This is a genomic window from Paenarthrobacter nitroguajacolicus (assembly GCF_051027655.1).
Taxonomy (GTDB): Bacteria; Actinomycetota; Actinomycetes; order Actinomycetales; family Micrococcaceae; genus Arthrobacter; species Arthrobacter nitroguajacolicus.
This window is the reverse complement of record NZ_CP073234.1, coordinates 3,593,097-3,823,782: the sequence shown is the minus strand read 5'-3', so window position 1 is coordinate 3,823,782 and position 230,686 is coordinate 3,593,097. Positions and strand designations below refer to the sequence as shown.

Annotated in this window: 208 protein-coding genes and 3 pseudogenes (2 of these 211 only partly in view); 129 read left to right on the top strand and 82 right to left on the bottom strand. The window is 61.0% G+C overall.

Annotated elements, in window-relative coordinates:
- On the top strand, positions 1-375 hold the end of the coding sequence (locus KCX59_RS17990; RefSeq protein ID WP_179017050.1) for an aldehyde dehydrogenase (NADP(+)). The gene continues 1,077 nt to the left of window position 1, outside the view; 375 of the gene's 1,452 nt are visible here — the last part of the coding sequence; its start codon lies off the left edge, out of view; the stop codon is at positions 373-375.
- Positions 376-483: 108 nt separating this feature from the next.
- Here the strand turns inward: KCX59_RS17990 and KCX59_RS17985 are convergent, their stop codons facing one another.
- The 3 genes from KCX59_RS17985 to KCX59_RS17975 are packed head-to-tail and all read right to left on the bottom strand — an operon-like array spanning position 484 to position 4,897.
- On the bottom strand, positions 484-1,593 hold the full coding sequence (locus KCX59_RS17985; RefSeq protein WP_179017049.1) for a M24 family metallopeptidase: 1,110 nt from the start codon (positions 1,591-1,593) through the stop codon (positions 484-486).
- Positions 1,590-3,638 carry a DUF6807 family protein gene (locus tag KCX59_RS17980; RefSeq protein ID WP_179017048.1) on the bottom strand — a complete coding sequence of 683 codons (2,049 nt, stop codon included), beginning with the start codon at positions 3,636-3,638 and terminating at the stop codon, positions 1,590-1,592. The genes KCX59_RS17985 and KCX59_RS17980 overlap by 4 nt, the downstream gene beginning before the upstream one ends.
- Positions 3,635-4,897 (bottom strand): dienelactone hydrolase family protein, encoded by a 1,263-nt coding sequence (locus KCX59_RS17975; protein WP_179017047.1) that lies wholly within the window; start codon positions 4,895-4,897, stop codon positions 3,635-3,637. Before KCX59_RS17975 ends, KCX59_RS17980 begins: the two co-directional genes overlap by 4 nt.
- Positions 4,898-5,270: 373 nt before the next feature.
- Between KCX59_RS17975 and KCX59_RS17970 the strand changes: the two genes are divergently transcribed.
- The 3 genes from KCX59_RS17970 (at position 5,271) to KCX59_RS17960 (ending at position 8,624) form a co-directional block, all read left to right on the top strand.
- Complete coding sequence (locus KCX59_RS17970) at positions 5,271-6,215, top strand: carbohydrate ABC transporter permease (RefSeq protein WP_091470463.1); 945 nt, start codon at positions 5,271-5,273, stop codon at positions 6,213-6,215.
- On the top strand, positions 6,208-7,140 hold the full coding sequence (locus tag KCX59_RS17965) for a carbohydrate ABC transporter permease (protein WP_178995173.1): 933 nt from the start codon (positions 6,208-6,210) through the stop codon (positions 7,138-7,140). The genes KCX59_RS17970 and KCX59_RS17965 overlap by 8 nt, the downstream gene beginning before the upstream one ends.
- 113 nt (positions 7,141-7,253) lie before the next feature.
- Complete coding sequence (locus tag KCX59_RS17960; protein ID WP_179017046.1) at positions 7,254-8,624, top strand: ABC transporter substrate-binding protein; 1,371 nt, start codon at positions 7,254-7,256, stop codon at positions 8,622-8,624.
- 156 nt (positions 8,625-8,780) lie between these two features.
- Here the strand turns inward: KCX59_RS17960 and KCX59_RS17955 are convergent, their stop codons facing one another.
- Entirely contained in the window at positions 8,781-10,817 is a 2,037-nt protein-coding gene (locus KCX59_RS17955) for a beta-galactosidase (RefSeq protein ID WP_179017045.1), read from the bottom strand.
- Positions 10,818-11,023: 206 nt separating this feature from the next.
- On the opposite strand from KCX59_RS17955, the gene KCX59_RS17950 reads away from it, so the two are divergent.
- The 5 genes from KCX59_RS17950 to KCX59_RS17930 are packed head-to-tail and all read left to right on the top strand — an operon-like array spanning position 11,024 to position 16,208.
- Positions 11,024-12,310 (top strand): ABC transporter substrate-binding protein, encoded by a 1,287-nt coding sequence (locus KCX59_RS17950; RefSeq protein ID WP_091470467.1) that lies wholly within the window; start codon positions 11,024-11,026, stop codon positions 12,308-12,310.
- A gap of 49 nt (positions 12,311-12,359) precedes the next feature.
- On the top strand, positions 12,360-13,313 hold the full coding sequence (locus tag KCX59_RS17945) for a carbohydrate ABC transporter permease (protein ID WP_091470469.1): 954 nt from the start codon (positions 12,360-12,362) through the stop codon (positions 13,311-13,313).
- Complete coding sequence (locus tag KCX59_RS17940) at positions 13,310-14,233, top strand: carbohydrate ABC transporter permease (RefSeq protein WP_179017044.1); 924 nt, start codon at positions 13,310-13,312, stop codon at positions 14,231-14,233. Before KCX59_RS17945 ends, KCX59_RS17940 begins: the two co-directional genes overlap by 4 nt.
- A 12-nt stretch (positions 14,234-14,245) precedes the next feature.
- Positions 14,246-14,896, top strand: coding sequence for a Poxvirus protein I5 (locus tag KCX59_RS17935; RefSeq protein ID WP_256871359.1), 651 nt, complete (start codon positions 14,246-14,248; stop codon positions 14,894-14,896).
- Positions 14,897-14,933: 37 nt separating this feature from the next.
- On the top strand, positions 14,934-16,208 hold the full coding sequence (locus KCX59_RS17930; protein WP_178995167.1) for an MFS transporter: 1,275 nt from the start codon (positions 14,934-14,936) through the stop codon (positions 16,206-16,208).
- Between the two features lie 111 nt (positions 16,209-16,319).
- Here the strand turns inward: KCX59_RS17930 and KCX59_RS17925 are convergent, their stop codons facing one another.
- A complete protein-coding gene (locus KCX59_RS17925; RefSeq protein ID WP_179017043.1) occupies positions 16,320-18,377 on the bottom strand; it encodes a DUF6807 family protein in 2,058 nt (685 codons plus the stop codon).
- Between the two features lie 267 nt (positions 18,378-18,644).
- Between KCX59_RS17925 and KCX59_RS17920 the strand changes: the two genes are divergently transcribed.
- The 4 genes from KCX59_RS17920 (at position 18,645) to KCX59_RS17905 (ending at position 21,674) form a co-directional block, all read left to right on the top strand.
- Complete coding sequence (locus tag KCX59_RS17920; RefSeq protein ID WP_179017086.1) at positions 18,645-19,664, top strand: acetylxylan esterase; 1,020 nt, start codon at positions 18,645-18,647, stop codon at positions 19,662-19,664.
- A 220-nt stretch (positions 19,665-19,884) separates the two neighbouring features.
- Complete coding sequence (locus KCX59_RS17915; RefSeq protein ID WP_091470478.1) at positions 19,885-21,033, top strand: 3-deoxy-7-phosphoheptulonate synthase; 1,149 nt, start codon at positions 19,885-19,887, stop codon at positions 21,031-21,033.
- Positions 21,034-21,197: 164 nt separating this feature from the next.
- Positions 21,198-21,410 carry a helix-turn-helix domain-containing protein gene (locus KCX59_RS17910; RefSeq protein WP_017199160.1) on the top strand — a complete coding sequence of 71 codons (213 nt, stop codon included), beginning with the start codon at positions 21,198-21,200 and terminating at the stop codon, positions 21,408-21,410.
- Positions 21,411-21,575: 165 nt separating this feature from the next.
- Positions 21,576-21,674, top strand: a complete 99-nt coding sequence (locus tag KCX59_RS17905; RefSeq protein ID WP_003792170.1) for a 30S ribosomal protein bS22 — start codon at positions 21,576-21,578, stop codon at positions 21,672-21,674.
- A 294-nt stretch (positions 21,675-21,968) separates the two neighbouring features.
- Here the strand turns inward: KCX59_RS17905 and KCX59_RS17900 are convergent, their stop codons facing one another.
- Together KCX59_RS17900 and KCX59_RS17895 are read right to left on the bottom strand one after the other, a co-directional pair.
- On the bottom strand, positions 21,969-22,547 hold the full coding sequence (locus KCX59_RS17900; protein WP_306294132.1) for an endonuclease domain-containing protein: 579 nt from the start codon (positions 22,545-22,547) through the stop codon (positions 21,969-21,971).
- A gap of 595 nt (positions 22,548-23,142) precedes the next feature.
- Positions 23,143-24,003 carry an HAD family hydrolase gene (locus KCX59_RS17895; RefSeq protein ID WP_178995158.1) on the bottom strand — a complete coding sequence of 287 codons (861 nt, stop codon included), beginning with the start codon at positions 24,001-24,003 and terminating at the stop codon, positions 23,143-23,145.
- Between the two features lie 231 nt (positions 24,004-24,234).
- Between KCX59_RS17895 and KCX59_RS17890 the strand changes: the two genes are divergently transcribed.
- Together KCX59_RS17890 and KCX59_RS17885 are read left to right on the top strand one after the other, a co-directional pair.
- Positions 24,235-24,489 carry a glutaredoxin family protein gene (locus KCX59_RS17890; RefSeq protein WP_178995157.1) on the top strand — a complete coding sequence of 85 codons (255 nt, stop codon included), beginning with the start codon at positions 24,235-24,237 and terminating at the stop codon, positions 24,487-24,489.
- A gap of 75 nt (positions 24,490-24,564) precedes the next feature.
- Complete coding sequence (locus KCX59_RS17885) at positions 24,565-25,272, top strand: redox-sensing transcriptional repressor Rex (RefSeq protein WP_091470485.1); 708 nt, start codon at positions 24,565-24,567, stop codon at positions 25,270-25,272.
- Positions 25,273-25,319: 47 nt separating this feature from the next.
- Here the strand turns inward: KCX59_RS17885 and KCX59_RS17880 are convergent, their stop codons facing one another.
- Positions 25,320-26,105 carry a hypothetical protein gene (locus tag KCX59_RS17880; RefSeq protein ID WP_178995155.1) on the bottom strand — a complete coding sequence of 262 codons (786 nt, stop codon included), beginning with the start codon at positions 26,103-26,105 and terminating at the stop codon, positions 25,320-25,322.
- Between KCX59_RS17880 and KCX59_RS17875 the strand changes: the two genes are divergently transcribed.
- Positions 26,104-26,307, top strand: coding sequence for a hypothetical protein (locus tag KCX59_RS17875; RefSeq protein WP_179017042.1), 204 nt, complete (start codon positions 26,104-26,106; stop codon positions 26,305-26,307). The two genes, KCX59_RS17880 and KCX59_RS17875, sit on opposite strands and share 2 nt — an antisense overlap.
- 60 nt (positions 26,308-26,367) lie before the next feature.
- On the opposite strand, the gene KCX59_RS17870 is transcribed toward KCX59_RS17875, so the two are convergent.
- Together KCX59_RS17870 and KCX59_RS17865 are read right to left on the bottom strand one after the other, a co-directional pair.
- On the bottom strand, positions 26,368-27,069 hold the full coding sequence (locus KCX59_RS17870; protein WP_179017041.1) for a hypothetical protein: 702 nt from the start codon (positions 27,067-27,069) through the stop codon (positions 26,368-26,370).
- Between the two features lie 166 nt (positions 27,070-27,235).
- Positions 27,236-27,787: a YceI family protein gene (locus KCX59_RS17865; protein ID WP_054809213.1), complete on the bottom strand. Its 552-nt coding sequence runs from the start codon at positions 27,785-27,787 to the stop codon at positions 27,236-27,238.
- A gap of 207 nt (positions 27,788-27,994) precedes the next feature.
- Here KCX59_RS17865 and KCX59_RS17860 point away from each other — a divergent pair, with 207 nt between their 5' ends.
- From KCX59_RS17860 to KCX59_RS17815, 10 genes are all read left to right on the top strand, one after another.
- On the top strand, positions 27,995-28,660 hold the full coding sequence (locus tag KCX59_RS17860; protein WP_178995153.1) for a histidine phosphatase family protein: 666 nt from the start codon (positions 27,995-27,997) through the stop codon (positions 28,658-28,660).
- Between the two features lie 4 nt (positions 28,661-28,664).
- Positions 28,665-29,270, top strand: coding sequence for a TlpA family protein disulfide reductase (locus tag KCX59_RS17855; RefSeq protein WP_091470491.1), 606 nt, complete (start codon positions 28,665-28,667; stop codon positions 29,268-29,270).
- 5 nt (positions 29,271-29,275) lie between these two features.
- Positions 29,276-30,031, top strand: a complete 756-nt coding sequence (locus KCX59_RS17850; protein ID WP_014922639.1) for a cytochrome c biogenesis CcdA family protein — start codon at positions 29,276-29,278, stop codon at positions 30,029-30,031.
- Entirely contained in the window at positions 30,031-31,734 is a 1,704-nt protein-coding gene (gene resB / locus KCX59_RS17845; protein ID WP_178995151.1) for a cytochrome c biogenesis protein ResB, read from the top strand. Before KCX59_RS17850 ends, resB begins: the two co-directional genes overlap by 1 nt.
- Complete coding sequence (gene ccsB / locus KCX59_RS17840; RefSeq protein ID WP_179017040.1) at positions 31,734-32,801, top strand: c-type cytochrome biogenesis protein CcsB; 1,068 nt, start codon at positions 31,734-31,736, stop codon at positions 32,799-32,801. Before resB ends, ccsB begins: the two co-directional genes overlap by 1 nt.
- Before the next feature lie 209 nt (positions 32,802-33,010).
- Positions 33,011-35,095 carry an Hsp70 family protein gene (locus tag KCX59_RS17835; protein WP_179017039.1) on the top strand — a complete coding sequence of 695 codons (2,085 nt, stop codon included), beginning with the start codon at positions 33,011-33,013 and terminating at the stop codon, positions 35,093-35,095.
- A 3-nt stretch (positions 35,096-35,098) separates the two neighbouring features.
- On the top strand, positions 35,099-37,204 hold the full coding sequence (locus tag KCX59_RS17830) for a LuxR C-terminal-related transcriptional regulator (protein ID WP_179017038.1): 2,106 nt from the start codon (positions 35,099-35,101) through the stop codon (positions 37,202-37,204).
- A gap of 175 nt (positions 37,205-37,379) precedes the next feature.
- The gene (locus KCX59_RS17825) at positions 37,380-38,786 is read left to right on the top strand and encodes an IniB N-terminal domain-containing protein (protein WP_179017037.1); all 1,407 of its coding nucleotides are present in this window, start codon (positions 37,380-37,382) and stop codon (positions 38,784-38,786) included.
- A gap of 102 nt (positions 38,787-38,888) precedes the next feature.
- Positions 38,889-40,799: a dynamin family protein gene (locus KCX59_RS17820; RefSeq protein WP_179017036.1), complete on the top strand. Its 1,911-nt coding sequence runs from the start codon at positions 38,889-38,891 to the stop codon at positions 40,797-40,799.
- Positions 40,796-42,271 carry a dynamin family protein gene (locus KCX59_RS17815; protein ID WP_179017035.1) on the top strand — a complete coding sequence of 492 codons (1,476 nt, stop codon included), beginning with the start codon at positions 40,796-40,798 and terminating at the stop codon, positions 42,269-42,271. The genes KCX59_RS17820 and KCX59_RS17815 overlap by 4 nt, the downstream gene beginning before the upstream one ends.
- Here KCX59_RS17815 and KCX59_RS17810 read toward each other — a convergent pair.
- Positions 42,268-42,870, bottom strand: a complete 603-nt coding sequence (locus KCX59_RS17810; RefSeq protein WP_178995138.1) for a hypothetical protein — start codon at positions 42,868-42,870, stop codon at positions 42,268-42,270. The two genes, KCX59_RS17815 and KCX59_RS17810, sit on opposite strands and share 4 nt — an antisense overlap.
- Positions 42,871-42,876: 6 nt before the next feature.
- A complete protein-coding gene (locus tag KCX59_RS17805; protein WP_179017034.1) occupies positions 42,877-43,317 on the bottom strand; it encodes a PLD nuclease N-terminal domain-containing protein in 441 nt (146 codons plus the stop codon).
- Between the two features lie 87 nt (positions 43,318-43,404).
- On the opposite strand from KCX59_RS17805, the gene KCX59_RS17800 reads away from it, so the two are divergent.
- Entirely contained in the window at positions 43,405-43,716 is a 312-nt protein-coding gene (locus KCX59_RS17800) for a DUF4229 domain-containing protein (protein WP_091470505.1), read from the top strand.
- A 63-nt stretch (positions 43,717-43,779) separates the two neighbouring features.
- On the opposite strand, the gene KCX59_RS17795 is transcribed toward KCX59_RS17800, so the two are convergent.
- From KCX59_RS17795 to KCX59_RS17775, 5 genes are all read right to left on the bottom strand, one after another.
- Positions 43,780-44,661, bottom strand: a complete 882-nt coding sequence (locus KCX59_RS17795) for a 1,4-dihydroxy-2-naphthoate polyprenyltransferase (protein ID WP_091470506.1) — start codon at positions 44,659-44,661, stop codon at positions 43,780-43,782.
- A gap of 61 nt (positions 44,662-44,722) precedes the next feature.
- The gene (locus KCX59_RS17790; RefSeq protein ID WP_179017033.1) at positions 44,723-45,862 is read right to left on the bottom strand and encodes an AMP-binding protein; all 1,140 of its coding nucleotides are present in this window, start codon (positions 45,860-45,862) and stop codon (positions 44,723-44,725) included.
- A gap of 7 nt (positions 45,863-45,869) precedes the next feature.
- Entirely contained in the window at positions 45,870-46,832 is a 963-nt protein-coding gene (locus KCX59_RS17785) for a 1,4-dihydroxy-2-naphthoyl-CoA synthase (RefSeq protein WP_178995134.1), read from the bottom strand.
- A gap of 21 nt (positions 46,833-46,853) precedes the next feature.
- A complete protein-coding gene (locus tag KCX59_RS17780) occupies positions 46,854-47,291 on the bottom strand; it encodes a VOC family protein (protein ID WP_179017032.1) in 438 nt (145 codons plus the stop codon).
- Positions 47,292-47,414: 123 nt separating this feature from the next.
- On the bottom strand, positions 47,415-48,143 hold the full coding sequence (locus tag KCX59_RS17775; RefSeq protein ID WP_179017031.1) for a CPBP family intramembrane glutamic endopeptidase: 729 nt from the start codon (positions 48,141-48,143) through the stop codon (positions 47,415-47,417).
- A 51-nt stretch (positions 48,144-48,194) separates the two neighbouring features.
- Between KCX59_RS17775 and KCX59_RS17770 the strand changes: the two genes are divergently transcribed.
- Genes KCX59_RS17770 through KCX59_RS17760 form a run of 3 tightly spaced genes read left to right on the top strand, consistent with a single transcriptional unit; the run spans position 48,195 to position 50,736 of the window.
- A complete protein-coding gene (locus KCX59_RS17770) occupies positions 48,195-49,139 on the top strand; it encodes a metal ABC transporter substrate-binding protein (RefSeq protein ID WP_179017030.1) in 945 nt (314 codons plus the stop codon).
- Positions 49,136-49,870, top strand: coding sequence for a metal ABC transporter ATP-binding protein (locus KCX59_RS17765; protein ID WP_091470515.1), 735 nt, complete (start codon positions 49,136-49,138; stop codon positions 49,868-49,870). The genes KCX59_RS17770 and KCX59_RS17765 overlap by 4 nt, the downstream gene beginning before the upstream one ends.
- A 2-nt stretch (positions 49,871-49,872) precedes the next feature.
- Positions 49,873-50,736, top strand: a complete 864-nt coding sequence (locus tag KCX59_RS17760; protein WP_179017029.1) for a metal ABC transporter permease — start codon at positions 49,873-49,875, stop codon at positions 50,734-50,736.
- Between the two features lie 6 nt (positions 50,737-50,742).
- On the opposite strand, the gene KCX59_RS17755 is transcribed toward KCX59_RS17760, so the two are convergent.
- Both KCX59_RS17755 and KCX59_RS17750 read right to left on the bottom strand, forming a co-directional pair.
- A complete protein-coding gene (locus KCX59_RS17755) occupies positions 50,743-51,606 on the bottom strand; it encodes a DUF4097 family beta strand repeat-containing protein (protein WP_179017028.1) in 864 nt (287 codons plus the stop codon).
- Positions 51,606-52,118 (bottom strand): histidine kinase, encoded by a 513-nt coding sequence (locus KCX59_RS17750; RefSeq protein ID WP_179017027.1) that lies wholly within the window; start codon positions 52,116-52,118, stop codon positions 51,606-51,608. The genes KCX59_RS17755 and KCX59_RS17750 overlap by 1 nt, the downstream gene beginning before the upstream one ends.
- 203 nt (positions 52,119-52,321) lie before the next feature.
- Between KCX59_RS17750 and KCX59_RS17745 the strand changes: the two genes are divergently transcribed.
- From KCX59_RS17745 to KCX59_RS17690, 12 genes are all read left to right on the top strand, one after another.
- The gene (locus tag KCX59_RS17745) at positions 52,322-54,004 is read left to right on the top strand and encodes an ABC-F family ATP-binding cassette domain-containing protein (RefSeq protein WP_179017026.1); all 1,683 of its coding nucleotides are present in this window, start codon (positions 52,322-52,324) and stop codon (positions 54,002-54,004) included.
- Between the two features lie 188 nt (positions 54,005-54,192).
- Positions 54,193-54,540, top strand: coding sequence for a molybdopterin oxidoreductase (locus KCX59_RS17740; RefSeq protein ID WP_179017025.1), 348 nt, complete (start codon positions 54,193-54,195; stop codon positions 54,538-54,540).
- On the top strand, positions 54,540-57,008 hold the full coding sequence (gene nirB, locus KCX59_RS17735) for a nitrite reductase large subunit NirB (protein WP_179017024.1): 2,469 nt from the start codon (positions 54,540-54,542) through the stop codon (positions 57,006-57,008). The genes KCX59_RS17740 and nirB overlap by 1 nt, the downstream gene beginning before the upstream one ends.
- On the top strand, positions 57,005-57,346 hold the full coding sequence (locus KCX59_RS17730) for a Rieske (2Fe-2S) protein (protein ID WP_091470525.1): 342 nt from the start codon (positions 57,005-57,007) through the stop codon (positions 57,344-57,346). Before nirB ends, KCX59_RS17730 begins: the two co-directional genes overlap by 4 nt.
- Positions 57,347-57,561: 215 nt before the next feature.
- On the top strand, positions 57,562-59,025 hold the full coding sequence (locus KCX59_RS17725) for an amino acid permease (RefSeq protein ID WP_178995115.1): 1,464 nt from the start codon (positions 57,562-57,564) through the stop codon (positions 59,023-59,025).
- A 258-nt stretch (positions 59,026-59,283) separates the two neighbouring features.
- On the top strand, positions 59,284-59,742 hold the full coding sequence (locus tag KCX59_RS17720) for an SRPBCC family protein (protein WP_178995114.1): 459 nt from the start codon (positions 59,284-59,286) through the stop codon (positions 59,740-59,742).
- Positions 59,742-60,398: a pentapeptide repeat-containing protein gene (locus tag KCX59_RS17715; protein ID WP_179017023.1), complete on the top strand. Its 657-nt coding sequence runs from the start codon at positions 59,742-59,744 to the stop codon at positions 60,396-60,398. The genes KCX59_RS17720 and KCX59_RS17715 overlap by 1 nt, the downstream gene beginning before the upstream one ends.
- Before the next feature lie 141 nt (positions 60,399-60,539).
- Positions 60,540-61,766 (top strand): thiolase family protein, encoded by a 1,227-nt coding sequence (locus tag KCX59_RS17710; RefSeq protein ID WP_091470530.1) that lies wholly within the window; start codon positions 60,540-60,542, stop codon positions 61,764-61,766.
- On the top strand, positions 61,766-62,614 hold the full coding sequence (locus KCX59_RS17705; protein ID WP_179017022.1) for an enoyl-CoA hydratase/isomerase family protein: 849 nt from the start codon (positions 61,766-61,768) through the stop codon (positions 62,612-62,614). Before KCX59_RS17710 ends, KCX59_RS17705 begins: the two co-directional genes overlap by 1 nt.
- Positions 62,611-63,474 (top strand): 3-hydroxyacyl-CoA dehydrogenase family protein, encoded by an 864-nt coding sequence (locus tag KCX59_RS17700; RefSeq protein WP_179017021.1) that lies wholly within the window; start codon positions 62,611-62,613, stop codon positions 63,472-63,474. The genes KCX59_RS17705 and KCX59_RS17700 overlap by 4 nt, the downstream gene beginning before the upstream one ends.
- A 26-nt stretch (positions 63,475-63,500) precedes the next feature.
- Complete coding sequence (locus KCX59_RS17695) at positions 63,501-64,097, top strand: GNAT family N-acetyltransferase (RefSeq protein WP_179017020.1); 597 nt, start codon at positions 63,501-63,503, stop codon at positions 64,095-64,097.
- A 166-nt stretch (positions 64,098-64,263) separates the two neighbouring features.
- A complete protein-coding gene (locus KCX59_RS17690; protein ID WP_179017019.1) occupies positions 64,264-65,148 on the top strand; it encodes an SGNH/GDSL hydrolase family protein in 885 nt (294 codons plus the stop codon).
- A gap of 89 nt (positions 65,149-65,237) precedes the next feature.
- On the opposite strand, the gene KCX59_RS17685 is transcribed toward KCX59_RS17690, so the two are convergent.
- From KCX59_RS17685 to KCX59_RS17660, 6 genes are all read right to left on the bottom strand, one after another.
- Positions 65,238-66,371 (bottom strand): Gfo/Idh/MocA family protein, encoded by a 1,134-nt coding sequence (locus KCX59_RS17685; RefSeq protein WP_179017018.1) that lies wholly within the window; start codon positions 66,369-66,371, stop codon positions 65,238-65,240.
- Positions 66,368-67,141, bottom strand: coding sequence for a ThuA domain-containing protein (locus KCX59_RS17680; RefSeq protein ID WP_179017017.1), 774 nt, complete (start codon positions 67,139-67,141; stop codon positions 66,368-66,370). The genes KCX59_RS17685 and KCX59_RS17680 overlap by 4 nt, the downstream gene beginning before the upstream one ends.
- 29 nt (positions 67,142-67,170) lie before the next feature.
- The gene (locus tag KCX59_RS17675; RefSeq protein ID WP_178995098.1) at positions 67,171-68,028 is read right to left on the bottom strand and encodes a carbohydrate ABC transporter permease; all 858 of its coding nucleotides are present in this window, start codon (positions 68,026-68,028) and stop codon (positions 67,171-67,173) included.
- A 7-nt stretch (positions 68,029-68,035) separates the two neighbouring features.
- On the bottom strand, positions 68,036-69,025 hold the full coding sequence (locus KCX59_RS17670) for a carbohydrate ABC transporter permease (RefSeq protein WP_179017016.1): 990 nt from the start codon (positions 69,023-69,025) through the stop codon (positions 68,036-68,038).
- A gap of 10 nt (positions 69,026-69,035) precedes the next feature.
- Positions 69,036-70,271, bottom strand: a complete 1,236-nt coding sequence (locus KCX59_RS17665; RefSeq protein ID WP_091470545.1) for a sugar ABC transporter substrate-binding protein — start codon at positions 70,269-70,271, stop codon at positions 69,036-69,038.
- 102 nt (positions 70,272-70,373) lie between these two features.
- Positions 70,374-71,396 (bottom strand): LacI family DNA-binding transcriptional regulator, encoded by a 1,023-nt coding sequence (locus tag KCX59_RS17660; RefSeq protein ID WP_178995092.1) that lies wholly within the window; start codon positions 71,394-71,396, stop codon positions 70,374-70,376.
- A 143-nt stretch (positions 71,397-71,539) separates the two neighbouring features.
- On the opposite strand from KCX59_RS17660, the gene KCX59_RS17655 reads away from it, so the two are divergent.
- The 5 genes from KCX59_RS17655 (at position 71,540) to paaZ (ending at position 80,028) form a co-directional block, all read left to right on the top strand.
- Complete coding sequence (locus tag KCX59_RS17655; RefSeq protein ID WP_178995090.1) at positions 71,540-72,274, top strand: tyrosine-protein phosphatase; 735 nt, start codon at positions 71,540-71,542, stop codon at positions 72,272-72,274.
- A gap of 26 nt (positions 72,275-72,300) precedes the next feature.
- Positions 72,301-73,284, top strand: a complete 984-nt coding sequence (locus KCX59_RS17650) for a glycosyltransferase family 2 protein (RefSeq protein ID WP_178995088.1) — start codon at positions 72,301-72,303, stop codon at positions 73,282-73,284.
- Between the two features lie 145 nt (positions 73,285-73,429).
- The gene (locus tag KCX59_RS17645) at positions 73,430-75,619 is read left to right on the top strand and encodes an S-layer homology domain-containing protein (RefSeq protein ID WP_179017015.1); all 2,190 of its coding nucleotides are present in this window, start codon (positions 73,430-73,432) and stop codon (positions 75,617-75,619) included.
- 177 nt (positions 75,620-75,796) lie between these two features.
- The gene (locus KCX59_RS17640; protein WP_179017014.1) at positions 75,797-77,713 is read left to right on the top strand and encodes an S-layer homology domain-containing protein; all 1,917 of its coding nucleotides are present in this window, start codon (positions 75,797-75,799) and stop codon (positions 77,711-77,713) included.
- 215 nt (positions 77,714-77,928) lie between these two features.
- Positions 77,929-80,028, top strand: coding sequence for a phenylacetic acid degradation bifunctional protein PaaZ (gene paaZ, locus KCX59_RS17635; RefSeq protein WP_179017013.1), 2,100 nt, complete (start codon positions 77,929-77,931; stop codon positions 80,026-80,028).
- A 438-nt stretch (positions 80,029-80,466) separates the two neighbouring features.
- On the opposite strand, the gene KCX59_RS17630 is transcribed toward paaZ, so the two are convergent.
- Genes KCX59_RS17630 through KCX59_RS17620 form a run of 3 tightly spaced genes read right to left on the bottom strand, consistent with a single transcriptional unit; the run spans position 80,467 to position 82,940 of the window.
- Entirely contained in the window at positions 80,467-81,069 is a 603-nt protein-coding gene (locus tag KCX59_RS17630) for a TetR/AcrR family transcriptional regulator (protein ID WP_091470557.1), read from the bottom strand.
- Between the two features lie 37 nt (positions 81,070-81,106).
- Positions 81,107-82,456, bottom strand: a complete 1,350-nt coding sequence (paaK, locus tag KCX59_RS17625; protein ID WP_091470559.1) for a phenylacetate--CoA ligase PaaK — start codon at positions 82,454-82,456, stop codon at positions 81,107-81,109.
- Positions 82,457-82,463: 7 nt separating this feature from the next.
- Entirely contained in the window at positions 82,464-82,940 is a 477-nt protein-coding gene (locus tag KCX59_RS17620; protein ID WP_179017012.1) for a hotdog fold thioesterase, read from the bottom strand.
- A 108-nt stretch (positions 82,941-83,048) separates the two neighbouring features.
- Here KCX59_RS17620 and KCX59_RS17615 point away from each other — a divergent pair, with 108 nt between their 5' ends.
- Complete coding sequence (locus KCX59_RS17615) at positions 83,049-83,627, top strand: GNAT family N-acetyltransferase (protein WP_091470562.1); 579 nt, start codon at positions 83,049-83,051, stop codon at positions 83,625-83,627.
- Here KCX59_RS17615 and KCX59_RS17610 read toward each other — a convergent pair.
- The gene (locus tag KCX59_RS17610; RefSeq protein WP_179017011.1) at positions 83,620-85,173 is read right to left on the bottom strand and encodes a putative bifunctional diguanylate cyclase/phosphodiesterase; all 1,554 of its coding nucleotides are present in this window, start codon (positions 85,171-85,173) and stop codon (positions 83,620-83,622) included. The two genes, KCX59_RS17615 and KCX59_RS17610, sit on opposite strands and share 8 nt — an antisense overlap.
- 2 nt (positions 85,174-85,175) lie before the next feature.
- On the bottom strand, positions 85,176-86,222 hold the full coding sequence (locus KCX59_RS17605) for a hypothetical protein (protein ID WP_178995077.1): 1,047 nt from the start codon (positions 86,220-86,222) through the stop codon (positions 85,176-85,178).
- Between the two features lie 107 nt (positions 86,223-86,329).
- On the opposite strand from KCX59_RS17605, the gene KCX59_RS17600 reads away from it, so the two are divergent.
- Positions 86,330-86,500: a hypothetical protein gene (locus tag KCX59_RS17600; RefSeq protein ID WP_017199100.1), complete on the top strand. Its 171-nt coding sequence runs from the start codon at positions 86,330-86,332 to the stop codon at positions 86,498-86,500.
- A 203-nt stretch (positions 86,501-86,703) separates the two neighbouring features.
- Here the strand turns inward: KCX59_RS17600 and KCX59_RS17595 are convergent, their stop codons facing one another.
- Complete coding sequence (locus KCX59_RS17595; protein WP_179017010.1) at positions 86,704-88,347, bottom strand: ATP-binding protein; 1,644 nt, start codon at positions 88,345-88,347, stop codon at positions 86,704-86,706.
- A 221-nt stretch (positions 88,348-88,568) separates the two neighbouring features.
- On the opposite strand from KCX59_RS17595, the gene KCX59_RS17590 reads away from it, so the two are divergent.
- Positions 88,569-88,952, top strand: a complete 384-nt coding sequence (locus KCX59_RS17590; protein WP_179017009.1) for a DUF7793 family protein — start codon at positions 88,569-88,571, stop codon at positions 88,950-88,952.
- 19 nt (positions 88,953-88,971) lie between these two features.
- The gene (locus KCX59_RS17585) at positions 88,972-89,781 is read left to right on the top strand and encodes a class I SAM-dependent methyltransferase (RefSeq protein WP_179017008.1); all 810 of its coding nucleotides are present in this window, start codon (positions 88,972-88,974) and stop codon (positions 89,779-89,781) included.
- On the opposite strand, the gene KCX59_RS17580 is transcribed toward KCX59_RS17585, so the two are convergent.
- Positions 89,782-92,001, bottom strand: coding sequence for a S9 family peptidase (locus KCX59_RS17580; RefSeq protein WP_179017007.1), 2,220 nt, complete (start codon positions 91,999-92,001; stop codon positions 89,782-89,784). It lies immediately after the preceding gene.
- 193 nt (positions 92,002-92,194) lie between these two features.
- Here KCX59_RS17580 and KCX59_RS17575 point away from each other — a divergent pair, with 193 nt between their 5' ends.
- From KCX59_RS17575 to KCX59_RS17540, 8 genes are all read left to right on the top strand, one after another.
- On the top strand, positions 92,195-92,992 hold the full coding sequence (locus KCX59_RS17575; protein ID WP_218648925.1) for a glycosyltransferase: 798 nt from the start codon (positions 92,195-92,197) through the stop codon (positions 92,990-92,992).
- The gene (locus tag KCX59_RS17570; RefSeq protein WP_179017006.1) at positions 92,989-94,446 is read left to right on the top strand and encodes a glycosyltransferase family 4 protein; all 1,458 of its coding nucleotides are present in this window, start codon (positions 92,989-92,991) and stop codon (positions 94,444-94,446) included. The genes KCX59_RS17575 and KCX59_RS17570 overlap by 4 nt, the downstream gene beginning before the upstream one ends.
- A 130-nt stretch (positions 94,447-94,576) precedes the next feature.
- Positions 94,577-96,016 (top strand): oligosaccharide flippase family protein, encoded by a 1,440-nt coding sequence (locus KCX59_RS17565; RefSeq protein WP_179017005.1) that lies wholly within the window; start codon positions 94,577-94,579, stop codon positions 96,014-96,016.
- 119 nt (positions 96,017-96,135) lie between these two features.
- A complete protein-coding gene (locus KCX59_RS17560; RefSeq protein ID WP_370629169.1) occupies positions 96,136-97,221 on the top strand; it encodes a glycosyltransferase family 4 protein in 1,086 nt (361 codons plus the stop codon).
- Positions 97,222-98,031: a PIG-L deacetylase family protein gene (locus KCX59_RS17555; RefSeq protein ID WP_256870686.1), complete on the top strand. Its 810-nt coding sequence runs from the start codon at positions 97,222-97,224 to the stop codon at positions 98,029-98,031.
- On the top strand, positions 98,031-99,611 hold the full coding sequence (locus KCX59_RS17550; protein WP_256870685.1) for an ArnT family glycosyltransferase: 1,581 nt from the start codon (positions 98,031-98,033) through the stop codon (positions 99,609-99,611). The genes KCX59_RS17555 and KCX59_RS17550 overlap by 1 nt, the downstream gene beginning before the upstream one ends.
- The gene (locus KCX59_RS17545; protein ID WP_179017004.1) at positions 99,608-100,927 is read left to right on the top strand and encodes a hypothetical protein; all 1,320 of its coding nucleotides are present in this window, start codon (positions 99,608-99,610) and stop codon (positions 100,925-100,927) included. The genes KCX59_RS17550 and KCX59_RS17545 overlap by 4 nt, the downstream gene beginning before the upstream one ends.
- Before the next feature lie 141 nt (positions 100,928-101,068).
- The gene (locus KCX59_RS17540; protein ID WP_178995065.1) at positions 101,069-102,316 is read left to right on the top strand and encodes a hypothetical protein; all 1,248 of its coding nucleotides are present in this window, start codon (positions 101,069-101,071) and stop codon (positions 102,314-102,316) included.
- Between the two features lie 92 nt (positions 102,317-102,408).
- Here KCX59_RS17540 and KCX59_RS17535 read toward each other — a convergent pair whose 3' ends face one another.
- The 3 genes from KCX59_RS17535 to KCX59_RS17525 form a co-directional block, all read right to left on the bottom strand.
- Positions 102,409-103,329, bottom strand: coding sequence for a GGDEF domain-containing response regulator (locus KCX59_RS17535; RefSeq protein ID WP_179017003.1), 921 nt, complete (start codon positions 103,327-103,329; stop codon positions 102,409-102,411).
- Positions 103,326-106,763, bottom strand: coding sequence for a response regulator (locus KCX59_RS17530; protein WP_179017002.1), 3,438 nt, complete (start codon positions 106,761-106,763; stop codon positions 103,326-103,328). Before KCX59_RS17530 ends, KCX59_RS17535 begins: the two co-directional genes overlap by 4 nt.
- Before the next feature lie 160 nt (positions 106,764-106,923).
- Positions 106,924-108,591: an alkaline phosphatase D family protein gene (locus tag KCX59_RS17525; protein WP_179017001.1), complete on the bottom strand. Its 1,668-nt coding sequence runs from the start codon at positions 108,589-108,591 to the stop codon at positions 106,924-106,926.
- 409 nt (positions 108,592-109,000) lie between these two features.
- On the opposite strand from KCX59_RS17525, the gene KCX59_RS17520 reads away from it, so the two are divergent.
- On the top strand, positions 109,001-110,020 hold the full coding sequence (locus KCX59_RS17520) for a LysM peptidoglycan-binding domain-containing protein (RefSeq protein WP_179017000.1): 1,020 nt from the start codon (positions 109,001-109,003) through the stop codon (positions 110,018-110,020).
- A gap of 11 nt (positions 110,021-110,031) precedes the next feature.
- Here the strand turns inward: KCX59_RS17520 and KCX59_RS17515 are convergent, their stop codons facing one another.
- The gene (locus KCX59_RS17515; protein ID WP_091470584.1) at positions 110,032-110,628 is read right to left on the bottom strand and encodes a low molecular weight phosphatase family protein; all 597 of its coding nucleotides are present in this window, start codon (positions 110,626-110,628) and stop codon (positions 110,032-110,034) included.
- A gap of 200 nt (positions 110,629-110,828) precedes the next feature.
- On the opposite strand from KCX59_RS17515, the gene paaA reads away from it, so the two are divergent.
- Genes paaA through KCX59_RS17485 form a run of 6 tightly spaced genes read left to right on the top strand, consistent with a single transcriptional unit; the run spans position 110,829 to position 115,750 of the window.
- A complete protein-coding gene (gene paaA, locus KCX59_RS17510; protein WP_024817856.1) occupies positions 110,829-111,824 on the top strand; it encodes a 1,2-phenylacetyl-CoA epoxidase subunit PaaA in 996 nt (331 codons plus the stop codon).
- Positions 111,824-112,252: a 1,2-phenylacetyl-CoA epoxidase subunit PaaB gene (gene paaB / locus KCX59_RS17505; RefSeq protein ID WP_179016999.1), complete on the top strand. Its 429-nt coding sequence runs from the start codon at positions 111,824-111,826 to the stop codon at positions 112,250-112,252. Before paaA ends, paaB begins: the two co-directional genes overlap by 1 nt.
- Positions 112,249-113,178 (top strand): 1,2-phenylacetyl-CoA epoxidase subunit PaaC, encoded by a 930-nt coding sequence (gene paaC / locus KCX59_RS17500; protein ID WP_179016998.1) that lies wholly within the window; start codon positions 112,249-112,251, stop codon positions 113,176-113,178. The genes paaB and paaC overlap by 4 nt, the downstream gene beginning before the upstream one ends.
- A 5-nt stretch (positions 113,179-113,183) precedes the next feature.
- Positions 113,184-113,747: a 1,2-phenylacetyl-CoA epoxidase subunit PaaD gene (gene paaD, locus KCX59_RS17495; RefSeq protein ID WP_179016997.1), complete on the top strand. Its 564-nt coding sequence runs from the start codon at positions 113,184-113,186 to the stop codon at positions 113,745-113,747.
- Between the two features lie 8 nt (positions 113,748-113,755).
- Positions 113,756-114,961, top strand: a complete 1,206-nt coding sequence (paaE, locus tag KCX59_RS17490; RefSeq protein WP_091470592.1) for a 1,2-phenylacetyl-CoA epoxidase subunit PaaE — start codon at positions 113,756-113,758, stop codon at positions 114,959-114,961.
- Between the two features lie 9 nt (positions 114,962-114,970).
- The gene (locus tag KCX59_RS17485) at positions 114,971-115,750 is read left to right on the top strand and encodes an enoyl-CoA hydratase/isomerase family protein (protein WP_179016996.1); all 780 of its coding nucleotides are present in this window, start codon (positions 114,971-114,973) and stop codon (positions 115,748-115,750) included.
- A 92-nt stretch (positions 115,751-115,842) separates the two neighbouring features.
- On the opposite strand, the gene KCX59_RS17480 is transcribed toward KCX59_RS17485, so the two are convergent.
- From KCX59_RS17480 to KCX59_RS17470, 3 genes are all read right to left on the bottom strand, one after another.
- Positions 115,843-117,414 (bottom strand): PQQ-binding-like beta-propeller repeat protein, encoded by a 1,572-nt coding sequence (locus KCX59_RS17480; protein WP_256871357.1) that lies wholly within the window; start codon positions 117,412-117,414, stop codon positions 115,843-115,845.
- 302 nt (positions 117,415-117,716) lie between these two features.
- On the bottom strand, positions 117,717-118,166 hold the full coding sequence (locus KCX59_RS17475; RefSeq protein ID WP_179016995.1) for a hypothetical protein: 450 nt from the start codon (positions 118,164-118,166) through the stop codon (positions 117,717-117,719).
- Positions 118,167-118,178: 12 nt separating this feature from the next.
- Positions 118,179-119,744: a chitinase gene (locus KCX59_RS17470; protein ID WP_179016994.1), complete on the bottom strand. Its 1,566-nt coding sequence runs from the start codon at positions 119,742-119,744 to the stop codon at positions 118,179-118,181.
- A 219-nt stretch (positions 119,745-119,963) separates the two neighbouring features.
- Here KCX59_RS17470 and KCX59_RS17465 point away from each other — a divergent pair, with 219 nt between their 5' ends.
- On the top strand, positions 119,964-122,324 hold the full coding sequence (locus tag KCX59_RS17465; protein ID WP_256871356.1) for a glycosyltransferase family 2 protein: 2,361 nt from the start codon (positions 119,964-119,966) through the stop codon (positions 122,322-122,324).
- Positions 122,325-122,414: 90 nt separating this feature from the next.
- Here the strand turns inward: KCX59_RS17465 and KCX59_RS17460 are convergent, their stop codons facing one another.
- From KCX59_RS17460 to KCX59_RS17425, 8 genes are all read right to left on the bottom strand, one after another.
- On the bottom strand, positions 122,415-124,880 hold the full coding sequence (locus tag KCX59_RS17460) for a choice-of-anchor L domain-containing protein (RefSeq protein ID WP_179016993.1): 2,466 nt from the start codon (positions 124,878-124,880) through the stop codon (positions 122,415-122,417).
- A gap of 435 nt (positions 124,881-125,315) precedes the next feature.
- On the bottom strand, positions 125,316-126,998 hold the full coding sequence (locus KCX59_RS17455; RefSeq protein ID WP_434122510.1) for a sigma-70 family RNA polymerase sigma factor: 1,683 nt from the start codon (positions 126,996-126,998) through the stop codon (positions 125,316-125,318).
- An 83-nt stretch (positions 126,999-127,081) separates the two neighbouring features.
- On the bottom strand, positions 127,082-129,433 hold the full coding sequence (locus KCX59_RS17450; RefSeq protein WP_179016713.1) for a transketolase-like TK C-terminal-containing protein: 2,352 nt from the start codon (positions 129,431-129,433) through the stop codon (positions 127,082-127,084).
- Between the two features lie 46 nt (positions 129,434-129,479).
- Entirely contained in the window at positions 129,480-130,760 is a 1,281-nt protein-coding gene (locus KCX59_RS17445) for an amidohydrolase family protein (RefSeq protein ID WP_179016712.1), read from the bottom strand.
- Between the two features lies 1 nt (position 130,761).
- Positions 130,762-131,856: a threonine aldolase family protein gene (locus KCX59_RS17440; protein WP_179016711.1), complete on the bottom strand. Its 1,095-nt coding sequence runs from the start codon at positions 131,854-131,856 to the stop codon at positions 130,762-130,764.
- Positions 131,853-132,956: an ABC transporter ATP-binding protein gene (locus KCX59_RS17435; protein ID WP_179016710.1), complete on the bottom strand. Its 1,104-nt coding sequence runs from the start codon at positions 132,954-132,956 to the stop codon at positions 131,853-131,855. The genes KCX59_RS17440 and KCX59_RS17435 overlap by 4 nt, the downstream gene beginning before the upstream one ends.
- Complete coding sequence (locus KCX59_RS17430; RefSeq protein WP_179016709.1) at positions 132,949-134,703, bottom strand: ABC transporter permease; 1,755 nt, start codon at positions 134,701-134,703, stop codon at positions 132,949-132,951. The genes KCX59_RS17435 and KCX59_RS17430 overlap by 8 nt, the downstream gene beginning before the upstream one ends.
- Entirely contained in the window at positions 134,700-135,806 is a 1,107-nt protein-coding gene (locus tag KCX59_RS17425) for an ABC transporter substrate-binding protein (protein WP_256871331.1), read from the bottom strand. The genes KCX59_RS17430 and KCX59_RS17425 overlap by 4 nt, the downstream gene beginning before the upstream one ends.
- Positions 135,807-136,182: 376 nt before the next feature.
- Between KCX59_RS17425 and KCX59_RS17420 the strand changes: the two genes are divergently transcribed.
- The 18 genes from KCX59_RS17420 to KCX59_RS17335 all read left to right on the top strand — a co-directional run bounded on the left by KCX59_RS17420 (position 136,183) and on the right by KCX59_RS17335 (position 154,969).
- Positions 136,183-137,358 carry a TetR/AcrR family transcriptional regulator gene (locus tag KCX59_RS17420; protein WP_179016707.1) on the top strand — a complete coding sequence of 392 codons (1,176 nt, stop codon included), beginning with the start codon at positions 136,183-136,185 and terminating at the stop codon, positions 137,356-137,358.
- Positions 137,359-137,580: 222 nt separating this feature from the next.
- Positions 137,581-138,936 carry an MFS transporter gene (locus KCX59_RS17415; RefSeq protein WP_179016706.1) on the top strand — a complete coding sequence of 452 codons (1,356 nt, stop codon included), beginning with the start codon at positions 137,581-137,583 and terminating at the stop codon, positions 138,934-138,936.
- Between the two features lie 47 nt (positions 138,937-138,983).
- Positions 138,984-139,838: a TauD/TfdA dioxygenase family protein gene (locus KCX59_RS17410; protein WP_091470611.1), complete on the top strand. Its 855-nt coding sequence runs from the start codon at positions 138,984-138,986 to the stop codon at positions 139,836-139,838.
- Between the two features lie 181 nt (positions 139,839-140,019).
- Entirely contained in the window at positions 140,020-140,820 is an 801-nt protein-coding gene (locus KCX59_RS17405) for an FAD binding domain-containing protein (RefSeq protein ID WP_434122509.1), read from the top strand.
- Positions 140,817-141,350, top strand: a complete 534-nt coding sequence (locus KCX59_RS17400; RefSeq protein ID WP_179016704.1) for a (2Fe-2S)-binding protein — start codon at positions 140,817-140,819, stop codon at positions 141,348-141,350. Before KCX59_RS17405 ends, KCX59_RS17400 begins: the two co-directional genes overlap by 4 nt.
- Complete coding sequence (locus KCX59_RS17395) at positions 141,347-143,686, top strand: xanthine dehydrogenase family protein molybdopterin-binding subunit (protein WP_179016703.1); 2,340 nt, start codon at positions 141,347-141,349, stop codon at positions 143,684-143,686. Before KCX59_RS17400 ends, KCX59_RS17395 begins: the two co-directional genes overlap by 4 nt.
- On the top strand, positions 143,673-144,812 hold the full coding sequence (locus tag KCX59_RS17390; RefSeq protein WP_179016716.1) for an XdhC/CoxI family protein: 1,140 nt from the start codon (positions 143,673-143,675) through the stop codon (positions 144,810-144,812). The genes KCX59_RS17395 and KCX59_RS17390 overlap by 14 nt, the downstream gene beginning before the upstream one ends.
- Positions 144,813-144,980: 168 nt before the next feature.
- Positions 144,981-146,468 carry an aldehyde dehydrogenase gene (locus KCX59_RS17385; protein WP_179016702.1) on the top strand — a complete coding sequence of 496 codons (1,488 nt, stop codon included), beginning with the start codon at positions 144,981-144,983 and terminating at the stop codon, positions 146,466-146,468.
- A gap of 42 nt (positions 146,469-146,510) precedes the next feature.
- Entirely contained in the window at positions 146,511-146,855 is a 345-nt protein-coding gene (locus KCX59_RS17380; protein ID WP_179016701.1) for a RidA family protein, read from the top strand.
- Between the two features lie 6 nt (positions 146,856-146,861).
- Positions 146,862-147,863, top strand: a complete 1,002-nt coding sequence (locus KCX59_RS17375; protein ID WP_256871329.1) for a PDR/VanB family oxidoreductase — start codon at positions 146,862-146,864, stop codon at positions 147,861-147,863.
- Positions 147,864-147,895: 32 nt separating this feature from the next.
- The gene (locus KCX59_RS17370) at positions 147,896-148,888 is read left to right on the top strand and encodes a VOC family protein (protein WP_179016700.1); all 993 of its coding nucleotides are present in this window, start codon (positions 147,896-147,898) and stop codon (positions 148,886-148,888) included.
- Positions 148,881-149,705 carry an alpha/beta fold hydrolase gene (locus KCX59_RS17365; RefSeq protein ID WP_179016699.1) on the top strand — a complete coding sequence of 275 codons (825 nt, stop codon included), beginning with the start codon at positions 148,881-148,883 and terminating at the stop codon, positions 149,703-149,705. Before KCX59_RS17370 ends, KCX59_RS17365 begins: the two co-directional genes overlap by 8 nt.
- Positions 149,702-150,445: a 3-oxoacyl-ACP reductase family protein gene (locus KCX59_RS17360; protein ID WP_179016698.1), complete on the top strand. Its 744-nt coding sequence runs from the start codon at positions 149,702-149,704 to the stop codon at positions 150,443-150,445. Before KCX59_RS17365 ends, KCX59_RS17360 begins: the two co-directional genes overlap by 4 nt.
- Positions 150,446-150,506: 61 nt before the next feature.
- Positions 150,507-151,295, top strand: a complete 789-nt coding sequence (locus KCX59_RS17355; RefSeq protein WP_179016697.1) for an SDR family oxidoreductase — start codon at positions 150,507-150,509, stop codon at positions 151,293-151,295.
- A 33-nt stretch (positions 151,296-151,328) separates the two neighbouring features.
- Positions 151,329-152,999 carry a thiamine pyrophosphate-binding protein gene (locus KCX59_RS17350; protein WP_179016696.1) on the top strand — a complete coding sequence of 557 codons (1,671 nt, stop codon included), beginning with the start codon at positions 151,329-151,331 and terminating at the stop codon, positions 152,997-152,999.
- A 16-nt stretch (positions 153,000-153,015) separates the two neighbouring features.
- Positions 153,016-153,642 (top strand): alpha/beta fold hydrolase, encoded by a 627-nt coding sequence (locus KCX59_RS17345; protein ID WP_179016695.1) that lies wholly within the window; start codon positions 153,016-153,018, stop codon positions 153,640-153,642.
- On the top strand, positions 153,635-153,853 hold the full coding sequence (locus tag KCX59_RS17340) for a recombinase-like helix-turn-helix domain-containing protein (protein ID WP_091470632.1): 219 nt from the start codon (positions 153,635-153,637) through the stop codon (positions 153,851-153,853). Before KCX59_RS17345 ends, KCX59_RS17340 begins: the two co-directional genes overlap by 8 nt.
- A 3-nt stretch (positions 153,854-153,856) precedes the next feature.
- Positions 153,857-154,969, top strand: a complete 1,113-nt coding sequence (locus tag KCX59_RS17335) for a Rieske 2Fe-2S domain-containing protein (RefSeq protein ID WP_179016694.1) — start codon at positions 153,857-153,859, stop codon at positions 154,967-154,969.
- Positions 154,970-155,092: 123 nt separating this feature from the next.
- Here KCX59_RS17335 and KCX59_RS17330 read toward each other — a convergent pair whose 3' ends face one another.
- Positions 155,093-155,611 (bottom strand): cupin domain-containing protein, encoded by a 519-nt coding sequence (locus tag KCX59_RS17330; RefSeq protein ID WP_011774625.1) that lies wholly within the window; start codon positions 155,609-155,611, stop codon positions 155,093-155,095.
- Between the two features lie 198 nt (positions 155,612-155,809).
- Here KCX59_RS17330 and KCX59_RS17325 point away from each other — a divergent pair, with 198 nt between their 5' ends.
- Entirely contained in the window at positions 155,810-156,373 is a 564-nt protein-coding gene (locus KCX59_RS17325) for a MarR family winged helix-turn-helix transcriptional regulator (RefSeq protein WP_256870743.1), read from the top strand.
- A 46-nt stretch (positions 156,374-156,419) separates the two neighbouring features.
- Entirely contained in the window at positions 156,420-157,217 is a 798-nt protein-coding gene (locus KCX59_RS17320) for an aspartate dehydrogenase domain-containing protein (protein ID WP_178995699.1), read from the top strand.
- Here the strand turns inward: KCX59_RS17320 and KCX59_RS17315 are convergent.
- The 4 genes and pseudogenes from KCX59_RS17315 to KCX59_RS17300 form a co-directional block, all read right to left on the bottom strand.
- The gene (locus KCX59_RS17315) at positions 157,214-158,119 is read right to left on the bottom strand and encodes a glucose-6-phosphate dehydrogenase assembly protein OpcA (protein WP_178995697.1); all 906 of its coding nucleotides are present in this window, start codon (positions 158,117-158,119) and stop codon (positions 157,214-157,216) included. The two genes, KCX59_RS17320 and KCX59_RS17315, sit on opposite strands and share 4 nt — an antisense overlap.
- Positions 158,116-159,666, bottom strand: coding sequence for a glucose-6-phosphate dehydrogenase (zwf, locus tag KCX59_RS17310; protein ID WP_179016644.1), 1,551 nt, complete (start codon positions 159,664-159,666; stop codon positions 158,116-158,118). The genes KCX59_RS17315 and zwf overlap by 4 nt, the downstream gene beginning before the upstream one ends.
- 123 nt (positions 159,667-159,789) lie before the next feature.
- Entirely contained in the window at positions 159,790-160,440 is a 651-nt protein-coding gene (locus KCX59_RS17305; protein WP_434122668.1) for an S-layer homology domain-containing protein, read from the bottom strand.
- Between the two features lie 288 nt (positions 160,441-160,728).
- Positions 160,729-160,926, bottom strand: a pseudogene (locus KCX59_RS17300) (GmrSD restriction endonuclease domain-containing protein); the annotation flags it as partial.
- Positions 160,927-161,480: 554 nt separating this feature from the next.
- On the opposite strand from KCX59_RS17300, the gene KCX59_RS17295 reads away from it, so the two are divergent.
- The 11 genes from KCX59_RS17295 (at position 161,481) to KCX59_RS17245 (ending at position 172,402) form a co-directional block, all read left to right on the top strand.
- Positions 161,481-161,951, top strand: a complete 471-nt coding sequence (locus tag KCX59_RS17295) for a TM2 domain-containing protein (protein WP_218648866.1) — start codon at positions 161,481-161,483, stop codon at positions 161,949-161,951.
- A 17-nt stretch (positions 161,952-161,968) separates the two neighbouring features.
- Positions 161,969-162,340 (top strand): PH domain-containing protein, encoded by a 372-nt coding sequence (locus KCX59_RS17290; protein WP_178997589.1) that lies wholly within the window; start codon positions 161,969-161,971, stop codon positions 162,338-162,340.
- 322 nt (positions 162,341-162,662) lie between these two features.
- A complete protein-coding gene (locus KCX59_RS17285; RefSeq protein ID WP_179016647.1) occupies positions 162,663-163,268 on the top strand; it encodes a hypothetical protein in 606 nt (201 codons plus the stop codon).
- Complete coding sequence (locus KCX59_RS17280) at positions 163,249-163,536, top strand: hypothetical protein (RefSeq protein ID WP_179016648.1); 288 nt, start codon at positions 163,249-163,251, stop codon at positions 163,534-163,536. Before KCX59_RS17285 ends, KCX59_RS17280 begins: the two co-directional genes overlap by 20 nt.
- Positions 163,537-163,662: 126 nt before the next feature.
- Positions 163,663-164,040, top strand: coding sequence for a hypothetical protein (locus tag KCX59_RS17275; protein ID WP_179016649.1), 378 nt, complete (start codon positions 163,663-163,665; stop codon positions 164,038-164,040).
- 35 nt (positions 164,041-164,075) lie between these two features.
- On the top strand, positions 164,076-165,071 hold the full coding sequence (locus KCX59_RS17270) for an alpha/beta hydrolase (RefSeq protein WP_434122507.1): 996 nt from the start codon (positions 164,076-164,078) through the stop codon (positions 165,069-165,071).
- A 151-nt stretch (positions 165,072-165,222) separates the two neighbouring features.
- A complete protein-coding gene (locus tag KCX59_RS17265; protein WP_179016651.1) occupies positions 165,223-166,566 on the top strand; it encodes a purine-cytosine permease family protein in 1,344 nt (447 codons plus the stop codon).
- Positions 166,563-168,119: a hydantoinase/oxoprolinase family protein gene (locus KCX59_RS17260; protein WP_256871312.1), complete on the top strand. Its 1,557-nt coding sequence runs from the start codon at positions 166,563-166,565 to the stop codon at positions 168,117-168,119. The genes KCX59_RS17265 and KCX59_RS17260 overlap by 4 nt, the downstream gene beginning before the upstream one ends.
- Before the next feature lies 1 nt (position 168,120).
- A complete protein-coding gene (locus KCX59_RS17255) occupies positions 168,121-169,263 on the top strand; it encodes a DUF917 domain-containing protein (RefSeq protein WP_179016652.1) in 1,143 nt (380 codons plus the stop codon).
- Between the two features lie 98 nt (positions 169,264-169,361).
- Positions 169,362-170,915, top strand: a complete 1,554-nt coding sequence (locus tag KCX59_RS17250) for a PucR family transcriptional regulator (protein WP_179016653.1) — start codon at positions 169,362-169,364, stop codon at positions 170,913-170,915.
- A 23-nt stretch (positions 170,916-170,938) separates the two neighbouring features.
- The gene (locus tag KCX59_RS17245) at positions 170,939-172,402 is read left to right on the top strand and encodes a protein adenylyltransferase SelO (RefSeq protein WP_179016654.1); all 1,464 of its coding nucleotides are present in this window, start codon (positions 170,939-170,941) and stop codon (positions 172,400-172,402) included.
- A 78-nt stretch (positions 172,403-172,480) separates the two neighbouring features.
- On the opposite strand, the gene KCX59_RS17240 is transcribed toward KCX59_RS17245, so the two are convergent.
- From KCX59_RS17240 to KCX59_RS17220, 5 genes are all read right to left on the bottom strand, one after another.
- Positions 172,481-172,660 (bottom strand): hypothetical protein, encoded by a 180-nt coding sequence (locus KCX59_RS17240; protein WP_178997567.1) that lies wholly within the window; start codon positions 172,658-172,660, stop codon positions 172,481-172,483.
- Between the two features lie 154 nt (positions 172,661-172,814).
- Positions 172,815-173,231 (bottom strand): MarR family winged helix-turn-helix transcriptional regulator, encoded by a 417-nt coding sequence (locus KCX59_RS17235; protein ID WP_179016655.1) that lies wholly within the window; start codon positions 173,229-173,231, stop codon positions 172,815-172,817.
- A gap of 152 nt (positions 173,232-173,383) precedes the next feature.
- A complete protein-coding gene (locus KCX59_RS17230) occupies positions 173,384-173,683 on the bottom strand; it encodes a DUF4193 domain-containing protein (RefSeq protein WP_178997564.1) in 300 nt (99 codons plus the stop codon).
- Positions 173,684-173,825: 142 nt separating this feature from the next.
- Positions 173,826-174,233, bottom strand: a complete 408-nt coding sequence (locus tag KCX59_RS17225; protein WP_370629152.1) for a hypothetical protein — start codon at positions 174,231-174,233, stop codon at positions 173,826-173,828.
- Positions 174,234-174,465: 232 nt separating this feature from the next.
- A complete protein-coding gene (locus KCX59_RS17220; RefSeq protein ID WP_370629153.1) occupies positions 174,466-174,690 on the bottom strand; it encodes a DUF1349 domain-containing protein in 225 nt (74 codons plus the stop codon).
- A gap of 297 nt (positions 174,691-174,987) precedes the next feature.
- Between KCX59_RS17220 and KCX59_RS17215 the strand changes: the two genes are divergently transcribed.
- Positions 174,988-175,443 carry an AAA family ATPase gene (locus KCX59_RS17215; RefSeq protein WP_179016657.1) on the top strand — a complete coding sequence of 152 codons (456 nt, stop codon included), beginning with the start codon at positions 174,988-174,990 and terminating at the stop codon, positions 175,441-175,443.
- A gap of 79 nt (positions 175,444-175,522) precedes the next feature.
- On the opposite strand, the gene KCX59_RS17210 is transcribed toward KCX59_RS17215, so the two are convergent.
- Positions 175,523-176,143: a hypothetical protein gene (locus KCX59_RS17210; RefSeq protein ID WP_179016658.1), complete on the bottom strand. Its 621-nt coding sequence runs from the start codon at positions 176,141-176,143 to the stop codon at positions 175,523-175,525.
- Positions 176,144-176,439: 296 nt separating this feature from the next.
- Here KCX59_RS17210 and KCX59_RS17205 point away from each other — a divergent pair, with 296 nt between their 5' ends.
- From KCX59_RS17205 to KCX59_RS17185, 5 genes are all read left to right on the top strand, one after another.
- Positions 176,440-177,126, top strand: coding sequence for a hypothetical protein (locus KCX59_RS17205; protein ID WP_179016659.1), 687 nt, complete (start codon positions 176,440-176,442; stop codon positions 177,124-177,126).
- A gap of 365 nt (positions 177,127-177,491) precedes the next feature.
- The gene (locus KCX59_RS17200) at positions 177,492-177,713 is read left to right on the top strand and encodes a hypothetical protein (RefSeq protein WP_218648867.1); all 222 of its coding nucleotides are present in this window, start codon (positions 177,492-177,494) and stop codon (positions 177,711-177,713) included.
- A gap of 577 nt (positions 177,714-178,290) precedes the next feature.
- Positions 178,291-179,435, top strand: a protein-coding gene (locus KCX59_RS17195; RefSeq protein WP_179016661.1) for an IS3 family transposase whose coding sequence is annotated in 2 segments (ribosomal slippage) — positions 178,291-178,567 and positions 178,567-179,435 — 1,146 coding nt in all. Because the reading frame shifts where the segments join, the coding sequence is not laid out codon by codon here.
- 433 nt (positions 179,436-179,868) lie between these two features.
- Complete coding sequence (locus KCX59_RS17190) at positions 179,869-180,210, top strand: hypothetical protein (RefSeq protein WP_179019419.1); 342 nt, start codon at positions 179,869-179,871, stop codon at positions 180,208-180,210.
- A 272-nt stretch (positions 180,211-180,482) separates the two neighbouring features.
- Positions 180,483-181,316, top strand: a complete 834-nt coding sequence (locus KCX59_RS17185) for a GNAT family N-acetyltransferase (RefSeq protein ID WP_218649806.1) — start codon at positions 180,483-180,485, stop codon at positions 181,314-181,316.
- Between the two features lie 236 nt (positions 181,317-181,552).
- On the opposite strand, the gene KCX59_RS17180 is transcribed toward KCX59_RS17185, so the two are convergent.
- From KCX59_RS17180 to KCX59_RS17165, 4 genes are all read right to left on the bottom strand, one after another.
- Positions 181,553-181,960: a hypothetical protein gene (locus KCX59_RS17180; RefSeq protein WP_218649821.1), complete on the bottom strand. Its 408-nt coding sequence runs from the start codon at positions 181,958-181,960 to the stop codon at positions 181,553-181,555.
- 1,839 nt (positions 181,961-183,799) lie between these two features.
- A complete protein-coding gene (locus tag KCX59_RS17175) occupies positions 183,800-185,242 on the bottom strand; it encodes a hypothetical protein (RefSeq protein ID WP_179019423.1) in 1,443 nt (480 codons plus the stop codon).
- A gap of 209 nt (positions 185,243-185,451) precedes the next feature.
- Positions 185,452-185,895, bottom strand: a complete 444-nt coding sequence (locus tag KCX59_RS17170; protein ID WP_179019425.1) for a hypothetical protein — start codon at positions 185,893-185,895, stop codon at positions 185,452-185,454.
- 115 nt (positions 185,896-186,010) lie between these two features.
- On the bottom strand, positions 186,011-186,469 hold the full coding sequence (locus KCX59_RS17165) for a DUF4262 domain-containing protein (RefSeq protein WP_179019427.1): 459 nt from the start codon (positions 186,467-186,469) through the stop codon (positions 186,011-186,013).
- A 148-nt stretch (positions 186,470-186,617) separates the two neighbouring features.
- On the opposite strand from KCX59_RS17165, the gene KCX59_RS17160 reads away from it, so the two are divergent.
- On the top strand, positions 186,618-187,061 hold the full coding sequence (locus KCX59_RS17160; RefSeq protein ID WP_179019429.1) for a hypothetical protein: 444 nt from the start codon (positions 186,618-186,620) through the stop codon (positions 187,059-187,061).
- A gap of 177 nt (positions 187,062-187,238) precedes the next feature.
- Here the strand turns inward: KCX59_RS17160 and KCX59_RS17155 are convergent, their stop codons facing one another.
- The 3 genes from KCX59_RS17155 to KCX59_RS17145 all read right to left on the bottom strand — a co-directional run bounded on the left by KCX59_RS17155 (position 187,239) and on the right by KCX59_RS17145 (position 189,635).
- Complete coding sequence (locus tag KCX59_RS17155; protein ID WP_179019431.1) at positions 187,239-187,862, bottom strand: ankyrin repeat domain-containing protein; 624 nt, start codon at positions 187,860-187,862, stop codon at positions 187,239-187,241.
- A 134-nt stretch (positions 187,863-187,996) separates the two neighbouring features.
- Positions 187,997-188,416 (bottom strand): hypothetical protein, encoded by a 420-nt coding sequence (locus tag KCX59_RS17150; RefSeq protein WP_179019433.1) that lies wholly within the window; start codon positions 188,414-188,416, stop codon positions 187,997-187,999.
- Between the two features lie 190 nt (positions 188,417-188,606).
- Positions 188,607-189,635, bottom strand: coding sequence for a hypothetical protein (locus KCX59_RS17145; protein ID WP_179019435.1), 1,029 nt, complete (start codon positions 189,633-189,635; stop codon positions 188,607-188,609).
- 196 nt (positions 189,636-189,831) lie between these two features.
- On the opposite strand from KCX59_RS17145, the pseudogene KCX59_RS17140 reads away from it, so the two are divergent.
- Positions 189,832-190,071: pseudogene (locus KCX59_RS17140) on the top strand (recombinase family protein); the annotation flags it as partial.
- Between the two features lie 250 nt (positions 190,072-190,321).
- Here KCX59_RS17140 and KCX59_RS17135 read toward each other — a convergent pair.
- The 3 genes from KCX59_RS17135 to KCX59_RS17125 form a co-directional block, all read right to left on the bottom strand.
- Entirely contained in the window at positions 190,322-191,314 is a 993-nt protein-coding gene (locus KCX59_RS17135; RefSeq protein ID WP_179019437.1) for an FG-GAP repeat domain-containing protein, read from the bottom strand.
- Positions 191,315-191,421: 107 nt separating this feature from the next.
- Positions 191,422-191,859 carry a hypothetical protein gene (locus KCX59_RS17130; RefSeq protein WP_256871607.1) on the bottom strand — a complete coding sequence of 146 codons (438 nt, stop codon included), beginning with the start codon at positions 191,857-191,859 and terminating at the stop codon, positions 191,422-191,424.
- Entirely contained in the window at positions 191,844-192,161 is a 318-nt protein-coding gene (locus KCX59_RS17125; RefSeq protein ID WP_256871608.1) for a hypothetical protein, read from the bottom strand. Before KCX59_RS17125 ends, KCX59_RS17130 begins: the two co-directional genes overlap by 16 nt.
- Before the next feature lie 145 nt (positions 192,162-192,306).
- Here KCX59_RS17125 and KCX59_RS17120 point away from each other — a divergent pair, with 145 nt between their 5' ends.
- The 5 genes from KCX59_RS17120 to KCX59_RS17100 all read left to right on the top strand — a co-directional run bounded on the left by KCX59_RS17120 (position 192,307) and on the right by KCX59_RS17100 (position 194,665).
- Positions 192,307-192,924 carry a hypothetical protein gene (locus tag KCX59_RS17120; protein ID WP_179019438.1) on the top strand — a complete coding sequence of 206 codons (618 nt, stop codon included), beginning with the start codon at positions 192,307-192,309 and terminating at the stop codon, positions 192,922-192,924.
- Between the two features lie 32 nt (positions 192,925-192,956).
- Positions 192,957-193,382, top strand: a complete 426-nt coding sequence (locus KCX59_RS17115; RefSeq protein WP_179019440.1) for a hypothetical protein — start codon at positions 192,957-192,959, stop codon at positions 193,380-193,382.
- Between the two features lie 36 nt (positions 193,383-193,418).
- Complete coding sequence (locus tag KCX59_RS17110) at positions 193,419-193,883, top strand: hypothetical protein (RefSeq protein ID WP_218649865.1); 465 nt, start codon at positions 193,419-193,421, stop codon at positions 193,881-193,883.
- Positions 193,880-194,242: a hypothetical protein gene (locus KCX59_RS17105; protein WP_370629242.1), complete on the top strand. Its 363-nt coding sequence runs from the start codon at positions 193,880-193,882 to the stop codon at positions 194,240-194,242. Before KCX59_RS17110 ends, KCX59_RS17105 begins: the two co-directional genes overlap by 4 nt.
- 63 nt (positions 194,243-194,305) lie before the next feature.
- Entirely contained in the window at positions 194,306-194,665 is a 360-nt protein-coding gene (locus KCX59_RS17100; protein ID WP_178997540.1) for an iron chaperone, read from the top strand.
- Between the two features lie 10 nt (positions 194,666-194,675).
- Here the strand turns inward: KCX59_RS17100 and KCX59_RS17095 are convergent, their stop codons facing one another.
- Entirely contained in the window at positions 194,676-196,424 is a 1,749-nt protein-coding gene (locus KCX59_RS17095) for an L-aspartate oxidase (RefSeq protein ID WP_179019442.1), read from the bottom strand.
- Positions 196,425-196,495: 71 nt separating this feature from the next.
- Between KCX59_RS17095 and KCX59_RS17090 the strand changes: the two genes are divergently transcribed.
- Together KCX59_RS17090 and KCX59_RS17085 are read left to right on the top strand one after the other, a co-directional pair.
- On the top strand, positions 196,496-197,497 hold the full coding sequence (locus KCX59_RS17090; RefSeq protein ID WP_256871609.1) for a LysR family transcriptional regulator: 1,002 nt from the start codon (positions 196,496-196,498) through the stop codon (positions 197,495-197,497).
- 105 nt (positions 197,498-197,602) lie between these two features.
- Complete coding sequence (locus tag KCX59_RS17085; RefSeq protein ID WP_179019444.1) at positions 197,603-198,220, top strand: hypothetical protein; 618 nt, start codon at positions 197,603-197,605, stop codon at positions 198,218-198,220.
- A 65-nt stretch (positions 198,221-198,285) separates the two neighbouring features.
- Here the strand turns inward: KCX59_RS17085 and KCX59_RS17080 are convergent, their stop codons facing one another.
- A complete protein-coding gene (locus KCX59_RS17080) occupies positions 198,286-198,768 on the bottom strand; it encodes a hypothetical protein (RefSeq protein WP_256871610.1) in 483 nt (160 codons plus the stop codon).
- Positions 198,769-198,868: 100 nt separating this feature from the next.
- Here KCX59_RS17080 and KCX59_RS17075 point away from each other — a divergent pair, with 100 nt between their 5' ends.
- Positions 198,869-200,455, top strand: a complete 1,587-nt coding sequence (locus KCX59_RS17075) for a molybdopterin-dependent oxidoreductase (RefSeq protein WP_256871611.1) — start codon at positions 198,869-198,871, stop codon at positions 200,453-200,455.
- On the opposite strand, the gene KCX59_RS17070 is transcribed toward KCX59_RS17075, so the two are convergent.
- Positions 200,442-201,188 (bottom strand): phosphatase PAP2 family protein, encoded by a 747-nt coding sequence (locus tag KCX59_RS17070; RefSeq protein ID WP_179019446.1) that lies wholly within the window; start codon positions 201,186-201,188, stop codon positions 200,442-200,444. The genes KCX59_RS17075 and KCX59_RS17070 overlap by 14 nt on opposite strands.
- A gap of 209 nt (positions 201,189-201,397) precedes the next feature.
- Here KCX59_RS17070 and KCX59_RS17065 point away from each other — a divergent pair, with 209 nt between their 5' ends.
- Both KCX59_RS17065 and KCX59_RS17060 read left to right on the top strand, forming a co-directional pair.
- Positions 201,398-202,180 (top strand): GAF and ANTAR domain-containing protein, encoded by a 783-nt coding sequence (locus KCX59_RS17065; protein ID WP_370629243.1) that lies wholly within the window; start codon positions 201,398-201,400, stop codon positions 202,178-202,180.
- 31 nt (positions 202,181-202,211) lie between these two features.
- Entirely contained in the window at positions 202,212-203,108 is an 897-nt protein-coding gene (locus KCX59_RS17060; protein WP_218649807.1) for an alpha/beta fold hydrolase, read from the top strand.
- A 53-nt stretch (positions 203,109-203,161) separates the two neighbouring features.
- Here the strand turns inward: KCX59_RS17060 and KCX59_RS17055 are convergent, their stop codons facing one another.
- Together KCX59_RS17055 and KCX59_RS17050 are read right to left on the bottom strand one after the other, a co-directional pair.
- Positions 203,162-203,938: a cation diffusion facilitator family transporter gene (locus tag KCX59_RS17055; protein ID WP_179019448.1), complete on the bottom strand. Its 777-nt coding sequence runs from the start codon at positions 203,936-203,938 to the stop codon at positions 203,162-203,164.
- Positions 203,926-204,252, bottom strand: coding sequence for an ArsR/SmtB family transcription factor (locus KCX59_RS17050; protein WP_179019450.1), 327 nt, complete (start codon positions 204,250-204,252; stop codon positions 203,926-203,928). The genes KCX59_RS17055 and KCX59_RS17050 overlap by 13 nt, the downstream gene beginning before the upstream one ends.
- Positions 204,253-204,604: 352 nt before the next feature.
- Here KCX59_RS17050 and KCX59_RS17045 point away from each other — a divergent pair, with 352 nt between their 5' ends.
- Both KCX59_RS17045 and KCX59_RS17040 read left to right on the top strand, forming a co-directional pair.
- On the top strand, positions 204,605-208,378 hold the full coding sequence (locus tag KCX59_RS17045) for a putative Ig domain-containing protein (RefSeq protein ID WP_434122503.1): 3,774 nt from the start codon (positions 204,605-204,607) through the stop codon (positions 208,376-208,378).
- A gap of 348 nt (positions 208,379-208,726) precedes the next feature.
- On the top strand, positions 208,727-210,151 hold the full coding sequence (locus tag KCX59_RS17040) for a TrkH family potassium uptake protein (RefSeq protein ID WP_179019454.1): 1,425 nt from the start codon (positions 208,727-208,729) through the stop codon (positions 210,149-210,151).
- Between the two features lie 15 nt (positions 210,152-210,166).
- On the opposite strand, the gene KCX59_RS17035 is transcribed toward KCX59_RS17040, so the two are convergent.
- Together KCX59_RS17035 and KCX59_RS17030 are read right to left on the bottom strand one after the other, a co-directional pair.
- Positions 210,167-210,331, bottom strand: a complete 165-nt coding sequence (locus KCX59_RS17035) for a hypothetical protein (protein ID WP_179019456.1) — start codon at positions 210,329-210,331, stop codon at positions 210,167-210,169.
- Positions 210,332-210,737: 406 nt separating this feature from the next.
- The gene (locus tag KCX59_RS17030) at positions 210,738-211,184 is read right to left on the bottom strand and encodes a hypothetical protein (protein WP_179019458.1); all 447 of its coding nucleotides are present in this window, start codon (positions 211,182-211,184) and stop codon (positions 210,738-210,740) included.
- 630 nt (positions 211,185-211,814) lie between these two features.
- Here KCX59_RS17030 and KCX59_RS17025 point away from each other — a divergent pair.
- Both KCX59_RS17025 and KCX59_RS17020 read left to right on the top strand, forming a co-directional pair.
- The gene (locus KCX59_RS17025; protein WP_179019460.1) at positions 211,815-213,062 is read left to right on the top strand and encodes an FG-GAP-like repeat-containing protein; all 1,248 of its coding nucleotides are present in this window, start codon (positions 211,815-211,817) and stop codon (positions 213,060-213,062) included.
- A 153-nt stretch (positions 213,063-213,215) separates the two neighbouring features.
- Entirely contained in the window at positions 213,216-214,124 is a 909-nt protein-coding gene (locus KCX59_RS17020) for an alpha/beta hydrolase (protein WP_370629245.1), read from the top strand.
- Positions 214,125-214,280: 156 nt separating this feature from the next.
- Here the strand turns inward: KCX59_RS17020 and KCX59_RS17015 are convergent, their stop codons facing one another.
- Positions 214,281-214,517, bottom strand: coding sequence for a helix-turn-helix domain-containing protein (locus tag KCX59_RS17015; protein WP_370629246.1), 237 nt, complete (start codon positions 214,515-214,517; stop codon positions 214,281-214,283).
- A gap of 781 nt (positions 214,518-215,298) precedes the next feature.
- The gene (locus KCX59_RS17010) at positions 215,299-215,814 is read right to left on the bottom strand and encodes an acyltransferase (protein ID WP_179019463.1); all 516 of its coding nucleotides are present in this window, start codon (positions 215,812-215,814) and stop codon (positions 215,299-215,301) included.
- An 850-nt stretch (positions 215,815-216,664) separates the two neighbouring features.
- Between KCX59_RS17010 and KCX59_RS17005 the strand changes: the two genes are divergently transcribed.
- Complete coding sequence (locus KCX59_RS17005) at positions 216,665-217,336, top strand: alpha/beta fold hydrolase (protein WP_434122501.1); 672 nt, start codon at positions 216,665-216,667, stop codon at positions 217,334-217,336.
- Positions 217,337-217,743: 407 nt separating this feature from the next.
- A pseudogene (locus KCX59_RS17000) lies at positions 217,744-218,553 on the top strand (UTP--glucose-1-phosphate uridylyltransferase); the annotation flags it as partial.
- A 56-nt stretch (positions 218,554-218,609) separates the two neighbouring features.
- Here the strand turns inward: KCX59_RS17000 and KCX59_RS16995 are convergent.
- From KCX59_RS16995 to KCX59_RS16980, 4 genes are all read right to left on the bottom strand, one after another.
- A complete protein-coding gene (locus KCX59_RS16995; RefSeq protein WP_179019871.1) occupies positions 218,610-219,005 on the bottom strand; it encodes a VanZ family protein in 396 nt (131 codons plus the stop codon).
- 314 nt (positions 219,006-219,319) lie between these two features.
- Positions 219,320-219,940: an LPXTG cell wall anchor domain-containing protein gene (locus KCX59_RS16990; protein ID WP_179019467.1), complete on the bottom strand. Its 621-nt coding sequence runs from the start codon at positions 219,938-219,940 to the stop codon at positions 219,320-219,322.
- A 172-nt stretch (positions 219,941-220,112) separates the two neighbouring features.
- A complete protein-coding gene (locus KCX59_RS16985) occupies positions 220,113-221,864 on the bottom strand; it encodes a DUF4012 domain-containing protein (protein ID WP_370629247.1) in 1,752 nt (583 codons plus the stop codon).
- 124 nt (positions 221,865-221,988) lie between these two features.
- Positions 221,989-223,347, bottom strand: coding sequence for a sugar transferase (locus tag KCX59_RS16980; RefSeq protein WP_434122498.1), 1,359 nt, complete (start codon positions 223,345-223,347; stop codon positions 221,989-221,991).
- Between the two features lie 396 nt (positions 223,348-223,743).
- Here KCX59_RS16980 and KCX59_RS16975 point away from each other — a divergent pair, with 396 nt between their 5' ends.
- Both KCX59_RS16975 and KCX59_RS16970 read left to right on the top strand, forming a co-directional pair.
- Positions 223,744-224,907: a glycosyltransferase gene (locus KCX59_RS16975; RefSeq protein ID WP_179019473.1), complete on the top strand. Its 1,164-nt coding sequence runs from the start codon at positions 223,744-223,746 to the stop codon at positions 224,905-224,907.
- Between the two features lie 204 nt (positions 224,908-225,111).
- Positions 225,112-226,194: a glycosyltransferase family 4 protein gene (locus tag KCX59_RS16970; RefSeq protein ID WP_179019475.1), complete on the top strand. Its 1,083-nt coding sequence runs from the start codon at positions 225,112-225,114 to the stop codon at positions 226,192-226,194.
- A gap of 416 nt (positions 226,195-226,610) precedes the next feature.
- On the opposite strand, the gene KCX59_RS16965 is transcribed toward KCX59_RS16970, so the two are convergent.
- Positions 226,611-226,736 (bottom strand): hypothetical protein, encoded by a 126-nt coding sequence (locus KCX59_RS16965; RefSeq protein WP_256871724.1) that lies wholly within the window; start codon positions 226,734-226,736, stop codon positions 226,611-226,613.
- On the opposite strand from KCX59_RS16965, the gene KCX59_RS16960 reads away from it, so the two are divergent.
- The 5 genes from KCX59_RS16960 to KCX59_RS16940 all read left to right on the top strand — a co-directional run.
- Complete coding sequence (locus tag KCX59_RS16960) at positions 226,701-226,865, top strand: DapH/DapD/GlmU-related protein (protein WP_370629256.1); 165 nt, start codon at positions 226,701-226,703, stop codon at positions 226,863-226,865. The genes KCX59_RS16965 and KCX59_RS16960 overlap by 36 nt on opposite strands.
- Positions 226,866-227,804, top strand: coding sequence for a glycosyltransferase family 2 protein (locus tag KCX59_RS16955; protein WP_179019477.1), 939 nt, complete (start codon positions 226,866-226,868; stop codon positions 227,802-227,804).
- Entirely contained in the window at positions 227,801-229,171 is a 1,371-nt protein-coding gene (locus tag KCX59_RS16950) for an O-antigen ligase family protein (RefSeq protein WP_179019479.1), read from the top strand. Before KCX59_RS16955 ends, KCX59_RS16950 begins: the two co-directional genes overlap by 4 nt.
- Complete coding sequence (locus KCX59_RS16945; protein WP_179019481.1) at positions 229,171-230,247, top strand: polysaccharide pyruvyl transferase family protein; 1,077 nt, start codon at positions 229,171-229,173, stop codon at positions 230,245-230,247. Before KCX59_RS16950 ends, KCX59_RS16945 begins: the two co-directional genes overlap by 1 nt.
- Positions 230,248-230,484: 237 nt before the next feature.
- A protein-coding gene (locus KCX59_RS16940; RefSeq protein WP_256871612.1) for a Coenzyme F420 hydrogenase/dehydrogenase, beta subunit C-terminal domain crosses the window boundary here: on the top strand, positions 230,485-230,686 show its start. 773 nt of this gene lie beyond the right edge of the window; only the first 202 of its 975 coding nucleotides appear in the window; its start codon is at positions 230,485-230,487; its stop codon lies off the right edge, out of view.

The window sequence follows — 230,686 nt, the reverse complement described above, 5'->3', positions numbered from 1 at the left end:
CTGCTCATCGAGTACGCCAACCAGGAGGAACTGTCCGCGGCCCTGGCGAAGGTCCCGGGCAGCCTGACAGGCACCGTACACGCACAGCCGGGCGAGGACGTTTCCGCGCTAGTGGAGCAACTCAGCGGTCTCGCCGGCAGGGTCCTCTTCGACGGCTGGCCCACGGGTGTTGCCGTGAATTGGGCGCAGCAGCATGGTGGCCCATACCCGGCCACGACGTCCTTGTTCACCTCGGTGGGCGCTACTGCGGTGCGCCGCTTCCAGCGTCCGGTGGCCTATCAGGACGCCCCCGAGGCTGTCCTGCACCCGGCCTTGCATGACGCCAACCCGTTGGGAATCCCCCGGCGCGTGGACGGCGTGCTAAAGCTCAGCTAACCCCCCAAAGCGCACCCAACTAGGTAACAGCAAACGTCGCAATGAGCCCTCATAGCGACGTTTGCTGTTACCTAGTTGGGTCCGCCCCTTTCGTGGTGGGTGCAGGTGTTAGGGGCGCAGCGTCAGCGGACGACGGCGGCCGTCAACTTCGGTGGTCGGCCAACGGTGGTCAGTGGTCAGGACGCGCAGGCCGGAATCCGTGAGCAGCACCGTGTCCTCGATCTTCACACCGGGCCCGGACGGGTTCCACGTGAAGGGCTGGTTGAGCACCACCGTATCCGTGACGTCAGCGGTGACCCTGGGATCGCGGCCCGCGTAACCGGCCGGTCCGCCCTGGTGGTGAAGCGTCCACTGGTCATCGCCGAAGCCGTGCCGCGCATAGGACTGCTTAATCTCGGCGAAGATCTCGTTGAGGCGGGCCCCGGGCACCGTGGCCCGGAAGATGTCGGCCTCAACAGCGGCGATGCGTGCCTCGGCGTCGAGCTCCCGGGGAGTGCCGGCGTCGAACGCTACCCAACGGGTGACGTTGGCAACCAAGCCGTTCCGGCGCGCGCACACCACGGCCATGGCGCGGCGTCCGAGGGGGGAATGCGTGGCGAGCGGGTGCCGGAAGTCGCTCCGGGAAGCACCATTGCAAAGTAGGACAAGCGGCTCGGCGCCCACCGTCACCATCCGCGCTGCCAGCTCTGAGACGAGCTGGAATTCCGTGGTTTCCGGGGTCGCAGCCATGAGGACGTCCGTCATGGCTGCGGCTGCGTCGGCGGAAAGTGAGGCGTACCGGGCTGCCTCGGCAGGCAGTAGTTGCTGGCGGGCCGCCCGCAGCTCCGTGGCGACGGTCGCTTCCGCCAGCGGGTTGCCATCAACGGCCAGGTCCGCCGCGGCCGCATGCAATTGGCCGTGCCACGGAACCGTGTCCAGGCTGACCCCGTCCGGCAATTCCTCTGCAGCGATCCGTCCGGCCTCATTGTTGAAAGTGACCAAGTGGTCGCCGGAGCGGTCTACCAAGAGGGCCGCGATGGGGTCGCCGGCCAGGCTGATATGGACCCGGCTGCCGTCCAGGTACCAGGTAAGGGCCGTGTTGGTTGTGAGCAATAGCGAGTCGCGGCCCGCAGCGTCCAGAATGTCCAGCACCCGCTGGCGCTTTACCGCGCGGTCGGCAACGTTGCCGGGCGCAGTGGCCGCAGTCAGGGCCGGCGTGAATTGAGTAGGCGTGGTCATGCCGATTCCCCCAAGGTGGTGATGAGTTGTTCAATGTCTTGTGTTGCCAAAAAGCCGTCCGCGATGAGCACGGTGACAGTTCGTTTGACCGGGCGGCCGGGTTCGGTTGCCACCGGCGCATCCCACGCCAAGGACAGTCCGACGCCGGGGTAGCCCGAGTGCCGCACGAACCAAGGGTCAGGCGCTTGGGGCGCTGCAAGAAACACGAGCGTGGCCGGATGGCCCAGCCCGGGATCGCCGGCGACGTGCGAGGCCCCGGCGGGTCCGGCGTCGAACGTTCCGGACCAAGCCAGCCATGGCGCTACGCTGCCGTGCACGGCGTCCTCGCCCCTCGAGCCGGGAGTCCAGATGGTGGCGTCGCCGACCTTCGGCAGCCGCCAGAAAAAGCCACCGTAACCGCCCTGCGGCCGCCCGTTGGAGCCGGGGCTGCCCAGTAGCACCGGACGCCCCGTGGCGGATTCCAGGATGAAGTCCAACGTGAGTTTCCACGCTGAATTTCCGACGGCGGCCCAGCGCCACTCCCGTTGTTCCCGGAGTACCGGTGATCCGTCGGGGCCGAGCCAGCTCAACTGTTCGCGCCGCTCTCCGTCAGCGTGCTCCGCGGCTTCAACCACAATCTGTCCGTGGTCTTTCCGCCACACGTATGCCCCGGCGTCGCGGGTGTAAGTGCGGCCGCCCCAGAAGTTGATGCCGTCAACGTCCTGGAGGGCAACTCCTGCTCCGAGATGCCACACGTGATCCTCGGGGACGTGATCGGTAACCACGGTGCCGGCGAGCGTCCGCACGGGGTGGAGGTAGGGCCGCGGCGACGACGTAGGCCGGATACGGGATCCGTCCTCCAAAGTTGCGACGGGCGTGCCGTCTATATCCAGGGTGGGTCCGCCGGATAAAGTCCAAGGGGCGCCGAGCTCAGCAAACGTGGCCTGCCCCAAGGTTGCCCGGCGGATTAGAGACTCGATGCCATGCACCACGGCGTGGGCATCGTCGCCGGTGCCTTCCCACGTGATGAACTCCGAAGGTATCTCCCGGGGTGCATCGGCCGTGCGGATGGCCTCCAGGACCGACACATACGCGCCGGCCCCGGAGAGCGGGCTGAGGAGGTCCTGCTCGCTGCGGGCCGCCAGCAGGTTCTCCAGCAAGTCGATCCGTCCGTAGGTCTCAGTCCGGAGACCCCGTGGAGAGGTAACCTCCAGGCGGTCCTCCGTATAGAAGAGCGTGAGCTGCCCCAGCGTCCCGTGGATGGTGACCGACGGCGCGGACTGCACGGGAGCGCAGAGCGTCAACGCGCAGGTCAGGACAGTACCGCCTGCCATCCGGACCCTCACCACGGAGGTGTCGTCACTTTCGGTGTCATTCGCCCGGTAAAGGTCGGTATCCACGGATTCAACGTCCGCCACTGTCCGGGCGCCAGCCAGCCGGAGCCCGGTAGCCACAGCATGCGCCAAGGCATTGGTGGCCACTCCGTCCACCACGTCGGTCCCGTTGATGCTGCGTTTCCCGGCCCATCGGGACCGCTTAAAGTACGCCTTGCTCCGCAGCCACTGCCCCGTGGCGCTGATGCCGCGGACTTCGCCGATTTCACCGGATTCCACCAAGGTTTCAATCGCGGGCAGGGCCTCAGAACCCAGACTTTGGAAACCCACCTGCACCAAGCGGCCCTCGCTCGCGGCCGCTGCCATGACCTCCTGGTACTGCGCCATGGACGCCACCGGTGGCTTCTCCAGGTAGACGTTGGACCCGGCCTTGAGGGCAGCGAGGGCAAGCGGCGCGTGCGTCTGGATAGGCGTGGAGACGATGACGACGTCAGGGGCGGTTCCTGCAGCCAGGAGCTCGTCAAGGGAAGCAAAGGCCGCGACGTCGGGGCCGAGCGTTCCCTCTTCCGGGGGGTGCGGATCGGCCACAGCAACCAGCTCGAGGGTACGGTCAGCACCCAGGCGAGCAAGGTTTTCGAGGTGCCGTTCGCCGAAGCCGTGCACGCCCACGAGTGCGATGCGAGGGAGCCGGGCATGGCCCCCCGCTGTGGTGACGGTGAGGGGTTGTGTCATTGGTATGTCCTAGTGGAATCAGGTGTGGGCGTGCTGGTGGGTTGGCGGGGCTGCAAGGTTGCGGTGAGGAAAGACGCGGCTTCGTCCTGCATTGCCGGGGTGAAAACGTGGGGTTCCTGCCAAAAGCTCCCCGTGTAGCGGGCCGGCATATTCTCCAGGAGATGGTGATGGGCATCGCGCATTCCCTGTTCCGGGAAAAGCTGATCAGCCAGCCCGTATTGGACCAGGACCGTGGCACTGGAGCGGACTGACAGATCCGGCCAATCCCCGAGCTTGGCCAGCCCGGGAGTGTGCAGCAACCAAGAGTGTGCGTCCAGGTAGGAGGGCAGGAGCGAGCCGAACGTGGTCATCATGCACGTCACCACATAACTCCGGATCATCGGGCTCAGCGCACCGAGCACCATCGCCCGCCCGCCACCGCCGGAGAAGCCCACGCAGCCAAGCCGATCCATGTCCACGCCCGGAATCGATGCGAGGACACCCAATGCCGCGAGGTCGTCGTGCGCAACGGTCCCGGTAACACTGGTGCCGATCAGCGCTGCGGCCTTCGCCACAGTTTCCTCATGGGCGGCAGCCGCTGCGTTGAACCGTTCCGCTGCGGAAGGTTCGACGCCGGCCTCCCGCCAGAGTGCCTCCTGGCCGCTGACCGCATTGGCAGTTCGCCAAGGAAGGGGATCGAGTCCGAAGCGGCGGCTGCCCCACATGAAGGTGTCGTGGGCAAGGACGGCGAAGCCTTGTTGAGCCAACCACGTGGCGAATGCCCGGCCGCCATAGAGCTTTGCCCTGACATCGAGGGGCGGCAACCTAAGCGACGCAGAACCTGGGGCACTGCCGGGCCTCTCGCCCAAGGGGGCGCCGCCGTCGGGATTGCCCCCGCCGTCGGGATTGTGCCCACCGTCGGGCAGGGACACAAGCCGCTCAGCACCGCAGGCCTTGATCCCGCCGTGGCAGTGCAGGGCGAGCAACCCGGGCAGCGGCCCCGTGGCGACGGCCGGCCGCACGAACCACGCGGACGTCCTTGGCCCGAAACCCAACTGCCACTGCAGGCGCGAGGTGATGACGCCGTCGTGCTCTGAATCGGACTGCACTGCGTACTCGAGGTCCGGTGTTACGGCGGGCACGCCTAGTGTGTCAGCGAGTTGCCGGGCATCCTCGGAGTGGGCGGTGAGTCGGTGCCGGGCGACGTAGGCCGGCCAATCCTCGTAGCCAGCCAGTGCGCTGGGTCGGGTGGGGGATGCTGCCATGTCAACGGCAGTCATGGCAGGCGGAGTTAGTGGGAAACAATAGTGTCCTGCCTTATCGATGCGGAAGGGTGTGCGGTAGCGCACGCCGGGTTTCTTCAGCGTGGAAAACACGTTCAAGCAGCTCTGCAAGAAAACGCTTTCTCAAAAATTAGCAAAAGGCTGTACATGGGTCAAGAAAACGTTTACTTTGGTACGGAGCCGCTGAACACCGGGACCTGAGCCTGGTGCTTCCAAGGGGAAACGCCACACCAATGGCGGCGTCCTGGACGGCAAGCACCAACCACACTTGTATTCCGTGGATGGCCACGATGACCAAAGGAGACCACATGGCCGCTGTACTACGCACGGGGACGCCGCAAGGCGTTCGCGCTCCGGCGAGGGGGAAGCAATGAGCGCTATAGGCGAACTCTCCACGATGACCCGGCGCAAGGGTCCCATGTCCAAAGAAGAGAAGAAGGCGAACGGCCGCGACAACAAAGCCGCCTACATTTTCCTCCTTCCGTGGCTCATTGGCCTGGTCGCCATCACAGTGGGCCCCATGCTGATGTCGTTGTACTTGTCCTTCACGGACTACAACCTCCTGCAGCCGCCGGAATGGGTGGGGCTGGATAACTTCGTCCGCATGTTCGGTGATGCCCGCCTCCACAACTCGCTCCGCGTCACGTTCACGTACGTACTGGTGGGTGTGCCGCTACAGTTGGGCGTGGCCTTGCTGATTGCCCTGGTCCTGGACAAGGGGCTGCGCGGGCTGCCGTTCTACCGATCCATTTTCTACTTGCCGTCCCTGCTGGGCGGATCGGTGGCAGTTGCCATCCTCTGGAAGCAGATTTTCGGCACCACCGGCCTGGTGAACCAGGTCCTGGCGATGATTGGCATTGAGGGACCCGGTTGGATCTCTGACCCCAATACCGCCCTGGGTTCCATCATCCTGCTGCACGTGTGGACCTTTGGCAGCCCCATGATCATCTTCCTGGCCGGCCTTCGGCAGATACCCGTGATGTATTACGAAGCAGCCAAGGTTGACGGTGCCACCACGCTGCAGCAGTTCTGGCGGATCACCCTCCCGATGCTGAGCCCCATCATCTTCTTCAACCTGGTGCTTCAGATCATCGGATCGTTCCAGTCGTTCACGCAGGCGTTCATCGTCTCCGGCGGCAACGGCGGCCCGTCCGACTCCACCATGTTCTTCACCCTGTACCTGTACCAAAAGGGCTTCGGCCAGTTTGATATGGGCTACGCCTCAGCGATGGCCTGGTTCCTGCTGGTCATCATCGGTGTCTTCACCGCCATCAACTTCATCGCTTCAAAGTATTGGGTGTTCTACGATGACTAAACTCCAGACCCTCCCCGCGGCCTCCGATTCCTCCTCAGGGAAGGACGGCAAGAGCCCGCGACGCCGCGAATCTCCAGGCAGCCTGGCCTTCAGCCGCAGCGCCCGAATCAAGGGCCTGGTCAAGCACGCCATCCTGATCATCGTGGGCGGAGTGATGATCTACCCGCTGCTGTGGATGGTAGTTTCCTCCCTGCGACAAAACGACCTCATCTTCCGCGAACCCGGCCTGTGGCTCGAGAGCCTGGAGATGAGCAACTACACCGATGGCTGGTCCGCCCTGACGCACCCGTTCGGGCACTACATGGTCAACTCGGCGATCGTGGTCCTCGGCTCGATCCTTGGCAACCTGATCTCCTGCTCCATGGCTGCCTATGCTTTCGCCCGCCTGCAGTTCAGCGGCAAGAAGATTTTCTTCGGCATCATGCTGCTGACCATCATGCTTCCGTTCCACGTGGTGATCGTCCCTCAGTACATCCTGTTCTCCCAGATCGGCTGGGTGAATACCTTCTGGCCGCTCATTGTGCCCAAACTCCTTGCGACGGACGCGTTCTTCGTGTTCCTGATGGTCCAGTTCATTCGGGGCATTCCGAAAGACCTTGATGAGGCAGCCCGCATTGACGGTGCCGGCCACCCCAGGATCTTCCTCCGCGTCATACTGCCCCTGATGGTTCCGGCCCTGGCCACCACCACCATCTTCACGTTCATCTGGACCTGGAACGACTTCTTCGGCGCCCTGATCTACCTCACGGACCCGGACATGTTCACAGTTCCTGTTGCTCTTCGGGCGTTTGTCGACTCACAGTCGGCAACCAGCTGGGGATCGCTCTTCGCGATGTCCATTGTGTCCCTGCTCCCCGTGTTCCTGGTCTTCCTCTTCGGCCAGCGGTTCCTCATCAAGGGCATCGCCACCACGGGCATCAAATAAAACAACTAGAACAAGTCGGTGTCTTGTAATACAAGATTGTGACTTGTATCATAATCGCAACGGGAAAACGCTTTCTCAGTTCGCATCGAGATCAAAGAAGATCGGAGACAACAGTGCCGGTAAATCCAAAGGGTGAGGCAGCCGCCCCCGCAGCTGCCTCAAAAACCCGCGCATCAGCGCCCAAGTCCAACCGCAGGCTCCGTGCCTCCGCCCTCGTTGCGGCCACAGCTGCAGCAGTTCTCGCCCTCACCGCCTGCGGTGGCGGCGGAGGGCCGGAAGCAAAGAGTGCCGATGGCAAGGTGGAGCTCCGCTTTTCATGGTGGGGCGGGGACAAGCGTGCACAGCTGACGCAGGAAGCAATTGCGGCCTTCGAAGCCGAAAACCCCAACATCAAGATCAAGCCCGAGTACGGCGACTGGAGTGGCTACTGGGACAAGCTGGCCACCCAGGTCGCAGCCAACGACGCTCCGGACATCATTCAGATGGACGAAAAGTACATCACGGAATACTCCACCCGCGGCGCACTGCTGGACCTCTCCAAGTACGACATCGATACGTCCAAGCTGGATGAGGCCGCGTTGAACGCAGGCAAGGGCGAGGATGGGCTGACCGGCATAGCCGCGGGCATCAATGCCGCCACCATCCTCGCCAACCCGGCAGTCTTCCAGGCCGCGGGCGTCCCGCTTCCTGACGACAAGACATGGACCTGGGAGGACTTCGAACGCATTGCGGCCGAGGTCACCGCCAAGTCCCCGAAGGGAACGTACGGTGCGGCTGCCTACGGAACGGATGAAGCCTCCCTTGGCGTGTGGCTGCGGCAGAACGGCAAGTCGCTTTACACCTCGGATGGCAAGCTTGGCTTCGAGCCCTCGGACATCAAGGGCTACTGGGAATTTCTGAAGCAGATGAGCGAAAACAAGGCGGTACCCACCGCCTCGGAAATCGTTGAAGCTGAGGCTGCGCCACTGGATCAGAGCGGACTCGCCACGGGTAAGAACGGCATGGCGTTCTGGTGGTCAAACCAGCTTCCGGCTCTCGAGAAGGCTGCCGGCGGCGAGTTGCAGATCCTCCGGTTCCCGTCCAAGACGGGCAAGGCCGAAGATGCCGGGCTCTGGTACAAAGCCTCGCAGTTCTGGTCTGCATCTTCGCGGACCAAGCACCCGGAAGAGACGGCAAAGTTCATCGATTTCCTGACCAATAACGTCAAGGCCGGCGAGATCCTCCTTGCTGACCGCGGCGTGTATCCGAACTCTGAGGTCCGCGAGGCAATTGCTCCGAAGCTGGCCAAGGCAGACGTGAAGGTGGTCGACTTCATCGGCGCCATCAAGGAAGAACTCGGGGAGGCTCCGGCAGCCCCGCCGAAGGGCGCAGGCGCCATCCAGGAAATCATCAAGCGGTACACCTCCGAGGTCATGTTCAACAGGCTCTCGCCGGAAGAAGCAGGCAAGAAGGCCGTGGACGAAATGAAGTCCGCCATCAGCTAGCCCCTTCGAAACGGAAACCGCGCCCCGGGCGAATCATTCGTGATCCGCTCGGGGCGCGGTTTTTCGTGGGCCCACCGTTTCGCGTGCCCGCCCAACTAGGTAGCAGATGATGTCGTTATGACGCGTCAGAACGGCATCATCTGCTACTTACTTGGGTCAGTCTTCCGCGATGACGGCCACGGCTCCGGCGGGGACAACGCCGGTGAAGCGTGCGCCGCTGAGCAGTTCGCCGCCGTCGGCCTTCACGGTAACGTCTTCCTGGCCGTGGTTGATGGCGAACAGGAAGCTGTGGCCGTCAGCGGCGCGCCGCCGGACGAGTTCGACGCCGGAAGACACCTCGGTCGCGGCCGTCACCCCTGCTTCCTCCACGAGTCGGGCGGTCAGCGAGTCAATGCCATCGGCGTCGGGAAGCGTGGCGAGGTACCAGGCCGAACCTGATCCGACGGTGCGCCGGGTCAGGGCCGGGACGCCGTGGAGCGGGTAGTCGGTGAAAGTTGCCAGAACCTCCGTGCCCGGGGAGGCGTGTACGTGCTCGCTCCACACGGTTCCGGCTGTTCCGGGTTCAAATACTGTTCCGTCGCTCAACGTGACCGACGTGCCGGGGAAGAGCGGGTGGAATTCCTCGCTCCGCACCCCCAACAGTTCGCGGAAGGCGCCCGGGTAGCCGCCAAGCCGCACGTGGTCCCGCTCGTCCACGATGCCACTGAAGTAGCTGATGAGCACCGTGGCACCGGCCTCAGCCGCGGCAGCAATCGAGGTAGCCGCGGTGTCCGTCACGGAGTACAAGGTGCACACCAAAATGAGGTCATAGCCGGACAGATCCGACGACGGGTGCACAAAGTCCGCAGTGATCCCGCGCAGGTACAAGGAGCGGTGGAAGGCGCGCATGGCATCGAGGTATTTCAGCGAGTTGTTCGGGTGCGAATCCAACTCCGAAGCCCACCAGGCTTCGTAATCGAACACGATCGCAACCCGGGATTCCACGCGGGAGCCCTTGACTGGTTCCAGTTTGGACAACGCATCGCCGAGATCCACCACGTTCCGCCACACCTGCGTGTCACGGCCAGCGTGGGGCACCATGGCCGAGTGGAACTTCTCCGAGCCGGCCTTGCTTTGCCGCCACTGGAAGAACATGACGGCGTCGGCGCCGCGGGCTACATGCGTGAGGGAGTTGCGGAGCATTTCACCGGGCATCTTGGGCTGGTTGTGCGGCTGCCAGTTCACCGCCGACGTCGAATGTTCCATGAGGATCCACGGCTCGCCGCCCGCCACCCCGCGGGTGAGGTCGGCGCTGAAAGCGAGCTCAATCTCGCGCTCCGGGTCCGCGGCCACGAGGTAGTGGTCGTTGGCGATCACGTCCATATCCTTGGACCAATCGAAGTAGTCCAGGGCTTTGGTGGCGCTGGAGACCATGAAGTTGGTGGTTGCCGGGATGTTGGGGGTGACCTCGCGGATGACGGCCAGCAGCTCGCGGTAGTAGTCGATGAAGGCCCAGGAGTTGAAGCGTGCGAAGTCCAGCTGCTGCCCGGGATTGAGGGTGGTGGGCGCGGCCCCCGGTGGGATGATTTCCTCGAAGGAAGCGTAGTGCTGCGACCAAAACGCCGTACCCCAGGCCTCGTTGAGGGCCTCGATGGAGCCGTATCGTCGTTCCAGCCACGCCCGGAAAGCGGCTGCATCTTCTTCGCCATGGAACTCGCCAACGTGGCAGCCAAGTTCGTTGTCCACGTGCCAGAGCGCCAGGGCCGGGTGATTTTTGTATCGTTCGGCGAGCGCGCGGGTCATGGCGGTGGCGTACCTGCGGTACACAGCCGACGACGGCGTGTAGTGGCGTCGTGAGCCCCGCTCCAGCCTGATTCCTTCCGCGGTGATGGGGAGAATCTCAGGGTATTTGCGGGCCAGCCAAGCAGGGGGAGAAGCAGTGGCTGTTGCCAGGGCCACTTTGATGCCGGCCCCGTGAAGGTTGTCCATGACATCGTCCAACCAGCCGAAATCGTAGTGTCCTTCAGTGGGCTCCAGGAGGCCCCACGAGAAAATGCCGACGCTGAGAAAGTTGACGCCGGCCTCTTTCATGAGCTCGATGTCCTCGAGCCGGATGTCTTCCGGCCACTGCTCCGGGTTGTAGTCGCCGCCGTAAGCGAGGCCGTCGAGACTGTTCCAGACGGACGGACTGCGGGGGATTTCGGGGGAGGTCAAGGGGACTCCTTCGTCAGGTTGGCAGTGCTGGTACTGATGCTACTGAAGGTATGAGTGCAGCGTATCGGTGAAATTGCGATCTTTGGAAAACGCTTGCCCACTTTCGCGATTAGGGATATTGTATCGATTCAGAACGAGTGTAAGCGAGATCACTGCCACGTTGTAGAGAACTTGGAAGCTTGCACCAACTGAGCAAGGAGGCTCTCATGATCGATAGAAGGAAATTCCTCACCACCGTGGCTCTCGGCACTGCATCTGCCGCGTTCCTCTCTGCTTGTGGCCCGTCCTCATCCGCGGGACAGACGGGCTCCGCGGAGAACCCCGTCACCATCAACTACACCTGGTGGGGCAACGACGACCGGGCGGAGCGTACCCGCAAGGCGATTGCCCTGTTCGAGTCCAAGAACCCGGATATCAAGGTGAACGGAAACTTCACTGACTTCGCTGGATACTGGCAGAAGCGTGCCACCGAGGCAGCAGGCGGCGGCCTGCCGGACGTCATGCAGTGGGACCTTTCCTACCTGCGCGACTACGGCCAGCGGAATCAGCTTCTTGACCTGGGCACCGTGAAAATCAACACGGAAGCCTTCGATAAGTCCCTGCTCCCCTCGGGGCAGATCCGGGGCAAGACCTACGGCATCCCCACCAGCACGAACGCCTTCGCGGTTTACTACGATCCCGCCAAGCTCCAGAGCCTGGGAATCGCCGAGCCGGATGGACAGTGGACCTACAAAGAGTTCAACGCATTCATGCTCGAGGTAGGACAGAAGGGCAACGGAGCGTTCTACGGCGGCACTGACTACACCGGGGTGTGGTGGATGTTCAACATCTGGCTGCGCCAGAACAACATCCAGGCGTTCACCGATGATGGCAAGCTGGGCTTCACCAAGGACGACCTCAAGAAGTGGTGGAACACTACCGCCGAGCTTCGCGGCACCCCCGCACTCGTTCCTGAAGAGCGGGTCACCCAGCTCGCCCCCAAGTCCGCCATGGGTTCCAACGTCACTGCCAGTGAAGTCACGTGGGACAACTTCATGGCCGGCTACCTGGGCGACAGCGGTGCCAAGGAACTCAAGCTGGTGCCGGTCCCGTCTGACGATCCGGACAACCTGGGCCTGTTCCTCAAGCCCTCCATGCTCATGGTTGCCAGCGCCAAGACCAAGTACAAGGATGCTGCTGCCCGTTTCATCGACTTCATGGTCAACGATCCCGAGGTTGGCCAGATCTTCAAGACCTCCCGCGGTGTACCGGCGTCGAAGACGCAGCGCGACGGCACTACCTTCGAAGGCACGGACAAGCTGGTGGTGGACTACGAGAAGTCCATCGAGAAGTACCTCAAGGACGCCCCCGAGCCCCCCATCGTCGGTTTCGGCACGCTTGAAGCCTCCTTCAAGCGGGTCAGTTCCGAACTGAACTACGGCAAGCTGACCCTGGACGGCGCAGCCGATGCATGGTTCAAGGAAGCCGAAGACCTCATCAAGCAGAACGCCTGACCAGACCCATGCGTCTAATCCAGGCTTTCCCGACTGACGGACTGATCTCGTGACTCAAAGCCCAACCCTGAGCAGGCGCTCGTCGTCGTCCGCTTCCCCGCAGCCGCGCAAGTCGCGGCGGCGGGGCGCGGATGCCCGCGCCGGCTACACCTTCCTGTTGCCCTGGCTGCTCGGATTCATCGCCCTGACCGTAGGCCCGATGATTTCCTCGCTGTACCTGTCCTTCACCAACTACAACCTCTTCGAAGCTCCCAAGTGGATCGGCTTGGACAACTACACCACCCTCTTCCAGGACGAGCGATTCCTGCAGTCAGTGGGCGTGACCCTGAACTACGTCATCTTCGGTACCCCGCTGAAACTCGCGGCCGCTTTGGCCATTGCCATGTTGCTCAACAGCAAGCGCAAGGGCCAGGGCTTCTACCGGTCCGCGTTCTACGCACCGTCCTTGATCGGCGCGTCCGTGTCCATCGCCATTGTCTGGAAGGCGATGTTCGGTGACGCCGGCCCCGTGGACCAGGGCTTGTCGTTCTTCGGGATCAACCTCGGTGGTTGGGTGGGCAACCCTTCCATGACCATGCCCATGATGATCCTGCTGACCGTTTGGCAGTTCGGTGCCCCCATGGTGATCTTCCTGGCCGGCCTCAAGCAGATTCCGGCGGACCTCTATGAAGCAGCCTCGATGGACGGTGCCGGTCCAGTGCGGAAGTTCATGAACATCACCTGGCCCATGCTTTCCCCGGTGATCTTCTTCAACCTGCTCATGGAAACCATCCACGCTTTCCAGATCTTCGCCTCGGCCTACATCATCTCCAACGGTGAAGGCGGCCCGGCAGGTTCCACCCTCTTCTACACCCTCTACCTGTACTTGCGCGGTTTCAGCGACTTCCGGATGGGTTACGCCTCGGCAATGGCGTGGCTCCTGGTGATCGTGGTCGGCGTCATCACGCTGATCTTCTTCAAGACCTCCAAGTCCTGGGTCCACTACAGCGGTGATTCGAAATGACAACCATGGCAACACCCACCCAGCCCGCTCCCACGAAACCATCAGCGCCACCGGTGTACAACCCGAAGTCAGAGTCCACCACGGCCAAGCGCATCAAGAGCACAATCTTCCACATTGTTGCCTTGGGACTGGTGGCGATGGTCCTCTACCCGGCCATCTGGATGATCTCCGCGTCCTTCAAACCGAACTCCGAGATTGGCGGCGCCAACAACGCGTTGTGGTCGAACAACTTCAGCTTCGACAACTTCGTTACGGCCATGGAAGGAATCGGCGGCGTCTCCACGCTGACGTTCTTTACCAACTCGCTGATCCTGGCCGTCGGCGCCGTGGTGGGAACCGTCCTCTCGGCGTCCATTTCCGCCTACGCCTTCGCCCGGATCAATTTCCCCGGCCGAGGCCTGTTCTTCGGCATGATGATCGCCACCTTGCTCCTGCCGTTCCACGTGGTGATCATCCCGCAGTACATCGTGATCCAGCAGCTTGGCCTGGTGGATACCTACGTGCCGCTGCTGATCGGCAAGTTCCTTGCCGCGGACGCGTTCTTCGTCTTCCTCATGGTCCAGTTCATGCGCGGCCTCCCGGCCGAACTCGACGAAGCAGCCCGCATCGACGGCGCAGGACACGTGCGGATCTTCGGATCCATCATGCTCCCGCTGATGAAGCCGGCCCTGATTTCCACCTCCATTTTCTCCTTCATCTGGAGCTGGAACGACTTCCTCGGCCCGCTGCTCTACCTCAACACCCCCGAAAAATACCCGCTCCCGCTCGCGCTGCGGCTCTTCGTAGACCAGACGCAGTCTTCGGACTACGGTGCCATGATCGCCATGTCCGTCCTGGCGCTCCTGCCTGTGCTGGTCTTCTTCCTGGTGTTCCAGCGCTACATCGTCGAAGGCGTTTCGACGCAGGGCCTCAAAGGCTAAGGACAACAGAGAATGAGCACAATGAACGCCACAGGCAAGTCTTCGGGAAACCCCGGGATTCCGGTAAACCGCTTTGCCCTCTTCGCCGAGACCGTCCTGGCGGGAGTCATCGTGCTCCTCCTCTCCGTCCCCTTGGTGACGGCGCCGGCTGCCTATGCGGCCGGCGTCGCGCACCTGGAAAGGCACCTCGGCGGGAGGGACGATTCCCTCCGGAGCCTGTGGGGGAATTTCCGTCGTGCGCTTCCCGGTAGTTGGAAGATGGGAATCACGACGGCGGTAGCCGCCGTCGTGATTGTCCTTAACCTGTTGCTCGCCCTGGTGGGTCAACTGCCCGGCCGAGCGGTGATCCTGCCCGCTACGCTGATTTTCGCTGCAGCAGGCGCAGTGCTCTTCCTGCGGATCGCTGCCAATTGGAGCGGTGGCGTCAACTGGAGTGGCGATGCTGACCAGCAACCCGCCGACGTTCCCGGCCCGAAGCGATGGGCGCTTGCCTACTCGCAGGCCAAGGCTGATGGATTGCGGGACTGGACAGGTTCGCTGCTATTGCTTGCTGCAGTTTTCATGACTGTTGTCTTCGTTTGGATGCTGCAGGCTCTGTTCGTCATCGTTCCCGGGACCCTGGTCCTTGCCGCAGCTGCGATCAAAATCCGCTCCCATCGTTGAGATCCGACCCAACCCGCTGAATCGAGCAGAACCCTCCGTGTCGCCGCGCCCGTTCCCACCGCGCCCCAAATCCACTGCACCGCGAGCCCGTTCCACGGAAAGCTGGCATTACCCGCTGAGGCACCACAACTACCGGATCTTCGTCACCCTCTCCCTTGTGGGGAGTGGCGGCGTCTGGATGCAGCGTCTTGCTCAGGACTGGCTGGTGCTACAGCTAACGGGCAGTCCGGCCGCAGTAGGCCTCGCCGTTGCACTGCAGTTCCTGCCCATGCTGGTGGTGGGACCCATCAGCGGCGTGCTGGTGGACCTCTTCCCCAAACGCCGCATCCTCCTTGTCTGCCAATCCGTCGCCGCGTTACTGGCCGCCGGCCTGGCCGTATGGAACGCGATGGGTGGCACGGATGTCTGGGTGGTCTATGCGTCCTGTATTGCCTTGGGCATCACCAGCGCCATCGATGGACCGGCCCGGCAAGTTTTCGTCAACGAAGTGGTGGGCGACCAAGGATTGCCCGCCGCCATCGGGCTGAACAGTGCAATAGGCCAGCTGGGAGCCATGGCTGGCCCTGCGCTGGCAGGCGTGGTCATTGCCCAAGCGGGTCCGGCGGCGGCCTTCGCTGCCAACGCTTTGATAGGCGTATCTGTCTTGGTCATGATCGCGTCCATCAGGCCGGGGGAGCTGCACCATTCTTTGGAAGCGCCTGGTCCCACTGCCCGGAAAGGCCAGATCCTCGCGGGTTTCCGCTTCGTTCGAGCGCGCCCACCCCTGCTGTTGACCATGCTGCTCGCGGGCTTATTGGGTGCCTTCGGCATGAACGGGCCGGTTGTTCTCGCGGCGTTCGCGGACGGAGTGTGGCATAGCGGACCGGCCGGCTTTGGGCTCTTCAACACCGTCAGCGCTCTGGGAGCTCTTGCAGGGGCCTTGGTGGCAACACGGATTAAGCGCTTTGGGCGGAAGGGGATCGTGGCCAGTGCAGGGCTCTTCGGCCTGACGCAAGCGCTCGCTGCCTTGATGCCCACGCAGGAGTGGTTTGTGGTGATGCTCATAATCGTGGGCTTCATGACCCTGGTGTTCCTCACGAGCGCAGCCACTGCGGTACAGCTCGAGGCCGGGGCAAGCGTGCGCGGCAGGGTCCTGGCGCTGTACTTCCCGCTTCTGCTGGGTGGCCATGCCTTGGGCGGCTTGCTGGCCGGGTGGCTCACGGAGGACTTCGGCGTCCGCACGGGGCTTGTGGTCACGGGAGCGTTGGGCATGCTGTCCGCGGCCGTGATTGGCTTCCTGCTCTGGCGCTTTTCGGCCCGCCGCGGCGCCTAGCGGGCCGCCGGTAATTGCCAAACACCGTGCCTTCGCGTTGCGGGGCCCGTTCTGCAGGCTATTCATGGCAAATACCATGCAGGGCGGGCCTCACAACGCGTCAGCGAGCACTCATCTGCCTGAAACCAAGCCCTCGATCGCGGCCACATCCAGGATTCCGTCGCTGATCCACACAGTGTTGGTACGGGTGAGGGAAGCCCCTGCCGCCAGTTCCACCGCGGCATCCCATGCCAAGGCAGAACCCACCGCCGGGTAGTCGCTGCACCGCACGAACCACGGGTCCGCCGACTCCGAAGGTGCGCCAAACACCAGAGTGGCAGGGCCGCCGTCGAACTCTCCCGCCCAAGCCAGCCACGGCGCTACGGAACCGTGAACAGAAGGCTCGCCTTCGGCTGTGGAGGAGAAGACGCGCGAGGAAGCATTGACTGGAAGACGCCAGAAGAAGCCGCCGTAACCGCTCCCGGCCGCGCCATGGGAGCCGGGACTGCCCAGGGAAACATCCACGACGGCGGTGAGCCGGGTCTGGATCTCGAGTCGCCAGGTGCGCGCATCCAGGATCGTGCGGCTCAGGGAGCGCCGTTCGTTGAGGACGAGGCTGCCGTCGGATGTGAGCCAGTTGAGGTCAAGCGTGGTGGCGTCTTCTTCCCGGGCGACACTCGCTGTCTCGATCCTGCCGTGGTCCTTCAAATCCACGTACTTTCCGGCCGTCCTGCGGTAGCTGCGACCGCCCCAGAAGTTGCTCCCGTTGACGTCCTGCAGTGCGAAGCCCGCACCGAGGTGCCACACATGGTCCGAGGGCAGGTGGTCCGTGACCACGATGCCGGCTGGTGTGGACACCGGGTGCACGTAAGGCCGCGGGGAGAGGCCGGGCTCGAGGTTGCTTCCGGAGCGGAGGACTGCGGTGGGAAGTGCCGCGGCGTCGGTCGGGGTGGTGTCGGGGGAGAAGAGTGCCTCGGCGCCTGCGGTGGTCGGCCGCGCCCAAGGAAGCCCCAGTTCGGAGAAGGTGGCATGGGATCGGGTGGCGCGTTCCAGGATGTCCTCGATGTTCGGGATCACCGCATGGGCTTGCTCGCCCGTTCCTACCCATTCGACGTATTCCCGGGGAATCAACGCGGGTGCCTCGGCTGTGCGGATAGCTTCCAAAACCCGCATGAACGCGCCGCTGTGATCGAGGGGGCTTAGCAGCGGCGTGCCCTCTGACAGGTGCTGGAGAAGGTTCTCCGTGAGGTCGTCCCGTCCGAAGGTGTGAGAGGTTTCGCCCGCCTCCGTGTGGACTGTTACGCGGTCTTCTGTGTAGTGGAACACCGCCGAACCTTCCGTTCCGTGGAGTGTGACGTAGGGTTCCACGGATTCGGTAGCGCAGAGCGTGAGGGCGCACGTGATGGGCAAACCGCCAATGGTGCGCAAGCGGATCACGGAGGTGTCGTCCGCTTCGATATCGTTCGCGCGGTAAAGATCCGTCTCCACAGACGCGAGGTCTTTCGCTTCCCGCGCTCCGGCGATGCGGAGCGCCGTGGCGATTGCGTGGGCCAACGGATTGGTGGCGACGCCATCAACCACATCCACGCCGTCAAGGCTGCGTTTGCCTGCCCAGCGGGAGCGCTTGTAATAGGCACGATCCCGGACCCAACGGCCCGTAGCAGTTATCCCCTTCAGGTTGCCGATGCTTGGCAGCGCTTCCGTGGCTTCACCGCCCGCCAACTTTTCCAAGGCCGCGAGGGCGTGGGATCCGAGGCTTTGGAAACCGATTTGGACACTGCGGCCGGCCTGTCCCGCCGCTTCCTGGAGACGGAGGAAGTCGCTCATAGAGGCAACGGGGGGCTTCTCCAAATACAGATCCGCCTTGGCGGCGAGCACAGATAGGGCTAACGGAGCATGGGTCTGAATTGGGGTTGCAACGATGATGACATCCGGACGATGCTCGCCGGCCAGCAGCTCGTCCAGGTTCGTATGGACGGCTGTTGTCGCTGGCAGATCTCCGGGTGCCGGGGGATTGGGGTCGGCCACGGCAACAAGGTCCACCTTGCCCTGGTCGCTGAGCCGTTCGAGGTTCCGCAAATGGTGCGTACCGAAACCGTGAACTCCCACGAGGGCGATCCTGGCAGGGGCGGTCCCGGTGGCAGCGCGAGTCCCGAAGGTTGTTGGACTACTGGCGGACTGGGTGTCCATGGCTCTCCTCGGCTGGCGGCAACGATGACGCGTGACGCCGTCGCCTGGGTCTTCACAAAAGTGTTGGGGCGGGATTAGGCTACACCTCAGCAAGCGCTTTCCCGCGATTGGCTATGTTCAGTTTAGCTCGCTCACTCTCAAAATGTAACGATTCAAGCAGCTACAAATTTGGTGGATTCAGATGACGTAGGATGTCCTCTAGTGCGCGCAACAGCACGCCCGCAGCCTGAATCTGCCCAGTCAGACCCACCTGAACCGGAATGGACCATGCCCCTCTTCGACCTTCCCCTTGATCAGCTCCGCACCTACACCTCCACAGCAACTGCACCAGGTGACTTCGAGGAGTTCTGGGACCGAACCATCGCAGATGCCCGCGCACTCCCGCTTGATGCGGTATTTGAGCCAGTGGACAACTACCTCAGTGTGATCAACACTTTCGATGTCACTTTCTCCGGCTTTGGGGGAGACCGCATCAAGGGCTGGCTACACGTACCCGCGCAGCTTGAGCCAGGGGAGCAGCTTCCCGTGGTTGTGGAGTACATCGGCTACTCCGGTGGCAGGGGCCTGGTCAACCAGAACACCCGGTGGGCGCAGGCAGGCTACGTGCACTTCATCATGGACACGCGCGGACAAGGCTACGGTGGCGTTGCCGGCGACACTCCGGATCCGCACCCGTCTGCCGGTGGCATCAACTACGCCGGACTCATGACCCGGGGTGCCGATCACCAGGACAACTACTACTTCCGGCGGGTCTACGTGGACGCCTTCCGTGCGGTAGAAGCGGCACAGAACCATCCCGCCGTCGACCCTTCCAAGGTGGTGCTGGCCGGTGTGAGCCAGGGTGGCGGCATCACTGTAGCTGCTGCCGGGCTGACGGCCGGAAGGCTCGACGGCGTTATCGCCGCGCTGCCCGACGTCCCGTTCCTGCAGGACTTCGCTCGCGCGATCGACATCACTCCCCGTGGCCCGTACCCCGAGATCGCGGGATTTTTGGGACGGCACCGCGAAAAGTATGAGCCCATGCTGGCCGTGCTGAACTACTTCGACGGCGTCCACCTGGGCCGCGCGGCCACGGTCCCGGCGCTGTTCTCCGCTGCGCAGATGGACGATATCTGCCCTCCGTCAACGGTGTTCGCCAGCTTCAACAGCTACGGCACCGGCTCACGAGGACAAGGCGGCGCGCCTGAGAAGGACATTGAGGTCTACCGTTTCAACAACCACGAGGGCGGGCAGGAGCACCACTGGATCAAGCAGTTGCAGTTCCTGCGCAAACTGTTGTCATCTTGATGGGCGCGATTTGCCTGCTGTGAAGAACCGCGGCTATGGTGTGGCTATGACTAAGCGTTGGTATGCGTATTTTTCGTTGGCTCTGGAGGGGCCCGCGTCTAACTGACACGCATCCAACTTTCCTTCAGAGCCAACAGGGCAGAGATTATTCTCTGCCCTTCGCCATATCCGGCGGGTTCTGAAAAGGGGCCCGCTCCGCATCCCGGAACAGGACCCAGAAATGACCAGCATCGCCGCAGAACCCACCGCATCGCTCGACTCCGCTGAATCCGGAGCCGCTGCTCAGCCCGCTACCTCCAATCTGCGGGTTGCCCGATTCGAGCCGCTTCCCGCCCCGCAGGACCTCATCGCCGAGTTGCCGCTCGACGGCCGCTCGGCTGCCGTCGTCGACCGTGGCCGCGACCAGGTCCGCGCCATCATGGACGGCGTGGACGATCGCCTCCTGGTGATCGTTGGCCCGTGCTCCATCCACGATCCCAAGGCTGGTCTCGAATACGCCCGCCGGTTGGTCAGCCAGGCCGAGAAGCACAAAGAAGACCTGCTGATCGTCATGCGGACCTACTTCGAAAAGCCGCGCACCACTGTGGGCTGGAAGGGCCTCATCAACGATCCCCACCTGGACGGCAGCCACGACATCGCCGCCGGCCTGCGCGCAGCCCGCGGATTCCTGAAGCAGGTCACCGCATTGGGTTTGCCCACGGCCACAGAATTCCTGGAGCCCATCAGCCCGCAGTACATGGCTGACCTCGTCTCCTGGGGCGCGATCGGCGCCCGCACCACGGAGAGCCAGATCCATCGCCAGCTCGCATCCGGGCTGTCCATGCCTATCGGCTTCAAGAATGGAACCGACGGCGATCTCCAGGTGGCCATCGACGCTTGCGGTGCCTCCGCCGCTGAGCAGGCCTTCCTGGGAATCGACGACGACGGCCGCGCGGCTCTCGTTGCGACGTCCGGAAACCCTGACACACACGTGATCCTCCGCGGCGGACGCAAGGGTCCCAACTACTCCGCTGCCGATGTGGCAGCTGCGTCATCCAAGCTTGCAGCAAAGGGGCTGAACCCGCGCTTGATCGTGGATGCCAGCCACGCCAACAGTGGCAAGAGCCATCACCGGCAGGCCGAGGTTGCACTGGAAATCGGGGCGCAGCTCGAAGCGGGGGAGACCTCGCCGATTGCCGGCGTCATGCTGGAGAGTTTCCTTGTAGGAGGCGCGCAGAACCTGGATGTGGCCAAGCAGCTCGCGGGGGAGCAGGAGCTTGTTTACGGCCAGAGCGTCACGGATGCCTGCATGGAATGGGATGTTACGGCCTCCGTGTTGGAGCAGCTCGCAGCGTCGGCACGGAAGCGTCGTGCGGTGGTTGCGGCGTAGATCCGGAAGCCCGAGCGTGGGGTTGTCCCCAAGTTACTGGAGGCTCTTTCACATTGGCACCATCAGCCTCTAGAGTATCTAGCACATGGTTGTTTGATGGCTCAGCATCGGCACACCGTTCCACTGGGGGTGTCCTACTGTCTGAGAGCAAAGGAATATGGGAAATGTCCGCGGAGACTAACTTCTCGAATGCGCGTTTCATGACGGTGGCCGAGGTGGCCGATGTCCTGCGTGTTTCCAAAATGACCGTGTATCGCTTGGTCCACTCAGGGGAAATGCCCGCCGTAAGGTTCGGCCGTTCCTTCCGGGTTCCTGAAGAGGCCGTCGCCCAGTACCTCAAAGGTGCCGTGGTGGACGGGCAATCCGAGACCGCCTGAGGGTTTCATGAGTCCGTCCCGCGGACCGTGGTCATGGGGTGCCCCTTTGAAGCGGTACTCTGTTAAGGAACGTTTTACGTCAATGTAAGAATCTGTCAGTTGTACTTGTCTGCTTCCGTGGATCTGTTCCAACAGACAGGAACTTCTAGTTTGTAAGGAACTTTCGTGGGTTCAGTTATTAAGAAGCGCCGCAAGCGTATGGCCAAGAAGAAGCACCGCAAGCTGCTTCGTAAGACTCGCCACCAGCGCCGCAATAAGAAGTAGAGATACTTCTTCAAGCGTGAATGCCCGTTGCCTTTCGAGGTGGCGGGCATTTTTGCATCCCAACGCTCTCTCACGTCCCTCAGGTTTGGTGGGGTCGCTCTCTCACGTCCCTCGGGTTTGGTGGGGATGCTCTCTCAGGTCCCTCGGGTTTGGTGGGGATGCTCTCTCAGGTCCCTCGGGTTTGGTGGGGATGCTCTCTCAGGTCCCTCGGGTTTGGTGGGGATGCTCTCTCAGGTCCCTCGGGTTTGGTGGGGATGCTCTCTCAGGTCCCTCGGGTTTGGTGGGGATGCTCTCTCAGGTCCCTCGGGAAAAGCCCGCGCTGACCGCCGGATCCTGCCATGCTGATCGCAGAGCGCTTTTGATCTTCTGCGTGGCTGCCGAAAAGTTGTCTGCCAAGTCATTCTTGCCAAATTTGAGTACCGTCCAGCCTGCTGCTTCGAATGCTTTGTCGCGCCGCCGATCGCTGAATATTTGTTCCCGCTCGTGGTGATGACCGCCGTCATACTGGAGGGCTACTCGCCGAGCACGAAAGCCCAGGTCCGCGGACGGGGAGAACGGATCATTCTGTCGGAGCTGCACCTGCAGTTCCGGTTCGGGAATTCCTGCGTCCAACATCGCCAAGCGGAGCAGCGACTCGGGTGCGGAATCGGCGCCCACCCGCATGAGGTCGAGTGCTTCTCTTGCCCGAACAACGCCCTGCAGATTCTTGTGTCTGCCCACCAAATCGCGAAGAGCCTTAAGCGTGGTGAAAGCAGTTTCGCGTTCTTCGAACTCCGGCCTGGGAGTGCGAATGAGCTGGTCGCCCATGCAGACGAGGTCGGGAAGCGGCAGGCGTCGTGCGAGATCCAACCAGGTCCGCGACCGAGTGCTCATCCAGATGCCTTGGACGTACTCGATCTCATCCGCGGAGGCTACTACCGTATGTCCGATCACTCCCTTACGCCGCACTGAGGGGAGATGCCTGGGCTTACTGAGGTGCAATTCGTTGGAATCTGATAACCAAGGTGGGAGAAATGTGCCATGAATCCGGGCAGCGGTTACATGGGAAATCCATGCCCCGGGAGTTGCAGCTGACAGCGATCTTGCAGCCGCCGACAGCTCGAAATCCCAATCGGAAGGCCGATAAACGCCACGGCTGACCCCGTCGATTTTGGCGCGATTCCATAAGTGCGACCGTTTTAGGCCTGCAGCCTCGGCCTCGTCGAGGGTGAAGGGCGCAGCGGTCAGTCGGGGAGGAAGTGGTGCGGCATTCTGCATACCGGCATTCTTGCCCAGAAACCCTTGAGCCGTCGGAAGTTATCCACAGGCTGATCGAGGTCCACGCAGGATGTGAGAGAGGGACGGGTTTAGGCGCGAGGGATATGAGAGAGCGTTGGGTTTAGGCGCGAGGGATGTGAGAGAGGGACGGGTTTAGGCACGAGGGATGTGAGAGAGGGACGGGTTTAGGCGCGAGGGATGTGAGAGAGCGTTAGATGCGGGGACCACGGAACTTTGCGAACCCGCGCCACAGCCCATACACAGCTCCGCCGACGGTCGCGGCTTTGAGGCCGAGCGTGGCCGCGCGGCGTCCGGAGCGGAAATCGTAAACGGGCCAATTGTTCTCACGAGCGTGCCGCCGAAGCTTCGCATCGGGGTTGATCACCACGGGGTGACCCACCATGGTGAGCAAAGGAATGTCGTTGGCGGAGTCGCTGTAGGCCCAGCAATGGTCCAGATCCAATCCCTCGCGATCGGCAACGAGTTGGACCGCGATTGCCTTGGCAGGTCCGTGGAGGATGTCCCCCACGAGCTTCCCCGTGTACACACCTTCGTCCACCTCACCCACTGTGCCCAAGGCGCCGGTTAGGCCGAGCCGGGTGGAAATGACAGTGGCGACCTCAATGGGCGTAGCCGTCACGAGCCACACCTTCCGACCGACCCGAAGGTGCTGTTCTGCCAGCGCCTTGGTTCCCGGCCAGATCCGTGACTCGATCATTTCGTCATAGACCTCTTCGCCCAAGGCCTTGATGTCATCAACAGTGATGCCGGCAGCAAGAGTCAGCGCGGAGTCGCGTACAGAGTGGACGTCTTCCATGTTTTCGCCGCGCATGACGAACTTGAACTGCTTCCAAGCGAATCCGGCGGCCTGGGAAAGTGTGAACGCTTTGCGTTCGTACATTTTGCGCGCCACGTGGAAGAGGCTTGCACCCTTCATCAACGTATTGTCGACGTCGAAGAAGGCGGCTTCGCCAGCGTGCTTCCGCACGAGATCCTGTTTTGCCGCGTCCCGCTGCGCGGTGTTTTGCACCAAGGCATCTGCGACCACGGCGGCGTTCTTCTCCTCGGGCATGCCTTGAGTCTAGTCAATCGCCGGGAACTGCGTTGAGGGCGCACGGGCGGAGTAGCGAAGGGGTTGGGGTGTGAGTGAGGGTTGGTGGGAAGGGGTTGGGGTGTGAGTGAGGGTTGGTGGGAAGGGGTTGGGGTGTGAGTGAGGGTTGGTGGGAAGGGGTTGGGGTGTGAGTGAGCGTTGGTGGGAAGGGGGTGGGATGTGAGTGAGCGTTGGGGCGGCTACCTTTGAGACATGGCTATTCCCGACGTCGTACTTCTGACCAAAGCTGACTGCCACCTCTGCACGGAAGCGCGTGCCGCCGTCGAGCGCGTCACGAAAAGCCTTGGCGTGCAGTGGACCGAGCAGAAGATCGACGCCGACCCCCAACTCCAGGAGCGCTTCGCAGAGGAAATTCCTGTGGTACTGGTTGACGGCATCCAGCGGGATTTTTGGAAGATCGATGAGGAACGGCTCACCCGCACACTGAAGAAAGTCCTGGAAGGCTGAGGTGGGGTTACCCGCAGGTAATGGCTTTTGTTGAGTCCCGCCGAGGGTCATAGAGTGGAACAACAAAGCGACGCAATGGAGAATACCGTGACTGCGCTGGAACCGTCCCCGGACGCAACAACCGGGGAAAACGAACCTGCCACCAAGCAGATCCCGCCCGCGGCTGTGGCCCGGATGACTCTCTATTTGCGCGCGCTCAACTCTCTCTTGGCCGAAGGTGTGGAACGCGTTTCCTCGGAAGCATTGGCGGAGGCATCAGGCGTCAGTTCATCCACGCTCCGCAAAGACCTCTCCTACGTCGGCTCGTACGGGACCCGGGGCGTTGGCTATGAAGTCCAGTACTTGAGCCGGCACATAGCCGCCGCACTCGGCCTGACCCACGACTGGAAGGTCGCGATTGTGGGTGCCGGTAACCTCGGCAAAGCCCTTGCACGGTATGGCGGCTTCGAGTCCCGGGGCTTCGACGTTGTGGCCATCTTTGACGCGGACCCCATGGTGATCGGCAACGAGGTGGGCTGGCTGCGGGTGAGTGATTCGGCCGAGCTGGAGCGCGTCCTGGAACGGACCCACACCAACATGGTGGTGCTGGCGTTGCCTGCGACCGTGGCCCAGGCTGTCTGCGACCGCGTCATTGCTGCCGGAATCCGGAGCATCCTGAGCTTCGCCCCCGTGCTCCTGCAGGTCCCCCCGCACGTCAACCTCCGCAAGGTGGATATGGCAACCGAACTCCAGATCCTGGCCTACCACGCACAACGGGCGCAGACACCGGGCCAGGCTGTTTAGCCTTTTCCGGGTCCGCGCCCGCGTTTAATACTTGGAAACGTGAGGGTTTAGCGACCGTAGGGGTTCTGGTACGGGTTTCCGAAAGGCTGGGCCTTACGGAAGTACGGAGCCGACGCCGGCAGGTACAGCATGACGATCGCTGCAACGCCCAGCAGGATCACGATGAGCTGCATGATGCCGTAGGTTGCGCCGAACTGGAACAGTCCGGTGAGGCCCAGAACAGAGATGGCAGCGAACACGGTGCCCAGGATCCGGGCCCAGTTCTTGCCCTTCCGGACGGGGAAGGCGACCAGCGCGTAAAGTCCCAATGAGAAGATGGCACCGACAATGGCGCCCACTGCGATAGCACCGCGCATCCCCTCAATGGATTCCGCGGGGAATTCAGTGCCCTGCTGCGCGGCCTGCTGGTTCATCACGTTGATGAAGGCATCGGCTCCGGTGGTGGCCAGGAGCAGTGAGCTGATGGCAGACAGGATGCCGGCCGCAATGATCATCCAGAACGCGTAGTTCACCATTGGAGGGATAGTTGTAGGACCGGGCTGCTGGCTCGGCCAGTTGTTTCCCTGGCCATACTGCGGAGCTCCGGGAGCCTGGCCATACGGGGAAGATTGCTGCCCATACTGGGGTGCGGCGGGGGACTGCTGCCCGTACTGGGGTGCGGCGGGGGACTGCTGCCCGTATTGGGGTGCGGCGGGGGACTGCTGCCCGTACTGCGGTGCGGCGGGCTGACCGTACTGGGGTGCCGGAGGCTGCGGCGCGGAAGGCTGGGCGCCGTGCTGCTCGGGCTTGTTGTCGTCGCCCGGATTTGAGGGCGGGTACGGAGGGTTGCTCATGGCATTCCTTTGCTTGTTCGACTGCTGGTGCGGCCGCCGGGATCAGCAAAATGACCCTGCCCCCAGCGTGGTTCTGGTACCACCGTACCTCCAGCGTCCGACACTGCAGATGATCACACGCAGGTATTTCAAGCTCACTGGAAAAATCATCATCTCGGCTTACGCCTTCATGATGAAGGCCGCGGGATCCGAGAGGATCTGACCGCGGCCTTCCGTCTCGCTCTACCGCCGATATCGCACGACGACGGCAGTTGAGTCAGTGCTAAGCGTGGCCCTTCACAGTCTTGAACCAGAGCTGCGCATTGGGCAGCCACATCAAGACAACGGCGACTGCGCTCACCAGGAAACCGAACCAGTTGCCGCCCAGGCCCATCCCGGAGCCGCCACCATTTACCGCTCCGAAAATGGCCAGTAGCAAGGAAACGCCGGCCAGGATGGTCAAGGCGAGGCGTGCCCACTCTTTACCTTCCTTCATTTTCATGGCCAGGATCACTTGGGCGGCAGCCACCGCCAAAGTGAGCAGGAGGAGGATCATGGCGACGGCGGCGAATGCCGGAGCGAACGCGAAGGCAGCGATTACGGCAAAGAAGGCGATGAGGCCAAACAGTAGGCCCAGGAGTCCCGAGATCACCCAAATGAAGTAGGAAACTTTCAACTCCGTCGGCAGGCCCTGGGTTTTGAACATTCCCGAGAAGCCGCCTTGAGGCATGACGTCGTTGAAGCTACGCGGTCCGTCAGTGGGCATTTCGAAGTGGAAACCGGACTGTCCGGGGGCAGGCTGGCCTGGTCCGGGCTGTGAGTATTGCCCCGGTTGCGACGGCGGCTGGTAACCCTGCGGGGGTTGGTAACCCTGGGGCGGTTGGTAGCCCTGCGGAGGCTGGTGACCCGCAGGAGGAACATTGCCGGGCTGCGGAGGCTGGGAGCCGGGCTGCTGTGGCTGTGGTGTTTCGTCTGGGGTACTCATGGCATCACTTTAGACCGCAGGTTGAAGGATGCATAGGAAATTCGGAGCTAACGCGCAGCTAAATACAGGCTGTTTGCCGAACAATTGCGGGGTGACTTCCCTTTACGCGAAACGGCGCCCCTCACAGCGTGAACTGTGCAGGGCGCCGTTTTCTGAGGCGTGCGGGCTACGCGGCAGCCGGTGCGATGAAGGCGAGCTCGAGGTTGATGACTACCTTGTCGCTGACCAGGACGCCGCCGGCTTCGAGGACGGCGTTCCAGGTGAGGCCGAAGTCCTTGCGGCTGATGGTGGTTTCGCCGGAAACGCCGGCGCGGGTGTTGCCGAACGGATCCACGGCCACACCGTTGAATTCGGTCTCGATGGAAACTTCCTTGGTCACGCCCTTGATTGTGAGATCGCCCACGAGGTCAAAGCTGTTGCCGTTGGCCTTGACGTGGCGGGACACGAAGGTGATTTCCGGGAACTTCTCCACATCGAAGAAGTCTTCGCCCTTGACGTGGCCGTCGCGGTTGACGTCTCCGGAGTCGAAGCTGGCGGTCTGGATGGTGGCGGTGACCTTGGAATCGGTCAGCGTTTCGCCAACTTCCAGGGTGGCAGCAGCATCCTTGAACTGGCCGCGGACCTTGCTGATGCCTGCGTGGCGGACGGTGAAGCCGATCTCGCTGTGGGAGGCGTCGAGGGCCCAGGTGCCGGTGGTGACGGAAGCGGGGAGAGTCATCATGGTGTTGCTCCTATATCGAGTGGTAGGTACTGCTTGCTTGCCTGGTCGAGCTCATTGCTTGAAGCGTCAACCGAGCTTCGTATCCAGTATAAACATGCATATGCATCTTTTATTCCAACTCCGTGGAACATTTCGTGAAAACTTTGAGTTCTACTAGCGGTAGAAGATTTCGGATCGCCCCGCTTCTTTGAGAAACTGGTAAACATGCCCCAAGCAACTGTCCATCTGCTTCGCCATGGCGAGGTCCACAATCCCGACGCCGTCCTCTATGGCCGGCTGCCGGAATTCCACCTCTCCGAACGTGGCCGGGAGATGGCTCGGATGCTGGCGGACCACTTCACGGCCCGCGTCAACCAGGGCGCCAAGATTGTTCATTTGGTAGCCTCGCCGCTCACGCGCGCCCAGGAAACGGCCATGCCCACGGCCGAGGCACTGAACCTGGAGATCACCACCGAGCCGCGCATTATCGAAGCAGAGAACCACTTCGAGGGACTCCACCCCACCAAGAGCGAGTTCCTGAAGCCCAAGCACTGGATCTACTTCCGGAATCCGTTGCGCCCTTCATGGGGTGAGCCCTACAAGGAGCAGGCAGCCCGCGTGCTGGCCGCGGTTGAAGACGCACGTGTGAAGGCCATCGAACTTGGCGGCGACGGCGCCGAAGCCATTCTGGTCAGCCACCAACTTCCCATTTGGTCCACCCGCTTGACTGCCGAGGGCCGCCGCCTGGCGCATGATCCCCGTAAGCGCGAATGCACCCTCACGTCGTTGACGTCCCTAACACTCGACGACGACGGCAAGATCGTGCGCGTTGAGTACACCGAGCCCGCTGCCGTCCTGCTTCCCGGCGCGGCGAGCACCCCGGGAGCGTAGAAGCATGGACAACAATCTTTCGCGCCGCGGCGTGCTGACCGCCGGTGGTGTCCTCCTCGCGGGACTGACCATGGGCCTGTCCGCGTGTGCCCAGGAAGACTCCCTTGCCAAGCAAGCCAAGGCAGGCGACAACAAGAACTACGTGGCAGGTGATGGTTCGGTGACGGAATTCGCCAAGGCGGACCGTGCCGCACCCGTAGCGCTCAAAGGCACACTCTTTAACGGACAGACAGTAAAGCCGGAGGATCTACTGGGCAAAGTCACTGTCCTGAACTTCTGGTTTGCCGCGTGCGCTCCGTGCCGCATCGAAGCCCCCCAGCTTGAAGCCCTGCACTTGGACTTCAAAGATCAGGGCGTCCAGTTCTTCGGCGTCAACCTGCGCGACGAACAAGCCACCGCCGAGGCCTTCGACAAGACCTTCAACATCACCTACCCGAGCTTCAATGACAAGGATGGGGCAGTGCTGCTGTCCGTGTCCGGCATTGTGCCTCCGGGTGCAGTTCCCACAACGTTGGTCCTGGACAAGGAGGGCAAGGTTGCCTCACGCGTCCTCGGCGAGATCGAGAAGAGCACCCTGAAAGCCCTCATCACCTCCGCAGTGGCCGAGTAGCACCCATGAACAGTCCTTTCGCCGAGACGATCCTTAACGGATCACTGCTGCTGGCTGTGCCAGTGGCACTGCTGGCCGGGCTGGTCTCGTTCCTTTCGCCATGCGTGCTGCCGCTGGTCCCCGGGTACCTTGGCTACGTCACGGGACTGACCGGCGTCGACCTCCAAAAGCAGCGGCGGGGCCGCATGCTGGCTGGTATCGGGTTGTTCGTCCTGGGCTTTTCGGTGATTTTCGTTCTGCTGGGCGGCGCCTTCGGGCAGCTGGGCACGTTGCTGACAGGCCCCCAAAACGCCTGGATCACGCAGCTGTTGGGCATCCTGGTGATCATCATGGGCGTGGTGTTCATGGGCGGCTTCGGCTGGTTGCAGCGTGATGCCAAGATCCACGCAAAACCTCCGGCTGGCTTGTGGGGCGCACCCTTGCTGGGACTGACGTTCGGGCTGGGCTGGGCGCCCTGCATTGGTCCGACGTACTCCGCGGTACAGTTGCTGAGCTTGTCCGGCGGTTCATCGGCGGCCAAGGGCGCCCTCTTGGCGTTCGTTTACAGCCTTGGCCTTGGCATTCCGTTTCTCCTTATTGCCTTGGCCGTGCGCCGGGGCATGGGAGTGATGTCTTTCTTCCGCAAGCACCGGCTGGCCATCCAGCGGATCGGCGGAGGCATCCTGATTTTGCTCGGCATCCTGATGGCCACCGGTGTGTGGGGAACCTGGGTGACCGAGTTGCAGTACTGGTTCCAAAACGATGTGAAGTTGCCAATCTGATGAGCGAGTCCGTGAAAGCCAAGAAGAAGTCACCAGCCGCTGAAAACACAGCGGACGGAAAACTCCAGCAGGCCAAGTCCGAGGCAGCCCTGCCCGCGCTGGGTTTCAAGGGCATGCTCCGGTGGTCCTGGACCCAGCTGACCAGCATGCGCACGGCCCTCTTCCTGCTCCTCCTGCTTGCCGTTGGCGCTGTGCCGGGTTCCCTGTTCCCGCAGCGGCCCGCCAATCCTTCAGTCGTCACGCAGTACATCAAGGACAACCCTTCCTACGGCGAGCTTCTCGACGCCCTGCAGCTCTACGATGTCTACTCGTCGGCTTGGTTCTCGGCCATCTACATCCTGCTGTTCATCTCCTTGATCGGCTGCGTCACTCCGCGTGCCATCGCCCATTACAAGGCCATGAAGTCGCAGCCGCCGCGCACCCCCAAACGCCTTTCGCGCCTGCCGGAATACGGCACTCTGGCCTTGCCCGCCGACGCCGGGATCCCGGCGTCGAAAGCCATCAACGATGCCGCCGGGCTGCTGAAGAAACGCGGCTACCGGGTGGAGGTCAGGGACGTCGACGGCGCCCTGCCGTCCTTGGGTGCCGAGCGGGGCTTCCTGAAGGAAGTGGGCAACCTGGTGTTTCACACCTCCTTGATCGGGGTGCTGGTGTCCGTGGCCATTGGTGGCTTGTACGGGTACAGCGGCCAGCGGATCCTGGTGGAAGGCGATACCTTCGTCAACACCCTGGTGGGCTACGACCAATTCACGCCGGGCACCAACTTCCAGAGCAGCTCACTCCAGCCATACTCGATGCAACTGGACAAGTTCGAGGCCAAGTTCGACCGCGAATCGCCGGGCAAAGCCGGCCAGCCCATCGACTACACCGCCGAAGTGACCACCAAGGAAACCCCGGACTCTCCGGGCAAGAAGGAAACCCTCAAGGTCAACGACCCCGTTTCCCTAGGGAATACCAGCCTCTACCTGACCGGAAACGGCTATGCACCCCTGATCACGGTCCGGGACGGTGAGGGCAACGTCGCTTTCCAAGGTCCCGTAACTGCCAAGGTCCAGGGCGATAACTACTACTCCTCCGTGGTCATCAAGGTCCCGGACGCAAAGCCGGAACAGCTGGGCTTTGTTGGCTTCTTCCTGCCCACGGCATTCGTCACGGAGGACGGAATTTCCTTCAGCGGCGCCCCCGAACTCATCAACCCTCAGCTGAGCCTGAACTCGTTCTACGGTGACCTTGGCCTGGACAAGGGTGTGCCTCAAAACGTGTTCGAGCTGGATGTCAAGGACCTTCAGCAGCTCAACGGCCGCGACCTTCCCGCCGGCGGTATCACCCTGAGCCCGGGTGCCACAGTCAACCTGCCCGAAGGCAAGGGCAGCATCACGTTCGATGGCGTGAAGAAGTACATCGGGGTGGACATCCACCACAACCCCGGCCAGCTCTATGCGCTGATCTTCGGTTTCCTCGCAGTCGCGGGCCTGGTCATGTCGCTGTACATCAACCGCCGCCGCGTCTGGGTTCGCACCGGAACCCATGCGGACGGCCGCACCATGGTGGAGTACGGCCTGCTGGCACGCGGTGAAGACCACCGCTTGGCCGGCGAAGCCGCCGCACTCCGCGAGATCTTTGCCCGGGAATGGAACATCCCCGAGACGCCGGACACGGCTACAACAACAGCAGGATCCTCCTCAACCTCGAAGGACCAGTAATGCCCGTCATCAACGAAACCCTGGGCCAGTACAGCGAGCTGTTCATGCTGTTGGCCGCCGGCACGTACACCGTGGCGTTCATCGCCTTTGCCTGGGACCTGGCGAAGAGCAGCAAGATGCTCCGCGCCGTGGACCTGAAGGCCGCGGCCAGCACCGCCGGCGAGAAGGTCACGGTTTCTGCAGGCCGCGTCGCGGCAGGCTTGGGAGGTCCCGACGCCGGTGGGCCGGCTGGACGTGCCGAGCGTCCGACGTCGGGCCTCACCGTTGAGGGCGGCACCGCCGCCGGCGACATGAAGTATGCGGGCGAACGCCGCGCGCCTGCCCGCGTGGCCGTAGCGCTGACGGTGTTGGGTGTGCTGATCCACGGCGCCGGTGTGGTTACCCGTGCATTTGGTGCAGGCCGCGTGCCGTGGGGAAACATGTATGAGTTCCTCACCACGGGTGCTTTCGTTGCCGTAGCTGTCTTCCTGGTAGTTCTCATCCGCAGGGATCTGCGCTTCCTGGGCACGTTCGTGATCGGCCTGGCCATCATCATGCTGGTTGCTGCTTCGGCTGCTTTCTGGACCCCGGTTGGGCACCTGGTTCCGGCCCTGCAGAGCTACTGGTTGATCATTCACGTCTCCATCGCCGTGCTCTCCTCTGCATTGTTCACCCTGACGTTCGCCATGTCCGTGCTGCAGTTGCTGCAGTCCTACCGTCAGAAGAACTTTGCTGCCGGCCGCAAAGACAACCTGGGCTTCATGCGCCTGGTTCCCAACGCGCTGAGCCTGGAGAATCTCTCCTACCGGATCAACGCGATCGCCTTCATTGGCTGGACGTTCACCCTGATGTTCGGGGCGATCTGGGCTGAAAAGGCCTGGGGCCGCTTCTGGGGCTGGGATCCCAAGGAAGTCTGGACCTTCGTGATCTGGGTGGTCTATGCGGGCTACCTGCACGCCCGGGCCACCCGTGGTTGGACCGGTACCCGCGCAGCCTGGTTGTCGATCGTTGGCTACGCCTGCGTCATCATCAACTTCACACTCGTGAATACAGTTTTCAACGGCCTGCATTCCTACTCCGGGCTCTAAGCCGCGGCACTGCCGCGTTCGCCGCCTGAGCAGGGGCTTCGTTCCTCTGCGGCTATGACGGTCCTGGAATATGACAAATTGGTGTAGCAACCATGACAACTTGGTGTTGCTACGAAGCCTTTTGCCCGTCCGGGGCAGGTGCTAACTTGTTCAGAACCCGCTTGTGATGCAGCCCGCTAGCGACGCGCCGTGTTCTCTTCGAGGTATCCATGAGCTATGTTCTCGCCATTGACGTCGGGACGAGTTTTACCGCCGCAGCCCTTGTTAAGCCTTGCCAAGGCCCCGCTCCAGCCCCGGAGATTCTGTCGTTGGGCTTGCACGGCAGTGCCGTGCCATCCGTCTTGTTCTATGCGGATGATGGCCTTGTCCTGGTAGGTGAAGCGGCCGAACGCCGTGGCTTGGACGACCCCCGACGCATGGTGCGGGAATTCAAGCGCCGGATAGGTGATTCCGTTCCCTTGGCTGTCGGGGGTAGCTGGCTGGCCCCCGAAGACGTGTATGCCCGAATGGCCCGTTGGGTGGTGGACAGGGCCGAAGAACGCGAGGGCAGCGCGCCGTCGTCGATCATCATGACGCACCCCGCAGCTTGGGGGCAGCACCGCACCTCACTGGTCCTTGCAGCGCTCAACGTGGCCGGTCTGCAGGACATCACCCTGATCAGCGAGCCGGAAGCGGCAGCCCTGCACTACGCCTCCCAAACCCGGGTGGAAGACGGCAGTATCGTCGCGGTGTACGACCTCGGCGGCGGCACTTTCGACACCGCCGTGCTCCGCAAGGCCGGCGCCGGCAACTTTGAACTATTGGGCCGTCCCGATGGTATTGAGACCCTTGGCGGTGCCGATTTCGACGCCGCCGTCCTGCGTCATGTGATGGGTCACCTTGGCGAGGGCGCGGCCATGGATGCGAGCTCTCCTGAGACTTTGGCGGCCCTCTCACGGTTGCGGCGGGAATGCCGCGAGGCCAAGGAAGCACTTTCCTTGGACAGCGAAGCCAGCGTGGCCGTATCCCTACCCGGCACCCAGCTGTCCGTGCGGCTGGTCCGTTCGGAATTCGAGGCAATGATCGAGGCCCCTGTCCGGGATACGGTGGACGCCCTCCAACGCAGCCTGCGGAGCATCAACCTTGAAGCGCAGGACCTGAGCGCAGTGCTGCTCATCGGCGGATCGTCCCGGATTCCACTCGTGGCAGAGCTGATTTCCGTGGAACTGGACCGTCCGATCGCCGTCGACGCCGATCCCAAGTCATCCATCTGCCTTGGAGCCGCCGTGGCTGGCCTGCGCCCCAGCGGTTCAAGTGCAGTGGATGCCGCGTCAACGGCTTCAGCTCTGGCCTCTGCGGCTGAGGAATCAAGTGCCGGCGCTGCTCTCGGGAGGCCGCGCGTCCCGGACAGGGCTCCGGCTTTCAACCACCTCAAAGCTGCGCCGGCCAAGCCAGGCCGCCACGCCCCGCGGCCCCGCGTTCGCATGGCCGCAGCAGCCGCTGCCGCAGCAACGGTGCTGACCATCGCGACTGCCACCGCGGCACAGAGCCCCGAAGGCGCGGGACTGCTGGCGACCGTATTCGGTAACCAGGCGGCCGACGTCATGCGCGACGGCGGTGCGCAGGCGGCCGGCGCGGCCCAAGCATCCGGCGCTGGCGCTGGCTCGACCCCCGTCATCGGGGGACCCGCGGCTGGACTCGAAGCCAGCGCCAAGACCGGCGTCACGAGGGCCGGGTCCAACGGACGGGCTCCGGCCCGGCAGAATGCAACGAACCCGGGTACGGCTAACGCGGGGACAGGCGCCGCGGCCAATGGTTCAGGCAACACGGCCGGGACGGGTGCCGTCGGCACCTCCTCCGGTACAGCAGCCGGCGGGACGGGAGGCACCACTACGCCTGCTGCCCCCGGAACGGGAACTTCCACTCCGGGTACTCAGGCTCCGGGCACTCAGGCTCCGCCTCCGGCTACTACGCCGCCAACCACCCCTGAACCTGATCCCACAGGGGGTGCCGCGAGCGGACCAACGCCTCCTCCGGCAACAACAACACCACCACCGGCAACGACGGACCCAACAACTCCGCCGGTAGTCGAACCAACAACGCCGCCCGTCACTCCTACGGACCCGGGGACCCCGCCGCCGCCACCGCCGTCGCCGGAACCAACGGTGCCGCAGCCCGAGCCCACGGTGGTCCAAGACCCACCGCCGTCGCCGGACCCGGTACTGCCCCAAGAGACCACCCCACCGGCCGTCCCTGACCCCATACCAACGGAAACCAGCCCTACTCCGGATCCAGCGCTGCTATCGGCGGTCTGACCCATGACGGGACACGACCATAAGCCCGGGCGCTTTCGCCCCGGGGCAGACGATCACCCCATCAACCAAGCTATCGACACCCCGGGCGCAGATGACACCCTGGGCGCAGATGCGTCGCCCATGCTGACAGGCGGGACTGCCCCTGTCCGCGAGCTGCTTCTGGCCCTGTCCGTGGGGTTCTCCCTTCCGTCGCCCCTTCCTGACAGCCTGCGTGGCGCTGACGGCCTGGGCCACCCCGGCGGCTTGGACTCGATCATTGCCGCTGCCAAGGACACCGGCTTGCTTTTGCCGGACGGGACTGTGGTGGGCACTGCAAGGTACGCCTTGCTGAAGGGAACTCCCACTGCCCGCATCCGGGCTCTGCAAAGGGAACTCGTGGACAAGATTCTCCTCGAGGGCCAGGCCTTAGGGGATTTGGCCCGTGACCTGGCGAGGAGTGGCTTGCAGGAGCCCCATGTGGTGGCTGAGCTCGAACGGTCTGCTGACGAGGCCTTGGAATCTGACCCACGTTTGGCCGCCGAGCTGTATGCGGAAGCCCTCATGGCCGGGGGAGACGAGGTTGCCAAGGCCGCGAGACGTGCCAAGGCTACAGCGGCAACCGGTGACCTGGACACCGCCGGCAGGATCGTGGACCGCCTCCTGGCAGTGCCTGAAGCGCCCGACCTTCGGCTGGGAGTGGACGTGGCCGCGGCCGTCTGGGCCCAGCGTGGAATGCTTGCCCGGAGCGCAGATACCTACAACTGGCTGGGGGCGGACAGGATCGATGGCTCGGCTCCGCTCGCTGCGGTGGCCATGATCGGTTCGGGAAACCCGCTGGGTGCCGAGGAGCTTCTGGCAGCTGCTCCGCCGAGCGGTTCGCCCACGCTCCTGGCTGTGGCGTTGTCACTGACCCAGCAAGGGCTCCGACAAACCTTGGGACCTGCACCGGAACTGGCGCTGCCCGAGCTCATCAGGGCTTCCGACATGATGAACGCGGCGGGAACATCCATCCCGTTGCCGGAAACGCCCGGTGCCCTGGCCGCCTTATGCGCCCTCCACAGCGGGGAGCCGGCCGTGGCGGACACTGTGCTCAAGGCGGCGCTGGCTGCGGGCCAAGGCGGCGACGCAGCCCGTCCACGGCTGTTTCTGTTGCGTGCCTGGTCCTCGATGCAGCAGGACAATGCAGATGACGCACGCCTGGCCATCAACGAGGCCGTCAAAGCCAATCACTGGTCCCTGGCGCCACGGGACGAGTTCTTGTTGTCGGCCTTGGAAGTAGGCCTTGCCCGGAGGGGCAGCGACGCACACGAGCTTGTGCTCGCCTGGGACAGGGCCCGCGAAACCATGATGCACGTATCGGTGGATCTCTACAGCCTCCTGCCATGGGGCGAACTGATGATCACGGCTGCGCGATTGCGGGAATCAAGGAGGGTTTCGCACTATCTGGAAGGCGCTTGGGATTTGCTGGCGAAGCTGGGCAATCCATCGTTATGGTCGGTGCCGTTGCACTGGGCGGCGGTGCAAGCGGCCTTGCTGAGCGAAGACCCCGCAGGGCTTGCACCGCACGCGGCAGCACTGGTGCGGGCATCGGAGCGCAGCCATCTGGCGTCAGTGCTCGCCGCTGGCGGTAAGGCCTGGGTCTCGGTCCTGGCCAGCCGCTTTGAAGCGTCCGACGTCGAAACAGCGGCCCGCGGGTTGGCCGCCGTCGGCATGCCATGGGAGGGCGCGCGCCTGGCCGGCCATGCCGCTGCGCATGCGGATGAACGACGTGACATGGTGAAACTGCTGGCATGCGCCAGGGACATCCACCCGCAGGGTTCGGCGCCGTCGGCCGGGCTTTCAGAGCGGCAGGTGGATGCTCGCACTGCCGTTCCTGCTCATCCCGTCATGGACAACGGGGGTGGCCCCGGAGCTCCTGACTCCTCCGGGCTCAGCGCCAGGGAGCGTGAAGTGGGTCGACTCATTCTGGAAGGCAAGACCTACCGGGAAATCGGCGAAGCCATCTACATCTCACCCCGCACGGCGGAGCACCACGTGGCACGCATGCGACGACGCCTGGGGGCCGAAAACCGTTCCGAACTCCTGGTCCGCCTGCGGTTGGCATTGGGGGAGGGGCACCCGCCTCCATAAGCGGTAACCCCCTCCATCCCCTAACGGAAAACCACGCCATCCCCTAACGGTGCGGGAAGCGGTAGGGGGACCACACCCGATGCCCGGTGGCCAGCCCCGGCAATACGTTGAATGCAAGCCCGGCAAAGGCGCCGGGCGAATCCTTATCCATCACAGAATTTGAGGGAGCACTCCAATGCCAACACTCGCACAACAGCTCGTGCAGTTCCTGATGAGCCTGTTCAACGATCCTGATGCCGCTGAAGAATTCGTCCGGGATCCCGAAGCAGCCCTCGCCGCAGCGGGTCTGCGCGACGTTTCTTCGGCCGACGTCGACGCCGTCCGCCCGGTGGTCCTCGACTACGCACCCATCAACGCCCGTTCGTCGTTCGACCGCGAATACAACACCGGCGGCAACAACGCTTCCACTGGCGGGGGCGGCAGCTGGGGTGGACACGACGACGATGATCACGACGGTGGTGGACATGGCGGCGGCGATCACGATGGCGGCGGACACGGTGGGGGCGGCGGTGGCTGGGATGGCCATGACGACGATGATCACGATGGCGGCGGACACGGTGGCGGCGGCGGTGGCTGGGATGGCCATGACGACGGCGACCACGACGGCGGCGGACACGGTGGCGGCGGCGGTGGCTGGGATGGCCATGACGACGATGACCACGATGGCGGCGGACACGGTGGCGGCGGCGGTGGCGGCGACTGGGATGACCACGCACATGCCGTTCAGCAGCTGGTCCACGTGGTGAACAACTACTCGTACACCACCACCATCGACGACCGCGACACGATCACCGACCAGTCGGTCAACCAGAACATCTGGGCAGACGGCGATGTTACGCAGCTCTTCAACCAGGACGCTGTGGTTGCCTCGGGCGACGGAGCGATTGCTGCCGGCGACGATGTGAAGGATTCCGGTAACACCAGCACAACGACCACAACCACGACCACCAACACTGATGACCATTCAACGGACAACTCGGTGAATATCAATGAATCGGGTCCCGGTGACGTTGAGGTTGGCAACACGGACATCGAGGTCAAGGATTCGTTCAACGACGATCACTCGGTGACCAAGGACTCCTACAACACCGATGTAGATGTGGATGTTGACATTGAGGATTCCTTCAATGACGACCACTCCCACGACACAACGAACACCACCATCACCAACAACGATTCGTTCAACAAGGACTCCTACAACAACGAGACCGAGCTGGAAGTCGGCGACGTGGACGTGGAGTACACGAACATCGAGAACTCCACCATCATCAAGGACAACGAGGTGGAACTGGAGTACACCAACGATCACTCCACCAACGTGGAACTGGAAGATGTCCAGGTCAACTACGACTCCACTGTCATCCAGGACAACGAGCTGGAGATCGACAAGTCAGTGGACAACTCGGTTGAAGTAGGCGACGTCGATGTGGATTACACGAACATCGAGGGCAACACAGTCGTCGCCAACAACGAGCTCGATGTCGACTACACGGATATCGATGCAAACCACTCGCTTGTAGTTGCAGATAACGAAGTGGACGTTGAGGTGGAGAACACCAACGAATACGATCCCGCCTCGTAGTAACCGCGGCGAGAACTACCCCCAGCAGTGCCCGGCAGGCGCCAACGTCTGCCGGGCACTTCGTGGCCTCATCGGCGAGGCATGAAGAGCAAAGGACTTACCGTGGCGGACACAGAACGCATGACCACGCTGGTGGAGCAGGGCATGGCGCTGGTGGGGGACCGGAACGACCTTCGGCGCCGACTGGAAAATACCCTCAACCGCTTGCGGGATCCCAGCGTTCGCGTGATGGTGGTGGGTGAGTTCAAACAGGGTAAGAGCCAGCTCATCAACGCTTTGGTTAACGCACCTGTGTGCCCGGTTGATGACGACATTGCCACCTCCGTCCCTACGGTCGTACGACAGGGGGACCCGGCGTCGGCCGTTGTTCTTGTCCCCGGCGAGCATGGTACGGACCCGGAACGGGACGCAAGTGGGCCGGAAAGCGGGCTGGAACGGCAACCGGTGCAGCTGGAGCAACTTGCGGAATACGTCTCCGAAAAGGGCAACCCGGGCAACTCGAAGAACATCGTGGCGGCCGAAGTTTCCCTGCCACGAAAACTTCTGGCGGGCGGACTGACAATAGTGGACTCCCCAGGCGTTGGAGGTCTGGGCTCAACACACACTTTGACCACGCTGACTGCCCTGCCATCGGCGCACGCCATGGTGTTTGTGACCGATGCTTCCCAGGAATTCACCGAGCCCGAGATGCGGTTCCTTCGCCAGGCGATGCGCATCAACCCCAACGTCCTGTGCGTGCTGTCCAAGACCGACCTATATCCGAGCTGGCGCCAGATTGCTGACTTGGACAAGAGGCACTTGGCCGATGTCGGGCCTGACATACCCCTGTTTCCGGTGTCCTCGGAGCTGCGACTCCACGCAGCGCGGCTGCAGGACCCCGAGCTGAACACCGAATCAGGGTTTCCGGCGTTGATCGCCCACCTGCGGAACAATATTGTGGGCGGGGCGGCAAGGATTCAACGCAGATCCGTAGGCAACGACCTGTTGACCGTCAGTGAGAACCTCAGGCTGGCGCTGCAGTCGGAGCTGGAAGCCCTTGAGAATCCGGCGGGAACTCCGCAGATGATCGCTGGCCTGAACGCGGCCAAGGAAGACGCCGACGCGCTGCGCAAACGCTCCGCGCGTTGGCAGATAACCCTCAACGATGGCATCGGCGACCTCATCGCCGACCTGGAGTATGACCTGAGGGACAGGCTGCGCAGGATCCAGCGCGAGGCCGAAATTGCCATAGATCAAGGAGATCCCGGGCCCGCATGGGAGCAGTTCACACAGTGGCTGGAACAGAGCACGGCCGCAGCGGTTTCGGATACTTTCGTGTGGACCAGCGAACGTGCCCAATGGTTGGCCACGCATGTGGCGGAACACTTCTCCGAAGATGAGGTGGCCCTCCCCGCGTTGAAGGTAGCCGACACCGGCGGCGTGCTGGACCCCGTGGCTGACATCCAGGGCATGGAAGACGGGCGCCTCGGGCCTCTGCAGAAGGTGCTGATCGGGATGCGCGGGTCCTACGGTGGCGTGCTGATGTTTGGCCTGCTAACCGGCATTTTCGGGATGGCCCTCATTAATCCGCTGTCCGTAGGAGCCGGCCTGATGCTGGGCCGGAAAGCCTACCGGGAAGACAAAGAAGCCAGGCTCAAGCAACGGCAATCAGAAGCCAAGGTCCTGGTCCGCAAGCACGTTGACGATGTTGTGTTCCAAGTGGGAAAGCAGCTCAAGGACAGGCTGCGGCTGGTCCAACGGGCCACTCGGGACCACTTCACGGAGATCGCCGAAGAACACCACCGTACTCTGACGGAGTCCGTGGCGGCCGCGCAGAAAGCGGCTGCTACCTACGCCGTGGAGCGGGACACGAGAATCAAAGAAATACGGAACCAGCTCAAGGTAGTGGATGCCTTGGCCAAAGCTTCGCAGCAGCTGCAGGAAGAGCCGTCCGTCCCGCAGACTGGCCCCACACCCCAGGCCAAACCCGCCACCCAGGCCAAAACAGCACCGTCCTCGGTGCCGGCAGGATGATCGAGCCGGGCATCGCCGGAGTCGCGGATCTGCTCCGGCAAGCACGGGAGGCCTTCCACGACGACGCAGCGGCGCTCGCAGTGGTGGATGAGCTCCAGGGCAGGCTGGAAGGGCCTCTGAGGATAGCTGTGGCGGGTATGGTCAAGGCCGGCAAATCAACACTTCTCAATGCGATCATCGGGGAGGAAATCGCACCCACCGACGCCGGGGAATGCACTCGGATCGTCACGTGGTACCGCTATGGGCACACGCCGAGGGTCACGCTCCATCCGATCATCGGGGAGCCATTAGCGCTCCCTGTCACCCGCGAAGACGGCCGGCTGGTCTTCAACATGGGGGATATCCGGGCCGAGGACGTGGAGCGGCTGGTGGTGGACTGGCCATCTGCCAGCCTGCGGGAACTTACCCTGATTGATACCCCGGGCATCGCCTCGTTGTCCCATGATGTGTCAGGCCGATCCACGGAGTTCCTCCTTCCCGAAGATGCCCCCATGGCCGCCGATGCCGTCATCTATCTCCTGCGGCATCTCCACTCCTCCGATGTCCGGTTCCTGGAGTCCTTCAAGGACAACGCCGCGGGCCAATCCGGGGCTGTCAACGCCTTGGCAGTCCTGTCCAGGGCTGACGAGATCGGCGCGGGAAGAATTGATTCCCTCATCTCCGCAGCAGTGATCGCCGATAGATACAGCAGGGACCAGAACCTCAAGCCCCTTGCCCTGGGTGTTGTCCCGGTTGCCGGCCTGCTGGCGCAAAGTTCGAGGACCATGCGCCAGACCGATTTCGAAGCCATGAAACTGTTGGCGCAAATGGACAGAAACCAGAGGGAGAGGCTGATGCTCTCAGCGGACCTCTTTGTCCGGTCCACCGAGCCCGAAGGTTTGGGCCGGGCAGCAAAAGCGTCCCTCGTGCAAAGATTCGGCCTGTTCGGAATACGCCTTGGTGTTGCCCTGATCCGGGGTGGCATCAGCAATCCGACGGAACTTGCCCATGAGCTGGCACGGCGCAGCGGCCTTGGCCAGTTGCTCGACAACATCGCTTTTCTTTTCCAAACCCGGGCGGAGGCACTCAAGGCGCGTGCCGCCGTCGTGGGTTTGGAAGCACTGCTGCGCACTTCGCGCAGAGATGTCGCGCTGCTCCTGGAAGCCAACTTGGAAAGACTTCGAACGGGAGCCCACGAGTTCCGGGAATTGAAACTTCTGGCAACGCTCCGGACCGAAGGCCTAAGCCTGACCCCGGAGCAATCAGCAGAGGCTGAGCGGCTGGTGGGCGGCCGTGGCAGCACGCCACCGCTGAGGTTGGGCCTGGATGCGGAGGCAAGCCCGGAGCAGATCACTGAGGCAGCGCGAAACAGCCTGAACCGTTGGCGGTTGATCGCGGAGAACCCGCTCACTGAGCCGGCCGCGCTTGAAGCGTGCCGTGTAGTCCTTCGCAGTTGCGAAGGGATGTTGGCCGCTATTCCCGCCGTTCGTTAAGGAACCCGTTCGCTGAGCAGCCATGTGGTGGTGGAGGGGAGAAACAGCAGGATCAGGGCGGCCGCGGCCAAGATGAATTGGGCCGCCAACAGCACGATCGTCAGGACACCGTCCGCGCCGGGGGCCACCACGAAGTCGGCGGTAATGACTGTGACCACCGCGTGGAGAAGGACTAACGGGGCAAGGGCCCAGCGAGCCCAGATACGGCGTTTGAAGAGGACCGCCAGCAGGATAGCTTCCATGGCTACTACCAGCGCGAGCATGGTGAGGCTTCCCAGGAACACGACGGCGGTGGCTCCCTCCACTGCGTCGGCGTCGCCGTCGGGGACCATTCCTCCGATGACGCCTTTCAGGCGTTCGAAGTGGGAATCGCGGCCGAGAAAGCCTGTTACCACGACGGCGATTCCGGCCACGAAGCTGGCCACCCAGAGAGTGCGGGACAAGCGTGCAGGTCCGGGAGGACGAACAACCGCCGCTATGGGCGGCGGCGTGGACAGGGAAATACCTGGGCGTGGGGGCGGTGCGGAGGGTGATGCGGGCCCGTTGACTGATGGTGTGGAGGAGGGTGACTGCCGTGATCCATCAGCTTGCTGGGCCATGTTTGCCTACTTCAGCTCGTCCGTGTCATGGGGATCCGGCTCGCTGCGCTTGGCGTCGCCGGGTTTGAAGCCGTTGTTTTTGGCGTCGCCGCTGCCATCGTTTGGCTTGTCGCCCGTATTGCTGTCCTTGGCGTCATGGTCTGCCTTGAGTTTCTTCAGGCGATCCTCTGCAGCCTGGTTACGGCGTCGGGTTTCCAGGTTGCGCAGGAATTCGGGGTCGTCGTCCGGGGCTGTGGGCTGGCGGCGTACGGGCTTGGCCGTGGGCTTGCCGTAGGGCCGGCCGAAAATGAACCAGAGGATTGCTCCCAGCAGCGGCAGGAGGATCATCACGATGATCCAGGCGGGCTTGGATATCCCGCGTGTTTGGTTGCCGTCTGTGCGGATGACGTCCACCAGGGCATAGACGAAGATGACTAGAACAATAACGACGCCTACAACCCGGAGCATGCACCAAGTCTAGTCGCCTGAAGCCGATCACTGGACGCCCTGTTCCGGCTGTGATCAGAGTGCAACCATCCGGGCGGCTAAACTTGGATGGTGGCTTTCCTGAAGTATTCCCTCATCCGTCTGGCGCTGTTCGTGCCGTTGTTCGTGCTGTTCGCCTTTTTGGGGGTGGGCTGGATCCTGGCTGTCGTCTTCGCCGGGCTGATTGCCTTCGCTATCAGTTACCTGTTCTTCCAGAAACAGCGCGACGCCGCCACGGCAGCCATGCGCGAGCGGTTCTCCGGGCGGGCCAAGCCCATCCGTACTGCCGGTGAGGTTGAAGACGCTGCCGTCGAGGACGGCTTGGTGGAGAAGAACCCGGACATCGCCGTGAACAACGACAAACGCCCTGGCACTGCCTAGAACCTTTTGTGTACAAGTAACGCCCCTAGGAAAGCTTCTTAGGGGCGTTACTTGTACAAGAACTCAGAAGCCGCGGCTCAGAATCAGTCCCAGCGAGAACAACAGGCTGTAGCCGAGGTTGATCATGCCGGTCTGCTTGAGAACGGGGATCAGGCTCTTGCGCTTCTTGCCGTTCACCATGAGCCAGGCCGGCATCAGGCAGGCGGGAATCAGCAGCAGCACGATCAGCATCCACGGCTTGGTGGGTGCCAGGACGATCACGAGCAGGATGGCCACGGCCAGCATCAGGACGTAGCTTTCGCGGGCGTGCCGGTCACCCAGCCTGACGGCCAAGGTCCGCTTACCTGCGGCCGCATCAGTCGGGATGTCCCTGACGTTGTTGGCCATCAGCAGTGCACAGGCAATGAGTCCGGTGCCGATCGCACCGATGACCGCGGCGAGGCTGACCTGCCCGGCCTGGGTGTAGGTGGTTCCCAGGGTGGCCACGAGTCCGAAGAATACGAACACAAAGACGTCGCCCAGGCCCAGGTAGCCGTAGGGGTTCTTGCCGCCGGTGTATCCCCAAGCCGCCATGATGCAGCCGATACCCACCAGGATCAGCCACCATGCCTGGGTGATGATCACCAGGATGAGGCCGCAAATCATCGCCGCCCCGAAGAGGGCAAAGGCAGCCCACTTCACCTGTTCCGGCTTTGCAGCTCCTGAACCGACCAAACGGAGCGGGCCCACGCGGTCCTCATCCGTGCCGCGGATGCCATCGGAGTAGTCGTTGGCGTAGTTCACGCCAATTTGAAGCAGGAGAGCCACAAGTGCTGCCAGGATCGCGTTCGGCAGCCGGAAAGCGTGGAGCTCGTACGCCGCTGCCGAACCGATGAGGACCGGTGCGATGGCCGCGGGCAGTGTGCGGAGCCGGGCTCCTTGAATCCATTGTGCAGCTGTCGCCACGTGTAGTACCTCGTGTATTTCGCGGTTGATCTTAGTCAGGGGGCGGGAGGGAAGAACTTGTCTATTGTCCCTGATGCAGCTCGGAAAGCCGGTCAATCATGGACATACGGTCCGGCTTTCCGTTGGGCAGCATCGGCAATGCCTTGTCAGCGAACACCGTTTTGGGAGCCAGGACACCCAGTACTTCCTCACGGCGGGCCGTGAATCCCTTGAGGCCCGCAGGCGACGGATCAGTGACGGCCACGTAAGCCGCCACCGCTTGGCCCCATTCCCGTGACGGGACGCCGGTTACGAAAGCTGCGGTGACGCCGTCGAGCTCTTCCAGCTTGCCCTGGATATAAGCGGCGGAGGCTTTGACGCCTCCGGTGATGATCACGTCATCGGCGCGGCCCAGCACTGTGAGCTTGCCGTCGTCGGACAGCTTGCCAAGGTCGCCGGTGATGTACCAGCGGACGCCGTCTTCCTCGAAGAATGCTGCTTTTGAGGCGCGGGCGGCGTCCAGGTAGCCCGCCGCCACGGTGTCGCCACCCAGCAGGATGCGGCCTTCCAGTTCGCCTTCACCGATGCGGACTTCGACGCCGTCCAACGGCTCGCCGTCGTAAACGCACCCGCCGCACGTCTCGGCTGAGCCGTAGGTGGTCACCACCTTCAGCCCCTGGGCGTGGGCGGCCGTCAGGAGATCAGCCGAGGCAGGGGCGCCGCCCAGCAGGATCGCGTTGAAGCGGCGCAGCACGGCCAGGGTTTCCGGCGCGGGGGAGTCGAGGAGCCGCTGCAGCTGCGTGGGCACCAGGGAGGTAAAGCGGATCTTGTCAGTCAGTTCCTCGGCGGCGGCCGTGAAGGCTTCGGGCGTGAAGCCGTTCGACTGGTCCATGACCCACGGACGCGTGCCTGCGTAGAGCGAGCGGACCAGCACCTGCACACCCGCCACATACTGCAGCGGGAGTGCCAGCAACCACTGTCCTTCGCCACGCAGGGCCACGGCGGTGGAAACAGAGGAAGCTGCGAGGGCATCGATGGTCAGTACGGTTGCCTTGGGCGTCCCCGTGGAACCGGAGGTGCGGACCAGCACAGCTGCCTCTTCGACGCCGGTCTCCACAGGAACAGCCTGCGGCTCGCCGTTTTCATCCATCACGATTTCGACGGCGGGTCCCTCGCCATGGAGGGCGGCCATCAGGGCTTTCAAAATGGGATCGATGTTCACGGTGGTCCTAGAAGTAGTAGGGGAAGTTGGACCAGTCGGGGTCGCGCTTCTGGAGGAACGCTTCCTTGCCCTCCACGGCCTCGTCCGTCATGTACGCGAGACGGGTGGCTTCACCGGCGAAGACCTGCTGGCCGGCCAAGCCGTCGTCGGCCAGGTTGAAAGCGAATTTGAGCATACGGATGGCCTGCGGGGACTGGCGGGCGATGTCCGCCGCGTACTCCAGAGCAACTTCTTCGAGGCGGGAGTGGTCAACTGCCTCGTTCACGGCGCCCATCCTGACCATGTCCTCCGCGGAATATTCGCGGGCCAGGAAGAAGATTTCCCGCGCGGCTTTCTGCCCGATCTGGCGGGCCAGCAGCGCAGAGCCGTATCCGGCGTCGAAACTTCCTACGGTTGCGTCCGTCTGCTTGAACTTGCCGTGCTCCCGCGAGGCGATGGTGAGGTCGCTGACCACGTGCAGCGAGTGGCCGCCGCCGGCAGCCCAACCGTTGACCACCGCGATAACCACCTTGGGCATGGTCCGCATGAGCCGCTGGACTTCCAGGATATGGAGGCGGCCGGCGCGGGCGGGGTCGATAAATTCAGCGGAGTCACCCGCAGCGCCTTCTACTTGGTAGCGGTAGCCGTCCCTGCCACGAATCCGCTGGTCGCCGCCGGAGCAGAACGAGTGTCCGCCGTCCTTCTCTGAAGGTCCGTTGCCAGTGAGGAGGACTGTGGCGACGTCAGGAGTCATACGTGCGTGATCCATTGCCCGGTAGAGCTCGTCAACGGTGCCCGGGCGGAACGCGTTGCGGACCTCGGGCCGGTTGAAGGCGATGCGGACCGTGGGGAGGTCCTTGACTGTGCCGTCCGTTGAACGCTCAACCTGCCGGTGGTAGGTCATGTCCTTGAAGTCGTCGAAGCCGGAAACTGTGCGCCAGCGTGAGGGGTCAAAGACGTCGGAAACCTTGGCAGGGAGTTGGTTGTTCACAGTCCGAGTCTAGTAATGGCCTTAGCTGATGCAGAACTCGTTGCCCTCGGGGTCGGCCATGGTGTGCCATTCGTGGGGTCCCTGATTGGCGGTCCACAGGTGCTTGGCGCCGCGCGCTTCGAGCTGTTTCCGCACGTCATCCTTGTCCCGGCCGTCTAGCCGGACGTCCCAGTGCACCCTGTTCTTTACCGATTTTTCGTTGGGATCCGTTTGGAACAGGATCCGCCGGCCGGTCTTGGGGTCCGTGTCTTCGGCGGGTACGATCGCACAGCCCTCCGCCCACACCAGCTTGCCGTTGTGCGTGATGGTCTGGTCCTCGGTGGCGTAGCCCTGCTCGATCATGGAACGGATGAACGCCTCGTCCTGCGGCTCGACGTTCCACTCGAGGGTCTCAGCCCACCAGCCGGCGAGGTCGTGCGGCTTCTTGCAATCGACTACTACCTGGATGTTGAGTGTCATGCTCTACAAGCTATTCCGACGGCGGGTGGCTGGGTAGGGGATTGCGGTCACCTTCCGTCCGGGTTCCCCAACTGAGTAACAGCAGACGTCGCAATGAGGGCCCAGTGGAACGTTTACTGTGACCTAGTTGGGGAGGAGTTCGGGCGGCACCGCGTAGATCAGGACCACGGCCATGAGGTTCTTGGCGGCGTGGACAAAGTAGGAGAACATCAGGTTCTTGCCCGTCCAAACGTAGACAGCCACCAGCACCACGGCCATCCCCAGGTACGGAGCCAGCGCAGACAAAGCGAGTCCTTCGCGACCCACTACATGGATGGACGAGAACACCACCACGGAGATCACGCAGCAAACCCAGATGTTCAGGTATCGCGACAACTTGCCGATCAGGAGGTGCCGAAAGAGATATTCCTCCACGAACGGACCAAGGATGACCAGCAAAGGCACCATCAGCCACGCTGGCACGTGTTGCAGCATGCCTTGGATGCCCAGTTGGTTCTCGGAGCTTTGGGCGGTCCCGAAGGCCGCCACCAGAATGGCTGTGAGAATCAGCATGACCACCAAGGTCAGGGGGACCATGCCCAGAGTGAACCACGGCCGGGTCCCCAGGATCTGGAGGTCACGGCCCACCACCCGCCAGGCAGACGCCACCGCAAATATTCCGACGCCGGCATAAAAGATCGCATTGACGGCATAGGACGCTGTTGCCGGGTCAGTAAACAGCTCAAGCATCAGCCGGTTGAGCGTCTGCCCAGCCAGCAGGAAGTAGGCGGTGAAGCCCACATATGCTGCCACGGCGATGGCATCCAGGGCAGTGAATTTGTACAAAGGTGCCTTGGTGGAAAGAGTGCCCATGTGACCAGCCTAGCTTTGCTGCGTGGGCCATGCGTGGCTACACTTTTCGGTATGCCTAACTTTCCGTTTCGGCGCGCCAAAGATGTCCGCCGTTTCGCTGCTGTCCTGACTGCGATCGCCCTTGCCATGGGAGTCTCCGCCTGTGGTGGGAACTCCTCTGCGGGAGAAGATGACAAGCCCGTGGTCCTCACTACTTTCACCGTTCTGGCAGACATCGCCAAGAATGTTGCCGGAGATAAGCTCCGGGTCGAATCCATCACCAAAGCCGGAGCTGAGATCCACGGCTATGAGCCAACCCCGGGTGACATCCGGAAGGCTGCCCAAGCCGATCTCATCCTGGACAATGGCCTCAATCTGGAAGCGTGGTTTTCCCAGTTCGTGGAGGACCTCGATGTACCGCACGCAGTAGTGAGCGACGGCGTGGACGTCATGCCCATCGCCGAGGACTCCTACCAAGGCAAGCCGAACCCGCACGCCTGGATGTCGCCCAAGAACGTCCAGATTTACGCAAGCAACATGGCCAAGGCCTTCGCCAAGCTGGACCCTTCGCACGCTTCCGAATTCGAAGCAAACGCCGAGGCCTACAACGCCCAACTCCAGACCGTGCAGGACGAGATGGTGTCCAAGCTGTCCGTACTGTCGGAGAAGCAGAGGGCGCTGGTCACCTGCGAAGGAGCGTTCTCCTACTTGGCCCGCGACGCCGGCCTCAAAGAGGTCTACATCTGGGCCGTGAACGCTGAGCAACAGGCAACGCCACAGCAGATCACCCGGGCAATCGAATTCGTTAGAGACAATCAGGTTCCGGCGGTGTTCTGTGAATCCACAGTGTCAGACGCCCCGATGCAACAGGTAGTTGGTGCCACCGACGCCAAGTTTGGCGGGACTCTCTACGTCGATTCCCTTTCCGAAGCGGACGGACCCGTTCCCACCTACCTTGACCTCATGCGTCACGACGCCAAAGTCATCACCACTGCACTCACCGGAGGAACGCCATGAGCACTCCCGCGATCGCTGTTGAGAACGTCACCGTCCATTACGGCGAGGTCCTGGCCTTGGACTCTGCGTCCCTGAGCTTGGAACATTCGCGGATCTGCGGGCTGGTGGGCATGAACGGCTCCGGCAAGTCCACCCTGTTCAAAGTCATCATGGGCATGGTGAAGCCCGATTCCGGCAGGGTGCTCATCAACGGCCAACCCCCGGTAAAGATGCGCAAGGACGCCGGCATCGGTTACGTTCCCCAAAGCGAAGACGTTGATTGGGCTTTCCCCCTGTCGGTCCGGGATGTGGTGATGATGGGCCGCTACGGGCATTTGGGATTCACGCGCCGGCCCCGCAAAGCGGACCGGGACGCCGTCGACCATGCCTTGGAACGCGTGGAGCTGAGCGAGTACGCGGATCGGCAAATCGGGCAGCTGTCCGGAGGGCAAAAGAAGCGGGCCTTCGTAGCCCGGGGTATCGCCCAAGGTGCCACCATGATGCTGCTGGACGAGCCGTTCGCGGGCGTTGACAAACGCTCTGAAGCCACCATCACCAGGCTCCTCCGCGAGCTGGCCGACAACGGCGCCACCATCCTCATCTCCACCCACGACCTCCATGCCCTGCCCCAACTATGCGACGAAGCTGTGTTGTTGATGCGCAAGGTGCTCATGCATGGAAGCCCGGACACAGTGCTCCAACCGGAAAACCTGGCCATGGCTTTCGGCCTCGACGTCATGAACAGGGATTAGCCATGGAATTCCTACTGGAACCCCTCAGCTACGACTTCATGGTCCGTGCCCTGGCAACAACAGCCATCGCTGCCGTGGTCTGTGCTGTCCTGAGCTGCTGGCTGGTCCTCATCGGCTGGTCCCTCATGGGCGACGCCGTCTCGCATGCGGTGCTTCCCGGCGTCGTGCTCGCATACATCGTGGGGGCGCCGTTCGCGCTCGGCGCGTTGGTCTTCGCCCTGATCGCGGTGACGTTGATTGGGGTGGTTCGCAATACAAGCCGTGTGAAAGAAGACGCAGCGATCGGGATCGTGTTCACGTCGCTCTTCGCATTGGGCTTGGTGCTGATCTCCGTGACCCCGAGCCAGACCGACCTTAACCACATCATCTTCGGAAACCTGCTGGGGGTCAGTGTCCCTGACCTTATCCAAGTGGTGGTCCTGGGTGTCGTGTCCTTTGCGATCCTGATCCTCAAACGCCGTGACCTCACGCTCTATGCCTTTGACCCTACGCATGCCCACGCGATCGGACTGTCCCCCAAACGGCTCGGGGCCCTGCTCCTGGGGCTGCTGGCACTGACGTCGGTGGTGGCCCTGCAGACTGTGGGCGTGGTGCTGGTGGTGGCCATGCTGATCATTCCAGGCGCCACGGCCTACCTGCTGACCGACCGTTTTTCCCGGATGCTGGTCATTGCGCCGGTGATCTCCGTGGTGTGTTCCGTGGCCGGCATCTATCTCAGCTACTACCTGGACACGGCGTCGGGAGCCATGGTGGTCCTCACCCAGGGCGTGGTGTTCGGCGCGGTATATCTATTCAGTCCGCGGCAGGGGTTGATCGGTACGCGACTCGCCAAGGCCCGCCGGAAGCGGGCCGTCGCCACAGTGTAGCCATGCCTACCGGGCGCTGACGGGCGATCGGGTCACTGCGATGTCGCCATAGGCGTTGCGGGCGCGGATCTCCACTTTGTCGGTGGTGTCGCCCGGCCCGTTGGTGGCTTGAAGGGCATTGCGAACGCGCCCGTATTTGGTGTTGAGGTCCAGCCACGCGGCCGTGCCTTCACGCACGCCTACGGCCAGAGTGCCGGCAGCGGTCTGAACAGTAAGGCTGCCGGCGGCCACTTCGCCCACCGTGATGTCACCGCTGGAGGTTTTGACGGTAGTGGAAAGCCCGGCCCGCTCCAGCGAAATGTCGCCATTGGCGGCGCTGACGCTGAGTTCGCCGGAAGCGTGCGCGATGTACGTGCTGCCGTTGCCGTTTTTTACGGTGGCAACACCGTCGATGTGACGGATGCGGATTTTGCCTGAGCCGGTCTTTATCCTGGACCTCCCCGAGGTGCGCTCCACCGTGATGTCGCCCATGTCGGTGTGCGCCCGCAGCTCGCCGCAGTGATCGATGCTTATGTGGCCCAAGTCGGTCCTTAGGTCAGCAGCGCCGAATTCGCCGTCACAGCGGAGGTCTCCCATGGCGGACTTCAGCTCCAGGCTGCTGCCTACGGGAACCTCCACGGTGATCTCCACCGCGCCGCCGTCGCTGAACCAGCTGTGGCGGAAGCCGGGGTGAAGCCTGACCTGCAAGCGGCCGTCCGAATAGTCCACAGTGGTTTGCTCGGCCATCCTGACGTCCAGGCTTCGCTTTTCCTTACGGGGCCGGACGTTGACCACGGTGTCTTTGCCTTCACGCGCAACTGCCCAGATGTCGGCACGTACGGAAACGTCAACTACGACGGCGATCGGCTGCGGAGTCTGGAAGGTTGCCATTAGCGTGCCCATCCTGTGAAGTTCTGCTCGCCGGGTTCGCCCCGCGTAGCGCGTTTGCTTGGGGAGCGTCCGTTGAGGGCGTCGGCGACGGCCCGGACCAGCCAGGAGTTCACGGACAGGCCGTCATGGCTTGCTGCTGCTTCGACCTGCTGCTTGAGCTGGTCCGGAAGGCGGAGCGTGGTCCGTGAAGTACTGGCGCCGTCGAAGTCTTCCGACGCTATGGTGCCCCGTATGGACTGTTCGATCATTGCCTCGAAGTCGTTGTCGCCGGGCGGGTTGCTGACCACGAATTCGGGGTCACGGCCTCGGAGCCTGACCTCCACGGAGCCAGGCGCCAGCTCCAGGGTGATTTCGTTGGCGGCGTCGGAAAGGGCCTCGAGGAGGACTAATCGTACGGTGGATTCGAGCGCCGCGGTGAGCCGCTCACTGAGGGCCCGCGCTTCCGGGCCGCCGCCCTCGGCCGCGGTTTCCAGCTGGTGCTTGAGAGTGGCGACGTACTGGTTTAACTGCATGACACCATTTTGACGCCACTGTGGTGTCAGGTCAATGGATTATGGACCGTTATTGGTGTCATCCGTGGTGTCTTGGCTTGACGGAACTCCTGATGCCGGGCAGTCTGGAGCGATGAAGTCTTGAGCGCAGCCCTTCTTCCCGGCTGCATCCCCAGTACATACCCGGCCATCTGCCACCCACTGCGGACCTGCGAGGACTCCTCTTGACTGACCACCTTCACCTTTCCGGCGTTTCCCACGGCTACGGGGACCGCGAACTTTTCCACGCCGTTGACCTCGCCATCCACCACGGCGAACAAGTGGCGATCGTCGGCGAAAACGGTGCCGGCAAATCCACCCTGCTCCGGCTCATGGCCGGCGTTGAAACGCCCGACGACGGCACGGCAGGTTTATCAGGCAACCCCGGCTACCGCGTGGGATACCTCGCGCAAACGCACGGTTTCTCCGAGTCTCTCACCGTGGGAGACGCCATAGACACTTCCTTGGCTTCCCTGCGTTCCTTGGAGGCGCGCATCCTGGAACTGGAATCCGGCCTTGCCGACGCCGACTCCGAAGAACTCCAGCTCTACGGAAGCCTTCAAACCGAATACCAACTCCGTGAGGGCTACGCTGCCGAGTCCCGGGTGGAAGCAGCGCTGGACAAGCTGGGGCTGGGAGGCCTGGACCGCCGTCGAACGCTTGGATCTTTGTCCGGAGGCGAGCAGGAGCGGGTAGCGCTCGCCTGCCTGCTGGCCGATCCAGCCGAAGCGTTGCTCCTGGATGAGCCCACCAACCATCTGGACGCGAGCGGCACAGCCTGGCTGGAGTCGCGGTTGGCCGCACATCGCGGGACGGTGGTGGTGGTATCGCACGACCGTGTCCTGCTGCGGAAGGTCGCCACCACCATCATCGAGGTGGACGCTGACCGTCGGTCCGTGAACCGCTACGGCAACGGTTACGAAGGCTACCTGCGGGAGAAGGCCGCCGAACGGTCTCGGTGGATCCAAGAGTACGAGCAATGGCTCGATGCCATGGCCGCCGAACGACTCCAAGCCGCCACCGTTGCAGACGGTATGGGTTACGGCCGTAAACGCGACAACGACAAAATGGGTTTCGACTTCAAAGCGGGAACATGGCAGCGGGCTGCGGCCAGCAAGGTTCGCAATGCCCAGGAGAGGCTCCGCAGGCTCGAGGACAATCCGGTGGACCGGCCGCCCGTGCCGCTGAAACTGGCAGCACCGCTGGGGGTTACAGCTTTGGCGGCGTCCGAACCCGCGCTGGAAGCTCACGGCATCAGCGCATCCGGCCGGCTACAGCCCACCCACCTCAGGGTGGAAGCCGGACAAAAAGTGCTCATCACCGGTCCTAACGGTGCGGGCAAATCCACACTGTTGTCCATCCTTGCCGGGACGTTGGAGCCAGCCACCGGGTCTGTCACGGTGAACGGCAGGGTGGGTTACCTGCAGCAGGAACTTGACGTGCCCTCCCGGCCGGGGCTGCGCCTGCTTCCTGCGTTCGCTGCGGGGCTGGGTGGGAACATTGACGAACACGCTGAGGGCTTGCTGCGGCTGGGGCTGTTCCGGCCCGCTGAGTTCCATGTTCCTGTCGGAGGTCTTTCAGCCGGGCAGCAGCGTAGGCTCGCCCTTGCCCGACTCCTTCTGGGCGGCTACGACACCATGATCGTGGACGAGCCCACCAACCATTTGGCGCCGGTGCTGGTGGAGCAGTTGGAGGCAGCGCTCGCTTCATTCGAAGGAACCTTGGTGATTGTGAGCCACGACCGTGCCCTGGGCGAGTGGTTTGACCACTGCGCACGTGCCGATGTCGCCGTCGAACACCGCAGTGGTCCCGTCGGCACGGGCGGACACTGGGTGCGGTACGGGATGCAGGGCGGCGAATTGCTGTAGCTCGTGAGCGCGGCGGCGAGCCGCCCAGCGGGCCGTTGCCCAGTTGGGTGAGACGCCCTGGTGAGACGCCCTGGTGAGGCGCCCGCAAAGGGATCGTTACTCCCAATGCTGCAGGCCGAAACACGGCGTCGAGCGTCTCGAAACACGGGCGGAGCACCATGGAAGGAAGCCGGCCGAAAGGAACTTCCGTGATCTCCAAGAACCTCTTCCTCCAAGGCATCTACGCGTTCGAAGGCATCGGCACGGAAAAGCCGGTCCCGTTGCACAGCGAGCTGGCGCACTTTGTCCCGGACGGCGTCGTGAACCAGACGCTGTACTTCCGCGGCGGCAACTCCAGTCCCGAGCTCATCACCGTGGTCCTCATGCGCGACGGCGTGCCCATGCGCTACTTCCCCATCGGAGCCAAAAGCGACGTCCACGTTCCGCTGAGGGTAGTGGAGGACATTGAAGGGGGTTCCATGATTGAGCTGTATATCGTGGCACCTGCCGGCGTCAGGGGTTCCGTTGTGGTGGACCTCGGAATGGTGGAGCACTGATGCGCCGGCGGCTCGTGGTCATCGGCAACGGAATGGCTGGCGCCCGGGCCGTGGAGGAAATCCTCGCCAGGGGTGGCGCGGAGCTCTTCGACATCACCATGTTTGGCGACGAACCCTATGGGAATTACAACCGGATCATGCTCAGCCATGTCCTGTCCGGCGAGGAGAGCGATGCGGACATCTTCCTCAACGCTCTTACTTGGTACCAGCAGAACAACATCACCCTGCATGCGGGTGTCCGGGTTGACCGCATCGACAAGTTCAGCAAGCACGTCTTGGCCGCGGACGGCCGTGTGGAACCCTACGACGACCTGATTATCGCGACCGGCAGCCGCTCGCACTTGCCGCCCATGGAGGGTGCCTATGCCCCCAGCGGCGCTGTCAGGCACGGTGTCTTCACGTTCAGGACCTTGGACGATACCCGGAAGATGATTCAGTTCGCCAACAACGAGCACCATAGCCGGGCAGTGGTGATCGGCGGCGGCTTGCTGGGGCTGGAAGCAGCCCACGGCCTGCAGGCCTACGGCTTGGATGTCGCGGTGGTCCACTCGGGCGGGCATCTCATGAATGCCCAAATGGGGCCCGACGGCGGTGCAATACTGCGGCGGAGCGTCGAGGCGCTGGGCATCGAAGTGCACACGGGAAGCCGGACCACGGCGATCATCGGTAAGGAGAGAATCACCGGAGTGAGCCTGCGCGATCAACGCGAGCTTGACTGCGACATGGTGGTGGTCACCGCAGGCATCAGACCCAACGTGGATGTCGCCGTCGTGAGTGGCCTGGCCGTGGAGCGGGGCATTGTGGTGGACGACCATCTGCGCGTCATGGATGAAGAGGACATCTTCGCGGTAGGGGAGTGCGTTCAGCATCGCGGCGAGGTGTACGGACTGGTGGCGCCACTGTGGGAGCAGGCTGCCGTGCTGGCCGATCAGGTCACGGGGGCGGATCGTTCATCGGTGTACTTGGGCTCCCGGACCGCCACCAAACTGAAGGTCGCCGGCGTCGATGTTGCGTCCATGGGGCTTGCCGGCCCGGAACGGGAGACGGATGAACACATCGTGTTTTCGGAGCCCAGCCGGGGCGTGTTCAAATCGATCGTCATCCGCGACAACAAGATGGTGGGCGCCACGTTGTTGGGGGATAGCCGGAAGGTGGCCTACCTGACCCAGGCTTTTGATCAGGGCTTGCCACTCCCGGAGGAGCGGCTCTCGCTGATGTTCGATCTCGGCTCACCGGGTGAAGAGGAGGCCGTGGCCGAACTGGCGGACAGCGCGCAGGTCTGCAACTGCAACGGGGTTTCCAAGGGGGCGCTTGTAGCGGCGGTGAAGGGTGGCTGCACCTCGGTGTCCGCGGCCATGGACGCCACACGGGCCGGAAAAGGCTGCGGCTCCTGCAAGCCCATGATCAGCCAGGTGGTGGAATGGGCCGCGGGTGGGGCTGTGGAGGAGGATCCGGCAGCGAGCTACTACGTTCCAGGGATTCCGCTGGACAAGCCCGCCTTGATGGCTGAGATCCGGGCCAGGGGGCTGCGGTCCGTTTCCCAGGTGTTTGCCGCTCTCGCCCCGGGACGGCTTGAGGACGCTAAATCGAAGATGGCCCTTGCGTCGCTCATGAAAATGATGCTCGCCGATCAGTACGTTGACGAACGCGATGCCCGGTTCATCAACGACCGCGTGCACGCCAACATCCAGCGCGACGGCACGTTCTCCGTGGTCCCGCAGATGAAGGGCGGGGTGACGTCGGTGCAGCAACTCCGGAGGATTGCCGATGTCGCTGAGAAACACGGCATTCCCATGATCAAGCTGACCGGCGGACAGCGGATCGACCTGCTGGGGGTGCCCAAAGAGGACCTGCCTCAGGTTTGGGCTGATCTGGACATGCCGTCCGGATACGCCTACGGCAAGAGCTTTAGGACCGTCAAGACCTGTGTCGGCAAGGACTATTGCCGGTTTGGAACTGGTGACTCAACCGGCTTGGGCATTGGGCTGGAATCCCGTTTCCAGGGAATTGAGGCACCGGCCAAGCTCAAACTTGCGGTCTCCGGCTGTCCGCGCAACTGTGCGGAGTCGCTGGTCAAGGACGTCGGCGTAGTGGCGGTGGAAGGTGGCCGGTGGGAGATCTATGTGGGCGGAGCGGCCGGCGCCCACATACGTAAAGGAGACTTGCTGGTCACCGTGGATACACCCGAAGAGGTCACCCTCCTGGCAGGCCGGTTCATGCAGTACTACAGGGAGAACGCCAACTGGCTCGAACGGACGTACGCCTTTGTGCCCCGAGTAGGCATCGAGCATCTTCGCAGCGTCATCCTGGAGGACTCCGAGGGCATCGCCAGTCGTTTGGACGCCGCCATGCAGGCCTCGGTGGATGCCTATGCCGATCCATGGAGCGAACGCGATGATCCGCTCACGCCAGGCCAGTTCCGGACTTCTTTGCCGCTGACCGTGCTGCCGCAGGTGCCGGTCCGATGAGCGCCCAGCCCGTGCCCGCCGTCGAACCGAACGTTCAACGCGTCTTAGGGCCTGTTGACCAAATTCCGTTCGGCGAGGGAAGGGCCTTCGGAGTGGACGGCGAGCAGGTCGCGGTGTTCAGGTTACGGGACGGATCGCTGCGGGGAGTGTCCGGCGTCTGCCCGCACAAAGGCGGCCCGATAGCCGACGGCACGATCGACCACAACGTGGTCATCTGTCCCCTGCACCAGCACGCCTTCGAGCTGGCAACCGGGTGTTCCACCACGGGCACCAAGCCGTTGCGCTCTTACGGAGTCTTCGCAGATGAGGCCGGGAACATCGTGCTGAAGTGGGCCTGAGAGGCGCTTTTCCACAGCCCCTTGTTGCCTGCGTCACGGGCATTGGGGTTGATCCCGTAAGATAGACGGGTTGCGCGAAGCTTCGGCGTTCTGCGTTCTTTGTCACACTTCGGGCCCTCTAACGGGGAAAAGCTCGAATTATGTGTGCCAAAGATGCCCATGTTCCGGCATGGGTGTAACACCTACAGCAACACCCCAACCCACAAGGAACAGCTGTGCCGCAAAGTACTCCCACAGATCTCCAGAGCTCCAAGGCCTCATCCGCAGCCTCGGACTCCAACCTCAGCGCCGAGGGATATCAGAAGACCCTGAGCCGCCGCCACGTCACCATGATCGCCATGGGTGGCGCTATCGGCGTCGGCCTGTTCATGGGTGCCGGTGGCCGTCTGGCCTCCACCGGCCCGGCCCTGATCTTCTCCTACGCCATTGCCGGCGTCATCGCTTACCTGCTGATGCGGGCCCTCGGCGAACTCATCATGTACCGCCAGACCTCCGGCTCCTTCGTGAGCTACGCCGGTGAAATGTTCGGCAAGAAGGGCGCCTTCCTTTCCGGGTGGATGTACTTCATCAACTGGGCCATGACAGGCATTGCTGAGCTCATCGCGATCGGCCTGTACTTCCAGTTCTTCTTCCCGAACGTGCCCATCGAGCTGTCCGCCATCGCAGCGCTGGTGCTGCTGGTGGCCGTGAACCTGTTCAGCGTCAAGGCGTTCGGCGAGTTCGAATTCTGGGCTTCCTGCCTCAAGGTCGCGGCCATCGTGATCTTCCTGGCCGTTGGCACGTTCATGGTTGTCACCAACGCCAAGGTAGGCGACGGCAACGCGTCCGTGGCCAACCTCTTCCACGAAGACGGCGGCATGTTCCCCAAGGGTGGCCTGGTGATGATCCTGGTCCTCAACGCCGTGATCTTCGCCTACAACGCCATTGAGCTGGTCGGTATCACCGCTGGTGAGATGGAAAACCCGGAACGCGAAGTTCCCAAGGCGATCCGCGCCGTCGTGGTCCGTATTGTGGTCTTCTACGTCGGTTCGGTGACGCTGCTCGCGATGCTGCTGCCGTCCGACCAGTATGTGGCCGGCACCTCGCCCTTCGTGACTGTGTTCGGCCAGATGGGCCTCGGCTGGATGGGCGACGTCATGAACATGATCGTCATCACCGCCGCGCTGTCCTCCTGCAACTCAGGCCTGTACTCGATCGGCCGAATCTTCCGCACCATGGCCAACAACGGCCACGCTCCGCAGTGGCTCACCAAGATGTCCACCCGCCACGTGCCGTACGCGGCCATCCTGGCTATCGGTGGCGTCTACCTCGTAGGTATCCTGCTCAACATTTGGCTGGGTGGCTCGCACGCATTCGACCTTGCGCTGAACACGGCATCCATCGGCGTGATCTTCACGTGGGGCTCGATCTTCGCGAGCCAGATCGCACTGCGGAAGAAGCGCGGCAACGTCTCCAGCCTGCCGATGCCCGGTTCGCCGTGGACCAGCTGGTTGGGTCTCATTGCCCTGCTGGCCATCACAGTGCTGATCGGCTTCGATTCCATGACGGACAAGGAAACCGGTGAGGTCTTCCTGCTTGGCCTGTGGACCCTCGCGACCATTCCGTTCTTCGCCCTGGTGCTGTGGCTCGGATGGCAGAAGGTCAAGAACAACGAACCCAAGAGCGAGCTGTTCAGCTAAGGCTCAAGTTCTAAACGCTTCAAACGCTTCAAACGTCCGACGGCGCGTGCCTCCCTATGGGGGCGCGCGCCGTTCGCGTTGTGGGGCCTGCTTTGCGCTTTATGCGAGGGGTGAGTCGTGCAGAGTGGGCCTCGCAACGAGCACCCCTGGCGTTGTGGGGCCTGCTTTGCGCCTTATGCGAGGGGTGAGTCGTGCAGAGTGGGCCTCGCAACGAGCACCCCGGTTGGGAGTGTCGGGGGTCGGGTCTAGGCTCGATGTATGGAACACACCACCACCCTGACGCAGCACGTCAACGCAAGCCCGGAGAAGGTTTGGGCCGTCATCTCGGACATTCCCGGCTCGGCCGGTACGCTCTCCGGCATCGACTCAATCCAGATGCTCAGCGAGGGCCCCTATGGTGAGGGCACCCGCTGGAAAGAGACCCGGACCATGATGGGTAGGCAGGAGACTGTCGAGATGTGGGTTTCCGAGACCGACCCTCCGCGCAGCACCACGATCAAGGCGCTCCAAGGCGGCGCGGATTACACCAGCCGATTCACTTTGAACGAGCGCGACGGCGGCACGGATCTGGCGCTGACTTTCGGCGCAGAGATGATAAATCCCAGCCTTCTTAGCAAGGTGGGCATGGCCCTGTTCGGGAAAATCGGGATGAACATGACCCGCAAGGCCCTCAGCAAAGACCTCGCTGAGATCGCAGCCAAAGCGGAATCGCTCTGATGGCGGCAGCGAAGGTTGCGGCACCTAAGATTTCGCCTGTGCGGTTGGACGAATTGCGTGACGACGACGCTCCGGACTTCCAGCGTGGCGAACGGTACGACGGCGTCCGGCTCACCCGGGTTTCTGCCGATGGAGAGGAGCTGAGCGGCGCGGATTTCATTGAGTGCGAGCTAAACGGTGTCTCCTTCAACGAAACGCAGCTGCGGGGTGCCACCTTCCGCGAGTGCATCGTTTCCGAGCCGTATGCTCCCGTCTTCATGGCGGCCCGGACTTCCTGGCAGGACGTGGAGATCACCAATCCACGGTGGGGGTCTGCCGAACTGTATGAGGGGAACTGGCGCTCCGTCCGTATTGACGGCGGCAAGCTGGACTATGTAAACCTGCGCGGCTCCAAGCTCATGGATATCCAGATCTCCGACTGCATCATCAATGAGCTCGACCTCGGGGGCTGCACGGGAACGCGGTTGGCACTGAAGAACTGCACTATCGGCACGCTGGATGTCACGGGCGCCAAGCTGAAGGACGTGGATCTGCGCACCTCGGAGTTCCGGGGAATCAACGGACTGGCAGGGCTTGCAGGAGTGGTGATCGATGACTATCAGCTGAGCCTTATGGCGCCGCTGCTGGCTGGCCACTTGGGAATCCGGGTGGTCTGATCCGGGTTGGGGCCGGTCTCCGCTGGTCCGTAACTGAAGACTCAGCTGTTGACCGGCCCGCTGGGCCGTGTAATCTTTATAGAACGAACGGTCGGTATATTATTCCGAGCCGGTCCCTTTCACTTCGCGAAGGATGTTCTCATGGTCGAGGCTTTTCTTGTTGGCGGCGCGCGTACGCCTGTAGGTCGCTACGGTGGGGCACTGTCCTCCGTTCGCCCGGACGATCTCGCAGCATTGGTGGTCCGGGAAGCAGTGGCGCGTGCCGGCGTCGACCCTGACTCCATAGATGAGGTAATCCTCGGCAATGCCAACGGCGCGGGCGAGGAAAACCGGAACGTGGCTCGCATGGCCACCCTTCTGGCCGGACTTCCCCTCCACATCCCCGGCATCACGGTGAACCGCCTGTGCGCCTCGGGCCTCAGCGCGATCATCATGGCCAGCCAGATGATCAAGTCCGGAGCTGCGGACATCGTGGTGGCGGGTGGCGTTGAATCCATGAGCCGGGCGCCTTGGGTGCAGGAGAAGCCGACCACGGCGTTCGCCAAGCCCGGGCAAATCTTCGATACGTCCATCGGCTGGCGCTTCGCCAATCCGCTCTTCACCAAGGGCGAGCTTTCCCGCGACGGCAAAATGACCTACTCCATGCCTGAAACGGCGGAGGAAGTGGGCCGCGTGGACAATATCTCCCGCGAGGATGCTGACGCCTTTGCTGTCCGCTCCCACGAGCTTGCGCTGGCCGCCATCGCCGGTGGCCGGTTCAAGGATGAAATTGTCCCCGTCACGGTGAAGACCCGAAAGTCGGAGACCGTGGTGGACACTGATGAAGGCCCTCGCGAAGGCACCACCATGGACGTTTTAGCCGGGTTGCGGCCCGTCGTTCCTGGGGGTTCCGTGGTCACCGCCGGCAACTCATCCACGCTCAACGACGGCGCCTCGGCCATCATCGTTGCTTCTGAGGCCGCCATCAAAAAGTTCGGTCTGACGCCCCGCGCCCGTATCATCGACGGCGCCTCGGCAGGATGCGAACCGGAAATCATGGGCATCGGCCCGGTCCCCGCCACCCAAAAGGTCCTGGCACGGTCCGGCCTCACGGTGGATCAGTTGGGCGCCGTGGAACTCAATGAGGCTTTCGCTACGCAATCGCTGGCGAGCATGCGTCGCCTTGGGCTGAACCCGGACATCGTGAACAACGACGGCGGTGCCATCAGTTTGGGGCACCCGCTGGGTTCCAGCGGCTCGCGTATAGCTATTACACTGCTGGGCCGCATGGAACGCGAGCTCGCTTCATCTTCCGGACCTAAGCTCGGGTTGGCCACCATGTGCATCGGTGTCGGACAGGGCACCGCGATGCTGCTGGAAGGCGTGTAATGGCACTGGATGCGAAAGACTTCACCACACTTCTCATCGAGGAACGCGAAGACCGGCTCATTGTTCTGCTGAACCGTCCAGAGGTCCGTAACGCGATCGACCAGACAATGGTGGACGAACTCCACCTTGTCTGCGCCGAACTCGAGCGGAATCCCAAAGTGCTGATTGTTGCCGGGACCGAGGGCGTTTTTGCCTCCGGTGCGGACATCGGACAGCTCCGCGAACGCCGGCGCGACGATGCCTTGCAGGGGATCAACTCCACGATCTTTGTCCGCATCGCCAAATTGCCCATGCCCGTTATCGCGGCCTTGGACGGGTACTGCCTTGGCGGGGGAGCCGAGCTCGCCTACGCCGCCGATTTCCGCATCGGCACTCCGAGCGTCCGCATCGGCAATCCGGAGACCGGGCTTGGGATCCTGGCTGCAGCTGGAGCCAGCTGGCGGCTCAAGGAGTTAGTGGGGGAGCCCAAGGCAAAGGAGATCCTCCTGGCCGGTGCCGTGCTCCGCGCGGAAGAAGCCCTACGGATCAGCCTGATCACGGAGATCCATGAAGCTCCTGAGCTGATGGATGCAGCCCACAAACTGGCCGACAGGATTGGACGCCAGGACCCTCTGGCGGTGCGTATTACCAAGTCGGTGTTCCACGCCCCGGCTGAAGCCCACCCGCTGATCGACACACTCGCCCAGGGGATCCTTTTCGAGTCCCAGGCCAAGTTTGATCGCATGCAGGCGTTCTTGGACAAGAAATCGGCGAAGGCTCCGCAAGACACAGCCGCGAGCGACGCTGCCGCACCCGACGCCGAGGTGCCCGCCAGTGCCGCCCCGACGCAAGACAGGACACAGAAATGACCGAAGTTCCCGCCATCCCGCACGTCGTTGGAGTCCTCGGCGGTGGCCGTATGGGTGCTGGTATCGCACATGCGTTCCTTACTAAGGGTGCCACCGTGATCGTGGTGGAACGCGATCACGAGGCAGCGGCCGGAGCGCAGGGTCGCGTTGCTGATGCCGTAGCCAAGTCCGCCGCCCGCGGCACCTTAGGCGAAACGCCCGAAGAAGCAATGTCCCGCTTCAGCACCTCCACGGACTACGAGTCCTTCATCCACTGCGGCCTCGTAGTGGAGGCCGTGCCTGAGGACTACGACCTCAAGGTGACAGCCCTGAAAGCTGTGGAGGACCACTTGTCCGCCGATGCTTACCTGGCGTCGAACACGTCCTCGCTCTCGGTCACCGGGCTCGCCAACGAACTTCGCCGTCCAGCCAACTTTGTCGGCCTGCACTTCTTCAACCCGGTGCCCGCGTCCACCCTGATTGAGGTGGTGCTGGCCAAGGAGACTTCTCCTGAACTGGCTGAGGCGGCGAAAAGCTGGACTGAGGCACTCGGCAAGACCGCCGTCGTCGTCAATGACGCTCCGGGGTTTGCGTCCTCAAGGCTCGGCGTCGCCATTGCCCTTGAAGCGATGCGCATGGTGGAAGAGGGAGTGGCGTCGGCGGAAGACATCGATGCTGCCATGGTCCTCGGATACAAGCACCCCACAGGCCCGCTAAAGACCACCGACATTGTTGGCTTGGATGTTCGGTTGGGCATTGCCGAGTACCTTCACTCCACGCTGGGCGACCGTTTCGCTCCGCCGCAGATCCTCCGCGACAAAGTGGCGCGCGGCGAGCTGGGACGTAAGACGGGCAAAGGCTTCTTCGACTGGAACGACTGAAACCCCGGGCCGGTTAGGCTAACCGGGTGACTTCTATCGAACCCATCACCCTGACCGGAAAATTCGTGACGCTGGAACCGTTGAGCCAGGAACACCATGACGGCCTGGCAGATGCAGCCCGGGACGGCGATCTCTGGAAGCTTTGGTACACCTCCGTCCCGACGCCGGAGGGCATGGCCGCGGAAATAGATCGCCGCCTGGACCTACAGGCAAAAGGGTCCATGGTGCCGTTTGCCACGCGCTCCAAGGCGACGGGCAAGCTGATCGGTATGACAACGTACATGAACATCGACGCCGAGACGCCTCGCTTGGAGATCGGATCCACGTGGAACGCCGCGTCGGCGCACGGCACGGGGACCAACCCCGATTCGAAGTTGCTGCTCCTGCGGCACGCTTTCGAAACGCTGGGCTGCCCGGCCGTGGAGTTCCGCACACACTGGATGAACCAGCAGTCCCGTGAAGCCATTGCCCGGCTTGGCGCCAAACAGGACGGCGTGCTTCGAAGCCACTCCCGCAGCAAGGACGGCGCCCTCCGCGACACAGTAGTGTTCTCCATCCTCGACCACGAATGGCCCGCGGTCCGGAACGGGCTGGAGTTCCGGCTGGCGAAGTACGGCGCATAGCTGGTCTTACCAAAAGTAGGGTAGCCAGACGTCTATACCGCGTTGCCTGCCAGGCGTAACCTTGCCAACACATTGCCCCGTACGCGGCCGACGGGTGGGCGAGCCGCGAAGTGACCCTTTTGATGGATCACCGGAGCCCCAAAGAGCAGCATGAAGGGGAAGCATCATGGCAACTCATCGAGCACGACGCCGGAACTTGGCTTTTGCAGGCGGACTCGCCGCCCTGGCACTTACATTAGGATTCACGGCCAGTCCGGCGACCGCCGCACCGCCGCCACCAGTTGATTACGTAGCTCTCGGGGATTCATACACAGCGGGGACTGGAGCGGGCGGGTTGTACGCAGACGCCCTTTGTTGGCAGAGCGAGGGCGGCTACGTGGATGTGGTTGCCGAGACAGGCCGCGTGAACCTTTTGGAGAACGGGGCGTGCCATGGGGCGCTCCTGTTCCCTGTCCTCGGAGTGCCCATTCCATCGGTTTCGGAGCAAATAGACATTCTGGGAAGTGACCTTGCAGCGGCGGAGCTCGTCAGTATTACGGCCGGTGCTAATGACATTCGGAGCGGGGATGCCCTGGTTGCTTGCCTCACGCAGACACTCGTCGTCTGCCAGGCTGCTGTGAATAGTGCCATGTCACTTTTGCCGGGCCTCGAGTTGACGCTGGCAGAGTTTTATAACGACCTCGCTGAAGCAGCGCCAAATGCAACCATCGCGGTGATGGGTTACCCCAGGCTCTTTGATCCCGTCAACGGCGTGCCCATTATTTCCGTGGAGCACCAGATTGAGGTCAACCGGGCCGTCGATGCCCTCAACATGACTATTGAAGCAGCGGTGGAAGCCAGTGATGCCAATGCGGTGTTCGTTGACGTGACCAAACGATTCCGCGGGCATGCAGTCAATTCCGCGGAACCGTGGGTTGTGCTGGTCCCGGCTCCCGTGCCCCCGTTCGAGCGGCTGCCGGACGCCAATTTCCATCCAAATCCGGCCGGGCATCAGGCATACGCTGCAGCCCTCCTGTCCACCATCAAGCCCGCCCAGCTAGCCAAGAAGTAGCCCGTTCGCCGAGGGGCGGGCTTTCGGGACAAAAGGCCCGCGATAACCCCGAGAGCTAACCCCTCGGCGAGCTCACAAAGAAGTGCCCGTCACAACGCCACGCTCTCGCCCGCAAGCGCACTCCGCACTGAGGTCCAGGACTTCAGCACCTCCAGCACAGCGGGATCGCGTTCGGCCAGGATGGCTTGTCGGTACGAGTCCTCAAGCAGGGAATCCACGGAAACGCGGGCGCCGGTGGAAGCGCTGAGGATCGCGGCCTCCACCATGGCCAGGCTCATGATGTTCTGGTGAACCCGTCCCATCGGGGTGCTTCCCGTGCGCATAGCGGCCACGAAGTCCCGCAAGGACCCGGCAATTTCCTGGCCGGGATCTTCAGAACTGGCAGCATCGCCGGAAACGGGAACAGAGGAGACCGGTTCCTTGTCGCCGTCCCACAGGACGGTGCCATGCTCACCGCTGATCCGCCATGAGGCGTTCCATGAGGTCTCATGGCCAGGGCTGCACCAGCTGCCGGTGAAAACAAAGCGCTCGCCGCCGGTCATCTCGAAGATGGCCGTGGAACCTGCATCTCCGCGATACCAGCTCCAAGGCGGGTTGTACTCCTCGCAGAATACGGAGACGGGATCGGCGTCGAGTAGGAAGCGGGCCATGTCGAACTGGTGGATAGCCATATCCAGCAGGAGCGGGTGATCCATGGCGTCGCGGAAACCGCCGAAGTGGGGGGCCTTGAAGAACTCGGCTGACACGATTCCAACGGATCCCAGGGCGGACGACAGGCGTTTGGCCGAAAACAGCTGGCGGTTGTATCGCCGGGACTGGCTGACCATGAACAGCTGACCGTGAAGCTCGGCGGCGGCGGCCAGGGAAAGCCCCTGGGACACAGTGGAAGCTACTGGTTTCTCACCGAGGACCGGCAAGCCCGCGGCAAGCGCCTCGGTGGTCACCGGATGATGCGCAGCAGGGACGGTGACGTTGATGACGGCCTGAGTGCCGACGTCGGACGCCAACCGAGCGGTACCCGCACCAATGGGGAGGTCGGGGCGACCCAAGGACGCTGCCGCCTCAGAGGCAGCCCTAAGGTCAAGATCAACGATGCCCGCCAGCTCTACCAACGGCGACTCTTCCACGGTCCGGAGCCAAGCGCGTCCCATGCCGCCGGCGCCTACAACGACGACGCGGAGGGGAGTTCCGTCGTCGGGAATGGTAGCGAAGGGCGTGCTCACGCGTTGGCTCCCTGGTAGCTCTTGCCGTTGAAGAAGTCATTGGTTTCGTAGCGAAGCAGCTCCGGAACAGCGCGTTCGGGGCGGTCGGAGACGGCCCACTCCACGGCGTTGGCGATCACGCGTCGGACGTCCTTGTGGTGGTAAACGGGGTAGTCTTGGTCGCCCGGGCTGAAGAAGAAGATCTTGCCGTGACCGCGCCGGAACGTGCAGCCCGAACGGAAGACTTCGCCGCCGCTGAACGAGCTGATGAACACCAGTTCCTCGGGCGTGGGGATGTCGAAGAACTCGCCGTACATTTCCTGCTGCGGAATCTCGATGGGGTGCGGGATGCCCTTGGCGATGGGGTGCGTGGGGTCCACGGTCCACACAAGTTCGCGGTCCTGCTCGGAGCGCCAACGTAGCGTGCACGAGGTGCCCATGAGCTTGGTGAAGATCTTGGACCAGTGCCCGGAGTGCAGCACGATCAGGCCCATTCCGGCCAAGACGTGCCGGTGGACGCGTTCCACGATCTCGTCCTCAACATCTGCATGGGACATGTGCCCCCACCACGTAAGCACGTCGGTGTTGGCGAGGACTTCCTCGGTGAGGCCGTGTTCCGGTTCGTCCAGGGTTGCGGTCCGGACCTCGACGGCGGTACCCAGGTTCTCCTCGATGCCCGCCTTGACGGCGCCGTGCATACCGTTCGGGTAGAGGCGGGCCACCAGTTCGTCGCGCTTCTCGTGGCGATTCTCGGACCATACGGTGACGCGGATGGGCTGGATCTCAGTCATGATTTCTCCTCTGAAGGTGTGGAAGCGGTCTACTTGACCGCACCGCCGGTGGTGCCGGCGGCGATGAATTTTTGGGCCGCGACCAAAAGGACGATGGCCGGGATGGAGGCGAGTACCGCCGTCGCCATGACGGAACTCCAGTCGTTCACGTAGGCGCCGATGTACTGGAAGATGCCCAGGGTGACGGGTCGTACGGCCTCGGTTGTGGTCAGGGTCAGCGCGAACAGGAAGTCGCTCCACGCGAACAGGAACGTGAAGAGTCCCGCGGTGATCAGGGAGTTCCGGCTCAGCGGAAGCACGATCGACCAGAACGCCCGGAGGTGTCCCGCGCCGTCAACCCGTGCGGCCTCGATCACCGAGGCCGGCATGCCGTTCATGAAGGCCCGGATGATCAGGATGGCGAACGGGATGCCGTGCGCCGAATCAGCCAGGATCAGTCCGGGGATGGAGTTCAGCAGACCGAGATCGTTGTAAGCGGTGTACAGGGCATTGGCCACCACAATTCCCGGGATCATCTGGCTGATGAGGATTGCGAACAGGACCACTCCTGCGCCGCGGACCTTGAAGTAGGCCAAGGCATAGGCGGCCGGGGCTGCAATGGCAAGGCTCAGCGCTACGCTGCCCAGCGAAATGATGAGGCTGGTTCCCAGGTTGCCTGCTTGCTCGTTGATGGCTGTGGCGTAACCCGTGAAGTCGGGCTTCACGGGGAACCATGAGGTTTCCAAGGTGGTGCCGTTCGGTTGCAGGGAGGCGTTGACCATCCAGTAGACCGGGAACAGCATGATGGCCAGGAAGAAGATGGCAAGTGCCGTGTAGCCCCAGTTCTTGCGACCCGTTGGTTTTGGGACGGTACGCCGGAGTGTGGGGGCTTTCAGTACGGTTGTCATGCTGTCCTCACTCGTCCACTGCACGTCGGCTGGCCCGCAAGTACAAGACTGCGAAGACCAGGGAGATGATCACCAGCACGTTTCCCAGGGCCGCACCTTCACCGAACTTGAATTCATGGAAGGAGAGGTTGTAGGACTGCGTCGCGATGGTCTGTGTGGAATTGGCGGGTCCGCCGTTGGTGAGGCCCAGGATGATGTCCAGCACCTTGAGCGTGTAGACGACGCCGAGCACCAGGACCACGCTCACCACTGGCCGCAGCATGGGCCAGGTGATGTGCCGGAAGGCCTTCCAACCGGTGGCACCGTCCAGTGATCCGGCCTCGTACAGTTCGTCCGGGATTTCCTGCAGGCCGCCGTAGAGGATGGTCAGGTTGAACGGAATGCCAATCCAAATGTTCACGCCCACCACGGCAATGAGGGCCAGCGACGTACTGGTGAGCCACGGAATGCCGGTATCGACGATGCCGAGGTCACCCAGGAAACGGTTCAGCGCGCCACTGTCCTTATCCAGGATCCAGCGCCACACAGCACTCGAGACGATCAGGGGAAGGAGCCAGGGAAGCAGGAGCAGGGACCGGAGGATCCCGTTGAGCGGGAACTTGCGCTGGAAGAAGATGGCCAGCGCCAGCCCGATCACGAACTGGCCGATAATGGAGCCGATGGTGAACAGGACGGTGTTCAGCAGCGAGGTTGAGAACAACGACGACGACAATACAGTCACGTAGTTGGTGAACCCTACCCAAGGGGCTTCTCCAGTGAAGAACGTGGAGGTGGTGTATTCCTGGAAGCTCATGACCACGTTCTTGACTACCGGATAGCCGAAGAACAACGTCATGTAGACCACTGCGGGGACCAGGAAGAGCCACTGGAAGATGCGCTCGCGGCGTTGTCGGCTGCTGCGCCTGGGTGCCGGCTTTTCGATCCCTGAGCCGCGGGTTTTCACGGCTGTGCCGGCGGCCTGCCCTTCTGAATGAGGTAAATCGGTAGCTAATGACATGGCAGGTTGCCTACTGACCCTGGGCTTGCTTGAGGGCGTCGGCCGGGGAAGCGTTGCCCGTCAGCGAAGTCTGGATGGCCGTGTAGATCTTGGTGGCCTGTGCCGGCCATTCCTCGCCGAGCTGGCCGGTGCGTGCGCGGGCTGTTTTGATCAGCTCGGTGAACGTGGCGAGCTTGGGGTTGTCGCTGGCGAACTTGTCCGAGAGCGTGGTCTTGGAGGGAATGGTGTTGCGGGCGGTAGCCATGGCGAGCTGGTTCTCGTCGCTGTTCAAGCAGGCAACCATCTCTGCTGCCTTGGCTTGCCGGGCCTTGTTCCCGGTCTGCGGGACAGTCCATACCTCGCCGCCGAGCGGAGCCACGGACGTCTGTCCGGTTTCACGCACAGGAATTTTCACTACGCCGTACTGAAGCGTGGGCTGCTTGTCCAACGCCGGGATCTGCCACGGTCCGTTGACCATCATGGCGGCCTTGCCTGCCAGGAACTGGTCTTTGACATCAGCCTGGGTCCAGTTGAGGGCAGAGGAGGAGACTGAACCGCTCTTGACCAGGTCGGTCCACAGCTGCAGTGCCTGCTCGGTCTCCTTGGTGTCGATCTTCTTCTCATCGCCACCGTTGGACCACATGACAGGAAGGAACTGCCATGTGCCCTCGTAGGTGGGGTTGGCGTTGAACGCCAGTCCGTACTGGTCACCAGCAGTGAGCTTTGCGGAGGCTGCCTTGAGCTCATCCCACGTTGTGGGCGGAGTGACGCCGGCCTTGGCCAGGATGTCCTTGTTGTAGAACAGGGCGATGGTGTTCACAGTGGGTGCCAGGCCGTACACCTTGTCCTTGTACGTGCCGGCGCTCAGCACGCCTTCAGCGAAGTTTTCCGTGCTGACTTTGAAATCGGCAAGGGGAGCCAGGGCGCCGGTGGCCGCGATTTGCTGGAGATCCGGGTTGTCCAACATGAGGACGTCAGGGAGGGTCTTGGAGGAGGACTGCTGGAGAACTTTGGAAATGAGTGATTTCCCGGGGACAGTTTCCCGCTTGACTGTAACGCCCAGCTGGGTGCCGCACTTGGTTAGGGCATCGCCGATGAACGACTTGTCCGGCTCGTTGTTGTAGTAGTCCATCACGGAGAGTTCCGTGACGGCCTCGGAGGACGAAGCGGCGGTGGAGGTGCCGCAGCCGGAGATGACCAGCGGCAGGCCGACCAGGGCGGCCACTGCCAGTGCGAGCGGACGGGATGTCCTTTGTGCTGACTTCATTGTCTGTTCCTTCTTCTGGGAATCGATTTATCGATGCGTATCGACGATGCGTATCGATGAGTTCGGAAAGGGATGCGGATCGGGGGGGCTACAGAGAGGGACTTAGCTGCCGTGGGGTGGGCGGAGCGTGCTTGAACGGTGCGTAATGACCGTAGGTACCAGTTCCAGGGATTCGTGTGGTCCGTGGTTCTCGGCTTCGAGGAGGTCACAAATAATCTTTACCGCGCGGCGGGAAACTTCTGCCGGACGGAGGTCAATGGTGGAAAGCGGAATGGGCTGGAGTTCAGCCAGGGTGGGGGAGGCGCTGCCAATGACGGAGACATCCACCCCCGGAGTCAGGCCGCGGTTGTTCAACACCCGACGGAGTACGTCCTGGACGGTCCCGTCCGGTGCAATGAACGCCGGAACTCCGGTGGTTTCGGCAAGAGCCTTGTCAACAGAGGTGGCGATGACATCGCGGTCGGTGCCGCCTGGCAGGTGCAGTACGCGGACGCCGGCATCTTGGGCCGCCTTGTCGGTGCCGGACATGAAGCGTTCTACGTAATTTACGTGGCGCTCCACCACCTCCGGTTGCCAACCGATCACAGAAATGACACTGTGTCCGGCCGCTGCCAGATCTTGGACGCATTGTTCCCCGGCCATTTCAAAGTCCGCATCGATGCAGACCAAGCCGGAGGGGTCGTGCGGGATTCCGATCAGCACCACGGGTACGTTAAGGCTGCGAACCACGGGGAGGCGTTCGTCATCCCCTTCAACCTGCATGAGGATCAGGCCATCGCAAATCTGCTGGCCCACCACGCGCTTCAGCCCGGGTGCGCCTTCGTCCTCTGTGACCAGGAGAATGTCGTGATCATAGAGTCTGGCGGTGTTGGCGATGACGGACACGAACTCCATGATCGAAGCCATGTGCAGTTCGGGTATGAAGGGGATCACCAGGCCGATGACCCGGGTTTTGCGGCTGGCAAGGGCACGAGCGCCGGCATTGGGTTGATAGGTCAACTGCTGAATAGCGTCTTCAACCTTCTTGCGGGTCTTCTCGGAGATCGGCCGCTTGCCACTCAAAACGTAGGAGACCGTGCTTTGAGCTACTCCGGCGGCTTGGGCAACGTCCTTGCTGGTGGGCATGCCCTGACCTCCTTGTGCTCTCTGCTGAACATTTCCTGTGGTTTGTCGATACGTATCGTCGATGCGCATCGAGAACGAGTATGACATGGGTCACTCAGCCTCCGCAAGACCTCATTCCCAAACTTTGTGCTTAGCTGGCTCCTATGGATGGGACGACTTCAGCTCACCAGGGCGTCCACTGGGACGGCGCCGTCAACGCGTGGCCGATCGCCGGGGACGTGTACCGGATGGGGCGCCACGAATGGGTCACGGAAGCCGGGTGGCAGCAGATGTACGACGACGGCGTCCGCACCGTGATCGATCTCCGCGCCTCGCGCGAGCGGCGGCAACGCGACACCGATCCAGAGGTGCCGGACGACGTGAAGGCGCGTATCGACGTCGTGCATTGCCCAACGGAAGATCCGGACCATCGGGACTTCAGCGAGCTTTTCGGCCCGTACCTGAAGGACCCTGCGCAGTACGGTGATTATCTTGAGCTGTTTGCTGACAAAATCGCGGCGGTCTTCAAAGCCATTGCGGCGTCGCCCGGCAAGGTGGTGGTTCACTGCTCGGCGGGAAGGGACCGTAGCGGCGTGATCGCTTTGATCCTGCAGCGATTGGCCGGGGTTGGTGATGAGGAAATCGTGCACGGATACGAACTCGCAGCGCGGGGGATCAACGAGCGGCACCGCACCCACGGGGCGCCGCATGCCCACGATCCCTACCTGTCCGAGACCGCGCTGGAGGCCATGTTGACCGAGCGGCGGGCGAGTCTGAGGGCATTCCTTGCGTCGCTGGATGCGGCCGGGTTCCTGACAGATAACGGCGTTTCCGGTCCGGAGTTGACCGCCGTCCGGGCAAAACTCGGAGTAGCCAGCGCTGCTAAGATGCAGAGTTGACTAATCTCTGACATGGATGGATCCGCATGACTTCCGGCGCCCGCGTCACCATCGTGACCCGAACCAAGAACCGACCCATCTTCCTGGCACGTGCTTTGGATGACATCTTCGCCCAGACCTTCCAGGACTTCGAGCTGGTGATAGTCAACGACGGCGGTAACCCGGCCGACGTCGAACACCTCACCTCCCAGCGGTCGGAAGCGGAACGGTCCCGCATCACCACCATTCACCATGCTGAGTCAGCCGGCATGGAGGGGGCATCCAACGCTGGCCTCAAGGCCGGTTCCGGCGAGTTCGTGGTGATTCATGACGACGACGACTTCTGGGCCCCCGAGTTCCTGGCCCGCACAGTGGCCTACCTTGACGATCCCGCGCACGCTGCTGAAAGCGGTGTGATGGTGCGTACCGAGATCGTCATCGAGGAGCTTGTGGAGGACAAGATCGAGCCCATCCGCCGCGAAATCTTCTGGGCCGACATGCGGCAGATAACGCTGGCAGACATGCTCAAGATCAACCGCGCGGTGCCTATATCTTTCCTGTACCGACGCAATCTTCACGATCATGTTGGCTACTACAACGAGAACCTGCCGGTGGTGGGCGACTGGGAATTCCACCTTCGCGTCCTGAGCCACTCGCGCGTTGGCTTCCTCGACGGCGAACCTCTCGCCTTCTGGTCGCAGCGGCCGGAATCCGCAGGGCACCACAGTAACAGCATCTTCGCGAAGGTTGCTGAGCATGCACAGTACGACGCCCTGGTCCGCGACGATTACCTCCGCGACCAAGCCGCGCAGGGTGGACTCGGCACCATGCTTTACCTGACGCGCGTGCTTTCTGAGCAAGAGGAACTCATCGTTGCCCAGCAGCGACGCCTGGACGAGTCCGCAGCCAAGCTCGACCACATCCTGGAACGCCTGGAGGCGCTGAACCAGACCGTGGTTGTGCGGACCAGCGTGGGGGAGTTCTTGAAGAAGCCCATGCTTTTGGTGCGGAAGTTGCTCAGGCGGGGCTAGGCGGTTCCCGCGCGGAAACGCCCAGAGTATGAATCTTCACTTCATATAAGAACAACGTATCGACGAACCCCATTGACGCACCCTAATATCGCGATCAGGCCGCAAGTTATGCGGCCTTTTCGTTCGCATCGAACATGGGGGTCAAATGAGGGGCAACTCACGCAGCCGTTTTCGGCTCGTTTTAACACTAGTGGCAGGAATTATCCTTGCCACGCTGCCGGCCGGAATCGCATCCCCGGCACTGGCGGCAGCCACAGCAAGTATTTCAGGGACCGTCACGGTGCCCGCTGGCGTGGACGTGACGAAGATTCGGGTGAGCAGCAGCGGACCAAGCTACAAATCCGTGTATGCCAACAGCAGTGGACAGTACAGCCTTACCGGGCTGGAGGCCGGCCAGTACAAGGTTGATTTCCGGGAGGACACGGAAGTGCCATCGGTGTACGGCACGTACTACGGCTCCGTCGACTACAACCTCGCGACACTTATTACCGTAGGTGAGGGTGCCGCCGTCGCAGGTATTAATCAGACGCTCAAAACTGGTGGCATCATCACCGGGAGCGTGACCGTTCCAGCTGGCGCGGATCCCACCAAGGTCTACGTCAACGCGTACAGCGACAACGGGGGCTCCGGCTACGGCGCTGTTAAGGCGGACGGGACATTCAAGGTCACCGCGCTGGCGACTGGCAATTACAAAGTTTCGTTCCGATACGTCAACTACACGGCATCTCCTGTGGTGGATGCCTACTATCCGGGTGGCGGCTTCGACACGGCAACGCTGGTAGCGGTGGCTGAGGGGAAGACCACACCTGGAATAAACCAGGCGCTCAAACCTGCCGCCATCATTTCAGGAAAGATTTCGGTACCAGCCAACTCGCCCGCCTTCTCTGGGTACGTAATGGTCATGAAGGGTCCGGACTTTTCGCTCAACGCTTCGGCAGGGTCCGATTACATTGGCGACGTGGACTCCAGCGGCGAATATGCAATCGGGGGGCTTGAGCCTGGGACGTACAAAATCAACTTCAGGCCGTTCGGCGGCACCTGGGCGCAAATGTGGCACGGTGGCGTTGCCGGATTCAGCACCTCGCCGACCCTGACGGTCACCCAGGGGCAACAGCTCGGCGGACTCCAGGACACGGCTGTTGCAGGTGGTTCAATATCGGGTTCGGTGGCTGGCGGCACCAATCAATATGTCACTGCTGTTGCCGCGGATGGAACTGTGGTCGGAGGGGCGTCCGCTTCAAATCCTGCCACTGGGTACACCGTCAATAACGTCTTCCCTGGAAGCTACAAAGTCCAGTTCAATCGCTCAAGTGGTGTGACTACTACCCAGGAAGCCCAGTATTACAAGGACCTCCCCGAGTCCAGTGGCGCCGGAGGTGCTACATCGGTGACAGTCTCGGCAGGGCAGAACGCTGCGAATATTGATGCCACCACACGTACCGGCGGTACGGCTTCGGGCAAGGTTGTGGGCGCTGACGGCGCCCCTCTTGAGAACGTCCCGGTCCGCGTATACACAAAGGATGGTTCCTTGGTCACCCGGGCTGCCCGAACAGCGGTAGACGGAACGTTCAAAGTGACTGGGCTCAGCGCCGGGAATTACCTGGTGGCAGCCAACATGCTCGGCGGGCCGCTGGGCCCGATCTTCTCCGGCAACACACGGGTGGAAGCCAACGCCACGACCGTTGCTGCTGCACTCGGCCAGAATACGGACCTTGGGACGCTGAGCTATGCCACGGCCTCTCAAGGGACACCGTCGTTCTCGGATGTTCCGGTGGGTGCGCAGTTCTCTGCTGAGATTTCGTGGCTTGCTGAGAAGGGGATTTCCACTGGCTGGACCGAAGCCAACGGGTCTACGACGTTCCGACCGTTGCAGCCGGTGAATCGTGATGCGATGGCGGCGTTCATGTATCGCTTGGCGGGTAAGCCTGCGTTTGCGGCTCCTGCGGTGTCGCCGTTTGCGGATGTGCCTGTTGGTGCCCAGTTCTACAAGGAGATCACTTGGCTTGCGGCGCAGGGGATTTCCACCGGGTGGGTTGAGGCTGATGGGTCCAAGACGTATCGGCCGTTGCAGCCGGTGAACCGTGATGCGATGGCGGCGTTCATGTACCGGTTGGCGGGTAAGCCTGCGTCTACGGCTCCTGCGGTGTCGCCGTTTGCGGACGTGCCTTCCGGGGCGCAGTTCTACAAGGAGATCACCTGGCTTGCAGCTCAGGGGATCTCCACCGGGTGGACCGAGGCTGATGGGTCAAAGACGTATCGGCCGTTGCAGGCGGTGAACCGGGACGCGATGGCGGCGTTCATGTTCCGCTACAACACAAAGTTCGGCTCCATCTAGCCTACGAATCAACCGGAAAGGGTTGGCTCCATTTCGATGGAAGCAAACCCTTTCTGGCTAGGCTCTGGCTTGGCGGATTCAAATAACATCGGCGTTTAGAATAATTGGATTTCTCCATTAGGATCGCGAGGGGCCGCCATTTGCGGCCCCTTCGTTCGCATGAAACATGGGGGACCCATGAGGGGTTATTCTCGCGGCCGTTTTCGGCTCGCTCTCACTCTATTAGCAGCACTCATCTTGGGTGCCTTGCCTGCCGGGATCGCATCCCCGGCGTTTGCAGCAACTACGGGCAGTATCTCAGGAACGGTCACCGTGCCTGCGGGTGTGGATGTCACCAAGGTAACAGTCTTCGCTGGCCCGGAAATCGGTGGCTATCAAACGGCCAGTGTGGCCTCGGATGGAACGTTCACGGTCAGTGGACTTCCCGCGGTTAACCACTGGGTAAATTTCTCTTACTTCGAATCCCCGTCTCCGGTAGTCGGGGCCTATTACTCAACCTCTCCGGATGGTTCAAGAACGCTCGTCAGCGTTTCAGCGGGGGCCACTACCTCTGGCATCAATCAGACGCTGAAGCCCGCTGCGATGGTCTCGGGCAATATCTCGGTTCCAGCGGGTATGCCCGCTTTCACCGGGCAGGTCAGCCTTGAGGCCGGGCCTGACTACACCAAGAATGAGTTCGTGGGATCGGCGTGGATTAGTGCCGACAAGTTGGGGAACTACACCATCGGCGGTTTGGAAGCCGGAACCTACAAGCTTCGCTTCGCGTCATTCAGCGACAAGTGGGCCACCATGTGGCACGGCGGTGTGGCCTCTGCCGGCAGTTCGCCGTCGGTGACAGTGACTGAAGGGCAGCAGCTCGCGGGCATTCAGGACTCTGCCGTTGCGGCCGCCACTATCGCGGGTTCCATCGCGGGCGCACCTGCTCCGGGCCCCACGATGAGTGGTCCGGGCATGAGTATTACTGCCATTGCCCAAGACGGCACTGTTGCAGCGTCTACGGTCATGGAAACGTCGCAGACCACCTACGCGCTGAAGAACCTGTTGCCGGGTGCGTACAAGGTTCAGTTCAACCGGACCAAGGGATTCATCTCCAATTACGAGGCCCAGTTGTATAAGAACCTCCCGGAGTCCGGGGGCGCGGCTCACGCAACTCCAGTGACTGTGGGTGCAGGACAGGCCGTTTCCGGCGTCAACGCAACCGTTCGCCAGGGAGGAACGCTGACTGGGAAGGTTCTGGGCTCTACTGGTACTCCCCTGAACGGTGTGCGGGTCAACGTTTACACCAAGGATGAGTCTCTGGTCACCCGATTCTCCTACACCGCAGCAGACGGGACATTCAAGGTCACCGGCCTGACCACGGGACTCTACTTTGTCTCAGCGGAACCTGCCGGTGAGTCCGGTCCGATCTTCTCCGGCAACGTCCTTGCAGAGGCCAACGCCCGGTCCGTTTCCTCTTTCGTAGGCCAGAATACGGACCTTGGCACGCTGAGCTACGCGACTGCGACGCAGGGTACCCGGGGCTTTGACGATGTTCCCCTAGGCGCCCAGTTCCAGAATGAAATCCTCTGGTTGGCCAACGAAGGAATCTCCACCGGTTGGGAAGCCAATGGGTCCAGGACTTACCAGCCCCTGACCCCGGTGAATCGTGACGCCATGGCTGCGTTCATGTACCGGTTGTCGGGTGAGCCTGAGTTCACGCCGCCTGCTGTTTCTCCCTTCGCTGACCTCCCCACGGACGCCAAGTTCTACAAGGAGATCACCTGGCTTGCTGACAAAGGCATCTCCACGGGTTGGGAAGAGGCTGACAAGACCAAGACCTACCGGCCCCTGCAGCCTGTGAACCGAGATGCCATGGCTGCTTTCATGTACCGCTTGGCTGAGCAGCCCGAGTTCACCGCGCCGGCAACTTCGCCATTCGTTGATGTTCCTGTCGGCGCTCAGTTCTACAAGGAGATCACCTGGCTTGCAGCTCAGGGCATCTCAACGGGTTGGGCCGAATCAGCTGGCAAGTCCTTCAAGCCGCTGCTGCCCGTGAACCGAGATGCGATGGCAGCATTCATGTTCAGGTTTGACGCAAAGTTCGGCGCCATCTAGCCGAGTCACCGGTCGCAAGCCTGTACAAGTAAGGGTCGGTCTCCCACCAAGGAGGCCGGCCCTTCGTTGTGCTCCAACCAAGCAGCAAAATTCCTGCTGTACTCCACCGGGCATTCATGTACCCTGTATATATTACCGAACGGCCGGTCAGTAATGTTGACTCCAGTCAGCAGGGACCGTGCCGATTTCACGTGCCTTGGAAGGACCCGTCGACGATGACCACTACCGCAGTCGCCCCGGAAACCACAGCCGTTGCAACCGTCCCCAGCTATGTCCAGGATGCTTGGTGGACGCCGGCAGCCGACGTCAGGAAAGTCCCGGTCCGTGATGCCAGCACCGGCGAAGTGCTGGCCAACGTCAGCACCGACGGACTGGACCTCGCCGCCGTCGTAAATTACGGCCGCACCACCGGGCAAACTGAACTTGGGAAGCTGACGTTCCACCAGCGCGCGCTCAAGCTCAAAGAGCTTGCCATGTACCTCAACGGCCGCCGCGAGGAACTATACGAATCCTCTTCGCAGAGCGGTGCCACCAAGATCGACAACATGATCGATATCGATGGCGGCATCGGTGTGCTCTTCACGTTCGGCTCCAAGGGCCGCCGCGAGCTGCCCAACTCACAGGTTGTGGTGGACGGTCCCATGGAGACGTTGTCCAAGGACGGATCGTTCGTCGCCGAGCACATCTACACCAGGATTCCCGGCGTCGCAGTCCAGATCAACGCGTTCAACTTCCCGGTCTGGGGCATGCTGGAAAAGTTCGCTCCGGCGTTCCTCGCCGGCGTCCCCACCATCGTGAAGCCGGCCACGCCCACGGGTTACGTTGCCGCTGCGGCGGTCAAGGCAATCGTCGAGTCGGGAATTCTCCCGGCAGGCTCCCTTCAGCTGATCTCCGGTTCTGCCCGCACCATCCTTGATGAGCTCGACTACCGCGACCTCGTTTCGTTCACCGGCTCGGCATCCACTGCCAACTCGCTCAAGGGCCACAAGAACGTGGTGCAGGGCGGCATCCGCTTCACCTCCGAGACCGACTCCCTCAACGCCGCCATCCTCGGGCCCGACGCCGTCCCGGGCACCCCGGAGTTCGACGCTTTCATCAAGGCGGTGGTCACTGAGATGACCGTCAAGGCCGGCCAAAAGTGCACCGCGATCCGCCGCGTTATCGTCCCGCAGGAGCTGACGGCCGACGTCGCTGCTGCCGTCGGTGCGCGAATCAACGAACGCGTCGTGGTTGGCGACCCGCGCGCCGATGGCGTCACCATGGGCGCCTTGGCGTCGCTGGAACAGCTCGCCGACGTCCGTGCGGCGGTTCAGTCAATGCTCGACGCCGGTGGTGAGCTTGCGTACGGATCTCTCGATTCGCCGTCGGTCACCTCCGTTGGTGGCGGCGTGGGCGTAGTGGAAGACGGTGCCTTCATGTCGCCGGTCCTCCTGAGCTGGGCAGACGCTGAAGCCGAAGAGGTCCACTCACTCGAAGCTTTCGGTCCGGTGTCCTCGGTGATCGGGTACTCGGATCTCGCCGATGCCATCCGTCTGGCAGCCCGCGGCTCTGGCTCCCTGGTGGCATCGGTGTGCACCAACGATCCTTCCGTGGCGCAGGAACTGGTGGTGGGCATCGCTGCCCACCACGGCCGCGTTCACATGCTCAACCGTGAAGACGCGCGCTCGTCCACCGGCCACGGTTCCCCGGTCCCACACTTGGTTCACGGCGGTCCCGGCCGCGCAGGTGGCGGCGAGGAGCTGGGCGGCATCCGATCCGTCCTGCACCACATGCAGCGCACGGCCATTCAGGGTTCCCCCAACATGCTGACCGCCGTTACGGGCCTCTGGCACACGGGCGCTGACCGGAACTTCACCGTAGAAACCGAGGGGGAGCACCCGTTCCGGAAGCACCTCTCCACCCTCCGCATCGGTGACGCTGTTCGCTCGGACCTTCGCGAGGTCAAGCTTGAGGACATCACTGCCTTCGCGAACTCGACGGGTGACACCTTCTACGCACACACCAACCAGGAAGCCGCCGAGGCCAACCCGTTCTTCCCCGGTATTGTGGCCCACGGTTACTTGCTTTTGAGCTGGGCTGCCGGGCTCTTTGTTGAGCCAGCTCCGGGTCCCGTACTGGCGAACTATGGCTTGGAGAACCTGCGCTTCATCACCCCTGTTGCAGCCGGCGACTCCATCCGGGTCACGCTGACGGCCAAGAAGATCACCCCCCGCGAGACCGACGAATACGGTGAGGTGGCCTGGGACGCCGTCCTGACCAATCAGAACGACGAAATCGTGGCCACGTACGACGTCCTCACCCTCGTAGAGAAATAACCCTCTCTCACGTCCCGCGGGTTTGAGGGTGTCGCTCTCTCACGTTCCGCGGGTTTGAGGGGGTCGCTCTCTCACGTCCCGCGGGTTTGAGGGGGTCGCTCTCTCACGTTCCGCGGGTTTGAGGGTGTCGCTCTCTCACGTCCCGCGGGCTTGAGGGAGTGGCTCTCCACCTACGACGAAATGCCTTTCCACGTTACGTGGGAGGGCGTTTCGCGTTCGGGGGACCAATGGTCAGGAGGGGTGTCCGCCGGCGGATCCGGCTCCTAGACGATCGGCCGAAAGCCCGCAGTCCGAGGGATGTGAGAGACGACAGGCGGGAAGCCCGAGGGATGTGAGAGACGATCGGCGGGAAGTCCGGGGGATGTGAGAGAGGGCCGGCCGGGAGTCCGGGGGATGTGAGAGAGGGACGGTGGGAAGCCCGAGGGATGTGAGAGACGGTCAGGCGGCCGTGTGGAGGCCGTCGAAGGCCATGGTGATGACGTCGTCGGCGAGCTTCTCCGGGGACAGCGAGCCGCCCGGCTTGTACCACTCCACGATCGAGTTGATGGTACCGAACAGGAGGCGTGTGACGGTGCGCGGATCGATGTCCTGGCGCAGCGAGCCATCCTCGCGGGCAGCGGCAATCAGCTCGGCCACCTTGTGGTCGAAGGCGCGGCGACGTTCCAGTGCATCACGCTCGATCTCCGTGTTGCCCCGCAATCGCAGCAGCAGGGTCACGAAGGGGAGCCTGTCCACCAGCACCGCAATGGTCTGCCGCAGTACGAACTCCAGCCGAGCATCGGCGGGCCCGGACGTAGCGGCCGGCTCCTCCAGGATGGCTTCAAGACCACCCAACGCGTGGTCCAGGGCGAGCTTCAGCAGATCGCCCTTGGACGGCACGTGGTGGTAGATGGCTGACTTCGAGATCCCGAGATTTTCGGCCAGGATGCCCATGGACGTTGCGTCGTACCCGTGGCGGTTGAAGACGTCGACGGCGATGCGGAGCACCGACTGCTGGTCATAACCGGGCCGTCCGCGCTTGGTGGTGGTCTCAGTAGGCATGCTGGCATTTTCTCACGATCTCAACGGGGGAAGGCGCTCAGCCTTTGGGTCGCATGTCGTAGATCCGGCGAAGCTTGCCGTTGGACCGTTCAAGGGAGCCGGGCTCCACGACGTCAACTACGCAAGATGACCCGACGTGAATCTTGATCTGCTCACGCAAGGTGTGTGCCGCCGTCGTGCCTGCCTCGGACGGGACGTTCTCGCGGCGCTCGATCTTGACGGTCAGCGAATCCATGCGCTTGCCTTCGGGGCGGGTGATTTCGAGCTGGAAGTGGGGGCTGAGCTCGGGGATGCGGAGCGCGATTTCCTCGATCTGTGACGGGAACAGGTTCACGCCGCGAAGGATGATCATGTCGTCGCTGCGGCCGGTGATGCGGCCCATGCGGCGGTGCGCGGGGCGTGCGGTGCCGGGGAGCAGGCGGGTGAGGTCCTTGGTGCGGTAGCGGATGATCGGCAACGCTTCCTTGGTGAGGGAAGTGAAGACGAGTTCGCCGGGTTCGCCGTCGGCCAGCACGGTCGAGTGGTCGAACGGATCGATGATTTCGGGGCGGAAGTGGTCCTCCCAGATGTGGCAGCCGTCCTGCGTTTCAACAGCTTCGCCGGCGACGCCCGGGCCCATGACTTCGGAGAGCCCGTAGATGTCCGAGGCTTTGATGTTCATGGTGGTTTCAAGCTCGTGGCGCATTTCTTCGGTCCACGGTTCGGCGCCCAGGACGGCGTACTTGAGCGAAGTGGACGTGGGGTCGATGCCTTGGTGTTGCATGGCATCGGCGATGGTGAGCAGGTAGGTGGGAGTGGCCAGGATGGCGTCCGGCTTGAAGTCCTGGATGAGCTGGATCTGGCGTTCGGTCTGACCGCCGGAGATGGGGATGACGGTGCAACCGAGCGCTTCAGCACCCGCGTGCGCGCCGAGGCCGCCGGTGAACAGGCCGTAGCCGTAGGCGTTGTGGACCTTCATCCCGGGCCGGACGCCGGAGGCGCGGAAGGAGCGTGCCACCAGGGTCGCCCAGTTGGCGAGGTCGTTCTTGGTGTAGCCAACAACGGTGGGGCGGCCGGTGGTGCCGGAGCTCGCATGAATTCGCGCCACCTGGTCCTGCGGGACGGCGAACATACCAAAGGGGTACTCCAGCCGGAGGTCTTCCTTGGTGGTGTAGGGGAACTTGCCGAGGTCGCTCAACTCGCGGAGATCCGTGGGGTGCACGCCTGCTTCGTCGAACTTGCGCTTGTACAGCGGCACGCGATCGTAGGCGTACGCCACCGTGTGCTGGAGGCGAGTGAGCTGCAAGGCCTCGAGTTCGTCGCGGGAGATGGTTTCTTCACGGTCAAGCACTGGGGCGGTTTCCTTGGTTGAGGATGCTGCGGGTGCGGCCACGGTGTTCTGCGTCATGGGTTTCCTACTTCTTGGAGATGGTGCGGCTGCGGCCACGGAACTCAGCGATGAGCTCCCCGCTAGCGGGATCGGAAGCTATGGGATCAGAGGCGTCTTCGTCCGGGGAAGCCGCATATATCTGGATGTCGTAAAGGCCGCTTCGGCCGGTGCTCGCGCGGCGGTTTGCGACGGCGGTGATCACCTGGCCCTGGAACGCCGGCTTGATGAAGTTGATATCGACGCCGGACGCCACCGTGATGTTGGCGGCTTGCTTTGGCGTGGGGTTGGCCGGGTTGCAGGCCAGTGCGAAGGCGGTGTCGCCGAACGCGAAGATCATTCCGCCGTGTGCCATGCCGAACCCATTGAGCATTTCCTTGCGGAGATGCATGCGGATGGTGGCGTGGCCGTCGTCGAGCTTGAGGACCTCGATGCCCATCCATTCGGACGCGTAGTCGTTCGTCAGGATGTGGTGCTGTGCACCGGAGAGGGTTGTTTCAACCATGCGTCATTGCCTCCAGCTTTATTTACCGAATGTTCATTAGGTAATCCCAGATCGCGCCACGTGTCAAGACTGGACCATGATTCGCCCGTACCTAGTAGCCTCGGAGTCATGCCCGAAATTGAGCTTCCCATCATCACCGATCGACTCATCCTGCGGCGGTTCGAGGCCGAGGACCTTGAACGGTTCCACGGTTATCAGTCGCTTCCCGAAACTGCCCGGTACCTCCTGCGCAACGAGCTGACCAAGACCAAGTCCATGGAGGTCCTCGGCAGGTACGCCAACTTCGAGTTCAACCAGGAAGGCGACTGGGTATGCCTTGCCATCGAGCGCAAGGACCACCCCGGCCTGATGGGCGAGGTAGTGCTGAAGTGGTTGGAGGGTACCGGACAAGGTGAGCTGGGCTGGATACTGCATCCGGAGGCGCGTGGCCACGGCATCGCCACGGAGGCTGCGGAAGCCGTCATGAAGCTGGCATTCGAGAAACTGGCCTTCCACCGCATCGACGCAAAGCTGGATGCGCTCAACGCCGGTTCTGCTGGCATCTGCAAACGCCTGGGCATGCGGCTCGAAGCCACTCTGGTGGACAACTGGCACTACAAAGGCCAGTGGGCCACCGAGAACATTTACGCGATTCTGGACTCGGAGTGGCGCACGCGGCACCATCCGTGGACCCGGAAAATCAGCTGACGGGCCACGTCTTGTGGTGTTTCAGCTGTTCGGTCAATTGCGCTGCAGGCAAAGGACGGCTGAAGTAGTAGCCTTGGCCGCTGGTGCACCCGATGCTCAGGAGGTACTCGGCCTGCTCGGCGGTTTCCACGCCCTCCCACACAGCAGCCAGGCCGCAGGCGCGGATGAGCTGCAGTACGGCGGCGAGAAGGGCTGGCTGCGACGGGTCGCTGCCCAGGGCGGAGAGCAGCGTCCGATCCACTTTGACCGTATCCACGGGCAGTTGGCGAAGGTAGCTGATGGAAGAGTAGCCGGTGCCGAAATCGTCAATCTCCAGTCCCACGCCAAGGCGTCGCAGGCTGTTGAGCGTGTAACGGTCCAGGTCGTTGCCTTGGATCACGGCGCTTTCGGTCAGCTCCAGGACCAGTAGCGATGGGTCCAGGTCGGCTGATACCAGCGCCTCGCGAACGTCTTCAATGAACTCAAGACGCTGCAGGTCCGCGGCTGAAACGTTGATGCGCATGCTGAAGTCGTGGCCCGCCGTCAGGGGGTCGGTTCGCCATTGCTTCAACTGCTCGACGGCGGTGCGGAGCACCCAGCCGCCCAGATCGGAGATCATTCCCGTTTCCTCGGCAATGGGAATGAACTCATCCGGCATGATGATTCCACGGGTGGGGTGGTTCCAGCGGACCAAGGCTTCCACCCCCTCAATCTCGCGGGTATCCAGCCTGATGATGGGCTGGTAATAGAGCACCAGCTGAGAATCGGTGATCGCTTCTTTGAGCTCGCCCACCAGCTGGTTCCGCATTTGCCGGGCCAGCAGCATGTCAGGGGCGAACACCTTGAGCTTGCCGCGCCCGTCCGCCTTGGACTCGTACATGGCGATGTCCGCTTCCATCATGAGCTCCGCTGCACGCTGGCCTGGATCGGCTATCCGGAGCCCCATGCTGACCCCGCAGCGGAGGTGTTGGCCCTCAATCTCCATCGCCCCCACCACGGCGGCGAGGATTCGGCTGCCGATGGCGCTGGCCTCTGCAGGGGTCACCTCCGGAAGCAGGACAGCGAACTCGTCGCCGCCCATGCGGGCAACCATGTCCTGCTCGCGGACAGCACCGCTGATACGGTTCGCCACTGTTTCCAGGACCTTGTCACCGATGGTGTGGCCAAGTGAATCATTGATGGCCTTGAAGCCATCCATATCCAGCAGGAGGATCCCCGGCCGTTTGTTGCCTTGCACGCTGTTCGCTTGCGCCTCGCTCAGGGCGGTGGCGAAAGCGGAGCGGTTGTTCAAGCCCGTCAGGGGATCCGTCATGGCCATGCGCTGCATCGCAAGATGCGCTTCGTTGAGCTGTTGTGTCCGGGCTTGCACCCTTTGCTCCAGCTCCTCGTAGACGATCTGTAGATCTTCGGCCAACAGGTTGGTGCCCATGATTACGGCGTCAATCTCGTCGCGTGCCTCGGAGACCCGGATCCTGGTGTTCAGGTCTCCGGCCGCCAACCTGACGATGCCTTCCAAGAGGAGCCCCAAACGGGGGTCATTCGCGGAGTACATTTCTGAGTCAGACATGCTCACTCCCCGTGCGGCCCGCCCCGGACGCTTTGCCGAAGATGCTCGCGAACGGCTGCGCTGCGCTCGGGCAGGGCCGCTTGGTCGAAGAGCTTAGCTGCTTCTTCGAAAGCAGCCATGCCTTCTTCATGTCGCTCGGACGCCAGCAAAGTCCGCCCGAACAGAAAATGGGCTTCGGCGGACGTTTGGGTAGCCAGAATGGAGGAACGCGAGCAAAGGGGTTCAAGGATCGCCAGGGCTTCCTGCATATCACCGGCGAGGTAATTCCAATGGGCGCGGACCAAGGACATTTCCAGATGATCCCGCTCGGAACCGCCCACAATATCGGTAGCGAGCTCTGCCCTTTCAATGCACCGAAGGGTCGCCGCATCACCGAGTTTTGCCTGCAACCGCATTTCCGCAGAGGCGCGGTTGAAGCGAGCCCACAAATCAACGTCCTTTGACGGTGAAAGCCGTTCGGCGGCCAGATCGTGGTACCGGCCCCCATCTGTAACGCGGTCAGCGAGGAAAGCAACGTTTCCGATCACCCAGTAGCCCTTACCCGCGGTGTCTTCATCAATGTCGTCAGAAATCAAGGTCTCAAGAACAAGGCATTCCCGCCACGCATCATCCAGCAGTCGGCTCTCAGCCAAGGCCGCGATGAGGGCGCGTTGGGCAAGGACCTGAACGTAGAGGAGATCCGGGTCCGTGGCGGCAAGTTTTGCGGCGTCGGCCGCCATGGTTGCGGCTTCGGCAAGCCGGCCGAGGCCTTGCAGCCCGATGGCTACCATTGTTCCTGCCTTGGCACCGAGCTCGGCTGAGGAAGCTGTAAGGCTGTGATCATTGAGGGAGGTCGCCAGTGCCAGGTATTCCTCGATGGTTCCTTGGTCACGGAGGCACTCCGCCTGCAGGTAACGCATGTTCCACCAGGCCAGTTCGTCGCCGGCATCCCGGGCGAGTTCCGCAGCCTCAGCAGCCATCTTGAAGGCCTCGTCAAAGTCCCGAGCCTTCCATTTGGCGCGTGCATTGAGTCCGGCAACAAGGTGGGTGGCCAGGTGAGGACTTTGCATGTGCCCATTATCCATGTCATTGCGGAAGAAAAGCTCGTATAGTTTGCCCCGTGACTTTATTCAAGTCACAGTCAATAAATTCGCATCAGTACGAAAGGGCATAGCGGATGAAAAAATTTGCGGCAACCCTGCTCATGGCGGCGGTTCTGGCAGTAACGGGATTCGCTGCTCCGGCTAATGCCGAGCCTACGCAGGACAGCACGGCAATCGGCTGGTGGCCGAACAGCACCACCACAGGTAAGACGAACACCACCAGCATCGGTTGGTGGCCGAACTAAACATTGGGGGAGCGCCTCTCAAGGCCATACGAGCTAAATTGATGCCCTGGGCTGCTGCCCGGGGCATCAGTTTTGTTTCTTTGCATGTCGAGCATTAGTGACCACAGATCACATCTTCCGGGCCTGGCAATGACACCGCTGTCACAGTCGCGGAGGGCGCAGCCGAAACCTGTCACTCAAGCGGTCGGTTACAGCTAGCCAGCCTACGGTCCTCCCACCGGCAACTCCACGGATACCGTGGTCCCGGATCCCAAAATGGAGTCAAAGGCCATGCGGCCCATATGGCGGCTGATGATGTCGTTGGCGATCGCCAGCCCCAATCCGCTGCCCGGTACTGCCGCAGACGTGGCGTTGGACGCGCGGTAGAAGCGCGTCAGGATGTGGGGGAGGTCGTGTTCCGGGATGCCCAAGCCATTGTCTTCGATCTGCACAAGGGCTGCCCGCCCGCCATTCTCGGAAGCTGCCATGGCGCTGGTGATGCCAACACGGCCGCCCTCGGGAGTGAACTTGATGGCGTTGGCTACGATGTTGGTGAACACCTGTTCAAGCTTTGCTTCATCTGCAGTGACTTCAATGTCTTCGGTCGCCTCCGTAAAGGACACGGAAACATGGCGCGACTCTGCCAACGGCCGGAGAGTTGCCACCACCACCTGCAGGAGCTTGTCGAGATCGACCGGCTTGAGGTCCAGGTTGCTGCCGTCCTGCATGGAGACTGTGAGCATGTCCTCAATCAGCCTGCGCAAGCGGTCCGAGTTGCGGGCAATAACGTCCAGCATTTTCCTGATGCCCTCGGGAACCGGGCCTCCGGAGCCGTCCTGGATCATATCCAGGTAGGCGGTGATGGAGGTGAGGGGTGTCCGTAGCTCATGGTTTACGGTGGCCAGGAAATCGGTCTTAGCCTTGTCCAGTTGCCTCAACTGGTGCAGGACGCGCTGCTGGGCACTGATGAGGTGCCCTTGGATGAGGCCGTGGGCTACGTTCCCGGCGACGTGCTGCATCAAGGCGATCTCGGCACGCGTCCAGTCGTGACGCTCCTGCACAGTGGACAACAGGATGATGCCCATGGCGGAAGCGCCTTCGCCAACAGGAAGCAGCACAGTGGATATGGGTTTAAGTCCGCCGGACCACTCCTGAAGTGCTTTGGCGATCTTCGAGTCAGGGTCTTCCCGGTGGTCCGCTACCGCGAGGACGTCCGCCTCGGCCCAGAGCCGGTTTGCCGTTTCGATGATGATGTTTTCGCTCTCGCCCAGCCTTGCCGGCAGCAGCGGAAGTCCCGGACGGTTCCATTGCGCCCGAATGCTGGGGACCCGTTCATCGCGGAAGGTGGCGAACCAAACATGGTCTGCGCCTAAGGCCTCGCCAAAACCGCGAACCACGTGCTCGGCGATCAGCTGCGGATCATTGGTCTGCCTTATTGCTGAAGAGACGTTCCGGAGGCTTTCCCGCAGTGCTTCGATTTCGCCACGGGAGCGTGCACGCTCCTTTGCACGACCGATCAGGGTTTCAACCCGGTGGACGAGTTCCCCGGGCCGGACCGGGTTGATGAGGTAGTCAGATACGCGCCAGGACTCCACTTCCCCAAGGTCTACAGACTCCTGAGCACCAAGAAGCAGCAGGACAGGAACCCCTGGACTGCCAAGTCCATGGGCAAGGGCGTTCTCAGCCACCACCACTGAGGGGCGGAGTTGCTGGAGATGCAAGGCCATGGAGGCGGTGTCTGCGGCAGGGAAAACCTGGAAGCCCGCTGCACGAAGCACGGACGTGGTGGCCGCCAGACGGTCATGGTCTGAGTCCGCCACGACAGCCGAGCGGGAGGCCTGCTGTTCACCGGCAACGGTCTCGCCCACTGAGCCCCTTCCGTTCCACCTTTGGTCCACAATATTTCAGGATTTGGCAACACCCTATCAGCGGCATAGCGGCCAGTGGCCGCCCAACTCCAAACAAGCTTCTTGAGTCGTGGGACACACCTTTACTTTGACTCCCGGATTCGACAGCCTTGAGGCAGTGAGTGTGGGGGATCCATTCCGGATTTCCACCGCAGCCGTTTGGAAAAAGTGCGAGGAGAATCGTGGACCACCCAGCGACACCGCAAGACCACCAACAGGTGACATTCGAATTGGAACTCGAAGAGCCTGGGATCCTGCGCCTGACTTGGCCGCGAGGCGCCCGGATCAAGGAACCGGATGCCCAAAGGGCCATGGACAGGGTCAACGAAATTTGCGGCTCGGACCGGCATCCCATGATTGTTGACATGGCAACTACGGACGAAGTCACCAGGGGCGCCCGATCAGTGTTTGCCAAACCTTGCCAGGCTTCCCGCATCGCCCTGTGGGGTTCGTCCCCAGTGGACAGGGTCATCGCCAACTTCTTCCTGGGCATCATGAAGCCGCCGTGCCCCACCAAGTTCTTCACCTCCGAAACAGAAGCGTTGGAGTGGCTGGTGGAGGCATAGAGCCCCATATATTTGGAGAATGTTCTCCGCGCTCAGGAAGTACCTGCTGATACCTCGCCTCATTAGGCTGTCCTCTGCAGCCCCGAAAGACCCGCTCACAGCCTGGGACCAGTACTGGGGAAACGTTCGTTCAACCGGCGCAACGGGCGATGTCCTGTGGGATTCGGGAAGCGCCCATGAACTCAATGGCTATCTCCCCACGCTGAAGCAACTGGACCCCACGCTCCCGATAGTTGACGTCGGGTGTGGGAACGGTAGCTTCACCCGGCTGCTGGCGCAGCATTTTCCACACGCACTGGGGCTCGACTACTCCGCTAATGCGGTGGACCGCGCGCGCCAGGAAGCGGCCGGGATCACGACGGCGTCATTCGCCGTATGCGACATGACGGCACCTGGCGCCGTGGAGGCCGTGGCGACGGCCCTTGAAGCTGCGGGTTGGGCTGGGGACGCAAACGTGTTCATCCGAGGTGTCCTGCACGTACTGGACCGCAGCGGCCAGTCCGCTTTGGCCGCGAACCTTCTGCCCGTCGTCGGAAGCCGCGGTGGCGTCTTCCTGGCCGAGACCAACTTCCCTGGCACGCCTGTGGACTACGTCAGCCACCTCGGGGCAACCCGAAACTCGATTCCTGCGCCGCTCGAGGGGGCAATCCGGGGACTTCCGATGCCGGGCCGCTTTGGTGCCGCGCAACGGGCCAAGGCCTTCCCGACGGCGGACTGGAACCTTATGGAGGAAGGCTCAGCGAGCATCGAGACGCGCCCGCTGAGCAATCCGTCATCCCCGGACCTTATCCCTGGCTACTACGCATTGCTCCGGGCACGCCGAGCGTAGCTACTTGAGGCCGGCGCCCGGAAGCAGTTCCGTGGCACCAAGGGAGTCGGCCACGAAAGCGTAGTCCCAGGCCCGCTCGCGCCACTGCACATATCGGCCCGATGCGCCGCCGTGGCCGCCGTCCATCTCGATTTTCATGACGATCGGCTCCGTCCCCGTAGACGCAGAGCGCAGCGCCTGGACCCACTTTGCGGGCTCCACATAAAGCACACGCGTGTCGTTGAACGAGGTGACGGCGGCGATCTTGGGGTAGGCCACGGTCCCCACATTCTCGTACGGAGTGTAGGACTTCATGTACGCGTAGGCCTCCGGGTCCGTGATGGGGTTGCCCCATTCCTCCCATTCCAGGGCGGATAGCGGGAGCTCAGGATCCAGGATGGTGGTCAAGGCGTCCACGAACGGCACCTGCGCCACTATGGCGGCGTACTTTTCCGGGGCCATGTTGGCGACCGCGCCCATGAGCAGGCCGCCGGCGGATCCGCCCATGGCAGCTATACGCGTGGGGTGGACCCAACCGGACTCCGCCAGCCAGTCAGTGGCTGCGATGAAGTCCGTGAAGGTGTTCTTCTTGGTGAGTTTCTTGCCGTCTTCGTACCACTTGCGTCCCAGTTCACCGCCGCCGCGAATGTGGGCGATCACCATGACGATTCCGCGGTCCAGGAGGGACAAGCGGGCCACGCCGAAGCCCGGGTCCATGCTCATTTCGTAGGAGCCATAACCGTAAACCAACCCGGCGGCCGTGCCATCCTGCTGGACCGATGCGTGACGCAGCACTGACAGCGGAACCTGTGTGCCGTCGTCGGCTGTGGCCCATTCACGGGTGGCGACGTAATCGGAAGCCGAGTAGCCGCCCAGAACCGGGCTTTCCTTGCGGAGCAGCAACTCGCCTCCGGGCTGTTCGGCGGTAGGCAGGACGAAGTCGTAGACGCGCGACGGCGTGAAGTAGGAGGTATAGCCCATGCGGATCACCGGAGCTTCGTAGTCGGAGCCGGATACACCCGAGGTGTAAAGCTCCTCATCGAAGGCGGGCTCCACGGGCGCCCCTTGAGCAGCTGTGCCCAGGCCCGCCAGCGGGAGCACCTGCACGCGCTCGATGGTGTCCTTGCGCACGGACAACACCAAATGGGTGGACGTCACGCCAGCGCCGTTGACGCGAACGTCGTCGGAATGCTCGACGACGGTGCGCCAGCCCTGCTGGGCGAGCGGCCTGGAGAGCTCTGCCGGATCCACCAGGCTCACCATCGAATTAATGGCACCCTTGTTGTGGGTCAGGAGCAGTGTTTCCTTGCCGTCAAGGAGGAACGGCTCGGCCTCGTAGAGGACACGGTGGTCGCGCGAAATGACGGTGCTGAGGCCGGCGTCATAATTTTCGAAGCGGAGCAGCCGCGTTTCACTGAACTCGGAACAGCCGATGCTGAGCACCAGGTGGCGGCGGTCGGAGGAGAGGTCGAAGCCGAGCCACATGGCGACGTCGTCCTCCTGGTAGAGGACCTCATCTTCAGACACAGGAGTGCCCAGGACGTGGGCCTTTACTTGGTATGGCCGCCACGAATCATCAACCACGGTGTAGAAGAGCCTGGTGCCGTCGGGGGAGAAAGCCACCCCGTAGAAGATGTCCTCTATAACGTCCGGGAGAAGCTCGCCGGTCCGCAGATCCTTGATCCGCAAGGTGAAGCGTTCGTCTCCGGAGTTGTCCACCGCGTAGGCGTACAGGTTGCCGTCGACAGTAACGGCGGCACCGCCCACGCTGAAGAACGGCTGGCCCTCTGCTTCAATGTTGCCGTCCAGGAGCACCTGCTCGCCGGGAAGCTCAACGCCTGCTTCAACCGCCGGGGGAGTCCAGTCCGCCACAGGATCGCCCGTGTTGGCGGCCAGGACGCGGCACTGGATGCTGTACTCCTTGCCCTCCACCGAACGGCTGTAATACCACCAGCCATCCTTGCGGCTGGGTACCGACAGATCCGTCTCCTGGGTGCGGCCCTTGATCTCCCGGAACATCGCTTCGCGCAGCGGTTCATGGTGCGCCGTCACCGCTTCCTGGTACGCGTTCTCTGCCTTGAGATGGTCAACAACCTCGGCCGATTCCTTGTCCCTGAGCCACTCGTAGTTGTCCACGAAGACATCGCCATGGTGTTCGCGGCGGGTGGGGACCTGCTTGGCGACAGGAGGCTGGAGTGTGGGTTCCTTGGCAGCGGCAGGCGCGGAAGAAGTGTGGCTCATGTGGCCACTCTATAGACGGGCTCTGACAGAGAACCAGCAATTTCGCTCAGAGCGCCCGGGACACCTTTGGCAGCCATATTAATCCATGACATGGAGCACAACGCCCGGATTCGCGTCATGACTTGCGTGGTAACCCCACTGCATATATTGCGAGCACGAATTTTGTCCCCGTTCCCGGATATTGGAGGTTCTGATGGTTCCGCTTCACGCACACAGCGTTCATGTCGGCAAGAGGGGTCGCCTTCAAGCACGGCGACATCCAGACTCGTTGCGTCGCTCCCACGTAGACCTCGAAGTCATCATTCCTGCCTACAACGAGGCAGGAAGAATTGCCACCACACTGACGCAAACAGTGGACTTCCTGGCCGTTCAGCCGTGGTCTTCGCGCATTGTGGTGGTGGATAACGGCAGCGTGGATGAGACTGCTGCGGTTGTCCACCGGATCTCCCGGGAAAAGGGAGATGCAGTGCCGATCTCAGTGCTGGGGTGTTCCCGTCGCGGAAAAGGGGCAGCTGTCCGCCGTGGCCTCCTCAGCGGGACGTCCAGGTACACCGGCTTCTTTGACGCCGATCTCGCCACGCCGCTGGCAACGCTCACTGAAGCCATGGCGCAACTCGCGGGTGGCGCTGCAGCGGTTATCGCCTCCCGTCACGCCCCGGGATCCACCTTTGTTGTGCCCCAGCACATCGGGCGCCGAATGGGCGGCACGGCCTTCCGGGCTCTGACCAAATCGAAGGTCAAAGGCATCCAGGACACCCAGTGCGGCTTCAAGTTTTTCGAACGGGATGCCCTCACCGCTGCCATGGTGCAGTGCCGCAGCACGGGCTTCGCCTTCGACGTGGAACTGCTTCTTCGGCTCCAGGACAACGACGCCAGCATTGTGGAACTCCCCGTGGCCTGGACCGATGGAGCTGAGTCCACGTTCCGCCCCTTCCAGGACGGAGTGGCCAGCTTCGCCTCGGTGATTCAACTTCAGAAAGCAACATCATGACGGACGGCTCCACTGACCTGAACTCCCCGGCCCAACTCGCTGGAAAGCATGTACTGGTGCTCAACTGGCGCGATATCAAGCACTCTCAGGCAGGCGGCGCCGAGCAGTACATGCATGAAATCTCGCGAAGATGGGTGAACAACGGAGTTCGTGTCACGTGGTTTACCGGCCGGGATACCGGCCAGTCAGCCGAGGACACCCTTGACGGCATCCGTATATTGCGCGGTGGCGGAGCGCTCTCCATCTATGGGCAGGCCGCACTCAGGCTCCTGCGCACCAACGGCCAGTTCGATGCCGTGGTGGATTGCCAAAACGGAATACCCTTCTTTTCTCCGTTGTTCCTGCGCGGGGAAATCCCGATCGTCCAACTGGTCCACCACGTTCACCAAGAGCAGTTCCGCACCCGGTTCTCCCCGCCCATGGCCGCCGTAGGCCGCTTCCTCGAAAGCAGTGGCGCCAAGACCGTGTATGGGCAGCGCGCCATCGTAGCGGTATCGCCGTCAACGCGCATGGAACTGCGAAAGCTTGGATTCGGGGGCCCCATCCACGTGGTGCCGAACGGCACCATCGACATTCCGCCCACAGTCGCCGCGCGGGCCGCTGAGCCGACTATCGCCGTCGTGAGCAGGCTGGTGCCCCACAAACGACTGGACCTGCTGCTGGGCCAGTTCGCCGTGGCCGCCCGGAGACTTCCCAACCTGCGGATGGACATCGTCGGGGACGGTCCCGAACGGGCTCGGCTTCAGCAACTGGCCATGGACCTCGGCCTGGACCACGCCATCACTTTCCACGGATACCAGCCCAACGAGGTCCGTGACAACCTGTTGAGCCGTGCATGGATGACTGCCACCACGTCGGCATCAGAAGGCTGGGGTTGTTCAGTAATCGAAGCCGCAGCCTGGGGTGTGCCGTGCTTGGCGCTGCGGGTTCCCGGAATCAGGGATTCGGTAGTGGACGGCCGTACGGGATGGCTGGTGGACCATCCCACGGACTTCGGATCTGCCATGGTTGATGCAGTCACTGAGTTGACCGAACCCGAGGCAGCCATCATCGTCTCCGGCGAGTGTCGTGAATGGGCCCGCTGCTTTACCTGGGACCGCACCACCATGCTGCTCACAGGGGTGCTCCTGGAGGAAGCGAAGATGCGCCGCGACGGCGGAGATCCACGGGCCTTCCACTCGGACTTGTCCACCCTGGTTCAGTTCGAAGTGCCTGCGCAGTTTGAAGTGCCTGACGGTATTGATTTCACAGCCGCCCTGAGGCCCACCGACGAGTATGCCCTGGCCGACGGTCACGTCTCAATCATCATGAAGGGCAGGGACGAGTTCGAGGCTTTCGCCGCGATGAAGAAGATCGGCGTGGCCACTGCAGACATCCGATCGGCAGGCCGCAGCACGCTGCTTGCCGGACCGGGAAGTGTATTCGCCCCGGCCGAAGCCAACGATGGCCAGTAACGGTAGCTGATCAGTGGATTTATCCGAACAGGCCATAACCACCGCAGTGAACTTGAGGCCCAGGGCTGAAAGCAGGGAAAGGACGCCTGATCAAGACGTCAACATAGCTCAAAACAGTGGCTTCCTCGCTGTGTCCGCCGGCCTGGTGGGCGTGGTGAGCTACGCGTGCACGCTGCTAATGGCCAACATGCTGGGAACAGCGGATTACACACAGTTCGCGGCTGCCGCAATGATCCTCGGAGTTGTGGGGATCGTGGCCAATGCGATGGTTCCGCTTCCGCTGTCCCATGTGGTTGCGGTGCATCCGGAAGGTTCCGAAGAGCGACGGAACGGCGTGGCCTTCTCGGTCTTCGTGTCCTGCCTGGCGGGTATTGCCGCAGCAGCCATCACTGGCGGTGTGACTCTCGCGCTTGCCACCCCGGCCCTGGCAGCAGCGGTGGCACTGGCAGCCTTCGTCATCTTCGTTGTGAATGCCCCTGCCGGGTGGCTTCAGGGCGAACTCCGCTTCACGTGGTACGCAGTGTCAACCATCGGCGAGGTTGTCTTGCGGTTGATCTTCAGCCTGCTGGTGATCGTGATGGCTTGGGGTGCCGGGGGAGCGGTGCTCGGTTTTGTCGCGGGGTGCCTGGCGCCGCTGGTGGTGCCGTGGTCGTTCTATCGGGACCTCCGCTGGCGTCCGCGGGTGTTGCTCGAGAAGTGGCGATGGGCCGAAACCAGCGATATCGCGTCGGTTCTGTGCATTGTGTCCGTGCTGGTGGGGATCGACGTCGTAGTGGTCGGCTTTCTGGACAATGGATCGGTTGAGGCGGCGGGTTTCCAAGCGCTCGCCACCATTGCAAAGGGGCCGGTTTACGTGGCTGCAGGAACCGCGCTGGTTGCATTTCCCTTGCTTCGCACCCCTGGGGTCAAGGTCGGCGAGGTGCTGGGCGCTTCTTTCGCCTCGTTCGGGCAGCTTGTGGTTGTTGCCTTCGCCATCATCGCCACGGCACCGCCCCTGCTGTCCGGCGTCATTGTTCCGCAGAAGTATCACGGCTCCCTTGGACTCCTGCCATGGCTGGCGGCTTCCGGTCTCGGCTATGCCGTCCTGATGGTGCTCGCCACCATCCTCCTTGCCATGCGTGCCTATCGCCGCTGCCAAATCGGCCTCGCTTGTGCGTGTCTTCTGGTTATAGGCGGGCTGTGGATCGGCTGGCAGCTGAACGCCGTCTCGGGAATGGCCGTGGGATCTGCCATCGGGGCCGTGACCGCCGGCCTGGTCCTGACACTATTGGCGCGTCCCGTTCTGGCGTCTGCCAACCCGGGAAAGCGGGCGGGCAGGTTCGCCATCCTGGCGTTCGCCTTGATCGTGGTCCTTGCCGTCGCCGCCCACCTGCATCTCTTGCTCTGGTTGCTTCTCGCCGGCATCAGCGGTGCCACCGTTCTTGCCCACCAGCGCGGCATGCTGCCGCACAGGAACGACTTCAAGATTTCCCGACGTCGGCAGGTTGGCAGGCGCAGTAAATCAACCGGCCGCCGGTCGCATAAGGCACCGCACCGACGTGCTTCCCAAAGCCGATGCCACTGCTCCTGATTCAGGGGAGGTGTACCGGGCAGGATGCCCTTCAGAGATTCAGAGACGGAAAGACAGCGATGAGAGTTTTGCATTTGGGCTTTGAAGATCCACGCATGCCGGGGGCAGGCGGAGGATCCGTGCGAACCCAGGAAATCAATCGCCGCCTGGCGGGAAGGGGCTTCCATGTCACAGTACTGACGACGCGCTATCCGGGCTGGCAGGAACGCATCGAAGACGGTGTGCACTATGTACCCATTGGCTTCGGAACGGGCAGTAACCGCCTGACCAGGCTGTTGGCCTATGTTGCCCGGCTGCCCTTCGAGGTGTGGAAGCGCCGGTCAACTGCTGAGCTGGTGGTGGAGGATTTCTTCGCCCCGTTTTCCACCATGGCCGCACCGCTATGGACCAACCGCCCCACCATCGGTGTTGTCCAATGGCTGCATGCCAAGGACAAAGCACGGCAGTACAAGCTGCCCCTTCACTGGATAGAGCGACTGGGCGTGCGGAAACACCGCAGGCTCATCTCGGTTTCCCAAGGCATCGGAGATCGGTTAAAGGGACTGAACCCCAACGTGCATGTGGACGTCATCGGCAACGGCGTGGATCCCGCAGTATGGAACAACGAGCCCCGACTGGGGCAGGACGTCCTTTTCGTCGGACGCCTCGAGTGCGGGCACAAGGGCTTGGATCTCCTCCTGGAAGCCTGGGCACATGCCTGCGAGAGGGTTGAGGGCAACCTTCTGATAGCGGGCACAGGCCCGGACGAGGAACGGTTGCGCACATCAATTCAAGAGGCCGGTCTCTCCGAGCGCGTGCAGATGCTCGGGTGGCTGTCCGGGGAAAGAAAGTTCCGGGCTCTCACCGACGCCCGGTTGCTGGTAGTGCCCTCGCGGCACGAGACGTTCGGGCTAGTAGCCATCGACGCACTCGCGGCAGGCACTCCGGTTATTGCCTTCGACATTCCTTGCCTGAGAGAGATCATTCCTCCGGGTACGGGCTGGATAGTCGAGGCCTTCGATGTTCTGGCACTGGCTGATGAAATTGCCTCCCGTTACTCCCAAACGGGACTGGAGCACGTAGCTGAGCAAGGGCGGAAATTTGCCGCCGGTTACAACTGGGATGCGCTCGCCGATTTGCAGGCGCAGGCTTACCGCACTGCTCTCACTGAACTGAAGAATCCTCATATCCGGCGGCCACAGGCCGGCGACGCAGAAAGGGCTTGAATGCCGCTCCGATCACGAGTCGAACATTCCATGGCGGGCGATGCCCCCTGGCTGTTCCTGTCACCCCATCTTGATGATGCAGTCCTGTCATGCGGCGCGCTTATTGAAGCCCAGGCCCAAGGGCGGCAGATCATTGTGGCCACGCTGTTCACTGAGGCAGTGCCATCACCCCGTACGCGTGCAGCCCGCTCCTTCATGCGCCAATGCACCGTTTCGGATGCGGGGGAACTGTTCCGAGCCAGGCAGTCAGAGGACCGCGCCGTGCTGCAGGACATGGGAGTTCAATCCATCCACCTCGGTGAAGTGGACGCGCTGTTTCGACGACGGCGCAAGCCACCGGTGCTGGGGAGCAGCGCGTGGGAGAGGCTGCTCCCGGAGCTCACCCACCGCTACCCCACGTACCGGTTTGACATCGCGCTGGGAAGGATCGCCCAGGGTGATCGAGCACTCATCCGCCAACTCCGCTCCGACGTCGCCGGACTCATGGCACAAACCCAAGCTGAGCTTTTGTTTTGCCCCGCGGGGGTGGGGAAGCATGTGGACCACCTGATCACCCGGGAGGTAGGCAAAGGACACCCGGACAACGTTGTGATGTATTCAGACTTCCCCTATGATCTGGCAGCCGGCCCGGACGAAACGCATATGTCCAAGTTGGGCTTTGTGCCATGGACCTGGGATACCGGACTCGACGCAAAACCCGGGCGAATCAGGCAGTATTCCACGCAGGCAGATGCCCTATTCCCCAGCGGAGTAATCCCACGGAAACCGGAAACGTACTTTGTACCCGGACTTACTAACGGCAGTGCCTGATGACTTCTGTTGCACTCAAGGTATCTCGGCCGAGGAATCGAGCGCGGAGGTCTGCCCGTGCCTCGCAGAGGGCGCTGCGGGGACACTTGTGGGTTGCAGTCCTTGTAGGCTTGTTGGCCACGGTCTTCCGGGTGTTCGGTGTTCAACGGGCCAATGACGTCTTCATTGACGAAGTAACCTACGCAGACATTGCAAGGCAGATAGCGGACGGGCACATGCCATCAATCTTTGGCACCCCGTTTTTCCTGCACCCCCCAGGCTCATACGCCCTTAATGCTGTGGTGATCCGCGTGTTGGGCCTGGAAGGCCACTCCACGGATTTGGTGTTGCAGTTGCGCTGGGTCAATAGTGTCCTCGGAGCAGTTGCGGTGGTTGTCTGTTTCCTGTTGGTTCGCCGCCTGGTGGGTGTTGCACCTGCTGTTGTGGCTGGCGTCATCCTGGCCAGCGACCCATTTGTCCTTCGCATGGATGGGCGGTTGATGATGGAGACTCCAGCTGGCCTGGCGGTCCTATCGGGATGGCTATTGGTCCTGTTGCTGCTCGACCGTAAGTCGGGGCGAACCCGTCTGTGGCTTGAAATCAGCGCCGGGTTGGTTTTCGGACTGGCCATTGCCATGAAAGACATGACGGCCGTGTTCACCGTGGTTCCGTTGCTTGCCTCGGTGGTCTGGCGCAGGACAGTGTCCCTGCAAACAGCCTTGCGGATCCTCGCCTGCTCCACAGTTCCCTACCTGCTTTATCTGGGCTTGATCGCTGCCAGCGGGCTGTTTCCGCAGTTCATTGAACAAAAGTCTGTGGGTGTCCTACGGATGATGGGCGTCGTTCAGATGACAGGCTTCAATTCAGTCCACAGCGTTAGCCTTACAGACCGCCTCATTGACTTGGCCGGACGCTTCGGCACCAGCTATCTGCTTCTGGGCCTTTCCATCGTTGCGGGGGCAGTGACTGCTATGTCTCCGCTGGTGGAACGGCGAGCTATTGGTTTGTTCTCGCTTTTTACCGGCTTAGTGGGTATCTACTCCGTCTTCTTCGGGGCGGCAGAGGAGCAGTTTGGCTATTGCGTGGTGCTGGCTGCCCTGGTCTCGGTGCCTATAGCCGCTGTGATGGTGGTGAAATGGCGGCCCCGCCTCCGGGGGGTCGTCATGGCTGCCGCAGTAATTATGACCATGCTCAGTCTTTTTCTGGGTGTTCAGGCAAGATCAGTAGTCGATGACGGACTTGTCCGTGCCCGGGACTGGATGAACGCCGAGTTGCCACCGTCCTCCAAAGTGGGTTTGACGTCAGTAACCGGTGAGTTCGCCCTCATGCCTCATGAGGGGTGGGAGGTCCTGCCATCCTTGCAGTCCCTGCATGACCGCGATGCCCAGTACGTCCTGACACAGGGGAGGCAATTGAGCGAGGGATACGGCTTCGCTGCACCTGAGTTCCTGGACTGGCTGGAGGACAACGCCCAACCGGTTTTCACCTTCAGGGGACCGACATCAGGCGACACCGTTGTGTGGCAATTAGACCGCATCAAGCTGGATGCTGCAGTCGCGGGAGGGCTGAATTTCCCTCCCGTGAGCGGTGGATACCCGTGAGAGGCCTGCTTCGTGTTGCCTTGCTGTTCATGGCAACTGTGATCGTCGGTTGCAGTGCGGAGACCCAGCCAGCGCCGGAGCACATGTCTTTCGGTGTCCTAGGCGCCACATGCGCCTCTGCACGCCTGACTGCACTTCACGATGCCGGAGTTTCCGTAGTGGAACTACCCTTGGCCTGGGATCGGTACCAGCCGGGAGCCGGACGAGTGGACCATCACTACGTTGCAGAGGTTCGTGAACGCCTGAACAGTTGCCGTGAGGCCGGTATGGCTGTGGTTCTGTCCCCTGGCCTGCATTACCCACCGGATTGGGTAAGAGGTCTGCCCGGAGGTGTGCTGAGGGGAAGCGGTGGGGGCGTCCCGGAGGACGAGGGGGCCGAGCTAGTATTCAGTGCCGCGGCGAGGGATGCGGCGCAAAAGTATTTGGCCATTGTTGCGTCGGACCTAGGGTTTGAGGGTATAGCAGCGATACGGGTCGGGACGAATGCCAGCGGGGAGTTGGGGTACCCAGGGCCCAGTGACGGCGGAAACGAACGCGAGTACTGGGCATTCGGTGACGCCCCCCAGTACGGCATCGGGTTGGCTGAGGGCGTTGCGCCTTCCCCCATGCCGGGGTGGATTCCGGGCTCCGGTTCATGGCATGGGCGGTCCGTAACTGACGAGCAGGTCCAACGGTGGTGGGACTGGTATTCCGGATCTACGGTGGACGCAGCTGTATGGCAGATAAGCGAGCTACGGAAACTTGGGTATCAAGGGCGAGTGCATGTTCCGGTAGCGGGCCGCGGAGTCTTGCCGAATGACAAAGCAAAAGCCATAGAAGGAGGCTTGGACGGCCGGGCCAATCCGGATGGCGCCCAGGAACGCGGCTTGGACTATTCTGCTCAGTTCGCTGTGCTCGCAACGTTGCCGGGCGTAGACGTGGACTTCACCGGCTTGGATGACGTAACGGCCGTGAGAGCGGCCGCTGCCGTGCCGCGCCAAGACCACTGCCTTCCCACTGACACCGAGAACGTGCTGACGGACGACGTATCACAGTGGTCCTCCCACAGGTACACGAGCGCCCTGGCTCGGCGAGCCGGGCTGGGACTGGTCGGTGAAAACCCCGGTCCTCCCGATGCACCTTTCACCGGCGGCTCACCGCAGTCACACAGCCTCGCCGAACAACTGCGTACGGCTCCGGGGTACGCCGTGGAATGTGGGATGACGATGTTCCTGTTTGGCTTCGAAGAGGACCTTTTTGAGGAGGAAGTCAGTGGTGTCAGCACGGAGGACTACAAAGAAGTCATCCAGCAGCTGAAGCCGCCACCTCAGCATTGACGCCCTCGAACCCAGCCGGAGCTGTACGGCTGCGGCCACAAGAAAGATCCAAAGTACACGTCACGTCCGTCGAAGTGCGCCCACTAACCAGTGGACGGTCTCGTTGCATCCAGACCGATAACAAAGAGGAGACTGACACCCTTGACCAACTTCAGCGACAACCTTAACTTCGGTGCGCCCTCTTCGGACGCTACTCGTCACGCATTGCCCACGGCCGGATATGCAACAGGCGGTGAGCGTCGGAAGGGATCCGCTGCCCGCACCGCAATGGGCAGTGCCCTGGTTGTTCTTTGTGTTCTTGCCTCAACCGCTGCCCCAGCGGCAGCTAGGTCCGCTCAAAATGCCGCAGCCCTTACGGTCACATCGTCGTCGTGTTCAACAAGCGGTGCCACCGGTAGCAGCTCGACCAGCATCTACAACGTCACTGCCATTCCGAACGATTCCATCGACGATACTGCAAGTATCCAAGGCAGGATAAATGCGGCCGGAAATGCCGGCGGCGGAGTGGTAAAAATCCCTGGGGGTACGTTCATTCTCAATGGCAAGCTGCGCATGTTGAGCAATGTAAAGCTTGAAGGTGTTGGCCCTGAAACGATCCTGAAAGCTGGTCCTTCCTTCACGAGTAACACTGGCCCCGCTGGCGGATATCCTATCGTTACGACAGCCGGCGCCGACAATACGACGCTCTCCAACTTCACGGCAGATCAGTCAGGTGACACTCTGAACGGCAATGTGCCGGGCCGCCTGAATGAGTATGTGATTGACGTACGCAATTCGATGAATTCGCTAGTCCAGGGCGTTCATACTAGGAACCCGTTTACGTACTCAATCGCGTTTGTCGGCGGGGCGAAGTGGTGTGTTAAGGACAGCAGCACAGAGTCGGTAACCAACGGAAAGTACGTGGAACTGGATGGCATCCATGCGATGAACACGAGCAACGGAGACATTGTTGGAAATGTTGTGGACCAGCGCAAAGGTACTGACGGCGACGACGGTATCGCCGTTCACACATACGGCGATGAGGACGTTCACGACATCAGGATTGCCAATAACGATGTGCGCGGAGGCCGTCACGGCGCCGGGATCGACCTTGCGGGAGGATCCGGGGTTGTCTACAACATCGACCTCACCGGTAACAACGTTTGGGGTTCGCCGCGGGGGTTGCACGACGCCTACTACGACGGCACGCAGCAAATCCATCACATCCAGATCGTGGGGAACACCTTCAAAGACAACGACATCAAGGCCACGGGCGGGGCAGTGGACTTCGAGCGTCCGGTGACGTATGTGACCATGACAGACAATACGGCATGCAACTCGGGCGATTACCGCCTTCCGGCGGGCATCGGGAATGTAAATGCCCGCAACATTGAGAGCTCAACGTGCTGATACAAGTTTGGCTCTCGGGTGGTGAGCCTGGCAGCTGCAACATCAGCCAGAACAACACCATACAGACAGGAGCATGCTGACTGTGGACCAGGTCACTCTGAGTGGAGCGCATCGGCCAGGGACACCCGGTTCCGGCCGGAGGCCTTAGAGGCGTACAGGGCAAGGTCGGCTTCACGCAGGAGTTGCTCGGTTCCCGCACGGTGACCATCGGTGAAGGCCGAGATACCCGCGCTGATGGTCAGGACGCCGTCGGGATCGCCGGAGTGCTCGATCCGCAGGGACTGCACTGCAGAGCGGACACGCTCCATGACCATTCGAGCGCCGGGAGCCTCCTGATCCCGCAGGACCAGCAGGAATTCCTCACCGCCGAACCTGTAGACGGCGTCGGATTTCCTGACCTCGCTAGCCAGCGTTGAGGCGATGGCAACCAGTGCGGCGTCGCCCGCCTGATGGCCATAGATGTCGTTGTAGCTTTTGAAGTTGTCCACGTCCACCATGGCCAGGCAGTAGTTGTGTCCGGTCACGCCCCCGCTATGCAGGGCACCCAGGTCTTCGGCCAGTTTCAGGCGGTTGTGGAGTTTTGTAAGGGGGTCGGTACGAGCCTGCTCACTCAGCGCGGAACGGTACCGGGCCAGGTCTGCGTGCAAAGAGGTAATGCGTTGGGCAGCCAGGAGCCTGATGTGCAGGCTGAACGGATCCAGGGGCTTGGTGACATAGTCGTCTGCTCCGGCTTCCATTCCGGCCAGCACGTCTTTCCGGGAACCGTGCGAGGTCACCAGGATCACGTAGGTATACCGGTCCTTTTCGGCCGCCCGGATGGCGCGGCAAAGATCCAGCCCGTTGAGGCCGGGCATCATCAGGTCGGTCACAACCGCTTCAGGGCTGTGCTCTTTATAGAGTTGCCATGCCGAGTCGCCGTCGACGGCCACGATGCACTCGTGGCCGGACTGCTCGACGGCGGCCTTGGTGATCATCCGGGAGATCTGGTCGTCGTCAGCGATGAGGATTTTCACGGTGCTCCAGGTGAGTGTGCTTCAGTAAGTGTGCGCTCGAGTGCTTGGTCCACGCGGGCAAGTTCAGTGTGCAATTGGTCCAGCAGCAGCGCTCCGGTGGATCCCAGTTCCGGTCCAGCATCGCGTCCGAGACGTTCCAGTTCCTTGCAAAGGCCGGCAGCGCCCACCGCTCCAATATTGGCGGCCGCGCCCGCGAGTTTGTGAGCCGCCGCTTCCAAATCCGCGGCTTGTCTGTTTGCCAGTGCAGCACGCAACGTATCCAAGGCGCCCTGGGAATCTTGCCGGAAAGCCCTGACGGCTTCAGGCAACAGGCCCAAACCGTCGGCGGGTCCAAGTTCGCGCAGGATCTGCAGCCGCTCGAGTTCAAGAACAACGGAGTTCGACGCCGGTGCTGCCGCCTGCTGTTGCGGGACGTCCGCCGCAGCCGCGGCATCCACCCCGACGTCCGCCGTCGATGTTTGCGGTACCCAGCGCGAGAGGACTTCAGCGAGTGTGGCCAGATCCACGGGCTTGCTGATGTAGTCGTCCATGCCCGCAGCGAAGCAGCGCTCGCGGTCCTCGTCCAGCGCGCCGGCCGTCATGGCGATGATGGGTATTCGGGCGGAGTGACCGTTGCGGGCTCGGATGGCCCGGGTTGCATCGAAGCCGTCCATGACGGGCATGTGGCAGTCCATGAGCACTGCTGCGTACGTGCCGGTCAGTGCGGCGGAAACGGCCTGTTCGCCGTCGTCCACTATGTGCACTTCATAGCCGAGGCGGTTTGCCATGCCGCGTGCCACCAACTGGTTGACTTCGTTGTCCTCGGCCACCAGGAGCTTCCCAAGCCGAGGCACAGGATCCGCCGATTCAACCGGGTGGGCCATTGGCGGCGGGGTAGGCATGCCAGCTGTCTTTGTGGCCAGCACACGCAATAGACGGTTGTAGAGTTCGGAGCTGCGGACGGGTTTGGTGAGGTATTCGCGAATTCCCGCCGAGGTGAGGTCACTCCGTTCCACCTGCATGGTGGAGGTCAGCAGGATAATACCCGGGCCGCCGGAACCGTTGCTCTCGTCCATGATGTTGCGGGCAAGCTGGAGACCGTCGATATCGGGCATGCACATGTCCACCACCGCGATGTCGTAGGGGTGGCTGGACAGGGCCGCGGACCGGTACTCGTCCAGTGCGGACGCGGCGTCGGCAACCGAGAGGGGAAACATTCCCCAGCTGGCCAGTTGTGTTTCGAGCACCAGGCGGTTGGCTGCGTTGTCGTCCACCACCAATACCCGGCGTCCGGACAGGCTGGCTGGCAAAGATTCCGTGTCCGAGGTTGCCGGGCCAACGGGGAGATCAAGGTCAAACCAGAACCTGCTGCCAACTCCAACCTCGCTGTCCAGGCCGATTCTGCCACCCATGACTTCCGTGAGGCGCCGGGAGATGGCCAAGCCCAGTCCCGTACCTCCGTAGCGGCGTGTGGTGGAGGCGTCCGCTTGGGCGAAGGATTCGAAAAGTCTCTGGTGGTTTTCGGCGGTGATGCCAATGCCGGTGTCCCTGACCTCAAAGCGCAACGACGCCTTGCCAGCGTCCTGGGCAAGAACGGAGACCTGGACTTCCACCTCACCGGAGGGAGTGAACTTGACCGCGTTGGAAGAGAGGTTCAGCAGGATTTGGCGTATGCGGCCAGCGTCGCCCATCAGGCGAGCGGGAACGTCCGGGTGGCAGTAGGAGATGAGCTCCAGGTTCTTCCCCTGCGCAGCTTCCACAACCAGTCCCGCTACTTCTTCCACCAGCGCCCGGGGGTCGAAGACGTTGATGTCCAGGTCCACTTTCCCGGCTTCGAGTTTAGAGAAGTCGAGGATGTCGTTGATGAGGGTCAGCAGTACTTCGCCGGCGCCCTTCACTCCCTGGGCATACTGCCTCTGGCCCTCGCTCAGGGGCGTGTCCATCATGAGCGAGGTCAGGCCGATCACCGCGTTGAGGGGAGTCCGGATCTCGTGGCTCATGGTGGCCAGGAACTCGGACTTGAGGCGGCTGGCCTCCAAAGCTGCTTCGCGGGCGGCGAGGAGTTCCTTCTCGGCGGCTTTGCGTTCGGTGATGTCGCGGGAGATGGTGGCGACGCCACGAATGCCGGAGTCACCCCGAACCGGCGAGAGTGTCACGGAAACCGGGATAACTTCTCCGTCACCGCGTAGGCGCTGGCTTTCGTAGTTCTGCACGCCGCCGCTTTGGGCGGTAACTTCCAACGCCTGGCGTTCGTTCTCCACCAAGTCTTGTGGAACAAAGAAGTTGCCTTTCCGGCCAACCGCTTCCGACGCCGGGTAGCCGAAAATACGCTCGGCGCCCGGGTTCCAGCTGGTGATGACGCCATCCGGGGTTTCGCCGATGATGGCGTCGCCCGAGGAGTTCACGATTGCTCCGAGACCCTCAAGTTCGGCCGTCCGTGCGGCCACCTTTGACTCGAGATCGCGGGTCAGGCTCACATTCTCGACGACGATCAACACCTGCCGCACAATGACGAACCCCAAAACCACCAAGCCGGTGACCAGCAGGATCGGGTCATTGACGTTGATGGCGCGGCTTCGGTTGAAGAAGACAGCCATGAACACCGGGACGTACGGCAAAAGTTCCAGGATGGCGGCGTAGCTGCGGCCGTCTTTCCGGGTGCTGCTTGTCTCCGGCGCCAAAGGACTGAGTGCAACCAGGAGGAAGGCAAGAACCCAGCCCAGCGCCAAGGGGGATCCGGTGATGCCTGTGACACCCTCGCTGGTCAGCCTCACATACGTGAGGTCGGTCAGGGCCAGAACCAGGAAGCCTAGTCCCAGGCACAGCCATGGAAGTCTTCGGCCACGGGCGGCCCTCATGGTCAGGACGATCACCAGCGAGACCATTACTACGTCCACAAACGGGTAGGCCAGTGTGGTCAGGAAAGCCAGAGTATCAGTGTTGCCGGCTTCGATCAGTGGTCCAAGAACGGTGCCCCAGGCGATGAACAAGACGGCGCTCGCCACCGTCCCGACATCCAGGACCGCCCGCCACAAAGACATCCGGGGCCCGTCACCCTTGGGGAGCAGGACAAGCCCGACGGCGACGGGCAACGCATAGCCAACGAACCCGATATCCGAGGCGGAGGGGAAGGGATAGGCGTGGTCCAGTGCCACTCCGTTGAACGCCCAGAATGCTTGGGCGCAGGACCAGAGCGCCAAGCCCGCCACTACGAACCAGCGTGCTGCCTTGTGGTCCCGGCGCCTTCGGGCAGCGAGGGTGTGGGTGGTCAGCGCGGTGAGTGCGGCGAGAAGGATGGCTAAGTCACCGGCGAGTTGCGCCGTCGTCGTTCCTATTCCGCTTGCCAGCCCAAAAGCCAGCAGCACCAAACACACCGCAGCGGGCACCAGAAAGAGTGGCCAAACCTGCTGCAACGACGAGCGCACTGGAAGAACCCCGTGCTTCACTCCTGCCACTGAACCCCTGCCTTCAAAAGTGGCCCCACCCAAAAGCGAACAACGCGTCTTGCCTGCGCTGAGGAGAGCATACGCCGAAACCCAACTAAGTAGCAGTAGATGCCGTTTTGAGGGCTCAAAACGGCATTAACTGCGACTCAGTTGGGTGAGGCTGTGTGGGTTAACGCTGCGGGGTGAGGGCTTTCGAGTAGATCACCGCTCCCAAAGCATTGCGCAGGCTCACCGTGAACACACCGTCCGCCGCCAGGTCCACGTGGCCAAAGTACTGGTTCTCGCCGTCGCGCGGTGACTCTCCGGGGAAGCGCCCGGCCTTGGCAAACAGGACTTCGGGCCCGAAAGTTTTGTCCATCTCGCTCGGACCGAAGGAGCCGGCGTTGATGGGCCCGGCCACGAACTCCCAGAAGGGGTCGAAGTCGGTGAACGATGCCCGTTCGGGGGAGTAGTGGTGGGCGGCGCAGTAGTGCACGTCAGCGGTCAGCCACACGGTGTTCTTGACGCCGTACTTCTTGAAGGCGCTGAGCACGCCGGCAATTTCCAGCTCGCGTCCCAGGGGAGCGCCGGGGTCACGGTTGGCCAGGCTTTCCTGGTTCACGGCTCCGTCGGGAACGATGATGCCCAGGGGCAGGTCCGCGGCGATGACCTTCCACGTCGCTTTGGATTTGCGGACTTCCTTGATCAGCCAGTCCACCTGCTCTTGGCCCAGGATATTGGTGGCGTAGGGTTCCTTGCCGTCGGTGTTGGGGGACTTGAAGGTCCTCATGTCCAGGCAAAAGATGTCCAACTGCGGGCCGCGGGAGATTTTCCGGTAGATGCGCGCGGGCTGGTACTGGCCGGCGTCGTACGTCCCGGGGCGCCAGAGTGCGTCGGCGTCGGCGATCGGCATGTTCTCCTGCCATGCCTGCCGGCCGCGCGCTGCCAGGACATTGACGTTCCGTTCGGTGTAGCGGGGGTCGTCCAGGATTTCGCCGGGGTACCAGTTGTTGGTGGTTTCGTGGTCGTCCCACTGCGCAATCACGGGGACATCGGCGAACATGGCCCGCATATTGGCGTCCAGGGAGTTGTAGCGGTGCCGGCCCCGGTACTCCTTGAGGGTTTCGGCCACCTTGGATACTTCCTCGGTGACGATGTTCCGCCATACTCGCCCGTCCTTCTCAGTCACGCTTGCGGCAATGGGGCCGTCGGCGTAAATGGTGTCGCCCGAGTGGATGAAGAAGTCTGGCTTCGTAGCGTGCATGGCTTTGTAGCCCCGCATGCCGCCGAGTTCCTCATTGATGCCCCAGCCTTGACCCGCGGTGTCGCCGGTCCACACGAAGGATTGCCCGTTCGACGACGAACTGCCGCCTCCGCGCGCGTCTTCGGTGCCGTCGTCGTGCTTTCCGTTGGTGGAACCCGGCGCTGTGCTGAAGGTGCCGCGAACTGCCTCGCCTGGACCATTCTCGTCCTCGAAGGTCAGTTCCAACGCGAAGCGTGTGCCTGAGGGAAGGCCCTTGGCGTGGATTTTGGCGGTGAAGTCGCTGGCGTCCGTGGCCAAAGGTCCGCGGATGGTCCGGCTGAAACCGTAGCGTCCGCGAAGGATCCCGCCCGCGCTGTCCACCGCCTGAAGCTGTGCCGAGAGTCGGCCCGGGCCGGAAGCGCGGGACCAGAGGACGGCGGAGTCCGTTGTTACGTCGCCGGTGGCGATCCCCGTGGGAAGCGTGAGCCGCTTGCGCACCAGGGGGATGGCGGAAGGGGTAGCGGACGCGGGTGCGGCGGTGCCGGTGGCAACGCCGGCGAGGGCGAGCGTGGCAAGGGACGTCTTGACGAGTGAGCGGCGCGAGAGGTCAGTCATGGTTCCACAGTGCGTGGCCAGCGTGAACGGAGGGTGAGGGCGAGATGAAACCCAACTGTCTCGCATTTGTGGCTGCTACCAGCGCTGGGAGAGCCACAAATGCCAGTTAGTTGGGCGGCCGGCGTGCCCTGGAGCAAGTAGTCCAATTTCGGAAACTGCGTAATGCCCAAGTAACCATTCAAGCCTTCAGAAGGAAAGTCGAGTAGTTCCTACTCGTGCGGCGGGCATAGACCTATTCCTACCATTGAAATTCCTAGGGTTATAGCAATTCCGTTCCTCCGGCTCAGCGGTGGACCGCACCCCCAACAATTGTGGGCGGTGCCCCTCCCAATACGTAGCTGCGCTTTCCTACCCAGGTCCACAGGGACCTGTCTTGCGCGGTCCAGAGCCATGGAGTCCGGGGTTTCCCATGAACATGAATGACTTAGATCTTCAATCTTCCCTGTCAACCAAGAGCAATGGCGATGTTCGGCGGCCGCACTCCAGTAAATCCAAACTGTTGATTGCCGGCGCAGTGCTCGCGATATTAGCGCTGATCCCATTATTTTTTGGCGTCGTCAACTGGGCGACGCAACCGGCGGGTGACACCGACCAAAATGTTTCCCAGGAACAAGCGCCTTTTTCAAAAGGCGACAGTGCAAAAGCACCCGCAGCTTTGCCGGTCCAGGATGCCGAAGCGGAGGTAGCGCCGGAAGTACAGGCGGCTCCGGCAGCCGAAGCGCCAGCAGCTCCCGCTGCCGAAGCACCCGCCCCAGCTCCTGAGCCAGCCGCACCAGCTCCCGCTCCTGTCGAGGTGGCCCCCGCAGCGCCAGCTGGTGACCCCAACCTCTACACGGTGGCTTCCGGGGACACGGTAGGTGCCATTGCCTCCCGTTTCGGGGTGGATGTCACTGCGATGTTGGCTGCGAACGGACTCAGCGCCTATTCGGTGATTGTCCCGGGACAGGTTTTGAAGCTCACCGGACCGCCCATCGCGGTTGTCGCTCCCGCACCGGCTCCAGCCGCTCCCGCAGCGCAGGCTGCCCCCGCGCCAGCACCGGCCGCTCCCGCAGCTGCTGCTCCAGCTCCCGCAGCAGCTCCGGCCCCCGCGCCGGCTCCCGCTGTCCGGACCATCTACGTAGCCGGCGCCGGTGGCCAGTCGATGGTGGACGCCTGCATCGGGCCCATCCACTACACGCCCACCAACGCCTACGCGACGTTCATCACGGAGCACGATTTCTGTGGAGGTTGGGGACGGTTCTCGGGAATCGGTGTGGGTGAAACGGTGTCGATCCCAGGCTACGGAACGTTCACGGCCACGGGCCGGGGCCAGGTACCCAACCCGGGAAGCACCAACGACGTCGCAGCAGTGTTCGGCGGATTCCCCGCAGTTGTCCTGCAGACCTGCATCCCCGGCACCAGCCAGATGCTGGTGATCGCCCTCAACTAAGCAAAAACCAACTAGGCCGGCGCCGTCAGGCGCGCGAAACGGAGGATGCCTAGGATGGCCGGGGCCAGCTCATCCTCCATCTGGTGGTAGACCTCTTCCGCTCGTCGGTAGGGGTCTACCACATCGTTGTCTGCAGGATCGGACGGTAGCGCGAGGTGGCGGACTGAGGCGGCCCGGGTGGGAAGCGCACGCCAGAACTCCGTGATGTCCCCGGCCGGGGCCGTATCGCCCCGGTTCTCCAGCACGGACAGCATCCGGGCAAATTCCCGCACGGTGAAGGTTCGCTTTAGCAAGGACGCGTCCAACTGGAGGACTTCGCCGCGGTGCTTGGACGTCATGGCCAGCACCAGGTCGGTTTCCTTGAGGATCTTGGGGGTCAGCTGCCTGGCCGCAAAACCGTCAGGGTTTCCGCGGAAAGTGCTGATGATCCGGGCCGAGAGGGGCTGGATGGGCTCACCCACCATGGCGCGAGTGCCGGCGCTGCGGACTTCGAAGGACCCGGGACTGACCTGGTTGAGCCCGGTCTGCAGCAACCGTTCGGCCACGGGGGAGCGGCAGATGTTCCCGGTGCAGACGGTGAGAATCCTGAAGGGATGGGGCGATTCCACGTGAGGCTCTTTTCTAGCGGTGACTGGGACAGCTGAGGTCCCACCCCAAGTTAACACGGCGGGCAGCGAGGTCCTTGTCAACAACGCAGGGCCACGCAAACAGGACCAAACGCCGGGCGCACCAAAGACTCGAACGCTTGACTGAAATCACCCGGTCCGCATATTCTGAACGAACGGTCGGTAATTTATTAGGAGCAACCATGGCATCGCAGAATCTGCAGTCAGTGCCCGCTGAGCTGTCCCCGGAAGAGCAGGAGCGGGAGGCAGCCGGACAGGCGTATTTTGATCGCATCATTTCGGAGGACTCGCGCATCGAACCGCGCGACTGGATGCCGGCGGCTTACCGCAAGACTTTGCTGCGCCAGATCTCGCAGCACGCGCACTCGGAAATTATTGGCATGCAGCCGGAAGCCAACTGGATCACCAGGGCACCGAGCCTGAAGCGCAAGTCCATCCTCATGGCCAAGGTCCAGGACGAGGCCGGCCACGGCTTGTACCTTTACTCGGCCGCTGAGACCCTGGGCCAGTCCCGGGACCAGATGATGGAAGACCTGATTGCCGGCAAGGCCCGGTACTCGTCCATCTTCAACTACCCCACGATTTCCTGGGCTGACATGGGGGCCATCGGCTGGCTTGTTGATGGTGCAGCCATCTGCAACCAGGTTCCCCTGTGCCGCGCCTCGTACGGTCCTTACGGTCGCGCAATGGTGCGCATCTGCAAGGAAGAATCATTCCACCAGCGCCAGGGTTTCGAGATCCTGCTGGAGCTGTCCAACGGCACGCCTGCGCAGAAGCAGATGGCCCAGGACGCAGTGAACCGCTGGTACGCGCCGTCGCTGATGATGTTCGGCCCGCCGGACGACGACTCACCCAACTCCAAGCAGTCCATGGCTTGGAACATCAAGCGGTTCAGCAATGACGAGCTGCGAAGCCGGTTCGTCGGCATGATGGTGGAGCAGGTCCGTGTCCTCGGCCTGACCCTGCCTGACAAGGACATCCGTTTCAACGAAGAAACCAAAAAGTGGGAGCACGGACCCCTGGACTGGAACGAGTTCAAGGAAGTCCTGGCCGGCCGCGGTCCCTGCAACTCGCAGCGCGTCGAGCGCCGCCGTGAGGCACACGAAAACGGTGCCTGGGTTCGCGAAGCCGCAGTGGCCTACGCCCGCAAGCAAGCACAGAAAGAGAACGCAGCATAATGGCTCCTCACGGTAACCCGGAAGCACCGGCCAGCGCCGCCAGCGAAATCAACCGCGAGGCCTCCAAGGTTGCGGCAACCAACGCTGAAAGCACGACGACGGCGCCCGCCTCAGGCCCGGACGTCACCTCGCATGGCGCCAAGGAAGAAACCCCCTGGTCCCTTTGGGAGGTCTTCGTCCGCTCGAGCCGCGGCCTGTCCCACGTACATGCCGGTTCCTTGCATGCACCGGATGCGGCCATGGCACTCCGGAACGCCCGCGATTTGTACACGCGCCGCAACGAAGGCGTCTCCATTTGGGTTGTCCCGGCCGAGGCGATTTCCTCCAGCGATCCCGACTCCAAGGGTTCCTTCTTCGAGTCCCCGCAGGGCAAGGATTACCGCCACGCAACGTACTACACCAAGAGCGAAGGCGTGAAGCACCTGTGAGCACTCAAGAAACTGCTAAAGACACTGACTTCGCCATTGAGGGCCACGGCGACATCTCAGTGGGTGTCCATGGAGCCGGCGCGTCCGGCGACGGCTCGGCCAGTGCCACCCGCATCACGCCGGGCAACGCGCTGCGCCCCGAAGACATCGCGCTCGAAATCAGCCGCGGGCAGGTCAAGCCCACTGAGGACGTTGCAGAGTTCGCCCTGCGCATCGGCGACGACGGCCTGATCCTCGCCCAGCGCCTGGGCCATTGGATTTCCCGTGCTCCCGAGCTCGAGGAAGATATCGCCCTGGGCAATATCGCCCTGGACCAGTTGGGCCACGCGCGTTCCTTCTTGACCTATGCCGGTGCCGCTTGGGACAAGTCCGAGGATGACCTCGCCTACTTCCGCAGGGAGCACGAGTTCCGTTCTGCCCACTTGTTTGAGCAGCCCAACGGCGATTTCGCGGTGACCATCGCCCGGCAGTTCATCGTGAGCTTCTACCAGTACGAGCTCTACACCAAGCTCATGGAGTCCACCGATGCCACCATCGCAGCCATTTCCGCGAAGGCCGTGAAGGAAGTCGATTACCACCGCGATCACAGCGCGCAGTGGGTGCTTCGCCTGGCTGGCGGCACCGATGAGTCCCGGGCACGCATCATCCAGGGCTTCAAGCTCGTGTGGCCGTATGTGGACGAACTCTTCGAAGACGACCAACTGACCACTCGCTTGGCCGAGGCTGGCGTCATTGTTCAGCCTTCAAGCCTTCGCGCAGAATTCGATCGCCTCACCGGAGAAATCATGGCCGAAGCGGAGCTGGAAATTCCCGGCGTCCCGCAGGCACTGGGCGGCGGCCGCAACGGCAAGCATTCCGAATTCCTGGGTTACATCCTTGCTGAAATGCAGGTCCTGGCCCGCGAACACCCCGGCGCGAGCTGGTGACCAGCATGACGACTCTGTCGCGGATGCAGGAAAAGACCGCTGAGCAGCGGGCCTGGGACATCGCGTCCACGGTCTGCGATCCGGAGATCCCGGTCCTCACCATTGAGGACCTGGGGATCCTCCGCGGCGTGCGGGTTGTCCCGGCGGCGACCAACACAACAAGCCAGCACGACGGCGGCGCCTCAAGTGCCGCCGTCGAGGTCACCATCACGCCCACGTACTCGGGCTGCCCGGCGATGGACGCCATTGGTGACGACCTGCGGAAGGCTTTCCAGAAGGAGGGCTACGCCAGCGTGCACATCAACCTGGTGCTGTCCCCGGCGTGGACCACTGACTGGATGACCGAATCCGGCAAGGCCAAACTGGAGGAGTACGGGATCGCCCCGCCCAGTGGCATGGCTGCCGCAGGTGGCCATTCCGGTCCCGTCCGCCTGAGCCTGGCCGTGAAATGCCCGCAGTGTTCATCGCTGAACACCAAGGAACTCACCCGCTTTGGTTCCACATCCTGCAAGGCGCTGTTCGTCTGCCAGGACTGCAAGGAACCGTTCGACTACTTCAAAGTCCTCTAAGGAATTCCATGACCACCGAAACCCAGACGGCCAGCCGCCGTCGTGCGTCTTTCCACAACCTGACTGTCTCGGAGGTCCGGCGCCTGACGGACGATGCCATTGAGGTCACGTTCGGTGTTCCTGCCGAGCTTGCCGGGCAGTACGACTACCTGCCCGGCCAGTACGTGGCCCTTCGCACCACGTTGCCGGATGAGCAGGGCGAGCCGCACGAGGTCCGCCGCAGTTATTCGATCTGCGCAGAGCCGCGCAGCTTCGAGGACGGCAGCAGCGAGATCCGCGTGGCCATCAAGAAAGACCTGGGCGGCCTCTTCTCCACGTGGGCCAACGCCGAACTGAAGGCCGGTGATGTCCTGGATGTCATGAGCCCGCAGGGTGCTTTCATCTCGCGGCACGGCAAGGACGGCGCGTCAGTTCAGCACAACGTCATGAACTCCATGAACCACCCGGAGGAGCTGGCGGGGGAGCCGGGTAACTTCGTGGCGATCGCAGCTGGTTCGGGCATTACCCCGGTCATCGCCATTGCGCGCACTCTGCTGGCGGCCAATCCGGAGACCACCTTTGACCTGGTGTACGCCAACAAAGCTGCCATGGACGTCATGTTCCTTGAAGAGCTGGCGGACCTGAAGGACAAGTACCCGTCCCGCCTGGCGCTGCATCACGTGCTGTCCCGCGAGCAGCGGATCGCGCCGTTGATGACGGGTCGCATTGATTCGGAGAAGCTGCAGGCGCTGCTCAGCAGTGCCATCCGTGCCGAGGACGTGGACGAGTGGTTCCTGTGCGGGCCGTTCGAGCTCGTCCAGCTCTGCCGTGACACCCTTGCTGCCCGCGGTGTTGAGCCCGAGCACGTTCGTTTCGAGTTGTTCACCACTGGCCGTCCGGACCGTCCCGAGGGCAACGCCGGCCGCCCGGTTGTGGAGGACGAGTCGCAGGACACGTACAAGATCACCTTTACCTTGGATGGTCTCACCGGCGACGTCGCCAGTCCCACCCATGCTCGCGAATCCATCCTCAACGCCGCTTTGCGTGTTCGCCCGGACGTTCCGTTCGCGTGCGCCGGTGGCGTCTGCGGCACCTGCCGCGCCAAGCTGATCACCGGTACGGTGACCATGGATGAGAACTACGCCCTTGAGCAGGACGAGCTGGACAAGGGCTACGTCCTCACCTGCCAGTCCCACCCCACCAGCGAAGAAGTTACCGTCGACTTCGACGTCTAAGGAGTCCCCATGATCGAGCTCTCCATTGCCAACGGTATTGCCGAAATCGTCCTTAATTACCCGGACAAGCTGAACTCGCTCAACGAGGACGCGCTTGCCGAACTGGACAAAGCGTACGACGACGCTGCTGCCGCCGCCTCACGCGGTGACGTGCGGGCGCTGCTGCTTCGCGGAGAAGGCCGGGCCTTCTGTGCCGGCCGCGACATCTCGGGGGTGACCCCGGAAACCGACGACGCGCAGGCGTACCTTGGCGGACTCGTGGAGCCGCTGTTGAAGAAGATGGCAGCGTTTCCGGCGCCCACGTTTGCCGCCGCCCACGGGGCTTGCCTTGGGGTCGGGCTGGGGCTGTTGTTGGCCACGGACGTGGTGTACGTGGCGGACAACGCCAAATTCGGTTCACCTTTCGCCAAGCTCGGTGCCACGTTGGATTCGGGCGGCCACTGGTACTTCACGGAGCGCCTGGGCATGCACCGCACACTGGACCTGATCTACACCGCCGACCTCATTTCCGGCGCGGAAGCCGTGGAGCAGGGGATGTTCAGTCGGGCAATGCCGGCCGATTCCCTTCTGCCGGTGACGCGGGAGATCGTGTCGCGGGTAGCCACGGGGGCGACAGGTGCGTTCAACGCGTCCAAGGAACTCGTCGCACACATCCGAGACCAGCGCCTGGGCCTGTGGGCATCCATGGCCGAGGAAAACACAGAGCAGGCACGGCTTTGCAAGACCGACGACTACGCCGAAGGTTTCCGAGCCTTCCAGGAGAAGCGGGCGCCGATTTTCAAGGGCTAGGTTCCTTGCGCGCAACAGGTCCCGCCCTTGTTCGCACCCCTCACCGTTGTACGGCGACTAGGTCGGATAGAGACAGGTTTCGTGAAGCTCGCCTAGACGAAATCCTTGAGGAGCTTGTACGCGGCCACTTTTCCTTCCAAGGAAATGACGGCCATGTCTTGGTCCGGAGTGCTCACGTCAGTGAGGGCACCATAGGTGAATGCGGGGGCCGGGGACCCGCTCTTGAGGCATGGAAATGCGACGAGTGAGCCGGCCCCGATGTCGCCGCCTGGTTGATCCTTGTTGGGCCCATTCGGCGGCATGGTGTAGGTGGTTGCCTTCGTGCAAACAAAAGCATCGTCGAAGCTTGCCCCACTGGGTTTGCCGGTGCGGGCGTCCAACAGGGCTGATGAATAGTAGGTGCCGGCAATCACCAGGTCGCCGTGGCCCGCTGAAGGTATAAGGCCGGCGGTTTCCCAACTGTGAACTTCCACCGGTTTGCTTTGCCAAACGGCTTCGCCGGTGATGGGATCGTAACCTACCACCTTCGAATGTCCGCCCACGTATTTCCCTGCGGGAAATTCAACCGAGCCATCTACGTACTCGCACCGAACAGGAAAAGCGTCCCCGCCCTCCAGCTTGGAAGAAGCCGTGCCCACGGTCTTGGCGCATTCGAGCTGTGAACCATCGGCGGTCCAGAGAACACGGCCGCTGGACGCCCGGAAACCCACCGTTTTGGTGCTTTCGCGCAGGTTCAGTGAAAAGGTTTGTTCCGTAAATTCCTCGGGCGCAAAATTTGTAGGGTTAATGCCGACGGAGCCAACGTAGAGATCCAATTTTTCCGAGTAAGTGAAGTGCCAGCCCAGGTCCGTGGTGGCGCCCTTCCCGAAAATGCTTTCCATCTCCACTTCCCACAGGACCTCGCCGTAGGAGACGTGGGCCAGGGTTTCAACTCCGCCCGACAGCACCGAGTACAGTTCTTTCCCGACCGGCCGGAAGTTCCCGGTCAGCGGGTTCACTTCAGGTCCGGAAAGATTGTCGCCGGATTCCAAGTCCACCCAGTGTTCTACTGTCCCGAACGTTTCATCGAACGCGATAAAGCACATGTCCTGCAACTCGTCGCAAGCAAAGGGGCGTGTACTAACTAGTTCCGCCCTCCCGCGGTAGAGCTCCTTGCCGCTGCTCAGGTCAAAGGCCACCGGAGTAGTCCACCATTCGTAGCCGCTGTTGTTGGGCGGAGGAGCCGTAGCCTGCAGGAAGATGGCGGCACTCTTTCCTGCAGCGGTCCTGGTGACAACAGGTTCAAGGGGAACAGAAGGCGCGTCGAGCCCCGGGTGAACAGGCTGGGTCCAGAGCTGTTTCCCATCAGCAACGGAGAACGCATGGGCATTGACACCTGTGGGACTCGACGCGTAGACCAAGGCAACGCCATCGGCCACCACAGGCTGGCCGATGGCGTCGAGCGGTACTTCCCATGCCGCCGTCGTAATTTCTGTACTTCTCTCCACTGGAGACGTGCTGGGAGGTGGCGTTGTTGCGGCGGGAATCCCCGGAAGGGGAATCATGGTGCACGCGGACAGCAGGCTGGCAACACCTACGGCCACGATGCCGGATAACACTGGCTTCCAGCGTGCAATGAAACGCGCGGATCGGGACTGAATCATGGTTCCCCCAGGAACGTCCATGGTTCAGCACCTGCAGGGCGTAGTTCCAAACCAGAAAAGGCCAACAAGACGTGGCTCAGATAGAGAATACAAGGCGTGCGGCCTAAACTTAGTCACACGTATGAAACGCGCTTAGCGGGTCAGCGTGCTGAGAACGGAGTGCGCCATGCTCAAGATGATCATGTGCAAGCTAAACCTTCACCACCACTGGCACGTGGAATCCGCGGAGGATGGCAGCGGCCGGTACAGGCGATGCACCCGCTGCGGCAAATACGACCGGGACTGGGACGGTAGCGGCTTTATGCACTGAGAAAGGCTCGAATTCACCATCCGAAGGTGTCTGTTATGGCACGGTCGGTCTTGTAGTCGGCCTTATCCGGATATGCCCACCGGAGGATCTTGTACTCGCCTCCCCGACGAATTGCTTCAATGGCAACAAACTCCTGGTTTCCTGCCCGGTTGAATTCCACTATTATTCCGAGCACTTCTTCTTCCCTAGGCACCATCTGGTAGATCTTGGGAACCCAGATTATTGGCTGGGGGTCGGCTTCCTGCTTCGCCGCCATTTCTGTTTCGCTTTTCTTGCACTCATCCACGGTTTGTTCGCTGGAACTGTCCAGGAGGTCGCAGAATTTGCCGTCGTGACCCGCCAATGAGTAAGCGAAGGTGATTCCGAGGTCACTTGCTTTGGCGTCATCGTGCCCTTGGGCGCATCCGCTCAGGATCAGTGTGGCCACTGCAATCGATGCCGCAGCTGCCAGATACTTCCTCATGCTGTGTTGCTCCTATTTTGCCGCTTCGCCAGATAGCACCTTGGTCAGTTCCTCATTGGAGAGTTTCATCCAGCCCGAATCTGTGGACCCCTGCAGCGCGGCTTCCGGACTCTGTGTCTGGACCCACCATTTAGCTTCGAAGACGTGCTGGCCCAGCATCACGCGGTCGCCCTTGTGATAAACGCTTGTGGCTGACCATGCCGGATATGTTCCGGCGGGAACAGTGACTTCAGGCTTGGGCCGGTCGCCGGGCAGGACGGGGCCGATCAATTTCCACGGCGCAGCGGCTTTGTCCGGAACGGGATCGTTGGGCACGTCATCTTTGGTCCACCACTTGGCCTCGTAGACGTTGCCGTGCCAAACGATCCTGTCTGACTGCACGTACGTGGCCACGGGAGACCAGATCGGGTAAGGGCTGGTAGCGGGGTCGTCTACTACCGCCGTGGCGGTGGTTGTGCCCGTTGGCAGCACCGGAGCGGGGGAGTCCGTGGGTTTGGAGTCAATGTCAGCACCCAGCACATCGGAGAAACGTTTATCACGCTGCGGCACGCCACTGCAGGCGTCGGACACCACAGTCAGAGTGGGATAGTTTGGGCCGCATTCGGTGTCCCGGTTCAAGGACCACATGGACATCCTGCCAATGCCTTTGCCCTGCGCGAAGTCGTGCAAACCTTGGGCGTCGGGGAGGGTGAAAACGTCAGCCACAATGTCGTTCTGGCCGATCATGGGGGTTAAGCCAATTTTGCGCCATAGGGTTTGTGCCCCAAGGCTTTGCTGCGCTGCGGAGTAGATTTCACCCAGCTGGGAGTGGGTCGCCTCGGCTGCGGCGATTGAGGCCTGCAGCATGGACTGTCCGGCCACACGGCTTTCGCCGTAGTCCATGGTCATGATGTTCACCCCGGCAAGTTCCACACCGGATGAGAGGAACTGCTCGACGGCGGCCGTCCCGTCTGTAGTCAGCCCCGACGGAGCCACGGGTAGCGTCAGCCAGACGGAGAGGCTTTTGCCCTCGGCCCGCCTTCCTTGCTGCACCGCGCCGATGGCTTTGGCCTGTCGTGCGATGGCTGCCTTATCCGTCAGGGCGGTTCCCTCGATGTCGAGGTCGATGGTGTTGAGGTCGTAGCGGTCAACCACGTTCGAGTAGGCCTGCTGAAGCCGGTCGTCGTCGGTGCAGGCGGTGGCGAGTTCCTTGTTCGATAGCCCACCGAAGGAGACGGCGATGTCTCCGCCGGTTTGCCGAAGCCTGGCAATGCGTCGGTCCAGATCAAGGTCTGAGGCGGCCGCGTCCAGGCTGTAGAAGGAGCCCCAGGATGGCGTGCACCCGTCCTTGGCGTCGGCCACGATGAAGGACAAAACCACGGACTTGGTGGTGTCGCTGACTGGCTGCTCGAACGCGTACCGAGGTGTCGCCGTTACGTCGACGTACCCAGTGAAAAGTGAAGGTGACGCTGCCGCGGTACGGGTATCAGTGTAGTTACGCCAGGACACGACGCCGGCCCCCACCACCACAGCTATGACAGCCAGCAGTACGGAGAGCCGAATCCAGGACAGCTTTCGCCCAGGAAAGTGCTTGGACATTTATCCCCCAACATTGAGACCCAAAAATTCGAGTGAGCAGAGTTAAAACCCATGAATGAGGCCAATAACTGTTCCAACAAATTCCGTGGACCACACGGGAATCGTAAGGCTCCTGCTATCGATTACTATAAGGGCAATCGGCGACGCCTTTGTTACAGAAGGTGGACGTTCAACCGGCTACAGGGCCGGAAGGCGCGGTTCACAGTTTGATGGGGAATAATGACGGACCAGTTGGTTGATTTGTCCGATGTAGAGCGGGAGACCAAAGAGCTTCCCGCAGAGCGATTGGAAAATACAGGGCGAAAGAGGCAGTGGGGGTCGGAACGGCGGTCCGAACCGTTGGCCATTGTTCACCCAACGCCGTCGTCGCGAAAGATCGTTCTTGGCAGGCTTGCCATGCTCGTGACGGTGGGGGCGTGGCTGTATTACGTTGTCTCCACCATCATTCGGCAGCTTGTTGACAATCCGAACTCAGGATTCCGCTTCGGATTTGAGTCGATTTCGTACCTTATTGTCGTCACGTTCCTGACGTTCTCCGCACTGATGTACCTTATGGCGCGGCAAGGTGCTCTGTACCGGTTCAAGGAACATCGCAGGGTCCCTCGAGGTGAACTTGATAATCACTTCGCCAACTACAAAGAGGCCGTGACGGTGTTGGTACCGTCCTACGCAGAAGAACCCCAGGTTGTGCGGGGTACGTTGTGGTCGGCCGCCCTTCAGGAGTTCCCGGATCTGCGGGTGGTGCTCCTGCTGGACGATCCTCCGCATCCTACCGAGCCGGAGAAGATCCACCGCCTTGAACAGACCAGGGCGCTGGCGGGGCAAATTGCAGATGCGTTATCTGCTCCGGCAGAGCGCGCAAACAAGGCGTTGGCTACCTTCAGGGTGAGGCACACGTCGCCCCTTGCAGCGGAAGCCCCTGCCACGGTTGAAGCGGACGAGCTCCAACTCCTGATTGCGGAGTATGAGGCAGCGGTGGAGTGGCTGGAAGCGATGGCGGAGGCTGAAACCGTGGAAGACCATGTGGACGAATTCTTCGTGGACCTGGTCATCATGGGACTGGCTCGTGAACTTCGCTTGGTTTTGTTGGCGCTGAATGCAGCGGAGGCGCAGAACACGGCCCCAAACCCGGAGCGGATGGAACAGCTTTACCTGAGGCTCACGTGGATTTTCAACGTTCAAACCGAGACTTTTGAGCGGAAGAGGTATGCCAGCCTGTCCCACGAAGCGAACAAGGCCATGAACCTCAACGCCTACATTTCCCTCATGGGAAAACGTTGGCGGCGGGAAGAGACTGCTGGAGGCGTGGTTCTGCGTCCATCCCTGGTTCCACGTGATGACGATCTGTTGGTTCCGGACAGTACCTATTTGCTGACCTTGGATGCTGATTCCCTGCTGCTGCGGGACTATTGTCTGCGCTTGGTGTACTTCCTGGAATCTGCGGGTAACGAGCGTGTGGCAGTGACGCAAACACCGTATTCCTCGTTCCGGGGTGCACCTACCCGGATTGAGAGGATTGCCGGTGCCACCACCGATATCCAGCACATTCTGCACCAAGGTATGACGTACTATGGAGCGACTTTCTGGGTGGGTGCCAATGCGATTATCCGTAAGCGCGCCCTCGAGGACATCGTTGAAGTTGAGACGGTTGGCGGGTTCGAAATCCGCACCTATATCCAGGACCGCACCGTCATTGAGGACACTGAATCCAGCATTGACCTGGGCACTCATGGTTGGACGCTTGTAAATTATCCGGAGCGCCTGAGTTACAGTGCAACGCCACCAGACTTCGGTTCACTGGTGGTGCAGCGTCGACGCTGGGCCAACGGAGGCTTGCTCATCCTTCCCAAGCTCTGGAACCAACTCTCGCAGCGGCGGAACCAGCGGCAAAGAATACTCATCCGCGAAGTTCTCCTGCGTGTGAACTACATGGCGTCGATTACCTGGGCCAGCTTCGGGCTCCTTTTCCTGCTGGCTTATCCCTATGACAGCAGGCTCCTTAGTCCTGCAGTGTTTATAGCTGCCTTGCCGTATTTCCTGTGCATGGGTTCAGACCTTCGCGATTGCGGCCATCGTTTTAGCGACATCTTCCGGATATACGGGTTCAACCTCATCCTGCTGCCGGTCAACCTCGCCGGCGTCCTGAAATCCCTCCAGCAAGGACTGACGGGGGACAAGATCCTCTTTGTCCGAACCCCCAAGGTGAAGGACCGGACAGCCGCCCCCGCCATTTATGTCCTGATTCCTTACGCCATCGTCGCGTTCTCGGTACTGACCGTTTGGAGGGACGCCCAGCAGGGGAATTGGGGCAACGTCGCCTTCGCATCGCTGAATGCAGTGTTGGCCATGATGTGCATCCAGTCGTATATCGGCTTGTGGAACTCGGCGGTGGATGTTGTCCTGGGAGCAGTCAATTGGCTGTACGTGACGCCCAGAACGCAAGCAAAGCCCGAATCGTTGGTTGAACCCAAAACGGCCGAGGAAGTTGATTGGGAATCGATCCTCTACCACGGCGACCGCAGGCTCAACCGGGACCTTCGCTGCGGAACCGACCGTCGTCGTCGAATTTCACTTCGCTGAACCTTTCGTTGATCAGCGAAACAGTGCACTGATCAACGAAACAGGGCCCTCCGCCATGTGGCGGAGGGCCCTGTTTTCTTGCTCTCAACGTTAGTCGGACCAGATGCCTCCGTCGAGCAGCGCTACGGCGCTGTCGAGGATGCCATCACTGGTATCAGCAACGGCAATTTCCACGGTGACAGGTACGCCCGGTTGCACGGGAACCGAACATGTGAGGGCGGTGGTCATCCCGTCCATGGCGGTGTTGAATCCGCTTGCTCCGGCGGCATTGTCAATGTAATAACTTTCATTCGTGTGATCGTTGACGTTGTTCACGCTGATTGGGCTCTGGGTACCGGGTACCAACGCGCAGTTGGTTCCGTTGACGAAGACGCCCATGACGTCGTTGTAGGCACTGCCCACGTATTCGGGGTATTCCTCGCTGGCAAAGAAGTAACGAACATGGAGGGTGTCGCCTGAAGGAATGATTTTGGCCCAGTAGGAGGCTGCATCAAAAGTGGGCAGATCGCCGATGAAGTTGGACAGCGTGGCGTTTCCTGGTGTTCCCAGATCGCTGGACGCCTGCTGTTCGGGTGTGCCAACGGAGTTCTGCATGTTGCCCGTGGACAGGATCCATGCGGCGCCACCGGGACCATAGTCAGTTGCCCTGCCCCACTGGGACGAGTCACCTGCTCCGCCGTCTTCTTCCACGGCGATGCCGTCGCCGAATACTTCCTCAGAGACGTCGCCAACGGGCGGTGTGGGCTTGCAGAGGTCACCTTCCCAAAGAACCAGGTTCTTGGTGATCTCCTTCTTCCACTCGTCTGTCAGCTTCATACCGAAGACCTCGACGCCGGCGATCACGCCTATGCGGCCAGCCAGGCCTACCTCGTGTGCACAGGTTTCCGGGCCGGTGGCGTAGTTGGCGTATGCATCGAATCCACCCGTAAGTCCCGCGATTCCATACAGCTTTGCGGTCAGGGTGGGTCCGATGGTTACTGAAGATTCACTGGTCAGCTGAGGGCCTTGGAATGTTGCTTCGGCGTTGCCGCCATACTCAGCGACGGGCTGGAAATTGCCGTCTTTGTAGGACATGCCAACCGTAGTGGTTGCAGATGCTGCAGCCGTGACATAGGTATCTGCGGTCCATTCGCTCTTGGCCTTGAGGTCGATGGAGGAGATGAACTGAATGTCTACAGGGACTGGGCCAACTTGGATATGCGCCCAGGTATTGACCGTGCCAAGGTTCTTTTCCGCGGTTCCGGTCAGCGTTCCCGTTGCGCGTGCAGTTGTTTCGGCGGACAAACCAGTGTCCAGCGTGAACTTCGCTTCCTTCAGTGACGCCCAGTGAATATCCACTTCTGCGTTGACAGCAGAATCAACACCGAATTCACTGCTGAGTGCCAGAGTTCCGGTGCCCTCCACATCCACGGTCTTCCACGCAGTTCCTGTGACGGATTTGCTCAGGGTGTCAGAGAATTTGAACGTTTTCTCGAAGATGGGCAGGGACACGTCACTTGGGGTGGCCAACTCGTCCGCTGGAATTCGACCGCCGTTACGGTTCAAGGGAGCCGCGGAGGCCTGCCCGTTATCAATGACGTCCACACCATCCGCCGGAATGAACTCCTGCTTCACGATGGTGGTGGTGGGGGTGACCAAACCGTTGGTGTCGTAAATGGCGTCCGGCAGGGTGGCCTGTTGGACAACAGCTGTCTGTTTTCCGTCCGGAGCATTAGTAACCTGCTGGACGCGAACCAACATTCCGTCCGGAGTAACCTCCGAGAAACCAGAAACAAGCACGTTGCCGGGGTCGATATCCGGTGCTCCCGCACCCACGGAGTTGAACGTGATGGTTGTATCGCCCTGAACGTATTCCTGTGCCAAGGTGTTGGTATCAATCACCAGGGTATCCGGCGATGTCACAACACCATCCGCTGCAGGGGGCAAAGATAAGCGGTACAAGTATGCCGCCATAGCGTCACGGTTGATGGGTGAGAGCGGGCGGTAGGAAGCCGTGCCGTCTCCGTTATCCCAACCGGTAGCGATTCCCTTCGCATGGAGCCAGGAAATCTCGGTGTAGAACTGCGTCGTGCTGGTGATGTCAGAGAAGGGTGGCGTTGCTGGTGCCTGGAAATCAGGCTTGTTTTCAAAGCGGTAGAGGAAGGCCGCCATGGCGTCGCGGTTGATCGGGGCCGTAGGGCGGTACTCCCGTTTACCGTTCCCCACATCCCACCCGGTGGAGATTTCCTCCTCGTGAAGCCATGTCATTTCCTTGTAGTGCTGCTGGCCGGGGCTGACATCCTGGAACGGCGAGGTGCTTGGTGCCGTGAATTCCGGCGATCCTGCCAGCCGGTAGAGGAACGCGGCCATTGCATCACGATTGATTGCGGTCAAAGGACGGTATGTTCCGTCGGACCAGCCGGTGGAGATGCGTTCATTTGCCAGCCAGGACATTTCTTTCGCAAACATCATGCCTGCGGGTACGTCGGTGAATGTCACGGCATTTTCTGTTTCGCCGGCGGCTGTTGCTGCCGTTTGGCCGGTAAGTACCAAGGAGGCACAAAAAATGCCGACCATGAGGGTTCGGCTGGATCGGGAAAAGTGGGTCCTTCGAGGGTGCCCCGCTTTGGGGCTGGGCATAGGCGTATCAGGTGATGTGCTCAAGGGGCGCTCTCTCAAAAAATGAATCGGGCAGCCGCCAATTGCCTCATTGGCGGAAGACCTGGGTGCGAACGGAATTGATGCGAGTCATTTAGGGCGGCTTTGCGATACTGAGCTATCGCAAAGTAGGGCGTTTATTTTATTACTCCAGCGGGCTTCGCATGTTAACGAATTTCGCTGTTGCCGTGATCATAAAGGTCTTTTAGTTATTAAGTCCATATGCACCACGAGTATGAAGCAAGGAGCCTGTCTGTTGGAGTGTCAACAAAGCCGGGGGCATCCAGGTCACCTCGGTGCGGGCAATGCCTCGTTCGGTGGCCGCATCCCTGCGGGTCAGAGGGTCCTGGGTGCTCAGAAGGTGTTGGAGAAGGTGGTTGTGGGCAATCCCGTTCCCATGAATTGGTAGTCGAGGGTGGTCTGGGAGGCAGGGTCTTTCCGGGAGATGCCTTGGATGAATTGTAGGTTTCCGGGGTCCACGGCGGTGCTCGTGCAGCGGACTTCTTTTGTGGCGTCGTTATGTGCTGTGCAGGACCATCCCGCAGGTTGGATGAGTGTTCCCGGGATCAGGCTTGCCCCGTCGGAAACGGAAAAGATCACTTCAGCGGCTTCGGTGGCAGTTTGACCGGCAATGGTGAAGGTGATTGTCGCCTGGACATCGGCCGCGCCTGAGCCCGCCCCCGTGGTGACGGTGGCCGTGACCTCTGGTGCTATAGGCCTGGTCGGGCTCGGCGTCGGCGTTGGAGGGGCGCTCGGCGTCGGGGTGGGGCTCGGTGTGGGGGCTGGTGTCGGGGTGGGGCTGTGCGACGGGGTCGGCGTCGGGGGTGTTGGGTCCTTGGTGGTGCCCGCCCCGGGTAGAGACGGCAGGACTTCGAAGGGCTTGGGCACTTCGAGGGGCTTGGGCGGAGCGGCCGCGGGCGGGGCAGGCCAAGCAACCGGACGGCGCGGCGGCGCGGGGAAGCTGGCGGGGCTGCGTTGCACGCCGTTCAGGGCGGGCAGTTCTTCAGGATTTGCGGGAGGGTCTTCCGGCCCGGGGCCCGAAATCCTCGAGGGTTGATTCGTCGGTGCGGCCGGGGCCGGATGGGTGCCGGTGAGTGGGGACTTTGTGTTCTGGTTCTCGTGGCTGGAAGTGGATGCCGGCACCTCACCGGCCTGCGGTGTGCCGGGGTTGTTGGTTCCGGTTCCTGCCAAAGCTATGGTGGCGCCCACAATAATGACCGCCCCTGTCAACCCAGCTGCCCCAACTTTCATCATGGCAGCGATGGACTTCGGAGCAGCCTCGCCGCCGGCACCGGCCCCGGTACCTGCGATTCCAGCAGTACCCGCGAGTCCAGCGGCGCCGGTGAGTCCAGCGGCGCCCGTGATCCCGGGGGCGGCCGAGGTCAGGGCCACTCCCGCGATTAAGGGGAAGATGATGGCCCTCATGGCGGACTGCACGTCATTGAGATCCAGGAGCAGGGCAGTGCATCTCGAACAGGATTCCAGATGGCTCTGGACTTTCTGGTGCGCCCGCCGACTCAGACCGTTCCGTGAGTAGGCCCCCAACTGGTCCGGATACCCTTCGCATTCCTGGGAGGTTGAGTCTTTGATGTGGCCCTGCAAATAGGCTTGCCGCAGGCCTTCACGGGCCCGGATGGCCAGCGACGAGACCCCGTTCGGGGTGATCCCTAAGACTTCCGATGCCGCGGCGGGTTTCATTCCCTCTATGTCCACGTACCACAGGACTTCCTGCCAGCGCTCGGGCAGGGATTTGAACGCGGCCGCCACCGTGCTGGACTCAAACCCGACCACGGCCGGGTCCTCAGGATCCTCCACCCGGTCCAGCACAAAACTGTCCGAAACCGGCAGGCTACGGGCCGCCATCCGGTTCTGAGCCTGCGCGATCCGCCGCACCGCTGTCAGCAAATACGCCCTAAAGAAAGTATCAGGACCCTTGCCACGCATCAGGGCCTGATGAATCGAAACAAACGCCTCCGAAACAATGTCCTCAATATCGGCCCTGTTATCCACCTGCCCCGCCGCGACATACCGCGCCATATCCCGATGCCGGTCAAAAAGACTCGCAAAAGCCCCCTGATCCCCCGACCGAACCCTCAAGACAAGATCAGCATCACTTGCTGTCATCTGACCAAGTCCAGGACAGCGCGGACGATGCTGTCGGTGTCCACCCCGTGGTAGCGATAGACGTCGTCAATACCGCCCGCCTGGCCGAAGGTGTCGACGCCGAGGTTGCGGCTTCTGACTTGGTGCACGTTGGCGAGGAACGCCAGTGTGTGGGGGTGACCGTCCAGCACGGTGACCATGGGGACGGCGCGCTCGGAGGGCAGGATTTGATCCAGGATCCAGGACGGTGCGTCCTGATTCTGTCCGTTGCGTCCCTGCAGCGCTTCGTACAGAAGGCCGGGACTCGTAACGCAGACAACGTCCACGGGGGTGCCTTGGGCGGCGAGCCGGTCGGAGGCCGCAAGCGCTTCCGGGACCAGGGCGCCCATGGCGACGATCGTCGCCGACGGCGTCGCGGCCGCGCGCAGCATGTAGCCGCCGGCCACGACTTGGCGACGGCGACGCTCACGGGCGGCGGGATCCTCCGGGACGGCGGCCAGTTGCTGGTCGACGGGTTTTGTGGAAAGACGCAGGTACGCGGATTTGCCGTCCGAGCGTCCGAGTTGGGACATGGAGGCGAGCAACGTCCACTCGACGTCGATCGCGAAGGCAGGTTCGTAGCTGGTGCAGCCGGGCTGTTCCAAGCCGATGGACGGCGTCTTGATGGACTGGTGGGCGCCGCCTTCGGGTGCGAGGGTCACGCCCGACGGCGTGCCTACCAGGATCGACTGCCCGCCCGCGTAGATGCCGTAGGACCACGGTTCCAAGGCACGCTCAACGAACGGGTCATAGAGCACGCCGATCGGGAACAACGGCTGGCCCCACCGGCTCCAGGTTGCACCAAGCTCGCCCAGGAGGCTGACAAGGTTGACCTCGGCTATGCCGAGTTCGATGTGCTGCCCTGTGGGCTTTTCACGCCAGTGCATGACCGTCTCGGTATCGTCGCTGAACCAGTTCCGGCGCTCTTCCACTGACCAGACGCCCACCTTGTTCAGCCAGCCGGCGAGGTTGGTGCTTGAGCTCACGTCCGGGCTGACGGTCACCATTCGGCGCGCCACATCGGGCGCCCCACGGGTGACGTCCAGCAGGGTACGGCCCAGAGCCGCCTGCGTGGTTGCCGTGCCCGAGGGCGTCCTGCCGAAATCTGCCGGTACTGAGGGCGGGGCGACAGCAGGCTGCGCGGAGCGCTGAAGGGTTTCGGCCGTCATTCCCACCAGTTGCCCTTCGGTGCTTGCGGGGTCGAACCGCGTCCACGGCGCGTCGGGGTTCTCGCCCATTCCGTGGGCGAGTTGTCGGTACTGATCGATAGTAAGCAGCGAGGAGTGGTTCTGCGGATGGCCTTCGGTGGGCAGCCCGTTGCCCTTGACGGTGTAGGCGATGATGACGGTGGGGCGGGTGTCATCGATCTGCGCGTAGGCCTCGCGCAACGCGGCGAGGTCGTGCCCGCCCAGGTTCCTGATGGCCCGGGTCAGGATCTGGTCCTCGACGCCGGCAATAAGTTCCGCGATGGCCGCACCCCCGGCGCCCTCACCCGGGAGCCTGCGGCGCAGCTCCTCGGCCGAGCAACGCAGAAGCCGCTGGTATTCGGGATTGGACATGTCAACAATGCGTGCCCGGAGTGCATCGCCTCCAGGCATGGCCATGAGACTTTCCAAAAGATGGCCGAAACGCACGGTAATGACCTGCCAACCAGCGGCCGCGAAGAGGCGTTCAATCTTGCCCGCGGCAATGTTTGGCACCACCCGGTCAAGGGACTGCCTGTTCAGGTCTACGATCCAGACGATCTCGCCGAGATCCGCAACATTCGAGTCCAGCACAGCTTCCCAGACAGCGCCCTCGTCCAGTTCGGCGTCGCCGACCAGCGAGTACTGTCGCCCACGGTTCGGTGTGCCGCTCACGGTCTCGATGTAACGCCGCGAGATGGCACCCCAGATCGGCGCGGTGGCCCCGATACCGACAGAGCCAGTGGAGTAGTCAACGGGATCCGGATCCTTGGACCGGCTGGGGTAGCTCTGCAGCCCGCCGAACTCACGCAGCGTCGTGAGGTACTTTTCATCCAAGCTGCCCAGCAGGTAGTTGATGCTGTGGAGCACCGGCGAGGCGTGGGGCTTCACCGAGACACGGTCCTCGGCGCGGAGCTGCCCGAACCAGAGCGAGGTCATGATCGTGGCAATGGAGGCACTCGAGGCCTGGTGTCCGCCCACTTTGATGCCGGACGTGTTGGGCCGCACTTTGTTTGCGTGGTGGATGACGGACGTCGCAAGCCACAGGACACGGCGTTCGATCACAGCAAGTGCTTCCAGCTGGGGGTCGTCGAGGGGCGGGACGGTCTTCGCCGCCAAGTCATCATTGACTGGGGTCAGGTTCATGGGATGCCTTAAGGGTGTGATGGTGGTCCAGGGGTGGCGCGAGCAGTTATTGGGCGATCAGTAGTCCGCGTTTGAGGACTCCAAGGGGTGTTGCGAGAGTGCTGATGTCCTGCATGGGGTCCTCCGCCGTGACGATGAGGTCGGCCCACAGACCGGGCCGGATGCGACCCACTTGCGTCTCCATCCCGAGCATGTCGGCGGCTTCACACGTGGCAGATTTCAGTGCATGCTGTGCTGCCAGTCCGGCGTCGACATAGCGTGCCAACTCGCGGGCAAGGAGATCAAAGGTGACGTGGGCAGGGCCTGCGTCCGTCCCTGCCACGATTGACACGCCGGAGCGGAGGAACTCGGTCACGTTGGTAAACCGCGATTCCAACCGCGCCACCACATTGCGGTCCTGGGGGTTGGATAGTACCGGGTGGCCCCCTCGCAACTGCCGGGAAACGATGTCCGCTGAAACGACGGTGGGCACAATGTGGATCCCGGCATCGGCCGCCCTGCGCAATAGCTCGCGATCGGGAACGCACTGCTCGTCCGGCCCCAGCATCGAGGCATGTTCCAGGGAGTGCACGCCTGCCTCGATGCATGCGGCCATTGAGGAACTGGCATGGGCATGAGCTGCAGTCCTCATGCCGTAGGAGCCGGCGATGACCACCGCTTCACGGAGCAGGACGGGGTCGAATTCAAAAACGCTTGGACTGGTGCCGGGAGTAAATCCGCCGCCGCTGGCCATGAGCTTGATCCAGGTGGCGCCGGCCGCGTGCTGTTCGGCGATGATGGCCTCGATATCCTCACGGGTGCGTACCTCGCCGTTCATGTCGTGACCGTGCCCGCCCACGCGGCAGATCGGCGCACCGCAATGAACCACGGTGGCGACATCTGACACCATGCCCAGGGCTGCCCTCATGGGAGCAAGCAGGTGCCTGGGTGTCCCGCAGTCCCGCACTGTGGTTATTCCGGCTCGAAGCGCAATCCGCGCATTTGCCACCACCTGCGCAACGATCTCGTCATCGCTGCTGCCCTGATAGGTTCCCTTCGGGTCATCACCACCATCGAAGGCCAAGTGAACATGGGCATCCATGAGTCCGGGAGCCACGAACCTGCCCTTAAGATTCAGGACGCTGCCCGTGCCCGGTTCACTGCCCGCAGGAACAATACGTGAGATCTGCCCTGCCTTTAGCCACACATCGCTCGGGGAACCGGACGTGCTCGACTCGGGATCAACAACACGTGAATTGAGCAGCACAGTGACGTCGTCGCCTGTCCGGGCCGCTCGGCTGACGCGGTACGGTACGGGGCGGTCGGCCACATCAAAAGTGATGGTCATGTTAGTTGCTCCTTGGGCTTACGTGCATCGAGTAGGTTTCGTCCAGTAATTCCCTGAGCGCGTCAGCAGCGAGGCGTACGTCTTCCGTGTCAACGTCCAGGTGTGTGACGGCACGAATCGTGGACGGGCCAAATGCGCCCATCCGGATCCCGCTCGTCTGCAGCAGGCGATCCACCAGCACGTGCGCGGTGACAGGGAAGTCGACTAAGTCAAAGAGGACGATATTTGTTTGGACTGTTAGCGGATCGATCGAAATATGAGGGTTAACGGCAAGCAGTTCAGCCAGCAGGCGGGCATTCCCATGGTCGTCTGCGAGCCTGTCCACGTTGTTGCGGAGGGCAAACGTACCCGCTGCCGCCACAATGCCTGATTGACGCATGGAGCCACCCCACCGTTGCTTGAGCCGCCAGGCCTCATTGATGAAATCAGTGTCGCCTGCCAGCACGGCTCCTATTGGGGCGCCCAGTCCTTTGCTGAGGTCCAGCCAGACTGAGTCGAACGGGGCACAAAAATCGTGGGCAGATACGCCGGTGGACACCACCGCGTTGAGCAGGCGGGCGCCATCCATGTGGGTTTTTATCTGGTGAGCCCGTGCCACATTCGTCACTGACGTGATGCCTTCCAGCGACCAGCATGTGCCGCCTCCGAGGTTGGACGGCTGCTCTATGGAGAGCACCGCATTCCGGGCGAATGATCTCCCCCCGGGGCGGAGCGCCGCTTCAAGCTGGGCAACCGAGAACACACCATGGTCTGCTTTGATCGGCCTGTACAGGGCACCGGCCAGGGCGGGCGCCCCGGTTTCCTCATGGCACAGCGAATGCGCGGTCTCGTCAACAAGAATCGCGTCGCCAGGGCGACAGTGCAGAGCATAGGCGATCTGGTTGCACATCGTCCCTGATGGCAGGAAGACAGCTTCCTCCTTGCCCAAGAGCTCCCGTGCCAGGGCTACCAGTTCGTTGGTGGAGGGGTCTTCACCCTTTTGTTCGTCCCCGACTTCGGCGTTGGCCATGGCCTGGCGCATAGCTTTTGTTGGCCGGGTAATAGTGTCGCTGAAAAGGTCGATTCTGATGGGGTAGCTTGATCCGACGGGAATCACTGTGCGGCCTTGGGCGCCTTGGCAGTGCGGGGCTGGAACAACTTGTACCCGTCCCGTGGAATGCCCACGCGCACGTGCGGGGAGTCGGTGCGCTCACGGGTTTCGACCACTAAGGACTGCTCGCCGACGCCCACCGTGTACCGGAAATGATGGCCGTGATAGGACCTCTCAAGGACGGGCCCGTTGACAGTCATTTCGTAGCCGTCAGACGACGCATCGTCAGGCAACAACGCCAGCGCTTCCGGACGAACGGCAACCACGACGCCGTCGGAATCAATTGCGGATGGTACGTGGATCGCTTGGTCCAACCCGTCGATCTTGATCGTCAGGAGCCCCTTTGAGCGGCCAATCACTGTTCCCTCCAGCAAGTTGCTGGTGCCAACAAAATCGGCGACGAAGAGATCGGCAGGATCGTTGTAAACCTGCTCCGGCGTACCAATCTGGCGGACTGTTCCGGCAGACATGACTGCAATCCTGTCGCTCATTGCCAGGGCTTCGTCTTGATCGTGGGTAACAAAGACCGTGGTCACGCCAATCTTGCGTTGCAACTGAAGCAACCAATCGCGGGTACGTTCCCGCAGCTTGGCATCAAGATTGGAAAACGGCTCGTCCAGGAGCAGCAAGCGCGGAGGGAATGCCAAGGCACGCGCCAGCGCCACTCGTTGTTGCTGACCGCCGGAGAGCTGATGCGGATAGCGGTCTGCCTGATCAGAGAGGTCAACCAGCTCGAGCACTTCATCGACGCGTCTGCGTAGTGCCTCGGGCTTGTAGCGTCGCAGCCGCAGCGGATAGCCCACGTTGTCGCGGACCTTCATATGCGGCCACACGGCATAGGACTGGAAAACCACGCCGCAGTCGCGGCGTTCCGGCGGCAGGAAGGCGGAGGAATCGTGGTTGAACAAGGTCTGGTCGCCCACAATAATGCTGCCGCCGTCCGGCTTGAGCAGTCCTGCGATGGACCAGAGCGTTGTGGATTTGCCGCAGCCGCTTGGCCCAAGCAACGTTAGTATCTGTCCGTCGGTGGCTGTCACCGAAACGTTGTCCAGGACCGTCAGACGGCCAAACTTCTTGGTGAGATTGGTGATGACCAGATCAGACATTGGGGCGAACTCCAAACAGAATGCGTCCTGCGCCCAGGACAGCTGCGGTGATGACGAGTTGGATGACTCCGAGGGCCGCGACGGTGCCGCCGAGGCCATTTGCTGCGATCTGAAGCATGGCCAGTCCCAGAACCTGGGTTTCAGGGGTCACCAGGAAAACTGCGGCGTCGGCTTCGTTGAGCATTGCTACAAACAGCAGGACGTATGAGATGCCCATGGCTGGCCTCAGCAGGCTGAGAATGATGGTGCGCATCGCCGTCCACCAGTCTGCCCCGGCCGAGCGCGCGGCGCGGTCCAGGTCCGCACCCAGCGCGGCAAGTGACGGATAGAACGCGGCGTAACCCATGGCGAGTGCACGGACCCCGAAGGCGATTCCCACCGCCCAAAGTGTGGCTCTGAAAGTTCCGGACTGGTCCAGGATTGCAAACGTCCAGAAGAAGGCCATGCCGGTGATCAGGCCTGGGACGGCCCGGGGATAAAGCACGATGTGCTCCAAGGATCCGCGGAACCGAAAGCTGGAACGGTGGGCAACCAATGCGATGACGGCGATGCAGGCGGTGGCGACAGCGGCGCCAACTGTGGCAATCAGCAAGCTGTTGCCAATAGCTCCGGTGTAGAGCGGGTTGGTCAAAATCGCCGAGAAGTGGTCAAGTGTTAGCAGGCTGAACGGGTTGATCGCCGGGGTCAAAACAGCGGTGACCGAGGCGAGAACCACCCCGCTGAGCGGCACCAGGGTTGCGCAACCCAGAACAATTCCGACGCCGGCGGACAGCAACCAGCCGAAGGGGCCTAATTTGACGACGTTTGCTGGTCTGGATGACTTGCCGCCGGTTGTGGTGAAGCGGGCCAGGTCGCCGGCCAGACGGTTGCGCAGCAACAGCAGCAAAGTGACGGCAAGCAACAACATGACGGCTCCTGCAGGCAGGACTCCTCCACCGCCGTCGGCGCTTCCGGTCCACTGCCGGTACAGGTAGGTGGACATCATGTCGATGTTCTTTGAAGTACCAAGGATGAGGGGAATGCCCAGTGTTTCCAGCGCCAAAGCGAAGACCAGCAGCCCGGAGTTGAGTAATGCCGGGCGCAGCAACGGCAGGGTCACCGAGAGCAACGCACGGAGGGGACCGGCACCCGCGCAACGGGCGGCTTCCTCGAGTGTCGAATCGCCTGAGGACAGCGTCCCCCGGGCAAAGAGGTAGACCACAGGCGAGCCAAGGACAGTACCCATGACCACCATTCCGGCAACACTGTAGAGGTCAAAGGGGACAGTGAACGGTGTGTACTGTTCCAGCAGATGTGTGGCATATCCGTTTTTTGACCACATTGACTGCCAGCCGACAATGAGCACCAGTCCAGGCAGGACCAAGGGCAGGACGATCAGGGCTGAGTAGAGCCGCCGAAGCGGGAGGTCGGTGCGGGCTACCAACAAGGCCACTGTGGTTCCAACCAGAACTGAGCCGATGGTGGCGAAGACGGCGAACTGCAGGCTGTTGGCGACGGCTGACCACCAAAGTGGATCGGTCGCCAGTTTACGGAAGTTGTCCAGGGTGCCGCTGCCGCCGCCCTCATAGAGCGGCGTGGACCAGAGTGACGACCAGACGATCGGCACGATCGGGCCGAGGATCAGCAGGACTGCAAGGATCCAAACACCGTAGTGGATGACTTTCTCCGGCAGCCATGCCCGCTTGATGTTTCCAACACCCGGCGGCGGGGGCGGGGCCTTGGGGTCTGTAAGGGTGGAGCTGCTCATCCCCCGAATGCTTCTTTCCAGCGGTTCTTGAAGGCCGGTGCATCGTTCACCAGGGCCTCATCCCATGTGGCGATGTTGATGTTCTCTGCACCCAATTGCTCTGTAACCTTCGCGAGGTTCACCGGGCAGTCCACCCCGTCCAGGTATGGTGCGAACCCGCCGGCGCAACCGGCCGTCTGGCCGGCCTTGTCAATCAGGAAGTTGAGGAACACTTTGGCCGCGTTGGGTGACTTACCCCCGGTTGTTGCTCCGGCACCGCGGGGCATGAAGGGCGATCCGTCCTTGAAGAACTTGTAGTTCAGCACCTTCGCGGTAGCGCCGGTGAGGAGCGGCCGGGTAGCTCCGGACTGGAAGTAGGACATGGTGTACTCGCCTTGCAGGAGTTTGTTGTACATGGGTCCGGCACTGGCTTCCACCTTGGTGTTCTTTCCGAGTTGATCCAAGACGTTCCAGCCGGCCTCTCCCGCCTTGGCTATGTAGGCGTGATTAACCGTGTAGCCGAACTCCGTCGTGCCGTCATAGGTGACGATCCTGCCTGTGAGTTTGGGGTCACTGGACATCTTGGCGAGGGCGTCAAGGGAATCGGGTTGTTCGGATTCGGGCAGGAGGGTGGTGTTGATCAGTGCCATGACCGGATTCAGTTCCATTGCGAAGACCCCTGGGGCGAGTTTCGCGAAGTCGGGCAGTGGCGCGGCGGCAGGTGGTGTGAAGTCCTGGATGTCACCGCGCTTGACCAGATCGAGGAAGTTCGCGCCTTGCAGGCTGACGATGACATCCGCTGTCTTTCCGCCAGTGGCTTTCTCGTTGAGATAGCGCTGGAAGCTTTCGGTTCCGCCGAGGCTTATGTAGCTGGCCTTGATATCGGGGTACTGGGTTTGGAAAGCAGCCAGTACCGGTTTCATGGTCGCCTCGTTCGCCTCGCCGTAAACCAAAAGCGAGCCTTCCTTGCGGGCGGCGTCCAGGATTGCCGGGTCCATTGTTGCTGCCGTCGGAATGTCCGTCTTGACGGCGTAGGCATTGGGTGCGTCATTCCCGGTGCTGCAGCCTGTCAGAGCTGCGAAGCCGCAAAGTGCGGCAACAGCGACTATTGCACGTCGTTTCATGTGGGACTCCTTTGTCACAGCACTGAACTTTGGGTTGGGACGGTGCTTTGAGTTATCGCGTGGGATGGAAACTCGCGGAAGGGGCGCCGCATGCGCCCGGGAAATCCTGTCCATCGGGGTGTCTCGTTCTTGCGTTGTTTCTCTGGGTCTACGGGCCACCGTGGCGTCCCGTAAGTGAATCTGCATCGGCTGCGATGTACTTCTGGCCGGTGCTTGTGTTGCGGGGAACCTTCACGTGTCTACCAAGGGTGAGACATCGCTGTCTCGCGTCAGCTGGCTTATCCGTAAGTGAAGTTCAGTGATCCGCAGGTTGTTCTTTAACATTGGCACGTAGTGGGCTATTGCGCAATAAGTGAATGCGACTAATCTTGTGAACATGAATAAGTCCTCCACCGCCCCGGAGCGCGGCACTAGGCCGCGGAACCGGCGCGCCCTGATACTTGCGGCGGCAGGTGACCTCTTCGCTCAGAAGGGATACCCCCAAGTCAGCATGACCGATGTGGCCAAGGCGATGGCAGTGCAGCCATCCGCCCTCTACCGGCATTTTCCGGGCAAGGGCGAGCTTCTTCGCGAGGCAGTTGTGGCCAGCCTCCAGCCCTTTTTGGATAGCATTACCCAGGCCCCCGACGGCGACCTCGAACAGTTGGTCACGGCGCTGGGCCGGGCAATGCTGGTGCACCGGGAGAACGGCGTGCTGTGGGAGCGTGAATCCCGCCATCTCCCGCCTGCCATCCGCTTCGATATTGCCAGCGGTATCAAGTTCGCCATCAGCAGCAAGCTGCAGTCCGGGAGCTCTGCGCTGCCCGCTCCCGAGGCGGACCTGCGGGCATGGGCCATGTTTGCGGCGATGATCAGTGTGTCGCTGGACCCCAACCGGCTCTCGCGTGCGGACGAAGAATCCCAGCTGACCACGCTCGCCCGCACAGTACTGGTCATGCCAATGCCCCCGATTGAAGCAGTGGCGAATCACCGCAGCGCGTCCATTGACTTGCCGCGCACCCGCCGTGAGGCGTTGCTGGCAGCCTCAATCCGACAGTTCGCTGCGAACGGGTTTGACGCCGTCAGCCTTGACGACATCGGCGCCGAAGTTGGAGTGGCGGGTCCCAGCATTTACCGCCATTTCGACAGTAAGGCGGAAATGCTTGCCGCAGCACTGCATCGCGCCAAAGAAGTGCGGTGGATGGACATGTCGCGGGCTCTCGCTGAAGCCGCTGATGCAGCCGAGGCGCTGGAGCGCATCCTTTCCTCATACATTGCTTTCTCACTGGGAAGCCCGGAATTCCTGCAACTGGCCGTGTCCGAACGTCCGCACCTTCCTGAACGGGAGTTGCGGAACTTAATGGAGGCCCAAAGTGACTACATCACCGATGTCGCCTCGCTGGTCCAGGACGTTTACCCGGGCGCCGATCAGGAAGTGGTCAGGACACGGGTAAAAGCGGCGTTGCATGTGGTCGGCAGCGTTGTCCGCACCCCGTTCCTCCGGGACATCCGTGGCATCCAGGAAATTCTTGAACAGATTGCCGGAGGCCTCATAGCTCCCACGACCCAGTGAGGGGCCGCGCGTCGCGAGTCCACTTACTGTCTGAGTTTTCCGGTCGTATTCCATCAGAAATGAGATCTTGCGCACAAAGCATCTCAGTCATAAGATAATGACTACTGAAGTAATCTATATCACTTCAAAGCTCATTCTGAGACAGGTGCCTAAGGCAGCCCTGGTCACCACGGTCCACGCATAGCGGGGCCGACTGTTCGCAAAATTACCTGGAGGCACAATATGAGTGCAGTGGTCGCACAACCATCGGGCGCGAGTTCTCCGAGGAAGGTCGCCTTCGCGAGCCTCATCGGCACGACTATCGAGTGGTACGACTTCTTTATCTACAGCACCGCAGCGGTGCTCGTTTTTCACCAGCTCTTCTTCCCTGGCTTCGACCCGACAACCGGGACCTTGCTTGCGTTCTCGACTTTCGCGGCCGGCCTCGTCGCACGTCCCCTTGGGGCCATCGTCTTCGGCCACTTCGGTGACAGGGCGGGCCGGAAGCCGATGATGGTCCTCACCATCCTGATCATGGGCATTGCCACTGTAGCCATCGGACTACTGCCCACATACGACTCGATAGGCGTGTTCGCCCCGATTCTGCTGGTCGTACTGCGGCTGACCCAAGGATTCGCGCTCGGGGGAGAGTGGGGTGGTGCAGTACTGATGGCTACCGAACATTCCCCCGAAGGTAAGCGCGGCTATTTCGGCAGCTGGCCGCAGGCAGGCGTTGCTGTCGGGTTGATCCTGGCCATGACGTTGTATATACCCCTGGAGTCGATGTCGGAGGACGCCTTCATGGCCTGGGGCTGGCGCGTCCCGTTCCTTCTCAGCGCGGTACTGGTTATCACTGGCCTGGTTATTCGTGTGAAGGTCGCGGAGAGCCCGGAGTTCGATCGAGTCAAGGCTGACCACGGCGTTCTGCGTCTGCCTGTAGTCGAGGTGCTTCGGACACACCCCAAGCAAGTGTTCCTTGTAGCCGGCGCCAGTCTGGCACCGGGAATCTTCTTCTACCTGATCACCGTGTACAACTTTGTTTACGCAGGGAAGTCCGGAGATCTGGACTCGACGGCGATGTTGGTCCTGGTGATCGTCACTTCCGCGATTGGCTTCGTAGTTACCCCGGTCGCCGGTGCGCTCTCAGACAAATTCGGCGGGCAGCGGGTGTACTTATGGGGCCTTGCGCTCATCGTCATTGTTGCTTTCCCCCTGTACTTTGCCCTTGATGGGGGCACTTATGGCCTAATCGCCGTGTGCTATGTTGCGGCAACGGTGGCCGTCTATATCCCATGGGCACTGTCGCCGGCATACTTCTCCACCGCCTTTGACGCAAAGGTCCGCTATAGCGGGTTGTCCTTGGCTACTACTCTCGGCAATCTTTTCGGCAGCGCCATTGCACCCCTTATTGCCGGTGCCCTGTTTGCTGCGACAAATGCGTCTGTCTCAACTTCGCTTTACGTCTTCGTCGCCGGAACGGTGTCCATCACTTGCGCTGTTTTGCTCGGACGGGTCATACGAAAGAAGGCATCGCGGGCTGGGAGACGCAGCGATGCGACCGGGGTTGATGAGGTCCCCGCATCCACGTATTCGGAGTGACACAAAGCATTCCGCTGTATCAAACGCCAACAAAGGAAGGAACTACCATGAGCGGTAACGATCAACAGTTCAAAACATTCACCTTGGAACGAGCAACACCCACCATCGGGGCGTACATCCATGGACTGGATCTGCGTGAAGAGATCACCCCGGAATGCCGGACGGAACTACGGGAAGCTTTCCTCGAGCACCAAGTATTGTTTCTCCGCGATCAGCACATCACACCGGATGATCAAATCGAATTCGCCAAGGTTTTCGGCGACCCCCAGGAAGTTAGTGCGTTCTTCCCCTCCCTCCCCGAATATCCGCACATTGAGGTGCTGGAGTCGCGTGGCCGGGCGGCGGGGACCGACGTCTGGCACTCGGACTTGACCTGGCAGGCGACGCCGAATTCCGCTACTTGCCTTCACGCCCAGGAAATTCCGCCGTGCGGCGGGGATACGCTCTGGGCGAGTATGACCGCCGCGTATGACGCCCTGCCGGAGAACGTTAAAAGCGTCATTGACGGGCTTGAGGGAGTGCATGACTGGGAAAAGGAACTCACCGGAGTTGTCCGCCAGGGTCCCGACGGCGAGGCGCGCTACGAGGAGACCCGGCGGAAGTATCCACCCATGACGCACCCTGTTGTGCGTAAGCATCCGGAAACCGGTCGAAAGCTTGTCTACGTCAACGCGTTGTTCACCACCCGGCTTACGGGCATTTCCACCCAGCTGGGGGACTCGCTGAGAAACATGCTCACCGACCTCGCCAGGACTCCGGAATACCAGGTTCGTTTCCGTTGGGAACCGAACTCCCTCGTGATCTGGGACAACCGATCCACCCAACACTATGCGGTGGGGGACTATCACCCGCACTACCGACTGATGCACCGGGTCACCCTGAAGGGCGACCGCCCGGCATAGTCCGGGCCCGAACCGTGCCGGGCGGCCTGTGGCGGGCCGCCCGGCAAAAAGCCCCTACCGGGCGAACGCGAAAGAAGGCTGACCAATGCGAGGCCAGAAATTAGGGGCGGGGCTGATAGCCCAGAGCCAGTCCGCGCTTCCACCCTTTATGTTGCATCAGCCCACTTCGCTCGGAGTTGCTGTGGCTCTTGCCCGGCAGCATCCAGAGGCTGTGATTGCGGCGGGTTGTTCGGACCTGGTGGCGCAATTTCGCGAGGGACTGGAGCCGGAGGTGCTGATTTCCGTGCGACGGATCAAGGAATTGCGGGCGATATCGAATAATGCCGGGGTTCTGCGCATTGGTTCCTTGGTGAGCCACGCTGAAGGTAGCAGAAGCCCGGAAATACTGTCCACCGTGCCTGCCCTGGCAGCAGCCTGGGGATCAATTGCCACAGTTCGAATCCGCTATCGCGGCACCCTCGGAGGCAATCTCCTTTCCCGTCGATATAGATACGAAATGCCTGTCATTCTGGCGGCGCTGGGTGGGCAGATGCAGTTTCAAGGCGGTGACGTTGAAGCCCTGCCCGTCTCTTCACTGTGGGACCGGGACTCACTCCCGGGCCGGAACCTTGGCAACGCAGGCATTCTGACCGCCGTCGCCGTCGACACTGCGTCCCTGTTGTGGTTCGGCTACGAGCGGTCAATGCGCCCGGTGAGCACCGTGTCCCTCGCTGTACGAAAGGACCCGGTGGCCGGCCTCACCGTTTCTGCTGTCTGTGGCAGTGAATACCGGCAGCCTTTCGTCCTGTCGCACACTGCCGAGGCAACTGACATCGCCGAGCTTGACCCGGTCTCCGTGGGCGGGGTTCTGGCGGCTCAGCTTCCGGACGAGGCGGGCGACTACGCGGGGTCCATCGACTACCGCCGGCACTTGGTGGGCGTTCTCTGCAGCCGTCTTCTTGCCCAAGCAACCGGTAACAAAGGAAAGGATAGCCAGCCATGAACCTTGAATCACCGGAATCAAGCGAGGAAGCATTCACCCACAAGGTTGAATTCGAGCTGAACGGAAGCCCGCAGCGGCATTGTGTCCCTACGAGTGCCACGGTCTTGGACCTGCTTCGCAACAGCTGCAGTAAACAGGGGGTCCGTGCGTCGTGTGAGCGCAGTGTCTGCGGAGCCTGCACTGTTTTGGTTGATGACCTTCCTGTAGCTGCGTGTTCCACGTTTGCCTTCGACGTTGACGGTGCGCGTGTTGAAACCGTTGAGGGCTTGGCAGCCCAGGACGGCACGTTGAGTGCCCAGCAGCAGGCATTCAGGGAATGTGGCGGCTTCCAATGCGGCTTCTGCACATCCGGCATGCTGATGCTGACCACAGGGCTGCTGCGGCAGAATCCGCAACCGGACCGGGACCTGATCCGGGAATGGATCAGTTCGAACACCTGCCGGTGTACGGGCTACGAGATGATCTTGGAATCCGTGGAGCGTGCCGCAGAACTGGCCTCGGCCAAGCAGCAGGATCAGGATTTCGAATGACGGGGTTCGTGAATCCGTGCGCTCCGGACGATGCGCCGATCGTGGGACGCGACCGCCCACGCCTGGACAGCACCGCGAAGGTAACCGGCCGTGCCGTCTACACGGTGGACATTGTGAAGCCCGGGATGCTTCACGCGAAGGTCTTGCGAAGCCCGCACGCGCATGCCCGGATTCTGAGCATCGATGCTTCGGCCGCCCGCTCCCTGCCCGGAGTCACTGCCGTGGTCACCCGAGAGGAAATCACCGGACTGCACTCGTACGGCACTTACGTCAAAGACCAGCCGATTGTGGCCACAGAGTCGGTCCGCTATGTTGGCGACGTCGTCGCTGCAGTGGCCGCCGTGAACGAACGCACCGCTTTCGCAGCACTGGATTTGATCCGTGTTGAGTACGGGCAACTGCCGGCTGTCTTTGATGTAAGAGCAGCGATGGAGCCCTCCGCGCCCGCCATTTTTCCCGACCAGCCCTTCGCCGCCTTTCCCGAGTACGGCGATGGAGCCTCGGGAGCGGCACACACTGCCCACAACGTGAGCTACGAATTCCGCTACGAAACGGGAGAGGAGAGCGTCTGGGCGGATTGCGACTACATCTTCGAGGACACCTTTACCTTCTCCCGCATGAACCACATGCATCTGGAGCCCTTTGCCACGGTTGCCGAGGCGACAGAGAACGAAATCGAAGTGTGGACCTCTACTCAAAGCCCTTTCCCAATGCGTAAGGAACTGGCGAGGGTTTTCGGGCTGCCTGAGAACGACATCCGGGTCAACGTCCCGCTCCTGGGCGGGGGCTTTGGCGCCAAGAACGGCCCAAAAACGGAGGCGATTGCCATCCGGCTCTCACAGTTGTCGGGTGGGCGGCCGGTGCGTTACTGCATGAGCACAGAAGAAGTCTTCCTGACACTGAGCCAGCATGACGCCATCCTCACGGTCAAATCGGGGCTCAAGGCAGACGGCGAGTTCATGGCGCGCCAGTCGCGGGTGCTGCTTAATGGTGGGGCTTATGCGGATGCCAGTCCGCTGGTGGCGGAGAAAGCGGGATATCGGATGCCCGGGGCCTACCGCTGGAAGCGTATAGATTCCGTTTGCCAAGCGGTGATCACCAACTCCGTCCCTGCCGGTGCCTACCGTGGTTTCGGCGCAACGCAGGCCACCTGGGCCAGTGAGCGCCAAGTTGACCTGATCGCCGAACGGCTGGGGTTCGATCCCCTTGAGCTTCGACTAAAGAACGCCAAGGAATTGGGGGAGGAGTTTGTTCCCGGAGAAACGCCCATCGATTCGGACCTTAAACATGGCCTGAACCTTGTGGCGGACGCCATCGGTTATCGCGACCGCACGCGCTTAAGGAACCGTGGCATGGGAGTGGCCATCGGCATCAAAGATGGTGGTGGCGTCAACAAGCCTGCCCAAGCCCGGGTGAAGGTGACCACCAACGGCGATGTGTTCCTGAATTGCGCCCTGGTGGAAATGGGGCAAGGCGGTCATTCGGCGTTGTGCCAGATCGTGGCGGAGACGCTCGGATGCGATCCGAAGCGGGTGAAGTATGCCGCTATTGACACCGACAACACCCCTTTCGACCAAGGCACCAATGCCTCTTCGGGCATCGCAGTCATGGGTCATGCCGTCCTGCAGGCTGCAGAGCGAGTGAAGTGTTCCGTTCTGGACATGGCGGCCGAACACCTGATGCTGGACCGGCAGTCGATCCGTTTGGATAATTGGCACATCGTCGATGCTGAAGGCATCACCTATGAGCTCCCGCCGCTGATTATGGACAGATTCGGCGGAACGGGATTCGAGTTTACGGCGGACGGCTACTACAAGGTCCGTAACTCCAGCAGCGCACCCCTGGAAGCACCCTGCATTTTTTGGGAGATCGGTTGGGCAGCTGCCGAAGTGGAGGTTGATCCGGAAACCGGTCGGGTGGAGCTATTGCAGCTGGTGGTCAGTGGGGACGCCGGCAAGGTGGTGAACAAGTTGGGTTGCCGCGGCCAGGACGAGGGCGCAGCGGTCTTCGGGCTGGCCCAGGCACTCTTCGAGGAACTGCGGTACCAAGACGGGGAGCTGCTGAATGGTGAGGCACTCCTCTATCGGGTGCCTTTGGCTGAGGATATCCCCCGGCGCTTTTCCTCCATTACCCAGGAACAGGGCCATGGGGCCGGACCTTTTGGGACCAAGGGGATGGGCGAAGGGGGCATGCTTCCCATTGCTCCAGCGATTGCCCAAGCCATCGCTGACGCAACCGGGGCGCAGCTCACATCGTTGCCCATGACGCCTGAAAGCGTCTACAACGGCATCCTCGCTGCGCGTGTGCGCCAACACGGGGCTGATGGAAATGCGTGAGGTGATGGAGGCGCTGGAGAAATCATTGCTAGGCGATCAACATGTCGCCTTGGCCACGGTGGTCCGCACGGAGGGCTCCGCGCCACGGGCAGTCGGAACGTCCATGCTTGTCACCGAAGACGGATCGCCGGTCGGGTCCGTTTCAGGTGGATGCATTGAGGCAAGTGTGATCGAAGCAGCAGCCGGGGTCCTCGCCAGCGGGGTTCCGGAGCTTTACCGATTTGGCATTTCAGACGACGACGGGTTCGGCATCGGGCTGACGTGCGGCGGCAGCGTTGAGATCTTCATCCAAAAGTACGCTCCGGGCTCCTGCGCACAGTTTGCTTCACTGCAGAGGGCGCTGAATGAAAATCTGCCATGCGCCATGGTCACCATTTTCGACGGCGTACCTGGCCTGGTGGGTCGCTCCGAAGTGGTGCTGCAAACTGCGGATGTCGAAGAGCTGTTTGAAGGTACCGCACTTGCTCCCGCCGCCGTCAGCGCCGTCGGGGTTGCAGTCCAGGAGGCAACAGCCTCCGGAAGTACGACGTCGGTCACTCTCCTGGCGGATACCGGTACCGAAGAGCCGCTGTCCTTGCTGATCGATGTCTACCGTCCTGCCCGTAGGCTGCTGATCTTCGGGGCCATCGATTTCTCCGCCTCCTTGGCCCAGTTGGGGGCTTTCCTTGGCTTTCACGTCACTGTTTGCGATGCCCGATCTGTGTTCGCGACAGCCGAGCGTATTCCCGCAGCCCATGAGATCGTGGTCGATCAACCGGCGCGCTACCTGCAGGAAGAAATCGCTCTGGGCAGGCTCGCCCCTGATGCCGCTATCTGTGTTTTGACCCATGATGCCAAGTTCGATGTTCCGGTCCTTGATGTAGCCCTAAGACACGGTTTTGCGTACATCGGCGCGATGGGCTCACGCCGAACTGCCAGTGACCGCCGGGAGCGGCTGATTGGCTTGGGCCACACTGACCGGTCGGTGGGACCTCTCCGCTCGCCCATCGGCTTGGGCCTTTCCGCTTCCACTCCCGCTGAAACCGCGGTCTCCATCATGGCGGAGATCATCGCTGCCAAGAACCAGAGCTCAGGCCTGCCCTTGGCGCACACCAGCGAGCCGATCCATAGAGATGCGCTGGAGTAGGCAGGTCCAAAGCCAAATTAACTTTGAATCTAAATATCTTGACAGAAAGTATCTTACTACTGATATTCTTTTTGTATGACGTAGTTCACAGGATTGGTACGCACCGTCCTTGGGCGGACGCATGAATTGACGCCGTGGGAATGACAGAGAGATGAACGGAAGCCGATGATGAATACGGACAGCCTGGATACGCGGGATGAAATTTACGTGGGCGGCGTGTGGACCCGAGGCAGCGGCGCACTGATCGAATCCGTGAATCCCGCTAACTCAGAGGTATTCGCCACCCTCCATGGAGCAACGACGGCGGATGTGGACGCCGCGGTAGCTGCTGGCCTGAAAGCTGTGGAAGAGTCCGGATGGGCAAAAAAACTCCCTCACGAACGTGCCGCTGTCCTCCACCGCATCAGCTCAGCGATTGAGGCCAATGCTGACCGCATTGCCGAACTGCAGACGCTGGATACAGGTAAGACACTTGTGGAGACCAGGGCGCTCGCCATGAGCGCGGCAGCCACCTTCCGCTTCACTGCCTCCGCTCTGGAAACCATGGAGGACGCACTGACGTCCCCTCGCGGGAACTACCTCAGCATGTCCACCTACGAGGCGATCGGCGTCGTAGGAGCCATCACGCCATGGAACTCGCCGATTGCCAGTGACGCACAAAAAGTTGCTCCGGCGCTCGCGGCGGGAAACGCAGTCCTGGTGAAGCCACCCGTCTGGGCTCCCTGGGTTTCGCTCCTGCTGGCACGGCTTTGTGAGGAAGCAGGACTTCCGGCAGGTCTGCTTTCTGTCCTTCCGGGCCCCGGCCGCGTCGTCGGCGACGCGATTGCCCGGCACCCTGACATTGGCAAGATTTCCTTCACGGGTGGCACCTCCACGGGACGCCAACTGGGCCATATTGCGGCGGAGAAAATCATGCCGATCACCTTGGAACTGGGCGGGAAATCGCCCACCATTATTTTCGCTGATGCTGACCTGGACCAGGCTGTGGCCGGCGTGCTTTATGGCATCTTCTCTTCGAGTGGTCAGAGTTGCATTGCCGGCTCGCGCGTCTTCATTCAGCGATCGGTCTACGACGCCGTCGTCGAAAGACTGGTCAAAGGGGCCGAAGCCCTGCGAATCGGGCCAGGAACGGACCCAAGCACTCAAGTTGGGCCATTGGTTGCCCATGCCCACCGGGACGCCGTGGCCAGGATGGTTGAAGACGCGAGGCTTGCTGGTGCGCAAATCCTGTGCGGTGGCGCCGTGCCCAAGGAGCCCAGGCTTCAAGCCGGCGCGTTTTACGAGCCCACCATCATTGCCGGTGTGAGCAACTCGGACGTCATTTGCCAGGAGGAAATCTTCGGGCCCGTGGCCGTGATCCTGCCGTTTGAGGATGAAGCGGATCTCATCCTTCAGGCCAACGACAGTGTCTTTGGTTTGGCCTGCGGAATCTGGACCGCTGACTACCGCCTGGCCTGGCGCACAGCGAGGGCTGTTTCGGCCGGCACCGTCTGGGTCAACACCTACAAACAGTTCAGTATCTCCACCCCGTTCAGCGGGCTCAAGGAAAGCGGTCTGGGCACCGAAAAGGGCCGGGATGGCATCCGATCCTATATGCACCAGAAGAGCATCTACATCGACCTCTCGGGTGCATCCATCCCATGGGCCGGCAACTAAGCCGGACAGGCTGCCACCATCTTGCTTTCGAAAGGTACGTCAATGAATGCTCACCCCTACAGCCCGGCCTTTGTGGCCGGGGGATTCGGCTTTGTCTCCGGCGCCTTGTCGGTGGATGAAAGTGGTACTGCTGTACCCGGTCGCTCTGAAGCACTGGTTGCCGCGGCCGCGAGGCTCTCCGAACGACTGGAAACCGTCGGCATGTCCTTGGCTGACGTTATTAAGACCACCTATTTCGTCACGGACGTGACGCTGCGGGACGAAGCCAACACGCACTACGAACTGCTGTTCGAGTCGCCGCGCCCGGCCCGTTCGTTTGTGGAGGTCGCTGCCCTGCCCTATGGAGCCACGGTGGAAATCGAAGCAATCGCGCACCGGAGGAAGTGAGGACCAATGAGCGTGGAAATTCAGAACCGTGCGGTGGTGACCCCTGATGTCCCCGAACCGAAAATGCTGACACTCAGGGTGCACCAGAAAACCTGGGAAGCCGACGGCGTTATCCGGATTATGTTTGTTGATCCCGCCGGGGCGGCGCTCCCGCAGTGGCTTCCCGGCGCCCACCTGAGCCTGCACCTGCCCAATGGGCTCACCCGCGAATACTCCTTGTGTTCGGACCCGGAAGACCTCACAAGCTGGACTGTGGCCGTGCTGCGAACGCCCGATTCCCGCGGTGGCAGCAGGCTGATCCATGATGAGCTCCCGGTGGGAACACTCATTAAGGTTGAGGGTCCGCGCAACAACTTCCACCTTGACCATGCCGGGCGCTATGCACTGGTAGCCGGCGGTATTGGCATCACCCCGATCATTTCCATGGTGCGGCGGTTGGAATCAGTCGGAGCTGATTGGTCCCTGCTATATACGGGCCGGTCACGTTCAACCATGGCTTTCCTGCCGGAGATTTCAGGCCTGCCCCGGCACCGGATAACTATCCACGCCGCAGACGAAGCCGATGGCAAATTCGCGGATCTCTCCGAGGCAGTCGGCTCGCTCCCGCCTGAAGCACTGGTGTATGCCTGCGGCCCGGAATCATTGATGCAAGCTGTTGCCGGCGCCATGGCAGACGACTCGCAATTGAGAATTGAGCGGTTCAAGGCACCGGACGTCGTGCCCGGACCGGAACTCGACCAGACAAGTTTCGACGTCATCTGCCACAGCACTGGTCAGCGGATCGCCGTTGGACCCGATGTTTCGGTTCTGGAGGCCCTCAACGATGCCGGCATCAACGTTCCCAGCTCATGCGCAGAGGGCATCTGCGGAACCTGTGAAACCGGAGTTATCGACGGGGACGTTGAGCACCGTGATTTCCTGCTTTCCCCGGCCGAACGGGCCGAGAACAAATCAATGTTTGTTTGCGTCTCACGTTGCCGGTCCCGGGACCTGATTTTGGATCTCTAGTACGAACATCACTCGACTGAAGGTTGATTCCCATGAACTATTTCTCAGCAGAGCCTGTCTGCAATCTGCGGTCGCTGCGTTCTGTGTCCCTGAAAGTGCCCGACACTCGGCCAGCCAGGGATTTCTACCATGAAGTCTGGGGCCTTTCCACCGTGGAGGAGGACACTGACAAGTTCTGGCTCCGCGGAACCGGATCCGAACACCACATCCTGAGGCTGGAAAGAGGCGAGCAGAATGCCTTGGGCGGGGTCTCTTTCGCCCTGGCCACGCCGCAGGACGTTGACCGTGCAGCCACCAAACTCACCGTCCTGGGGATTCCGCTGTTTCGTGAGCCCGGACCTTTGGATGATGCTGCGGGAGGCTACGGTCTCCAGTTGGTAGACCCCGAAGGCAGGCTGGTGGAGCTGTCGGCCGACGTCCACGCGGTTGTCAGCCAGGAGCCCGCAGGTCGGCGGGCGCTTCCACGCAAGATCGCCCATGTGGTGCTCAATACCGTGGATATTGACCGCGCAACGGCCTTTTATACGCAGGTGCTGGGGATGCGGATTTCAGATTGGTCCGAGCACCAGATGGCCTTCCTGCGGTGCAACAGCGAGCACCATGCCATCGCGTTCAACCAGGCTCCCTGGACCTCGGTCAATCATGTGGCTTACGAGATGCAGAGCATTGATCACTTCATGCGCGGCATCGGCAACCTGAAACGGCACAACATCGCGCCACAGTGGGGGCCGGGCCGTCACGGGCCGGGTGACAACACGTTTTCCTACTTCACAGACCCCTCGGGCCTGGTTTGCGAATATACCTCCGAAGTAGCCCAGGTGGACGAGGACAGTTGGTTGTGCCGCACTTGGGAGCGTACGCCTGAACTGTCCGACCAGTGGGGAACTGCAGGTCCGCCCACTACCGCGGTCCGAAGCGCCATGGCCGGCATTCCGGACAGCGGGTATAAGTCGCTGGTGGTCCCTGGACGTGAGGACTACTTCTCCATGCCGGAAACTCCTGCCGCAGAAAAAGCCCATGCGTAGCAGCTCCTTGCCGCCAGCCACCGACACAGCGTCGACTGTTGCCGAACGCCGGAAAACTGTCCATGGGGTCTCCCTCGTTATTCGCGGGGAAGGCATTCCTGTCTTCCTCATGCACGGCATCGGAGGCGCCGCGTCATCCTGTGGTGCCCTGGCTCAGTTGCTGAGCGCACACGGATTCCAGACGTTTTGCTGGGATGCCCCCGGTTACGGCGAATCATCAGCTCCACCTGAAGGCTTGGATCATCCAGCTTTGGTGTTGGACATCCTGGCCACATTGAATGTTGGTCCTGCCCACCTGATCGGCACGTCCTGGGGAGGCGTGATCGCCACCCGGATAGCCGCTCAGGCACCTGAGGCAGTGCGTTCCATTGTGCTGGCGGACAGCACCCGTGGTTCGGGAATTACCCGGACCGCAGCTCAACGCATGCTGGCGCGCGTTCCGGAACTGGCCGCCGTCGGTCCCGAAATCCTTGCGGCCCGACGGGCAGCAAGACTGGTTTCCCCGTCAGCCCCGGCGTGGGTGGCCGAAGCCGTACGCGCGGACATGGCTGCAGTCCGGCTGTCCGGATTTGCCTCAGCCGCCACCATGATGGCGCAGTGTGACACCACGGACCTGCTGCCTCGGCTCCAAATCCCGGCGCTGGTCTTAGTGGGCCAGGACGACGTGATCACGGGCGTGGCGGAATCCAGGGTCCTTGCAGAGAACATCCCCGGTGCCACGCTGGGCATCATTCCCGGTGCAGGGCACGCCGCAGTGCAGGAAAAGCCGATGGAGATGTCCGCTGCCATCCTTGCTTTCTGGGAGGACCTTCGGTGACGCGCCTCGTGGTAGTTACCGGATCCGGGCGGGGACTTGGCTTCGACATCGCCCACCGGCTGGCAGGTAGCGGAGACCGGATAGTCATTGCCGAGAAGAACCCGGACCTCGCCGGGCAAGCTGCCGCAACATTGTGCGGACAGGGCTTCGACGCCACGGCAATCGTCACCGACATCGCCGACAAAGCCTCGGTGGCGGACTTGGCCTCCGCGGTCCAGCGGCTGGGCGGCGCCGATGCGCTGGTCAACAATGCGGCACTGGCCGACGGTGTCGGTGGTGACACTTTTTGGGAGCTGGACGAAGACTTCTTCCAGAGGGTGATGACCGTCAATGCCTATGGGACCTGGCTGGTCAGCAAACACCTTTACCCCCAGCTGGCACAAAGCCATGCAGGGTCCATTGTCAACATCGCATCAGACGCAGCGCTTTATGGCTCTCCGCGGCTGGTCCATTATGTCGGATCAAAAGGTGCGGTCCTGGCGATGACCCGGACAATGGCCCGCGACGCGGGACCGGCCGGTGTCCGCGTCAATGCGGTTGCTCCGGGCCTCACCCGGGTGGAAGCTACCGAGTCAGTGCCGGCCTCCCGCTACCGCCTCTATGAAGAGAACCGCGTGCTGCCAAGGGAGCAACAACCCAAGGACGTATCAGGCGCCGTCCAGTTCCTGTTGTCGGATGCTGCAAGCTTCATCACCGGCCAGACCATCGTGGTGGATGGCGGCTTCGTCATGAGCCACTGAAGCCGCTGAAGCCTCTGAACCGCCCTGCAGCGGAGAAAAACACTAACAAGGAGTTCCAAACATGGACCTGCAACTGAAGGACCGCACGGTGGTTGTCACCGGGGCGAGCTCCGGCGTCGGCCTTGCCACTGCCCGATATTTGCTGAGCGAAGGTGCCCGGGTTGCTGCCTGTGCGCGTGACGCCGGCCGATTGTCCGACGCGTTCGACGAATTCTCGTGGGCGGACAATGACTCGATTTACCTCGCTTCGTGCGACGTCACGGATCAAGATGCCACCAACACCTTTATCGGCGGCACATTGGACCGGTTTGGCGCGGTTGATGGTCTGGTCTGCAATGCCGGCCGTTCCTTGATGGCAACACTCCAGGACACCACGGACCAGCAGTTGCGTGATGAGTTCAGCCTGAAGATCTTCGGGGTTTTGAACATGGTACGTTCCGCCAGGTCTGCCCTGAATGCCTCACCTCACGGCTCGGTGGTCAACGTCAACGCGATCCTTTCCCGGCAGCCGGAGTTGCGCCTGGCTGCCACCTCAGCTGCCCGCGCAGCGCTGTTGAACCTCACCCATTCCCTTGCCGAAGACCTGGCAACAGAGGGAACACGGGTGAATTCAGTGCTGCTCGGACTGGTGGATACCGGCCAGTGGCGGCGACGCTTCGAGGAAGCCGGCTCGGAACTCGACTACGAGGCCTGGAGCGCAGAAATCGCCGCCAACCGCGGCATCAAGCTGGGCCGTTTCGGCACGGCTGAGGAGGTGGCCTTCCATATTGTCTCGCTGCTCTCGCCCCTCAGCGGATACACCACAGGAGCAACCATCGACGTCGGCGGTGGCGTTGGGCGCTATGTCTAGCCAGCGGAACTTCATCATGAAAGAGATCCAGATATGTCAGTGACACAAGCAGCAACGGTCCCAAGGGGGCCAACAGGCGGTGACGTCCTGGTCCGCGTCATGCGTCGGCACGGCATCGATACGGCCTTCGGGGTGATCAGCATCCATAATCTTCCCCTCGTTGAGGCAGTGGACAGGGAGCTGAACTTCGTGGCCGTCCGCCACGAGGCCGCCGCAGTCAACGCAGCCGACGCCTATGCCCGCGCCTCCGGAAAAATCGGAATTGCCCTGACCAGCACCGGTACAGGCGCCGGCAACGCCGCCGGTTCCATGGTGGAGGCGCTCACCGCGGGCAGCCGCGTGCTGCACATTACCGGCCAGATCGACAGCGAATTCATGGGCAGCAACCGTGGAGTCATCCATGAGGTCCCGCGCCAGTTGCAGATGCTCCATGCGGTCTCCGGCTATGCACGCACCATTTTTAATGGCAAGGATGCGGAGGCGGACCTGGAGGAGGCAATCGCACACCTGCTCTCCTCGCCTCACACACCGGCCAGCATCGAGTGGCCTACTGATTTGCAGTACCTGGCCCACCCGGATGATCAGCGCCCGATCGACGCCCAGGTGAAGCCTTTACCGGATTACGACGCCGATTCCGTTGCCGAAGCGGTTCGGCTCCTGGCAGGTGCCAAGCGCCCGCTCATCTGGGCAGGCGGAGGAGCGGCCGGCGCGGATAAGGAACTTGCGGCTCTGCTCCACCACCTCGGCGCAGGACTCCTGACCAGCAACTCGGGACGGGGCGTGGTTCCGGAAGATGACCATCTGGTCATCGGGAACTTTGCTACCACTCCCGCCGCCGTCCGGCTGATCGAAGAGTCTGATGTGTTGCTAAGTGTTGGTACGCACTTCCGTTCCAACGAGACGCAGCACTATTCGCTCAAATTGCCTGCCACTCACATTCAGCTGGATCTAAATCCTGAGGCCGTGGGCAGGGTGTATCCGGCCACTGTGGGCTTGGTGGGCGACTCCCGGGAAATTCTGGAGGCGCTCGTCGGCCAGTTGGGTAGCCATTCGGTAGACGCAGAGTGGCCGCAGCGGGTACTCGATGTACGCCTCGAGGTACGGGCCACATTGACTGAGTACATCGGTGGGTATGCCGAAATCTGCCACAGCCTCAGGGAGCGCCTGGATCGGGAATCCGTTGTTGCACGTGATGTGACCATCCCCTCCAGCCAGTGGGGTAACCGCCTGCTGGAGATGTACTCCCGCGAAACAAACATTTTTCCGCTGGGAGGCGGCATCGGCCAAGGGTTGGCCATGGGCATTGGGGCAGCCTGTGCCCGCCCGGACGTTCCCACGGTAGTTATTGCCGGTGACGGCGGACTGGCCGTTCACCTTGGTGAACTTGCTTCCCTTGCAGGTTCAGGGGTCTGGTGCGTGGTGTTGGTCTTCAATGACGGCGGCTATGGTGTGCTGCGCAACATGCAGAAAGCCAACGGCTTCGCGGAGGCAGGAGTCAACCTGCATACGCCGGACTTTGCCTTGCTCGCCCAGTCACTGAACTTGCCGTTCTGGCGGGTGCGCGGCCCCGGCTCCTTTGATGGGGCCTTGGTGGAAGCACTCGCGGTGCGGGGGCCCGCGGTGATCGAGATCGATGTCACCGCTTTGGATCCCGTACCGGGTGCGTTTGTTCCGCCGGTGCATATTCCAACACCACATCAGTAGAGGAGCAGGAGAGCACATGAAATCAAGTACGGAAGTAGATCCGCGCCCGGACCATGAGCCCGACGAAGTGGTGCCACAGCACGACGTCGTGTGCTTGCACGGCGGCGAGGGAGCAGGCGAATGGTTTGCCCAACAGCTTGACGCTTTGGGGGCCCGTGCCTGGGAACCCCGAAACGGCGTTAACTTCGACGTCACCGGGCCGCCCGGCCAAATGGATGAGTGGGTAGAAGCGGCGTCGTCGGCCCTCTACGAGTCAACAGCTGGTCCAGCTCATATCCTTGCCAGCGGAACAGCTGCGTACGGGGCCATCATGCTCGCTGCACTACATCCGGAGCAGGTCAAGAGTGTCATCCTGGGCGACCCCTTGGTGGACACGTCGGTTGAGGGGTTCGTGCCCACGCTTCGCCGAGTGCTGGCGCCGTCCTTGGTCATTGCCGCCGCCCCTGACCTGGACGCCGATATCTCCATACCGCAAAGCATCGCAGGGGGAATCAGGAACGGGGTTTTTGTCATCATCGACAACACTGCCGTTCCGGCACACCAGAGCCGATCCCACTCATTCAACGAGTGGAGCAGGTCATTCATGAACATCGCTGAAGGTCTGCGCACCGTCACCGAAACGCAGGAGGAACACAGTGCCTGAGCAATATCTTGATGCCAACCAGTCCCGGGTGGGTCCTGCCAATCCTTATGAGCTGAAGCTCGCCGGAGCCCTGTCCGAGATTTTCGCCAGTGGTAGCCACGAGCTGCCGGCCATCATCTCGGGGTTGAACAATCTGGGCCTTAACGCCCCGGACGGTGAACCGTGGGATGAAACCCGATTCCGTTCCGAAATGCGACGACTGGGAGAGTAGGACATGACAACTGCAACTGCAACTGCAACTGCAACAGCAAGCGCCGCCGCCGGGGCCAGGGCCGGCAGGGCCAAGATCAAAACCGTCGTCGGCACCCGGCGCCAACTCGATGCCGCAGAACTGGCCGCGACGGGACTGAGGGATCGCTGGTATCCCATCTACCCGTCCCGGTTTGTAGGTCCCGGCGACATGGTTAAGGTCCGACGGCTGGGCGTGGATTGGCTCCTGTTCCGCGATGCCAGGGGGCAAATCCGAATGCTGGAGGATCGCTGTCCCCACCGCAGCGCCCCGTTATCCGTGGGCCAACACCTGGGGGACCGGGTGGCATGCAAGTACCACGGCGTTCAGGTGGACGGCCGCGGTACCGTGGTTTCGGTTCCGGGGATGCCCGGCTGCGCGCTTGAGGGTAAGACAGTCACAGCATCGCTGGCTGTGGAGGAAGGCGCTGACATGATCTTTGCCTTCATGCCATTGACTGAGGACTCCGTGGTGACGGCGTTCAAGCTGCCCGATCGCCTGGACAACCCCGAGGTTTCATGGTTCTCAAACTACGCTGAATGGAATAGTCCGTGGCGTTTCTACATGGACAACGTCCTGGACCCGATGCACGGCGCGTTCCTCCACCGTGACTCGCATTCCATGTTTGGCGGTGATACCAGTGCCCGTTTCCGCATCCGCGAGACCGATCGTGGATTCTTCTTCGAGAAAACGGACCAGCGTGGCAAGAATTTTGACTGGGTGGAGTACTGCCGTGAAGCCATGGACTACGTGGACCTGGAGATCCCGTATGCCGATTCGGCAGGCCCCGGGGGCTCGTTCGGCATCGTAGGAATGTCCACTCCTATCGATGCCCATACCTCCGCCGTTTTCCACTGGCGTACCCGGACCGTTTCAGACTGGGAACGGGACGTTTGGCGATTCATGTACAAGACAACCCTTGAAGAAAAGCACTGGGTGGTCCTGGAACAGGACCGGGAACTGTTGGAGGCGCTGGCTGCAGATGCGGACAAGGATGAGCACTTGTATCAGCACGATCTTGGAGTAGCCAGGATCCGCAGGGTCCACGATGCCGATGCCCAGAAACAGGCCGCGATTCTCTCAGAGGGAGTCGTTTAGCCCAAGGAGCCTGCAGCTCGTAACTCTTCGAGCTGCAGGCTCTTTTCGTTGAGCACCCAAATAATTCAGCAAAACAAAACCCGGGTACCGGCCACATCAGCCGGTCCCCGGGTTCTCGAAGATCTAGCGGGTCACGCCGTACATCTCCGAGGTGGGCGGGTAGAACGGGATCTCCGGCTTCTTGGCGCCGATGATAACGCAGATGATTGCGTCAACGTCGCTGACGGTGCGCAAACTCCGGGGAACGCCTGCCGGGACGCGGATCAGATCGCGGTAGCCGAGTACGCGGCTTGCTTTCTTGTTGCCGTCTTCCACGTCGTGCACGCTGAACTCCACCTCTCCTTCGAGGACAAAGAACACCTCTTCGACGTCCGGGTGCGTGTGCTCAGGACCTACGCATCCGGCGGGCAGCACCATGTTGGAAAAGGTGAAGTGCTCCGCCTGGAGGATGTTGTTGTCGTCAGAGTGGTCTCCGGTAGCTCCGGAACCGATGTAGCGGACCTGTCCGCGTCGGAATTTTTCACCCATTTTGGTCTGGAATTTAAGGGTATTGAAGTCAACAACCCGGCTCTCACGGGAGGCGATGGCCGAATCAATCAGCTCCTCAAGTTCCGGTAACTTGCTTTCGATAACGTCGCTCATGATGGACCTCTCTCGGATTGGTTATTGTCTGGGTTCGCAAAAGCCGAGATGACTTCTAGCTCCCTCGGCTCTAACTATCTCAAGACTAAGATATAATAAGAGCCGCTGCAAGATGCTGGTGGAAAGTGCTCAAGATTGCCGCGTTCGTTGGGAAGCTCAGTGTTAAGATGCTTAGACCGAATGAAGGAGAGATTGCGCATGACCACCGAATCGCGGAACACAGACACAGACACGGACGCCGTGGACGCCATTATTGAGGACTGGCACCGCGAACGCCCGGACCTTGATCCCAGGACCATCGGCGTCTTTGGCCGCTTGCAGAGCCTCGTGGCACGGCAGCGAGCTGTGCAGGATGTGAACTATGAGGAGTTCGGGCTCACGTTGGCATCCTTTGATGTTTTGGCGAACTTGCGTCGTTCCGGCCCTCCGCACCGGAAGACTGCTGGTGAACTGGCCAGTTCGTCGATGCTGACCACCGGCGGCATTACCTTCCGGCTGGACCGTATGGAGGAACAAAACCTCATCGAGCGGGTTCGGTCGAAGGAGGATCGTCGGGTGGTCTACGCCCAGATGACGGACCATGGCAAAGAGCTCATTGACGAGGTCATTTCAAAGCATCTGGAAACACAGCGCAACATGCTCGCCGGCCTGACCTCCAAGGAGATCGAACAACTGGCGTTGCTACTGAAAAAAACTGAAGCCTCCATCGTCGCCTACGACCCGAAGGCTTCCTCCGCGGACGAACTTACGCTGAACGTCTAGATCACGGCGCGGGTTCGTCCATCCACTCCATCAAGCAAGGAATCGAATGAAGCCAGGAGCCCGCAGGATCGGAATCATCGGACATGGAGCCATTGGGGCTCGTGTTGCTGCTGACATTGCAGCTGGAAAGGTCAAGGGGGCCACCCTTGAGGGGATCATTTGCCGCAGCGCCATCGACAACGCGCCGGCACCGCAGCTTGAGATGGAACAAGCGCTGGAGCGCTGTGACCTCCTGGTTGAATGTGCTGGGCAAGAGGTCTTGGTTGAGCATGGCGAGGCTGTGCTTTCCGCGGGCGTAGACCTGCTCGCTACATCACTCGGGGCGCTTGCGGACCCACACCTCTCACAGCGGTTGTCGGCCGCAGGCCCTGGCAGGCTCTTCTTGACCCCGGGCTCCATTGGTGGCCTGGACCTGTTGGCGTCGGGCGCCCGCGCAACGGGGTACGACGCCGTCAGGATAACCACAACCAAGCTGCCGGGTTCCCTGATTCAGCCGTGGATGGACGAGGTTGAGGCTGATCGCATTCGGAATACTGCCGGCCCCATCGAGATCTTTGCCGGGTCCGCCGCCCGAGCCACTCAATTGTTCCCCAAGTCGCTCAACGTGGCAGCCGCCGTCGCCCTCGCGGTAGACGACTGGGACGCTGTGGCGGTCTCTGTGAGAGCTGACCCGGCGGCTGAGCTGACGACGCACTTGATCGAAGCTTCCGGAAACAGCGGGAATTACCGCTTTGAAATCTGCAATAAAGTATCGCCACAAAACCCGCGCACCAGCGGCGTTGTACCGTTCGCTGTGCTCCGGTCCTTGGAACTGATCATCGGCGCGCGCGGCGGGATGATCTAAGCACGCCTCGCGCCGATCACTTCTCCGAAGACCTCGTCGGGGTCGAGGCGCCGCAGTTCTTCCGCGAGGCAGTCTTTGAGGCTTCTGCGGGGGAGGGTGATGCGTTGTGCGGGCTGTCCCGGCTGGGTCAGAATCACCCCTGATTGACCCGGCCGGGACAGTTGGACATCCCCGTTATCGCGGCGGAGCCTGATGCTGCGGATGCCCATCCCTGGCTCTCCTTCCACCACGGTGGTGGGAGCGTTCAGGGAGTTCTTAAGCCACGCTGCCAAGAGGTGGGTGCTGGCAGAATCGGAGGCGCCTTGAACCTCGACGGCGGTCACGGACTGGGCGTCGACGTGGTCGAAGACGGCGGCGAGTTGCATGCGCCAGTTGGTCAGGCGGGTCCAGGCGAGGTCGGTGTCGCCGGCTTTGTAGGTGGCACGGATGTTCTCCAGAGCGCGCCTCGGGTCCGGTTCGTTGGCTGAGTCGGTGATGCGGCGGTGCGCGATCCGGCCGATGGATGTCTCGCACGCGCTTTCCGGGGCGCCGTGCGGCCACCAGGCCACGATCGGTGCGTCGGGGAGGAGCAAGGCCGCGACGAGGGATTCGCTTTCGTGGGCCATGTGCCCGTGCCCGCGCAGGACGATGACCTCGGACGCGCCGGCGTCGCCACCAACACGGATCTGCGCGTCGAGCCGGTCCGGTCCTTCAACGCCTGCATCGGCCAGGACGATGATCCGGCAGGGGTGTTCCCTACTGGCTTCGTTGGCTGCCTCGATGGCGTCTTCTTCCTGCCCGGACTTAGTCACCACCACCAACGTCAGCACACGCCCCAAGGCAATCACGCCGCCTTGTTCGCGCAGCGACATGATCTTCTTGGAGATCTTGGAGGTGGTGGTATCGGGAAGATCTACGATCATGGCCTTCTCCAGGTTCGTCCGTCACGGGCCAGCAGGGCATCGGCCGAGGCCGGCCCCCAACTGCCCGGTGCGTAGGGTTGCGGTTGTTCATCGAGCCCGGCCCAGTATTCCTCGAACGGGTCCAGGATCTTCCAGGACAGTTCCACTTCCTGGTGCCGCGGGAACAGCGGCGGTTCGCCCAACAGCACGTCCAGGATGAGACGTTCGTAGGCTTCGGGGCTGGACTCGGTAAAGGAGTGCCCGTAGCCGAAGTCCATGGTCACATCACGGACTTCCATCTGCGTGCCAGGGACCTTGGACCCGAACCGGATCGTGGCGCCCTCGTCGGGCTGGACCCGGATCACCACCGCGTTCTGACCGAAGTCATCATCGTTGTGGTCACGGAAGAGCAGGTTCGGTGCCCGCTTGAACACCACCGCGATCTCGGTCACCCGCCGGCCCAGGCGCTTACCGGCACGCAGGTAGAACGGCACACCATTCCACCGGCGGGTATTGATATCCACCCGGATCGCAGCATAAGTTTCGGTCTTCGAATCAGCCGGGATCCCGTCCTCATCCAAATACCCGAGGACTTCCTCCCCGCCCTGCCACCCGCCGGTGAACTGACCACGCGCCGAATGGGTGGACAGGTCCTCGGGCAGTTTGACCGCTGCGAGGACCTTTTCCTTCTCCGCCCGCAAATCATCGGCATTAAACGAGATCGGTTCTTCCATCGCGGTCAACGCCAGCAACTGCAGCAAGTGGTTCTGGATCACGTCACGGGCAGCACCCACACCGTCGTAATAGCCCGCACGCCCGCCCGTGCCGATGTCCTCGGCCATGGTGATCTGGACATGATCCACGTAATTGGCGTTCCAAAGCGGTTCGAACAACTGGTTCGCGAAACGCAACGCCAGAATGTTCTGCACCGTCTCCTTCCCCAAATAATGATCAATCCGGAACACCGCATCAGCCGGGAACACCGACTCCACAATGTCGTTCAACTGCCGGGCCGACTCCAAGTCATGCCCGAACGGCTTCTCGATCACCACACGACGCCACTGACCCGGCTTGGCCTGCGCCAGGCCGTGCTTGGAGAGCTGCCGGCACACCTGCTCGAACGCCTTCGGCGGGATCGACAAATAGAAACCATGATTACCCCGGGTGCCACGGGTCTCATCCAGCTCATCGAGCACATCACCGAGACGCTCGAAAGCGTCATCGTCGTCGAACTCGCCCCGAACAAAACGAATACCCGAAGCCAACTGCTCCCACACCGCTTCATCGAACTTCGTCCGGGCATGGGCCTTCACGTTTTCCTTGACCTCGGCCGCGAAATCCGCGTTATCCCACTCACGACGTCCGAAACCGACCAACGCGAAACTCGGCGGCAACAGGCCACGATTAGCAAGGTCATAGACCGCCGGCATCAGCTTCTTACGGGCAAGATCACCAGTGACTCCGAAGAACACCAACGACGACGGCCCGGCAATACGATTCAGGCGCCGATCCCGCGGATCCCGCAAAGGATTCGGCCAGGAGTCTGATCCAAGCTCAAGAGGGGGCATGCATCTAGCATGGCGCCCTGGGCCGATAGCTGGAACGCCATAAATGGATGGGAAATACTGCCCGTTTGTGTAGTGCACGGCGGGTCCTGGCATCAAAAGCCGGGACCCGCCGTCGTATTGCTGTTACGGGTGGCCGGGCAGGGACTCGCAGGCGATGCGGTCGCCGTCGGAGTCAAGTCGCGCGACGTCGCCGTACCACGGGTAGTAGGTGTCGAACCAAGCTTGGGCGGCCTGCCAGGTACTGAAACTCGTGCAGTTCTTGGTGTCACCAGGGTTGGCCGGGGGCTGCGGCGTAACCGGCGGCGGCGGAGGGGAACAATTGTTCCCGGTGATTCCGCCGGTGCCACCATTGACGAAGCGGTACATGAACGCGGCCATGGCGTCGCGGGCCACCGGCTGAACCGGGTTGTAGGCACGGCAGCCGTAGCCAATGTCCCAACCAGTGGAGATGCCCTGCGATGCCAGCCAGGTGATCTGTTGGTAGAACTGGCTTCCGACCTGGACGTCCACGAACGGTGAGGTGCTCGGTGCCGAGAACGCGGGATTGCCCCCGAACCGGTACAGGAAGGCAGCCATGGCGTCGCGGTTGACCGGGCTAAGTGGACGGTAGGTCTTGGAACCGTCCTGCTCCGTCCATCCTGTGGAGATGCCGCTTGCCGCGAGCCAGGTTATTTCCTTGTAGAACTGGCTCGACGGCGTGATGTCGGTGAAAGGCGACGTCGCCGGGGGAGTGAAGGTAGGTTTGCCGGCCAGGCGATACAGGAAGGCCGCCATGGCGTCGCGGTTTACGGCATTCAGCGGCCGATAGGTCCGGCTACCGTCGGCTTCCACCCAACCGGTGGAAATGCCTTGGGAAGCGAGCCAGGAAATTTCCACGTTGAATTGGGTGGAGCCGCTGACGTCACTGAAAGTGATGGGGCCCGGATCAACGGGTGTGGATTCAACAGCGATGGTCGGCACGGGGACCACGTTGGTTCCGCAGCCGCCCTGCAAGGTGGAGGAAATTGCTGCGGATTCGGCTGCATCAACGGTCAACTGCCAGCGGTATTTCACCAGCACCCAGTCCGTGACATATTCGCAGGCGCTTCCGGCCAGCGGTGGCATCCATTCTGCTGGATCGCGGTCGCTCTTGGACTGGTTCACGTTGTCTGTCACGGCTTCGAGGGCCACGTCCAAGGTGACGTCGTTGGCGTAGTCGCGCCGCTGCTCGGCTGTCCAGGCGCTCGCGCCGGAACCCCAGGCTTCGGCGAGGGGAACCATGTGGTCGATGTCGACGTCGGACGCAACAGTCCAGGTGCCGCCGTCGTACCAGGAGTTCCACTGCCCTGTGGCTACGGTGCAGCCCGAGCCGAACGTCACCGGCGACAGTGACTCCAGTTGGAGCACCTCGGAGCGTGTGTCGCAGCCGTCGCCGTCGGCATCTATCCAATGCTGAAAGAGATCGCGGTCGTAGCCGCTGTTAGTTTCAGTGGTGACGGATAAGGACGAGAAAAGTGTTGAAACGCTTGCCGTTTCTGCGGCCATAGCGGTTTGCGGCATAAAGACAGCCGCCGACGCGGTCAGCGAAAGTGCCGCCAACCACGAAAGTGCCTTGGGCATCTGGGTTCCCCATATTCGATTGTGTGCGCTCTGAGCAGCGCATTCTCTCGGATGCTACCCGCGGGGACCGACAGATAAAGAACATGGTTTAGTTGTGGCGTGGCGGGGCTGCGTCCGTCAGACTGATGATCGGCACATGGATGTTGGGGATCTTGTTGAAGACTGTCGATGCCCTCCACCTTGGGCTGGATCAACATTCTCCGAAAGGCATCCCCATGACACAGCCGCACCCCGACAACAATCCTGATACTCCGGAGGGCAACCAGCCTCCGGCGCCGCAGCAGCCGGATTATTCCGCTCAGCCGCCGCAGTACGCGCAACCGCAGCCTCCACAGCCGCAGTACGGCGCCCAGCCGCCTCAGCCTCAGTACTACGCGCAACCGCAGGTGCCCCAGCAGCCTCGGTACGGGGCGCAGCCGCCTCAGCCCAACATGGCCTACGGCTACCCTCAGCCCAAGTCGAAGATCGCCGCCGGCCTTTTGGGAATCTTCCTGGGCGGCCTCGGCATCCACCGCTTCTATCTGGGCTACACCACTATTGGTGTCATCCAGCTGGTTCTCACGGTAGTGCTGGGCATCTTCACGTTCGGATTGGTGGGTCTTTGGGGCCTCGTGGAGGGCATTATGATCCTTGCCGGTGCTGAGTACTTCCGGAGGGACGCCAAGGGCGTTCCCCTTCGCGACTGACGCGGGAAGGCAAAACTTTGAGCAACGTCATTCACGACAAGCCCGAGCAACTCGAGCAAATCAGGGCAGGTCTCCTGCAGGGCGAAATAGTCTATGCGGTGTATGACTGCATCGGTGTTGGTACCGGCTTCGTCGGGATCACGAACATGCGTGTCATCCTGCAAGACAAGAGCTTTGTTGGCAACAAGCTCGCCGTCGTATCCGTGCCGTACAAGAACATCCGGTCCGTCTCCATGCTGTCCAACAAATCGATGATGGGCCGGTTCGCTTCTACGTCGAGCATTGGCATAGATACCGGGGGAAGCATTAAAGAAGCCGATTTCCGCGGTGACGACAAAGCCCGGCACGCGCACGACCTGATTCTTTGGAACATGCTGACTACGAAGTAGTTTTCGCTGAAAGAGGGCGGCCGGAGCATCCGGCCGCCCTCTTGGCGGCCATTGTTACCGTCATCGCAGGCAACGTGGGACTAGCCATCAGCCGCAGACGGCTCAACGTCAGCCCGTGTGCAGGTGATACGTTTCTGGGTTGTGGACAACTACGGCATTCGGCCGCGCGGTCGCTGTTCTGTTGATAGTGTTTCCGACTAAATGGCATATTGAACTCCGAGGCCAGGACCTTGGGCCCCGTAAGTTCTGAGGCTAAAAATTGATTGCCGATGCGATTGCCAAGCTCATCGACGAGGAGAAGTAGCGCAGCTGCGCCGGCTATATGGACGAGAAACAAATACAGGAGATAGTTGACAAGGTTGTTACGGCACTGGAAAGCCTGAAGCCGGTAGCCTCTGCCAAAGAGTGGTGGGAACACGTAGCAGCCTTCGGGTCATGGGCTGCACTTTTGGCCGCTGGGTTGGCTTTCTGGATTGGCTGGCGGTCTTTAAAACAGCAGCAGAAGGCTCTGAAGGTCACGGTTCGTAGCGATGCTAGAAACTTGCGACAGAAACGCGAGGCTGATGCACGTAGTGAATGGTGGCGTAGGACTCAGTGGGCTCTGGAAGCTGCTGCTGAACCGGAAAATGAAGCGATGAACGCATACGGAACCGGGATGCTTGATCTCTTGGCTCGCAGTGAGCTGGCCAGCCTCAAAGACAAAGAACTTCTCGATGCAGTGTGGGAAGTCACTGATACGGAGATGCAGGACGCTAGCATTGAAGAACTTATCCGGGAGGCCGCTCATCTTGAAGGTCTCGACGAGGAAGAATTGGCTGTTGTTCGGAGTTTCTACAACGTAGACGAGTCTTCTGATAAGGGAGACAATGAGGACAAGAATCAGTCCCGGAACGAGCGAGAGGAGGCAAATGGCTCCGCAGATAGATAGAAACCGAGCACGCAAAGAACAGGTGTTCAAGAAGTTGCGCCGCGAGATTCTCGCGGCACGTCTCAAGGTCACACTCGACCAGCAACTGAACCGGGAGACTTCACCTACCGTGAAGCGCCTTTCTGAAATGAAGCTGCCTCCGGTTGCGAAACCTATCGCTGCCCCGATCAGACACACTTCCAAGGTGGACATGGCTCGATCGGGCGGAAGAGTTCAGTATTCCAACACCATGCCGCAGTCGCAGCAAGGACGTCGTGTAGCCAGCTGAGGCTGGCATAAGAGAAGCCCCAGCCGGATGAACCGGGTGGGGCTTCTTTGTGGATGAATCGTTTGAGGTCGACGATCTCATTCACCGTTGTTGAAGACGGAAACGCCGCGTGGCACAGTGAGCGGCATGACTCGAATCCTGATGATCGGTATCCGTGCCAGTGCCCTCGACTACAGCAAGCTGCCTCCCGGCCTCGATGAAGCCATCATGACCGAGCGGATCGAGGCTGGCTTCGGGGCGACCATCGCCGCGGGATTTGATGCTGTGTCCTGCCTCATTGGAACTTCACCGGACGAGGCCGAATCGGAGATCCGTGCAGCGTTCTCGCGTGATCGGTTTGGTCTGGTGATGGTCGGCGGCGGCATCAGGATGGTCCCGGATTACACAGAACTCTTCGAGCGCGTGATCAACACTTGTAGCGCAGAGTCGCCCGGCATCCCGTTCTGCTTCAACACCTCACCGGAGACCACCCTGGATGCTTTGAGGCGCCACATCCAACCCTAACTGCTGTGGTTTAAGCCGTAGCTCGTGCGTGTTAAATGCGTGGCAGCGTGGAGTACGGGCGACTCGGAAGGTTCCCTGCAACCCCTGGCCGGACGGGCGGTTCCACGGGGATTTCACCGTGGCCTTCGCAGCACCCGCGAACGAGTGCGTCGTTGAGCGCGGTTGAAGCTAGGGTCGAGGGCATGGCGGTGTCCTTTAGCGGTGTAAATGAACCAACGATTCGCCATTCCGTGACCGGGCACCATCCAGTCCCCATGCGCTGGTACTACCCGGCAGGCAAAGATTCGGAGATGACAGGACTTCCGACGTTAGTCTGGGCGCATGGCGGCGGCTTCTTCTCTGGTGGTCTCGATCAGCCTGAAGCACACGATGTGGCCCGGGCGCTTGCTCAACGAGGACTGCCGGTGGTCACGGTCGATTATCGCCTTGCTCCGGTTCCGGGGCTCTCTTGGATCCGCAGGGGAGACATGCGGCCCCGGGGACGGTTTCCCCTCCCGGTGCAAGACCTCTTGACGGCGTTTCGAAGTGTTAGCAGCCAGTCTGCAGGAGGGGTGGTCCTTGGTGGTGCAAGCGCCGGGGCCTGCCTTGCAGCCGCAGCAGCACTCCAAGCTCTCGACATGGGCCCAGCACCTACGGGTGTCATCCTTGCCTACGGCTTTTTTCACTCCTCGCACACTGCGTCCCGTGAGATCCAACGACGGGTTCGCGATCACCGCCGGCTGACACACTCCCGGTTGGTTCTGAACGCCGTGAACCGTAACTACGCGGGCACACGAGCGGCGCTGTATGACCGCTACGCGTTCCCGGGAGGCCACGATCTGGACGGCTTCCCTTCGACGCTGATGATCAATGCAGATCGCGACGCCATGCGCGCATCGGGTGACCGATTCGCTGCCGAACTGCTAAGCGCGGGAGCCGACGTCGAGCAGCACACGCTCCCCGGGACCCGGCACGCTTTCCTGAACCGACCACGCCTCGACGCCTTCACCACGGCTGTTGACCTCATGGCCGAGTGGTCTTTGGCTCGTTAGCGGAGGCGACGCCGGAACCCGCTACTGAATCGAGGCTACTGAAGGCTGTGCAACCTGCATGATCCAGCGCCGCAAGGACTGCACATTGCCCAATGACCCTCGAGTGCTCCACGGATACTGTGAAGTGAATCACTCGAAAGGAATGCATGTCATGTCCACCTCCGACACAGGGCACGATGACTACTCCATCACCAGGGTCCCCGCAACGAAGCGGAAGCACTGGTTCGGCATCGCGGTCCAACGCTTTGGTCAGACTTCTGACCTGAGCCAGTTTCTTCTTGGGGCAACTTTTGGCTTCGGAATGACCTTCTGGGACGCCTTCTGGGCCTTCACCGTTGGCGCCTTGATTGTGGAAGCACTCATGATTTTTGTCGGCATCGCCGGCATGCGCCAAGGCCTCACAACGTCCATGCTTGCCCGCTGGACTGGCTTCGGCCGCGGCGGCGCGTCAGTACTTGGCCTGGCGATCTGCATCAGCCTCATCGGCTGGTTCGGCATCCAATCAGCCATCTCCGGCGCTGGCTTGAACCAAATCGTCCCTGAAGTTCCGGCATGGGCCTGGTCGCTGGGCTTCGGTCTTGTGGTCACGCTGATTGTGGTCCGGGGCTTCGAATCAATGCAGTGGTTGGCCAATATCACCGTGCCGTTGTTCATGATCCTGATCGGCTGGGCGGCGTGGGCAGAACTGAGCAACCACTCCATCGGCCAGCTCATCAACGATGCCCCTCCGGGCCCAGCACTGGATTTTGTCACCGCTACCACCATTGTTGCTGGAAGCGCAGTACTCGGGGCAGTCATTACGCCCGACATGACCCGCTACAACCGGACAGCTGGCGACGTAGTCAAGCAGACCGTCGTCGGCATGACACTCGGCAACTACACCATCGGCATGATCGGAGTCCTGCTGGCCCACGCCGTAAAGACGGCGGACGTCACACAGATCATCTTCTCCTCGGTGGGCTGGGTGGGCATCCTGATCATCGTGCTTGGCACATCCAAGATCAACGACTGGAACCTCTACAGTGCCGGGCTCGGCGTCGTGTCGTTCTTCAACAGCGCCATGAACAAACGCCTGAACCGGGGACACGTGACCCTGCTGCTGGGTGTGATGGGAAGCGTGCTGGCGGCAATCGGCATCCTGGACAAGTTCATAGACATCCTCATGGTGCTGGGCGTCGTCTTTCCGCCGGTCGCCGGCATCATCATGGCCGAGTACTTCGTCGTCAAGAAATGGCGGCCCCTCCTTGAAGCAAACCGCGACTCAGGACTTCCGCCAGCCAAATCGCCCAACTGGATCCCTGCCACTTTCGTTATCTGGACGATCTCGGCGGCACTGGGCTACTACGTCACCTTTGGGCTCCCTGCCCTGAACTCCCTGGCCGCGGCGTTCATCCTGTACATCATCGCCGGGAAACTGAACCTCCTCCGGTCCTACGGCGACACCCAACCAACCATTGAACCCACCACGAAGGAAGAATCGGTAACTGCACCATGAGTAGCCTGAGAATCGGCATTGACGTCGGCGGCACCAATACAGACGCCGTGCTGCTGGACGGCGGGCAGGTGCTCGCCACCACCAAAGTACCCACCACGAAGGATGTCACCAGCGGCATCACCCAGGTGCTCACCGCACTCAAGGAACTGAACGGCTTCAGCCCGGCGCACATCCGTGGCGTGATGATCGGAACCACGCATTTCATCAACGCCCTCATCGAGGCCCGGGACCTCAGCCCAACCGCTGCAATTCGCCTGGGTCTGCCCGCCACGGCTTCGCTGCCGCCGTTCACGGACTGGCCTGACACCCTCACCAAAGCAGTCAAGGGCCGCGCCTACATGGCCCATGGCGGTCACGAGTTCGACGGCCGCGCCATCAGCCCCTTTGACCCCGACGAAATTCGGCGGCACGCTGCGGATATCGCCACACACGGCATCCGTTCCGTTGCCGTTTCCAGCGTCTTCTCGCCTGTCAACGACGAATTCGAGCAGCGTACGCTGGCCATCCTCCGCGAAGAACTCGGCCCGGAATTCCCCGTTTCCCTCTCGCATGAAATCGGCAGGGTTGGGCTCTTGGAGCGCGAGAACGCCACCATCGTCAATGCCTCCCTGGCCGAAATGGCGAACAGGATTGTTGACGGCTTGGCGAAGGCCGTCCTGGAGCAGGGCATCACTGCGCCCCTGTACGTCAGCCAGAACGACGGCACCCTCATGGACATCGAATACACACGCCGCTACCCGGTGGCCACCTTCGCTTCAGGGCCTACCAACTCCATGCGCGGGGCGGCGGCGCTCTCCGGCTTCACCGATTGCCTGATCGTGGACATCGGTGGCACCACTACCGACGTCGGCGTTTTGGTGAACGGCTTCCCCCGCGAATCAAGCACACATGTCCGGCTCGCGGGCCTGCGTACCAACTTCCGGATGCCGGACGTCCTCTCCGCGGGCCTCGGCGGCGGGTCCCGCGTGCGGACCGATCAAGGGACTGTGGGCCCGGATTCCGTGGGGTACCGTCTCACCGACGAGTCGCTGGTCTTTGGCGGGTCTGTCCTGACGGCAACGGACATCGCCGTCAGGAGCGGAAGGGCCGACGTCGGTGACGCGTCTTTGGTGAGCCACATCAGTGACGCCGTGGTCCGGTCAGCCCTGGAACAGATCGACCGTACCATCGCCGACATTGCTGACCGGATCCGGACCTCGTCCGCGCCTTTGCCGGTTGTCGCCGTCGGCGGTGGCTCCATCCTGCTGGCAGACAACCTGGACGGCCTTGGAACAATCCACCGACCCGCAAACTTCGACGTCGCCAACGCCTATGGTGCCGCTATCGCGCAGATCAGTGGCGAGGTGGACCGCGTGTCCTCCATCGCCGACGGCGACCAAAAGCGAGCGATGGAATCGGCGCGGCAGGAAGCCGTGGACCGTGCTGTTGCTGCCGGGGCCAACCCGGACACAGTGACGATTGTTGAGCAGGAAGCCATTCCCATTCCCTACCTGCCCGGGAACGCCATGCGTGTTCGGGTCAAGGCAGCCGGCAACCTCACGTTAGGAAAGTGAAATGACTCTGGAAGTGACACACCGCCGCAAGCTGAAGAGGATCACTGTAGAAGATATTGACTCGCTGGCTCGCGGGGCGGCCATCCTGGGAACCGGGGGAGGCGGCGATCCTTACATCGGTGCCCTCCTGGCAAAGCAGGCAATCGAAGAGTTCGGTCCCGTGGAACTGGTGTCCCTCGAGGACTTGGCAGATGACGCCTTCATTGTTCCCGTGGCCGCGATCGGTGCCCCAACGGTTGCGGTCGAGAAGCTCGACACAGTGGAGAACCTCTACCTGACCATCCAGAAGCTCGCCGCATCCTTGAACCGGACCGCCACTCACACGGCATGTCTGGAGATTGGCGGCTCGAACTCGATGCTGCCAATCGTTGCCGCGGCACAGCTGGGAATTCCCCTGATCGACGGCGACCTGATCGGCCGGGCGTTTCCGGAAATACAGATGGGAATGGCACCCCTGTACGGAATTCACGCCACTCCCATGGCCCTTGTCGATGAGAAGGGAAACACCCTTGTCATCGAGGCTATTGACTCTTTTTGGGCGGAGCGCTTTGCCCGGCAGGCTTCAATCGAAATGGGTTGCAACGCCTTCAACAGCACCTACGCGATGACCGGCGCCCAGGCCCGTGAGAGTTTCGTGGACGGATCCATGTCATTCGCCATCACCATTGGCGATGCCGTTGCCAACGCGCAACACAACAACCTCAACCCCTGTGATGTGTTGGCGGAAACGCTCAGTGGTCGCATTGTTCATCTGGGTAAGGTGGCTGATTTACAGCGCCAGACCACCGGCGGCTTCGCCAAAGGCCAAGCCATGATCGAAGGAATGGGGTCTGATGCCGGCTCCGTTCTTTCGCTCCACTTCCAGAACGAGCATCTGCTCGCCACCAAGGACGGCGCGGTGGTCACTACGACGCCGGACCTCATCATCGTGGTGGACGCCGAATCCGCAGAACCGGTCACCACCGAGAACCTGCGCTATGGGCAACGGGTCTGCATCCTGACCGCGCCCAGTGATCCCCGCTGGCACACCACAGAGGGACTCCAACTGGCCGGACCTGAGTACTTTGGCTACGGCGTCCCTTCGCACAGATGGGACGGGACACTGGAAGAACACACAGAGTCAATCGAGCGCTACCGCGCCTGACCGCCGTCGGACTCCCGCCGCCGCGCCTCCGACCAAAAGTTGGTGGCGCGGCGGTGGCATTATGGGAGGTAACCATCGAGGAGAACGGGAGCGGCAGAGTGATTCCTCCCATCCCGCTGTGGTCCGTCATGAACCATCTCCCCGCGGGCGTAATAGAGAGCGTCGGAGAACAGGGCGATAAGACCGTATCGTCGCTGATTGCCCTCACCGGTTCCCTCGCCGACGTCAATCGCCAGGTCCGCGAACGTCGCAACCTCGACGGCGATGCGCTGGTTCTGCAGGGCAGCATCTTGCTGCCTCTGGAGCCGCTGCCATCCGGCGTGTCCTGGGACGTTGAAGCGCTGTTGGCGCTCGCGGCGGCGGCTGGCGTCGTGACCCTTGCGGTAAAAATGCCAACCGACGACGGCGCGTTGCCGCCTAATGTGAAAAGGCTCGCCGGGCGTTTGGGCATGGTGGTGCTGTCAGTCTGCAACACCTGGCAATTCGGCATGGCGGCGCAGGAGCTGCTCTCCGGGGCGGCCCACCTTCAAGGCATGTTGATCTCACGTGTGGCATCCGAATGCCGAACACCTTACGGCTCGCTCAGTCATTTGCTGCAGCGGATTGGGGTGGCGATCGGATATGAAGTGACGCTGGTGGATCCTTCGGGAAAGCTGATTTCCGCTGACTCACAGGGCAGCCCACCCGATCCGGCGACGACAGGTTCGCCGGGTTCGCCGGCGGAAATCCTGACGCCGGTCCACAGGGATCAAGAGAACAGTCCGCGGCTCAGGGTGGTCACCGGCCTCTCGCTGGATCAAGAGCGGTCCGCCATTCGCTCAGCCTTGGAAGTAGCGGCGATCGCGGTTTCGGAGCTGCTCTCCCGGCAACGGCTGGAGAGGGAACGCGACGCGCGACACCGTATCGCTTTGCTGGGGCAGCTGATAGATGACGTTGGCGACGTTACCCCGTCCTTCCGGGCGAGAGCACTCGAATTGGGCTGGACTTTGGACGGCTACCACATCGCTTTCCGCGTGATCACCCGCGAGTCCGTGGATCTTGTGGCTCGAAAGCCGGATTTGGACCGTGTGTTGATGCGCGAGAAGATCCAGGCTACAACCGTTGAGCAGTCGGACGGTTGGTCCGGATGGATCAGCTTCCCGTCCAAGCCGGGGCCGGCGGACGTCAGCCGCGTCAGCAGTGCGCTGCGCCGTGCCCAACGGGATCTTGCCGCTACGATTGCAACGCAATTCGGAGTGGGCCGGCTACAAGCCCAACCCGAAGGGATCGTGAGCTCGCTCGAGGAAGCAAACGATGCCGCACGGATCGCCGGGGCCAGGGAAAACTCGGGATATTTCGTTCACGTGGACAGGCTGGATATGGCCCAACTGCTGCTGATCTGGACCCGCACGGATACGTTCAGGCCCGCTGCACGCGAGCTCCTTGCTCCGCTGCTCAAGTCCGGCCCGGAACTTTTGAAGACTCTCACCACTTTCTTGGACTGCGAATCCTCATTGACGGAAACAGCAGCCATCCTCAACGTTCACCGCAACACGGTCAGCGACCGCATCAGGCGAATCCAGTCGCTCATTGCCATCAATCTGGAAGACCCGGAAGCGCGGCTTGCGTTGCAGTTGGCTTGCCGGAGTGTGCTGACGGATACGCCGGAGTAGGAGTGCATCTATATCCTTAAGTGATGAGTGACGTAGCGCGTTCCACCATCGCCTTCGAAGGGCATTTCGCACGGGAGCTCCCGGAGCTGGCTATTCCTTGGCGTGCGGAGGATGCTCCGGATCCGCAGCTTCTGGTGCTCAACCAGCCACTCGCCGTCGAGCTTGGTATTGATCCTGACTTTCTCCGGAGCCCGGAGGGCGTACGGCTGCTGATCGGCAATGCCCTGCCGGAAGAAGCGACTCCGGTGGCCCAAGGGTATTCCGGTCACCAATTCGGCTGGTACTCACCGCGTTTGGGGGATGGGCGCGCCCTCTTGCTCGGCGAGGTTTCCGGTGCAGACGGGACGCTTCGCGACATCCATCTCAAGGGTTCGGGGCGCACTCCCTTTGCCCGGAATGGTGATGGCCAGGCGGCGATTGGTCCCATGATGCGCGAGTACATCGTGAGTGAGTCCATGCATGCCCTGAACATCCCCACTACCCGGTCCCTCGCTGTTGTGGCCACAGGGCGTCAGGTTCAGCGGGAGACTCTGCTGCCGGGGGCCGTTCTGACAAGGGTCGCCAGCAGTCACCTGCGTGTGGGCAGTTTCCAATATGCCAGGGCATCCAATGACATGGATCTGCTGCGCCGGCTTGCTGACCATGCGATCGAACGCCACCACCCGTCGTCGGCTGATGAAGCAAACCGCTACCTGGAACTCCTCAAGGGTGTCATTTCAGTGCAGGCGAAACTCGTAGCGCAGTGGATGCTGGTCGGATTCGTCCACGGTGTCATGAACACGGACAACATGACGGTGTCCGGTGAAACCATCGACTACGGTCCGTGCGCCTTCATGGAGGGTTTCGATCCTGGTGCGGTGTACAGCTCGATTGATGAGATGGGACGCTACGCCTACCGCAGCCAGCCGGTGGTGGCGGAGTGGAACCTTGCACGTTTCGCCGAATCGATTGCGGCCCTGATCCACCAGGATGAGGAGCAGGCGGTACACCTTGCTGTCGAGGCGCTCAATGGATTCCGCCAGGAGTACAGCGCCACGTGGTTCAACGGCATGAAGGCCAAGCTTGGGTTGCCTGAGGAAATTGACGACGACGTGGCCTCACCTTTGGTGGATGACCTCCTTCAGCTGGTTCAGGAGGCGCGCGCGGACTACACCTCGTTCTTCCGGAGCCTTGGAAAGGCAGCCCGCGGGGAGGCTGAGCCCGCGCGCCGGCAGATCCTGGACCTGGCCGCCGTCGATGCATGGTTGGAACGCTGGCAGGCACTGAGCCCGGATGCCGATGCCATGGACAGGGTCAACCCGATTTATATTCCGCGGAACCACTTGGTGGAGGAAGCCCTTGCTGCCGCAACTGAGGGGGACATGGGCCCCACGGAGCGGTTGTTGGCGGCCGTATCCGACCCGTTCAGGGAACGTCCGGGCTTGGAAAAGTACGCCGATCCTGCGCCGGAAAGCTTCGGCCCCTACCGGACCTTCTGCGGAACATAGGGAGTGCTGCATGTGGGGAAAGCAAAGGGCAAACGACCCGAACAGCGTCGCTTGCCCCTAGCTAGTTGCTCCCGTGGCTTAACTCCAGACGGCCCGGACCACCATGTCTGCACCTGCAGCCAAATGATGGCCGGTGTGGCCTGCATCCAGAACGCACACGTCCTCAGATTCAGCTGCGCTTGTTGTCACAAGGCACTCTGCTGCCCTGAAACTCAGAAGATCTACGGGGAGGCTGTCGCCTATACGGAGTTCACTCATGATGCCCTTACTGCTCGTCCGGGTATCACTCTAAGTGACTAGAGCCCGGTGTTGTCGTTGGAGAGACCCTCTCCATGGGACGCCGGACTTCATCAGCGGATAACTCCATGTTGCTAGATAGACAAGCTTTCGTCTACGCCGGGTACCCTAACACTCAGTTGAAATTTGTGTGGCGCACGATTGCCAGAAGATCTTCGCGGAGGTCTTCGGAGTCCAGGTTGACGGCTGAGAGCACATTGTTCTCCTGGCGGTGGGATTGCTCCAGTAGCGTCTGACCCAGGTCGGTAATCGATACCAGCTGGCTGCGTCGGTCAAATCTGTTGGGTTCACGACGGATGAAGCCTCGCGATTCAAGCCTGGACAGCAGCGGCCCCATGGTTTGGGCTTGCACGCGGACGCTTTTTGCCAGGTCTCCTGGCGTGATAGGCCCTGCCGTGGCAACGGCGTCAAGGGTTAATACCGCAGGATAGGTCAGACCCAGCGGGCGTAGTTTGTCGTTCCATGCAAGCTCCACGAGCCGCGCTGCCGTGGACAGCAGCCGGCTGGTTGGCCATAGTTCCATATCAGGCATTCAGGCACCCCCACGCTTGTAAGAATAGTCAGCTTACTTACTAAGGCTACATCAGGCCTGGATCGGTCAGGGCTGACCGCCGGTCAGGGGCGCGGCTCGCGATAGGGGCACGACGGCGGAACCCGCCTTTGGGAGCAATGGTTCCGCCCTGGTTATCCTTCACATTCGGTGCAGTACTTCTGCCCGTTGGTTTCCCGTGCGAGTTGGCTGCGGTGGTGGACCAGGAAGCACGACATGCACGTGAACTCGTCGTTCTGAATGGGGACGATCTCAACTTGGAGTTCTTCGCTGGAAAGGTCGGCGCCGGGAAGTTCGAAGGCGTCAGCCAGCTCCCCTTCGTCCAGGTCAATCGTGTCCGTGCGTGTAGCACCCTTGGCCGGTGCCAGCTCGGCCAGAGGCAAGGCCTGTTCCTCTTCGGGTAGGGCCCGCGGTGCGTCGTAATCGGTGGCCATGGTGGTGAACCCCCTTGTAAAAGTGCCTCTTGGTTATGTGCGCACTTTGTAACTCGGGCTGCCCGTTTTGTATTCCCCGCAGTGGACGACGCTGTGAAAACGACGGTGGAAACCAGCCGGGCTGGTGTCCAGCTCTACCTGTTCAGGAAAGGTCGAAAGCCGAACGTCCCGCGCCCCGCTCGGCACCGTGCACCTGCAGGGCGTGGCGCATGGCTTGGCGGTTGTCTTCTGCGAGCTCAGGTTGGTCGGCGACTCGATAGAGGTCCGCTGCCCACTGAAATTCATCGGCAGCAGCGCGGAAGCGGGCTTCGTCGAAAAGCCGCCTGCCGATGTGGTGACGGACGTAGGCTTCCTCTTCCGGCGACCGGACTGTTCGGAGCGCTTTTTCATGGAGCACGGCGGCCTCGTGCCACCGGTACTGACGCTGATTGATCTGCGCAAGGACCAGCAATAATTCCCGGCGGTCAGGTGTGTGGGGGAGTAGGTTGAAGCCTTCGTCCAAGGCCTCGGTGTCCCGGCCAAGTAGCGCAAGATACCTAATGCGTTCCACGGGAGGACACTCGCCTGCTAACGCAGCTTCCAGGGCTTGACGGTCGATCACCACGTCACGAAACGTGGCAGGATCAGTACGCCAAAGACTTGCAGTATCTTCCACCGTGATGTGCCCCCCATAGGCTTGTTACGGAGCCAACTGAGTCGCAGCACTGTCAATGGCAGGCTGCCGGAACCTCCATGATCTCATGAACGGTTGGGCCCGCAAGTTCGCCTCAAGCTCGCTGGCATCAGTGGAGTTGGCTGTCCGGGGGAGTAGCCCGCCAGGAGTGAAAAGGGACTGTCAGCCCTGCGCGTGTTGGTGCGCAGGTGAACGGCCCGGCGAGTGCGACCAGGTCAGGTGCCAACGGCACAACACGTACCAATTGGAGGTCGTCGCTGCCCGAACCAGCGCGGATGGTTAGGGCGTCGCCCGAGCGGCTGATCCGAATGCGGACCCGCCCGCCGTTCGGCACTATGAGGAACAGCGCGCTGCATATGAAGAGGGCTACCGAGGCGTACTCGGGATGGCGTATTTCTGCCTAAGGGGGTAGGAGTTCACGGCGACTCACCTTCATGTGACGCATAGACATGCTGGCGTGCCACCAAGGGCTCGTCTATCGGGCGGGCCGGGGTCTGCTCGGGGCTCTCAGTCGGACTCACCAGACGACTGATCTATATGCCCATGCCGATCGGCTACCGGAGGCCAACGGAGATTGTCCGTTCAGGGAACGGCTACCGGACACTCTGGCACACCGTATACGCTGACTCGCATGTCTCGAGTTCTGATCACCGGCATGTCAGGGGTGGGAAAGACAACGGTGCTGCGCGAGTTGTCCCGGAGGGGCTACCGAACGATCGACACCGACTATGACTCTTGGGTGCTTCCTGACGGCACATGGGATGAACCGCGCATGTCGGCACTTCTGGCGTCTGATTCTTTCCTGGTTGTCTCAGGGACTGTCGAGAATCAAGGATGCTTCTATGATCGTTTCGCCGCTGTTGTTCTCCTGAGCGCACCCGTAGATGTCCTCATCGAGCGCGTCTCGGTTCGTAAGAACAATCCCTACGGCAACTCAGAGGCAGACCAGTCCGCGATCCGCCAAAACATTCTCGAAGTCGAACCACTGCTTCGGAACGGGGCGACCCTCGAACTCGATGCTCGTCGGCCGGTCCCAGAGCTGGCGGATGATATTGAACGTCTCATAGCGATGTCCAATGAGTCCTAACGCCCGATAAACGATCGTTCACCGAGACACCTCCATTGTCATCTGCATCAGGTAGACGCTCCCCTTCGCGAACATATCCCTACCAATCTTTTCGGAGTGCATCGTCCGGAACGACATAGGAGCTGGAGTAGTGAACCCAATGGTCCCTGCGTCCCTCCCTGAAAAGGCGGTCTGCAACCATCCGGCACTCCTGCCAGTCCTTCCGGGAGTTCTGCGGCCCATAACCGACAGCTTGACCGAGTTGATCCAAAGTCACCAGCCGTGTGACTCCCGGCGCAGTCGCTACTTCGTAAGTGAAGGTTCCTTTGATGGAGAACCATCTATTGCGGACGGGAGTTTCGATCAGACGGAAGTAAGTGCCTCCATTGGCGAACATGGCAGCAGCCGCGCTCGCCTTCGATTCCGGCTCAGCATTGACGAAATCCGTGAACTTCTGGAGAAGTTCTTCGTACTCGGCGTTGAGGACTTCATCTACTGCTCCGTCCTTCTGCACGTACCGGTCACTGAGGCTTCCGCTGCCGCCCTTCAGTGACGAGCGGAGCCACAGGCGAACTTCCTCCACAGACTCTGCCGATGGTTCGGTCTGAAGCGCTCTGGCAAGGGATTCGTATTTGAGCGCCACGACGGAGAGGTTCATGTGTCTTAGCAGGGACGCAAATCGCATCATGTCGGCTGTCAGTACTTCAGTGTCCGTTTTCATCAGGCTTCTTTCGCGGGGTAGGGGTAACGCGAACCACGGGAGGACGTCGCCTTCACGGTATCCCGGCTGAGGAAGCCGATCCCTTCTCGGGGCCTTAGAAGCCGCCGTAAGCCGGTGGTCTATGGGGCGCTTCAAGCACCCGGTTAGGGATCGGCTGTGACTTTCAGCAGTAAATGGCGGCGTTTTAACAGCGCAATTTGGCGCATTGGTAGCCGGCAAGGGGATCCTGTACCGGACATGGAAGCCGAAACTCGTTCCCATTTACAGGGCGCCCTCGTTTGGTTCATAGTCGAGGCATGAGAGCGGCTGACATTCTCCCCGAGGATGCCCCTGACCCCCGTGCCGAATGGGTCGAGAACCTGAAACTCATGCCTATTCCGGTGCTGGGGCTCATGCCCCAACCGTCGCTGGAGGACACGGACTCCGTCGGTCTGAGCTACGGCTTGGATGATCGTGGGTACAGCGAAATGACGGCGAGCATCACCTACACGCTCTGGCGAAACCCGGATGACCGCTCAGACCGCGTTAACCTCGCGGATCTCGACGAGGAGACACGCAGGGCGATCGAGGAAGTTCCGCCATGGCCGCGGCCCCCTTGGCTGATCGAGCAGGTGGAGCGAATGCGCTGTCCGCAACTGTGGGAGGCAGTGCGAACCACCTGGCACCGTGAGCAGTCCGAGCGCTCTTCAGTTCAAAGCCTCCTGGCTGACCATGTCAACCACATCCTCATGAACCAGTACCGGCAGGAGCTCTGGCCGGGCGGCAAACCGTGGGACCAGCACACCCCCGCAGTAACCGGCCGGATGGTCAATGGTCAAGCTAGGATCGTCATCAACGGAATCGATGGGCCCGGTGCGGAGGTCGATACGGACCCGTTCGTATACGGCATCGGAGCCCGACTGGCAGGCGGCGGCGTCGCCACCGCAGTGCTTCCACGCGCTGAGCTGAGGCGCATCCAGGTCCAGTTCACCACCCGAAGCTAACGGTCACACGCCAGCGTCCGTAAGCCGACGGTTTACCGGGCACCTTGCGAGTCGGATGGGCAGGTGCCGTTTGGTTTGAAGACCTAGCCTGACTTAATGGTGGACGGCCTGTTCGATCCAACTGTCCTCTAGTGGAAACACCCCAACCGTGCTTTCGTTGCCGTATACAGCTTTGGCCGGGGAGTCACGTGAAACACCATCTAGATTCTTGGAATGTTCGCCAGTTCCTATCTGTCTCGCTCGCGATCGTTGCTTCCGTTGTTCTCTTATTAGTTCCCATGTACACCCAGATGAGAGTAACTTCTCGTGGGCCAGAGGAGATCAGCCATTCGACCCTGCTGGAAACACGTGGGCCATCTGTTTTCGTGGCGTTGCTCATCCCCGTGGCCCTGACCGCGCTACCTCTCCTGACACGAGGGCGTGCGCGGATCTCAGTGTCGGTTGCGACTGCTGTCGCTCTTGTTGTCTTCGTAGTCATCGGCTCCGGGAGCATCGGCTGGTTCTACGTCCCAGCTCTGACAGCCGCCGTAGCCGCCGTTGTCGCTTCGCTGGGCAGCCAAACAAGGCTCCAAGTCCGCCCTAACTGATGCGCATGGTTTGCTATTCGGCTACTCCACGGTCATGGCGGGCCGACAAAAGATCCAGAAACCAGACCAACCGCGAAATTATCCGTAAGCCGCGCTGTGTATGGTTAGCCCGAGAAACATCCCGAAAGAACAGGCGGCGTGCGGGCGATCTCGTCGTCCCAGTGAAGGATCGTCAAAAAGGGGCGTTTGCTCTAACGAGGGGAAGCCGCCCTAAGCGGACGCGAAAGTATGATGCGTTCATTGAAGTCGAGCAACGACGGAAACACGCCCAGCTAATGGTTGGAGCAATCCTGACGTCAGTGAACTACGTAAACATTGACTATGAGCGCCTGGATCGTTTGCCGGCTTCCGAAGGAACAGGTCCTCGTACTATAACCGACCCTACGGAGTGGGATTCTCCTCTTTGGTCCTGCCCTGGTTTCGATGCCGTAGATTACGGCATCGACCTAGTAATGGAGGACGGTCGAATTTTTTCCGTCACATGGGACACACCCGGAAGGTTCGAGGGAATGGGACTGCCCCCAGTTTTGTTGACTCCTTGATCTAGCGAGCTTGTGCTCGTGGAAGGATGTTGACCATGCCCACGGCTTATGGGGCGGAGTTCCGCCAGGATGTTATTGATGTGGCCCGCAAGGGCGAAGCGCCGCTGGCGCAGATTGCGAAGGATTTCGGGCTGTCGGTCACGACGTTGAAGCGTTGGATTGCCATTGCTGAACGTAAGGATTCCGGGGCCGGCCCGGCAGTGAGTGAGTCGGCCGAGGTGCGGGAGTTGAAGAAGCGTAACCGCTTGTTGGAGCAGGAGAACGAGATTCTGCGCCGCGCTGCTGCCTATCTGGCCAGGGACATCAACCCAAAATGACTTACCCGCTGGTCACGGATCTTGCCGCCGACGGTGTTCCAGTGGCGGTGACCTGCAGGGTGTTGAAATTCAGCAAGCAAGGCTACTACCGCTGGAGAGTCAGCCCGGTAACGGAACGGGACTGGGTGGATGCGCACCTGGTCAACGCCGCCTTTGACATCCACGCAGACGACCCGGCCTTCGGGTACCGGTTCATCGCCGACGAACTTTCCGAGAAGGGCATCGCGGCGAGCGAGAACAGGGTCCAGCGCCTGTGCAGTGACCACGGTATCTGGTCGGTGTTCTCGAAGAAGCGTGGCCTGAACCGCAGACCCGGGCCACCGGTTCATGACGACCTGGTGGAGAGGGACTTCACCGCTGCGGCACCGAACGAGCTATGGCTGACGGACATCACCGAACACCCCACCGCCGAGGGCAAGCTCTACCTCTGCGCCGTAAAGGACGTTTATTCCGGGAGGATCGTCGGCTACTCGATGGACTTGCGAATGAAGTCCTCGCTGGCCGTGGCCGCACTGGAGAACGCGGTGCGGGCACGCAAACCTGCAGGGACAGTGGTGCATTCGGATCGCGGGTCCCAGTTCCGGTCCCGCCGTTTTGTTGAATCACTCCGGCGCCAGGGGCTGACGGGGTCGATGGGCCGGGTCGGTGCGTGTGCGGATAATGCCGCGATGGAATCGTTCTTCTCGCTGCTGCAGAAGAACGTCCTGGACCGCCAGCGGTGGCTCACCCGGCAAGACCTCCGACTGGCGATCACGACTTGGATCGAGAGAACCTATCACCGCCGGCGACGCCAACGACGGCTGGGAAAACTCACGCCCATCGAATATGAAACAATCAACCGGACCGCGCTCACAGCGGCCTAAGACCCCGAGTCAACAAAAGCCGGGGCAGTCCCAATCGGAATCAGAGCTGAACCGGTACAAGGTAGTGGAGTCTTAGCGGATGCCGATGTTGCAATCTGGGACGTCAGCAGGAAACAACGCTGGCGGGACAAATGCACCCGACAGGTGACACAAGTGGACCTCAACTACGAGCCAAGGGGCCTTGGAGGCGGTTTCTGGTGCCCATCGATCCGAATTCGCTTCCAAGGATCGTCTATTGAACTGGAGCCGGGTGAGTCCGGGACGGGCTGTGTTCCAATTCCGTCGTCCAACAACATTATTGTGCGGTAGGAGTCGGTGAGGGATCCTTCACCGGGCTCCCTGCGCAATCCTGGGCTGCTGAGGGATCACGTGAGCGCCTGTGCGCCGACCACCCCAGGGAAGGGCGGCCCGATCCGATCGGAATGGAGGAGAAGTGGAAGGCAACCGACTTGAGATGCAATTTCTGGACGCAATGACCGCGGTAGCCCGGCTGGTACTTCAGCCCGGCAGCGGACGTACCTACGACGTCACCATGGATAACGCCGGTCAGTTCATTGCTGAGTTCTTCGATTGCTCTCATGGTGGTGCCGCGTACGCCATCTGGATGGAGGTCAGCGACTACTTGGACGACCCAAGGGGCCCGATGACGGAGGAAGCGTGCGAGCAAGTCGGACGCAAAGTGGCTACTGAATGGCTGTCCGTCGATCAGTCATCTCCCGAGGCCGTAAGCACGTTCTTTGCCCGGTGGCGCAGCCCGGAGCCGTGGCCAGCTTAAGAGCTGGGAGAGGATCTGCAATCGGAGGCGTGTTGGCGATGCTTCCTATATGCCACCCTGACAAGTCTGACGCCGCGACAACGCCCGGTGAAGGATCCTTCATCGGGCGCTTAAGGGCGTCCCTTAGGCCACCGGCTTAAGTGCGTTCGACGAGCCAGCTGGGGGTCAGATCGGCAGACTACCGTGTCCCACTTCGCTGGCTTTTGGGCCCGGCCCACCAGCAGGCTTCGGAGACGTTGAGTGGGATCAGCGCCCGACACCCTCGAGGAAGCATGTTTGAATGGATCATCATGGAAGCCGCGAATTTTCCGCTTAGCTCTAAATCCGATCTGCAGCACGCGATGGAACAGAATCTAGCTGAGCATGCCAGTCACTTGCACCGTCACCGCCTCGGTGCCTCCGTTGCAAAAACAGCCGATCTCCTGATCGCCGATAGCGGCCTGGCCGACGACACCTTCAACATCGTGGCCGCAGCCCAATTCGCTCAGGACACAGCGCAAACCCGCACCGCGGAGACGGTCCGAACTCTGGCATCCACCGGCCGCCCGTTCTCCTGGTGGGTAGGCCCGGCCTCTACTCCGGGCAATCTTGCCGAATACCTCGAGAACGCCGGCCTCGAGGCGTCAGAGACAGAGACAGGCATGTGGAAGGACCTGCACGGCGATCTCCCTGAGACGCGAGTAGAACACCTGACAATCCGTCAGGTGACCACCCCGGAACAGCTCGCCGATTACGCCACGATCCTCGCTGCAAACTGGAGCCTGCCAGCAGCCACAGTCCAGCAATTCTTTGCCGAGGCCGCAGATTCTGCCCTCGCCACCGATTGTCCCGCCCGCTACCTGGTCGGATACGTAAACGGTCGCCCCGTCTGTTCCGCCGAAGTGTTCTTCCATTCGAGGGTCGCTGGGATTTACAACATTGCCACGCTTGCCTCCGACCGCCGACGAGGCTACGGCGGCGCAATCACCGTGGCCGCACTCGACACCGCGCGCGAGGCCGGATACGAAACCGCAGTATTGCAGGCCTCCGAGGACGGAGAACCCGTGTACCGCCGTCTCGGCTTTGAAGCCTGTGGCCACTTCACGGAATACGCCATCAGTCCCTAACTCGGCCTTGCCACCTTACGTCCCCTCGTCGGCACAAGAAACCCCTTTCCGTCACAGAGCCTATGCGATTGTCCGTGGAAGTGGGACAGCTCACCTGGGACATTCCTCGCGCCGGCGTAAGTATCCGAAGCCGGCTACATAGACGCCAAATTTTCCTTCGCGCAGGGTGCCCGCAAGGCGATCCCTTACCGGGCACCTTCTCAGCGAGTGCGAATCTTGGTGGTGGCGAAGTTGATTCAACGATGGATCACGTCAGCAGGATCGATTCCCAGCGACAAAAGATCGAATTCGATTTGGTCCAAAAATTCCTTGCATCCACGCTCAACTTCCGCCCAATCAAGGGGATTGCTGACTACACCAGGACTAAATACTGACTCCATCAGCCATCCCGATGACGCTCGTTTTAGTGAAACCGCTCCCACCTCCTGGATGGACATCGAGTCAAAAACGAAGTCACCTCGAGGGTTGGCGTTGAGCCAGAGGAACAAGCTGCGAGCTAGTTCGACCACGGGAAAGGCTTGCTCTCGATAGAGCAGCACAGACCCTTCCGAGACGGTGAAAACGGCATCAAGACCCACCAAGTAGTCAGCTTGGCTGGTTCCTCCGATGTTGTCAGCGTCTAGGTGCGCGTAAGCCATTCTCATCGTTGTCACTTCGTCACCACCCTGAATCCACGAGTCCGAAATTCTGCCCGGAATTCTCTCGCACGATAGATGGCCGGAGGCTCTGGCGCACTTAACTCTCCACCGGGTGGAGTGCTGTCGCCGCCTCGGAAGCGCTGGAAGTACACATCAAAGAACACGAACACATGTTGTCACACTGGTGAGAGGAAGAAGCCGGTCAGCGCCCGGTGAAGGATCCGCCTACGGGCACACCGTGGCAGAATCCCATGCATGCCTATTGATCTTCCGCCTGTCCCTTTTGAGATCGAACGCGGCTGGTCCGCTGCCATACCGGGCAACACCGTGATTGCTTGTGAAGCTGGGATAATCCTGGGCAGCATCTTCCTCAGCGATCAGTCCTGGGCGTCACTACGGGGAAGAGGCGCTCTGAGTCTTCGTATAGATGAAACCCCACCTCCAAGCAATGGCTTCGTTGTCCCCACCGGGCCCATTCAAGTCCCGGATTCTGCCCTTGAAAACAGCACCGCCTTGCGCAATTGGGTGTTGGATACTCACGGCAGCGACGGCCGTCTCTTGCTCTGGGATGAGGGGACGGACTGGTGGCTAGTTAATGACGCTGATCTCGAACTAGCCCTTATCTGTTCCCAACCTTCCCGCTTCAGCACAGAGTTTGAGGCATGTAGCGATAGACCTTTCGAATGGGTGGATGCGACTTTCTGGGGGGACGTGGGCATACGCACCGTTTGAAGCGCTGGCCCAACGATATGGACTCAACTGGAACCCATATCCGTGCGCGACCGGAGCAGCTCAGATCCCTTTTCGCCGCCCGGTAAAGGATCCCCAATCGGACGTAGCGGCGCCCGGTGGGCCGCCGGCTTAATGGGCAGCCGCGAGCCTGCTCTACCTCGAGCGACATGTGCGAAGGAAGGGGCCAACACGCATAATGATGGTTCGGAGTCGTTCTGGCGGCTTCTGCATCCCACACTGGCATGTGATGGATCACATGACAGGTACTTCAAGGGTCTGTCGGACGGCACGCAGGCGTGGGCAGAGCCTCGCAACGGTGCCGAGATCACTAACGGAGGACTGAACGTTGTTCCCAGATAGCTCGACTCCCTTAGATCCCATCCTCTCGACCGAAGATTGCTTTCTCGTGATGTCCGACTTTGTGTGGGCGTACGCACGTCGTGGTGCTGGCGACGACCTAATAACTCTGTTGGGAGACACTGGCCTGACGAGCGACGGATGCCCCTTCGACTCCGCCGCTTGGGAGGACTGGGTCGAAAGTATCGAATGGATCAAATCCGGACGCTTCCCTCGAACCCGCGAATCATCGTCACCAGCTGAGTCCCATCAGGGAGCAGGATCGCTAACGTTGACATCGCGTGAGGGGTTCCTGGCCGCGACAGACTTCTTGTGGGAATACGCAAGTCGTGCAGGGGATCACTTGCTTGCGCTGCTCGATGACATGGCCCTCGCGGATGATGGACAGTCAGCAGATCGTAGAATTCGGCGGGACTGGCTTGCTAGCGTCGACTGGATCAGGTCAGGCAACCCGACAAGAAACCGGTTCTAGGCAGCACTCATGTGCATGTTTCCCCACGGGATTTCCCCCAGCTTTCAATCCATCGATCCACCCAAGAGAGCAAGGACCGAGTATCAACACTAAGCCGAAGCGCCAGAGGCCCGGAACCGTCCCCTAGATCTAGCGGGGCGATGCGCAATCTACCCCTCTTCACTGATGTCCGTAAGCCGATCCCGTTGCGGAGCATGCCGACATAAGATTTCTCCTCCAGGTTCCCTGAAGGGTGTTCTAACGCTCGTATTCAAATCGTTTGAAGAGCAATTCCTCCCGCAGGCTCAAACCCTCGCGTCCAGGCCGGTGTTCCAGATCTCGTCTTCGTGCCCCTGGATGTGCATCCGGATCTCCCACGCGCAGGATCGGTTTCTCCCGTCGTATGCTGCCATTTCGCCCAGCTTCGGCTTTGCACGCGAGGCTTCCCAATCAACGAGCTCATCGGTCAGCCGCAGGCTGGTAACGGTACGGATCATTTTGTCCACGGCCAATGTGAAATAGACGCCATTGGAGTTCACATCGAAGGGGTAGAGGCCCTGCTCCTTGTAGATGCGCCGGATGACGGCCATCTGCTTCCGGTTCGGGTAGAACGACTTGTACGCAGACGAGTCATCGGCCTGCGTCCATTGCAGGATCATGAAGGCTGCTGTGTACTCGCGGACAGCCGCAGGTGATTCCAACAGCGTGGGCGTGGCCATCACGCTGATACTGGTGCTTCCAGACCCACCAGACGACCGTGACGGTAAGCCAAGAACACCCAGTTCTTCCAGGCCTTCACTGAGGGACGCACGGACTGGGTAGCTGCTATAGCGTTTCAGGCTCTCTTCGAATTCCTTCACGGCCAGGTCCCACAGGGTTGGCTTCACGTAGGGCTTGTGCCCGGTAGAAGGGAAGACCGCGTCGGGGTGAGGATTTACCGCACCCGAAGGGTAGAGGGCGTTGCCAATGACGGGGTCGTCAACGCGCTGAACACTGATATCGTCGTAACCTGCCCTCGCCTCCGCCAACGTGTACTTCTTCCCTCCCGACCTCTTTCCGTCGTGGAGTAGCTCCACAATGAATGCCCGTCCGTTGGGGACGTAGAAGTCCTCCTCGAAGGGGTCCAGTCCCAAGTTGCGGCAGATGTGGACCAACGTCTCGTGGGGGAAACAGTCAAGGGCGCGCGGCGCGGAATACTGTTCGACGTCTTCGAAGTCGTAGGGTTCTCCACCGTGGTGGAACTTCCAAGGTTCAGATTGATAGAGGCTCAGGCCCCTCCACTTACCCGCCTCGTCGTAAATCTTGAGACTGCGGCCACCCCAACGACCCCTGGCCATTTCATCGGGCAGGCGTTTCATGTTCTTGGGCTCGTCTTCAACCTCAATGATGGGAATTCCCCTTGCCTCCGGGAAATGCACCTGTAAGGGCAAGTAGAAGTTCGCGTCACCGGTGGTGTTCTCCATGACAGCGGTCCACTCGGGATTAGTCGTCTCTAACAGAAGCCAACGCGTGCCATATCCCAGGGGCAGGAGCTTGCCCAGCAGCTCCCTCAAGGTGCCCTTGTGCTCGGTGACGCCAATGCCGCCACGCGGTTGGTAGGGGCTGCCCTGGACCCATTGCCGCCACTCGACGGCGGCTTCGTCAAGCGGTTGTTTGATGAACCCGATTTTGTTGGTCACGGGCGCCCATTCGCCGCCAAGCAGGAGCTTGGCGGCCAATTTTTGGGCAGGGCTTTGGCGTGGTGGCATATTCGTTCCTCGCTTGGATTACGGCTACGGGCTTGCCCATATGCGGGCTTAACAGTAGTTCGTCGGGGTGACAGCCCACAGTGCATCCCAGAGTTTCCCTTGCCGTAAAGACGGTCTACCGCCTTCCCGTACGACATGTCCGGTAGCGGATCCTTTAACGGGAGGGCTGGCTCTGCAAGGGACGGGGCTTTGACGGGGTCCTTTTGTATCTAGCTTATTGTGAACAGGTCTGCTGAAGTGGCGTAGCGAATGACTGGGGTGCCTGTTGACCCCTCGTCTCTGAGCACGACGTCTCGACGAAGAGTCGCTCCGAGCTTGCGCATCAAGTTGGCAAGCCCGTCCATTGCGGCCTGGTTGATGAGTTCCCGAAGGTCGACGTCAAAATATACGCCGTCGGGTCCTGGGAAGAAGTTGACACGCACTCCGTCAATCGGCCAGACGGCAATGATCTCAAACTCGGCAAGACCATGCCTATTGGGTGGAAGCGGTGAATGGCCATCGCTGGTCGTCACTTTCCAATCGCTGTCGTGCAGCATCGCAAACAGCACATCCCAGTCCTGTTCCGCACTCCCGACCACTTCTCCATCAGGGAGCACGCCGGGATCATCCCCGAAAGCTTTATGGACGCGCGCCCAATCAAGTTCAGATCTCATGAGAACCATGATGGCGCACATTAGGAGGCCGTCAGTCTTTTCCTATGCGCCCCCTAATATGTCCGCATAGCCATCCTCTACCGGACACGTTGCGGTCGAACGAAAAGCGACAGATTTACTTGAAGGAGTCCGGTACCGGACCCAAAAGCGGTTGCGCATCCGCAGAGTTGCGGTAGGACGACTCCCAGGGCAGTCGTCCCGTGGAGTCACTCCAAATTGCTTGGAGGGCGTTTACTTCGCCATAGACTTCCGCCACTGCTGTCAGTCCCGTGATGTTTTCTACCGAGATGAAAGCGATGGGAGCTGGAGAGTCCGTGAGGTCGGTGGTGATGCTTCCGGGAGTGAAACGTCTACCTGCTTTGACCTCTTCACCCATGAGGTTCAGGAATGCTTGAGCCACTTCGAACGGCAGGCCCTCCATAACAATCTCAGGATGCCCTACGGCAGTCAGGCCCACAGTGTAGGAAAAAGCAGCCTCATGACCCGCGCCGACATGACGTACCGCCCACCCGTGCTTGTCGATCAACGACAGTAGTTGATCGAAAACGGGGTCATTGCTGTCCTTATGTTTCACGGACTAAATCTAGCAATGCTGTGAAAGCCCTGTCGTGAGCGTGTCCATCGTGTGCAAGGCCAGATGCGGATCGTCTTACGGGCGTCGCTTCGAGCCTCCAACAGAGCAATCCCACGACCCCGACACGATCTGAGCGATGATTGTGCCCATGACATCGGATCTTGACTGGACGCACTTCCATAGGGCCTTCGGGGACGACCCCGGCGTGCTCCCTGATGGCGAGGTACTCGGGAGTGCAGAACACGACTGGGATGCAGTGTTTGCGATGCTGCACCGCAGCGGCTGGCGAGTGACAACCAGTGATGGCCATTCACCTCTGCCGCCCAACAGACACGGTCTTGCCGAATTCGAGAGCTTTGCCGTGTGGCCCGTCGATGGAGCACGCGTCAACTTCTTTCCCGGTCCGGACGCTGTGATATTTGACTTCGACCTCCGGGAACTCGTCAACCAGGCAAGAGTAGACGGCATAGCCCACCTGATCAGGAAGCTCGGAACCACGCTTCATCGAGATGTTGTGATTAGAGACGAAGGTTCGAGCGGCGCGCCAGTCATTCGCTACACCACTGCCGCGGACCAGTTTTCACTGAGTTGAATGCGGGGCCACTCTCTTGCGAGGCCGGGGCCAGAGCAGACCTCTGGCCTGCCCGGTAGAGGATCCCTCACCGTGCCCGGTGAGGGATCCCCTTACCGGGCACCGATTTGGTTACCTCGTGCTAAGGCCAGGAGTTCTGTGATTTTGGCATCGACACAAGTATCCAGTCTGGGCACGTCATTTCCAGGCATCTATGAAGTCCGCGATTAAAGTGTTGCTCATTCGACGCGCATAGTCAGCCGCGGTCATGCCTACGAATTTTTCGTCAGTTCCGTCGTCCGTTATTCGAGGATCTGCTCCGGCCTGCAGAAGGACTCTTACGGTTTCCATCCCGTCCGAGGACTCCGCCGCCGTCATCAGAGCCGTTGCCCCGCGGGACTTGTCGTCGATGCGCGCTCCTGCATCAATGAGCAGCTGTGCGACTTCGGCATTTCCGTAGTCGGCTGCACGTAACAAGGGTGTTTGAAGCAGTCGGTATTCCCTGACGTTAGGGTCGGCTCCCGCGGCAAGGAGGCGACTGATTGTCTCGGTGTTCCCTGGGCCCGCGGCGTTGAGCAATGGCGTGAAACCGGAGTCGTCCATGACGTCGACCGGACACCCCGCTTCGAGCAGTACCCCAATGATCTCAGTATTGTTTAGCGATGCAGCGGCGTGCAGCGCGGACCATCCATCGGATTCGGCCGCAGCAGGGGAAACGCCTTGGGCAAGCAGTGAACAGACCTCGCCAAGGTCTCCAGTTCGGGAAGCGCGTACTAATGGCGGGAGACCTTCCAGAAATTCCACTTCATCAAGCTCGTCCACGCTGCACCTCCGCAGTTTCTACAAGGTCTAACCATGGCATTATGGGCCCAGTCACAGAGCCTACAATGCCACGAAGCGCCACTAAACCGATCCTCTAGCGGGACGCTGGTGCACTATTGGGAATTAGTGCGTTGTCACTGTCTCGTCGATTCGCTGGCGCTATTCTCTTCGTCGCAGTATGCAAGTGATAGGACATAGCCGTAGAGATAGTCGGTTTCGCCTCTGTCAAAGGGACCTGTGTACGAGAATGCGTACATGATCTGGCCAGTGCCGGTGTTGGCGACGCTTTCCTCATGAGCGGTATCACGCATCCATGAACCGGATGTGTCGGCTACCGGCTCCAGCGTTGCCTCGCCAGTCACGGGTACCAGGCCTTCGCGTGTCCGGGTCTGACGACAGCGCACGCTGCACACCTCAGCTACTTCTCCCGACACCCGACGCGAAGGTTGATCCACCGCATCGCCGTACGAATCGAACTGCCAATCGATGACCAGACGACCACCGAACAATCGCCAAACCCAATCCCGGTCAGCCGGATACACTGTCCAATCCACTGTGTCACCCACTCTAATGAGCAGGTGATCTTCCGCAAAGCCAGTCCGTAAGCCATACAAGCATGCGACCATCGTCGCAGACCCTGCATTCGGGATTAGGTGGACATGACACTGGCCACCCCTGACGTTCGCTAAGGGATCCCTTAACGGGCGCGTCCGCCACGAATTTATGTCACCGTCGGCACGGGATCTATTCAGCTATTTGCTGCAGCCAGTCCAAAGTTTCGTCGTTCACGTGCACACCCCTGCACTTCTGACTGCACATCTGAGCTGGGAACTGAGGGCCCACTCCAAGGAGGTCCAAGCCACGACGTGCAGCCTTGCGTGTAGCGTCCTGGTCGCCGATGGCTTGGGCCAAATGGATAACAGCCATGTTCCATCTGAAGTTGTTGACGGCAAAGGGGTCATCTGGCCCCTCGGCCCAGCGTTCGAGCAGCGCTGCTGCCTCTTCGAGGTCGGAGGTCTCGCCTCGGGTTATGAGGACTTGAGCAAGTTTGACTGCCTGCATGCCCGTTGTCATTTGGAGACTGTCTTTTGCCAGCAATCGACGGTAGTAGTGCGCGGACAACTCGGGGTTCTCTTTGGCGTAAATATCACCCAAGCCTTCCAGCGCAGCGTTATGGGACGACATGGCCACGAACTCGTCCGTGTCATCCAGCACCCGTAACCAAAGTTCGCTGGCACCCTTCAGCTCGCCCGCCATTTGGAGTCGGATCGCTTTGCTGTGCAGGTATCCGGAACCCGTGCCAGGGACGCTGCGGAGCTTTTCCTCGAACTCCGCCTTTGCCTCATCGCTCCAATCGGGCGAGTCATACCAGTCAGTGGAGGGCGCAGGCTTCCTGGGCTTCGGCCATACTTCGTCGGTCTGCAGATCCATAGCGAACCCGCTGACTGCTTTGGCCAATTTCTTGGCGAAGGCCTGAGCAGGAGGGACGCCCGACGCATCTCCGTCCCCTTCGATGAGAATGTCGTATCGATACTTGATGCCAAACACGACCATCTCGGCATACGTTTCGGGAGTGTCTTCGCCGCTATCTTCATACGGTCCTTCGACCGTGAAGCTGTAAATACGCTTGGGACCTCTAAACACGCGGAAACTCCAGGAAGAAGCGACGTCGGGGTCCAAGTCAGCGGTCAGGCCGCGGATGTTCGTGATACGCGTAGCTACATCTCCGCTTAGGAGTGCCTCGGAACCAAAAACTGCCAAGTCATAGGACATCGCTTCAGACTACCCGTGCACTCCATCCGTTCCGCTTGGCTAGACAGGGGGCGTCCGTAAGCCGGTCCTCCACCGGCCGCTGTGCAGTCCGATCTTGCGGGCGTCGAAATTCCCGCCGTTCCGGGTCCCCGGATTCCCGTAAGACCCGCCCGCGAAACTGCCCGGTGAAGGGGCCCTAAACGCTACACTCGGCGTCATGCTTTTTGGCTATGCCCGTGTCTGCACAAACACTCAAGATTTGACCGCCCATCGGGATGCGCTCGCGGCGGCCGGCGTGGATCCCGATGCTTTCCACGTGGATCACAGATTCACAGGCACCCAGCGGGAACGGCCCGGCCTTGGCAAAGCCCTGGCCGCATGCCGCAATGGAGACACCCTCGTGGTGACCAAGCTTGATCGCCTCGCCCGGTCCCTGCCCGACGCGAGGAATATCGCGGCCACCTATAGGCTCAAGCCATGACGACAAGGAAGCAGCAGCCCACCAAGGTGCAAGCGGTCTTTTTTGGTCTCCTAGCTCTGATGCTGCTTGCGAGCAGGGTCCTTTCGTTGTTTGAGGGTCATTCTCCAACAGTCCCTTTTTGGATCATTGTGGGGCTGAATCTCGTCCTCTTAGGCTTGTGCATTTGGTGGTTTGTCCGCGCTGCCAAGGTCCCCAAAAACACTCGCCGCGGCTCCAAAGACTTTTTCTAAAAGATCGCCGTCATGACGTTCCAGCCGTTGCCCACTTTCCTCGATGTGGGCCATGCGGATCCACCGCTGCCCTCGTAGAGGTACAAGTCGCCGATGGAGTCTCGTGCCAGGATGTCGTTCTTCCCATCCCCATTGAAGTCGCCTGGTCCAACAAGGGAGTTCATGGCATTCCAACCGGCGCCTGTCACGCTCTGTGGCAACCAGCCGCCGGTTCCGTCGCCAGGGTAGAGCCACAGGACACCCGAATTGTCGCGACCCACGACATCAGACGTGCCATCACTGTTGAAATCGCCGACACCGATGGCCTCCGAACCGAAGAACCAGCCGTATCCCGCCCACGCTGGGTCCAGCCAGCCGCCCTTGCCATTACCGCGCTCTATCCACATCCCGCCACGGTTAGAGACGGCTACGTCAACGAATCCGTCACCTTGGAAGTCGCCGATCCCTAGGCTATTAGTCTGGTTATTCCAGCCACCGGCTGCCAGCACACGTGGCATCCATCCCGCCGAGCCATTTCCGGGGTATAGCCACAAATCACCCAAGGGATAATCACGGGCCAGGATGTCCGCGTGACCGTCACCATTGAAATCCCCGGGGGCAATGATTGCCGTCATGATGTTCCAGCCGTTTCCTACCTGAATCCGGGGCAGCCAACCGCCTGAGCCGTTTCCGGGGTAGAGCCATAGGTCGCCGGCGCCGTCACGGGCCAGAATGTCAGGTTTGTGGTCCCCATTGAAGTCGTTCTTGACGGCGCTCGATGCTGTGCCGAGATTTGAGTGTGCCGCATCCTTGATTTCGCTGGCCTCGGCGGGTGGACCCGAAGTTCCCAGCAACAGTGCCAGCAAGATTGCGACGGCGACCGTCCCCGCCGCACCCAGCCGTCGTCGTTCATTGAAGGCCTGAAACCCACGCAAAGCACCCACTACAACCTCCCCCAAAAAGTGTGTGACGCGGTAGCGCGTCGTGGAACGGGAGTCTACAACTGTCACATCCGGAAAGGGAGACTCTCCCGGTAACCATGACCGGGCGATGCCCTGAAGGCGCAATGAGCACAACTGCCGCCAGGTCGTCCAGTTTCCGCGGTGGCAGCAGTTGGTCATTTGGTGGACTTAAAGACGATCGAGTCGAAGACGGCGCGTGCCTCTCTCGTCAATTCTGGATTGATCGATTCGTGGAACGTGGTGAAGCCGACGACAGCGCGTTCGCCGTTCAGGTTGACCACTCGGTACGTTTCCCGCTCAGCGACGCTTGAGTACCAGCGGGTGTATATGGGCGAGAACTCTGAGCGGACACAGATCTTGTCTTCGTCGCAGCCTTTGATGTCTGCGATGCCTTCGACGGAGTGGTCGAATTCGAAGCCGCGGTAGTCGCCCACCACGACCTCGACCGGAGGGGTGCTCGCCGTTGACGTTTGCGCCGTCATTGCGTCGACGAGGTCCTTAGCCGACGGATCGATCTCGACGAGCGCGCCCTGCCACGCGCATGCGTCCGTCGGTACGTAGTTCGAAGGCCAGAAAGTCAGGTAGACGGCCATGTCACCCGGTGATCCGGGTCGTCCTTTCCAAGGCCGTCTTCTTCGGCCATCCAGCCGTCCGGGACGGTGATCTCGAAAGGTTCCTTGAAACTGGTGGCGAGGTATGTGCCGGCGTCGATGACGCCGCTCTCCGGCAGCGGCGGGACCGCGGAAGTCACCGAAGTCGGAGGGCTGGAGGACGGGGAGATTTCGTCGGGCTTAGACTCGCACCCGCTGAGACATCCAAGCAGGAGGATAGCCACCAAAAGCAAGAGATGGTGCGACCGCTGAGCGGCCTTTTCGAGGGGCGTCAAGGAGCTCATCGTTCCACCAAGCCGCTACAGGATAGGGGGGTAACCGATGCTCTACGGTCGGCGCAATGGGCACAACTGCCCTCACGGGAAGTTCACTGGTCACCCCTGCGGGTGATTTACTGACGTGACCGTCACATACTTCAGGGGGACAGGTATGAAAGGCTTGGCTGCCACTTTTTTGCTCACGTCGTTGGTGCTAACGGGCTGTACGGCAGCTGTCCCTAACGGCTCCGCGACGGCGTCAACGGCGCCTTCCGCACTAACTGGCGCGAAGACCTACGCAAGGTTGGACTCGGCGGGCATCGAGCAGATCAAGAAGTCGAGGATGGCAATTTTCGACATGACGTCCGGCGTGCTCACAAAGGAGAGCGTCGGCCTCGAACACGGCACCAGCCAAGCTCCGGATGTCCTGATTTCTGATGGTCTGATGGACTTGAATATCGAAGCGCCGACGGGACTGATCAGCGCTAAGACTGATCGGCTCAGGCTCAATGGCATGAATAACAGGTCCGACTTCCGCGAAATCACGTACTTCCTTAAGGTCGAATCGTTCGAGGACTTCGCAGCCCTGATCCGCGACGGCGTGGACCGGTACGGAATTCCCAGCGAGTCAGCAGAGGGCTGGATCGAATCGATGTCCAGCCGGCCAGAGGATGAAGGTGACTTTTCCTTGGCTCCGGGCACCTCAACAGGCCTCCGGGTCTCGTACGACCTCCGATATGACGGTTCAAAGGATGTGCAAGTCATTATTGTGCACGTTCACCCCGCCTAAACCCTGCACCAGCCCTCCGTAGGAAGAGCACCGTGGAACCTCACAACCCGTACTCCCCGAATTATTTCCCGAGTCAGCCCGGACAGGTCCAACCTCCGCCGTTGCCCGCGTGGGCCAGGACATTTCGGACGATTCTGCTGATCCTGGCAGGTCTTCTGGTGCTCCTGCTGCTGCTTCTTTTCGGCGCAGGTACGTCCGGATCGGCCGATATGTACAGCGAAGGCGGGCTGAGCGTTTTACAGGCCACCATCTGGCTAGGTTTGGGGACAGTTTTGCTGGCGTTCCCTTACGTGATCGCCAGCATCATCTACGCTGCTCTATGGGCCGGCAAGCTGCGCGGGAGAGGTTACCGCCGGCACCCGGGGACGACCTGGATCCTGATTGCCGGCCCAATTGTTTCTGCGTTACCTATATTGGGCCTAATAGGGCTGATCACTGCCGACCCCAGCACGTTGTGAACCTCTGACCAGCTGACTGAAAAGAAAGAACGGCCCATGATTTCCGACCGTGAGCGGCGCAATGATGCCGTGTACGCAGAGCACAAGGCTGCAGTGGCCGCCGGGGAAAAACGCGTACTCCGCAACACCAGTACCGGCGAACTGCACAGCTACCCGGCAGACGAAATTGGCTTTACTCCAGGCAGTGGGCAGGCACAGGTCAGCACATGGTGGGGGATGGGAATTCTCGCGGTCGTTGCCGCGATACTCACGGTCTTTTCGGTGGTGCTGTTGCTGGCGCCGCTGGGACAGGGGCAAAGCCCTATGTGGGGCGCGCTGTTTCTGACTGCGGCGGCGGAGCCTTCACCTTCTATGCAGTCACGCTGTCGCGCCAAGAATACCGGGCGACGCAGCTCCGTAAGTTGCGGGGTTCACCGAAACCAAACTCGACTGGCAGGGCAGACTATTGGGAGCCAGCTCAGCAGCGACCTAAGCCGCCAACTGATGCTAAGAGCAGTGTGAAATCCCTGGACGACTACATCTACGACATTCATAACCGACCATCAAACCGAGAACTCCGTTTTTGGATCGGTTTTCAAGTGGTCGTCGTGGGCGCACTTGGCTATGTGATCCCGCTATTCAGCCTGCACTGGCTTGGCCTTCGGCAATGGGCGCTCGTCTTTATTCCATTGCTATGCGCTGCGGCGTTGGTCTGGTGGCTCCTTCGCTCCCTGAAACGCCGAGGTGTGAAGACCAAAGCCCTGTACCGGGCTTACGGCGGCGACCCCGCCGGCACCAGTGACCTTCTGTTCGGCCAAGTGACATACAAGATCACGCCGGATGGCCGCTGGAGCTGGCCAACGTCAAGCTCGGGGGACTAAAGCCTGGAGGGCCCCAATGAGGAGCTGTAATAGGATCGCCTTGCGGCGAACAGGGGAGTCCACATGGCAGCGGAATCGATTAGCGAGTACATAGAACAGTACGACGGCGATGTGCGGCAACGGCTGCTGGCGGTGTACGAACTGATCCGGTCAGCCGTGCCCGAGGAAGCTGAAGAGTCGATCAGTTGGCGTATGCCCACCTTCAAACTCGGAACCGAGCCGTTGTTCTTCTTCACCGCAACAAAGAAGCACATTGGGTTCTATCCGACTCCGGACGCAATCGCGCATTTCTCGGCGCAGCTGAACGAATACGGAACCACCGATCACCTCGTCCAGCTGCGCCACAACGCCCCGCTGCCCACCGAGCTTATTAGTGAGATCATCGCGTGGCGGCTGGAGCAGCTTCCTTCAGGCACGGCCTAAGCCGCCTGATTTACTCCACAAGCTTTCCGGCGACCGAGTCCTCGGCATGGGCCTCAGCCAAGGCCCGGAAGGAGTCTGGAGCCGGGGCCAACGTTTCGAAGCTGACACCTTCACCTGGTGACCAGACGAAGTTTCCCTGCAGTGCCGGATCCAGCGTTGGGTAGTCGGCCCGGTTGTGTGCTCCGCGGGTTTCGCGGCGCTCAAGAGCACACTCCAGGGTGGCTCGTGCAGCGAGGAGGGAACCTAGAAGGTCGTAGGCGTGGGCCAGGTCGTCGAACCCCGCAATGTCCGGGTGCGCTGTAACGAACTGCGCACGTCCCTCCAGATCATCCAGCTTCCCTAGTCCCGCCTGCAGCCCCTGTTCGGTGCGCACTACGCCGGCGTGCTCGGTCATCAGATTCCGCAGTTCACGCTGTAGCCGACGCGCTGACTCCGTACCCTTCCCGTTCAGCAGGCTTTGCATTTCGTTGCGGGCAAGACCGACTGCTGCCGGATCCCGATGCACCTCGGTGAGCGAACATACGTAGTCGGCCACATGCTCGCCGGTGATACGCCCGTAGACGAGCAGCTCAATCAGGGAGTTTCCTCCGAGGCGATTGGCTCCGTGCAGCCCCGAGGATGCCTCGCCGATGGCATAGAGTCCGTTCACTCCCGTTCCGTGGTCCTCCGGGGCAACCCAGACTCCGCCCATCGAGTAGTGAGCGGTAGGCGCGATCTCCATCTTGGTAGTGGTGATGTCCAGCATCTGGAGGTCAATCAGGGTGCGATAAACCCTGGGCAGCTTTTCCATGATGGTCTCTCGAGGCAGGTGGGAGACGTCCAGGTAAACTCCGCCCTTCGCAGTCCCACGGCCCTCGGCGACCTCGGTGAATCCGGCCAGGGCCACGCGGTCCCGGGTGGAGAGTTCCATACGCTCGGGGTCGTAACGTTCCATGAAGCGCTCGCCGAGTGCGTTGGTGAGGATGCCGCCTTCTCCGCGTGCCGCTTCGGACACCAAGGTGCCTGCGGCGTCGTCGGGCTCAAGCAGGCCGGAGGGGTGGAACTGGACCAACTCGGCGTCGCGGATCCGGGCACCGGCCAGGGCAGCCAGTCGGAAAGAGTCGCCGGTGTTCTCATCGCGTCGTGAGGATGTGTGGCGCCAGATGCGCGTATGGCCACCGGCGGCGAGGATGACCGCGTCGGCGTGGATTTGGACGGGGGTGCCATCCACTATGTCGAATCCATAGGCCCCGAAAATGGTGCCGTCGGACACTAGTAGCCGGGTGATGTACACGGTGTCGATGATGGGGACGTTCAACTCTGCCGCGCGGCGCATGAGCGTGCGCTGGATCTCCAGCCCGGTGTAATCCCCGGCGTAGGCGGTGCGGCGATATTTGTGAGCGCCGAAGAAGCGCTGGGAGATGCGCCCGTCTTCCTCGCGTGCGAACGGCATGCCCCACTGTTCAAGGTCCTCGATACCGCGGGCCGCGTTCCGGGCTACGGTTTCCACAATGGTCGGGTCCGCCAGGAAGTACGACTCACGCAAGGTGTCTGCGGCGTGCTGTTCCCAGCTGTCTTCCGGGTCCATGGTGCCCAGGGCAGCGTTGATGCCACCGGCGGCCAGGCTCGTGTGCGCATCATGCTTTCTGCGCTTACCCACAGCGAGCACTTGGACGCCTCTCTGGGCCAGTTCAATGGAGGCGCGCAACCCGGCGCCGCCGGTGCCGATGACCAGCACCGAAGTGGACAGGAGACGTTCTGGAGCTGAAGAGAGGTTCATATCAGCAACGGTAGGCCGCATGTCGCAATGTCTCCAATGAATTATTTGCCTCATCCTGATGCGTTTATGCTATGACCATGAAGCTGGACCAGTTGCGTTCCTTTGAGATGGTGGCTCGAGTAGGCCATTTCACACGCGCCGCCGAGGAACTGTATCTCGCCCAACCGTCATTGAGCCGGCAGATCGCAGCACTTGAGGCTCATCTCGGTACGGAGCTCTTTCACCGTCGGCCTTCAGGGGTGACACTGACAAACGCGGGGGAGTTGCTCCTGCCCATCGCACGGCGCATGCTCGGCGATGCACAGGCCGCCCATGACCAGATCCAGGAACTCGCAGGCTTGCGCCGCGGTCGCGTTCGCCTCGGCGCCCCACCTACTTTGTGCGTCTCGCTGGTAGCCGATGTTCTGGCCGCATTCCGCAGCGCTTATCCCGGAGTGGAGTTGCACATCACTGAGGGCGGTTCGCGATTTCTGGTTGAGGCCCTCAACGAAAGCACGCTGGATCTGGCCTTGGTGGTCACGCGTGGAACCGACCCTTCCGTGCCGGGCACTGAGCTGGTCCCGCTGCTATCCGAGGAGCTGGTGGTCATATCCGCTGCGAAATCAGGGTCACCGGAAGAATTCACGCTCGAGGAACTTGCTCGCGTACCGCAGGTGGCGTTCAACCGCAGTTATGAGCTGCGCGTGGCCACCGATGCTGCGTTCTCCGCCGCCGGCCTGGAACCCTTGATTGCCGTCGAGGGTGGGGAGATGGACGCCGTGCTTCGGTTCGTGGAACGCGGCTTGGGTGTTGCAGTGGTGCCGGCCATGGTGGTCATCGACCGGCCCGGACTACAGAGCGCACGTTTAGTGCGTCCCTCCCTGACGCGAACCGTCAACCTGGCCCGCCGCAACGACGTCGGACCTTCAGCGGCCGCCGCCGCGATGCAGCAGTTCATCTTCGACACCGTGGACCGGCTCGCAGCACCGGGCACCGAGCTGTCGCGGCTGGTCACGGCAGCACCAGAACTGACCGACATCAAAACGCCGACGACGGCGGCCGGCTGGCTTCAGCGCGCACGACGACACCGGTAGTTGAACGAAGCTAGACTGTGCGGATCAGGACGGATTGGGGGATTCCGTGCGAGCTGTTGTCGCCGTTCCGCTGGTCGGTCGCAGGCAGCGAACTGAGGACACGGCATGAACTTCTTCGAGGACTTTCCTAAGCCTGAACACGTTGAACAGGCCAAGAACGTGAAGTTCGTTCCGCCTCCATGGGTCGGCCCGCCGCAGGATGAGCTCCCCACGGTGATGCACGTCGGGCAGTTTCTGCACCGCAGTCCCAACCTGGTTATGCTCGTCAAGAGCGCCGAGATTTACACCACGGGCTGTTCGTTCGACCTTGCGTGGATTATTCGTCGTGTGGACGAGAGCGACGAGGAATGGACCATGCTTCATGCGTCGGTTTTCCAGCACGGTCCCGGGATGGGACCCACCAGCGAGGACCGGCAGTTGCTGTTAGGTGTCCAGCTCCCGGATGGCGGCAGTGCGAGGACGGGCATCTTTGCACGGGCTAGTTTCTTGAATCTTAAGGATCAACCCGAAGCGCCAACTCTGGCGTTCCGTGGGGGCGGTGGCAGCGGCAACGACGACGAGGTATCAGCATCAGGAAACCTCTGGCTGTGGCCGCTGCCCGCTGACGGAGACATCCGGCTGCTGGCGCAGTGGAAAGGGCTCGGCGTCGAGGAGTGCTCCATCATGATCGATGGGAGCCACTTATCGGCTGCCGCGGCCAGCGTGCAAAGCCTCTGGCAGTAGCGCGCAGCTAGAAATAACGCGTACGACGGCGTTGCTGCCGCCACCTCAAGTGGTGATCGGTCGGATCAGGCGAGCAGTCTCGGCTGTCCTTCGGAATCCCGCCCCAGCCGTGCAAAGAGCATCAACACCAGCGCGGTTCCGGATAAAACTCCGTCTGCGATGCCCGCTGGAAGGAGGAAGATCATCAATGCGAGGGTGACAGCGCAATTGATCAGCGAAAGTCCGAGGCCCCAGAGGCGGTTACGCAGCAAGCCGATAGCGCCAAGAACACGGAGGGCAGCAAAAATGCCGCTCATGGCCATCATGAAGTACAGGTTTTCCTGCAAGTACGGCAGGGCGAAAACATCGGCTCGTTCAGAAATGACTTCCTGAGGGACGCCGATGGCGAGCAGGACAATCAGCCCGACGAATACGAGCCCTTCCATAAGAATGCCCTGTGCCAGAAGTAGCGTGCCCGCCCACCGGTACTGCCGCCGTCGAGTTTGAAGAGCCTTCACGCTGTGCTGATCGTTGACGATTCCGGAAAGAAGTGAATTGGCCCCAGACATGGCTCCATAGTTGCACGGGTAAGCACCACTCCGGTTGTCGAGTATCCCTAGATGAATCTGAATGACCAATCCCTGCCCCCGGCCGCTCCGAACCATTCACATGACAAACCTCGGAACCCGGGCTAAAGGCCCCACCATTATGGCCGCACTGGCAGGCGTGGTGTCGGCCGCCGTCGTTCTTGCCGTTGCAGAGCTGATCGGCGCATTCTTCACTGCCAGGGCAACCCCGGTATTTGCGCTGGGATCCACGTTCATCGACTTCACGCCGTCGTGGATGAAGGACTTCGCGATCGCCACGTTCGGTACCAACGACAAGGCTGCGCTGTTCGTAGGCATGGGCTTGACCATCGCTGTGCTGGCCTGCGTCCTGGGCATTGTGGCCTACAGGAAGTGGGCTCTGGGTGTCCTGGGTGTCCTCTTCATGGGCGTAGTGATTGTGGCCTCAGTCCTGACTCGCGCCGGGGTGGGACCCGCCGACGCCATCCCTTCCGTCGTGGGAACCATCGCCGGGCTCATCGTCTTGCGCGGGCTCATGGTGCCGTTGTGGGGGTTGAAGGCGTGGCCGGAAGCGCCAGCTGACATAGCGGCCGACGTCGAAGATCAGGTTGGTGGTATCGGCACCAGCCGCCGTCGCTTCTTTGCTGCTGCCGGTATCACCGCGGTGGCCGCCGGAATCGCGGCGACCGGTGGGCGGCTGCTGGGTGCCGCGCGCAACAATATAGCCCAAGCCCGTGATGCCCTTCGTCTACCCGCGCCGGCCAAGGCTGCGGCCACGGTTCCGGCGGGCGTCCAGTCCCCGGTGCCGGGAGTTACCTCCTGGCTGACGCCGAACAGTGAGTTCTACCGCATTGATACGGCCCTGAGCGTCCCGGAAATCAACATCGATGATTGGGAACTGCGGGTGCACGGAATGGTTGAGCAGGAGGTCACCCTCACCTTCCAGGACCTGCTCGACGCCGATCTGATCGAATCGCACGTCACTCTCACCTGCGTATCGAACCCGGTGAGCGGAAAGCTGGTGGGAAACGCCAAGTGGCTGGGCCTTCCCATCCGCGATGTCCTGGCCAGAGCGAAACCCAAAGAGGGCGCGGACATGGTGCTCTCAAGGTCGATTGACGGCTTCAGCGCCTCCACTCCGCTGGAGGTCCTGCAGGATGACCGCGACGCCATGCTGGCCATTGGCATGAACGATGAGCCGCTTCCTGTGGAGCACGGATTCCCCGTGCGGATGGTGGTTCCGGGGCTGTACGGCTTCGTCTCTGCCACCAAGTGGGTGGTGGACTTGGAGGTCACCCGCTTCGCGGACAGTAAGGCTTACTGGACCGAACGCGGCTGGTCGGAGCGTGGACCCATCAAGACCATGGCACGTGTGGACGTGCCCGCTTCGTTCGCGAAAGTTCCGGCAGGGAAGGTGGCAGTGGGCGGCACCGCATGGGCGCAGACGCGGGGCATCACCAAGGTGGAAGTGCAGATCGACGACGGCGATTGGGTGGAAGCAACGCTTTCCGACGAAGCCTCCGTGATCACTTGGCGCCAGTGGTCCTACGAATGGGACGCCACGCCCGGCATCCACTACGTCAAGGCCCGGGCCACCGACGGAACCGGCGAAACGCAGACGGACAAGCGCGCGGATCCGGTGCCTGACGGAGCCTCGGGCTGGCCGTCGGTGATGGTCACTGTGGAGTAGTTGGCTGTTCGCCAGGGATACGGACGGTTCGCCAGGTATCCACTGCAATGACTGCACTGAGCACGATAAGTGACAGTGACACCGACGCCACTGCGTCGCTGGCCCAGTGATAGCCCAGATAGAGCCGGCTGACCGCCGCCAGAAAAATGCCGATGATAGCGACCACAAAACTGAGGACGGTGGCCTTGGGGTTCCGGTGCCGCGAGAAGACCAGGAAGGTACTGACCAGCAGGAAGTCAGAGGCGCCGAGGACATGCCCCGAGGGAAACGAGTATGTGTAGTCGACCCCGAACAACATGAGGTCAACAGGTGGCCGCTGTCGTCTCACGGACCTACCCACAAGCTGGGCCAGCCCCACGCCCGTCAGCATCGCGGCCGCAAGGAGCGTCGGACGCCAGGCGTGCTTGGCCAGGACGCCCCACGTCACAGTGACGATGAGGACGATGATGGGCAGCGCTACTGGACCGAAGATGACGGCGAGAATGATCATCAACACGGTCAGCGTTTCCGTACGAACACTCAAGAGCCACTCTCGTGCCGTGCTATCGGCGCTGGCCAGCCCGTCGTTGTTCAGGACGCCGATGAGGGCTGCAAGGAATATCGCCGACCCTGTGATGGCCAAGAGTGCTGCGGTCCGGTACAGGGCTCTTCTCGCATGGGGTTCAACGTAGCGCTCTTCCACGACGAATTTCTCGTGAAAGACACCCCACCAGCCCGTTTGTTTGCTAGCCATGGCTTAGTGTCAGGGCGGCAAGGCTGCCGCGTCAACGGAGGGCTTTCGACTGTTGTCCGTGAGTGCGCAAATGGGTCTCTCCGGTGGGCGCCGCCGCCTATATCGAAAACCATGTTTCTTTGCTAAATTGCTGCCGAGAGTTTACTGCATGCCGAATGACCCGAGTGCGTTGGGTACTGTCCTGTTGGCCGTGATGGTGATGGTGAGGTGTGGAGTTGGAGAATACGTCTGCCGCTGCTTGGTCCGCAGACTTTGAGCAGCTAAGTGATCTGATTGTCGAAACAGAGGACATCAAAGCTTTTCTTGATGGGATGGCTTGCCTCGCGGCCAAAGTGGTCTCCCGTTCGGCTGGTACGCGTGTTGAATGCGGGGTGACCCTCGGCCGGCACAAGCGGCCCGGGACCATCGGTGGCAGCACCGATAAGGCCATGGAGTTGGAGCGCATGGAGCAAACGCTGGGGGAGGGTCCCTGCATTGATGCGCTGGTCAACGGCCGTCCGGTCCTTCTTGATGATGCCCACGCATCTCCCCAGTGGCCTGATTACAGGGGCGCGCTGAGTGCGGCCGGTATGCATAGCGCCCTGGGTGTTCCCCTGGCACTGGCCGAGGACGGCGCTGCCGTACTTACCTTCTTTTCCACGGCCCCCGGAAGCTTCACCCGGGATGTAGTCGCCGAGGCTCTGACTTTCTCGGAGCTGGCGAGCAAAGCACTGCGGGTGGCGCTCCGGATAACGAGTCTGAATGAGCTTGCCGAACATCTTGATGCTGCCATTAAAAGCCGATCCGTCATCGACACCGCCTGTGGTGTGATCATCTCTCAGAACAGGTGCACGCAAGATGAGGCCTTCGCCATTTTGCGCAAAGCATCAAGTGACAGGAACCAGAAGTTGCATGACCTGGCAGCTGCTCTGGTTGACGGCGTGGGCCATCAGCAAACTATTCCCGCCAGGGGCGGGGCTTCTCATCCAAAGCGTCCAGTGACCAGAACATGAGAGCCAGCGAATGGTTCACTGGACTATGATTATGGGCGAACTGCGCACCGCTATGACCGAAGACCTCGAGATTGCATACTACGACAACGGCCCGGCGGACGGACCAGTCGCGGTGCTCCTCCACGGCTTCCCCTACGACGTGCTCAGCTACGAGGCCGTTGTCCCCTCGTTGGCGGAACGCGGGATCCGCACCATAACCCCGTACCTTCGCGGCTACGGTCCCACCCGGTTCCGTAAGGCCACGACGTTTCGCTCCGGCCAACAAGCGGCCATCGGACAGGATCTTCTCGATCTCATCGATACCCTCGAATTGCAGCGTCCAGTGGTCGCCGGGTATGACTGGGGCGGGCGGGCGGCCTGCATTGCCGCAGCCGTGCGCCCCCAAGGCATAGCCGGTCTCGTGACTGTCGGGGGCTACGCAATCCAGGACATCGCTGCGTCGGTCGAGCCGGCGGCCCCTTTAGACGAGTATCGGGACTGGTACCAGTGGTACTTCAACACCGATCGTGGACGCGCCGGCCTCGAGGCAAACCGCGAGGAATTGTGCCGCTTGCTCTGGCAGTTGTGGTCACCGGAATGGGCGGAGGCAAACGATGCATTCGCCTCCAGCAGTCCCAGCCTGCAAAACCCCGACTTTGTTGATGTCGCCGTACATTCCTATCGCCACCGCCATCGTGCCGCGGTTGGCGACGATCGTTTTAGCGAGCTCGAAGCATTTCTCGCGAATTCGCCGCCCATCTCAGTACCAACCATTTCGCTGGACGCCCTGGCCGATGGGTTCGGGCCGGACGACTCTGAGCGGGATCGGCAGCATTTCACCGGTCCTTTCGAAATCCGCAGGCTACCGGGAATAGGCCACAACGTGCCTCAAGAGGCGCCGCGGGCGTTCGCCGACGCTGTCGCCGACCTTCTGGATGCGCGTCCTTAAGTGAACAAATAACGCTTACGACGGCGTTGCTGCCGCCAGCGAACTGACTGCACCTACCCGCCGTCGGGCTTCCTTCCAAGCACTACAACAGAGGCCTCCGGCCGGCATCCGGCGCAGCAGGCATCTGCTGGTGTCGCGTCTGGATCCTTACTGGTCACAGTTACCGCGATGGCTGATGACGACGAAGGCGTCTTGGTGGGTGCGCAGCAGGTGTCACCGCGCCAAGCGTTGATGCCTTCCCGGACGGCGATGCCTGCGATAACCAGCGCCGCGCCGGCGTCGGCCCACCACCATCCCAGCGTGCTGTTCAGAACCAAGCCAATCAGCAGAACGGCCGAGAGATAAGTGCAGAGCAGTGTCTGCTTGGAATCGGCGACGGCGGTCTTGGAGCCGAGCTCGCGACCGGCGCGACGCTGGGCCCACGACAGCACAGGCATGATCGCAAGGCTTAGGGCAGCAATGACGATGCCGGGGGTGGAATGCTGCGCTTCACCTGCTCCTGTGAGCGAACGGATGGCATCGAAGGTCACGAACGCGGCGAGGGCGACGAAGGAGAAGGCAATAATCCGCAGAGTGAGACGCTCGCGTCGTTCCGGATCTTTACTCGCGAACTGCCAGGAGAGCGCCAAAGCGGAAGTGACTTCGATGATCGAGTCCAGTCCGAAGCCGATGAGCGCGGAGGAGTCTGCAACACCGCCGGCCCACAATGCGACTACTGCCTCGATGACGTTGTAGCTGATGGTCGCGGCTGCAAACAGTCTGATGCGCCGCATGAGTATCGGGCGACGGTCCGGGGCCATAAGCGTCAGTGCGGTGCTCAGGTCAGGCATGTCCCGTCGGGTGCGCAGCAAGCCGGGTCGACGGCGAGGACCACACCCACCAGGTCCTTGATCGCGTGACCCAGCCGTGAATCGGCTAGCTCGTAACGGGTGCGTCGGCCGTCCGGGACTGCAACAACCAAGCCGCACCCGCGCAAACAGGTGAGGTGGTTGGACATGCTCTGGCGAGAGACACCAATAGCATCCGCCAAGTCAGATGGATATGACGCAGACTCTGCGAGCGCCAAGAGAACTTGGGCGCGCGTGGGATCCGAGATCGCGTAACCGAAGCGGGCCAGCACAGGCGCATGGGTAAGGACTTCCATGCAATTGGATAATACACTCAGGCCTGTATTCATCGAAGGCTGTACTCAGGAGCTTGGACCGAGCTCGCCAGCAAGACTTCAGGAACTACGGCGGAAGGCGAATGGCCCGCAGCTTATGTAACGCGCCTTGGACTCCCTGCCCAGAGGGTTCAAAGATTGTTTCGCTCATGGCGCTTCCTGGGCCACGAACACCGCTAGTGCGCCGTCCGCCGTGGCATATTCACGCTGGGCAGTACGCCGGTCACAATAGTGAGTCTTTGGTCGATCTTCTTGACTTTGGAATATGTCGGCCATAACGTACAATTCGCGTCGCCTTTCGCGAGGTGTTGGGAGTACGGATGATGGGGGCCAAGTGCTTGTATTTTCGACAACTTTGCGGGCCGTGTTTTTAGCGGTGCTTGTAGTTTCCCTTTGTCTTATGGATGTGGCTCCTGGGCTTGCCTTGGGGCGGTTTGGTGCGTCAATGCCGACGGTCGACAAGCCCGCGCAGGTATCGGCTGAGATCTCTATGGATCAAGATTCGGTGACCTTCGCAGACGTGCCATCGGAAGCACAGTTTTTTACGGAAATTCAATGGCTGGCCAGTGAAGGGATAAGTACCGGCTGGCTTCAGCCAGACGGGCAACGCATTTATCAACCGCAGGCACCCGTGGCCAGGGACGCCATGGCCGCCTTTATGTATCGATTTGCCAGATTGCCGGATTACCCCAGCCCGGCAGCGTCTCCCTTTGCCGATATCACCAATTCAACGCAGTTCTACAAAGAAATGGCATGGCTGTCCGCTCAAGGAATATCCACCGGATGGACAGAGTCCGACGGTTCTAAAACCTATCGCCCGCTGAACCCAGTCAACCGGGATGCTATGGCTGCTTTCCTCTACCGCTTGGCCGGTTCGCCGGTGTTTACTCCCCCCTCGACGCCCCCCTTTGCGGACGTTCCAGTCGGCGCGCAGTTCTACAAGGAAATTACTTGGCTCGCTTCCAGTAACATCACCACCGGATGGGCGGAGGCCGACGGTAGCAAGTCTTTCCGGCCGCTTACGTCAGTGGCGCGGGATGCAATGGCGGCTTTCATGTACCGTTTCCGGCAGCTTCTCACGGGGCACTGCCCATCCACATATCACCTCTCCGGGAACCTCACCCATGCCTTGGCATTGGATCCTGCCTGCTCAGCGCTCGTTGTGCTGGACGGGGATTACACCATCGACAAGGGCGCCTCGCTCACTGTCCCCGAAGGCACAACGATGACAGCCGCTGCGGGTGCGCGGCTCATCGTCAAGGGCAGCGTTGTTTTCGAGGGCACTCAATCCGCGCCTATTTCCCTCAAATCCACGGCTGACCATCGTGGACTTGCTTTTCCAACGGCGGTTGCGTCGGAAGTCGGGGGGCAGTCTTCCGCCACAGAATCGTGGGGTGGCATCCGAGTCGAATGGGGCGGGCACGTCTCCGCAACGCATCTGAACGTCCGAGACGCACCAGTCGGAATCACAGCGCTGGCCTCACCCACAGCTGAAGCAACCACTCGCCTCGAAATCCAAGCGACATCCATCAGCCAGGCCGAGACCTGTCTGTCCCTCCAAGGCCCCGTAGTCGGACACTTCCACGGCTCCGTCTCGGACTGCTCCACCGGAGTCGTCGCAGACTACCCCTTTGACGCCTCCCAGGTTCAATGGGGCACAGGCATCGGCCCTGGCGATGGCACAGACGGGCATCCCGCCGTTGATGGGCACGACATCAACGTCTTCCCGTGGACCGGCGCCGCGCCCCTGCCGCAGCCCGCAGACAACGTCCCAGATAGCCGCAATCTGCCTTGCGGCGACTACTACTTCATCGGGATGATGGGTTCGGGAGAGCGCGGCGATCCAACTCCGGAACAATATCTTGGCCCTCGGGTCCAAGATGTCTATACAAAATTCAAAACCACTATTCTAGAGACCAAGCCCACAGCAGTCATCCAAGCGCATGGTATCGATTACCCAGCCAACGCTGTCCCGTTCAGTACGTGGAAGTCGGCCAGCATTCAAAGCCTGGCTGAGTACGTCCCGGGCGCTTGGCAGGGTGCTCTCAGCCTCTTGGATACTCTTTCGCAGCGAGAACAAAAATGTGGGCTATCCAACGAGAAAACTGTTCTCACCGGGTATTCACAAGGAGCTTGGGCAATCCATGTGGCCCTCAATTACGCCGAGGCGATGGAAAGACTAAATGCAGCCAACAAGATCAACCTAAACAGAATATCCGCTGTTGGACTCCTAGCTGATCCTCTGAGGAGATACGACGGGAATGAAATCCACCTTGGAACAGCAACCATGGGCAGTGGCATTGCCAATGTGCTGAAACTGGGCGGGACGCTTTACTCATTCGCGGACTGGGCGGCCGCCCGCACGGCAGGCTCCGGCCTTCCGGCACCGGACATTAACACCCCGATGAGTTCAATGCTCTTTGGCTCATCGCTTCCGGGAACAATGCTGAGCAAGACGGCCAGTTATTGCAACGAAAATGACCCCGTATGTTCTTGGGGTGAGACGGCAAACCTTCCTGACTTCAGCATCCATAGTTACGCCGAGACCACAGACCGCGCACATCTAGGGCAGTGGCTCGCGCAAACGCCAACAACCAATGCTCCGATCGGCATTGTCGCCACGAGCCTCCCTGCCGGTGTCGTTGGACAGCGCTATCACTTCGCACTCAAGGCCTACGACGGGGCACCTCCTTACTCCTGGACCCTAACCGGCGCCCTTCCCGCAGGTCTATATTTCGACTCCTACAACGGCGTCATAGCGGGAGTACCGACGGCATCGGGCACGGCCGCCGTCGGCATCACCGTCAAAGACGATAACGCAGGGTCATCCGGACCGGCGAACACTACGCTAAGCGTGAATCCCCCCAGCACTCCGCCGGCCGCGGCGCTGAGCGGCATCAAGGAAATCAGCACAGCAGGCAACTTCGCCGTACTTAATGACGGGACAGTTTGGGCGTGGGGCTCCAACAATGTTGGGCAACTCGGAAATGACACGGCAGTGCCGTCTAGCAAGGCGATTCAGGTGCCATCGCTCGGCAATGTTCGCAGTGTAACGAGTAACGGCTCTGCGGCGTTCGCCCTCAAAAACGACGGGACAGTCTGGGGGTGGGGGAGCAACTCATGCCAGCAACTGGGGGCCGAGACCTCTGTCCCTACCCTTCCGCCTACACAAATGAAAGGACTCAGCGGGATTGTATCTGTGGCTTCTAACGGATGCGTCGTCTACGCATTGAAGTCTGATGGAACGGTCTGGAGTTGGGGATACAACTTCGGAGGACTGCTCGGGCGCGGCCTGGACCCTAATGCTGTGCCCTACCATCCCGACCCGACTCCAATTCCTGAACTTTCGGGGGTTGTGAAGATCGTTACAGACGGGAGTGCAACTTTCGCGGTGCTAAGCGACGGCTCCGTAATGTCGTGGGGCGCCACCTCTAATCATCAGCTGGGACGCTATACATACAGCACCACTGAAGCAGCTCTGCCCGGCCCTCTGCTTGGGCTCACAGGAGTCAGCGACGTGGTTGTACGTCAGAACAGTACGGGGTCATCCTTGGTCATCTATGCGTTGACCACAGGCGGGAACCTCTGGGCGTGGGGCAGAGGTGCGCCCGGCGGTGACTCAGTGGTGCCGATCCAGGTGCAGGGAATAGGTCGAGTAACTCAGGTCGCCTCCAATGGAGAAGCGACCCTAGCAACCGCCGACGGGCAGCTTTGGAGTTGGGGATGGGGCGCCTACGGCCTCCTAGGGAACGGCAGTCAGAAAGAGTCGTCAATTCCCATCCGGGTCCCCGTTGCGGGTAAGGTGACGGCAGTTGACATTTCCGGGGGAGGGGTCTTTGTGGTCACAGAGGACGGCGGCCTCTGGACCTGGGGGATGAATGACCTCGGCCTACTCGGAATTGGAAACCAGACCGCGTTCTCCTACTCATTTGAACCAAGACGGGTCGAGCATCTCCCGGAAATCCACGGGATAGCCAGGAACTACGCCACGGCGTACGCCCTGACGGCTGACGGAACTGCATTGGCGTGGGGGTACAACGCCAATGGAAACACGGGCACCGGACTATCCGCGCAGTTTTTGCCTACGCCAACCCCCGTGCAGCGGTGACGTCGGAGTTACCTTTTGTAGGGGTGCATTCGTTCCGAATCGTTGTTGTCGCGCGGAAGGGCGCCAACGGCTTTCGCACGGTGCGCCTTTTCTGCAGTCCTCATGGCTTCACCCCGTTCGCGGCAGACCTGAAATCAGCGGACGAAGCGCCGAAGCGTAACTACGGTCTCTCGCCCTAATAACCATCGCCTCGCGGTCGCCGCACTGCCTCGGCGTTAAGGATTCGTCAAGAAATCTCTGTTTCCCCTCTGATGGTCTGATATCGGTGCTACTTTCGGCACGAGCCTTGAAGCTGACGGGCTGTCCGGAAAGGGATCCAGTGTTCGAACATCCTTGGGTGCATGTCGGATGACGCGCGCGCCGGAAAGACTGCCTTCGGCTGAACGCCCCGCGATCCGCCGCAACCCGGTTCTGCAGGCCCTCGGCCACGAAGGGGATCGACTGAAGGCAGCGCTGCTGCACCCAGTCCGTTTAGTGCCCTTGGCATTCCTGGCCGTAATCATCCTCGGCGCCGGAATACTGATGCTGCCAATATCTCGGACCGGCGGCGGCGAAGAGGTCGTCACAACGGCGTTCTTTACTGCAGTCTCGGCTGTCTGTGTCACCGGTCTTATCACTGTAGATACAGCTACCTACTGGACCCCGTTCGGGCACGCGGTGATTCTGGGGCTCATTCAGGTGGGAGGCTTCGGGATCATGTCTCTGGCAACCCTGCTGGCTCTGTTCGTCCGCAAGACCATCGGCCTGCGAGGCCAGCTCGTGGCCCAATCCGAAACCCACACGCTGAACTTCGGTGACGTCAAGTCTGTGCTTTTCAGGGTGGTGAAGATTATGGCTGTCTTTGAGGCAATCACGGCCCTCATCCTGACAGCACGCTTTTGGGTGGCGTATGACGACAACCCCGGTACGGCTCTATGGCACGGCGTTTTCCACGCCGTCTCCGCCTTCAACAACGCAGGCTTTGCCCTGTACAGCGATAACCTCATCAGCTTCGCGGAAGACCCCTGGATCATCGTCCCCATCTGTGCCGCCATCATTGCCGGAGGACTTGGTTTCCCTGTAATCATCCAATTGTTTAGGGACCGTCCCAAGTTTAAGAACTGGAGCATTCACCTCCGGTTGACCATTTTTGGTTCATTGCTTCTGCTGACAGTGGGCATAGTTCTCTTTGCTGCCTTTGAGTGGAACCGTGCAGAGACACTTGGGCCGATGAGCTTTGGCGGGAAGATACTGGGCTCGTTGGCGGGCGGCGTGTTCCCGCGAACGGCAGGATTCAACAGCATCGACTACGGGGTGGCAACCCCGGAAACGCTAATGATCACCAACGTGCTGATGTTCATCGGCGGCGGAAGCGCAGGAACGGCCGGCGGTATCAAGATCACGACGTTCCTGGTTCTGGGATTCGCGATTTGGAACGAAGTCCGTGGCCGCGAGCAAGTCACCATCGCACACCGGTCCATCAGTTCTTCCACTCAACGCCAAGCTCTCACCGTCGCCCTGCTGGGGGTCGGGGCGGTCATCCTGGGGACACTGCTGCTCCTCATGTCCACCGACTACAGCCTGGAGAAAGTGCTCTTCGAATCAATTTCTGCCTTCGGAACGGTTGGCTTGAGCACGGGAATCACCTACAACCTGCCACCCACTGCCGAGTGGGTACTCATGGCACTGATGTTCGCCGGCCGAATTGGAACGGTCACGGTTGCTTCAGCCATCGCCCTGGCCTCCCGGCCGAGGCTGTTCATGCTGCCCGAAGAACGGCCCATCATCGGATGATTCAGGGGCGCCTTCTCAGGCCGCCTCACTTTCCTCCCGGTCCTTCTCGTGTGCGTGGTCAGGAGCTTCGGCGCCACCACGGTGTTCTGCCCGGTATAGCCCAGTGAGCATCATCATGATGACTCCCACCCACATCACGGCCGTCACAAGGACAAAGCCCATCAGAACCAGAGCCTGCATGAGCGAATTCTATCCATCGCAACGTCGACAGAGTGTTCCGACATTCAGACCGCGAAAAATCAAGGAAAAGAGCCCTCGCAGCAAGTAGCACGCTCTCGGATGCGGCTGAAAGACGAGTACCGACTACTCGTGCTCAGACAGTACCCAAGGGTCTTTACTGAACACAGCGGCTCAGGAACGACCGCCAATAAACCCCCAATATTTGGTGGTTGTAGGAACCGCGGGCCGGGGCCGGACAAGGTACCCAAATACTGTTGTCCGGCCCCTCGCCCTACCCGGGACTTGCGACAGCGGTTCTACCGCTTTTAAGGGTCGGGAGCGCCATCCGCAACGTCCGCCTCTTAGGCATCACAGCCGTTTCATCCCTAGTGAAGCCGTGGGCCACAGTTGGGCTAAGTTCTATGCGTTACGTGCGTGTCATGGTCATCGCAGTGAGCTCGGCAGCAAACTCGCTACCTGAGACTGTGAAAGGCTTCGCAGAACCAAACACATCAATGGCCATGAGCCAGTCCTCAACGGTCATGCCACCAGTCACGTCGACAATATCCCGTGCAGGTTCTGCATCCACGCGGTGCTGATTGTCCTCAGGCTTACGGTGAGTCCTGAAGAAGGTCACGTTGACGCGTTCGTTCAGAATGGTCACTAGCGTCAGCGCTGGTTCGTGGAGTTGTTCCATACGGTGGATGGTTACTACCGCTGATTCGGTGGGATCTGCCACGATGACCGAGTACTCTCCGTGGGAGTCAACGGGCATGATGTTGCGGGCCTCATCGTAGAACCTGGGGCTCCGCATGAGCGCAGAAAATCGCGCCGCGATATTCGCGCGGCTCTTCAGTGTTTCCTTGTTCGCCATGCATCCCTCCATTCCACAGCTTCTACAATTACTCGATCGTATGAGTCTATGGACGCCTCATGTGCTTGTTCCTCATTGTCCAGCATGCAGAAGGATTCCGGAACCAGTTTCTTGCGCGGATACAGGTAGTTCCACTTATGCAGGTGGTAGTTGGAATGAGCAGAGCAGGCTCGGACTACATTTTCCAGGCTGTTTGTAACCTTATGTGTAGCCAGTAGGCCGACGCTGAAGTCCCAAACGAAGGCCCCGCACTGTATGTACCTCTCGACGGACACCAAGAGGTCTTCCGTATCGATATAGGTTTTGAGTGCTGGCCTCGTCTCCCGACATCCCTCACACTTTTCGTGGTGAAGAAGCCCTTGATCAAGCGCCCTGTGCTCCCCAATTCCCATTCGACAATGATAGATCAGCAAAATGATGGCCGTAGCTCTGTTGCACATGCCAAGGACTGCGACAGCCATGAAACGGTCGCCAGGGGAATGGCCTGCTGCACGAAGCGTTCTATCGCACCGCGTCGGGACTTCTTCAGCTGCGAGGCGTACGGCTTCGCGATCATCGGGAGTCGAAAACATCGGGTTGCCACGAGTGTTAGGCTCAGCTCAAATTGGGGTATCTGGGCTGGGGGAAATCATGGGAACTTTTCGTGCATTTGCGTTGAAATCAGCGGCACTTGCCGTGTTGATGGTGGGCTCGACAGTGGCGGGCATAGCCCCGGCCACGGCTGAAGAGGGCGACGGGTCCATAGCATCCACAAGCGAGTTTGTGCCGTTGATGCATGGAATGCCCAACGTGGGATCAGAGCTGACGATAGGAAGGTTCTTCACGCGCTCCTGTCCCGTGACGGAGGAGGCCCCGCATGGGTTCACCATGGAGTGGCTGAGTAACGGTGTGCCCCTGCCTGCCGAACGGCAAGGCGAATTCCTGAAACTCATCCCGGAGGATCGCGGTAACCGCATCTCCTTCACTGCTCAGTCCTCTTGCAGGGAAGGAACGGTGTATCACAGCGCCGAAACACCGCCCATTGCCGCGTCCAACCGGGCCATGGGTTGGACAGGGCGCGGGAACTTCGAGCTTCTGGGCCGAACTGATGACGGTGACCTTGTCCTGTACCCCCGCACGTACGAGTCAACATGGAGGTTCTGGGACATGTCCTTCGAGGGGCGCTATTACAGCAGCTCCTGGGATGAACCGAGGGTAGTCGGAACGGGCTGGGACGTCTTTGATGTTGTCTTCTCCCCAGGAGACTTCGATGGTGACGGTTACAACGACGCCATCGGCCGTGACCGCTATGGAAACCTGCACCTTTACCCGGGCGACGGAGACGGGGGCTGGCTGGCGCCCTCCCAAGTCGGCGCAGGTTGGAACATGTTCGATTCCATCGTGGGGCCAGGGGACTTCAACGGGGACGGGAACGACGACGTCCTCGCCCGTGACCGCTATGGAAAGCTGCACCTGTACCCCGGCGACGGCCAAGGCGGTTGGCTGGAACCCTCGCAGGTGGGCGCAGGCTGGCAGATCTTCAACAAAATCATCGCCCCCGGGGACACCAGCGGTGACGGTGCAGTGGACATCTTCGCCCGCGACAACAGCGGTGTCCTCCACCAGTACCCGGCAGACGGGCAGGGCGGCTGGAAATCCCCCGCTGTGGTGGGTTCTGGATGGGGTGCCATGACTGAGATCAGCGGCGCCGGCGTGTTCAGCCGAAACTGGGTCACTTACAACCCCGCGAGTGCCGGGCGCGGACCTAGAAATGACGTCATCGCAATAGATCAAGAAGGCGACCTACGGCTATACACCGGCGCCTACCCGTACGAGACCGGCCTCTACGAAGTTGGCGAAATCGGTAACGGCTGGGACATTTTCAAGGACCTGATCTGATTCCCGCGCACCCCCAAACTACTCAGAAAGTAGTACTCAAGTGAACACCTGGGGGTGACGCGCACGGCGCCCTGGCAGGCGAGGCTGGATACCGGGGGTGCACGGTGTGCCCTTGGAGAGGCACGGTTGAAGACGTCTGTTAGGAAGTTGCTCGTGGGGGTCACCGCGGTTGGGGCGGTGGTGGCGGTCGGCTTGGCGACCACCACCGTGGTGAATGTGGTGGCGAGCGAGGGGGAGAGTCACCGGATCGAGTCTTACGGGCAGAGGGTGTCGGTGGACGGCGGCGAGATGAACGTCCTGGTCACGGGTGCCGGGCAGGAGAACGTGGTGCTTTTGCCGGGATTCGGCACGTCGTCGCCCGTCCTTGACTTCGGGCCGCTGGTCAGGGACCTCGCCACGGACCATCGGGTGATTGTGGTGGAGCCTTTCGGTTACGGCCTAAGCGATGGCACGGACAGGGAGCGGACCACGGAGAACATCGTGCAGGAGGTTCATGGGGCACTCGAGGCCCTGGACATTGAGCGCTACACGCTGATGGGTCACTCCATCGCCGGCCTTTACGGCATCGAATACGCCACCCGCTACCCGGAGGAGGTGACGGCGTTCGTCGGCATCGATACGAGCGTCCCCGGACAGCCGGGCATGGACACCCAGTTCCCCACGGGCCTGCTGTCCGCGGCGAAGAACCTCGGCCTGCTCCGGATGATGAACGCTGCCTCCGCCGCCAGCGACCTCGCAGACTACACCGACCACGCCCGTGAGCAGATGCAGATGCTCACCAACAAGAACTCCCTCTCACCCACCTACCTCAACGAGATGGGCCACATCAAGACCAACTTCGAACGCGCGCTGGGCACGGGCTTCCCGAAGGACTTGCCGCTGCTGCTGTTCGTGGTCGCCGAGAACGAGAAAACCCCGGAGTGGCTCGAGCTGCACCACCGTCAGGCCGCGAGCGTCACGAACGGCACCGTGGTGCCCCTGCCCGGCGAGCACTACCTCCACCACACGCACGCGGGGGAGATCGCTGATGGGGTTAGGGAGTGGGAGTCGAGGCGGCAGTAGGGCGGACGCGTCGCCGGAACACGCTAGCGATAAGGGATAAAGCGTACGACGGCGCTGCTGCCGCCGACTTTGGCGGTTGGCGGTTGGCCGGGTTCGTGAAGGGAGAACTCAGGCTCCACAGTGGCAGTAAAAACTGTTTGGGTTCCTATAACGACACTAGAGATCCTCGGCGATCTCGCCGGCAGCTATCCGTTCAGCAGCAATCAAGTAAGCCTGTTCAATATAGTCCTCAAGATCCTTGGTACCGATACGCCAGATACCCCGCCCACCGATCTGGAATCCACGCAACTCACCAGACTTCAGCAACTGGCGGACAGTAGGAAGCCCAACAGCTAGCTCCTCGGCTACCTGCTCGATCGTCATGAATCTGGGGCGCTTCGGGTCATCAATCACCTGACAACCATAACTAGTGGGGGACCGAAACTGAGTTATGGTAGCCAGGCAACAACGTTAGAGGCGTCAAATGCCCCGTTCAAGTCCGCGCCTGCTACGCCAGCGACACCTCCGGCTACACGGACCACGCCCGTGAGCAGATGCAGATGCTCACCACCAGAACTCCCTCTCACCCACCTACCTCAACGAGATGGGCCACCTCAAGCCCAACACAGTGGTGCCCTCCCCGGCGAGCACTAGCTCCATCTCACGCACGCGAGGGATATTGCTGACGGGATCAGGGCGTGGGAGAAGGGGCGATCATCGCGGAGCGGACAAAGCGGCCAACGGTGGTGCTGCCGCCGCCACGGGTATATTGCGGCTGCTCTGGCTTACGAGGTTACCAACGGTCAAGGCACCGCACATAACGCCACTTATACCGTGCTATTCAGTTCGCAAGAAGCCCTGGCCCGCTCACTGCCATGCAGCAAGACGCCGATTCATGATCTCATCGTATCCACGCCGCATCCCCTGTTTGGCTGCGCGCCTCTGACGACGTCGGACGTCATGACCGGGGGAACGAAACAGCCCGGACACCGGAGGACGATTCCGCGGCTCAGTCGCACGTGTTCCAGAGCCGACCCAGCGCCAAGCCTTTGTGACTGATCCCACAAAGCCGACCGCCACATGCTGGCTTGCGTGGAGGTTCAGGCGATTCTTATCCAGGGTACCTGGAGCCAACATGCAAGGTAGCTGGCATCACGCCATTTAATTTTTGTGAACTTCGTGCCAGCGGCATGACTCATGAGGGCCTGCTCAGGCCACTCTTAGGCAGCGCTGGTACCCCGGCGTAAAGTGTGTGCGGTTCGCAGTCACGAGTGACGACGGCCCCCGCAGCGATCACGGCCCCGTCGCCAATGGTCACACCGGGCAGGATGACGGCGCGAGTGCCAATCCACACGCCATTGCCCACGATGATCGGTTGCGGCTTTGATTCTCCGGCTCGCCGCTCCGGCGTTCCTGGCTCATGGGTGCTTGTAACAAACGAAACATCCATTGCTATGTCGCAATTGCGGCCAATCGCGATTCCACCGTGAGTGTTGAACACGCAGCGGTAGTTGATGAAAGTTCCTTCGCCAATGACGATGTTCCGGCTTCCGAACCAAACGTTAGGGCAGATCACCGACCTGGCCACGTCCATGCCAGCGGCACGGTAGAACTTCCACCTCAGCGGGAGCGGGATCAGCGCGGAAGCAAGAACCTTATTAAGAATGATGTCACGAGAGAGCGTCGGCCAAGCCCTATTGAGAATCCCCATGCGTTGAGTATATGTGGGCAACATGAGCCCGGTCATGTTCCCTTTTGAGGAAACCCTCTCTTCGGGAGATTGACGCACTTCCCCGGTAGATTTCGGACCCCTTGAGCGGCTCAGCCGCGCAGTGTGGACGGGCTTGCCGAAGCTGCCGCTGCTGTTATTCGTGTTCGCGGGGGAACAAAGCAGACTCGGTGTGGCTAGAGCTGCACTACCGCTAGGCCACCAGTGTCACGGACGGCACCCTGGTGCCCCTCTCCGACGAGCACTACCTCCACCACATGGACGCGGGGAGGTCAATGACGGGTTCACGGAGTGCGGGGCGGGCGGGTCTAATGGGTTGTTAGGGCAAGAGTAACGATTGCAATGGTTGCGACGAGAAGTATTGCAAGCCCCACATAAGCGGGCCATTTGGGTCCCGTTTTGTGCGGGTTGATGTCAACATACGGCAAGAGGATTCGGTCCCTTCAAAGAGCAACATTGCTAATTCTGGTGCGGTGATTTTGGGTCTGCACAAGTGCATCCAGGGGTTGGTGGTGCAGCGGCACGCCTCTGTTTGGGCAACATTTGAAGTGAGGCGTGCCGCCTGCATTATCCTAAGGCTACTTTTGAAGATCCCAGTATGTTTCATGAACGAAAGCCCTACAAATTCCAGAGGTAATGGCTCAGAGGCCTCGTAAGGGAGGCTTCGCGGGCGTACCGTTGGCCTATGAGGTCCGAAGTCAGGGCTGTCGCCTTGCGCACAGGAATTAGCGTGCCCTGTTTCATTCAGGGACAACTTGATCAAACGGACGACGGCGGCGTGCCACTGTTGCTATTGCACGCCTGGAGTGAATCTGGGGGAAGCTTTGATCGGTTGATCGCCTCACTTCCGTCACATGTCCTCGTAGCACCTGATTTGCGCGGACAGGGTGGGGCGGACAAGCCCGAGACCGGATACTCGCTGGATGACGTTGTTGAGGATGTAGTTGCTTTACTGGAAGCTTTGGGTATCACGCGAGCACATGTTCTGGGCTCGTCTAGTGGGGGATATTTAGCGCAGCAACTGGCGCTGACGCATGCGCAATTAGTGACGTCGCTGATCCTTGTCGGCGCCCCGCTCAGTCTGCGCGGAAAACCTCCGTTTGCGAACGAAGTGGACTCGTTGAGCGATCCGATATCCGAGAACTGGGTCCGCGAGTCATTGTCTTGGTACAGGTTGCTGCACGCCGTGCCGACCTCCTACATCGAAGACCGTGTGCGGGATGGTCTCGCCATGTCAGCGGCTATCTGGAAAGCTTCACTGCGGGGCTTCTACGAGGCCGTTCCGCCCACAGAAGCGGGCACCATTTCAGTTCCAACGCTCATCGTCTGGGGAGCCCACGATCATTTGGTGCCGCGACAACACCAAGAGACACTCCGGGAGCGGATTCACGGTGCACGGTTGAACATCTACGAGCTGACGGGTCATCTGGTGCTCTGGGAGTGCCCGGACCGTCTGGCGGCGGACGTGAAGTCGTTCCTTAAGGAGTTCACTAAGGGTGCATAACCTCTCGGATTGTCAGCACGTGCCCCTTCAATCGCGTCTCCTGCGCGCGTCTTCCGGCATCGTAGAACCACCACTGAATATTGCCCTCTGCAGCACTTGCGGCCACGATGATTTCTTCGGTGTCGAGACCCTCATTAATTATGTATCGCGGCATATTTCCCCCAATGTAAGTGCAGTTAGCACAGTAACATTATTCAGGTGTTACAGCCTTGCTGTCCGCCAACGTACCGCAGCTGAGTCATGACTTCGGTCGCAGCGTATTTTTCAGGGGCGAGGCTGCCCGCATCGAACTTGGGCAAGGGCTTGATGCGGGCAGCCTGAGCCCTGCGCTAAGGCAGCTCATGAAGTGGTCGCGGCTTTGCAGCTAGTTTCGTAATTCATCAGCAATTTATATGGTTTGTTTATGACTGAATGGGGGGAGCACTGTGGGAAAAGCTGTCATTCCTGCTGCGGGCTTGGGAACCCGCTTCCTGCCTGCGACTAAGGCTATGCCCAAAGGGATGCTGCCGGTCATTGATACACCGGCAATCCAGTATGTGGTCGCGGAAGCGGTCAACGCTGGTCTCACCGATGTCCTTATGATTACAGGACGGAGCCAGAGAGCGTATGGAAGACCACTTCGACCGCGCACCCGATCTCGAGCAGACACTGGAGGCAAAGGGGGTACATAGCGCGTTGGGCGCGTCCAGTACGCCTCGGAACTCGGACCTATTCACTATGTCCGCAGGGGGAGCCCAAAGGCTTGGGGCATGCAATGTCTGCGGCCTCCAGCAGGTAGGCGACCAGCCTTTCGCGGCCCTTTTGGGGGATGGCCTCTTTGATGAGCGAGATGAGCTGCTGACGACACTGATGGACGTTCAAGCTAAACCAGGTGGTTCCGTGGTAGCCGTCTTTGGGTTTGAGCCTACCCGAATGAGTGCTTATGGCTGTGCTGGCATATCGGCAATCCACGGCGAGGGCTTTGTTCGCGTCAACAGCTTGGTTGAAAAGCCGAGGGTTGAGGACGCGCCGTCTAACTTGGCCGTGGCGGAGAAATCCAGCTGACCGGCGCGCTGCAAACGCTGGCTGCCGCCGAGGGCGAGGGGATTGGCGTCTACGGTGTGGTCTCCCGCAGTCGGCGCTATGACACTGGTGACAAGCTCAGTTACCTCAAGGCCGTTATCACCTTGGCCTCCGAACGGGCCGAATTCGGCGGAGATCTGGCGAGCTGGAGAAGGGTCTCATCGCCTAGAAACGGCGATGCCCCGGAAGCATTTCCTGTGCCCGTAAAGGCCTATACTTCTGCCAACTTCACTCGTCCGGTCCGAGCAAACAAGCGTGCACAGACGATCCCAGTGACAGCACCACAGGTATTTGTGACTATGTCCCCGAGACTTGAAAAGCGAGCAGAGATAAATAGCAGCTGCCCGAACTCCAAGCAGAGCGAGGCCAGCAATCCGATAGTCGCTAGTTGCCACCATGGCTTGGTGGGAAGGGCCGTAGCAGCCAAAATGCCGAGTGGAATGAACATTGCCACGTTGGCTGAAGCCTCAACAAACCAATAGTCAAACCAGTCCGGTACACCGAGCCCGTGGAGATACTTTAGGACTGTTGTAAGCGTGCCCAGAATTGGTTTGTCCACCGGTGTGGGCCAGAAACCGACTAACGCCAGTCCTGCCAAATACACCATCAGGGCTATTCGCCAAGGGAGTGGGTTTTTCAAGCGCGCCCTCAAGAAGTTCGAATAAGAGCCCAAGCACTGATGCTAATGGCCGTTACAGCTAGTAGCCCTAGCAGGGCGTAACGCGGGAATTCCTGAGGCAACTGGCGTCTTCGCACCCTGGGGACGCGCAGATCGATATGCCACCGTCGCCTTCTCCAATGTCGCCCCATGGTTCCTATGGATACCACAGCCGTCTTCCGTAGGGAAAGGAAACCAAAAAATGAGGGTGGTTTGCCGACAAGAATCTTGTTGGCAAACCACCCTCATGCGGTTCAGGCCTGTTAGGCAGAAACCTCGGTGCCCTTTGCACGACGGCGAGCTACCACGACGGATGCCGTGCCAGCTGCCAGTGCGCCTGCGCCCACGAGGGACCACAAGATGAGGCTGGAGTCAGCACCGGTGTTGGCCAGCGGCACACCGCCGGTGTTTGCTAGTCCGGTACCCGTGCCGGCGTTGCCGCCGGTGTTGGAGAGTGCCGCGCCGCCAACGACTACCGTTACGGGTCCGACGGTTACGCCGGAGGAGTTGCCGGTGGCGGTGAGGGCGTATGTACCCGGCTCATTGATAACGATCGAAGTAGCGAAGGCGCCGTTTCCATCAGCGACGGCGCCCACTGTGGACGGTGCCAGCGGAATACGTGCAGAAACGGAAAGGCTACCAGCAGAAACGCTTCCGCCGCTGGCGGCAGGCGTTCCCGTCGGAGTTACCGTGATGGTGATTCCTTCACCCGGAGTGAAGCCAGTGCCACTGAAGACAAAAGCTTCGCCCGGTGCTACAGCAGCATCCGAAACGGCGACGCTGGTGTTCGGTGCCGGGTAGTTGGCGTTGTTGGCGACGGCTGGTACTGCGCCGACAAGTGCAATGGAACCTGCAAGCGTAAGTGCTGCAAGAGATTTCCTCATGTGTGTCCCCCCTGAGACCTTTTGGTACGACGTGGTGTGTGGAGATTTCCGAGACCCTACGAGACCGTAAGAGAAATCTCATGTGCTGCCCAGATAGAACTTACCATTCAATGGTTGCAAGCCGCAAAGAAAATCCAGAGCCGTTACAAAGGATTAACGTGTACGTCTTTCCCTATTCACAGGACGCCGGCTGTGCCGCCAGGATCACATCGTTGACGTGCTGAGTTGTGGGCGTGACGGACAATTCAGGAGCCGCATGCTGAACAATGTGACCAAAATTGAACTCTAGCCACGCACTTTCTCCGGGTGCTAGCCGTATGGTGGAGGTCCCGACGGCCCGTTGGCTGTGGCGTTGAGCTGCAAACGGGATCTTTTCTCCGTCCTTTACAACAGTGTCAATATTGGACTGCACAGGTCCATATGCCACAACATTCGTCTGAACTGTGCCCGGCGGTACCCCAAATGCGCCGTTTCCCGTGACGTATGCCGGCAGCGATGAAGCGGCGTCTAATGGTGCCGTGTTGGTGCTTGTGACTCTCACAGCAACTTCTCTGTAGCCATCTCGGGTGCAGTCCTTCACGACTCGGACGGATCGCTTCACCCAGTAGTCCATTTTGGCGCCAGTTCCGTCGTTGAAGTAAACGCCGAACTGCGCTGGGGAGATAGCGGTTCCAGAGACCATCCCGCCTAGGGGATACCGTCCAATAGTGGCGCGTTCGTCGGTAGAGTCAGACCATAGGAGGATGCGATGCTCCTTGACCCCTTTTGATAACCCTTCCAGGAGCTTTTTGGAGTCAACCTTTCCCGAAGATAGCGCTCCGAAGATCTCCTTGGCTGCTCCTGCGAAGTAGAGGTCCTGGAGGTCGGGGGAGTCGATTGCTGCATAGGCGTCAGACAGCAGAGTTTTCACCACATTCTCGCTAGTCAGCGTTGCGGGGAGGCCAGCGCCGATTACCCGTATCTCCGGGGATGTGATTTGAATCGGCCCGGTGGCCTCAAGCAGGAAACCGAGGGCAACAGGATCAAGGGACAGAACGCCATCTAGACGTTCGCCGGTCTTCTTTTCCCACATCTGCTGCGCGGTGCTTGCGGTTGTCGGGAAGTCTGGGGTCAGGTTAACGTCCTGCATGAATTTCCCGACGCGTTTTGAGAATATGGCCTGCTGCTCAGCGTCGATGGGCACAGGAGGATCAAAGGTGCCCATTGCTCCTGCGCTGGTTTGAGACTCCAGGGCCAGCTTGCCTTTGTCCAAGCTCAGCACAGCGAGTGCTCCTGGTATGCCGCCCGTCGCCCGGGACTCAGAGTTGTTCTGCACCATCAGAAGATATCGCCGGGTTTCGTTGGCGCCCAGCATCGCCGGCGCCAACCTGGTTACATCGGCCGCTGATTCGAGGTCGTCACTAAGCGATGCCAGTTCATCTCGCGCCTGAATGAGCGGATCCGAGATCTGAGGCAAGAGTTCTTTTGTATTTATCTCGTTCAAGCGCTGCGATGACTCGCGTATGGCGTGCGTCGCTGCCTGAACTTGCGGTGCCGCTGCCCTAACCGGTTCGAGGTCAATGCCGGTTGGCGTGGGTGCAAGTGCAGTCCAATTGAGAGACTTGTAAGCCTTGACTAGAGGTATTGCACCGAGGCGCGCCACGTCATCGGCGGAAATAGCCACCTCACTTGCGGCTTGAAGATTGGGTCCCAACCACGGCAATGCTGCCGCAGCCTTCCAAAGGGGGTCATTGGCAGCGTCTCGAGCAGAAGCTGTGTGTCGTACCAGCGAATCGACCGTGAGCGCTGCAGCATCAGCATCGTTAGCTGAAATTTGCGACTTGAGAGCAGGGAGCAGAGCTGTAGATTGTTGCAACTCTGACTTGATGGTGGCTGCTCGACCACCAATCCATGCTGCGGCACCCGCAAGTGCGATGACGGTCACTGCCGTCCAAATTCCAGCGAGAATAATGCGACGTCTGATTCTTCGTGCCGACGAAACGGATTTCGTGCCGGGTTTGGGGGACATTCCGCCGCAACCTCTTTTTCGCTATGAGTAATGCTTCGAGTTAGTAAGCGCCCGTGCTGGTAAAGACAGCTCTGGCAGTTCGCAATATGATCACGAGGTCGCCGGCCAGCGACCAGTTTTCGACGTAGTAGAGATCCAGTCGAACTGAGTCTTGCCAAGATAGGTTTGAGCGTCCGCTGACCTGCCATAGTCCTGTTAACCCGGGTTTGACCAGCAAGCGGCGGCGAACATCGTGCTCGTACGCCTCTACTTCACTTGGCAGCGGAGGCCTGGGGCCCACGAGACTCATGGATCCGCCCACGATATTAAACAGCTGGGGAAGCTCGTCGAGACTGTACTTTCGCAAGACACCGCCGACCCGAGTAATTCGTGGATCATTCTTGATTTTGAAAAGCAGGCCTTCACCTTCATTCTGATCCTGCAGCTGAGATAGACGGGCTTCTGCATCAACCACCATAGAACGGAACTTAAGCATTTGAAAATGCTTGCCTTCCATCCCCACGCGGTCTTGCTTGAAAAGAATAGGACCCTTGCTATCGATTCTTACCAGAGCAGCAATTATCAGCATCAGAGGGGAAGATAGGACGATTATCAGGCCTGCAACGATGACATCGAACAAGCGTTTCGCTACTCTTTGGCCACCTTCAAGTGTGGGCGTCGTTACGTGAATCAATGGGAGACCCGCGACTTGCTGAGTGTGGATCCGGGGGCCAGCGATATCTGTAAGAGCCGGAGCCATTATCAGGCCCACGTTGCGCGCCGCCAATTCCCACCCAAGGTGTCGGATGGTCTGCGGGTGGAGACGAACCCCGGCTGAAACAGCAACGGCATCCGCTTGGCATTCGTCTATGGCCCTAAGCACGGCCTTGGTGTCTGTTCCGTTTCCCAATATAGGTAAGCGGGAGTCTGCTTCGACAGATGCCAGTGTCTGTTCTCCTGGAGTGAAGGCTGCGACCGGGAGGTAGCCCGCGTGCTTCGCACCGTGTAGGGACGCAGCGAGGTGCGCAACCGCGCCGGGACCGCCTAGAAGCAGGAGCCTTGACATGCTATGGCCTTTTTGGCGGGCCAGACTCAAGTGTTGCCTAAGGAGCCAGCGTGCAAGTAGCAGACCGATAAGGCCAACCGGAAGTGCAACACCGACGTATCCTCGCGCAGTTTCAAACCTGAAGACGTAAGAAAAAATTGCGATGAGTCCGAAAAGCCATAGCGAGGCAGCGGCAACTCGTTTGTATTCGTCAGGGCCCGCGCCGAGGATTCGGCTTTGTCGACTGTTCCAAGCGCCCAGCATGACCCACCAGGAAACTGCTAACGCAACAGAAAGCCAGAAATAGTTGGGCTCTTGACCAGTAAGAAGAAAATCGGGCTCAAGGCCAAAGCGGATGACATACGCCCCTGCCACGGCCCAGACGATGACAAATGCGTCAACAAACTTGAGAAGCCGCGATGTCCGCGGCCGCCAACCAGCTCCGGTCCCCAATTTTCGTCCCTATGCCCTGTGCTTGTAGTCGCTTGGGAAGCCCCCGCCGATAGAATACAGGCGTCGTGACTGCCCATTGCAATTCTGCGACAGCCTGTGTCGCGTTCTTGGTCAGAAAGCTCGCCGCACCGACGCAGGAGTGACTGCTCGCCGACGGTACCAGCACGTTCTAGATGTCCACTCAAGCTGCTTGCGTCACATGACAAAGGCGGGTTCGGCGTAATCGTATGATTGAACTTGATTGTCGGGCCCTCGACGGCCTATGTCTGGCTCACCGGATTCAGTTCTCGTGAAGGAAGCCATTTGAAAGTGGGGAAAATGGAGCAAGAAACTGGATTGTCCGGCCGGCGTTCGGTCGCAATCATCGGCACACGTGGTTACCCGAGCTACTACGGTGGGTTTGAGACAGCTGTCCGAAGGATAGCGCCGCATTTGGCTGCGAATGGGTGGGATGTCACCGTCTACGGGCGGCCGGGAGCCACCAAATCAGAGGACCCAACGAGAGACTTACGTGTCAAGACCGTGGAAACGCATGGACTGGAAACGTCGTCCTTCAGCACGCTGTCATTTGGCCTCACGTCCGTATTGCACGCACTGCGCTCTAAGCCGGACGTTGCCTTGGTCATGAACGTTGCCAATGGGTTCTGGCTACCGCTGCTGAAGCTCAGAGGCATTCCGACGGTTGTAAACGTCGACGGGATCGAGTGGGAACGCGCTAAATGGGGCCGTCTCGCAAAGTTTGTTTTCCGCTTGGGTGCCAAGATTACTGCCCTTAGCGCGACCGAACTCATAGCTGATGCGCGTGCCATCTCTACGCGCTGGGAACAAGATTTCCGACGGAACTCCCGGTTCGTGCCTTACGGTGGAGACGTCCCGGACGACTTGCCCGTTGAAGAGGGGCTGACCCATAGGGGCTACATACTGGCCGTCGCTCGCTTCGTACCGGAGAATACGATCGCCGAGTTCTTTGAGGCGGCCGAGCAGTTAGCCCAGAAGTATCCCGTTGTAATCGTCGGATCATCCGGATACGGCGGTGATCTAGATGCGCGAGCAGCCAAATTGTCCGCCGATCATGACCGTGTTCATTGGTTGGGGCATCTCAGTGACGACCGCAGGCTGCACTCGCTGTGGCAGCACGCGGGTGTCTATTTCCACGGGCACAGTGTAGGCGGAACCAATCCAGCCCTCGTCCAGGCAATGGCTTGCGGCGCCCCAACTGTTGCTAGGGACACTGTCTATAACCGAGAGGTATTGGCTGCTACAGGGACCTTCGTGTCGCCTAGTGCGAACGAAATCGTCACTGAGTTGGATGCAGCGATGCAACGCGCGCAGTCTGTCAACGTCACCGATATCGTCGAAAGAGCAAAGTCTTCATACTCCTGGGCAGGTGTATGCGAAGGCTACGAGCAGGCTCTCATGGCGCAGTTGGGGTCAGCACAGACTGATCTTGCACGGGAAGTAAGTACACGCATTAACCGATAAACCGCTGGCTGCGGATTAAATACCAAAGTCCTACGGGTGTGACAGTCGGGTAAGGTCCTGGAGGGGCTCATGAAACAGCGCCACTATGGGCAATCGACCGAATCGATGCATCAATGTAAGTGTGCGGGTGCGTAGGGCCCTTCCTCTGAGCCGGTCAAATCTTATATGGGTTTGCTTCTAACCTACGAACAGCGTGGAGACACTATGAAATTGCTATTCGACGGCTACTGGCTGGTCAAAGGACCACCCTCCGGAAAAACTGTCGTTCGGGAGATAGTTCAAAGCTGGTGCCATGAGTTCCCTAACGATGAAATTCTCCTGCTAGTCCGTCAGTCGGATCGCTCAGCTGTGGAAGAGCTGGAGTTCGTGAGAAACTCCGATATACGTATGCTTGACACTCGCATACCTATTCACGGCTTAGCCGTTACGACCATGCGCCTTCCTAGCGATGTTGAAGCGGTCGTCACCCAGAATTTCACACCTTTAGTCCCACACCGTGCAACGAAGGCCACGTTCCTTCACGACGGAATATTCAAAGAGCATCCCACATGGTTCACTGCAAAAGAGCGTATCTATCTTGGTTTGGCAACGCTCTCCATTCGTGCCGCTAACTTGGTACTTACATCAACGGCAACTGAATCGAGAAGAATCCGGCGGTACTTCCCTGGTGCACGCAGGAAAACACGGGCGGTCGGCCTCGGCCTGCCGTCATGGGCAAATAGCCATGCAAAAGAAATGAATAAGACAAGCAGTCGTCGATCCAGGCCATATTTGCTTGCTGTGGGCAGGCTCAACATTAGGAAGAACCTACAGGCTCTAGTAGACGCATATGAGATTTCACCTGCGGTACATGCCGAATTTGACCTAGTCATTGTTGGTGAGCCGAATGGTAAGACTGATGTCACCGACCGGCAGTCTTCCTCGGTCTATTTTCTCAGCGGAATCGATGATGCCGAGCTGCGGGATCTATATCGTGGGGCAGCAGGCTTCGTTTTTCCGAGCTTGGATGAAGGATTTGGCTTGCCTCTCATAGAAGCGGCAAGCTTCGGTATCCCGATAGCTGCGAGTAATATTGAGGTCTTCAAAGAAATTGACCTCGCCAGTGTCTATTTCGACCCAAAAGATATTACGAGTATCTCCAGTGGATTGCATCAGCTGGTTACGATCGACCCTCATGTTGAAGTGGATGAGTATCAGCCTAGAATCGAACGTGCGCTCGGAAAGTATAATTGGGTCACCGTTGTTCGAAATATAAGAAGGACACTAGAAATGGAAGTGCAAGGCTGATGCGTCGCCTGCTCGATGTGATCTATCGGCGTCTCCGTGACAGTGACGGGCTGGATCCAGATCTTTCAACGCGGGATCTGGCGTCATTTTCCCTGGGTAAGGGAACGCAGGCATTGCGAGGCTTGATCAGGATGCGGGCAAAGGTTTTTCTTGGTACCCGCACGAAAATCCTAGGTCGGGGCGCCTTAGTTGTGGGCCGGGGGTGCAGCATCGGAGAAGGTGTCACTATCAATGCAATATCGCGCGGTGGTGTGACTCTTGGCGACCGGGTGACTATTGACCGAGATGCTTCACTGCTAGGTAGCGCCGTTATCCGCAGCCTGGGGGAAGGAATCTCCATTGGAAGCGGAAGTTCAGTCGGCGCATTCAATGTGATTCACGGTGGCGGAGGTGTCCGCATTGGCAGGGACGTGCTATTAGGACCCTTCGTAGCCATCTACTCGGAGAATCACCAGTACCACGATCCAGATACTCCAATTCGACTGCAAGGTCACATCCGAAGCTCGGTGGAAATTGGGCAGGATGTATGGATTGGGGCTCACGCCGTCGTCCTCGCAGGTGTATCTATCGGGGACGGTGCAGTAGTAGCAGCGGGAGCCGTCGTAACGAAAGATGTGCCCAAGGGCGCGATAGTCGGCGGGGTGCCCGCAAAAGTGATTGGAGTCCGATAAATGAACCATCAAGTTGGCCGCGGGTCATTTATCATCGTGACTTACAACAGTGAGAGCGTTATCGCGGGTTGTCTAGCGCCGCTTGTGGACCTCGCGTTGGCTGGTCATGAAGTGATAATTGTCGATAATAACTCCCACGACGAGACGCTGACCATATGTGCCAAGCTGATTCCCACTGCAAAAATTATCAGAAATCCAAATAATGATGGATTCGCTAAGGCCGTGAATATTGGTGTAGCCGCCAGCGCGGGTTCGACCATTGTCCTTCTAAACCCGGATGCTGTGGGCACTGCTGAGTCGTTCAATCAACTCTTGAAGTCCAGCGCGGAAAGCCCCAGAGCTGTAATCGCGCCGATGATCGTTCACCCTGAGCATAGGCTGAGTGTAGTCTCGGCAGGTCGGCAACCAAAACTTCGCCGCATGATTCTCCATTACTCTGGACTTGCTAGGTTGGCTGGTCCTCGTTTCCTAGAGGGACACTATCTTTATCCTCATCAAGCAAAATCAGACCGAAACGTCGAGTGGGCGACTGGCGCTTGTCTAGTCATTCCGAAGGATCTCTGGCTGGCTGTGGGTGGACTTACTGAGCGCTGGTTCATGTATGCCGAGGACATTGAGTTCTGTCACCGCGTTGTATCCGCAGGCTATACGGTCAGGCTATTACCCGGCATAGAGATTAGCCACGCTGCCGGCACGGGGACATCCGAACCTAAGTCGATGAAAGCGGATTGGATAGTTAATCTGTGGCATTTCTATAATGACGACTTGAGTCCTAGTAGAGCAGCCAGTTCTTTATGGAAGTTTGTTGTATCTGCCGGATTATTGTCACGTGCTGCATACTATGCACTTCGGGCAGTTACCCCTGGGGACAAGCTCGCGTGGTTGCATGAGTCACGTAGGTTCAGGGCGTTCAGTACTGCGATGCTTCGAGCGAAATGAGCGCTGGTAAGGTAGCGACCGGGACACTTGTGCTGGGTCTTCTCGGAATATTTGTTTCCCTTGTGCTTTTCATCTCCCTTCCTAGCGAAGCATCTGGTCCGATCTTTGTGTTGTTTGCTGTCGGAGTGCTCCTCTTAGCTACCTCCGGGCTTGTTGCCAGTTGGTGTATTGTGTTCGCCGGTGCGACGTTTAATGGACTTTCTATTGATTTAGGTTTCCTTTCGGTTCGTCCGGAGCATCTCACCTTGGTTGTCTTTGTGATCATGCTTTATCACATGCGAATGCGCCGTATTCCCGCAACCCTTAGAAAATCCAGATTACCTCTGATCTGCCTAGCTTTCGGTTTTATCTTCTGGTCTGCAATTATTTCTCTAGGCAGTCCCTCGCCGACTGCCAGTCTCTGGATAGTCTTTCAATATGCCCTCGGAATTGTGTGGCTTCTACCATTTGCATCGCTTGGCGGCGAAAAAGCCAAGTTAGTGAAGGCGGGTACATTTGTTTTCGCTGGTGTCACTTTGGTCAGTTTGATGGGTTATCTTGGACGCGTGTTAGGGCTAGGCGCGGAACTCGGAGTAAGTCAGCAGAGTGGGCGTTTGCAGGGTTTCTCTTTTGAGCCCAATATTTTTGCTAGCCAAGCTGTAGTGTGGCTCGGAGTGCTGTATGTCTGGCGTAGTTCGCTGCACCGGCTCGATCGACTTGCTGCGGCAGTAATTGTGGTAGGAGTTCTGTTTGCGGGTACCAGGTCAGCGTGGTTGGCTCTCGTCGCGATAATTGCACTCGCTGTATTGAACGTACTTAGACGGGGATCGACTCGTTCGGTTATTGTTGCTGGTGCAATTGGTGTCATCGGAGTTGCGGCTCCGTTTGTATTTTCGACACTTGCGTCAGCGGGGCTACTCGGTTCAGAGATTACGTATCGCTTAGACAACCTTTTGGAGTCCGATAGCGGTACTGGTGCTTACAGAATTGACAATTTTGAGCTTGCTTTTAGTGATCTGAGTACTTGGGATTCCTGGTGGACAGGTTTAGGTGCGAACTCGTTTTCGCAGTACCACACCATCGATTCAACAGGTACGGGTCCTGCCTATCTCGGTTCGTTGTGGATTACATTGGTCTATGACTCGGGTTTTATCGGTCTAGCCTTATTCTGCGGTCTGTTCATCTCTATATGGCGTCTCTCTGAGCGGCGTGCCGAGAGTTTGGCTATCTTTGTTGCTATAGCAATTTGTGCCGCATTCACGAACTTTCTTTGGTTTCAGTATGCATGGCTATCGCTCGCCATGGTTATCGGCCGCAGTAAAGAAGCCAAGAATTCAGAAATCAACAATAGACTTAGTTCAGTAGTAGTATCTGGAGGTCGACAGTAATGAAGGCACTTGTTCTTTGGGCGGATGAAGAGTCGCCAAACTTGGGTGTTAGGGTTCTCGCTAAAGGAATGGAAGTTCTCCTTGATCGTGCGTTTCCAGGGATAACCGTCCACAGTCTGGCGGATGCAGCAAATGATGAGGGGTTTGGGCTTTCTGGACGTCACCTCGCCAAGGAGTTGTTGGGCCGTAGTGGCCCAATCGCCAGTTTCATCAAGCGTTATGACGTCGTTGTGGATATTGGGGGAGGAGACAGCTTCAGCGATATCTACGGCTTGAAGCGTCTCGCACTAATGCAGCAGGTTCATAGACTGTGCCGCCGGGTCGGCGTTCCCCTGATTATCGGACCTCAGACGATCGGACCATTTGACTCGGCGCCTGCGAAGTGGATGGGACGATCCATGCTTCGGTCCAGTGTCATGTCGGTAGCGCGCGATTCCAAAAGCGCCGAGTACTCGAACGTCATTGGCGCACCCGTAACTGTAACGGCGACGGATGTTGTCTTTGCACTTGATCGACCTGCGAAACAAGTTCCAACCGGGGTGGTAGTGAACGTCTCGGGGCTATTGTGGGATTCGAGTAACCACGGAGACCCATCCGCGTACCAGAAGTCCGTTCGTACTCTGGTTGATCAACTTATGCGTGATGGGCGTGATGTGTCTTTCTTGGCACATGTGCTCGACAGTCCATCCGCGGACAATGATTGCCGGATATTTCCCCAACTGGAAGAGCTCTACGGCTCCGATGCGAAGTATGTCGTGCCAAGGGATCTAACCCATGTCCGGGAGGTACTGGCTTCCGCTGAAGCAGTAATTGGCTCAAGAATGCATGCGTGCTTGAATGGCCTTTCCGTTGGAACTCCAGCCGTTGCTTGGGCGTACTCGAGGAAGTTCGCTCCGCTCCTTGACGATCTCGGTTGGAATCAGGTCGTGGACCTGGCTACAGCGGACGACCCTGCCTCAATGACGCTCGGGTATCTGGGCGCGAAGGATATGAGACGGCAGATTGCTGAACTTAATAGCAGAGCCGAGGACAAACTTGGAACAGTCGTAAATACCTTGAAGATGGGGTGGGCTTAGGTGCCTAGGTCGAAGTTAGAGCGAGCGGTCTCTGGAGTTAGCAACAGTGGCCGTTGCAGCGGCTGCGGCGCGTGTGCGTTACTCTCTTCATCGATCTCCATCAGATTAACAGAGGAGGGCTTCCTCAGGCCGGATGTGACTGCGTCGCCTCTCGCCAGCGATGACAAGCAACTCGCCCGTGATTTTAGACGCATCTGCCCTGGGGTAGGCGTTGACGCCCGCCGGTTGACCGCGCCTATGTCGCACCCTATCTTCGGCAAGTACTTCGGCGTCTGGACTGGATATGCCACTGATGATTTGATTCGATTCAGGGGCAGCAGTGGCGGCGTATTGACTGCACTTAGTGTTTGGCTGCTTGAGACAAAACGGGCAACCCAGGTGGCTGGTGTCGGTGCTCAGGGCGATGCACCTTCCCGAAGTGTTCCCGTCCGAATTTTAA

Excerpts from the sequence above, each read along its gene's own strand:
- KCX59_RS17985 (WP_179017049.1), bottom strand. The coding sequence starts at position 1,593 with ATGACCACGCCTACTCAATTCACGCCGGCCCTGACTGCGGCCACTGCG.
- KCX59_RS17980 (WP_179017048.1), bottom strand. The coding sequence starts at position 3,638 with ATGACACAACCCCTCACCGTCACCACAGCGGGGGGCCATGCCCGGCTC.
- KCX59_RS17975 (WP_179017047.1), bottom strand. The coding sequence starts at position 4,897 with ATGACTGCCGTTGACATGGCAGCATCCCCCACCCGACCCAGCGCACTG.
- KCX59_RS17970 (WP_091470463.1), top strand. The coding sequence starts at position 5,271 with ATGAGCGCTATAGGCGAACTCTCCACGATGACCCGGCGCAAGGGTCCC.
- KCX59_RS17965 (WP_178995173.1), top strand. The coding sequence starts at position 6,208 with ATGACTAAACTCCAGACCCTCCCCGCGGCCTCCGATTCCTCCTCAGGG.
- KCX59_RS17950 (WP_091470467.1), top strand. The coding sequence starts at position 11,024 with ATGATCGATAGAAGGAAATTCCTCACCACCGTGGCTCTCGGCACTGCA.
- KCX59_RS17940 (WP_179017044.1), top strand. The coding sequence starts at position 13,310 with ATGACAACCATGGCAACACCCACCCAGCCCGCTCCCACGAAACCATCA.
- KCX59_RS17935 (WP_256871359.1), top strand. The coding sequence starts at position 14,246 with ATGAGCACAATGAACGCCACAGGCAAGTCTTCGGGAAACCCCGGGATT.
- KCX59_RS17925 (WP_179017043.1), bottom strand. The coding sequence starts at position 18,377 with ATGGACACCCAGTCCGCCAGTAGTCCAACAACCTTCGGGACTCGCGCT.
- KCX59_RS17920 (WP_179017086.1), top strand. The coding sequence starts at position 18,645 with ATGCCCCTCTTCGACCTTCCCCTTGATCAGCTCCGCACCTACACCTCC.
- KCX59_RS17915 (WP_091470478.1), top strand. The coding sequence starts at position 19,885 with ATGACCAGCATCGCCGCAGAACCCACCGCATCGCTCGACTCCGCTGAA.
- KCX59_RS17910 (WP_017199160.1), top strand. The coding sequence starts at position 21,198 with ATGTCCGCGGAGACTAACTTCTCGAATGCGCGTTTCATGACGGTGGCC.
- KCX59_RS17900 (WP_306294132.1), bottom strand. The coding sequence starts at position 22,547 with ATGAGCACTCGGTCGCGGACCTGGTTGGATCTCGCACGACGCCTGCCG.
- KCX59_RS17895 (WP_178995158.1), bottom strand. The coding sequence starts at position 24,003 with ATGCCCGAGGAGAAGAACGCCGCCGTGGTCGCAGATGCCTTGGTGCAA.
- KCX59_RS17890 (WP_178995157.1), top strand. The coding sequence starts at position 24,235 with ATGGCTATTCCCGACGTCGTACTTCTGACCAAAGCTGACTGCCACCTC.
- KCX59_RS17885 (WP_091470485.1), top strand. The coding sequence starts at position 24,565 with ATGGAGAATACCGTGACTGCGCTGGAACCGTCCCCGGACGCAACAACC.
- KCX59_RS17875 (WP_179017042.1), top strand. The coding sequence starts at position 26,104 with ATGGCATTCCTTTGCTTGTTCGACTGCTGGTGCGGCCGCCGGGATCAG.
- KCX59_RS17880 (WP_178995155.1), bottom strand. The coding sequence starts at position 26,105 with ATGAGCAACCCTCCGTACCCGCCCTCAAATCCGGGCGACGACAACAAG.
- KCX59_RS17870 (WP_179017041.1), bottom strand. The coding sequence starts at position 27,069 with ATGAGTACCCCAGACGAAACACCACAGCCACAGCAGCCCGGCTCCCAG.
- KCX59_RS17865 (WP_054809213.1), bottom strand. The coding sequence starts at position 27,787 with ATGACTCTCCCCGCTTCCGTCACCACCGGCACCTGGGCCCTCGACGCC.
- KCX59_RS17860 (WP_178995153.1), top strand. The coding sequence starts at position 27,995 with ATGCCCCAAGCAACTGTCCATCTGCTTCGCCATGGCGAGGTCCACAAT.
- KCX59_RS17855 (WP_091470491.1), top strand. The coding sequence starts at position 28,665 with ATGGACAACAATCTTTCGCGCCGCGGCGTGCTGACCGCCGGTGGTGTC.
- KCX59_RS17850 (WP_014922639.1), top strand. The coding sequence starts at position 29,276 with ATGAACAGTCCTTTCGCCGAGACGATCCTTAACGGATCACTGCTGCTG.
- resB (WP_178995151.1), top strand. The coding sequence starts at position 30,031 with ATGAGCGAGTCCGTGAAAGCCAAGAAGAAGTCACCAGCCGCTGAAAAC.
- ccsB (WP_179017040.1), top strand. The coding sequence starts at position 31,734 with ATGCCCGTCATCAACGAAACCCTGGGCCAGTACAGCGAGCTGTTCATG.
- KCX59_RS17835 (WP_179017039.1), top strand. The coding sequence starts at position 33,011 with ATGAGCTATGTTCTCGCCATTGACGTCGGGACGAGTTTTACCGCCGCA.
- KCX59_RS17830 (WP_179017038.1), top strand. The coding sequence starts at position 35,099 with ATGACGGGACACGACCATAAGCCCGGGCGCTTTCGCCCCGGGGCAGAC.
- KCX59_RS17825 (WP_179017037.1), top strand. The coding sequence starts at position 37,380 with ATGCCAACACTCGCACAACAGCTCGTGCAGTTCCTGATGAGCCTGTTC.
- KCX59_RS17815 (WP_179017035.1), top strand. The coding sequence starts at position 40,796 with ATGATCGAGCCGGGCATCGCCGGAGTCGCGGATCTGCTCCGGCAAGCA.
- KCX59_RS17810 (WP_178995138.1), bottom strand. The coding sequence starts at position 42,870 with ATGGCCCAGCAAGCTGATGGATCACGGCAGTCACCCTCCTCCACACCA.
- KCX59_RS17805 (WP_179017034.1), bottom strand. The coding sequence starts at position 43,317 with ATGCTCCGGGTTGTAGGCGTCGTTATTGTTCTAGTCATCTTCGTCTAT.
- KCX59_RS17800 (WP_091470505.1), top strand. The coding sequence starts at position 43,405 with ATGGTGGCTTTCCTGAAGTATTCCCTCATCCGTCTGGCGCTGTTCGTG.
- KCX59_RS17780 (WP_179017032.1), bottom strand. The coding sequence starts at position 47,291 with ATGACACTCAACATCCAGGTAGTAGTCGATTGCAAGAAGCCGCACGAC.
- KCX59_RS17775 (WP_179017031.1), bottom strand. The coding sequence starts at position 48,143 with ATGGGCACTCTTTCCACCAAGGCACCTTTGTACAAATTCACTGCCCTG.
- KCX59_RS17770 (WP_179017030.1), top strand. The coding sequence starts at position 48,195 with ATGCCTAACTTTCCGTTTCGGCGCGCCAAAGATGTCCGCCGTTTCGCT.
- KCX59_RS17765 (WP_091470515.1), top strand. The coding sequence starts at position 49,136 with ATGAGCACTCCCGCGATCGCTGTTGAGAACGTCACCGTCCATTACGGC.
- KCX59_RS17760 (WP_179017029.1), top strand. The coding sequence starts at position 49,873 with ATGGAATTCCTACTGGAACCCCTCAGCTACGACTTCATGGTCCGTGCC.
- KCX59_RS17755 (WP_179017028.1), bottom strand. The coding sequence starts at position 51,606 with ATGGCAACCTTCCAGACTCCGCAGCCGATCGCCGTCGTAGTTGACGTT.
- KCX59_RS17750 (WP_179017027.1), bottom strand. The coding sequence starts at position 52,118 with ATGCAGTTAAACCAGTACGTCGCCACTCTCAAGCACCAGCTGGAAACC.
- nirB (WP_179017024.1), top strand. The coding sequence starts at position 54,540 with ATGCGCCGGCGGCTCGTGGTCATCGGCAACGGAATGGCTGGCGCCCGG.
- KCX59_RS17730 (WP_091470525.1), top strand. The coding sequence starts at position 57,005 with ATGAGCGCCCAGCCCGTGCCCGCCGTCGAACCGAACGTTCAACGCGTC.
- KCX59_RS17720 (WP_178995114.1), top strand. The coding sequence starts at position 59,284 with ATGGAACACACCACCACCCTGACGCAGCACGTCAACGCAAGCCCGGAG.
- KCX59_RS17715 (WP_179017023.1), top strand. The coding sequence starts at position 59,742 with ATGGCGGCAGCGAAGGTTGCGGCACCTAAGATTTCGCCTGTGCGGTTG.
- KCX59_RS17710 (WP_091470530.1), top strand. The coding sequence starts at position 60,540 with ATGGTCGAGGCTTTTCTTGTTGGCGGCGCGCGTACGCCTGTAGGTCGC.
- KCX59_RS17705 (WP_179017022.1), top strand. The coding sequence starts at position 61,766 with ATGGCACTGGATGCGAAAGACTTCACCACACTTCTCATCGAGGAACGC.
- KCX59_RS17700 (WP_179017021.1), top strand. The coding sequence starts at position 62,611 with ATGACCGAAGTTCCCGCCATCCCGCACGTCGTTGGAGTCCTCGGCGGT.
- KCX59_RS17690 (WP_179017019.1), top strand. The coding sequence starts at position 64,264 with ATGGCAACTCATCGAGCACGACGCCGGAACTTGGCTTTTGCAGGCGGA.
- KCX59_RS17680 (WP_179017017.1), bottom strand. The coding sequence starts at position 67,141 with ATGACTGAGATCCAGCCCATCCGCGTCACCGTATGGTCCGAGAATCGC.
- KCX59_RS17675 (WP_178995098.1), bottom strand. The coding sequence starts at position 68,028 with ATGACAACCGTACTGAAAGCCCCCACACTCCGGCGTACCGTCCCAAAA.
- KCX59_RS17670 (WP_179017016.1), bottom strand. The coding sequence starts at position 69,025 with ATGTCATTAGCTACCGATTTACCTCATTCAGAAGGGCAGGCCGCCGGC.
- KCX59_RS17665 (WP_091470545.1), bottom strand. The coding sequence starts at position 70,271 with ATGAAGTCAGCACAAAGGACATCCCGTCCGCTCGCACTGGCAGTGGCC.
- KCX59_RS17660 (WP_178995092.1), bottom strand. The coding sequence starts at position 71,396 with ATGCCCACCAGCAAGGACGTTGCCCAAGCCGCCGGAGTAGCTCAAAGC.
- KCX59_RS17655 (WP_178995090.1), top strand. The coding sequence starts at position 71,540 with ATGGATGGGACGACTTCAGCTCACCAGGGCGTCCACTGGGACGGCGCC.
- KCX59_RS17650 (WP_178995088.1), top strand. The coding sequence starts at position 72,301 with ATGACTTCCGGCGCCCGCGTCACCATCGTGACCCGAACCAAGAACCGA.
- KCX59_RS17645 (WP_179017015.1), top strand. The coding sequence starts at position 73,430 with ATGAGGGGCAACTCACGCAGCCGTTTTCGGCTCGTTTTAACACTAGTG.
- KCX59_RS17640 (WP_179017014.1), top strand. The coding sequence starts at position 75,797 with ATGAGGGGTTATTCTCGCGGCCGTTTTCGGCTCGCTCTCACTCTATTA.
- paaZ (WP_179017013.1), top strand. The coding sequence starts at position 77,929 with ATGACCACTACCGCAGTCGCCCCGGAAACCACAGCCGTTGCAACCGTC.
- KCX59_RS17630 (WP_091470557.1), bottom strand. The coding sequence starts at position 81,069 with ATGCCTACTGAGACCACCACCAAGCGCGGACGGCCCGGTTATGACCAG.
- paaK (WP_091470559.1), bottom strand. The coding sequence starts at position 82,456 with ATGACGCAGAACACCGTGGCCGCACCCGCAGCATCCTCAACCAAGGAA.
- KCX59_RS17620 (WP_179017012.1), bottom strand. The coding sequence starts at position 82,940 with ATGGTTGAAACAACCCTCTCCGGTGCACAGCACCACATCCTGACGAAC.
- KCX59_RS17615 (WP_091470562.1), top strand. The coding sequence starts at position 83,049 with ATGCCCGAAATTGAGCTTCCCATCATCACCGATCGACTCATCCTGCGG.
- KCX59_RS17610 (WP_179017011.1), bottom strand. The coding sequence starts at position 85,173 with ATGTCTGACTCAGAAATGTACTCCGCGAATGACCCCCGTTTGGGGCTC.
- KCX59_RS17605 (WP_178995077.1), bottom strand. The coding sequence starts at position 86,222 with ATGCAAAGTCCTCACCTGGCCACCCACCTTGTTGCCGGACTCAATGCA.
- KCX59_RS17600 (WP_017199100.1), top strand. The coding sequence starts at position 86,330 with ATGAAAAAATTTGCGGCAACCCTGCTCATGGCGGCGGTTCTGGCAGTA.
- KCX59_RS17585 (WP_179017008.1), top strand. The coding sequence starts at position 88,972 with ATGTTCTCCGCGCTCAGGAAGTACCTGCTGATACCTCGCCTCATTAGG.
- KCX59_RS17580 (WP_179017007.1), bottom strand. The coding sequence starts at position 92,001 with ATGAGCCACACTTCTTCCGCGCCTGCCGCTGCCAAGGAACCCACACTC.
- KCX59_RS17575 (WP_218648925.1), top strand. The coding sequence starts at position 92,195 with ATGGTTCCGCTTCACGCACACAGCGTTCATGTCGGCAAGAGGGGTCGC.
- KCX59_RS17570 (WP_179017006.1), top strand. The coding sequence starts at position 92,989 with ATGACGGACGGCTCCACTGACCTGAACTCCCCGGCCCAACTCGCTGGA.
- KCX59_RS17555 (WP_256870686.1), top strand. The coding sequence starts at position 97,222 with ATGCCGCTCCGATCACGAGTCGAACATTCCATGGCGGGCGATGCCCCC.
- KCX59_RS17550 (WP_256870685.1), top strand. The coding sequence starts at position 98,031 with ATGACTTCTGTTGCACTCAAGGTATCTCGGCCGAGGAATCGAGCGCGG.
- KCX59_RS17525 (WP_179017001.1), bottom strand. The coding sequence starts at position 108,591 with ATGACTGACCTCTCGCGCCGCTCACTCGTCAAGACGTCCCTTGCCACG.
- KCX59_RS17520 (WP_179017000.1), top strand. The coding sequence starts at position 109,001 with ATGAACATGAATGACTTAGATCTTCAATCTTCCCTGTCAACCAAGAGC.
- paaA (WP_024817856.1), top strand. The coding sequence starts at position 110,829 with ATGGCATCGCAGAATCTGCAGTCAGTGCCCGCTGAGCTGTCCCCGGAA.
- paaB (WP_179016999.1), top strand. The coding sequence starts at position 111,824 with ATGGCTCCTCACGGTAACCCGGAAGCACCGGCCAGCGCCGCCAGCGAA.
- paaD (WP_179016997.1), top strand. The coding sequence starts at position 113,184 with ATGACGACTCTGTCGCGGATGCAGGAAAAGACCGCTGAGCAGCGGGCC.
- paaE (WP_091470592.1), top strand. The coding sequence starts at position 113,756 with ATGACCACCGAAACCCAGACGGCCAGCCGCCGTCGTGCGTCTTTCCAC.
- KCX59_RS17485 (WP_179016996.1), top strand. The coding sequence starts at position 114,971 with ATGATCGAGCTCTCCATTGCCAACGGTATTGCCGAAATCGTCCTTAAT.
- KCX59_RS17480 (WP_256871357.1), bottom strand. The coding sequence starts at position 117,414 with ATGGACGTTCCTGGGGGAACCATGATTCAGTCCCGATCCGCGCGTTTC.
- KCX59_RS17475 (WP_179016995.1), bottom strand. The coding sequence starts at position 118,166 with ATGAGGAAGTATCTGGCAGCTGCGGCATCGATTGCAGTGGCCACACTG.
- KCX59_RS17470 (WP_179016994.1), bottom strand. The coding sequence starts at position 119,744 with ATGTCCAAGCACTTTCCTGGGCGAAAGCTGTCCTGGATTCGGCTCTCC.
- KCX59_RS17465 (WP_256871356.1), top strand. The coding sequence starts at position 119,964 with ATGACGGACCAGTTGGTTGATTTGTCCGATGTAGAGCGGGAGACCAAA.
- KCX59_RS17460 (WP_179016993.1), bottom strand. The coding sequence starts at position 124,880 with ATGGTCGGCATTTTTTGTGCCTCCTTGGTACTTACCGGCCAAACGGCA.
- KCX59_RS17455 (WP_434122510.1), bottom strand. The coding sequence starts at position 126,998 with ATGGCGCGGTATGTCGCGGCGGGGCAGGTGGATAACAGGGCCGATATT.
- KCX59_RS17450 (WP_179016713.1), bottom strand. The coding sequence starts at position 129,433 with ATGAACCTGACCCCAGTCAATGATGACTTGGCGGCGAAGACCGTCCCG.
- KCX59_RS17445 (WP_179016712.1), bottom strand. The coding sequence starts at position 130,760 with ATGACCATCACTTTTGATGTGGCCGACCGCCCCGTACCGTACCGCGTC.
- KCX59_RS17435 (WP_179016710.1), bottom strand. The coding sequence starts at position 132,956 with ATGTCTGATCTGGTCATCACCAATCTCACCAAGAAGTTTGGCCGTCTG.
- KCX59_RS17430 (WP_179016709.1), bottom strand. The coding sequence starts at position 134,703 with ATGAGCAGCTCCACCCTTACAGACCCCAAGGCCCCGCCCCCGCCGCCG.
- KCX59_RS17425 (WP_256871331.1), bottom strand. The coding sequence starts at position 135,806 with ATGAAACGACGTGCAATAGTCGCTGTTGCCGCACTTTGCGGCTTCGCA.
- KCX59_RS17420 (WP_179016707.1), top strand. The coding sequence starts at position 136,183 with ATGAATAAGTCCTCCACCGCCCCGGAGCGCGGCACTAGGCCGCGGAAC.
- KCX59_RS17415 (WP_179016706.1), top strand. The coding sequence starts at position 137,581 with ATGAGTGCAGTGGTCGCACAACCATCGGGCGCGAGTTCTCCGAGGAAG.
- KCX59_RS17410 (WP_091470611.1), top strand. The coding sequence starts at position 138,984 with ATGAGCGGTAACGATCAACAGTTCAAAACATTCACCTTGGAACGAGCA.
- KCX59_RS17400 (WP_179016704.1), top strand. The coding sequence starts at position 140,817 with ATGAACCTTGAATCACCGGAATCAAGCGAGGAAGCATTCACCCACAAG.
- KCX59_RS17395 (WP_179016703.1), top strand. The coding sequence starts at position 141,347 with ATGACGGGGTTCGTGAATCCGTGCGCTCCGGACGATGCGCCGATCGTG.
- KCX59_RS17390 (WP_179016716.1), top strand. The coding sequence starts at position 143,673 with ATGGAAATGCGTGAGGTGATGGAGGCGCTGGAGAAATCATTGCTAGGC.
- KCX59_RS17385 (WP_179016702.1), top strand. The coding sequence starts at position 144,981 with ATGAATACGGACAGCCTGGATACGCGGGATGAAATTTACGTGGGCGGC.
- KCX59_RS17380 (WP_179016701.1), top strand. The coding sequence starts at position 146,511 with ATGAATGCTCACCCCTACAGCCCGGCCTTTGTGGCCGGGGGATTCGGC.
- KCX59_RS17375 (WP_256871329.1), top strand. The coding sequence starts at position 146,862 with ATGAGCGTGGAAATTCAGAACCGTGCGGTGGTGACCCCTGATGTCCCC.
- KCX59_RS17370 (WP_179016700.1), top strand. The coding sequence starts at position 147,896 with ATGAACTATTTCTCAGCAGAGCCTGTCTGCAATCTGCGGTCGCTGCGT.
- KCX59_RS17365 (WP_179016699.1), top strand. The coding sequence starts at position 148,881 with ATGCGTAGCAGCTCCTTGCCGCCAGCCACCGACACAGCGTCGACTGTT.
- KCX59_RS17355 (WP_179016697.1), top strand. The coding sequence starts at position 150,507 with ATGGACCTGCAACTGAAGGACCGCACGGTGGTTGTCACCGGGGCGAGC.
- KCX59_RS17350 (WP_179016696.1), top strand. The coding sequence starts at position 151,329 with ATGTCAGTGACACAAGCAGCAACGGTCCCAAGGGGGCCAACAGGCGGT.
- KCX59_RS17345 (WP_179016695.1), top strand. The coding sequence starts at position 153,016 with ATGAAATCAAGTACGGAAGTAGATCCGCGCCCGGACCATGAGCCCGAC.
- KCX59_RS17335 (WP_179016694.1), top strand. The coding sequence starts at position 153,857 with ATGACAACTGCAACTGCAACTGCAACTGCAACAGCAAGCGCCGCCGCC.
- KCX59_RS17330 (WP_011774625.1), bottom strand. The coding sequence starts at position 155,611 with ATGAGCGACGTTATCGAAAGCAAGTTACCGGAACTTGAGGAGCTGATT.
- KCX59_RS17325 (WP_256870743.1), top strand. The coding sequence starts at position 155,810 with ATGACCACCGAATCGCGGAACACAGACACAGACACGGACGCCGTGGAC.
- KCX59_RS17320 (WP_178995699.1), top strand. The coding sequence starts at position 156,420 with ATGAAGCCAGGAGCCCGCAGGATCGGAATCATCGGACATGGAGCCATT.
- KCX59_RS17315 (WP_178995697.1), bottom strand. The coding sequence starts at position 158,119 with ATGATCGTAGATCTTCCCGATACCACCACCTCCAAGATCTCCAAGAAG.
- zwf (WP_179016644.1), bottom strand. The coding sequence starts at position 159,666 with ATGCCCCCTCTTGAGCTTGGATCAGACTCCTGGCCGAATCCTTTGCGG.
- KCX59_RS17305 (WP_434122668.1), bottom strand. The coding sequence starts at position 160,440 with ATGGCGGCCTTCCTGTATCGCCTGGCCGGCAAACCTACCTTCACTCCC.
- KCX59_RS17295 (WP_218648866.1), top strand. The coding sequence starts at position 161,481 with ATGACACAGCCGCACCCCGACAACAATCCTGATACTCCGGAGGGCAAC.
- KCX59_RS17285 (WP_179016647.1), top strand. The coding sequence starts at position 162,663 with ATGGACGAGAAACAAATACAGGAGATAGTTGACAAGGTTGTTACGGCA.
- KCX59_RS17280 (WP_179016648.1), top strand. The coding sequence starts at position 163,249 with ATGGCTCCGCAGATAGATAGAAACCGAGCACGCAAAGAACAGGTGTTC.
- KCX59_RS17275 (WP_179016649.1), top strand. The coding sequence starts at position 163,663 with ATGACTCGAATCCTGATGATCGGTATCCGTGCCAGTGCCCTCGACTAC.
- KCX59_RS17270 (WP_434122507.1), top strand. The coding sequence starts at position 164,076 with ATGCGTGGCAGCGTGGAGTACGGGCGACTCGGAAGGTTCCCTGCAACC.
- KCX59_RS17265 (WP_179016651.1), top strand. The coding sequence starts at position 165,223 with ATGTCCACCTCCGACACAGGGCACGATGACTACTCCATCACCAGGGTC.
- KCX59_RS17260 (WP_256871312.1), top strand. The coding sequence starts at position 166,563 with ATGAGTAGCCTGAGAATCGGCATTGACGTCGGCGGCACCAATACAGAC.
- KCX59_RS17255 (WP_179016652.1), top strand. The coding sequence starts at position 168,121 with ATGACTCTGGAAGTGACACACCGCCGCAAGCTGAAGAGGATCACTGTA.
- KCX59_RS17245 (WP_179016654.1), top strand. The coding sequence starts at position 170,939 with ATGAGTGACGTAGCGCGTTCCACCATCGCCTTCGAAGGGCATTTCGCA.
- KCX59_RS17240 (WP_178997567.1), bottom strand. The coding sequence starts at position 172,660 with ATGAGTGAACTCCGTATAGGCGACAGCCTCCCCGTAGATCTTCTGAGT.
- KCX59_RS17235 (WP_179016655.1), bottom strand. The coding sequence starts at position 173,231 with ATGCCTGATATGGAACTATGGCCAACCAGCCGGCTGCTGTCCACGGCA.
- KCX59_RS17230 (WP_178997564.1), bottom strand. The coding sequence starts at position 173,683 with ATGGCCACCGATTACGACGCACCGCGGGCCCTACCCGAAGAGGAACAG.
- KCX59_RS17215 (WP_179016657.1), top strand. The coding sequence starts at position 174,988 with ATGTCTCGAGTTCTGATCACCGGCATGTCAGGGGTGGGAAAGACAACG.
- KCX59_RS17210 (WP_179016658.1), bottom strand. The coding sequence starts at position 176,143 with ATGAAAACGGACACTGAAGTACTGACAGCCGACATGATGCGATTTGCG.
- KCX59_RS17205 (WP_179016659.1), top strand. The coding sequence starts at position 176,440 with ATGAGAGCGGCTGACATTCTCCCCGAGGATGCCCCTGACCCCCGTGCC.
- KCX59_RS17185 (WP_218649806.1), top strand. The coding sequence starts at position 180,483 with ATGTTTGAATGGATCATCATGGAAGCCGCGAATTTTCCGCTTAGCTCT.
- KCX59_RS17180 (WP_218649821.1), bottom strand. The coding sequence starts at position 181,960 with ATGAGAATGGCTTACGCGCACCTAGACGCTGACAACATCGGAGGAACC.
- KCX59_RS17175 (WP_179019423.1), bottom strand. The coding sequence starts at position 185,242 with ATGCCACCACGCCAAAGCCCTGCCCAAAAATTGGCCGCCAAGCTCCTG.
- KCX59_RS17170 (WP_179019425.1), bottom strand. The coding sequence starts at position 185,895 with ATGAGATCTGAACTTGATTGGGCGCGCGTCCATAAAGCTTTCGGGGAT.
- KCX59_RS17160 (WP_179019429.1), top strand. The coding sequence starts at position 186,618 with ATGACATCGGATCTTGACTGGACGCACTTCCATAGGGCCTTCGGGGAC.
- KCX59_RS17145 (WP_179019435.1), bottom strand. The coding sequence starts at position 189,635 with ATGTCCTATGACTTGGCAGTTTTTGGTTCCGAGGCACTCCTAAGCGGA.
- KCX59_RS17130 (WP_256871607.1), bottom strand. The coding sequence starts at position 191,859 with ATGGCCGTCTACCTGACTTTCTGGCCTTCGAACTACGTACCGACGGAC.
- KCX59_RS17125 (WP_256871608.1), bottom strand. The coding sequence starts at position 192,161 with ATGAGCTCCTTGACGCCCCTCGAAAAGGCCGCTCAGCGGTCGCACCAT.
- KCX59_RS17120 (WP_179019438.1), top strand. The coding sequence starts at position 192,307 with ATGAAAGGCTTGGCTGCCACTTTTTTGCTCACGTCGTTGGTGCTAACG.
- KCX59_RS17110 (WP_218649865.1), top strand. The coding sequence starts at position 193,419 with ATGATTTCCGACCGTGAGCGGCGCAATGATGCCGTGTACGCAGAGCAC.
- KCX59_RS17100 (WP_178997540.1), top strand. The coding sequence starts at position 194,306 with ATGGCAGCGGAATCGATTAGCGAGTACATAGAACAGTACGACGGCGAT.
- KCX59_RS17095 (WP_179019442.1), bottom strand. The coding sequence starts at position 196,424 with ATGAACCTCTCTTCAGCTCCAGAACGTCTCCTGTCCACTTCGGTGCTG.
- KCX59_RS17090 (WP_256871609.1), top strand. The coding sequence starts at position 196,496 with ATGACCATGAAGCTGGACCAGTTGCGTTCCTTTGAGATGGTGGCTCGA.
- KCX59_RS17085 (WP_179019444.1), top strand. The coding sequence starts at position 197,603 with ATGAACTTCTTCGAGGACTTTCCTAAGCCTGAACACGTTGAACAGGCC.
- KCX59_RS17080 (WP_256871610.1), bottom strand. The coding sequence starts at position 198,768 with ATGTCTGGGGCCAATTCACTTCTTTCCGGAATCGTCAACGATCAGCAC.
- KCX59_RS17075 (WP_256871611.1), top strand. The coding sequence starts at position 198,869 with ATGACAAACCTCGGAACCCGGGCTAAAGGCCCCACCATTATGGCCGCA.
- KCX59_RS17070 (WP_179019446.1), bottom strand. The coding sequence starts at position 201,188 with ATGGCTAGCAAACAAACGGGCTGGTGGGGTGTCTTTCACGAGAAATTC.
- KCX59_RS17060 (WP_218649807.1), top strand. The coding sequence starts at position 202,212 with ATGGGCGAACTGCGCACCGCTATGACCGAAGACCTCGAGATTGCATAC.
- KCX59_RS17055 (WP_179019448.1), bottom strand. The coding sequence starts at position 203,938 with ATGCCTGACCTGAGCACCGCACTGACGCTTATGGCCCCGGACCGTCGC.
- KCX59_RS17050 (WP_179019450.1), bottom strand. The coding sequence starts at position 204,252 with ATGGAAGTCCTTACCCATGCGCCTGTGCTGGCCCGCTTCGGTTACGCG.
- KCX59_RS17040 (WP_179019454.1), top strand. The coding sequence starts at position 208,727 with ATGACGCGCGCGCCGGAAAGACTGCCTTCGGCTGAACGCCCCGCGATC.
- KCX59_RS17035 (WP_179019456.1), bottom strand. The coding sequence starts at position 210,331 with ATGCAGGCTCTGGTTCTGATGGGCTTTGTCCTTGTGACGGCCGTGATG.
- KCX59_RS17030 (WP_179019458.1), bottom strand. The coding sequence starts at position 211,184 with ATGGCGAACAAGGAAACACTGAAGAGCCGCGCGAATATCGCGGCGCGA.
- KCX59_RS17025 (WP_179019460.1), top strand. The coding sequence starts at position 211,815 with ATGGGAACTTTTCGTGCATTTGCGTTGAAATCAGCGGCACTTGCCGTG.
- KCX59_RS17010 (WP_179019463.1), bottom strand. The coding sequence starts at position 215,814 with ATGGGGATTCTCAATAGGGCTTGGCCGACGCTCTCTCGTGACATCATT.
- KCX59_RS16995 (WP_179019871.1), bottom strand. The coding sequence starts at position 219,005 with ATGGTGTATTTGGCAGGACTGGCGTTAGTCGGTTTCTGGCCCACACCG.
- KCX59_RS16990 (WP_179019467.1), bottom strand. The coding sequence starts at position 219,940 with ATGAGGAAATCTCTTGCAGCACTTACGCTTGCAGGTTCCATTGCACTT.
- KCX59_RS16975 (WP_179019473.1), top strand. The coding sequence starts at position 223,744 with ATGGAGCAAGAAACTGGATTGTCCGGCCGGCGTTCGGTCGCAATCATC.
- KCX59_RS16970 (WP_179019475.1), top strand. The coding sequence starts at position 225,112 with ATGAAATTGCTATTCGACGGCTACTGGCTGGTCAAAGGACCACCCTCC.
- KCX59_RS16955 (WP_179019477.1), top strand. The coding sequence starts at position 226,866 with ATGAACCATCAAGTTGGCCGCGGGTCATTTATCATCGTGACTTACAAC.
- KCX59_RS16950 (WP_179019479.1), top strand. The coding sequence starts at position 227,801 with ATGAGCGCTGGTAAGGTAGCGACCGGGACACTTGTGCTGGGTCTTCTC.
- KCX59_RS16945 (WP_179019481.1), top strand. The coding sequence starts at position 229,171 with ATGAAGGCACTTGTTCTTTGGGCGGATGAAGAGTCGCCAAACTTGGGT.